This window comes from Bradyrhizobium sp. CB3481, assembly GCF_029714305.1.
In the GTDB taxonomy this organism is placed as follows: domain Bacteria; phylum Pseudomonadota; class Alphaproteobacteria; order Rhizobiales; family Xanthobacteraceae; genus Bradyrhizobium.
The window spans coordinates 6969542-7199200 of record NZ_CP121647.1; the positions used below are offsets into that span (position 1 = coordinate 6969542).

203 protein-coding genes, 5 tRNA genes and 1 pseudogene (2 of these 209 only partly in view) are annotated in these 229659 nt (G+C 63.0%); 97 read left to right on the forward strand and 112 right to left on the reverse strand.

The features are described 5' to 3' along the window. The 5 genes from QA643_RS33735 to QA643_RS33755 all read left to right on the forward strand — a co-directional run. Nucleotides 1-105 carry the 3' portion of a hypothetical protein gene (locus QA643_RS33735; protein WP_283029967.1) on the forward strand. 219 nt of this gene lie to the left of the window's left edge, so only the last 105 of its 324 coding nucleotides appear in the window; the start codon falls outside the window, past its left edge; the stop codon is at nucleotides 103-105. After that, on the forward strand, nucleotides 102-1367 hold the full coding sequence (locus tag QA643_RS33740; protein WP_283029968.1) for a tetratricopeptide repeat protein: 1266 nt from the start codon (nucleotides 102-104) through the stop codon (nucleotides 1365-1367). Before QA643_RS33735 ends, QA643_RS33740 begins: the two co-directional genes overlap by 4 nt. Nucleotides 1368-1570: 203 nt before the next feature. Then, nucleotides 1571-2461: a tetratricopeptide repeat protein gene (locus QA643_RS33745; RefSeq protein WP_283029969.1), complete on the forward strand. Its 891-nt coding sequence runs from the start codon at nucleotides 1571-1573 to the stop codon at nucleotides 2459-2461. Between the two features lie 167 nt (nucleotides 2462-2628). Then, complete coding sequence (gene flhA / locus QA643_RS33750) at nucleotides 2629-4866, forward strand: flagellar biosynthesis protein FlhA (protein WP_283029970.1); 2238 nt, start codon at nucleotides 2629-2631, stop codon at nucleotides 4864-4866. 319 nt (nucleotides 4867-5185) lie between these two features. Then, nucleotides 5186-5392, forward strand: coding sequence for a hypothetical protein (locus tag QA643_RS33755; RefSeq protein ID WP_283029971.1), 207 nt, complete (start codon nucleotides 5186-5188; stop codon nucleotides 5390-5392). A gap of 305 nt (nucleotides 5393-5697) precedes the next feature. Here QA643_RS33755 and QA643_RS33760 read toward each other — a convergent pair whose 3' ends face one another. The 4 genes from QA643_RS33760 to fliI all read right to left on the reverse strand — a co-directional run bounded on the left by QA643_RS33760 (nucleotide 5698) and on the right by fliI (nucleotide 9246). After that, nucleotides 5698-6654: an anti-sigma factor gene (locus QA643_RS33760; RefSeq protein WP_283029972.1), complete on the reverse strand. Its 957-nt coding sequence runs from the start codon at nucleotides 6652-6654 to the stop codon at nucleotides 5698-5700. Nucleotides 6655-6672: 18 nt separating this feature from the next. Next, nucleotides 6673-7218 (reverse strand): sigma-70 family RNA polymerase sigma factor, encoded by a 546-nt coding sequence (locus tag QA643_RS33765; RefSeq protein WP_283029973.1) that lies wholly within the window; start codon nucleotides 7216-7218, stop codon nucleotides 6673-6675. Nucleotides 7219-7394: 176 nt separating this feature from the next. Continuing rightward, nucleotides 7395-7811: a flagellar export protein FliJ gene (gene fliJ / locus QA643_RS33770; RefSeq protein ID WP_057842912.1), complete on the reverse strand. Its 417-nt coding sequence runs from the start codon at nucleotides 7809-7811 to the stop codon at nucleotides 7395-7397. Nucleotides 7812-7920: 109 nt separating this feature from the next. Continuing rightward, nucleotides 7921-9246, reverse strand: a complete 1326-nt coding sequence (fliI, locus tag QA643_RS33775; protein WP_283029974.1) for a flagellar protein export ATPase FliI — start codon at nucleotides 9244-9246, stop codon at nucleotides 7921-7923. 364 nt (nucleotides 9247-9610) lie between these two features. Here fliI and ctrA point away from each other — a divergent pair, with 364 nt between their 5' ends. The 4 genes from ctrA (at nucleotide 9611) to QA643_RS33795 (ending at nucleotide 12470) form a co-directional block, all read left to right on the forward strand. Next, nucleotides 9611-10312, forward strand: a complete 702-nt coding sequence (gene ctrA / locus QA643_RS33780) for a response regulator transcription factor CtrA (protein WP_016848562.1) — start codon at nucleotides 9611-9613, stop codon at nucleotides 10310-10312. A 154-nt stretch (nucleotides 10313-10466) separates the two neighbouring features. Beyond that, a complete protein-coding gene (locus QA643_RS33785) occupies nucleotides 10467-10871 on the forward strand; it encodes a DUF350 domain-containing protein (RefSeq protein ID WP_283029975.1) in 405 nt (134 codons plus the stop codon). A 16-nt stretch (nucleotides 10872-10887) separates the two neighbouring features. Beyond that, a complete protein-coding gene (locus QA643_RS33790) occupies nucleotides 10888-11307 on the forward strand; it encodes a hypothetical protein (protein ID WP_283029976.1) in 420 nt (139 codons plus the stop codon). Nucleotides 11308-11312: 5 nt separating this feature from the next. Continuing rightward, a complete protein-coding gene (locus QA643_RS33795; RefSeq protein WP_283029977.1) occupies nucleotides 11313-12470 on the forward strand; it encodes a glutathionylspermidine synthase family protein in 1158 nt (385 codons plus the stop codon). A 1-nt stretch (nucleotide 12471) separates the two neighbouring features. Here the strand turns inward: QA643_RS33795 and QA643_RS33800 are convergent, their stop codons facing one another. The 7 genes from QA643_RS33800 to QA643_RS33830 all read right to left on the reverse strand — a co-directional run bounded on the left by QA643_RS33800 (nucleotide 12472) and on the right by QA643_RS33830 (nucleotide 19514). Then, nucleotides 12472-12825: a hypothetical protein gene (locus QA643_RS33800; RefSeq protein WP_283029978.1), complete on the reverse strand. Its 354-nt coding sequence runs from the start codon at nucleotides 12823-12825 to the stop codon at nucleotides 12472-12474. Between the two features lie 62 nt (nucleotides 12826-12887). Beyond that, nucleotides 12888-13766, reverse strand: coding sequence for a protein-glutamate O-methyltransferase CheR (locus tag QA643_RS33805; protein ID WP_283029979.1), 879 nt, complete (start codon nucleotides 13764-13766; stop codon nucleotides 12888-12890). After that, nucleotides 13763-14932 (reverse strand): chemotaxis response regulator protein-glutamate methylesterase, encoded by a 1170-nt coding sequence (locus QA643_RS33810; protein ID WP_283029980.1) that lies wholly within the window; start codon nucleotides 14930-14932, stop codon nucleotides 13763-13765. The genes QA643_RS33805 and QA643_RS33810 overlap by 4 nt, the downstream gene beginning before the upstream one ends. 83 nt (nucleotides 14933-15015) lie before the next feature. Further along, nucleotides 15016-15381: a response regulator gene (locus QA643_RS33815; RefSeq protein WP_283029981.1), complete on the reverse strand. Its 366-nt coding sequence runs from the start codon at nucleotides 15379-15381 to the stop codon at nucleotides 15016-15018. Between the two features lie 56 nt (nucleotides 15382-15437). Then, complete coding sequence (locus QA643_RS33820; protein ID WP_283029982.1) at nucleotides 15438-15908, reverse strand: chemotaxis protein CheW; 471 nt, start codon at nucleotides 15906-15908, stop codon at nucleotides 15438-15440. A gap of 35 nt (nucleotides 15909-15943) precedes the next feature. Further along, the gene (locus QA643_RS33825; protein ID WP_283029983.1) at nucleotides 15944-18673 is read right to left on the reverse strand and encodes a hybrid sensor histidine kinase/response regulator; all 2730 of its coding nucleotides are present in this window, start codon (nucleotides 18671-18673) and stop codon (nucleotides 15944-15946) included. A 193-nt stretch (nucleotides 18674-18866) separates the two neighbouring features. Further along, nucleotides 18867-19514 (reverse strand): histidine phosphotransferase ChpT, encoded by a 648-nt coding sequence (locus QA643_RS33830; RefSeq protein ID WP_283029984.1) that lies wholly within the window; start codon nucleotides 19512-19514, stop codon nucleotides 18867-18869. 149 nt (nucleotides 19515-19663) lie between these two features. Here QA643_RS33830 and QA643_RS33835 point away from each other — a divergent pair, with 149 nt between their 5' ends. Then, nucleotides 19664-20485 (forward strand): 3'(2'),5'-bisphosphate nucleotidase CysQ, encoded by an 822-nt coding sequence (locus tag QA643_RS33835; RefSeq protein WP_283029985.1) that lies wholly within the window; start codon nucleotides 19664-19666, stop codon nucleotides 20483-20485. Between the two features lie 2 nt (nucleotides 20486-20487). Here the strand turns inward: QA643_RS33835 and QA643_RS33840 are convergent, their stop codons facing one another. Next, on the reverse strand, nucleotides 20488-20952 hold the full coding sequence (locus QA643_RS33840; RefSeq protein WP_283029986.1) for a YHS domain-containing (seleno)protein: 465 nt from the start codon (nucleotides 20950-20952) through the stop codon (nucleotides 20488-20490). Between the two features lie 154 nt (nucleotides 20953-21106). Between QA643_RS33840 and QA643_RS33845 the strand changes: the two genes are divergently transcribed. The 5 genes from QA643_RS33845 (at nucleotide 21107) to QA643_RS33865 (ending at nucleotide 23995) form a co-directional block, all read left to right on the forward strand. Beyond that, nucleotides 21107-21763 carry a DUF1134 domain-containing protein gene (locus QA643_RS33845; RefSeq protein WP_283029987.1) on the forward strand — a complete coding sequence of 219 codons (657 nt, stop codon included), beginning with the start codon at nucleotides 21107-21109 and terminating at the stop codon, nucleotides 21761-21763. Nucleotides 21764-21894: 131 nt separating this feature from the next. Next, nucleotides 21895-23178: a hypothetical protein gene (locus tag QA643_RS33850; protein WP_283029988.1), complete on the forward strand. Its 1284-nt coding sequence runs from the start codon at nucleotides 21895-21897 to the stop codon at nucleotides 23176-23178. Between the two features lie 112 nt (nucleotides 23179-23290). After that, a tRNA-Val gene (locus QA643_RS33855) sits at nucleotides 23291-23365 on the forward strand. 281 nt (nucleotides 23366-23646) lie between these two features. Then, a tRNA-Val gene (locus QA643_RS33860) sits at nucleotides 23647-23712 on the forward strand. A 112-nt stretch (nucleotides 23713-23824) separates the two neighbouring features. Beyond that, nucleotides 23825-23995, forward strand: coding sequence for a hypothetical protein (locus tag QA643_RS33865; RefSeq protein ID WP_283029989.1), 171 nt, complete (start codon nucleotides 23825-23827; stop codon nucleotides 23993-23995). A 135-nt stretch (nucleotides 23996-24130) separates the two neighbouring features. Here the strand turns inward: QA643_RS33865 and QA643_RS33870 are convergent, their stop codons facing one another. Then, nucleotides 24131-25372, reverse strand: coding sequence for a hypothetical protein (locus QA643_RS33870; protein ID WP_283029990.1), 1242 nt, complete (start codon nucleotides 25370-25372; stop codon nucleotides 24131-24133). A gap of 566 nt (nucleotides 25373-25938) precedes the next feature. Between QA643_RS33870 and QA643_RS33875 the strand changes: the two genes are divergently transcribed. Together QA643_RS33875 and QA643_RS33885 are read left to right on the forward strand one after the other, a co-directional pair. After that, nucleotides 25939-26358, forward strand: a complete 420-nt coding sequence (locus QA643_RS33875) for a GFA family protein (RefSeq protein WP_283035019.1) — start codon at nucleotides 25939-25941, stop codon at nucleotides 26356-26358. Nucleotides 26359-27514: 1156 nt separating this feature from the next. Then, nucleotides 27515-28531: an SGNH/GDSL hydrolase family protein gene (locus QA643_RS33885; protein ID WP_283029992.1), complete on the forward strand. Its 1017-nt coding sequence runs from the start codon at nucleotides 27515-27517 to the stop codon at nucleotides 28529-28531. 119 nt (nucleotides 28532-28650) lie between these two features. On the opposite strand, the gene QA643_RS33890 is transcribed toward QA643_RS33885, so the two are convergent. The 5 genes from QA643_RS33890 to QA643_RS33910 all read right to left on the reverse strand — a co-directional run bounded on the left by QA643_RS33890 (nucleotide 28651) and on the right by QA643_RS33910 (nucleotide 32782). Continuing rightward, a complete protein-coding gene (locus QA643_RS33890) occupies nucleotides 28651-28791 on the reverse strand; it encodes a hypothetical protein (RefSeq protein WP_283029993.1) in 141 nt (46 codons plus the stop codon). A 99-nt stretch (nucleotides 28792-28890) separates the two neighbouring features. Continuing rightward, the gene (locus QA643_RS33895; RefSeq protein ID WP_283029994.1) at nucleotides 28891-29070 is read right to left on the reverse strand and encodes a hypothetical protein; all 180 of its coding nucleotides are present in this window, start codon (nucleotides 29068-29070) and stop codon (nucleotides 28891-28893) included. A 120-nt stretch (nucleotides 29071-29190) separates the two neighbouring features. After that, nucleotides 29191-30513, reverse strand: a complete 1323-nt coding sequence (locus QA643_RS33900) for a M20/M25/M40 family metallo-hydrolase (RefSeq protein WP_283029995.1) — start codon at nucleotides 30511-30513, stop codon at nucleotides 29191-29193. Nucleotides 30514-30534: 21 nt separating this feature from the next. Next, nucleotides 30535-31050, reverse strand: coding sequence for a hypothetical protein (locus QA643_RS33905; protein WP_283029996.1), 516 nt, complete (start codon nucleotides 31048-31050; stop codon nucleotides 30535-30537). 190 nt (nucleotides 31051-31240) lie between these two features. Next, on the reverse strand, nucleotides 31241-32782 hold the full coding sequence (locus QA643_RS33910) for an acetolactate synthase large subunit (RefSeq protein ID WP_283029997.1): 1542 nt from the start codon (nucleotides 32780-32782) through the stop codon (nucleotides 31241-31243). A 230-nt stretch (nucleotides 32783-33012) separates the two neighbouring features. Here QA643_RS33910 and QA643_RS33915 point away from each other — a divergent pair, with 230 nt between their 5' ends. The 4 genes from QA643_RS33915 to QA643_RS33930 all read left to right on the forward strand — a co-directional run bounded on the left by QA643_RS33915 (nucleotide 33013) and on the right by QA643_RS33930 (nucleotide 39371). After that, nucleotides 33013-33609, forward strand: coding sequence for a L,D-transpeptidase (locus QA643_RS33915; protein ID WP_283029998.1), 597 nt, complete (start codon nucleotides 33013-33015; stop codon nucleotides 33607-33609). Between the two features lie 171 nt (nucleotides 33610-33780). Further along, a complete protein-coding gene (locus QA643_RS33920; protein WP_283029999.1) occupies nucleotides 33781-34533 on the forward strand; it encodes a DUF2927 domain-containing protein in 753 nt (250 codons plus the stop codon). 313 nt (nucleotides 34534-34846) lie between these two features. Continuing rightward, complete coding sequence (locus QA643_RS33925; RefSeq protein WP_283030000.1) at nucleotides 34847-35782, forward strand: LysR family transcriptional regulator; 936 nt, start codon at nucleotides 34847-34849, stop codon at nucleotides 35780-35782. Between the two features lie 238 nt (nucleotides 35783-36020). Further along, complete coding sequence (locus QA643_RS33930; protein WP_283030002.1) at nucleotides 36021-39371, forward strand: adenylate/guanylate cyclase domain-containing protein; 3351 nt, start codon at nucleotides 36021-36023, stop codon at nucleotides 39369-39371. A gap of 162 nt (nucleotides 39372-39533) precedes the next feature. On the opposite strand, the gene QA643_RS33935 is transcribed toward QA643_RS33930, so the two are convergent. From QA643_RS33935 to QA643_RS33955, 5 genes are all read right to left on the reverse strand, one after another. After that, the gene (locus QA643_RS33935; RefSeq protein WP_283035020.1) at nucleotides 39534-40646 is read right to left on the reverse strand and encodes a M48 family metallopeptidase; all 1113 of its coding nucleotides are present in this window, start codon (nucleotides 40644-40646) and stop codon (nucleotides 39534-39536) included. Nucleotides 40647-40663: 17 nt separating this feature from the next. Beyond that, nucleotides 40664-41809, reverse strand: coding sequence for a DUF898 family protein (locus QA643_RS33940; RefSeq protein ID WP_283035021.1), 1146 nt, complete (start codon nucleotides 41807-41809; stop codon nucleotides 40664-40666). A 282-nt stretch (nucleotides 41810-42091) separates the two neighbouring features. After that, entirely contained in the window at nucleotides 42092-42538 is a 447-nt protein-coding gene (locus QA643_RS33945) for a DUF4440 domain-containing protein (RefSeq protein WP_283030003.1), read from the reverse strand. Nucleotides 42539-42644: 106 nt separating this feature from the next. Beyond that, nucleotides 42645-43337, reverse strand: a complete 693-nt coding sequence (locus QA643_RS33950) for a winged helix-turn-helix transcriptional regulator (protein ID WP_283030004.1) — start codon at nucleotides 43335-43337, stop codon at nucleotides 42645-42647. Nucleotides 43338-43412: 75 nt separating this feature from the next. After that, nucleotides 43413-44585, reverse strand: coding sequence for an isovaleryl-CoA dehydrogenase (locus QA643_RS33955; protein ID WP_283030005.1), 1173 nt, complete (start codon nucleotides 44583-44585; stop codon nucleotides 43413-43415). 212 nt (nucleotides 44586-44797) lie between these two features. Between QA643_RS33955 and QA643_RS33960 the strand changes: the two genes are divergently transcribed. Both QA643_RS33960 and QA643_RS33965 read left to right on the forward strand, forming a co-directional pair. Further along, a complete protein-coding gene (locus tag QA643_RS33960; protein WP_283030006.1) occupies nucleotides 44798-46069 on the forward strand; it encodes a cytochrome P450 in 1272 nt (423 codons plus the stop codon). 42 nt (nucleotides 46070-46111) lie between these two features. Beyond that, nucleotides 46112-47386, forward strand: coding sequence for a cytochrome P450 (locus QA643_RS33965; protein ID WP_283030007.1), 1275 nt, complete (start codon nucleotides 46112-46114; stop codon nucleotides 47384-47386). Between the two features lie 97 nt (nucleotides 47387-47483). Here QA643_RS33965 and QA643_RS33970 read toward each other — a convergent pair whose 3' ends face one another. The 6 genes from QA643_RS33970 to QA643_RS33995 form a co-directional block, all read right to left on the reverse strand. Then, nucleotides 47484-47615, reverse strand: coding sequence for a hypothetical protein (locus QA643_RS33970; RefSeq protein ID WP_283030008.1), 132 nt, complete (start codon nucleotides 47613-47615; stop codon nucleotides 47484-47486). A 136-nt stretch (nucleotides 47616-47751) separates the two neighbouring features. Continuing rightward, complete coding sequence (locus tag QA643_RS33975) at nucleotides 47752-48192, reverse strand: hypothetical protein (RefSeq protein WP_283030009.1); 441 nt, start codon at nucleotides 48190-48192, stop codon at nucleotides 47752-47754. Beyond that, entirely contained in the window at nucleotides 48193-48408 is a 216-nt protein-coding gene (locus QA643_RS33980; protein ID WP_283030010.1) for a hypothetical protein, read from the reverse strand. A gap of 149 nt (nucleotides 48409-48557) precedes the next feature. Beyond that, nucleotides 48558-49778: an ABC transporter substrate-binding protein gene (locus tag QA643_RS33985; RefSeq protein ID WP_283030011.1), complete on the reverse strand. Its 1221-nt coding sequence runs from the start codon at nucleotides 49776-49778 to the stop codon at nucleotides 48558-48560. Nucleotides 49779-49946: 168 nt separating this feature from the next. Beyond that, a complete protein-coding gene (locus QA643_RS33990; RefSeq protein ID WP_283030012.1) occupies nucleotides 49947-50759 on the reverse strand; it encodes a tetratricopeptide repeat protein in 813 nt (270 codons plus the stop codon). A gap of 45 nt (nucleotides 50760-50804) precedes the next feature. Further along, nucleotides 50805-51254: a FecR family protein gene (locus tag QA643_RS33995; protein ID WP_283030013.1), complete on the reverse strand. Its 450-nt coding sequence runs from the start codon at nucleotides 51252-51254 to the stop codon at nucleotides 50805-50807. Nucleotides 51255-52210: 956 nt separating this feature from the next. Between QA643_RS33995 and QA643_RS34000 the strand changes: the two genes are divergently transcribed. After that, nucleotides 52211-56890, forward strand: coding sequence for a VCBS domain-containing protein (locus QA643_RS34000; RefSeq protein WP_283030014.1), 4680 nt, complete (start codon nucleotides 52211-52213; stop codon nucleotides 56888-56890). A 31-nt stretch (nucleotides 56891-56921) separates the two neighbouring features. On the opposite strand, the pseudogene QA643_RS34005 reads toward QA643_RS34000, so the two are convergent. From QA643_RS34005 to QA643_RS34035, 7 genes and pseudogenes are all read right to left on the reverse strand, one after another. Further along, nucleotides 56922-57167: pseudogene (locus QA643_RS34005) on the reverse strand (alkylhydroperoxidase); the annotation flags it as partial. 32 nt (nucleotides 57168-57199) lie between these two features. Continuing rightward, nucleotides 57200-58312, reverse strand: a complete 1113-nt coding sequence (locus tag QA643_RS34010; protein WP_283030015.1) for a response regulator — start codon at nucleotides 58310-58312, stop codon at nucleotides 57200-57202. 30 nt (nucleotides 58313-58342) lie between these two features. Then, entirely contained in the window at nucleotides 58343-58708 is a 366-nt protein-coding gene (locus QA643_RS34015; protein WP_283030016.1) for a response regulator, read from the reverse strand. Beyond that, entirely contained in the window at nucleotides 58705-60303 is a 1599-nt protein-coding gene (locus QA643_RS34020; protein ID WP_283030017.1) for a sensor histidine kinase, read from the reverse strand. Before QA643_RS34020 ends, QA643_RS34015 begins: the two co-directional genes overlap by 4 nt. Beyond that, nucleotides 60287-61294, reverse strand: coding sequence for an ABC transporter substrate-binding protein (locus tag QA643_RS34025; RefSeq protein WP_283030018.1), 1008 nt, complete (start codon nucleotides 61292-61294; stop codon nucleotides 60287-60289). Before QA643_RS34025 ends, QA643_RS34020 begins: the two co-directional genes overlap by 17 nt. A 269-nt stretch (nucleotides 61295-61563) precedes the next feature. After that, complete coding sequence (locus QA643_RS34030) at nucleotides 61564-62589, reverse strand: ABC transporter substrate-binding protein (protein WP_283030019.1); 1026 nt, start codon at nucleotides 62587-62589, stop codon at nucleotides 61564-61566. Between the two features lie 354 nt (nucleotides 62590-62943). After that, complete coding sequence (locus tag QA643_RS34035; RefSeq protein ID WP_283030020.1) at nucleotides 62944-63867, reverse strand: LysR substrate-binding domain-containing protein; 924 nt, start codon at nucleotides 63865-63867, stop codon at nucleotides 62944-62946. 128 nt (nucleotides 63868-63995) lie between these two features. On the opposite strand from QA643_RS34035, the gene QA643_RS34040 reads away from it, so the two are divergent. The 4 genes from QA643_RS34040 to mdlC all read left to right on the forward strand — a co-directional run bounded on the left by QA643_RS34040 (nucleotide 63996) and on the right by mdlC (nucleotide 68928). After that, a complete protein-coding gene (locus QA643_RS34040) occupies nucleotides 63996-65162 on the forward strand; it encodes an acyl-CoA dehydrogenase family protein (protein WP_283030021.1) in 1167 nt (388 codons plus the stop codon). Nucleotides 65163-65171: 9 nt separating this feature from the next. Beyond that, nucleotides 65172-66290, forward strand: a complete 1119-nt coding sequence (locus QA643_RS34045) for a CaiB/BaiF CoA-transferase family protein (protein ID WP_283030022.1) — start codon at nucleotides 65172-65174, stop codon at nucleotides 66288-66290. 4 nt (nucleotides 66291-66294) lie between these two features. Next, nucleotides 66295-67152 (forward strand): MaoC family dehydratase N-terminal domain-containing protein, encoded by an 858-nt coding sequence (locus QA643_RS34050; protein ID WP_283030023.1) that lies wholly within the window; start codon nucleotides 66295-66297, stop codon nucleotides 67150-67152. A 153-nt stretch (nucleotides 67153-67305) separates the two neighbouring features. After that, entirely contained in the window at nucleotides 67306-68928 is a 1623-nt protein-coding gene (gene mdlC / locus QA643_RS34055) for a benzoylformate decarboxylase (protein ID WP_283030024.1), read from the forward strand. Between the two features lie 193 nt (nucleotides 68929-69121). Here the strand turns inward: mdlC and QA643_RS34060 are convergent, their stop codons facing one another. Continuing rightward, on the reverse strand, nucleotides 69122-69733 hold the full coding sequence (locus QA643_RS34060) for a hypothetical protein (RefSeq protein ID WP_283030025.1): 612 nt from the start codon (nucleotides 69731-69733) through the stop codon (nucleotides 69122-69124). Between the two features lie 122 nt (nucleotides 69734-69855). Here QA643_RS34060 and QA643_RS34065 point away from each other — a divergent pair, with 122 nt between their 5' ends. Then, nucleotides 69856-70353, forward strand: coding sequence for a hypothetical protein (locus tag QA643_RS34065; protein WP_283030026.1), 498 nt, complete (start codon nucleotides 69856-69858; stop codon nucleotides 70351-70353). Between the two features lie 138 nt (nucleotides 70354-70491). Here QA643_RS34065 and QA643_RS34070 read toward each other — a convergent pair whose 3' ends face one another. Both QA643_RS34070 and QA643_RS34075 read right to left on the reverse strand, forming a co-directional pair. Beyond that, nucleotides 70492-71286, reverse strand: a complete 795-nt coding sequence (locus tag QA643_RS34070; RefSeq protein WP_283030027.1) for an SDR family oxidoreductase — start codon at nucleotides 71284-71286, stop codon at nucleotides 70492-70494. 26 nt (nucleotides 71287-71312) lie between these two features. Next, entirely contained in the window at nucleotides 71313-72011 is a 699-nt protein-coding gene (locus QA643_RS34075; RefSeq protein WP_283030028.1) for a hemolysin III family protein, read from the reverse strand. Nucleotides 72012-72427: 416 nt separating this feature from the next. Between QA643_RS34075 and QA643_RS34080 the strand changes: the two genes are divergently transcribed. Both QA643_RS34080 and QA643_RS34085 read left to right on the forward strand, forming a co-directional pair. Beyond that, nucleotides 72428-73891, forward strand: coding sequence for a YcjX family protein (locus QA643_RS34080; protein ID WP_283030029.1), 1464 nt, complete (start codon nucleotides 72428-72430; stop codon nucleotides 73889-73891). Continuing rightward, nucleotides 73888-74919 (forward strand): TIGR01620 family protein, encoded by a 1032-nt coding sequence (locus QA643_RS34085; protein WP_283030030.1) that lies wholly within the window; start codon nucleotides 73888-73890, stop codon nucleotides 74917-74919. The genes QA643_RS34080 and QA643_RS34085 overlap by 4 nt, the downstream gene beginning before the upstream one ends. A 204-nt stretch (nucleotides 74920-75123) precedes the next feature. Here the strand turns inward: QA643_RS34085 and QA643_RS34090 are convergent, their stop codons facing one another. Further along, complete coding sequence (locus QA643_RS34090) at nucleotides 75124-76698, reverse strand: glycosyltransferase family 39 protein (protein ID WP_283035022.1); 1575 nt, start codon at nucleotides 76696-76698, stop codon at nucleotides 75124-75126. Nucleotides 76699-77021: 323 nt separating this feature from the next. On the opposite strand from QA643_RS34090, the gene QA643_RS34095 reads away from it, so the two are divergent. From QA643_RS34095 to QA643_RS34105, 3 genes are all read left to right on the forward strand, one after another. Continuing rightward, a complete protein-coding gene (locus tag QA643_RS34095) occupies nucleotides 77022-78752 on the forward strand; it encodes an adenylate/guanylate cyclase domain-containing protein (RefSeq protein ID WP_283030031.1) in 1731 nt (576 codons plus the stop codon). Nucleotides 78753-78950: 198 nt separating this feature from the next. After that, entirely contained in the window at nucleotides 78951-79196 is a 246-nt protein-coding gene (locus tag QA643_RS34100; protein ID WP_283030032.1) for a hypothetical protein, read from the forward strand. Nucleotides 79197-79570: 374 nt separating this feature from the next. Further along, on the forward strand, nucleotides 79571-79771 hold the full coding sequence (locus QA643_RS34105) for a cold-shock protein (protein WP_028351035.1): 201 nt from the start codon (nucleotides 79571-79573) through the stop codon (nucleotides 79769-79771). A gap of 145 nt (nucleotides 79772-79916) precedes the next feature. On the opposite strand, the gene QA643_RS34110 is transcribed toward QA643_RS34105, so the two are convergent. Continuing rightward, on the reverse strand, nucleotides 79917-80495 hold the full coding sequence (locus QA643_RS34110; RefSeq protein ID WP_283035023.1) for a hypothetical protein: 579 nt from the start codon (nucleotides 80493-80495) through the stop codon (nucleotides 79917-79919). A gap of 287 nt (nucleotides 80496-80782) precedes the next feature. Here QA643_RS34110 and putA point away from each other — a divergent pair, with 287 nt between their 5' ends. Beyond that, on the forward strand, nucleotides 80783-83788 hold the full coding sequence (gene putA, locus QA643_RS34115; RefSeq protein WP_283035024.1) for a bifunctional proline dehydrogenase/L-glutamate gamma-semialdehyde dehydrogenase PutA: 3006 nt from the start codon (nucleotides 80783-80785) through the stop codon (nucleotides 83786-83788). 109 nt (nucleotides 83789-83897) lie between these two features. Next, nucleotides 83898-85103, forward strand: coding sequence for a CoA transferase (locus QA643_RS34120; RefSeq protein WP_283030035.1), 1206 nt, complete (start codon nucleotides 83898-83900; stop codon nucleotides 85101-85103). A gap of 9 nt (nucleotides 85104-85112) precedes the next feature. Here the strand turns inward: QA643_RS34120 and QA643_RS34125 are convergent, their stop codons facing one another. Next, entirely contained in the window at nucleotides 85113-85709 is a 597-nt protein-coding gene (locus tag QA643_RS34125; RefSeq protein ID WP_283030036.1) for a TetR family transcriptional regulator, read from the reverse strand. Between the two features lie 105 nt (nucleotides 85710-85814). On the opposite strand from QA643_RS34125, the gene QA643_RS34130 reads away from it, so the two are divergent. Both QA643_RS34130 and QA643_RS34135 read left to right on the forward strand, forming a co-directional pair. Further along, nucleotides 85815-86459 (forward strand): glutathione S-transferase family protein, encoded by a 645-nt coding sequence (locus QA643_RS34130; RefSeq protein WP_283030037.1) that lies wholly within the window; start codon nucleotides 85815-85817, stop codon nucleotides 86457-86459. A gap of 70 nt (nucleotides 86460-86529) precedes the next feature. Beyond that, entirely contained in the window at nucleotides 86530-87018 is a 489-nt protein-coding gene (locus QA643_RS34135; RefSeq protein ID WP_283030038.1) for a DUF4265 domain-containing protein, read from the forward strand. 49 nt (nucleotides 87019-87067) lie between these two features. Here QA643_RS34135 and QA643_RS34140 read toward each other — a convergent pair whose 3' ends face one another. Together QA643_RS34140 and QA643_RS34145 are read right to left on the reverse strand one after the other, a co-directional pair. Next, nucleotides 87068-88582, reverse strand: a complete 1515-nt coding sequence (locus tag QA643_RS34140) for a hypothetical protein (protein ID WP_283030039.1) — start codon at nucleotides 88580-88582, stop codon at nucleotides 87068-87070. Nucleotides 88583-88672: 90 nt separating this feature from the next. Next, nucleotides 88673-89731 carry a hypothetical protein gene (locus QA643_RS34145; RefSeq protein WP_283030040.1) on the reverse strand — a complete coding sequence of 353 codons (1059 nt, stop codon included), beginning with the start codon at nucleotides 89729-89731 and terminating at the stop codon, nucleotides 88673-88675. 243 nt (nucleotides 89732-89974) lie between these two features. On the opposite strand from QA643_RS34145, the gene QA643_RS34150 reads away from it, so the two are divergent. Next, nucleotides 89975-90349 (forward strand): cyclic nucleotide-binding domain-containing protein, encoded by a 375-nt coding sequence (locus QA643_RS34150; RefSeq protein ID WP_283030041.1) that lies wholly within the window; start codon nucleotides 89975-89977, stop codon nucleotides 90347-90349. Beyond that, a complete protein-coding gene (locus QA643_RS34155) occupies nucleotides 90346-91158 on the forward strand; it encodes an MBL fold metallo-hydrolase (RefSeq protein WP_283030042.1) in 813 nt (270 codons plus the stop codon). Before QA643_RS34150 ends, QA643_RS34155 begins: the two co-directional genes overlap by 4 nt. A 174-nt stretch (nucleotides 91159-91332) precedes the next feature. Here QA643_RS34155 and QA643_RS34160 read toward each other — a convergent pair whose 3' ends face one another. Together QA643_RS34160 and QA643_RS34165 are read right to left on the reverse strand one after the other, a co-directional pair. Next, entirely contained in the window at nucleotides 91333-92526 is a 1194-nt protein-coding gene (locus QA643_RS34160; protein ID WP_283030043.1) for a serine hydrolase domain-containing protein, read from the reverse strand. Nucleotides 92527-92562: 36 nt separating this feature from the next. Next, complete coding sequence (locus tag QA643_RS34165) at nucleotides 92563-94203, reverse strand: NAD(P)/FAD-dependent oxidoreductase (RefSeq protein ID WP_283030044.1); 1641 nt, start codon at nucleotides 94201-94203, stop codon at nucleotides 92563-92565. A 240-nt stretch (nucleotides 94204-94443) separates the two neighbouring features. Here QA643_RS34165 and QA643_RS34170 point away from each other — a divergent pair, with 240 nt between their 5' ends. Then, the gene (locus QA643_RS34170) at nucleotides 94444-95484 is read left to right on the forward strand and encodes an AraC family transcriptional regulator (RefSeq protein WP_283030045.1); all 1041 of its coding nucleotides are present in this window, start codon (nucleotides 94444-94446) and stop codon (nucleotides 95482-95484) included. A gap of 275 nt (nucleotides 95485-95759) precedes the next feature. Here the strand turns inward: QA643_RS34170 and QA643_RS34175 are convergent, their stop codons facing one another. The 3 genes from QA643_RS34175 to QA643_RS34185 are packed head-to-tail and all read right to left on the reverse strand — an operon-like array spanning nucleotide 95760 to nucleotide 97789. Beyond that, nucleotides 95760-96257 (reverse strand): TPM domain-containing protein, encoded by a 498-nt coding sequence (locus tag QA643_RS34175; RefSeq protein WP_283030046.1) that lies wholly within the window; start codon nucleotides 96255-96257, stop codon nucleotides 95760-95762. 2 nt (nucleotides 96258-96259) lie between these two features. Next, nucleotides 96260-97159: a TPM domain-containing protein gene (locus QA643_RS34180; RefSeq protein ID WP_283035025.1), complete on the reverse strand. Its 900-nt coding sequence runs from the start codon at nucleotides 97157-97159 to the stop codon at nucleotides 96260-96262. Between the two features lie 21 nt (nucleotides 97160-97180). After that, nucleotides 97181-97789 carry a LemA family protein gene (locus QA643_RS34185; RefSeq protein ID WP_283030047.1) on the reverse strand — a complete coding sequence of 203 codons (609 nt, stop codon included), beginning with the start codon at nucleotides 97787-97789 and terminating at the stop codon, nucleotides 97181-97183. 171 nt (nucleotides 97790-97960) lie between these two features. Here QA643_RS34185 and QA643_RS34190 point away from each other — a divergent pair, with 171 nt between their 5' ends. Genes QA643_RS34190 through QA643_RS34200 form a run of 3 tightly spaced genes read left to right on the forward strand, consistent with a single transcriptional unit; the run spans nucleotide 97961 to nucleotide 101176 of the window. Next, nucleotides 97961-98812, forward strand: a complete 852-nt coding sequence (locus QA643_RS34190; RefSeq protein WP_283035026.1) for an enoyl-CoA hydratase — start codon at nucleotides 97961-97963, stop codon at nucleotides 98810-98812. Between the two features lie 18 nt (nucleotides 98813-98830). Beyond that, nucleotides 98831-99964, forward strand: coding sequence for an acyl-CoA dehydrogenase (locus tag QA643_RS34195; protein ID WP_283030048.1), 1134 nt, complete (start codon nucleotides 98831-98833; stop codon nucleotides 99962-99964). Between the two features lie 15 nt (nucleotides 99965-99979). Beyond that, nucleotides 99980-101176, forward strand: a complete 1197-nt coding sequence (locus QA643_RS34200) for an acyl-CoA dehydrogenase family protein (RefSeq protein WP_283030049.1) — start codon at nucleotides 99980-99982, stop codon at nucleotides 101174-101176. 193 nt (nucleotides 101177-101369) lie between these two features. Here QA643_RS34200 and QA643_RS34205 read toward each other — a convergent pair whose 3' ends face one another. Together QA643_RS34205 and QA643_RS34210 are read right to left on the reverse strand one after the other, a co-directional pair. Further along, nucleotides 101370-103694, reverse strand: coding sequence for a xanthine dehydrogenase family protein molybdopterin-binding subunit (locus tag QA643_RS34205; RefSeq protein WP_283030050.1), 2325 nt, complete (start codon nucleotides 103692-103694; stop codon nucleotides 101370-101372). A 166-nt stretch (nucleotides 103695-103860) separates the two neighbouring features. Then, nucleotides 103861-104961, reverse strand: coding sequence for a trypsin-like peptidase domain-containing protein (locus tag QA643_RS34210; RefSeq protein WP_283030051.1), 1101 nt, complete (start codon nucleotides 104959-104961; stop codon nucleotides 103861-103863). A gap of 314 nt (nucleotides 104962-105275) precedes the next feature. Here QA643_RS34210 and ftsH point away from each other — a divergent pair, with 314 nt between their 5' ends. Beyond that, the gene (ftsH, locus tag QA643_RS34215) at nucleotides 105276-107117 is read left to right on the forward strand and encodes an ATP-dependent zinc metalloprotease FtsH (RefSeq protein WP_283030052.1); all 1842 of its coding nucleotides are present in this window, start codon (nucleotides 105276-105278) and stop codon (nucleotides 107115-107117) included. A gap of 150 nt (nucleotides 107118-107267) precedes the next feature. Here ftsH and QA643_RS34220 read toward each other — a convergent pair whose 3' ends face one another. Both QA643_RS34220 and QA643_RS34225 read right to left on the reverse strand, forming a co-directional pair. Beyond that, nucleotides 107268-108143, reverse strand: coding sequence for a dihydrodipicolinate synthase family protein (locus QA643_RS34220; RefSeq protein WP_283030053.1), 876 nt, complete (start codon nucleotides 108141-108143; stop codon nucleotides 107268-107270). Between the two features lie 77 nt (nucleotides 108144-108220). Continuing rightward, on the reverse strand, nucleotides 108221-110881 hold the full coding sequence (locus QA643_RS34225; RefSeq protein WP_283030054.1) for a M1 family metallopeptidase: 2661 nt from the start codon (nucleotides 110879-110881) through the stop codon (nucleotides 108221-108223). Nucleotides 110882-111131: 250 nt separating this feature from the next. Here QA643_RS34225 and QA643_RS34230 point away from each other — a divergent pair, with 250 nt between their 5' ends. Then, complete coding sequence (locus QA643_RS34230; RefSeq protein WP_283030055.1) at nucleotides 111132-112820, forward strand: peroxidase family protein; 1689 nt, start codon at nucleotides 111132-111134, stop codon at nucleotides 112818-112820. Between the two features lie 42 nt (nucleotides 112821-112862). Further along, nucleotides 112863-113273 (forward strand): hypothetical protein, encoded by a 411-nt coding sequence (locus QA643_RS34235; RefSeq protein WP_283030056.1) that lies wholly within the window; start codon nucleotides 112863-112865, stop codon nucleotides 113271-113273. 15 nt (nucleotides 113274-113288) lie between these two features. Here QA643_RS34235 and QA643_RS34240 read toward each other — a convergent pair whose 3' ends face one another. Next, the gene (locus tag QA643_RS34240; RefSeq protein WP_283030057.1) at nucleotides 113289-115388 is read right to left on the reverse strand and encodes a BTAD domain-containing putative transcriptional regulator; all 2100 of its coding nucleotides are present in this window, start codon (nucleotides 115386-115388) and stop codon (nucleotides 113289-113291) included. Nucleotides 115389-115428: 40 nt separating this feature from the next. Then, nucleotides 115429-116790 carry a YcaO-like family protein gene (locus tag QA643_RS34245; RefSeq protein ID WP_283030058.1) on the reverse strand — a complete coding sequence of 454 codons (1362 nt, stop codon included), beginning with the start codon at nucleotides 116788-116790 and terminating at the stop codon, nucleotides 115429-115431. Between the two features lie 65 nt (nucleotides 116791-116855). Here QA643_RS34245 and QA643_RS34250 point away from each other — a divergent pair, with 65 nt between their 5' ends. Next, complete coding sequence (locus QA643_RS34250) at nucleotides 116856-117410, forward strand: hypothetical protein (protein WP_283030059.1); 555 nt, start codon at nucleotides 116856-116858, stop codon at nucleotides 117408-117410. Nucleotides 117411-117424: 14 nt separating this feature from the next. On the opposite strand, the gene QA643_RS34255 is transcribed toward QA643_RS34250, so the two are convergent. From QA643_RS34255 to QA643_RS34275, 5 genes are all read right to left on the reverse strand, one after another. After that, nucleotides 117425-117874, reverse strand: coding sequence for a helix-turn-helix transcriptional regulator (locus QA643_RS34255; protein WP_283030060.1), 450 nt, complete (start codon nucleotides 117872-117874; stop codon nucleotides 117425-117427). A 62-nt stretch (nucleotides 117875-117936) separates the two neighbouring features. Continuing rightward, a complete protein-coding gene (locus QA643_RS34260) occupies nucleotides 117937-118263 on the reverse strand; it encodes a hypothetical protein (RefSeq protein ID WP_283030061.1) in 327 nt (108 codons plus the stop codon). Between the two features lie 256 nt (nucleotides 118264-118519). Beyond that, nucleotides 118520-120160 (reverse strand): phosphoglucomutase (alpha-D-glucose-1,6-bisphosphate-dependent), encoded by a 1641-nt coding sequence (gene pgm / locus QA643_RS34265; RefSeq protein WP_283030062.1) that lies wholly within the window; start codon nucleotides 120158-120160, stop codon nucleotides 118520-118522. A gap of 102 nt (nucleotides 120161-120262) precedes the next feature. Continuing rightward, entirely contained in the window at nucleotides 120263-120517 is a 255-nt protein-coding gene (locus QA643_RS34270; RefSeq protein ID WP_283030063.1) for a DUF3551 domain-containing protein, read from the reverse strand. Between the two features lie 72 nt (nucleotides 120518-120589). After that, on the reverse strand, nucleotides 120590-121396 hold the full coding sequence (locus QA643_RS34275; protein ID WP_283030064.1) for a dienelactone hydrolase family protein: 807 nt from the start codon (nucleotides 121394-121396) through the stop codon (nucleotides 120590-120592). A 113-nt stretch (nucleotides 121397-121509) separates the two neighbouring features. Here QA643_RS34275 and QA643_RS34280 point away from each other — a divergent pair, with 113 nt between their 5' ends. Further along, nucleotides 121510-122439, forward strand: coding sequence for a helix-turn-helix domain-containing protein (locus QA643_RS34280; protein WP_283030065.1), 930 nt, complete (start codon nucleotides 121510-121512; stop codon nucleotides 122437-122439). Between the two features lie 12 nt (nucleotides 122440-122451). On the opposite strand, the gene QA643_RS34285 is transcribed toward QA643_RS34280, so the two are convergent. The 7 genes from QA643_RS34285 to QA643_RS34315 are packed head-to-tail and all read right to left on the reverse strand — an operon-like array spanning nucleotide 122452 to nucleotide 129518. Then, entirely contained in the window at nucleotides 122452-123867 is a 1416-nt protein-coding gene (locus tag QA643_RS34285) for an aldehyde dehydrogenase family protein (protein WP_283030066.1), read from the reverse strand. 36 nt (nucleotides 123868-123903) lie between these two features. Beyond that, nucleotides 123904-124665, reverse strand: a complete 762-nt coding sequence (locus QA643_RS34290) for an SDR family oxidoreductase (protein ID WP_283030067.1) — start codon at nucleotides 124663-124665, stop codon at nucleotides 123904-123906. Nucleotides 124666-124679: 14 nt separating this feature from the next. Then, nucleotides 124680-125651 (reverse strand): tripartite tricarboxylate transporter substrate binding protein, encoded by a 972-nt coding sequence (locus QA643_RS34295; RefSeq protein WP_283030068.1) that lies wholly within the window; start codon nucleotides 125649-125651, stop codon nucleotides 124680-124682. Between the two features lie 35 nt (nucleotides 125652-125686). Continuing rightward, a complete protein-coding gene (locus QA643_RS34300) occupies nucleotides 125687-126742 on the reverse strand; it encodes an alpha/beta fold hydrolase (RefSeq protein ID WP_283030069.1) in 1056 nt (351 codons plus the stop codon). A gap of 49 nt (nucleotides 126743-126791) precedes the next feature. Further along, nucleotides 126792-127757, reverse strand: coding sequence for a DUF6282 family protein (locus QA643_RS34305; RefSeq protein ID WP_283030070.1), 966 nt, complete (start codon nucleotides 127755-127757; stop codon nucleotides 126792-126794). A gap of 26 nt (nucleotides 127758-127783) precedes the next feature. Then, complete coding sequence (locus QA643_RS34310) at nucleotides 127784-128716, reverse strand: hypothetical protein (RefSeq protein WP_283030071.1); 933 nt, start codon at nucleotides 128714-128716, stop codon at nucleotides 127784-127786. Continuing rightward, a complete protein-coding gene (locus QA643_RS34315; RefSeq protein ID WP_283030072.1) occupies nucleotides 128700-129518 on the reverse strand; it encodes an aldolase/citrate lyase family protein in 819 nt (272 codons plus the stop codon). The genes QA643_RS34310 and QA643_RS34315 overlap by 17 nt, the downstream gene beginning before the upstream one ends. 129 nt (nucleotides 129519-129647) lie before the next feature. On the opposite strand from QA643_RS34315, the gene QA643_RS34320 reads away from it, so the two are divergent. After that, nucleotides 129648-130427: a DNA-binding transcriptional regulator gene (locus QA643_RS34320; protein WP_283030073.1), complete on the forward strand. Its 780-nt coding sequence runs from the start codon at nucleotides 129648-129650 to the stop codon at nucleotides 130425-130427. Between the two features lie 13 nt (nucleotides 130428-130440). On the opposite strand, the gene QA643_RS34325 is transcribed toward QA643_RS34320, so the two are convergent. Then, nucleotides 130441-131367 carry a GTP-binding protein gene (locus tag QA643_RS34325; RefSeq protein WP_283030074.1) on the reverse strand — a complete coding sequence of 309 codons (927 nt, stop codon included), beginning with the start codon at nucleotides 131365-131367 and terminating at the stop codon, nucleotides 130441-130443. 2 nt (nucleotides 131368-131369) lie between these two features. Beyond that, nucleotides 131370-132860 carry an amidohydrolase family protein gene (locus QA643_RS34330; protein ID WP_283030075.1) on the reverse strand — a complete coding sequence of 497 codons (1491 nt, stop codon included), beginning with the start codon at nucleotides 132858-132860 and terminating at the stop codon, nucleotides 131370-131372. A gap of 426 nt (nucleotides 132861-133286) precedes the next feature. Here QA643_RS34330 and QA643_RS34335 point away from each other — a divergent pair, with 426 nt between their 5' ends. The 7 genes from QA643_RS34335 to QA643_RS34365 all read left to right on the forward strand — a co-directional run bounded on the left by QA643_RS34335 (nucleotide 133287) and on the right by QA643_RS34365 (nucleotide 141670). Continuing rightward, nucleotides 133287-133493 (forward strand): hypothetical protein, encoded by a 207-nt coding sequence (locus QA643_RS34335; RefSeq protein ID WP_283030076.1) that lies wholly within the window; start codon nucleotides 133287-133289, stop codon nucleotides 133491-133493. Nucleotides 133494-133571: 78 nt separating this feature from the next. Then, complete coding sequence (locus tag QA643_RS34340; protein WP_283030077.1) at nucleotides 133572-134480, forward strand: PaaI family thioesterase; 909 nt, start codon at nucleotides 133572-133574, stop codon at nucleotides 134478-134480. 49 nt (nucleotides 134481-134529) lie between these two features. Next, a complete protein-coding gene (locus QA643_RS34345) occupies nucleotides 134530-134886 on the forward strand; it encodes a YbaN family protein (RefSeq protein WP_283030078.1) in 357 nt (118 codons plus the stop codon). 300 nt (nucleotides 134887-135186) lie between these two features. Continuing rightward, nucleotides 135187-135843, forward strand: coding sequence for a hypothetical protein (locus QA643_RS34350; RefSeq protein ID WP_283030079.1), 657 nt, complete (start codon nucleotides 135187-135189; stop codon nucleotides 135841-135843). An 89-nt stretch (nucleotides 135844-135932) separates the two neighbouring features. Further along, entirely contained in the window at nucleotides 135933-136076 is a 144-nt protein-coding gene (locus QA643_RS34355; RefSeq protein WP_283035027.1) for a hypothetical protein, read from the forward strand. Nucleotides 136077-136265: 189 nt separating this feature from the next. Beyond that, nucleotides 136266-137465 carry a hypothetical protein gene (locus tag QA643_RS34360; RefSeq protein ID WP_283030080.1) on the forward strand — a complete coding sequence of 400 codons (1200 nt, stop codon included), beginning with the start codon at nucleotides 136266-136268 and terminating at the stop codon, nucleotides 137463-137465. A 407-nt stretch (nucleotides 137466-137872) separates the two neighbouring features. Beyond that, nucleotides 137873-141670, forward strand: coding sequence for a hypothetical protein (locus QA643_RS34365; RefSeq protein WP_283030081.1), 3798 nt, complete (start codon nucleotides 137873-137875; stop codon nucleotides 141668-141670). Between the two features lie 25 nt (nucleotides 141671-141695). Here the strand turns inward: QA643_RS34365 and QA643_RS34370 are convergent, their stop codons facing one another. The 3 genes from QA643_RS34370 to QA643_RS34380 form a co-directional block, all read right to left on the reverse strand. After that, nucleotides 141696-142523: a hypothetical protein gene (locus QA643_RS34370; protein WP_283030082.1), complete on the reverse strand. Its 828-nt coding sequence runs from the start codon at nucleotides 142521-142523 to the stop codon at nucleotides 141696-141698. A 171-nt stretch (nucleotides 142524-142694) separates the two neighbouring features. Beyond that, nucleotides 142695-142769, reverse strand: a tRNA-Glu gene (locus QA643_RS34375). Nucleotides 142770-142946: 177 nt separating this feature from the next. Then, on the reverse strand, nucleotides 142947-143285 hold the full coding sequence (locus QA643_RS34380) for a hypothetical protein (RefSeq protein WP_283030083.1): 339 nt from the start codon (nucleotides 143283-143285) through the stop codon (nucleotides 142947-142949). A 58-nt stretch (nucleotides 143286-143343) separates the two neighbouring features. Here QA643_RS34380 and QA643_RS34385 point away from each other — a divergent pair, with 58 nt between their 5' ends. Both QA643_RS34385 and rpoH read left to right on the forward strand, forming a co-directional pair. Continuing rightward, nucleotides 143344-144324: an RluA family pseudouridine synthase gene (locus tag QA643_RS34385; RefSeq protein ID WP_283035028.1), complete on the forward strand. Its 981-nt coding sequence runs from the start codon at nucleotides 143344-143346 to the stop codon at nucleotides 144322-144324. A 214-nt stretch (nucleotides 144325-144538) separates the two neighbouring features. After that, nucleotides 144539-145435, forward strand: a complete 897-nt coding sequence (gene rpoH, locus QA643_RS34390) for an RNA polymerase sigma factor RpoH (RefSeq protein ID WP_283030084.1) — start codon at nucleotides 144539-144541, stop codon at nucleotides 145433-145435. 215 nt (nucleotides 145436-145650) lie between these two features. Here rpoH and QA643_RS34395 read toward each other — a convergent pair whose 3' ends face one another. From QA643_RS34395 to QA643_RS34410, 4 genes are all read right to left on the reverse strand, one after another. After that, nucleotides 145651-146262, reverse strand: a complete 612-nt coding sequence (locus QA643_RS34395) for a peptidoglycan recognition family protein (RefSeq protein ID WP_283030085.1) — start codon at nucleotides 146260-146262, stop codon at nucleotides 145651-145653. 35 nt (nucleotides 146263-146297) lie between these two features. Then, on the reverse strand, nucleotides 146298-147527 hold the full coding sequence (locus QA643_RS34400) for a GGDEF domain-containing protein (RefSeq protein ID WP_283030086.1): 1230 nt from the start codon (nucleotides 147525-147527) through the stop codon (nucleotides 146298-146300). Nucleotides 147528-148237: 710 nt separating this feature from the next. Then, a complete protein-coding gene (locus QA643_RS34405) occupies nucleotides 148238-148855 on the reverse strand; it encodes a LysE family translocator (protein ID WP_283030087.1) in 618 nt (205 codons plus the stop codon). A gap of 46 nt (nucleotides 148856-148901) precedes the next feature. After that, nucleotides 148902-149309 (reverse strand): response regulator, encoded by a 408-nt coding sequence (locus QA643_RS34410; RefSeq protein ID WP_283030088.1) that lies wholly within the window; start codon nucleotides 149307-149309, stop codon nucleotides 148902-148904. A gap of 149 nt (nucleotides 149310-149458) precedes the next feature. Between QA643_RS34410 and QA643_RS34415 the strand changes: the two genes are divergently transcribed. Next, nucleotides 149459-150298, forward strand: coding sequence for an SDR family NAD(P)-dependent oxidoreductase (locus tag QA643_RS34415; RefSeq protein WP_283030089.1), 840 nt, complete (start codon nucleotides 149459-149461; stop codon nucleotides 150296-150298). Nucleotides 150299-150539: 241 nt separating this feature from the next. Here the strand turns inward: QA643_RS34415 and QA643_RS34420 are convergent, their stop codons facing one another. Then, complete coding sequence (locus QA643_RS34420) at nucleotides 150540-151361, reverse strand: lytic murein transglycosylase (protein ID WP_283030090.1); 822 nt, start codon at nucleotides 151359-151361, stop codon at nucleotides 150540-150542. A gap of 242 nt (nucleotides 151362-151603) precedes the next feature. Between QA643_RS34420 and QA643_RS34425 the strand changes: the two genes are divergently transcribed. Next, entirely contained in the window at nucleotides 151604-151933 is a 330-nt protein-coding gene (locus tag QA643_RS34425) for a hypothetical protein (RefSeq protein WP_283035029.1), read from the forward strand. Between the two features lie 93 nt (nucleotides 151934-152026). After that, nucleotides 152027-152542, forward strand: a complete 516-nt coding sequence (locus QA643_RS34430) for a hypothetical protein (RefSeq protein ID WP_283030091.1) — start codon at nucleotides 152027-152029, stop codon at nucleotides 152540-152542. A 174-nt stretch (nucleotides 152543-152716) separates the two neighbouring features. Here the strand turns inward: QA643_RS34430 and QA643_RS34435 are convergent, their stop codons facing one another. Continuing rightward, a complete protein-coding gene (locus QA643_RS34435; RefSeq protein ID WP_283030092.1) occupies nucleotides 152717-153508 on the reverse strand; it encodes a lytic murein transglycosylase in 792 nt (263 codons plus the stop codon). A 216-nt stretch (nucleotides 153509-153724) separates the two neighbouring features. Here QA643_RS34435 and QA643_RS34440 point away from each other — a divergent pair, with 216 nt between their 5' ends. Next, on the forward strand, nucleotides 153725-155296 hold the full coding sequence (locus QA643_RS34440; RefSeq protein WP_283030093.1) for a hypothetical protein: 1572 nt from the start codon (nucleotides 153725-153727) through the stop codon (nucleotides 155294-155296). Here the strand turns inward: QA643_RS34440 and QA643_RS34445 are convergent. From QA643_RS34445 to QA643_RS34455, 3 genes are all read right to left on the reverse strand, one after another. Beyond that, complete coding sequence (locus QA643_RS34445) at nucleotides 155259-156227, reverse strand: DUF817 domain-containing protein (RefSeq protein WP_283030094.1); 969 nt, start codon at nucleotides 156225-156227, stop codon at nucleotides 155259-155261. The two genes, QA643_RS34440 and QA643_RS34445, sit on opposite strands and share 38 nt — an antisense overlap. Before the next feature lie 69 nt (nucleotides 156228-156296). Further along, complete coding sequence (locus tag QA643_RS34450; protein WP_283030095.1) at nucleotides 156297-157640, reverse strand: MFS transporter; 1344 nt, start codon at nucleotides 157638-157640, stop codon at nucleotides 156297-156299. Then, nucleotides 157640-158020 carry a DCC1-like thiol-disulfide oxidoreductase family protein gene (locus tag QA643_RS34455; protein ID WP_283030096.1) on the reverse strand — a complete coding sequence of 127 codons (381 nt, stop codon included), beginning with the start codon at nucleotides 158018-158020 and terminating at the stop codon, nucleotides 157640-157642. The genes QA643_RS34450 and QA643_RS34455 overlap by 1 nt, the downstream gene beginning before the upstream one ends. 171 nt (nucleotides 158021-158191) lie before the next feature. On the opposite strand from QA643_RS34455, the gene QA643_RS34460 reads away from it, so the two are divergent. Further along, entirely contained in the window at nucleotides 158192-158428 is a 237-nt protein-coding gene (locus tag QA643_RS34460; RefSeq protein ID WP_283030097.1) for a hypothetical protein, read from the forward strand. 291 nt (nucleotides 158429-158719) lie between these two features. On the opposite strand, the gene rpoD is transcribed toward QA643_RS34460, so the two are convergent. Beyond that, nucleotides 158720-160825, reverse strand: a complete 2106-nt coding sequence (gene rpoD, locus QA643_RS34465; protein WP_283030098.1) for an RNA polymerase sigma factor RpoD — start codon at nucleotides 160823-160825, stop codon at nucleotides 158720-158722. A 400-nt stretch (nucleotides 160826-161225) separates the two neighbouring features. Continuing rightward, entirely contained in the window at nucleotides 161226-163232 is a 2007-nt protein-coding gene (gene dnaG, locus QA643_RS34470; RefSeq protein ID WP_283030099.1) for a DNA primase, read from the reverse strand. 260 nt (nucleotides 163233-163492) lie between these two features. Between dnaG and QA643_RS34475 the strand changes: the two genes are divergently transcribed. Further along, nucleotides 163493-164062: a chlorite dismutase family protein gene (locus tag QA643_RS34475; protein WP_283030100.1), complete on the forward strand. Its 570-nt coding sequence runs from the start codon at nucleotides 163493-163495 to the stop codon at nucleotides 164060-164062. 157 nt (nucleotides 164063-164219) lie between these two features. On the opposite strand, the gene QA643_RS34480 is transcribed toward QA643_RS34475, so the two are convergent. Together QA643_RS34480 and QA643_RS34485 are read right to left on the reverse strand one after the other, a co-directional pair. Then, nucleotides 164220-164618: a gamma-glutamylcyclotransferase family protein gene (locus QA643_RS34480; RefSeq protein ID WP_283030101.1), complete on the reverse strand. Its 399-nt coding sequence runs from the start codon at nucleotides 164616-164618 to the stop codon at nucleotides 164220-164222. A 110-nt stretch (nucleotides 164619-164728) separates the two neighbouring features. Beyond that, on the reverse strand, nucleotides 164729-165541 hold the full coding sequence (locus QA643_RS34485; protein ID WP_283030102.1) for a transglutaminase family protein: 813 nt from the start codon (nucleotides 165539-165541) through the stop codon (nucleotides 164729-164731). Between the two features lie 217 nt (nucleotides 165542-165758). On the opposite strand from QA643_RS34485, the gene QA643_RS34490 reads away from it, so the two are divergent. Next, on the forward strand, nucleotides 165759-166556 hold the full coding sequence (locus tag QA643_RS34490) for an N-formylglutamate amidohydrolase (RefSeq protein WP_283030103.1): 798 nt from the start codon (nucleotides 165759-165761) through the stop codon (nucleotides 166554-166556). 310 nt (nucleotides 166557-166866) lie between these two features. Here QA643_RS34490 and QA643_RS34495 read toward each other — a convergent pair whose 3' ends face one another. Next, nucleotides 166867-167334 carry an MAPEG family protein gene (locus tag QA643_RS34495; protein WP_283030104.1) on the reverse strand — a complete coding sequence of 156 codons (468 nt, stop codon included), beginning with the start codon at nucleotides 167332-167334 and terminating at the stop codon, nucleotides 166867-166869. Between the two features lie 421 nt (nucleotides 167335-167755). Here QA643_RS34495 and QA643_RS34500 point away from each other — a divergent pair, with 421 nt between their 5' ends. Further along, nucleotides 167756-171100: an adenylate/guanylate cyclase domain-containing protein gene (locus QA643_RS34500; protein WP_283030105.1), complete on the forward strand. Its 3345-nt coding sequence runs from the start codon at nucleotides 167756-167758 to the stop codon at nucleotides 171098-171100. 237 nt (nucleotides 171101-171337) lie between these two features. Here the strand turns inward: QA643_RS34500 and QA643_RS34505 are convergent, their stop codons facing one another. The 4 genes from QA643_RS34505 to QA643_RS34520 all read right to left on the reverse strand — a co-directional run bounded on the left by QA643_RS34505 (nucleotide 171338) and on the right by QA643_RS34520 (nucleotide 175288). Continuing rightward, nucleotides 171338-171955, reverse strand: coding sequence for a LysE family translocator (locus QA643_RS34505; protein ID WP_283030106.1), 618 nt, complete (start codon nucleotides 171953-171955; stop codon nucleotides 171338-171340). A 154-nt stretch (nucleotides 171956-172109) separates the two neighbouring features. Next, nucleotides 172110-173105, reverse strand: coding sequence for an alpha/beta hydrolase (locus QA643_RS34510; RefSeq protein ID WP_283030107.1), 996 nt, complete (start codon nucleotides 173103-173105; stop codon nucleotides 172110-172112). Nucleotides 173106-173279: 174 nt separating this feature from the next. Further along, nucleotides 173280-173831: a hypothetical protein gene (locus QA643_RS34515; RefSeq protein ID WP_283030108.1), complete on the reverse strand. Its 552-nt coding sequence runs from the start codon at nucleotides 173829-173831 to the stop codon at nucleotides 173280-173282. Between the two features lie 11 nt (nucleotides 173832-173842). After that, nucleotides 173843-175288 carry a hypothetical protein gene (locus tag QA643_RS34520; RefSeq protein WP_283030109.1) on the reverse strand — a complete coding sequence of 482 codons (1446 nt, stop codon included), beginning with the start codon at nucleotides 175286-175288 and terminating at the stop codon, nucleotides 173843-173845. 121 nt (nucleotides 175289-175409) lie between these two features. Between QA643_RS34520 and QA643_RS34525 the strand changes: the two genes are divergently transcribed. From QA643_RS34525 to QA643_RS34535, 3 genes are all read left to right on the forward strand, one after another. Next, nucleotides 175410-175724, forward strand: a complete 315-nt coding sequence (locus QA643_RS34525; RefSeq protein WP_283030110.1) for a helix-turn-helix domain-containing protein — start codon at nucleotides 175410-175412, stop codon at nucleotides 175722-175724. Next, entirely contained in the window at nucleotides 175717-176250 is a 534-nt protein-coding gene (locus tag QA643_RS34530) for an SRPBCC family protein (RefSeq protein WP_283030111.1), read from the forward strand. The genes QA643_RS34525 and QA643_RS34530 overlap by 8 nt, the downstream gene beginning before the upstream one ends. Before the next feature lie 293 nt (nucleotides 176251-176543). Further along, nucleotides 176544-178772, forward strand: coding sequence for an ATP-binding protein (locus QA643_RS34535; protein WP_283030112.1), 2229 nt, complete (start codon nucleotides 176544-176546; stop codon nucleotides 178770-178772). 8 nt (nucleotides 178773-178780) lie between these two features. Here QA643_RS34535 and QA643_RS34540 read toward each other — a convergent pair whose 3' ends face one another. From QA643_RS34540 to QA643_RS34580, 8 genes are all read right to left on the reverse strand, one after another. After that, nucleotides 178781-179560, reverse strand: a complete 780-nt coding sequence (locus QA643_RS34540; RefSeq protein ID WP_283030113.1) for a DUF2189 domain-containing protein — start codon at nucleotides 179558-179560, stop codon at nucleotides 178781-178783. Between the two features lie 233 nt (nucleotides 179561-179793). Continuing rightward, a complete protein-coding gene (locus QA643_RS34545; RefSeq protein WP_283030114.1) occupies nucleotides 179794-180234 on the reverse strand; it encodes a hypothetical protein in 441 nt (146 codons plus the stop codon). 18 nt (nucleotides 180235-180252) lie between these two features. Further along, entirely contained in the window at nucleotides 180253-180621 is a 369-nt protein-coding gene (locus tag QA643_RS34550; RefSeq protein WP_283030115.1) for a hypothetical protein, read from the reverse strand. Between the two features lie 83 nt (nucleotides 180622-180704). Beyond that, nucleotides 180705-181175 (reverse strand): MarR family transcriptional regulator, encoded by a 471-nt coding sequence (locus tag QA643_RS34555; protein WP_283030116.1) that lies wholly within the window; start codon nucleotides 181173-181175, stop codon nucleotides 180705-180707. After that, on the reverse strand, nucleotides 181172-182782 hold the full coding sequence (locus QA643_RS34560; protein WP_283035030.1) for an acyl-CoA synthetase: 1611 nt from the start codon (nucleotides 182780-182782) through the stop codon (nucleotides 181172-181174). The genes QA643_RS34555 and QA643_RS34560 overlap by 4 nt, the downstream gene beginning before the upstream one ends. A 156-nt stretch (nucleotides 182783-182938) precedes the next feature. Then, a complete protein-coding gene (locus tag QA643_RS34565; protein WP_283030117.1) occupies nucleotides 182939-184471 on the reverse strand; it encodes an FAD-dependent oxidoreductase in 1533 nt (510 codons plus the stop codon). A 33-nt stretch (nucleotides 184472-184504) separates the two neighbouring features. Next, complete coding sequence (gene folE / locus QA643_RS34570; RefSeq protein WP_283030118.1) at nucleotides 184505-185122, reverse strand: GTP cyclohydrolase I FolE; 618 nt, start codon at nucleotides 185120-185122, stop codon at nucleotides 184505-184507. Between the two features lie 795 nt (nucleotides 185123-185917). Then, on the reverse strand, nucleotides 185918-186997 hold the full coding sequence (locus QA643_RS34580) for a winged helix-turn-helix domain-containing protein (protein ID WP_283030120.1): 1080 nt from the start codon (nucleotides 186995-186997) through the stop codon (nucleotides 185918-185920). Nucleotides 186998-187156: 159 nt separating this feature from the next. Between QA643_RS34580 and QA643_RS34585 the strand changes: the two genes are divergently transcribed. The 3 genes from QA643_RS34585 (at nucleotide 187157) to QA643_RS34595 (ending at nucleotide 189501) form a co-directional block, all read left to right on the forward strand. Further along, nucleotides 187157-187420: a DUF1127 domain-containing protein gene (locus QA643_RS34585; RefSeq protein ID WP_283030121.1), complete on the forward strand. Its 264-nt coding sequence runs from the start codon at nucleotides 187157-187159 to the stop codon at nucleotides 187418-187420. 654 nt (nucleotides 187421-188074) lie between these two features. Continuing rightward, nucleotides 188075-189049, forward strand: a complete 975-nt coding sequence (locus QA643_RS34590; RefSeq protein WP_283030122.1) for an acyl-CoA desaturase — start codon at nucleotides 188075-188077, stop codon at nucleotides 189047-189049. Further along, nucleotides 189046-189501 (forward strand): hypothetical protein, encoded by a 456-nt coding sequence (locus tag QA643_RS34595; protein ID WP_283030123.1) that lies wholly within the window; start codon nucleotides 189046-189048, stop codon nucleotides 189499-189501. Before QA643_RS34590 ends, QA643_RS34595 begins: the two co-directional genes overlap by 4 nt. Nucleotides 189502-189661: 160 nt before the next feature. Here the strand turns inward: QA643_RS34595 and QA643_RS34600 are convergent, their stop codons facing one another. Then, nucleotides 189662-190117, reverse strand: coding sequence for a GatB/YqeY domain-containing protein (locus tag QA643_RS34600; RefSeq protein WP_283030124.1), 456 nt, complete (start codon nucleotides 190115-190117; stop codon nucleotides 189662-189664). A gap of 279 nt (nucleotides 190118-190396) precedes the next feature. Here QA643_RS34600 and carA point away from each other — a divergent pair, with 279 nt between their 5' ends. After that, a complete protein-coding gene (carA, locus tag QA643_RS34605; protein ID WP_283030125.1) occupies nucleotides 190397-191587 on the forward strand; it encodes a glutamine-hydrolyzing carbamoyl-phosphate synthase small subunit in 1191 nt (396 codons plus the stop codon). 407 nt (nucleotides 191588-191994) lie between these two features. Next, nucleotides 191995-192528 (forward strand): cupin domain-containing protein, encoded by a 534-nt coding sequence (locus QA643_RS34610; protein ID WP_283030126.1) that lies wholly within the window; start codon nucleotides 191995-191997, stop codon nucleotides 192526-192528. Nucleotides 192529-192539: 11 nt separating this feature from the next. Here the strand turns inward: QA643_RS34610 and QA643_RS34615 are convergent, their stop codons facing one another. Both QA643_RS34615 and QA643_RS34620 read right to left on the reverse strand, forming a co-directional pair. Further along, nucleotides 192540-192872 carry a hypothetical protein gene (locus QA643_RS34615; protein WP_283030127.1) on the reverse strand — a complete coding sequence of 111 codons (333 nt, stop codon included), beginning with the start codon at nucleotides 192870-192872 and terminating at the stop codon, nucleotides 192540-192542. A 253-nt stretch (nucleotides 192873-193125) separates the two neighbouring features. Next, a complete protein-coding gene (locus QA643_RS34620; protein ID WP_283030128.1) occupies nucleotides 193126-193659 on the reverse strand; it encodes a DNA starvation/stationary phase protection protein in 534 nt (177 codons plus the stop codon). 127 nt (nucleotides 193660-193786) lie between these two features. Between QA643_RS34620 and QA643_RS34625 the strand changes: the two genes are divergently transcribed. From QA643_RS34625 to QA643_RS34650, 6 genes are all read left to right on the forward strand, one after another. After that, nucleotides 193787-194491 (forward strand): class I SAM-dependent methyltransferase, encoded by a 705-nt coding sequence (locus tag QA643_RS34625; protein WP_283030129.1) that lies wholly within the window; start codon nucleotides 193787-193789, stop codon nucleotides 194489-194491. Nucleotides 194492-194571: 80 nt separating this feature from the next. Continuing rightward, nucleotides 194572-194647 (forward strand) — tRNA-OTHER (locus tag QA643_RS34630). Nucleotides 194648-194911: 264 nt separating this feature from the next. After that, nucleotides 194912-198376, forward strand: a complete 3465-nt coding sequence (gene carB, locus QA643_RS34635) for a carbamoyl-phosphate synthase large subunit (protein ID WP_283030130.1) — start codon at nucleotides 194912-194914, stop codon at nucleotides 198374-198376. A 216-nt stretch (nucleotides 198377-198592) separates the two neighbouring features. Beyond that, a complete protein-coding gene (gene greA, locus QA643_RS34640) occupies nucleotides 198593-199066 on the forward strand; it encodes a transcription elongation factor GreA (protein ID WP_283035031.1) in 474 nt (157 codons plus the stop codon). 71 nt (nucleotides 199067-199137) lie between these two features. Next, nucleotides 199138-199407 carry a hypothetical protein gene (locus QA643_RS34645; RefSeq protein ID WP_283030131.1) on the forward strand — a complete coding sequence of 90 codons (270 nt, stop codon included), beginning with the start codon at nucleotides 199138-199140 and terminating at the stop codon, nucleotides 199405-199407. Nucleotides 199408-199818: 411 nt separating this feature from the next. Then, on the forward strand, nucleotides 199819-200232 hold the full coding sequence (locus QA643_RS34650; RefSeq protein ID WP_283030132.1) for a DoxX family protein: 414 nt from the start codon (nucleotides 199819-199821) through the stop codon (nucleotides 200230-200232). 126 nt (nucleotides 200233-200358) lie between these two features. Here the strand turns inward: QA643_RS34650 and QA643_RS34655 are convergent, their stop codons facing one another. Then, nucleotides 200359-200841, reverse strand: a complete 483-nt coding sequence (locus QA643_RS34655) for an Lrp/AsnC family transcriptional regulator (protein ID WP_283030133.1) — start codon at nucleotides 200839-200841, stop codon at nucleotides 200359-200361. Between the two features lie 278 nt (nucleotides 200842-201119). Between QA643_RS34655 and trxB the strand changes: the two genes are divergently transcribed. From trxB to QA643_RS34670, 3 genes are all read left to right on the forward strand, one after another. Continuing rightward, a complete protein-coding gene (gene trxB, locus QA643_RS34660; protein WP_283030134.1) occupies nucleotides 201120-202085 on the forward strand; it encodes a thioredoxin-disulfide reductase in 966 nt (321 codons plus the stop codon). A gap of 2 nt (nucleotides 202086-202087) precedes the next feature. Continuing rightward, entirely contained in the window at nucleotides 202088-203011 is a 924-nt protein-coding gene (locus tag QA643_RS34665; RefSeq protein ID WP_283030135.1) for a LysR family transcriptional regulator, read from the forward strand. A gap of 479 nt (nucleotides 203012-203490) precedes the next feature. Then, nucleotides 203491-204426: a 4-hydroxy-tetrahydrodipicolinate synthase gene (locus QA643_RS34670; RefSeq protein ID WP_283030136.1), complete on the forward strand. Its 936-nt coding sequence runs from the start codon at nucleotides 203491-203493 to the stop codon at nucleotides 204424-204426. Nucleotides 204427-204484: 58 nt separating this feature from the next. On the opposite strand, the gene QA643_RS34675 is transcribed toward QA643_RS34670, so the two are convergent. Continuing rightward, nucleotides 204485-204625: a hypothetical protein gene (locus tag QA643_RS34675; protein WP_283030137.1), complete on the reverse strand. Its 141-nt coding sequence runs from the start codon at nucleotides 204623-204625 to the stop codon at nucleotides 204485-204487. 232 nt (nucleotides 204626-204857) lie between these two features. Between QA643_RS34675 and QA643_RS34680 the strand changes: the two genes are divergently transcribed. Continuing rightward, nucleotides 204858-204989 carry a hypothetical protein gene (locus QA643_RS34680; RefSeq protein ID WP_283030138.1) on the forward strand — a complete coding sequence of 44 codons (132 nt, stop codon included), beginning with the start codon at nucleotides 204858-204860 and terminating at the stop codon, nucleotides 204987-204989. 217 nt (nucleotides 204990-205206) lie between these two features. Here the strand turns inward: QA643_RS34680 and QA643_RS34685 are convergent, their stop codons facing one another. The 6 genes from QA643_RS34685 to QA643_RS34710 all read right to left on the reverse strand — a co-directional run bounded on the left by QA643_RS34685 (nucleotide 205207) and on the right by QA643_RS34710 (nucleotide 208297). Next, nucleotides 205207-205887, reverse strand: a complete 681-nt coding sequence (locus QA643_RS34685; RefSeq protein ID WP_283030139.1) for a ParA family protein — start codon at nucleotides 205885-205887, stop codon at nucleotides 205207-205209. A gap of 179 nt (nucleotides 205888-206066) precedes the next feature. Then, nucleotides 206067-206432, reverse strand: a complete 366-nt coding sequence (locus tag QA643_RS34690) for a hypothetical protein (protein WP_283035032.1) — start codon at nucleotides 206430-206432, stop codon at nucleotides 206067-206069. A 64-nt stretch (nucleotides 206433-206496) separates the two neighbouring features. Further along, nucleotides 206497-206856: a hypothetical protein gene (locus QA643_RS34695; RefSeq protein WP_283030140.1), complete on the reverse strand. Its 360-nt coding sequence runs from the start codon at nucleotides 206854-206856 to the stop codon at nucleotides 206497-206499. A 135-nt stretch (nucleotides 206857-206991) separates the two neighbouring features. Next, nucleotides 206992-207068: transfer RNA gene (locus QA643_RS34700), tRNA-His, on the reverse strand. A 220-nt stretch (nucleotides 207069-207288) separates the two neighbouring features. After that, the gene (locus QA643_RS34705; RefSeq protein WP_283030141.1) at nucleotides 207289-207723 is read right to left on the reverse strand and encodes a phasin; all 435 of its coding nucleotides are present in this window, start codon (nucleotides 207721-207723) and stop codon (nucleotides 207289-207291) included. A 241-nt stretch (nucleotides 207724-207964) separates the two neighbouring features. After that, entirely contained in the window at nucleotides 207965-208297 is a 333-nt protein-coding gene (locus QA643_RS34710; RefSeq protein ID WP_283030142.1) for a phasin family protein, read from the reverse strand. Nucleotides 208298-208653: 356 nt separating this feature from the next. On the opposite strand from QA643_RS34710, the gene QA643_RS34715 reads away from it, so the two are divergent. From QA643_RS34715 to QA643_RS34750, 8 genes are all read left to right on the forward strand, one after another. Then, nucleotides 208654-211746 (forward strand): PAS domain-containing protein, encoded by a 3093-nt coding sequence (locus QA643_RS34715; protein ID WP_283030143.1) that lies wholly within the window; start codon nucleotides 208654-208656, stop codon nucleotides 211744-211746. 285 nt (nucleotides 211747-212031) lie between these two features. Continuing rightward, entirely contained in the window at nucleotides 212032-212997 is a 966-nt protein-coding gene (locus tag QA643_RS34720) for a tripartite tricarboxylate transporter substrate-binding protein (RefSeq protein ID WP_283030144.1), read from the forward strand. Beyond that, the gene (locus tag QA643_RS34725) at nucleotides 212994-213485 is read left to right on the forward strand and encodes a tripartite tricarboxylate transporter TctB family protein (protein WP_283030145.1); all 492 of its coding nucleotides are present in this window, start codon (nucleotides 212994-212996) and stop codon (nucleotides 213483-213485) included. Before QA643_RS34720 ends, QA643_RS34725 begins: the two co-directional genes overlap by 4 nt. Continuing rightward, on the forward strand, nucleotides 213485-214984 hold the full coding sequence (locus QA643_RS34730; RefSeq protein ID WP_283030146.1) for a tripartite tricarboxylate transporter permease: 1500 nt from the start codon (nucleotides 213485-213487) through the stop codon (nucleotides 214982-214984). Before QA643_RS34725 ends, QA643_RS34730 begins: the two co-directional genes overlap by 1 nt. 199 nt (nucleotides 214985-215183) lie before the next feature. Continuing rightward, a complete protein-coding gene (locus QA643_RS34735) occupies nucleotides 215184-216425 on the forward strand; it encodes an acyltransferase (protein ID WP_283030147.1) in 1242 nt (413 codons plus the stop codon). 128 nt (nucleotides 216426-216553) lie between these two features. Continuing rightward, nucleotides 216554-217399, forward strand: a complete 846-nt coding sequence (locus tag QA643_RS34740; RefSeq protein WP_283030148.1) for a metallophosphoesterase family protein — start codon at nucleotides 216554-216556, stop codon at nucleotides 217397-217399. Between the two features lie 263 nt (nucleotides 217400-217662). After that, nucleotides 217663-218973 carry an adenylate/guanylate cyclase domain-containing protein gene (locus QA643_RS34745; RefSeq protein WP_283030149.1) on the forward strand — a complete coding sequence of 437 codons (1311 nt, stop codon included), beginning with the start codon at nucleotides 217663-217665 and terminating at the stop codon, nucleotides 218971-218973. Nucleotides 218974-219226: 253 nt separating this feature from the next. Next, a complete protein-coding gene (locus tag QA643_RS34750) occupies nucleotides 219227-222556 on the forward strand; it encodes an adenylate/guanylate cyclase domain-containing protein (protein WP_283030150.1) in 3330 nt (1109 codons plus the stop codon). 10 nt (nucleotides 222557-222566) lie between these two features. On the opposite strand, the gene QA643_RS34755 is transcribed toward QA643_RS34750, so the two are convergent. Together QA643_RS34755 and QA643_RS34760 are read right to left on the reverse strand one after the other, a co-directional pair. After that, nucleotides 222567-223052, reverse strand: coding sequence for a cyclic nucleotide-binding domain-containing protein (locus tag QA643_RS34755; protein ID WP_283030151.1), 486 nt, complete (start codon nucleotides 223050-223052; stop codon nucleotides 222567-222569). Nucleotides 223053-223185: 133 nt separating this feature from the next. After that, nucleotides 223186-223503, reverse strand: coding sequence for a metalloregulator ArsR/SmtB family transcription factor (locus QA643_RS34760; protein ID WP_283030152.1), 318 nt, complete (start codon nucleotides 223501-223503; stop codon nucleotides 223186-223188). A gap of 140 nt (nucleotides 223504-223643) precedes the next feature. On the opposite strand from QA643_RS34760, the gene QA643_RS34765 reads away from it, so the two are divergent. From QA643_RS34765 to QA643_RS34775, 3 genes are all read left to right on the forward strand, one after another. Next, entirely contained in the window at nucleotides 223644-224600 is a 957-nt protein-coding gene (locus tag QA643_RS34765; RefSeq protein ID WP_283030153.1) for a threonine/serine dehydratase, read from the forward strand. Nucleotides 224601-224749: 149 nt separating this feature from the next. Then, nucleotides 224750-225775, forward strand: coding sequence for a Fe(3+) ABC transporter substrate-binding protein (locus tag QA643_RS34770; RefSeq protein ID WP_283030154.1), 1026 nt, complete (start codon nucleotides 224750-224752; stop codon nucleotides 225773-225775). A gap of 207 nt (nucleotides 225776-225982) precedes the next feature. Further along, a complete protein-coding gene (locus QA643_RS34775) occupies nucleotides 225983-227629 on the forward strand; it encodes an iron ABC transporter permease (RefSeq protein ID WP_283030155.1) in 1647 nt (548 codons plus the stop codon). Nucleotides 227630-227643: 14 nt separating this feature from the next. On the opposite strand, the gene QA643_RS34780 is transcribed toward QA643_RS34775, so the two are convergent. After that, nucleotides 227644-228540, reverse strand: a complete 897-nt coding sequence (locus QA643_RS34780) for a LysR family transcriptional regulator (protein WP_283030156.1) — start codon at nucleotides 228538-228540, stop codon at nucleotides 227644-227646. A 130-nt stretch (nucleotides 228541-228670) separates the two neighbouring features. Between QA643_RS34780 and styA the strand changes: the two genes are divergently transcribed. Continuing rightward, on the forward strand, nucleotides 228671-229659 hold the 5' portion of the coding sequence (gene styA, locus QA643_RS34785; protein ID WP_283030157.1) for a styrene monooxygenase subunit StyA. Its footprint extends 262 nt past the window's final position; only the first 989 of its 1251 coding nucleotides appear in the window; the start codon lies at nucleotides 228671-228673; its stop codon lies beyond the right edge, outside the window.

Here is a 229659-nt window from a genome sequence, read left to right on the forward strand (position 1 = left end):
CCGGTCCTTGAGATCGCTCTTTCCAGGATCAGATCCTCCTCCCGGCAAATTTGCCCACGAGCAGGTTCGGTCGCGGCGCAGCGAGTGCAGCAGGTGCTGCGATGACGCGGCGTTCCAGCCTGCGCCTGCTGGTGGGCGCCTGCATCCTTGCAGCGACCGGTGCTGCCGTCGCGGACGCGTTCGCTGAAACGCCGTCATGCTCGCCGGCGCTGGTCGAGACCGCAGCCGAGCTTGCAGGGACCAGCGCTGCGGTTGCGGACACGCCCGCTGAAGCGCCGTCATGCTCGCTGGCGCTGGTCGAGACCGCACCCGGGCAGGTCATAGCGCCCTGTTCGAAAATCATCGACGACGCCTCGACGTCGCCTGCCGATCGCGGACGCGCGCTGTTCACCCGCGGCAAGGGCTATCACAACACCAAGCGTTTCAATCTCGCCCGCCAGGACTATGATGCGGCGATCCCGCTGACGCCGACCAATGAAGAGCTGTTCGCGTCGCGTGCCAACATCGCCTTTCGCGCAAGACGCTGGCAGGAAGGCGTGAAGTTTCTGCAACAGGCACTCAAGCTCAATCCATCTAACGCTCACGTCCTTCGCATGGTCGGCTCGCAGTTGGAGATGTCCGGCGACCGGGAGCAGGCCCATCACTACTACACGCTGGCGCTGCAATCGGATCCGAACGAGGCTTATGCGCTGCTGTTCCGCAGCAAGAACAGCGTCCGACGGCTGCAATTCGACGAGGCCCTGAAGGACGCCGACGCACTGGTGGCAATGGCACCCGCCGCGATCAATCGCCAGGGATATCTCGACTGCAAGGGCGATCGGCTGGATTTCCATATCATTGCTCTGGACCACCGCGCCGACGTTCATGATGCGCTCGGCCGGCCCGATCGCGCCGAGCAGGACCTCACCGCGGCGATCACCTACAGCCGCTCCGCCCTGTCATTGGCCGCGCGGGGCAAGTACCTCGCCTACAAGCGCGGCCGCGACCAGGATGCCGCGTCAGACCTCGATGAGGCGATCTCCCTCGGCTCGGACGATTCGCGCGCCTTCCATGCCCGCGGCATGGTCTATGTCCTGCGTCGCCAATACGAGCCGGCATTCGCCGCCTTCGACCGCGCGCTGAAGCTCGACCCGCATTTTGCATCCGCCTTGCGCATGCGGGCGCGGATGTACCGGGAATTCGACAAGACCGAGCTCGCGGTCGCTGACATGCGCGATGCGGTCATGAACAGCCCGGCGGTGCTTGAGGAGACCATGCCGGCGCTGATGAAGGCCGGCTACTGGCGATCGCGCGAAGTCCCCAACGAAATGACGCCGGCGCTGGAAGATGCCATCCGTGCCTGCATGCTCGACAAGACTTGCAATTGAGCCGGGACATGTCTGGAAGAATCCTGTCTCACCTTGCGTTCGCCACGATCCTGATGGGAGCGCTGACCGTGCCTTGCCTGGCGGCCGATCGCATTGGAACCGCCGGCCCAATCAGAAGCTTCGGCGGCACGACATGCAGCGCCGGCATCGCGGCAATGATGCGAGGCGAATGCGATCCGCCGCTGGTGGATACCGCCCTCGCATTGGAGCAGCGCTCGCAGGCGCGGGTCGCGCGTGCCCGCGAACTGCTTTCAATCCCGCGGCTCACTGCCGCAATCGGCGAATTGGATACGGCTATTGCGGATGACCCGCGCAACAGCGCCGCCCTGCTGCTGCGGGGACGCCTCAAGATACAGGGGCGGCTCGACGAAGCCATCGCCGACATGGACCGTGTGTTGCAGCTCGATCCGGACAATTCCAATGCCCATGCCACGAAGGCCTTCGCTCTTCAGGGTCAGAACGACGAATGGGCCCTTGCCGAGGCGAGCAAGGCACTGGGAAATGATCCCAGGAATGCGGATGCGTTCTGGATCCGGGCCTCGGTGCTCGCACGCGTTGGCAAGTTGACCGAGGCCGAACAGGATTTGGACGCCGCCATCGCGCTGGAGCCGGACGTCTCGAGAACGCTGCTGCGGCGCGCCGGAATCCGCGCTCAAATGGGCAAGGCCGATGACGCGGTGCGCGATGCCTCCGCCGTGCTGGCGCTCGGCCCTGACATGATCGCGCTTCAGCTTCGCGCGGTCATTCGCGGACGATCCGGCGACTTTGCCGGCGCGATCGATGATCTCAACGCCATCCTGGGACCGCCGGAAGAGCCACGGGACGTGTCCGTCCTCCCCCATATGGTCGATCTGTATGTACAGCGGGCCCTTGCGCTGACGCGAACCGGACAGGTGGCGCACGCAAAGCGCGATCTTGATATGATGATCAAGCTCGGCGGACCGCGCGCCGTTCTGCAAATGCAGATCTATCTTCGCAATCACGGCTTCCCGGACCTGGCCCTGGACGGCAAGCGTTCCGACCAGTTCGACGACGCGCTGACGGCCTGCTTCATCAACGACGCCTGCGGCCGCGGCATCGCGATTCCGGGATAGCCGCGGGATCAGGCCCGGCTCTCAGCCGACGGACCCGGCGGTGCCGGGAAACCCGAATGCCCTCGGTGGCGCGCCCCCCCCCCGTTAACCCTTTGCTAACCATACACCGGGCAAAAATTGCCGGGTGAAGTCGAGTGTCGTCGGCCGCGTAAAACGGGAGGAACCCCGTGGACGCCAGTGCGGTGCCTCACTTTCGAACCGGCGGCCCGTCGGCCGCCGCGAAGACGTTTGGCGCCCGTGGGCGCCAGTCGCGGGGGGATGCGGCTACCATGGTCGATGTCACGGCAGGTCAGGGCGGCGCCGGCCCGAGCACCAAATTTCCGAGCCTTGGCGAAATCGGCGAGATCTTGAAGCGCGGCGATCTGGCGCTGGCGTTCGGCGTCCTGGTTATCCTGGTCGTCCTGATCCTGCCCCTGCCCTCGCTGGTGCTCGACCTGTTCCTGGCGATCTCGATCACGGTCTCGATCCTGATCCTGATGACCTCGCTGTTCATCCAGGCGCCGCTCGAATTCTCGGCGTTTCCGACCGTGCTGCTGATCTCGACCATGTTGCGGCTGTCGCTGAACATGGCCTCGACCCGGCTGATCCTCTCGCACGGCCATGAGGGCACCGCGGCCGCCGGCCACGTCATCGAGGCCTTCGGCAATTTCGTGATGTCAGGTAATTTCGTGATCGGAATTATCGTGTTCGCGATCCTGGTCATCGTGAACTTCGTCGTGATCACCAAGGGTTCGGGCCGCATCGCCGAAGTCGCCGCCCGCTTCCAATTGGACTCGATGCCCGGCAAGCAGATGGCGATCGACGCCGACCTCTCCGCCGGCCTGATCGACGAAAAGACCGCAAAGGAACGGCGCAAGGCGCTGGAAGACGAAAGCGGCTTCTTCGGCGCCATGGACGGCGCCTCGAAATTCGTCCGCGGCGACGCCATCGCGGGCCTTTTGATCGTTTTCATCAACATCGTCGGCGGCATCATCATCGGCGTGGCGCAGCAGGGCATGAGCTTCGGCGACGCCGCTCGCACCTATACCGTGCTGACCGTCGGCGACGGCCTCGTCACCCAGGTACCGGCGCTGATCGTCTCGACCGCGGCGGGCCTCCTCGTCTCCAAGGCCGGCATCACCGGTGCCGCCGACAAGGCGCTGATAAAGCAGCTCTCGGGCTATCCGCAGGCACTCGGCATGTCGGCCGGCGTGATGCTGGTGCTGGCGCTCTTGCCGGGAATTCCGATGCTGCCCTTCCTGGCGCTCGGCGGCGGCGCCGCCGCGCTGGCCTGGAAGGCGCGCAACCACAACAAGGTCGTCAAGGCACGGGAAGCGGCTGCCGCTGCCGCACCCGATGCCGCCGCCGCAGCCGCCCAGGCGACGGCCGAGGAGCCGATCGCCACCGCGCTCAAGATCGACGACCTCAAGATCGAGCTCGGTTACGCGCTGCTGCCGCTGGTCAACGGCCCTGACGGCACCGACCGCCTGACCGAGCAGATCAAGGCGCTGCGCCGCTCGCTGGCGATCGAGATGGGCTTTGTGATGCCGGCGGTGCGCATCCTCGACAACGTCCAACTCGAAGCCAACACCTACATCATCAAGATCAAGGAAGTGGATGCCGGCTCGGGCAAGATTTGGCCGAACCAGTTCATGGTCATGGACCCCGCCGGCAACCAGGTCGGCGTGCCCGGCATCCACACCGTCGAGCCGACCTTTGGCCTACCCGCCACCTGGGTCGACGCCGCGCTGAAGGAAGAGGCCTCGCTGAAGGGCTATACCGTGGTCGACGCTGCAACCGTGCTGTCGACCCATCTGACCGAGCTGCTCAAGAACAACATGAGCGACCTGCTGTCCTATGGCGAGGTGCAGAAGCTCCTCAAGGACCTGCCGAAGGAACAGGGCGAGCTGGTCAAGGACATCGTGCCGAGCCAGGTCACGGTATCAGGCATCCAGCGCGTACTCCAACTCTTGTTGGCCGAGCGCATCTCGATCCGCGACCTCTCGACCATCCTGGAAGGCATCGCCGATGCGCTCGCCTTCTCGCGCAACCCGGCGACCATGGTCGAGCATGTCCGTGCCCGCCTCGCCCGCCAGATCTGTGCACAGAATACCACATACAACGGCTACCTGCCCCTGATCGCGCTGTCGGCGCGCTGGGAGCAGGCGTTTGCGGAATCGATCGTAGGCCAAGGCGAAGAGCGCAGCCTCGCCATGCAACCCTCGAAGCTCTCCGAGTTCATGACCGCGGTCCGCAACGCCTTCGAACAGGCCGCCCGCGAGGGCGAGGCGCCGGTGCTGGTCACCTCGGCGGCGATCCGCCCGTTTGTCCGCTCGCTGGTCGAGCGCTTCCGCTCGCAGACCACCGTGCTGTCGCAGGCCGAAATCCATCCGCGCGCGCGGCTCAAGACCGTCGGAAGCGTGTAACGAAAGGGGCAAATCACCTTCGGAAAATCCCGAGGCCTTTTCGTCACATGCAACCGCTTTGTTAAAATCGGGAAAATCGGCCCTTTCCCCGGTCGCCGGCGCGATCGCCGCCATAACGCATTGCAACACATAAACAATTGTTCATTTTCGACCGCCGGACGTGACCCGCTAATCGCGGCCGTTCAAGTCTTTTCACCGCCTTGTGATCGGCTATTTGGAACGAACGCCCGGATTCTTACGTTCTCAGCACGCGAGACGTTGAACCCGCCCGTGGAGGCATTCCACCAATCCACACGCGGGAAGGCGGCAGGAGACTTCCATGAACCACTCGATCTACAGCGCAGATCGCACGACCCATCTCAAGATCGTGGTCGTGGCGCTCGTGGCAGGTATCGTGGTCGCCGGTTTCAGCATCTCGGCGCGCACCAGCTCGGATGAAGGTCTCACCCAGACCGCGAGCACGCGCGTGATGAAGGCCGGTAAGCCGGTCGTCATCACCAGCTCAAGCAACTCAATCGTTCGCTAGAGGAGACAGAAATTCACGGAATTCACGCGGCTCTTTACAGCCCCCCAAAGTCGCCACGTGGATATTTAAGACCCCAACTACCCCCAAGTTGACTGCGAAAACGCCCGCTCCCCACGGGCGTTTTCTTTTTGGGGGATGAACAACAGATGTCCGGTGGCGCACCCACCGACCTCATCCCGAGGAGCGGGCGAAGCCTGCGTCTCGAAGGATGGGCCGCGGGCGAGATAGAGGCCTTCATGGTTCGAGACGCGCGCAAGAGCGCGCTCCTTACCATGAGGGGAAGCCTCAGTGGGTGGGCACCAGCGCTACCGTGCCGGCACGGTCTCGATCAGCTTGCCGGTATAGATCGGCGCCGAGGTCGGCTGGCCCGTCGGCGAGCCGCCGGCCTGCTCGACGGTGACGGCATAGGTCGCGGCGTTGATCGTGCCGGCGTCGTAGCCGGCTAGCACGGGACGCGCGGTGAAATCGCTGCCGCCGATCACGCCTAGCGAGCGCGGTTGCGGCAGCTTGTCGGAGATCAGCCAGAGCTCAAAGCTCTTGCCGGGCTCGGCGCCGGCGCCGACTCTGCGGACCGTGAAATTCTTGGTCGCGGCGTCGATCGTCAGGATGAAAGCGGGCGAGCCGGCGTCGCGCTGCAACAGCGCGACATATTGCCCTGAGGCCAGCTGAGGCGGCGCCGGTACCTTCACCTCGACGGTCTGGATGCGCGGCTTCGGCCGCAGCGCTTCGGGCAACCGATCGGGCTGATAGACCTGCACCGCCAGGATGCCGACCAGCGCCGCGGCGACTGCGGTAGCGATGGAAGCGACATTGCGCCAGCGCCTGGCGCGGGCGTCCGACAATTGGATGATATTGGAATTGTCAGCGGTGGGCTGCGCCGCAGTTGGGGGGGCCGGCGCGACGGCTGCAGGCGCCTCAGCAGCTGGCGGCGCGTCAGCACCTGGCGGCGCCTGGGCCACCACAGGTTCAGCCGGCGGCTCAGGCGCTGATGGAGCCGGCGGCGTCTCGGGCAGCACCCGCGGCGCGCGTTGCTCGGTCGAATGGCCGATCGCGGCCTTGATGTTCTCCCACACGATCGGCCGCGGCTCGATCGAGCCGACCATCTGATTGAGGACACCAAGCCGGTGCTCCCACGCGTGGACGATCGCGGTGAATTCGCTATCTGCGGCCATCATGGTCTCGACCTGCGCGCGCTCGTCGGCATCGAGGGTGCCGAGTGCGTATTCCGCGGCGAGCGCGATATGGTCTTCGCTATGGGCCATCGTTCAAGATCCGGGCCGCTACAGCCCGAGACACTCCCTTATTTCCATCATGCTGCGGCGCAGCCACGTCTTCACCGTATTCACCGGCGTCTCGAACTTGGCGGCAAGCTGTTCGCGGCTCCAGCCGTTGTAATAGGCGAGCAGCACGAGCTTCTGCCGGTCCGGCTCAAGACGGCCGACGCATTCCAGCAACCGCTTCAACTCTTCCGTCATCTCGCGCCGCGCCAAGGGATCGGGCGAATCGGCCGCCACTTCCATGGCGGCGGGCTCCTCCTCGATCGAGCTTTCGCTCTTCTTGCGCACCACGTCGATCGCCCGGTTGCGCGCGATCGACGCCATCCACGTAATCGGCGAAGACAGGGCCGGATTGAACTGGCCGGCGCTGTTCCAGATCTTGACGTAGGCTTCCTGAATGACCTCCTCCGCAAGGTCCTGACGCCGCAAGATACGGAGCACGACGCCGAAGAGTTTCGCGCGCGTGGCGCCGTAAAGGCGCTCAAAAGCGGCCTGATCCCCCTTCGCCACCGCGGCAATCAGCCAGACCAGCTCCGCTGGCGTCAGCATTCAGTGTCCCCCAAATCGATCATTCACCCGCGTCTTACGCCGGAGCTGTCGAGAAGTTTCGTACCATACCCTGCGTCACAGGAGGCACCAAGTCGCCCGTTTCAGCCCCATTGGCAAACGAAAAACCCGGACCTTGCGGCCCGGGTTACGGTCTTTGGCGGATGAAGGCGGTAGGGTCAGGCGACGCCCAGGCGGGCGCGCATCAGGCCAATCGAATCCATGTCGGCCTGCTCCCTCGCGCTCTCCTCGGCGCGCTCGCGCGCCTGGTCGCGCTCGTCGAGCAGCTCGACCTTCTTCAATTCCTCGAACGCCTCGCTGAGCAGGCTCTTGGCGTCTTCGAGCTGGATGCGCAGTTCGTCGGCGGAGCGGGTCAGGTTCTCGCGGCGCTGGATCGCGGCCTTGGCGTAGGTCGGATAGGCGAAGTGGGAGGGATCGTTGATGCCGGCCCGCTCCTGCTCGGTCTGGATTTCGCGCTCGAGATCGACCGACATGCGCTGGAAGTCGGCGATCATGCCTTCGATCTGGGTAACCCTTCGGCGCTTCTCGTCGACCTGAAACTTCTTCAGGCGGATCAGCGTTTCTCGTGACTTCATCGACTCATACTCCCCAGAAGTCCCAATCTGAACGCGGGACGGAGCCGGCTCCCCCGGGGGGCCCCACCGGCGTCGTTAATCGTATGCCGGGGATGATGGCCTGACAAAGTTAGCGTTCCGTTTCCAAATTGCCGAGGATTAGCGCCAATTGGCGATAGCCGTCATGGAGGGTCGATTTCTCATCCTTGGCCTGGCGCAAAAAAGCTTCCAGTGGCTCGTGCAGCTTGACGGCCTCGTCGACTTCCGGACTGGACCCCGCGCGGTAGGCGCCCAGGCGGATCAGCTCTTCCATGTCGGCGTAGGTCGCCATCACCTGCCGGGCCCGCGTGAGTACGGGCAAGTAGGCCGGATCGGCCGCACGCGGCATGGTGCGAGAGACCGACTTGAGAATGTTGATGGCGGGAAACCGTCCGCGCTCCGCAATCGAGCGTTGCATCACAATATGGCCGTCCAGAATGCCGCGGACCGCGTCGGCAATCGGCTCGTTATGATCGTCGCCGTCGACCAGCACCGTGAAGATGCCGGTGATGGTTCCACTGCCGGTGCCGGGCCCCGCCCGCTCCAACAGCTTCGGCAGCTCGGTGAACACCGTCGGCGTGTAGCCCTTGGCTGTCGGTGGCTCGCCGGCCGACAGCCCGATCTCGCGCTGCGCCATCGCAAAGCGCGTGACCGAGTCCATCAGGCACAGTACGTCCCTATCCTCGTCGCGGAAATATTCTGATATCGCCAGCGTCAGATACGCCGCCTGCCGCCGCATCAGCGCCGGCTCGTCCGACGTCGCGACCACCACAACGGAACGCGCCAGACCCTCCTCGCCGAGATCCTCCTGCAGGAACTCCTGCACCTCGCGGCCGCGTTCGCCGATCAGGCCGATGACAGTAATGTCGGCATCGACATTGCGTGCCAGCATCGACAGCAGCACCGATTTGCCGACGCCGGAACCGGCGAAGATGCCGAGTCGCTGGCCGCGGCAGCAGGTCAGGAAGGTATTGAGCGCGCGCACCCCGAGATCGAGCGGCGCGCCGACGCGCTTGCGCGAATGCGCCGGCGGCGGCGCATTGCGATAGGGCATCGGCGATGGCCCCTGCACCAGCGGGCCCTTGCCGTCGATCGGCTCCCCCATGGCATTGATGACGCGGCCGAGCCAGGCTGGCGACGGCCGCACCTGGCTGGCCGCCGTGGCGATGACCGCGCGGCAACCGCGCCGGACGCCGTCGAGCCCGCCGAACGGCATGACCACCGCGTTGCTGCCGGAGAAGCCGATGACCTCGGCGGGGATGAAACGGTTGCCACCGGTGTCGATCACGATGCGGGCGCCGACCGACATCGCATGGATCGGCCCGGCGATCTCGACCATCAGGCCGCGAACGCCCACAACACGGCCATATATATTGACGCCGTCGATATCGCCGATCTGCTCCGCGAGGGCCTTCATTGCGGAAACCTTAAGTTTCCGCACTTTAAGAAACCGCGCTTAACCTCGTGTTTACCCGCATCATTAATCATTGCGTCACTGTCTTTGGTGACTGAGAGCGCTTGCCATCAGAAGATGGCTAAACGCGGGAGTCGGTTAGGCCCGTCTCTTAATCTGGAACCTGAGTGGGCATTGTGGAGAAAAGCTGCTTCCGAGCAACATCTTAGGGCGATTCGCTAAAAATTGCACTTAAAGAGCTTGCGAACCGGAATCAGATTTTGTTAACCATATGTCTGTCAGGATCCGAATCAGTTGTTAAAGGCGTTTTGAGTGCCGCAAGTGCGGCCGACCTGACGCCCGGAGCGGCGGACTAAAGGGGACTGGCATGCGCGTTTTGCTGATAGAAGATGACAGCGCCGTCGCGCAGTCGATCGAATTGATGCTGAAATCCGAGAGTTTCAACGTCTATACGACGGACCTCGGGGAAGAAGGCGTCGATCTAGGCAAGCTTTACGACTACGACATTATTCTTCTCGACCTCAATCTGCCCGACATGTCCGGTTACGACGTGCTCAAGCAGCTGCGGGTCTCCAAGATCAAGACTCCCATCCTGATCCTCTCCGGTCTCGCCGGCATCGAGGACAAGGTCAAGGGTCTCGGCGTCGGCGCCGACGACTACATGACCAAACCCTTCCACAAGGACGAACTGGTTGCTCGCATCCACGCGATCGTGCGCCGTTCCAAGGGTCACGCCCAGTCGGTCATCCAGACCGGCGACCTCGTGGTCAATCTCGACACCAAGACGGTCGAGGTCGGCGGCCAGCGCGTGCACCTGACCGGCAAGGAATACCAGATGCTGGAGCTGCTCTCGCTCCGCAAGGGAACCACTCTCACCAAGGAAATGTTCCTCAACCACCTCTATGGCGGCATGGACGAGCCCGAGCTGAAGATCATCGATGTCTTCATCTGCAAACTGCGCAAGAAGCTGGCCAACGCCTCCGAAGGCCGCAACTTCATCGAGACCGTGTGGGGCCGCGGCTACGTGCTGCGCGAGCCGCACGAGGCGGACGAGCGAATCCCCGCCTGACACCAGGGTTTACGGCGAGCCGCACGGCTCACTCCTCCCGACTGGACCCCGCCCGAAACGGCGGGGTTTTTGTTTGGGATTGAACCCCCCGCCCCGGTGCACCGACTGACAGATCGTGCGAACCTGCCGGAACGCACGAGTTGGGGCGAGTTCAATGATCCTGCAATCGCTTGCCGGGCTGCCGGCGTTTCTGGTCTATTTCTGCACGGCCATCGTTGCCGTCGTGGCCTATCTCTTCGTCTATACCCGCATCACGGCGCATAACGAGTTCGATCTGATCCGCGCCAACGAGCCGGCGGCGGCCATCGCGCTGGGGCTGAGCCTGATCGGCTTCGTGCTGCCGCTGGTCAGCGCCATCACCCATTCGGCCAATGTCTGGGATTGCCTGATCTGGGCAGCGATCGCGCTGATCGTGCAGATCATCGTCTATTACCTCGTCAGGGTTCCAGTTCCGAAGCTGTCGGAGCGGATCGCCTCGGGCGAGCTCGCCGCGGCGATCTGGCTCGGGCTGTCCTCGCTCGCCGCCGGCGCGCTGAACGCCGCCTGCATGGTGTACTGACATGGGCGATGAGAATATGGGCGACAAACCAGTCCAGGACTTCGGCAAGCGCAAGCAGGCCTCGGTGCCGGATTCGCCTCGTCCCCTACCGCCGCCCTCCAAGCGCTCGGGCCACGTCGCCTTATTGCTGATGGGTACGCTAGCCGTCGGCACCACCGCCTACACGCTGATGCCGAGCCGCACGTGCGAGCAGCCATCGAATACGTATGCGGGGCCTCCGACGCAGAACGCGGCGGAATGCTCCTCGCGCAGTTCTTCCTCGAGCCACAGCAGCGGCTCCAGCGGCTCCGGATCGTCGTCGCGCAGCAGCTATTACGGCAGCGACTCCTCCTCCAGTTCCTCGTCGAGCCATTCCTCCTACGATTCCGGCTCGCACGCGGCGCAGCGCGGCGGCTTCGGCTCGTTCGGGCATGCCATCGGCTTCTCGGGCGGCTAACGTTCATGCAGCGGATCGAGTGTCCCGAACGCGACGACTGGCGCACCACCGCCGAAGGCGTCGGCTTTGTCTTTCACACCATCAATGGCGAACGCTATTGGGACGAGCGGGCCTATTACGGCTTCACGCTGAACGAGATCGAGCGGCGGATCGAAGGACCGACCGGCGAGATCGATGCAATGTGCCTCGAATTGGTCGGCCGCGTCGTCAAGGATGACAAATATCTGCGCCGGTTGAAGATCCCTGAAGCCTTCTGGCCGCTGATCGCCGAGAGCTGGCGCCGCAGGGATCCCAGCCTCTATGGCCGCCTCGACCTGAGCTATGACGGCTGGAGCCCCGCAAAACTCCTCGAATACAACGCGGATACGCCGACCTCGCTGTTCGAAGCGGCGGTCTTTCAATGGACCTGGCTCGAGCAGGCGATGGAACGTGCCATCATCCCGAAGCGCGCCGACCAGTTCAATTCGATCCACGACCGCCTGATCGAGGCCTGGAAGAAGCATGGCGGCGGAAAGCGCCTTCATCTCGCCGGCATGCTCGATAACCCCGAGGACGCAGGCACGCTGGCCTATCTGGAGGACACCGCGCGCCAGGCCGGATTGCAGACCACGCCGCTCGACATCAAGGACATCGGGCTCGATAGCAACGGCCGCTTCGTCGATCTCGACGACACCGTCATCAAGCTCGCCTTCAAGCTCTATCCCTGGGAATGGATGTTCCACGACAGCTTCGGCGAAAAAATCGCGCCCGCGCCAACGCGCTGGATCGAGCCGCCATGGAAGGCGATCCTCTCCAACAAGGGCATCCTTCCCTTGCTGTGGGAGATGTTTCCAAAACATCCCAATCTGCTGCCGGCCTATTTCGAGGACGATCCGAAGGCGTCCATGCTCGGCTCCTCCTTCGTGCGCAAGCCGCTCTATTCGCGCGAGGGCGCCAATGTCGCACTCGTCAGTGCCGGCACCACGCTGGCGGAGCAAGAGGGTCCCTATGGTGCGGAGGGATTCATCCGCCAGGCCTTTGCGCCGTTACCAAGCTTCACCGACCAATACGCGGTGCTCGGAAGCTGGCTGGTCGATGGCACGCCATGCGGCATGTCGATCCGCGAGGATGTGAACCCGATCACCGGCAACACGTCGCGTTTCCTGCCGCACGCGATCGTTTAGCCTATATGTGTTTCGCGATCATCCGGCCGAGCGCTGCGGCCGCGAGCAGGCCGATATAGGCTGGAGCACCCATCAGGATCGCCGCCAGCGGCAACATCCCCGCATCGCCACTCACGGGGCGGACAAGCATGATGCCGGCACACAATCCGCCGAGCATTCCAAGCGGTTGCCCGAAAAGCCTGCCCTCGGACAGCATTCCGCCGACGAATTGCGCCAGCAACATCACGGGAACGCCGACTTGCCAGAACAAGGGGATATCCCATGCCTCGCGTATCCGAAACGGCGCGTGGGAATTCGTCAGCCACGGCCAAAGCGAACACAGCGTCCATACGGCAAAGCCGATAAACGCCAGCACGAGTCCGGACAGCCAGGAAGAGCGAAGCGCCAGTGCGGCCCGGGGCATCGCCGTACGACCTCTTACAGTGCCGAAGCAACCGCCCTCAAGGTTTGCGGCACCATGGTGGATGCCCCAACCCGTATCACCGGCGCAATGTTCGGACGATAGAGTCCGCGCCGCTCCGGATAGGGCTTGAAGGTGTTGGTGATGCCGACCACGGATTCGGCCGCGCCCAGCGCCAGCACGCCGTCCGGCTCCATCATCCGGGACAGCCGCTCGAAGATATTGGCCTTGGTGGGCTGGTCGAAATAGATCAGCACGTTGCGGCAGAAGATGATGTCGAACACGCCGAGATGGGAGAAGTCCTGCAGCAGATTGAGCTGACGGTGCTGCACCATGCTGCGCAGCTCGGCATTGATCTGCCAGAGCTCGCCGTTCTGGGTGAAATACTTCACCAGCAGCTGAATCGGCAATCCGCGCTGCACCTCGAACTGGCTGAAGATGCCGGCCCTGGATTTCTCCAGCACCGCCTGCGACAGGTCGGTCGCGACGATCTCGGTGCGCCAGCCCGCCAGCAGCGGCCCGGCTTCCTTCAGGCACATGGCGATTGAATACGGCTCCTGCCCGGTGGAGGAAGCCGCGCACCAGATGCGTAAGGAGCGGCGGGCGGCGCGCGCCTGCGCCATCGCCGGAAGTATAGTCTCGCGCAGATGATCGAACGGAATCTTGTCGCGGAAAAAGAACGTCTCGTTGGTGGTCATGGCTTCGACCACCTCCGCCGTCACCGCTTCGGCACCGCCTCTCATCTTGGCGACGAGTTCGGGAATGCCCGGCAGGCTCGCCTTGCGCGCGAGCGGCAGCAGCCGGCTTTCCACCAGATACTGCTTGTCGGCAGAGAGATCGAGCCCGGAGCGCTCTTTCAGAAGCTTACGCAGATACTCATAGTCTGAAGGCGTCACGAACGATCTCCCGAAAACAACCGAACCAGTTTGGGCGCGATCTGATTAAGTGGCAGGACCGCCGCGCAGATACCTGCATTGGCCGCCGCGCCCGGCATTCCCCAGACCACGCTTGTCGCCTCGTCCTGGGCAATCACGCTGCCGCCAGCCGCGACGATCTCCTTGCCGCCGCGCATGCCGTCCGAGCCCATGCCGGTGAGAATCACCGACATGATGCCGCCCTGCCAGACGTCGATGGCGGAGTTGAACAGCGGGTCCACCGCAGGCTTGCAGAAATTCACCGGCGGCCCGTCGTCGAGCGCGATCGCCGCATCAGCGCCGTGGCGCACGACGCGCATGTGGCGGCCGCCCGGCGCAAGATAGATGCGGCCCGGCTTGACCACTTCGCCGTCGACCGCCTCATGCGCGGGCCGGCGGCTCGCGCGGCCCAGATGCTCGGCGAGAATCGTGGTGAAGGTCGGCGGCATGTGCTGGGTGATCAGCACCGGAAAACGATCGATCACCGGGCCGATGTCGGCAACCAGCGTCATCAGGGCCTGCGGACCGCCGGTCGACGAGCCGATCAGCAGCACGCGCGGCGCCAGCATGCTGAACGGACGGCGCGCCAATGGCAGGTGTGCGACCGGCGCCGCGGCGGGCTGCGGCGAAACTTCGCGCACCCGGTCAGGGACCGGCGCCGGAGACGGACTGGCGGCAGGTGATGCACGACGGCGCGCCCGCGCGCCGAGATGCCGTATCTTCTGGATCAGATCGTGGTGGAAGGTCTCGGCGGCGGTCGCCTCGCGCGTGCTTTCCGGCTTCGGAATGTAGTCGGCCGCGCCGAGCGACAGCGCCTTGAAGCTGATCTCCGCGTTGCGGCGGGTCAGCGTCGAGGCCATGATGATGACGAGGTCGCGCTTTTTCGCCAGCAGTTGCGGCAACGCCGAAATGCCGTCGAGTTCCGGCATTTCGATATCGAGCACGGCGACGTCGGGCTTGATGCGCTCGATCTGGTTGACGGCGTCGAGGCCGGTCCGCAAGGAGGCCGAGACCTCCATGTCGGGCTCGGCGCCGATCCATCGCGAGATCATGCCGCGAATCACGACGGAGTCGTCGACCACCATGACACGCAGCTTGTCCTGCCGTGTCGAGACTGGTGGGGGAGACCTCGTTAACGCAACACTCATTACTTCACCCGACCCAACTCAAGCGGCACACTTACAAAAACAACGCCGAAGGCCGTTGAGCCGCCGGGACTACACGCGCGAGATCAGAGCAGGCCCACTTCCTGGAACTTCGCGGTGACGATGTCCTTGTCGAACGGCTTCATGATGTACTCGTTCGCCCCGGCATGCAGCGCGCGTGCGATGTGCGCGACGTCGTTTTCGGTGGTGCAGAACACCACCTTGGGGGCGTCGCCACCGGGCATACGGCGCAGATTGCCGAGGAACTCGTACCCGTCCATTACGGGCATGTTCCAGTCGAGCAGCACGGCCTCGGGCATCGCGCGCTTGCAGACTTCAAGCGCCTTCGCGCCGTCCTCGGCTTCGACGATCTGAAAGTCGAGACCTTCGAGAATTCGCCGCGCGACCTTGCGGATGACGCTGGAGTCATCGACGACCAGACAGGTTTTCATTTGGGCCTCCACTTGCACCAGTTCCCAACAGGGATGTTTCACTCAAGGTTCGATTTTCACGCCGCCATCATGTCGGGCGCGAGTTCGAGAACGCGATCGACGTCGAGCACGACCATCAACTGACCGTCGAGACGGTGCACGCCGCCGGCGAGCTTGGCCATGCGCGGGTCGAGATTGACAGGGTTTTCCTCGCAGCTCGCTTCAGGCAGCCGCAGCACCTCGCCGATCTGGTCGATCAAGAGCCCGTAGGACTCGCCACGCAGGTCGACGCCGACCGCCATCGGCGGCTTGCCGTCGTCGTTCCTGGGCAGGCCAAGCCGGGCCCGCATGTCGACCACGGTGACGATGCGGCCGCGCAGGTTGAGCACGCCGGCGATCTCGCTCGATGCCAGCGGCACCCGCGTCAGCCGCTCCGGCATGAACACATCCTGCACCCGCGAGATCGGCAGGCCGAACAATTGCCCGCCAATCATGGCCGTGACGTACTCGACCACAGCGCCTTCGATGGTCTCGGTCTTGGTTGTCATGATCGTTATTCCTTACGCCGTCCGGCTGAACGTGTTCATGCCGCCTTCCGCGTCTCGGCGGTCTGTTCCTTCAGCGCCGCGATCAGGCCGGGGCGGTCGAACTTGGCGACATAGTCGTGGAAGCCGGCCTGCCGGCCGCGCTCGATCGCCGCCGGCGAGACCAGCGAGGACAGCGCGATGATCGGCATCTGGCTCAGATTGTTGTCGGCGCGGATCGTCTCGGCGAACTCGAAGCCGTTCATGTCGGGCATCTCGATGTCGGTCAGCACCACGTCGAAGCTCTGGTTGGAGCGCAGTGCGGCGAGGCCCTCCTGCGCGTTGACGGCGACCCGCACCTTGTAGCCGGCGGCTTTCAGCACCGGCGCCAGCATGTTGCGGAAGAAGGCGCTGTCGTCGACCAAGAGCACCGACTGCGCGGTCGAGGACGCCCGCATCTCCTTGCGCGAGAACCAGTCGGCAAACGCCATCGGCAGGAAGTGGCCGACGTCGATCACCTCGGTGGCCTGGCCCTTGATCACGGCCGAGCCCAGAATGCCGTCGGCCTGGCCGGCGACCTCGATGTGCAGCCGCTCCTCGACGATGTCGATAATCTCGTCGACCACCAGCCCCATCGAGCGGCCGTCGTCGGCGAACACCAGGATCGGCTGCGAGCCCTGGGTCTGAACGCTGACGCCGTTCATCTGCACCAGCGGCATCAGCTGGTCGCGGTACTGCACCATGTAGCGGCCGTTGGAGAGCTCGATCTTGTCGGTCGCGATCTCCTCCAGGCGGGTGACGAGGCCGAGCGGCACCGCCTTGGGCTGGTTCGAGCCGGCGCGGAACACGAGCAGCGAGGTGAGCTGCTCGCCGCCGATCGCATGCGCGGCGGAGGCCTCATCGGCCATCTCATGGGCCGAGGCCCCGGAGGCGCCGAGCGCTTTGGCAATGCCGTTGGGGTCGATGATCATGATGACCGCGCCATCGCCCAAAATGGTGTTGCCGGAGAACATGTCGATGTGCCGCAGTTTGGTCGACATCGGCTTGACGACGATTTCTTCGGTGTGGAACACGCCGTCGACGACGATGCCGAAGGTCTGGCTGCCGACTTGCGTGACCACGATGAAGCCGTTCTCGGGATCGGACGAGGAGCCGTCGTCGATCTTCAAGAGCTTCTTCAGGTGCATCAGCGGCAGCAGCTTGTTGCGCAGCCTTAAGACCGCGGTGTCCTTGATGCGCTCGATGCGGTGCTCGGAGTTGGCGCGGGCGCGGACCAGCTCGACCACGGACAATTGCGGAATCGCAAAGCGGTCGCCGCCGGCCTCCACGATCAGGGCCGAGACGATCGCGAGCGTCAGCGGGATCTTGATGGTGACCGAAGAGCCCTCGCCGGCGACGCTCTTGATGTCGATGGTGCCGCCGATCTGGTCGATATTGGTGCGCACCACGTCCATGCCGACGCCGCGGCCGGACACCGAGGTGACGGTCGCCGCGGTCGAGAAGCCCGGCGCGAAGATGAACTTGTGGATCTGGGCCTCGGTCATCTTCTCCAGCTCGGCCTCGGTGACGAGACCGTTCTGCAGCGCCTTGGCCTTGATCCGCTCGGTGTTGAGCCCGCGGCCATTGTCGGCGATGCAGATGATGATGTGGCCGCCCTCATGATAGGCGGACAGCCGGATGGTGCCCTGCTCGCCCTTGCCGGCAGCGAGCCGCTCAGCCGGGGTCTCCAGGCCGTGGTCGGCGGAGTTGCGCACCATGTGCGTCAAGGGATCCTTGATCAGATCGAGCACCTGGCGGTCGAGCTCGGTGTCGGCGCCGTGCATCTCCAATTCGATCTGCTTGCCGAGTTCGCCGGAGAGGTCGCGGACGATGCGCGGCAGCTTCTGCCAGGCATTGCCGATCGGCTGCATGCGCGTCTTCATGACGCCTTCCTGCAGCTCGGCGGTGACGTTGGAGAGCCGCTGCAGCGGCACCTTGAACTCGGTGTCCTCGTTGCGGCGGGAGATTTCCAGCAGCTGGTTGCGGGTCAAGACCAGCTCGGAGACCATCGTCATCAGGTGTTCGAGGGTGTCGACATTGACGCGGATCGACTGGTTGGCGATCTTGTCGGCGACCTCGCCGTCGGCTTCCACCGCCGTGGCGCGCTTGGCGGGTTTGGCCTTTTCCTTTGCAGCTTCCTTGATGGTTTCCGGCGCGGGCGCCGCCTTGGCGACCGGGGCCGGCGCAGGCGCGACTTCGGTCTCGGTCTCGCGGAAGGCGCGTTCGAGATCGTCGAGCGAGACTTCGCCCGGACGCAAGGGGCGCTCCAGCACCTGCTCGACCAACGTGCCCTTGGTCATGGTGGGCGCAACCGGCGGGGCTTCAACCACCGGGACGGGCGCGGGCGGCGGCACCGCGTGCGCCTCGGCGGCGTGGCCGCCCTCAGCCATCGCATGCAATTGCTCGATCAGGTCTTCGTCGGTGCCTTCGGGCTCGGCCTCGGTGGCTTCCAGGCCGGCGAGGATTTCCTTGATGCGGTCGATGCTCGACAGGATCAGCGTCACGGCCTCGGCCTTGACCGGCATGCCGTCGCGGAATTTGCCCATCAAGGTCTCGCCGGCATGGGCCAGCGCTTCCAGCCGCGGCAGCCCCAAAAAGCCGCAGGTGCCCTTGATGGTGTGGACCAGGCGGAAGATGTTATCCAGAATCTTCGCGTCGCTCGGATCCTGCTCGAACCGGACCAACTGATTATCGACCGTATCCAGGCTCTCGCTGGTCTCGGTCAGAAACTCCCGCAACAGGTCATCCATGAAACTGGCCTTCGTACGCACCGGCACGCGACATCGACGCGCCTTACGGAACGAGGCCAGCTTCCATGCAAAGCGTTTAATATTGGTTGAGCAAATGGAAAAGAACGGGATCAACAAAGAGATAAGCGGCAGAAATACAATCTGCCGCTTTTTCTCAACCGTTGATTAACCATATTTGCGCATCGAGGCGCCTTTACGAAGCGGCGATGACCACCTTTTCTCCGTCCGGCGTCAACGTCACCGTCAGCCCGCAGGCCTGTGCCAAGAGCCGCGTATAGTAAGGCTGCACCGCGTGCGCATCGACTGATGCCGTCGAGCTCGTGCTCAGGAGATCGACGATGTTCTGCGGCACGCGGGCGTTCAGGCCGGACGAGGTCACGCGAAAGCTCATCGTCTCACCCTCGCCGATCGGATCGATCGTCAGCGTGCCGCCGCGCGGGATCGTCTGCTGCGCGATGATCAGCATGTTGAGCAGCAGCTTCACCCGGTTCTTCGGTAGCAGCAGGCGCGGCAAATTCCAGGTGATCGTGACCTTGCCATCCTCGATGTGGCCGCGCGCCATGGTCTGTGCGTCACCGAGATCGATCTGCGCGCCCGACGAGCCCGCAGCGCCGAATGCCAGGCGGCAGAACTGCAACCGTGCGGAAGCGGTCTTGGCGCTCTTGCGGATCAGGTCGAGGGCGAAATCGCGATCTTCGGGCTTGGGATTATCATCCAGCACCTCAAGCCCATTGACGATGGCGCCAACCGGGCTGATGAGATCATGACAGACGCGCGAGCAGAGCAGCGCCGCAAGTTCGAGGGTATCGGGAGCCGGACCGGGAGTCGAAGTGCCAGACATCATGGGTTCCTGGAAAGCCGCCGAGAGCCGATTGCTGGCGGACCGTTACGAATCACGCGTGCTTATCGGTTTGATACACTGCGCCGTCCCCTGCTGCCAGCATCGGGCGGCAATGGTAAGGCAGGACGAACAGCAAATAGGCCCCGCTCATGAATGAGGCACGTTCCACGCTCGATCGCGATGCCGCGGCAGCCCTGATCGAACCGCTGACCGAGATCGTGATCCGGGCGGGCACCGCCATCCTCGCCGTCAACCGTTCCGCCATGCAGGTCGAGGGCAAAATTGATGGATCGCCGGTAACCGAGGCGGACCTGGCCGCCGACCGCATCATCGCCGAAGGCCTCGCGCGGCTTGCACCGGAGATCCCCTCGCTGTCGGAAGAGCGCGTCGACCCGCATACACCACCCCATAAGGAAAGCTTCTTCCTGGTCGATCCGCTCGACGGCACCAAGGAGTTCGTCGCCGGCCGCAAGGAATTCACCGTCAACGTGGCGCTGGTGAGCGGTGGAACCCCGCTGCTCGGCATCGTCAGCGCGCCGGCGCTGGGGCTGATCTGGCGCGGCCTCGTCGGCCGTGGCGCGGAACGGTTGACACTGGGGGAAGGCCAGCCCCTGATCGAGCCGGTGCGCACCCGCCCCTGCCCGCAGCGCGGCGAGCCCTGGACGGTCGCGGTCAGCCGCCTGCATGGCGATGCCAGGACCGAGGCCTTCATCGCCGAACGGCCGGGCGCCATCAGGTGTGAGCTCGGCTCGGCAGTAAAATTCGGCCGGGTCGCCGAAGGCACCGTCGATATCTATCCCCGCCTGTCGCCGACCTCGGAATGGGATGTCGCCGCGGGCCTCGCCGTCGTCACGGCCGCCGGCGGCCGGATCACCGATTCACGTGGCGCGCCACTGGTTTTCGGCACAGGAAAAAACGGCTGCATTGTCCCGGAATTCATCGCCTGGGGCGATCCGGCGGCGGTGCCTTGATCTTACTGCGCCAGCTCGCGCTCGACCGCCGGCCAGCGCGAAGTCGCTTCCTTCAGGAAACGCGCCGGCTCGGCCGCGAACGCATCGCGGCTTTCCTCGCGGCCGAACAAATAGAGCCGCTGCCCCACGACCAGCCAAAAATGCGGATTGCCCGGATAGCTGACGCCGCGCCCCAGATCGACCGGGTCGTAGCCGCCAAACTGAGGCCCGTAAATCTCCGGATGCGCCACGAAAGAAGCTCGGTTACCCTCGTTGCGGAAACGCCAGACCGCACCGCCTTCGCGCGCTTCGAAATCAGGCGATCCCTGGATCGCCATGGAATCGGTGAAATAAGCGACGGGATCGAAGCCGCCGATGGCGAGGCCGGAATAGCGATTGACAACAATCCGCTCGGTCGTCGCAGCACAGGCGGCGAAATCAAGGCCGAGCACACCAAAAAAGCTTGCCAATAAGGCAAAAGCGGCCATTTGGCGGCGCAACCGGTATCTTTCCTGCCGTTCTGCCGTCATAGTTGGTGCTGATAACGTTGCGAGTCGAGGGGACACTGGGCGCAACCTAGAGCCATGCTTGTTGGCGTCAGGTTAAGGCGGCGGCCAGAATTTCGATGCCAGGGGTTCTTTCATGACGTTTGCTTCACGCCTTGCCGCGGTGATGTCAGCCGCGCTGATGTGCTGGACCGTTCCGGCCTTTGCACAACAGCCGCCGCCGGCCTATCCGGCGCAGCAGCCGCCGCCGGCGTATCCGGCGCAGCAGCCGCCGGCGGGCTACCCGCCGCCGCAGCGCCAGCCGGGACCGGAGACGTTCGGACCTGACGAGCTGGTTTCCGCCGGGCACAAATTCTTCGGCAACGTCTCGCGCGGGCTCGCTTCCGTGATCGAGCGGGCGGTCAGCCAATGGGGCCTGCCCAACGGCTATGTGCTCGGCGAAGAAGGCTCGGGCGCTTTTGTGGCCGGCCTGCGGTATGGCGAAGGCACGCTCTACACCAAGAATGCCGGCGACCTCAGGGTCTACTGGCAGGGTCCGTCGGTCGGCTTCGACTGGGGCGGCGACGGCGCGCGCACCATGACGCTGGTCTACAACCTGCCCGCCACCAACGCGATCTATCAGCGCTTCGTCGGCATCGATGGCTCCGCCTATATCGTCGGCGGCTTCGGCATGACGGCGCTGACCGCCAACAACATCGTGCTGGTGCCGATCCGCTCCGGCATCGGCCTGCGGCTGGGCGCCAATGTCGGCTATCTCAAATATACGCCGCGGGCGACCTGGAACCCATTCTGAGCCGTCCTCGCGTACAGGCGCGCATCATCTCCCCAGGTGGATTCAGGTTAATGCGCCATTGGGCTGGCGTTGCTCGGGCCGGGCGTGGCATTGTGATTAACGAATCCTAACCTCGTGTGGAGTGACCATCCATGATCGAACCGATCATGTATCTGGCGATCGGTTTTCTGGTCTCCATGCTGTGCGGCCTGATGATCGTGCCGCTGGTGCACAACCGCGCGGTGCGGCTGACGACGCGGCGGCTCGAGGCGGCAACCCCGCTGTCGATGGCCGAGATCCAGGCCGACAAGGATCAGTTGCGCGCGGAATTCGCCATGTCGGCGCGGCGGCTCGAAATGAGCGTCGAGCAGCTCAAGAACAAGACCACCAGCCAGCTCGCCGAACTCGGCAAGAAGAGCGACGCCATCAACCGCATGAAGATCGAGCTCGGCGAAAAGAACGCCACGATCTTTGCGCTGGAGGCGCGCGAGAAGGCGGTAAAGGAACAGCTGCGCGCCACCGAAGAGGAATTCGCGGCCAAGACCGAGCTTTTGCGCAACGCCGAACAGGCGCTGACCGACAAGCAGGGCGAACTCGCCAGGATCAATCAGGAATTGAACGACCGATCGATGGCGGCGGACAGCCGCCAGGTCGAGCTGGTCGCGGTGCGCACGCAGATCGCGGAATTGAAGGGCCGCGTCGGCGAGGCCGAAAAGGAATTCTCGACAACGCAGGCCCGCCTCACCCAGGAGCGTGCCGATTCCGAGCATGCGACGCGCGAGCTTTCGGAAGCGCGCAGCCGCGTCGAAAACTTAAGCCAGCGCGTCACCGATCTCGACCGGCAATTGATCGTGCAGGTCAAGGAAGCCGAGATGCTCGGCAACCGCGTCAACGACCTCGAGGCGCGGCTGGCGACGCAGGGCAAGCTGCTCGCCGAACGCGACTACGAAAACAACCAGCTCCGGCAGGCCAACGAAAACGCCGAGCGCGCCGCACGCGAACTGCGCGAGGAGATCGCGGCGATGAACGGCGGCAGGTCGCCGGTCGTGGAAAAGCTGCGAGCCGAGAAAGCGGCCGTCGAGGAGCAGCTTCGCATCGCCCGCGACGAGCGCGCCAAACTCCAGCGCGACATCAACGCGATCCAGCAGCAGGCGGAAAGCTCCTGGCAGACCGAGCGGATGGAAAATGCGCTTCTGCGCGAGCGCATCAACGACATCGCGGCCGAAGTGGCAAAACTCGCCATGCAGATCGAGGGACCGAATTCGACGATCGAGGCGATGCTGGCAGCGGAACCGGCGGTGCCGAAAGTGCCGGCGAAACCCGCCAACGACGTCACGGGTGCGCCCGCCGGCCTGCCGGAAGGCGGCGGCACGCTCGCCGAACGCATCCGCGCGCTGCAGTCCCATGCCTCGCGGGCCCGTCCGCAAGGCGCCTGATTTCCTTCATTCGGCACGAAATGCGACGTTTCGGTCCGACTGATCGCTTGACACTTGGGGCCCGTCCTTCGTAAATCGCGGGCTCTGACGGCCCTGATTTTTCGCCGTTCCCGGACGCATAGCTCAGCGGGAGAGCGTTCCCTTCACACGGGAGAGGTCCAAGGTTCGATCCCTTGTGCGTCCACCATCCTGGCTCCTGAAGCATACTGGTTGCGGACCATCATCGACGCCAGGCGCCCGCCGGCGGCTTTCGTGACCGTCCCATCAAAATATCGAAAACAACCCCATGCACAGTAGCCGATGCGGCCCCCATGAGGGTTACGGATTTTCCGAATCCATTTGACACGTCGGGCAAATCAGCGGCACGATGCCATCATCGGACCGCGCCTAATCTCGTCGGAGCCTTTTGCGCAGGACCTTTTGCCGTCGAGCAGAAAGCGCCTTAGAGGACATAGTCGGCTTAAGGCAAAAGCTCGGCAGGAGAGCGTTCGCTTCACATGCGAAAGGTCCACGGTTCGATCCCATGTGCGCCCATAATTCGGTCGGCTTATCCAAAGTCGCTGAGAAGCACGCGGTTTCCTGAAACGCCCCTCAATCAGAAATTCGATACCGTGACGCCCTCAATATTGTTGCCCGAGCGCAGGGTATGAGCGAGGTCGCCAAGGCTGCCGGGGTGACTAGAGAGGGTCTTTATAAGACGCTTGGAGCAGGCGGCACCCCGGAGTTCGCGACCATCATGCGGGTCATCGGAGCTATGGGAATCCGCCTTTCGGCTCAGGCGGCAAATGCAAGGCCGAAGAAGCATGTCATGGCGTGAAGAGAGTTTGCGTCGCCACGACATGGCAGGCACTGAGGGCTCTGAATTTCCTTCCGCTTCCGGCGGCACAAGGGACATTGCCTGACTTGCTGCTGGCCCGGCTCTGTCGCGAATGACCCAAACCGGAAATGGTCGCTAAAACGCTGCTGAGAAATAAACAAATACAGCTTCATCGCGTTCGGCAACGTAGGCTGGACGTTCCATCGCCGGCGCCTTGCCGACCAACTGTTTGGCAACGGAGCCATCAACCTCGAAGACGTGGCGCACCGGAGGAGGGAAGAAACCGCTTCGGCTGCCGTATTCAAGCGCCTTACCGCCGTTCTGACAGGCGGCGAAGCCATTCAACGCGCCGTCGCGGTACTCCAACTTGAGCACGTAAGTACTGCCCGGAGTTGGCGCCGCCTTCGCGACCGGCATGATCGAAGTAAGCGGAGGCCACAAGAACGGGTAAGTTTCGGCGGGCCATGACTCCGCGAGATGACGCCTTCGGCTGCCGTCTGCATTCAACGAGTTCGAGACGATACGCCCACTTCTCAGGGGCAAGCCTTCCGAGCGGCTCTCACTGGGGGTGCCGAAGCGCCGGACCCATCGCCCGATGCCTGGCGGCAATGGCTGATTGGGATCGGAGATAACTTCTCCTATCGTCCGCCGCTCTTCTGTGCTGGATAATGTCCAAAAGCGTGGCCGGTCCTCGGGCCAGAAAACACTCAACTTCGAACGCATATTTTCCGGCAATTTGAGCCGCCTGTAACCATCACACTGCACCACGTGAGGGCCAATAGCCGGGTCCGGGGGATTCGGAAAGTCATATCCCCAAGGACCGGGCAATACTCCGCGCTGGACGTATTCTTCGGCCGACTTCGCGCGCCACGCTTCCCAGTCTGCCCGGGTCGCGCGGTCAACACGCGCGCCACGAAACTTCAACTTGCCGAGAGGGTTTTCGTAAGCGTCCTCGCTGACATAGCCGAGGCCCGCTGATAGATCGGCAACGTCTTCGAACCAGATTGCCAACGGCAAGACATCCGGCGGGACATCCTCGTGCTCTGAGGTGAGACCATGGCACGCCTCCAGCGTCCGCAGCATAACCATCTGCCCGTCCCTGGTCGCCTTGTACATGGCTCGCGGGCTGTGGGTCGAATCGTTTGACAGTCCTCCATCGCGCCAACGCGTCAATCGAATGTTGCATGCAACAACATAATCGAAGTCCAATTGCTCTTCCGTGGCCTTGACCTCGAAGCCCGCGCGGAACCGATAAAAATATCCCTGATCCTTTGTATACGTCTGTACCTGTGCAGCAGCGACGGGCGTCCGATAAGAGACCCCGTACATCGCCAAGCCAGCAACAATGAAAGCGAACGCTAATCCCAGCCACTTCATTCCGATGCTCCGTCGGACGGCAGAGCCAAAATGCCGCTGATACGATGGCAGCAGCTTCGCCGATTTGCATGCCGGAAGGCTTGTGAAAGACGGTTTTGGCGAGAACTTGGTTTATCAATCGTTTCTGCTTGTGGCCCATCGCGTCATTCGCTGCGATCCCGAATTTGATCGCTACCTGGGCAAAGCGGACTCTCGCGAGCGTCGCCGCCTAGTGGGGTCGGCGGGTTTCTCAATGGCCGTGTCGCCCACGGCCCCAACATCTTCTCTCAGGCTTCTTCTGCGGTTAGCGACCGCGAACGGTCGCCACTCTCTTATATGCCCGGCGGGTACGAAGGCCGCCATCAGAACGGGATGCGGGTCTCCGAATCGAATCGCTCAAGGTCTCATGAGAAGGGACTTACTTGCTCATCGTAATGCTCCAAGTCAGTTGCGGACTGCGTTCGTCTTAACTGCCTCAACGACACAGATGACCTCATCAACCAACCCCGCAGTCATCGCCGAGCTAGCGCCCAGCAATGCTTCAGCGGTAAGCTCCGTGAGCTCCGAAGACGATGGGGATTTTTTCGATGGGCTACGCAAGGTGCAACTGCGGCGCAGTCACGCTCTCGCTTCCGGAAGAACCATCCAAGCTAGTCGTTGCTTGTCACTGCATCGACTGCCAACGCCGAACCGGCGCGCCGTTCGGTGTAGGTGCTTATTATCCCGCTGAGGTTGTCGCCATCTCAGGAATCGCAAAAGAGTTCACGCACGCCGCCGCAAGCGGCGGGCAAATGCATAACTATTTTTGTCCGGAGTGCGGCTCAACAGTCTATTGGAAAGTCAGTAATTTGCCTGCGCTGATCGGCGTTGCCATCGGCGCGATGGCAAATCCAAAATACCCAGCCCCCGCCATATCGGTTTTTGAGCAATGGAAACATGACTGGGTTCAGATCGATGGCGCCGTCGAGCATTTCCCTCAAAGCTATCGCCCCAAAAATTCAAACTGAAGAAGGTCGCATAGCGGCGGCCTTTTTCCTGTTTAGTCAACGCGGCTGCGCCAATTCTGGCACAACCGCGCCGTCGAGTTTACAGGGCGGCTAAACTAGCGGTCAGGCAGCATGCGGATTGACAACCGTGTATCCGCGCAGAGAGCGCGCATGGATTCTCGTGGCGTGGCCGCCCGAGTTCGCGTCATATGCCATCCACGTATCGCCTTCGACATGACGCTCCAGAACGAAAACGTGCCCACGTCGCGCGGCGACCATTCCGGGTGCCGGCGACGTCCGTGGAAAGCGCAGCCAGTTGGACGCGAGATTTAGACCCGGCATGATCCGACCGAACACGCGTATGGAGGCACCGCAGCCGCAGAATGAGCGGGGGCAACCGGCCGGACGACCGCCGATCGTTTGACCGCGATCGACATGCACGTCTGCCAATTCGCGACGGTGGCTTTGTGCAGTCATTTGATGTGCGTAGGAACTAATCCGCTCACCACGGGGCTGCGAAAACGAGAAGTCGCAGGGCATGGTGATGTTGCATTCGGATATTTGAGCGGTGCGGGAAGGACGGGCCTCTGAGGCGATAGACCCGGTTACAACAAGGACAGAAGCGACAAGAACTTGTTTAAGCATGCAGGACTCCGGATTAAGTGGTCCTGCCCCGCAATCAGAAGCCAATAACAGTTTGGCGAAAATGCGTTTAAGAGCGGCCGATGGTTCGCATGGTAATCTCCCCTAACCGCAACTGAACCATCGGTTCACAAGGTATTTATTTGGCGGCGCGGTCGAATTGCTTGCGCCCATCGGCTTTATCCAATGGCTGTTGCGTACCTCCCCTCGGAAGAGGCGGGAATCCTGACGCCGTTCTTCTTGCCGGTGTGGTGACTGCTCGTGGTGTTCGGCCTGCTGATCGGGCGTAAGGCGGGGCTGCTCGTGACCGGCAGCAAGCGGATCGTGCGGAGATAAGGAAAACAAAAGGCCGAAGCCCGCACCGCTTTGAACCGGCGCCGCCGTCGAGCCGGGATTACGATCTGCTGCCCGACGCCGGCCCCGTGCCTAGTCAAGGTAACGAGCGCACTGCAACATACGATTGAGCGATTGACACCCTTCGCGCAACACAGTGCTATGTCCCTGTTTTAGTACCAGTAACAGGGTGGGCAAGTTCATGAAGTACGCATTCGGTAGAGCGCTATCGCTGGTTGCCGTCGTCGCTTTTTCGTTGGTAACCCTGCCGGCTTCGGCCAGCATCTATAATTCGCTCGTTGTCTTCGGCGACAGCCTGTCGGACAGCGGCAACAACGCCATCCTCATCGGCGCCAATCCCGGACAGACGATTACCGGCAACACCTACGTTCCCAGTCAGCCCTATGGCTCCGGCGCTTACAGCAACGGACCGGTTTGGGCGTCGAGCGTCGCAACGCAACTCGGCGTCCCGCTGCTGCCATCGCTTGCTGGCGGAACGAACTACGCCTATGGCGGCGCGACGACGGGTCCGGCCGGCAACGGCTTTCCGTTCAGCCTTCTCACCCAGGCCAACCAGTACCTCGCCGCCAACAGTGCCTCGGCCAATGCGCTTTATGTGATTGCCGGCGGCGGCAACGACGCCCGGGCTGCGCTCGCCGCGATCGCCGCCTGCGGTCCGGGGTGCCCCGGCCCGACGGTGGCCGCGACAATCGCGGCAACGGCCACGCAGTACGCAAACAATGTCGGCTCGATCATCAATGCGCTCCAGGCGAGTGGCGCGCAGCACATCGTGGTCTGGAATACGCCCAATCTCGGACTGGCGCCGGCGGTTACAGCGGCGGGCGCATCCGCATTGGGAACGCTCCTCGCCGCCAGCATGAACGCCGCGCTGGCCGCGCAGCTTTCGCTTGAGCCGGACGTCAAGGCGTTCGACATCTTCACCTTGGGCACGACGATCGCGCTCAATCCGGGAGCGTTTGGCTTTACCAATGTGACCGATGCCTGCGGCGCGATCGTCGGCGCGAACTGCGCCACCTACGCGTACTGGGACGGCATTCACCCGACAGCGGCGGCGCATGAGAAAATCGCCGAGGCATTCCTTGCGGTGACCGCGGTCCCCGAGCCTTCCACCTGGTTCATGATGGTGGTCGGCTTTGGGTTTGTCGGCTTCGTGGCGTACCGCCGCCGGCCACAACCTGGCGCGCTTGCCGCGGCCTGATGGATGTCAGCCGACCAAAAACGCAAAGACCGCCCTCGGGCGGTCTTTTTGCTTGGCGTCATGCACAGGAGTGCTCGTGCCCGGCGGCATGCGGGTCGCGCAAGAGCAGCAGATCTAACTCAGATCCCCAAGAGCCAGATCGCGACGATCGTGCCGAGCGTCGCCAGCCCGCTGATGGTCCATCCGGTTGCGTAGGAGAGTTGGTCGTCGCCGGTGCCGCTCATCGGGTCGGCGCCCGTGCTTGCTGACCGCCGCTGCATGGCCTTGCTCCAGAAAGCCTGCCCGCAGCGATAACGCCGAACCGGGTTCCCGGTTCCGCTCTATGTTGGCAGCCGCCGGAGGCGGCGCGCTATTTCCGATCAGGCGAAGGAAAGCCGGCGTGCGTCGGAGGGGGCGATGTCGTTTTCGTCGCCGACGATGATGGTGACCTTCCAGCCCTCGCTGGCCCAGACCCGCGCCTTGGCGACCGCCACCAGCATGCTGCTCCGGTCCATCCGGACGGTCTCGTTTTGGCGCTCCGCCACGATCCTGTACGCCATCACAAAATCCCCCTACGCACGGTGAACTCAAGGGGATTTTCAGTTATGGCTTTGGCCGCAATGGGCCGACAATCAGGCCAATCGGGGGCGCGTTGTGAGCCCTGGGGACAGATTTGGGCGCTATTTGCCGGCTTTTCGTACCGAAAGCGCCGGTTTGGTGACGCCATCGAGGCCGGACAGCATCAAGACCGTCAGCAGCGCATTCTGCGGGCCGTACCAGGCGTTGACCGGCTTGTACCATTCGTTGCGCGAGTGCCAGTTGCCGCCCTCCCCGCCGCCGCCGATCGTGACGGCGGGAATGCCGAGCGACATCGCGATGTTGGAATCGGTCGAGGAGCCGGCAAAGGTCGGGCGCGGGCCCTTGGTGACGGCGGCGACCGTGCGCTGGGTGGCCTGCACGATCGGCGAATCCATCGGCACGATTCCGGCCGGGCGGTCGCCGATCAGCCGGGCCTCGACCGTCATCTTGTCGGACTTCCAGCGGGCGTTTTCATCCGCCACCGCTTCCTTCACCAGTTCAAGCAGCCGGGCCTCGAGCTTGAGCAGCTCCTCCTCCGAGTTCGAGCGCATGTCGACCGCCATCCGCGCTTCCGCGGCGATGGCGTTGACCGAGGTGCCGCCGGTCACGGTGCCGACGGTGAAGGTGGTCTTGGGATCGGACGGCGGCTGCAGCTCGGCGATCTTCGCGATCGCCCGGCCCATCGCATGGGTCGCGCTCGGCAGGCCGAATTCCGCGAACGAGTGCCCGCCCGGTCCCTTGAAGACGAACTCGTAGCGATGGCTGCCGGTCGCCTGGTTGACGACGCGGGTGATGCCGAGCCCGTCGATCGAGATGAAGCCGTCGATGTCGGCATGGTCGCGGAACAGCGCCTTGACGCCGCGCAGATTGCCGAGCTCTTCCTCTCCGACCGTGCCGACGAACATGATGTCGCCGACGGTTCCGATCTGATTCTCGTTGATCGCCTTGATCAGCGACAACAGCGCCGCCAGCCCGCGTGAATCATCGCCGATGCCGGGCGCAATGATCGCGCCGTCCTTTTCCTTCACGGTGACGTCGGTGCCTTCGGGAAATACCGTGTCGAGATGCGCCGACACCACGAGCTTCGGCCGACCGCCGCCGCTGCCCTTGCGCAGCGCGATCACATTGCCCTCGGCATCGATCGATGCGTCCTTAAAACCCAGCTCCTGCATCCGCTTCTGGTAGAATTCGGCGCGGACCTTTTCCTTGAACGGCGGCGCCGGAATTTCAGTGATGCGCTTCTGCTCGGCAAACGTCCGCTCGTCGTCGGCCTTGATGTCGTCGAGCGCCTTGACCACCTTGGGACTATTGAGAATGGCCTCGAGGTTGGGCGCGGCAGCATCTTGCGCCCTGACGTCCTGCACCAGCGCGTGCTGCGCGATGGCGAGGAAGGCAATGGCCAGGATCGATCGGGCGAGCGTCATCAAGAATCTCCGTTTGCAACTTCATCCTGCGCTTAAGCCGGTATCTTTCAGCCGGCCCGCGAACCAGATCGACAGAGCGTGGTCGAACACGCCGCTGGTATAGACTTCCGACGCCGTGACCTGCGTCTTGCCGAGCGTCAGCAGCACGCCGATCCAGTAGGCGAACCACAGATGCGGATCGGTCAGCGCCTTGAGCTTCTGCTGGTCGTGCTCGAGCGGCTGATGGTTCGCCGATTTGCGTACCTCAACCGCCAGGAGGTTATTGGGAATGGCGCGCTGGTGCACCACGATGTCGGGATAGATCGATTTGGCAAGGTGATCGTCGGTCGAGACGATCGACCCGTGCGGCAGCCGCAGCGTGCGGTCGCCGAGCCGGTCGTACTCGACGTCGATTTCCCAACCCGTAAACGGCTTTTCGAAATGCACCGCGAGGCGGTGCGTCAGCGCGCGCTCGCCGACATCGCGTTCCAGCAGGAAGGCTTCGCGCGCATAGAACTCGTGAAGTGCGGTAATGACCTTGTTCAGCTCGGTCTGCATCTGGCCTCCGACCAACACCTGTCGTCATTGCGAGCCAACCGGTCGCGCGATTGCGCGCCGATGACAGACTATGCGAAGCAATCCATCAAGCCGCAAGCGGATGAATAGATTGCTTCCTTGCTACACTCCTCGCAATGACGATCTCGTTGTTGGCGGCACTTCGACCAGCTCAAATTTCGAACAATTGTCCCTACATCTGCACTTCGATCAGCCGCGGTCCGGGCTCGGCGATGGCTTCCGCCAGCGCTTTGTTGAAATCGTCGGCATTGGCGACCGCGCGGCCCGGCACACCCATGCCCTTGGCCATCGCAACGAAGTCCAGCGTCGGCCGGTCGATCTTGAGCATGTCCTGCGCCCGCTGTCCGGGCTCGCCGGCGCCGACGCCATCGAACTCGCCGCGCAGGATCTGGTAGATCCGGTTGGCGAACACGATCGTGACGACATTGAGCCCCTCGCGCGCCTGCGTCCACAGCGATTGCAGCGTGTACATCGCGCTGCCGTCGCCGACCATGCAGATGACTTTACGATCAGGACACGCCACCGCGGCGCCGGTCGCGACCGGCGTCGAGAAGCCGATCGAGCCGCCCATGTTCTGCAGCCAGTCGTGCGGCGCGGCGGCCGCCGTCGGCGGAAAGAAGCCGCGGCCGGTGGTGACGGATTCGTCGACCACGATGGCGTTTTCCGGGATTGCCATCGCAATGGCCTGCGCGATCGAGGCATGCGTCAGCGCGCCGGTCGGTTTGGCGATCTCGACCAGCTTCTGCGGCTGGCGGTCGGACGGCTGCGCGTGCAGCGCGCCGGCCAGCGCTTCCAGCGCCGCCACCGAATTTTCCGCGCCTGAGGTCATGCGGTGCACCTCGCAGCCTTGCGGCTTGAGCATGCTCGGCTTGTTCGGATAGGCGAAGAAGGCGACGGGGTCGTTGGCCTCGACCAGAACGATATTCTTGAAGTCTTTCAGGATCGGCAGCGCCTGCTCGATCACGTAAGGAATGCGGTCGACCGAGAAACGGCCCTTGCCGCGCGCCATGCGCGGATTATAGGTCTGCGCCATCACCTTGCAGCCGGTCTTGCCGGCGATCCGGGCCGCCAGATCCAACCCGTGCTCGGTGAGCGCGCTGCCGGTCATCAGCAGCAGCGTCGACGCGCCGCCGTTGCGCAAGACCTTGGCGGCATGGTCGACGGCCTGCGCGGAATAGCTGGCGCGCTGGCTGTCCTGCGGCACCTGCGCGATGCCGTCGGCCTCGTTCCAGGCGGTGTCGGCGGGCAGGATCAGGGTGGCGATCTGCGCAGCTTTCGCCGCCGCGATGGCGGCCGCGCCGTCGGCGGCGACAGAGTTGGCATCCGGCGAGGTCCGCACCCAGGCCGACATCGGCCGCGCCAACCCCTCGATGTCTGATGTCAGCGGGGCGTTGTAGCCGATATGGTAGGTCGCATGCTGGCCGACGATGTTGACGATGCCGGAATTGGCCTTCTTGGCGTTGTGCAGATTGGCAAGGCCGTTGGCGAGACCGGGGCCGAGATGCAGCAGCGTCGACGCCGGCGTGCCCTTCATGCGGTAATAGCCGTCGGCTGCGCCCGTCACCACGCCCTCGAACAGGCCGAGCACGCAGCGCATCCCTTCGACCCGGTCCAGCGCGGCGACAAAATGCATCTCCGAGGTGCCGGGATTGCTGAAGCAGACGTCAACACCGCCTGCGACCAACGTCCGCACCAGACTTTCCGCACCGTTCATGGCTTCATTCCCCTTCGCGCTTCGTTTTTTTTCAAGCCGCCGACGATCAAACATTGTTCACGCGTTTCGTCAAAGGTATAGCGGAACAAGGCAGCCATCGCGTAGGGCATGTTGCCTTTTTTAACCGCGGCGTCTGAAAATGGCCGTGCTCACAGGCTCGTTGCTTGCACGATCGCCGCAATTATGGCCTGTGTCCTTGCATATTGAGATTTTTTCGCGAGGAAGAACGAATGACCCGGGCTTTTGCTTTGCTGTTTGCGGCGCTCACCATGCTGGCGGGGGCCGGCCAGGCACGGGCCCAAGGTTTATTCCAATTCGAAGACTCGCGTGACATCATGGGCGGCGGCCCCGGTTTCTTCCGGCCCGGCATGCCCTCGGGAGCAAGTCCGATCCCGCGCACCACCGTGTACTTCGACAGCAATTATGCGCCGGGCACGATTCTTATCTCCACCGCCGAGCGGCGGCTCTATCTCGTGCTCGGCAACGGCCAGGCGCTCCGCTATGGCATCGGCGTCGGCCGCGACGGTTTTCGCTGGAGCGGAACCCACCGCATCACGGCGAAGAAGGAATGGCCGTCCTGGACGCCGCCGGCCCAGATGCTGCGGCGGCGACCCGACCTGCCGCGCCACATGCCCGGCGGCATCGAAAATCCGCTCGGCGCACGGGCGATGTATCTGGGATCGACGCTCTACCGCATCCACGGCTCCAACGAGCCCGAGACGATCGGACAGGCTGTCTCCTCCGGCTGCTTCCGCATGACCAACGAGGACGTCACCGATCTCTATAGCCGCGTCCGCATCGGCACCACGGTCATCGTCAGGAATTGAGGCAAGGAACCGGCGCGCGCATGCACGCAAGCACGTGATCGTGCCTTTCCAGCCTTGTATCCCCTTGCACACCCCTTGCACGCACGCACCGATTGCTGCAGCGTCGTTTGAATGCGCACGCTCCGCCGATTCCTGTCAGTATGGACGCTAGCGGCCGCACTGGGCGCCGTCATGCTCGGCGAAATCCCCGTGCCGCCGGCGGCCGCCGGCGAGATTGCGGCGATCGCGCAGCGTCAGCGCACCGAGAAAAAGAGCTTCAGCGACAACGAGATCGTCGATGGCTTTTTTAAGATCGCGTTCGGCGCCGAGTATCACCTTGCCGGCCGCGTCGACCGCATTCGCAAATATGACGGACCGGTGCGGGTGTTCGCCGACGGCAGCCGCGCCGACCGCAAGGCGCAGCTCGCGAAAATCGTGGCCGACATCGCCGCGCGCGTCCAGCATCTCGACATCGCCATGGCTGAAAGCCTCGAAGACGCCAATGTGCAGGTCAAGCTGGTGCGCGACCGCGACCTGCAGAAGACCATCACGACCTTTTACGGCAGCGAGCGGGCGCGCGAAATTCGCTCCTCGCTCGATCCGCAATGCCTGTCGGGCTTTCGCAAGAACGAGAAGTTCGAGATCGAGCGCTCCGACGTCATCCTCACCGTCGACAATGGCGATTTCGTCTTCTTCGATTGCGCCTACGAGGAGCTGCTGCAGTCGCTCGGGCCGATCAACGACACCTCGACCGTGCCCTGGACCATGTTCAACGACAATGTCTCGATGGGCTATTTCGACGTCTACGACCAGTATCTGCTCAACCTGCTCTACGATCCCCGGATCAAGCCCGGCATGACCGTGCAGGAGGCCAAGGCGGTGCTGCCGGACGTCCTTGCCGACGTCCGCGCCTGGGTGCGCAAGGTCAACAACCTGACGCAGTGACGGGCCGCGCGGCCCCGCCGTGACGGTCGAGCCCATAAGCTCCCGGCCAGCCCCACACGGGTGAGTTCCCAGCCGTGGGACGGGACCGGCACCCCGGGGGGGGGGCCGCGAGAGACCGCCGGGCACGGGGTCGCGGGGCGCGGTCGACCCTTTTTCAACGACAACGCAAAGTTTTGTTGTCGAAACATTGTGACTTCCAAGAGCAAATCCTGTCTAATGGGGCCATGGGCGCTTCCGACACCTCTTTCAAATGAACGACCTGCCGCGGATCCAGGCTTTGCGCTGCTTCATCACCGTCGCCCGCGAGGGCACGGTGTCGCGCGCGGCCACCTTGCTGCACCTGACCCAGCCGGCCGTCAGCCTGCAATTGAAGGCCCTCGAGGAGAGCACCGGCTTGCAGCTCTTCAACCGGACGCCCGGCGGCTTTACCCTGACCGAAGCGGGCGCCGCTCTGTTGCCGCTGGCGCACCGCACGGTGGCGGCCTCGGCGGATTTCAGGACGGCGGCCGACTCGCTACGCGAATCGCAGCGCAGCACGCTCCGGGTCGGCACCATCCTGGACCCGGAATCGATCCGGCTCGGCCCGTTCGTGCGCAGCCTCGCTACCGCTTCGAAGAAGACCGAGGTCGTCCTGCGCTACGGCATGAGCGACGACGTGCTGGCTCAGATCGGCAAGGGCGAACTCGATGTCGGCTTCTATATCGACGCCACGCCGCCGGAATCCCTGGCCTCGGGCACGTCGCCGGAACGCACCATCGAGGATGGCAAGTTTCGGCTGATGGCCTTGTCGCGCTTCGACTACCGCGTGATCGCGCCCGCCGAATGGAGCGGCAAGGTCATGGGCAAGAGCTGGGCAGACCTTGTCGACCTGCCCTGGATCGCGCCCCCGCTCGACTCGGCGCAGCGGCGGCTGCTCGACGACGTCTACCGTCCGATGGGAACGTTGCCGAAGCGCGGCGCCTTCGCCGAGCAGGAAGACGCCATGATCGGCCTCGTCGAATCCAGCGCCGGCCTCAGCCTCGTCAGAGACAGCGTGCTCGACCGCATCACGCGCCAACGGAATTTCGTGGTGGCCGACGAGGTGGCGCTGGCCTGCGACCTCAGCTTCGCCTGCCTGGCCTCACGGCGTCACGAGCCGATCGTCGGGCGCGCCTTTTCCGTCATGCAGGCGGTATGGGACCTGCAGCCGGGCGATGACGCGCCGGCGCCGATCGAAGCGGCGCGATCACGGAAGAGCGCGCGGCGTTAGCGAGAGGAGCTCAGAGAAGCGTCAGGTCCGCTTCGTCCGCTGCTGCGAAATGACGCAAGTGACAAGGCGGACATTGCCGCCGTGAACGCCGGCCGCAACCCCGCTGTATTGGGTCGAGTGCTACGGCGGTATCATGGTGGAAGGTCGACCCAATGACCAGGCAGATGAGGTGCCATCGAGAAAAGATCGGGATATAGTGCTGGTTAGCCTAAGGCCACACCGAAAGTAGGTGGCCGCAATGCAGTCGATTGCGCACTGGCTCCGTACACTCGGTCTCGAGCAATACGCGCAGCGTTTTGCCGAAAATGAAATCGATGTCTCGGTGCTTCCCCATCTGACTGACCAGGACCTCAAGGACCTCGGCATTCCGCTCGGGCACCGGCGGAAAATCCTTGCATCTATCGGCGAGCCCACGTCCGCGGCGCAGGCGGCATTCGACCCCTCTGCTGCTTCAATTTCGTCGAAGACCTCGGACAGCGCGGAACGCCGCCAGCTCACGATCATGTTCGTCGACCTCGTCGGCTCCACCGCCTTGGCTGGGCGGCTTGACCCTGAGGAGTTGCGCGACGTCATTGGCGCCTATCATCGCCGATGCGCTGAGGTGATCACCAGCTCGGGTGGCTTTGTTGCAAAATATCTCGGTGACGGAATACTCGCCTATTTCGGTTACCCGAGGGCGCACGAGGAGGATGCCGAACAGGCTGTTCGCGCCGGTCTTGCTCTGATTGAGGCCGTGACTAGGCTCAATACCGGTGGGTCGTCCTCCCTGCGGGTGCGTGTCGGCATCGCCACTGGCCTAGTCGTGGTCGGCGATTTGCTCGGTGAGGGTGCGGCCCAAGAACAAGCGGTTATAGGCGAGACCCCCAATCTCGCCGCCCGGCTCCAAGGGCTTGCAGAGCCAAACACCGTTGTGATTGCAGATAATACGCGCTGCCTGCTGGGCGGCCTGTTCGACTATCGCGATCTCGGCCCATTGGCGATCGCGGGCATGGACCATCCGGTGCAGGTCTGGCGGGTCCTGGGCGTGAGTCAAGTCGGCAGTCGATTCGAGGCCCTACGCGCCGCCAGCACACCGTTGGTTGGTCGCGAGGAAGAGATCGCATTGTTGACGCGGCGCTGGGAGCGAGCCAAGGCCGGCGACGGTTCCGTCGTCTTGATCGTCGGCGAGCCGGGCATCGGCAAGTCGCGCATCGCGCAAACCTTACTGGAGCAGCTAAGGAACGAGCCGCACACGCGGTTACGTTATTTCTGCTCGCCGCATCATCAGCACAGCGCGTTTTACCCCAGCATCGCCCAACTCGAGCAGGCGGCCGGGTTTCGACGCGAGGATACGGCCCAGACCCGCCTCGACAAGCTTGTGGCCGTGCTGGCTCTGGCCGACCAGGAGCTGGGCGAAGCTGTCCCTTTACTGGCGGACTTGCTGACGATTCCAACCGGCGACCGCTACCCGCCGCTCAATCTGTCGCCGCAGAAGCGCAAGGAGAAAACACTTCAGGTGCAGCTGGCGCAGGTCGAGGGACTTGCGGCGCAGCAGCCGCTGCTGATGCTCTGGGAAGACATCCACTGGAGCGATCCCACCACGCTGGAGTCGCTGGATCTATTAATCGACCGGGCCGCGACGTTGCGGGTCTTGGTCATTCTCACTTTTCGACCGGAGTTCACGCCGCCTTGGGTCGGCCGTCCGCACGTGACATTGCTCAGCCTCAACCGCTTGCCCCCTCGGCACCGCGCCGAGATGATCGCGCACGTAACCGGAGGCAAGACGTTGCCTACGGAGATCGCCGATCAGATCATTGATCGCACCGATGGCGTGCCGCTATTCATCGAGGAGCTAACCAAGTCCGTCGTCGAGAGCGGATCGATGACCGACGCCGGAGACCATTACTCTATGGCCGGGCCGGTAGTTCCTTTAGCGATCCCCACGACGCTCCAGGCTTCGCTCCTAGCCCGGCTCGATCGATTGGCGCCAACCCGAGAAGTAGCGCAGATCGCGGCGACCCTAGGACGCCAGTTTTCCCACGAGCTGATCAGTGCCGTCGCCCAGATGTCGCAACCGCGGCTAGAGAGCGCCTTGGAGCAGCTCATACGGGCCGAGCTGGTGTTCCGACGCGGGACGCCGCCGGATGCGACCTACACATTTAAGCACGCGCTGGTGCAGGACGCCGCCTACAGCACCTTGTTACGCCCGCAACGGCAGCAACTGCATGAACGAATTGCCATCACGCTGGAACGCCAGTTTCCCGAGATTGCAGCGGCTCAGCCCGAACTACTCGCACAGCATTGTGCCATGGCCGGCATCGTTGAAAAGGCAATCGAGTATTGGGACAAGGCTGGCCGCTCGGCCGTGCGGCGCTCGACGATGGCCGAGGCCGCCACGCACTTTGGCAAGGCACTCAACCTGATCGCGAACCTGCCGAAAAGTTCGGAGCGAGAGTCTCACGAGCGTTCGCTTCAGCTCGCTCTCGCCGGCGCACTGACCGCAGCCAAGGGATGGGCATCGCCAGAGACCGGCGAAGCATACGCTCATGCTCGCGAGCTGTGCCGTGACTCTCCAGAGGGGCCCGAGGTTGCGACAGCCTGGTCCGGCGCCTATTCGTTTTTGCACAATAGTGCAGAGATCCGCGCCGCCCATGATCTGGCGGACGAATTACTGGTGCTTTCCGAACATCGAAATGACAGGGATACCAAGCTGATAGCGCACCGGAGCCTGGGCATCAGTCTCTTGTTTCGCGCCCAATTCAGTCGCGCGCTTCCCCATCTGCGGCAGGCGCTCGATTTCTATGATCCGGCTGAGCACCGACCTCCGAAGCTAACGCCCCACGATCCCCGCGTTAATTGCGAGGGCTTCATCGCATGGACACTTCAGCTGCTCGGACGACCGGACCAAGCGCTGGCGCAAAGCCAACACGCGCTGGCTTGGGCGCGTGAACTGTCGCATCCTTATACACTGGCGTTCGCTCTGCACGTCAAATGTGTCTTTCACCAACTGCGCGGCGATGCGGCGATCCTTAAGGAACGAGCCGAGGAACTGGTGGCACTCGCCAGCGAGCAAGAATTTCCTCACTTCGTTGGATCGGGCACGTGTTTCCAAGGATGGGCCATGCTCGCGATGGGAGGATCCGTCGAGGAGGCTATCAGCAGGATGCGGTGGGGGCTGGCGAAGAAGCGGGCGACGGGTGCCGAGATCAAGGTGCCTTACTATCTTGGTCTTCTGGCGGAGGCGCACAGGCGAGCGGACCGGATCGCTGACGGGATCAGCCTGTTGAATGAATCGCTGGCACTCGTCGAGCGCACCGACGAGCGCTGGTATGAGGCGGAGCTGTATCGACTTATGGCCGAAGCGCTGATCACCAAGTCGGATGAACTGCATGCCGAAGGCTGGCTGTGCCGCGCACTTGAAACAGCGCAGAAGCAGAGCGCGAGGCTTTGGGAATTACGCGCCGCCACCAGCATTGCCCGCCTCTGGCGCGATCAAGGCAAGGGCACTAACGCGCGCGACTTGCTCGCGCCGATCTACGGCGGCTTCACCGAAGGCTTCCATAGTTGCGACCTCAAAGAAGCCGCCGCGCTGCTTGCTGAGTTGGCTTGAAAAACCCTTCGGTGAGGTCGGCGACTTCTGCTCCGGATCATTCTCGACCGATCCAGCCGGTTTTGTCCGCCGGTTGATGTCGCTTCACTCCTAAAGCGACCTTAGACGTAAATGGCGACAGACTGAAGGTGCGCCAGCAAGTAAACGCCAGACAGTCATCGATCAAATCTTGGCGCTGCAGATCGATTTCAGCGCCTTCCACTCCTCTGAGGTCAGCAGCGGCGGGCCGCTGGCCGGCGGGTCTTGCCGGCTCATCCGCGTCAGGCGGTCCTCGCTCAGGGGATGGGTGGAGATGATGGAAAGCCCCTTGCCCTCCTTGCCGGTGACCCGCAGCAGCAATTCACCGGTCGGCTTCGCCGGCCGGCCGAGGCGGTGCATGACATCGATCGCAAAGCTGTCGGCGTTGGTTTCGGCCTCGCGGGAATGGGATGACGTCACCAGCGTGCGCGAGCCGAAAATCAGAGCGCTGGAGCCGGTAATGTCGCCGAACAACAGCCCGACCAGGAACGAGGTGCCGCCATTGTGGATCAGCCCGCGCATGCTGTCGCGATGCTTGAGATGGCCGAGCTCGTGCGCCAGCACGCCCGCGACCTCGTCCGGATTCTCGGCCTTCGCGAGCAGTCCGTTGAACAGATAGACCTTGCCGCCTGGCAGCGCAAAGGCGTTGGGGATCGGGCTCGACAGCACGCCCGATTGCACCGAGGTGTCGAGCCCTGCGGATTCGCGGATCGCGGTGACGAGCTTGACGAACGCCTTCTGCCCGGCCGCGTTGTCGCAGACCTTGGCGTCGAACATGGTCTTGACCTGGGCATCGGCGACCTCGCCGAGCCGACGCTCGAACGCTTCGGGCACCAGCGGTGTGAGGCGGTCGGCGATCAGCGGCAGCCCGAACAGCACGACCGCAACGATCGAAGCCGCGGCCGCCAGCGACCAACCGACAATGGCGGCAACACCGCGGCGGCCGATCATATGATCGTCGATGCTGGCGCAGCGCGAGACCAGCTGAGCCGCCAGCGCCGCGTCGCGCACCTCCAGTCGCGCCAGTGCCGGCGCGGTCAGGCTGGAGAGGCGCAGCACGCCGGCGGGGCCATCGACGCGGCGGATGTCGGAATAATCCCACGCCGCGAGCGCCTGCCCGTCTTCGCCGATCTCGAGCCGCTCGGACAGATGAAGCACGACTGTGCGTCGCCGGCTCGAAACCCCGTCGAAATAGATCGCCGGTCCGCTTCCTTGCGATGTCAGCGATGACAGTTGCTCGGGCGTCGCGCTATCCATGGCCATCAAAGCTCCAATCAGAAGCCGCCGACATCGAGGCCGTCGGCAAATCCCTCGCCGAGTGCATTGGCCAGATCGCCGCGCGCCGCGACGTTGGCCGCAGCCTCGAGGCCGCTCACGTTGACCGAACCGAGCACCCTCACCCAGAGATCGCGCAACAGATAGACCCGGATCACGATGTTCATCGCCAGCGCGAACACGAGATAGCCGAGGCCTGCCAGCACCAGGAGCGGAATGCTCTTCATGAACTCCTGCGACTTGAAGAACTCAGTGAATGACCCGTCGGTCATGCTGGCGACCAGCACTGCTGCGAGGCCCAGATAGACCGAGAAGACCAGCCCAAACACGACGATCCAGCCGATCACTTTCCAGTACAGCCCGATCAGATCGCCTTTTCGCAGCGTCGATTCCACGCGCACGCCGCCGAACCGGATGCCCGACAGCCACCAGCGCCATTCGATCGCCTTGTACGCGCCGTAAATGAAGGGCGCGATCGGCGTCACATAGATTGCAATCGGCGTCAGCAGCCACAGCCACCACCCGCGCTTGAAGAACTCCCAGCCGCGGCCCTCGAAACTTCCCTGCAGGTCGCCGTAATGGGAATGGCGCATCTTGTAGCGTTCGAGCGCCGCATTGCGCCAAGGCAGGATCAGCCCGAGCGTGAGGATCATCGACAGCCCCCATAGCGACGCCTGCAGCGCATAGATCCATCCCGAGCCGGTCATCCAGAACCGCACGCCGCGCCACACCGTGCGCGTCAGGCGGTAACGCCGCGCCCGGTAGATCGCGAACTGGCCGAATACATAGAAGAAGGCGACCAGCGGAATACTGGCAAAGGCCTGGATGTGCTCGGCCTCGAGGCCGACAAGGAAATAGCCGACATAGACCGGCATCAGGATCGCGAGCGCAACCAAAAATCCGATCAACAGCTCCTTGCCGCGGCCGGTATATTCGGCGGCATCGCCGCCGACCTGCGTGTTGGCCCAGAGATGCCTGCGGATATCGGTAAGCAGCCAGAAGCGATAGAAACCGAGGGTAACGAGCTCCAGCCCAGCGCCGCGCTTGACCAGATCGAAGAATTCGCGCCGGTTGCCGGAAAACGCCACCGGCATCGGCGGCGGTACGGAAGGCATCGGCGGCGGCACCTGCGGCGGCCAGGTCATCTGGTTCACGGATCAACTCCAGGGTGATTTGTCGCGGATCAAATCACGAAATTGTCGGCCGTTGTGTGACCCAGGTCCCACAATCGCTTGCTATGGTGGCAAACTCACTAATCGAGATGGGCGGATATCGGTTGATCTGCGTCCGCTTTGCAGCGGTTTTTGTGGACTGGCGCCGAACATCACTCGAAGCCCGATAAGGGCAAAATCGGGTGCATGTCATCTATCACTTGAGCCGCATCAGGTCTGTGGCTGTCCGGCCGGATGGCTGTGGCACCCGCGTATTCACTCTCTAACGAACATATGAGACTTTATCTTCCACTGCCCGTCGGCTTGGCGTTCAAGGAGCCTCACGGTGCTGCCAGAAATTGGCGCGGCCTTCTCATTCATCACCAACGTGGCCGTGAAATGGGAGGTGGTATAGGCATAGTTCCCGACGGGTAACACATCGACCAGTTCAACCTTGTGGTTTCTGACGCTTCTTCCCCGCCCGGCAAAGAAATCACGGATTGCCAGAGGGCCGGTGACGGGCCGCGCACCGGGCGGCATCAGTCTGCTGTCAGCGGTATACAATGGAAGCAGGGCATCGAAGTCTGCGTCGTTGATGGCGGCATCCCACTTGGCAGCCACCGAGGAAATTTCGTTGGCAAGTTGGTCTGCCCTTGCATGACCAACGCAAGCACAAACCAGGATCAACAGTACGGCGTAGGAAGGAAGAGAAGGGCGGCTCATCTTTGCCTCCTCTAGCTGAGATGCTTAGCGCATGAGCGCATTAGCAAACGTTACCGCTGAGCAAAACAGGACCACTAGTCCAAAAAGTGAACTGGAGAGAATGTCGTCAGCGGACTGAGGCTTGATCTGCCAGCGCAGGCGCCTCATCGGCATATTTGCTGCGTGGGAACCAAGTGTGCATGCTGTTTACAAGATGCTTAGAACCGTCGATCTCGATTTTGCCGAGCTCACGCGCCCGTAGCAGCGGCAGCTCGCCCATGAAAATCTGCACAAGTGTCCGCAGACTCGCATAGAGGCTGATATCGACCTCGAAACCGGGATCATCCCAGCAGAGATCGGCTTCCTCCTTCTTCACAACAAACCACCAGCACCTCGGCTGAGCGTCCGCAATCTCGACGTACAGCACGAAGTCGCATGGAATGTGCTTTAGATCGAACGAACGGCGCATATTCCACATCAGTCGGCCTGCGTGGAGTTCGTTGGGCGCGAGCTGGCTGCGTGCCCATCTGTGACCCCAACGACCCAATGCATCGATAATTGGCCGGGCTTCTCTGGCCGCTTGTGTTGGATGGTACTCCCAATGCCCGTTATCGCCCGATTGGCGTGAGATTAGCCCGGCTTCTTCTAGCGTCTGCAGGCGCTTGGAGAGAAGGCTCGGCGACATCTGAGGGATGCCGCGGCGAAGCTGGTTGAAGTGGCGGGACCCGAGCAACAGCTCGCGGAGCACCAGCGGAGTCCACCGCTCCGTAAGTATTTCCGCAGCTTTGGCTACGGGACAAAATGATCCATAGCCTTTCATGACGAGAACTCTACCATCACGCGGGCCGCCGCGGTAGTCCAGTTTCTGGACTATCCCAGGCGTGCAATCCGCAGCTTACGCCGTCTTCTCAAACAGCTCCCGCCCGATCAGCATACGCCGGATTTCGGATGTGCCGGCGCCGATTTCGTAGAGTTTGGCGTCGCGGAGCAGCCGCCCGGTCGGGTAGTCGTTGATGTAGCCGTTGCCGCCGAGGAGCTGGATGGCGTCGAGCGCGCATTGCGTGGCTTTTTCCGCCGCATAGAGAATCGCGCCGGCGGCATCCTCCCGCGTGGTTTCGCCGCGGTCGCAGGCCTTGGCCACCGCATAGACATAGGCGCGCGAGGCGTTCATCGTGGTGTACATGTCGGCGATCTTGCCCTGCACCAACTGAAACGTGCCGATCGGCTCGCCGAACTGCTTGCGCTCGTGGACGTAAGGCAGCACCACGTCCATGCAGGCCTGCATGATGCCGATCGGCCCCGCCGCCAGCACCGCGCGCTCATAGTCGAGGCCCGACATCAACACGTTGACGCCGCGGCCGACCTCGCCGAGCACGTTTTCTTCCGGCACCTCGCAATCCTCGAACAAGAGCTCGCAGGTGTCGGAACCGCGCATGCCAAGCTTGTCGAGTTTTTGCGCGGTGGAAAATCCCTTCATGCCCTTTTCGATCAGAAAGGCGGTCATGCCGCGCGGACCGGCCTCCGGATTGGTCTTGGCATAGACCACCAGCGTATCGGCCTCGGGGCCGTTGGTGATCCACATCTTGTTGCCGTTCAGCACGAAGCGGTCGCCCTTCTTCTCGGCGCGGGTCTTCATCGAGACCACGTCGGAACCTGCGCCGGGCTCTGACATCGCCAGCGAGCCGACATGCTCGCCGGAGATCAGTTTTGGCAAATATTTGCGCTTCTGCGCCGCGTTGCCGTTGCGGCGGATCTGGTTGACGCAGAGGTTGGAATGCGCGCCGTAGGACAGGCCGACCGCGGCGGAAGCGCGGGATATTTCCTCGACCGCGATGCAGTGCTCGAGATAGCCTAGGCTGGCGCCGCCATACTCCTCCTCGACCGTGATGCCGTGCAGGCCGAGCGCCCCTATTTTGGGCCAGAGGTCGCGCGGGAATTGATTGCTGCGGTCGATTTCGGTGGCGCGCGGGGCGATTTCGTTCTGCGAAAATGAGTGCACGGTTTCGCGAATTGCGTCCGCAGTCTCGCCAAGATCGAAATTGAGCATCCGATGGACGTTGGAGATCATGGTCGCCTCCCGGCGGAATTAAACGTTGTTTCAAACAGACTTAGTCTTCGAGACTGCCGTTGTCACGCGACGAAATGAGCGCAGCCCACCCGCCGTTGCTGCGGCCAAATGCACTGAACTCGCCCTTGCGCCGGGCCACGGCTCGGGATGTAATAGGGTAAAACATCACCCGTTCGGCATGCTTCGCGCGGGGAAATTTGGGAGAGCGGCTCATGCAAGGAACCATCGATCTCGCCGGAGATTCCCATCTGCGGGCCGCGCGCGATGCGGCTCGGTCCACTCCGCTTGTCGATTTCGATGTCGGCAATCCCGACCTGTTCAAGAGCGATACGTTCTGGCCGTATTTCGACCGGCTGCGCCGCGAGGAGCCGGTGCACTACTGCAAGGACTCGATGTTCGGTCCCTATTGGTCGGTAACCAAATACAACGACATCATGGACATCGAGACCAACCACGCGGTGTTCTCGTCGGCGGCCTCGCTCGGCGGCATCACCATCCGTGACGTCGCGCCGGACCTGCGCCGCGAGAGCTTCATCGCCATGGACCAGCCGCGCCACTCCGCCCAGCGCAAGACGGTGGCGCCGATGTTCACGCCGACGCATCTGGATCAACTTGCGATCAACATCCGCAAACGCTCGGCCGAATGCCTCGACAACCTTCCGAAGAACGAGGTGTTCGACTGGGTCGATCAGGTCTCGATCGAACTCACCACGCAGATGCTCGCCGTGCTGTTCGACTTTCCCTGGGAGGATCGCCGCAAGTTGACGCGCTGGTCGGACGTTGCGACCACGATTCCCGGCCCCGGCGGCCTCGTCGCGTCAGAGGAGGAACGGCAGGCCGAGCTGATGGAATGCGCGACCTATTTCGCGAAGCTTTGGAAGGAGCGCGTCAACGCGCCGCCGAAGAGCGATCTGTTGTCGATGATGGCGCACAGCGACGCCACGCGCGACATGGACCCGAAGAATTTTCTCGGCAATCTGATCCTATTGATCGTCGGCGGCAACGACACCACGCGCAACACGCTGTCCGGCAGCGTCTATGCGCTGAACAAGAATCCGGACCAGTATCGCAAACTGCGCGACAACCCCGACCTGATCGATAGCTTCGTGCCCGAGGTGATCCGCTGGCAGACGCCGCTAGCGCATATGCGCCGCACCGCCTTGGAAGACATCGAATTCAGAGGCAAGCAGTTCAAGAAGGGCGACAAGGTCGTGATGTGGTACGTCTCCGGCAACCGTGACGAGGACGTGATCGACCGCCCCTACGAGTTCATCATTGACCGCGCCCGCCCGCGCACCCACCTTTCCTTCGGCTTCGGTATCCACCGCTGCGTCGGAATCCGGCTGGCCGAGCTACAACTCAGGATAATCTGGGAAGAAATTCTCAAGCGCTACGATAATATTGAACTGGCCGACGAACCGAAGCGGGTGTATTCGAGTTTCGTCAAGGGCTACGAGACCCTGCCGGTCCGCATCGCCGCCTAGCTATTCTCGTCGGAATTCAACGTCACCCGGGATGACCGTGCCATGAACGTCCAGACATCAATCAGCGCCGACCGAAAGGAGCTGCTTCGCGCCGCGCGCGAAGAAGCCTATTCGACGCCGCTGAAGGATTTTCATCCCGGTGCGCCAAAGCTGTTCCAGAACGATACCCTGTGGCCGTGGTTCGAGCGGCTGCGCAAGGAAGAGCCGGTGCATTACTGCACCAATTCACCGATCGAGCCCTATTGGTCGGTCACCAAGTACAACGACATCATGCATGTCGACACCAATCACGGCATCTTCTCCTCTGACTCCACGCTCGGCGGCATCTCGATCCGCGACGTGCCGCCCGGCTACGACTATCCAAGCTTCATCGCGATGGACCAGCCGCGGCATTCGGCGCAGCGCAAGACGGTGTCGCCGATGTTCACGCCGACGCACCTCGACGAGCTGGCCAAGCTGATCCGCGAGCGTTCGCAGAAGGTGCTCGACAATCTGCCGCGCAACGAGACCTTCAACTTCGTCGAGCGCGTCTCCATCGAGCTGACGACGCAGATGCTGGCGACTCTGTTCGACTTCCCCTGGGAGGAGCGGCGCAAACTGACGCGCTGGTCTGACGTCTCGACCGCGCTGCCCAAGAGCGGCGTCGTGGAATCGCCCGAGCAGCGCCGCCGCGAGATGGACGAGTGCTACGCTTATTTCTCAAAACTGTGGAACGAGCGCGTCAATGCGCCGCCGAAGAACGATCTATTGTCGATGATGGCGCACAGCGACGCCACGCGGCACATGGACCCTGACAACCTGATGGGCAACATCATCCTCTTGATCGTCGGCGGCAACGACACCACGCGCAACACCATGAGCGGCTCGGTGCTGGCGTTGAACGAGCACCCGGATCAATACCAGAAGCTGCGTGAAAACCCCGCGCTGATCGACACCATGGTGCCGGAAGTGATCCGCTGGCAGACGCCGCTCGCCCATATGCGCCGCACCGCGCTGGTCGATACGGAGATCGGCGGCAAGAAGATCAAAAAAGGCGACCGCGTCGTGATGTGGTACGTCTCCGGCAACCGCGACGAGGAAGGCATCGACCGTCCCGACGAGTTCATCATCGACCGCGCCCGCCCGCGCACCCATCTGTCGTTCGGCTTCGGCATCCACCGCTGCGTCGGCATGCGCCTAGCCGAGCTGCAGCTCAAGATCGTCTGGCAGGAAATGCTCAAGCGCTTCGACCGCATCGAGGTGGTCGGCGAGCCGAAGCGGGTCTATTCCAGCTTCGTGCGCGGCATCGAGCAATTGCCGGTGCGCATTCCGGGGTGATCACGGCGCGCGCAATCGCCGCTCCGCCGAAACGCCTGGCATTCATCTGTTGCAGGAAAGAAGCTGAGCCGAGAGGTCGCCGCGAACGTCGCCGACGTCAGCCGAAGAAGCCTCTTGCAACCGCCTTGAAGAACAAGGGCAAGCTTTCGATGAGCCGGCCACCGAAAAGTGTCCGGTCCGCCAGCGAAACAACAATACAGCATACCGATGCGGCGACGATGGCCTTCATCAGCTCAGCATGAGAGCGAAGTGCCTAATGATCGCTTAAAAGATTTCCTTATGGCGCTCCGCACTATTACGGACGAGACCTCTTATCGGTGCACTTGTGAACACATCGAGGCCGCCGCCTGGGCGAATTCCGATCGCTAGAGGAAGACGTTCCAGATCGCGACCCGCGCATTGCTCAGCCGCTCCTCGCCATCGAATTCCAAGTCGATGATCCATTGCTTGGAGCCGAGGACGTTTGCCGTCAAAGCCTGGCAATTGACCGGCCCGGCGCCCTGGCAGTCGAGCTTCTCCTTGCGGAGCAGGGCGATGGCGGCCGCCCTGTCTGTTCCCAGCGGCATCGCCTTCAAGAGCACGTCGCGCGCCGGCTCCGAGTTATTCGTGCTCTGCTTTTCTGCCGCGCGCATTTCGCCAAGCAGGCGGTGCTCCCGATAGAAGCTGTCCACCTCGGCGGTCTGGTACCAAAACCAAAGCCATGCCGTGACAAACAGCGCGGCTGGCAGCGCCATGAGCGCCAGCAAAATGACCAGCGCGGTTCTGACGAATTGCCGCACGGGGCTCACCGCTTCCAAGGATGCCAATTAGGGCCTCACATCGCTCTCATAGCCGCGCGGCGAACCGTCCCCGCCAACCAACTGCAGCGTTCCTTCCTTGAAGGAAGCGTAGTTGCGTTGCCCGGCTTCAATCCAGACACAACTGACCAACGGTTCGTTGGACGAATGAGACACCTCGCGGTCCACCACCATGATCGGGCCGCCGCTTTTGTGCCTGACGAGATTGCCGGGGCGAAGCCACATCTTTCTTTCCGATGCATCCGTGTCCCGAAGCTGTATACAGGCTGCCCTTCGGCACAGTTACCCGGTTCATTCAAAACCGAGCAAATCGAGCGATGTTCGTTGAGGGCAGCATCCACCCTCACCGTCCCGCCGCAGGAAATCAACTCGGTCTACTTGTCGGCACCGGCAAACGCGGTTTCGAGGACATCGCCGATCGGCTGCCAGGTACGGCCATCGAACTGAACCAGCCGCATGTGCTTGATGGGACGGAAATTCCACGGGCCGGTGCTGATCTTGATGCCGGGCAGCAGAACGGAGCCCTGATAATCCTTAAGCGCCGCAGCCTGCTTCATGACATTCTCGCGCGACAGGTCGTCGCCGCACTGCCTCAGCACCTGCGCCAATGTCTCGGCGGCCGCGTAGCCGAACATGGCGGCGCTTTCATCGCTGCCGCCGGCGCCGCGATAGTTTTCCAGAAACGACTGCCAGTCGGCGCCTGACTGTTCGTCCTTCCAGGCCGGATCGTCCGCGTCCTTCAGATAGGCGGCGGTGGTCACGCCCACCGCGTTTTCGACACCCGCGGGTTTCAGCCCGCCCCCAATCGACGAAGCCATCTGGTTCATGATGAACACCGGATGCCAGTCGAGGCTCGCCGCCAGGCGGATCACCTTCGCAGCGTTTTCAGGCACGCCCGCGAACACCAGAATTTCGGCTCCCGATCGCTTCAGGATCGATACGTGCGTATCAAGATGCTCATCCCTGAGATCATAGGCGATGCCGACCCTGATCATGCGTGCGACGGGACCGAGGCCATCCTCCATGCCCTTGATGACCTCGCGGCCGAAATGATCGTTCTGCCAGAGGGCGACGATCCGCTTGCCCGGATAAAACGCCTGAATGTAGTTGGCATAGATGCGCCCCTCCTCGCGGAACGAGGGTTGCCAGCCCATGGTCCATGGAAACAGCGATGGATCGCTGAGATGATCGTCGCCGGACGCCACGAACAGCTGGGGAATCTGCCGCTCATTGAGATATTTGCGGACCGCAAAATTGCCCGGCGTGCCGAACGAGCCGAACATCAGGAGCACCTTGTCTTCCTCGACGAGCGTGCGCGTCAGATTGAGCGCGGAGGCAGGATCGGACTTGTCGTCATAGGAGATGAAGCGCACCTTGCGGCCGTTGATGCCGCCGCGCGCGTTGAGCGTTTCGAAATAGGCCGTCTCGGCCTTGCCGATCGCCCCGAAAATCGAAAGGCCCCCGCTATAGGGCATGAGATTGCCGATGCGGATTTCGTCATCGCTCACCCCCTCCTGGCGCAAGCGTTCGGAAATCGCGCCCAGCGACGCGAGCGCGACGACGACCGCCAGAACGGCCCGGAGCAGCGTGGTCATGGCAGGAACCCGACTGAAGAGAGCGCGTCCTCTAACTTTCGAGCCGGCCGGATTGATCCCTTGATCTAGATCAACAGTGGGCGAGTTCCCGGCAGCCAGCTGCAACTAGCGGTCATGAGGGGCGGTACCGAACGGAGTCTTCAGGCTGCACTTACATGCGACCCATGATTACCGAACGCCAAAATCCAAGAACTTGTCGGCGACCTCGGCATCGATCGACCTCGCCGCAGCAATATCCGCATTGCCATCAGCCATGCCGGTTTTGAGCTTGGCAAATCCACGGCCATAAAGCGCGCTTGCCAGCTTCGGATCAAGACGTAGCGCGGAATTGTAGTCGGCGATGGCGGCACCGGCCTGCCCCATCTTCAGACGGATCAGTCCGCGGGAATCGTACGTTGCGGCGTTGTCCGGCTCGGTCTGCAGCGCCTTGTCGCAGTCCTCCAGTGCCGCCTGCAATGCACCGACGACAGCTCGGCTCCAGCAACGGCCGCTCCAGGCGGCCCGCAAACCAGGATCGATCCGGATCGCCTCGTCGAAGTCCCGCGCCGCGCGATCGTAGTCCCGCTTTTTCAGGTGGGCCATCGCGCGGTTCGCGAACGCCTCGGCGTAGTCGGCCTTGAGCCTGATCGCCTCATCGAAAGCCCTGATCGCAACGTCATATTCGCCCTTTCTGAGGTACGCGACGCCGCGATTGTTGAGCGGCTTGGTGTAGGTCTGATTGAGCTTGATCGATTGGTCGAAGTCCTGGATGGCGCGGTCGTAGTCTTGCTTTGCGACATAGGCATTGCCGCGATTATTGTAGGCGATCGGCAGTGCCGCCGCGCTGCCCTGCACCGTCTGGATGAGCGCCGTGCAACCTTCGATGCGGGCTTCAGGCGACGCGGCGCCTTTGCCGTTGCACAATTCAGTATTCTTTAGATAATCGTTCTTCTGTCCTGGCCCCTGCGCCGCTGCGGGCCATCCGAGCAGCAGGACGAGCATGGGGGCCATCGCCTCGAAGCCCAGGCCTGCCCGCAAAGAAATCACCTAGCATCCCCGGCAGATCTTCAAGTTGAACCTGTCGCGGTCCTGCGGCTCGGCTCGCTGCTCAGCGGCAGGCGCCGAGCGCTTCGCAACCTTGTGCTTGCCCGCTTCGATCAGCGTCGAGAATTTCACGGCGCCATCTTCCGAAATCTCGACATGGGGCGTCGTGCCTCGAATGCCCATCGTTGCGACCGGCGTATCGACTTTCATGTCGCCGCTCTTTGCGACATTACCGGCCACGAAGGTGATCGTTCCGCTCGTCAGATTGAACAAGGTCGAATTCGATTTGCTGTTCGGATCGTAGACGAATTCGTCCAACGCGATCCGCGCGTTGCTCGACAGATTGAACGAGCTGCCATCGGCAAAGTTGATGCCGATCCGTCCATCGGCGCCTGTCTTCACCACATCGCCCTGATAGACCACGTCACCGACCTTGGTCTCCTGCCCGCTCATACTTGCCTGAACGACCTTGGCGCTGGCGCGCTCAATCGAGACCGAACCGGTGGCAACGACAACTTTGCCAATCGCCTTAGACGGGGCATCCAGAACGGCCGGCCGTGGCGGTGCGATTTGGGCCTGAGAATAACCAGGGAAACAGCCAGCCAGCGTCAAAACAAAACCGGCAACTAATACGAGATTCTTTTGCGTAACCATGACCCTCCCCTTTCGAGAAGATCCCGTTCGCGTAACGGTCCGCTGGTTTACTCAAGAACAACCAAACGCTGCACCACGTCTAATGCGCTGTAGTCCAATGTAGTGTGGTAGTCCAATGCCGACCACTTCAAATATTTTTCAAATTGTACTCCCAGGACTTGCGTGGTGCCACAAAAAGGGCGCACGTTGGCCGTCAAGATGAATTCAATAATTCTTGAGGGGGCCGGACACGTTCGCGGCGAAACAAGCTTGACGCCGCCCTGGGCACGTCTTCCCCCTGAAGATACTAGGTTATTTGATCAGACATTTCGGCGGGCAGCCTAAGGCTGGCCGGCGCCAGAAATTTTGGACCTCCGGGCGTCCGGCAAGCCAAAGCAAGAAGACGGCGGCGCCACGCTGGGCAGCGAGGTCAAGCCATGTCAGTTGCGTCCCATATTGCGTCCGGGGACCAGGCCGTTGCGGCCGCGCTTCCCCCAATCATCGGCAGCATCCAAGCAGCCATCGGTTGCGGTACCTGGACGCCTGCCGGTGGTGTTGATGTTCAAGCGATGGCCGGCGATCCCATTCGTCAAGGCGATTTGGTCGAGACTGCGGCCGACGGACAGATCGCGATCAGCATGATCGACGGCACCCAATTCGTCCTGTCGCACGACACGCGGGTGATCTTTGACGGCTTCGTCTGCGATCCCGGCTGTGCCTCGCAATCACCGCTGTTCGCGGTGGACAAGGGATCATTCGCCTTCGTTGCCGGCCGGATGGCAAAGACCGGTTCGCTCCGGATCGACACGCCGGTCGGAATCATTCGCGGCCGGGCCCAAGCTGGCGGGTTTGGCATGCTGTCGCTCACGGCGCTCACGTTCGCAGTGATGAGCGATGTCAAGGCGGCCGACCCTGACGCGACGTTCCTGGACGACGACAATATTGCGTACAAGGATCTTGAACACGGCGCGTTCGAGCTCTGGACCAAGGAGGCGATCCCGAGGCACATCATCGTCGAAGATCCCAGTGAGACGGTCGTGCTTACCAGGAGAGGCTCCTCGGTCAACGTAAGCCAGGTCGCAAACTCCGCTATCCGCATGGAAGAATTGCAAGCGGCCCAGCAGGCCGTGCTGGCCAACTACGCCAAGGGCTATGGGCCCGGCGGATCCAGCACTCCCTATTATCTCGATTTGCCGAAGCTGCAGCCGATCAACTACGGCCAAGCCGGCGGCTCGACGCCGCTAGGCACGCTCCCACCGCTGCCGGAGGGTCCAAGTCCCTTCGTCATCGAACCGTTCATTCCGCCGCCCCAGCCACCGTCATTGAATTCGGCAACTGGCCCGACCCTGATCGATACGGCCGCACTCGATCTCTTCATCGCGTCCGGAGGAAGTTTCGCCGCCAGCAGCTCCGAGCCAGGAGCGACGCTGACCTTCGGCATCGGCGGCGGCACCGCCGGCAATACGGTGATGGAAGGCATCACCTACAATATTTCGAAGGCAGGCCTCTACGGCACACTCTTTCTTAACAGCACCACCGGCGCCTACCTCTACGTCCCGAACAATGCCGCGGTGAACGCGCTGTCGGCACCTACGACCGAAAATTTCACAATCACGGTTTCGGACGGCACGCTGTCGGTCAGTCAAACCTACACGGTCATCATCAACGGCACGAATGACGCCGCGATTATTGCCGGCACCATCACCGGTTCGGTGACCGAGGCCAGTGGCACCGTTGCTGGCACTTCGACCGCGACCGGCACGCTCACTGACACTGACGTCGATAATCCACCCAACACCTTCACCGAAGTCAGCTCGGCGACACCGAGCGCGAAGGGCTACGGCACGTTCACGATAACAGCGGCGGGCGTGTGGACCTACACGCTCGACAATACCAATGCCGCGGTGCAGGCGCTCAACGTCGGCACTACGCTGATCGATACCTTCACTGTGGCCACGATAGATGGCACCACCCAGCTGGTGACGATCACCATCACCGGCGCCAATGATGCGGCCGTCATTTCCGGCGCGAAGACCGGATCGGTGGTCGAGGCGAGCGGTACTTCGCCGGGCACCCCCGTCGCGACCGGCACGCTCACCGATACCGACGTCGACAATGTGGCCAACAGCTTCATCGCCGTGCTCTCACCGACCACGAGCAACAACGGCTATGGTAGCTTCATCATGACCGCGGCCGGCGTGTGGACCTACACGCTCGACAACGCCAATGCTGCCGTGCAGGCGCTCAATACCGGTGAGACACTGACCGACACCTTCACCGTGGCCACCGTGGACGGCACCACGCAGGTGGTGACGATCACCATCACCGGCGCCAATGATGCCGCGATCGTTTCCGGCACCATCACCGGCGCGGTGGTCGAGGCCGGCACCTCCGCACCCGGCACGCCGGTCGCGACCGGTGCGCTCACTGCCTCCGACGCCGACAATGCCGCGAATGCCTTCACAGCCGTTAGTTCGCCGACCGCGAGCAGCAAAGGTTACGGCAGCTTCACCATGACCGCGGCCGGCGTGTGGACCTATACGCTGGACAACAGCAACCCCGCGGTGCAGGCCCTCAATGTCGGCGGCACGCTGACCGACACCTTCACGGTTACCACCGTGGACGGCACGACGCAGGTCGTGACGATCACGATTGCCGGCACCAACGACGCTGCGGTCATTTTCGGTACCACCACCGGCTCGGTGATCGAAGCAGGCACCGCCGCGCCCGGTGCGCCCGTTGCGACCGGCACGCTCGCCGATACCGACGTCGACAACGCGGCCAACACCTTTGCGGCGGTCAGCTCCCCGGCTGCGAGTAGCAAAGGATACGGCAGCTTCACCATGACCGCGGCCGGCGTGTGGACCTACACGCTCGACAATACCAACTCCGCCGTGCAGGCGCTCAATGCCGGCGAGACGCTGACCGACACCTTCACCGTGGCCACCGTGGATGGCACCACGCAGGTCGTGACGATCACCATCACCGGCGCCAATGATGCGGCCGTGATTTCCGGCACCAAGACCGGATCGGTCGTCGAGGCTACCGGGACCGCGGCCGGCATCCCCGTCGCGACCGGCACGCTCACCGATGTCGACGTCGACAATGCGGACAACAGTTTCGTAGCGGTAACATCGCCCGCTGCAAGCAGCAAAGGCTACGGCAGCTTCACCATCACGGCGGCCGGCGTGTGGACCTACACGCTCGACAATACTAACCCTGCCGTGCAGGCGCTCAATGTCGGCGGTACGCTGACCGACACTTTCACGGTGGCCGCCGTGGACGGCACGACGCAGGTGATGACGATCACCATCGCCGGCGCCAATGACGCAGCGGTCATTTCCGGCGCCACGACCGGCTCGGTGACCGAGGCCGGCACCACCACGCCGGGCACGCCCGTTGCGACCGGCACGCTTACCGATACCGACGTCGACAATGCGGCCAACACCTTCGCGGCGGTCAGCTCGCCGACAGCGAGCACCAAAGGCTACGGCACGTTCATGATAACCGTGGCCGGCGTGTGGACCTACATGCTGGACAACAACAATAGCACGGTGCAGGCCCTTGATCCCGGCGAGACGCTGACCGACACGTTCACCGTCGCCACGATCGACGGCACGACACAGACGGTGACCATCGTCATCCACGGCAGCAGCGATGCAGACCCCAACGATTTCGACAATCTGGCCCTGGGGGACCATGTCATCGTCGATGCGCCCTATGTTTACGGAACGCCGAACGGCGAGAACATCGCGGGCGGCGGCGATGAATTTCAGATCGTCTACGCCGGCGCCGGCAATGACACCGTCAACGGCACCGGCAAGGATGACATTCTGTATTCGGGATCCGGCAACGATACGATCAAGGGAAACGACGGCAACGACACCATCTACGGCGGATCCGGAAACGACACTGTCAACGGCAACAACGGCAGCGATACCATCACGGGTGGATTCGGCGCTGACCAGCTGACGGGCAGCAATGGCGATGACGTGTTCGTCTATTTGTCCGTTGCCGATTCCAACTCGAGCCAGTTCGACACCATTACCGATTTCGCGTCAGGTTCGGACAAGATCAACCTGGCGGCGCTTGGCGCGCTGGCATTCCTGCACCTGACCTCGACAAGCACGCCGGTGCCGCCGCATACCATCGCCTGGATCTACAACAGCGCGAGCAATGAAACGATCGTCTACGTGAATCCGACCGATACCACCCTGAAAATCGGCGATTCGTCCCTCCTGGAAATTCACTTGCAGGGCATCGTCTCCGTTCAGGAGTCGGATTTCATCTTTCAGGCGGCAGATACCGTTGTTGCAGCCAGCGAAGCCATTGACCTCGCGCTTGAGACTCTCGTAGTGGCCGACGCCGCCGCAGTTACGGAGGCCAGCGCTGAAACATCCGCCAGCACCAACGATGCCTTGATCGCCAGCGACAGCTCCGGTTGGGTCCTGTCAGCAACCGACGAAAGCTCCCAGTTCCATTTCAAGCCCGACGTCGGTTCAGTCGGCTCGGTCAAGCTTGCGCATTTTGGCGAAACCTCGGCCTCTGCGATGGTCGACAGCGACGAAGCAACCGTTGCACTGACAGCTGGATCGGCGATCGAGCCCTGGGACGAATACACTGCGACGCCAACGGAGAGTCTCTTCACGTTCCATCAAGAATCAATCCAGGCCAATGCAGGCGCCGTTACGATCGGCGAAACAACCTTGATGTCTCCGATCGGTACGATCCAATCTCTCGGCTTCACGGCTACGTATGCGGTCGCCGCCTCGCAACATGTCGAACATGGCGTATCGCCCGTCGCCGGCGCGAACCACCCGTCGCAGCATGAGTCGCACGCCGCCGCCGGCTCCAACGATCCTGATCCGCCGGCAAATGCTGTCGCCGCCTCACAGCTCGCCCAGCTTGGGGTAACACCGGGCAGCGGCGCGGGCCACCAGCCATCGCAGCATGAGCCGCATGCCGCGTCCCAGCAATCCGGCTTCAACGGTCCTCATACGCCGGCGAATGCCGTCGCCGCATCACAGCTTGCCCAGCTTGGAGTCACACCGGGCAGCGGCGCGAGCCACCAGCAATCGCAGCATGAGCCGCATACAGCGTCTCAGCAATCCGGCCCCAGCGAGCCTCATTTACCACTGTCCTCTCCTCCGGCGGCCGCCAACCCAAGCCACCAAGCCGATCACGCGAGCGGCGGTCCAGCACCGGCGGTGAACGACCCCGGCCACGGCAATTCATTCCATTTCAAGAACGAGGTTGCCGCCATACACACCGAGCCGATCGTGTCGGTAGTAGAATTGAACTCCGCCCCCATTCCGGGCGCAGGCGGGCACGGTGCAGAACACGGTGGATCTGCGGCAATCCTGGAAACAGAAACGGCTGCGCTCTCTCAGACTGAACAGCACCCGGGCAGCCATGCCTATGTCGCGAGCCACGGGTCGCACGAGTTGTTGATCTGACAGAGTTGTCGAAGCCGGCAGCCACAGGTCATCACCGACCGAGTGCGTAGAATTCGCTGTTCGGCCGCATGTTCGTGACGTTCGCATGGCGGTTGGACAGCCCGAAGAAGGCGGAAATCGCCGCAATGTCCCAAGCATCCTCCTCGGTAAAACCGTGCGCATGGAGAGCGAGCAGACCGCTGTCGTCCACCTTGTAGGCCTCGGTGGAAACCTTGATGGCGAATTCGATCATGCTCTTTTGCCGGTCGGTTATGCCAGCCTTCCTGTAATTCGTCGAGTGCGGCAGAAGTAGCCGGCGGGCGACCTCCTTCAAATCATCTCCAGCACGTTGTATGCCGCTATGGGTCGACGCAAACCCTTGAGCGTCAGTTCGCCTACTGGCTCCGCGGTTGCCCTGCCATCGAGCGCCTCGCGTACTTTGCTATCAACCAAGATCTGACCATCCCGCGCTTCTGCGCAAAGACGGGCAGCCAGATTTACCACGGTCCCGATCGCGCTGTATTCGGAGCGGCCCTCGAAGCCGATAGCGCCGAGGGTCGCATATCCATATGCAATGCCGACTCCAAAGCCGAGCTCGTATCTTTCACGCCGCCACTTTCCCGATAACTCCGACAAGCGGCTGCGCATCGCGACCGCCATCTGAACAGCTCGCTGGCACGGGTCTGGACAAGGAATCGGATCGCCGAAAATCACCATGATTCCGTCGCCCAGGAATCTCTCCAGCGTGCCTTCAAACTCGTGGACCAGGGAGCCCAGCGTTGCATGGTACTCCCGCATCACCGCCATCACCTCCTCGGGCTCGGCGATCTCTGCGAAGGCAGTAAAGCCTCGCAGGTCACCGAAGACTATTGTCACTTGTCTGCGGTGGCTCGCCAAAGGCTCATGCGTCGAGGAGGAAAGAATCAATTCCGCGATCTGCGGCGAAAGAAAGCGTTTTAGACGGCCCACCCGTTCAATTTGCACAACTTGCTCCGCAACGCGTTGCTCAAGCATTCTGTTCCACACTGAGAGTTCGCCCGCCTGTGCTTCAACTCGATCATGCAGTTCCTTGATGCGGAGCATGGAGCGCACGCGCGCAACGAGTGCTGCATGGTCGATTGGTTTGGTCAGATACTCGTCGGCGCCCGCGTTAAGTCCGGTGACGACATCTCTTGAGTCAGCTCGCGCCGTCACCATGATGATTGGAACGAATCCGAGCGTCGTATCGACCTTCAATCGCCGGCAGACTTCCAAGCCATCGATTTTCGGCATCATGACGTCGAGGAGGACAACGTCTGGCGCGACTTCACGCACGACGGCGAGCGCGCGTTCACCGTTTTCGGCCTCCACGGTCTCGTATCCCTCAGCACCGAGACGCGCGGTAAGAAGGCAGCGATTCGTTTCGTTGTCATCCACGATCAGGATTCGGGGCGGGACATGCATTTCTGCTCCACGTCGGCACGCGTTGGAACCTCATGTCAGGTATCGATTGATCGTCTCAAGTAGCTTTCGTGCGCTGTAGGGCTTTGCGACATAGGCATCGCAGCCTGCCACGCGTGCCTTTTCTTCGTCACCGCCAAGCGCATAGGAGGTGACGGCGACTATTGGAATATGGCGGAGATCTGATTGTGCTTTTATGCGCCGCGTCGCCTCGTATCCGTCGAGAATAGGCAGTTGGATATCCATCAGGATCAGGTCCGGGCTTTGGGTTCGCGCTGCTATGAGCGCTGCTTCACCGTCGTGCGCCTCGATCATTTCGTAACCGACGCTTGCGAGCAGATCGCGCAGAATCTGCCGATTGTCCTCTTGATCTTCGACCACCAGTACGCGCTTGCTCATGACTGCGCCGCCTGTTGCTCAAGCCGAGCCGGGACCAGAAAGGAAAATCTCGCGCCATGACCGAGGCGGGATTCAATCCATATTCGCCCACCATGCATCTCCACAATGCGCTTTACGATGGCGAGGCCCAATCCAGCGCCTCCCTTCGTCTTGGTGATCGAGCTATCCACCTGCTGGAATTCCTGGAAGATTTTTGTTTGATCGGTTTGATCAATGCCCGGTCCAGTGTCCTGTACGGAAAATCTGTAGAAGTCCCCATTTGCCTCCACTTCGATCCGAACCTCCCCCGCATCGGTGAATTTGATCGCGTTGCCAACAAGGTTGAACAGTGCCTGAGCAAGCCTGCGTTCGTCGCCTCGCGCTGGCGGCAGACCAGGGGGAACGGCAAATTTCAACCCCAAACGCTTTTCGGCGGCGAGGGATTCAACCGATATATAAACACCGCTCACCAGTTCCTCTACGGAATAATCGGCCAGAGAAAGTTGGAGCTGTCCGGCTTCAATCTTGGAGAGATCGAGAACGTCGTTGATGAGTCCGAGCAGATGTCTGCCGTTCCGTTGGATGCGTTCGAGAGCTGATCGCATTTTCTCCGGAGGATCGCCGTATATGCCGTCCAGCAGGAGCTCCGAAAAGCCGAGTATCGCGTTCAGCGGCGTCCGCAATTCATGACTCATGTTTGCGAGGAACTGCGATTTGTGACGGCTGACCTCCTCAAGGCTTTGGTAGAGCTGCTGTAGCTCTTCGCAGGTCGAATTGACGTGCGCTGCAAGCTCCCCAAGTTCGTCCCGATTGGAAACCTTGATGCGCTGGGTGAAGTCGCCAGCCGCTATTCGATTCAGACCGTCGTGGATGATGCGGACCGGTTCGATCACAGACCGGGAGATAGCATGTCCCAGGACCAGCGTAAGCACGAAGCTTGCCAGCGCGACGGCGGCGACAAGCATCTGAGATCTGACATAGGTTTGCCGGCTCGCATCTATGCCGGCGACCATGTCTGCTTCTGCCCGATTGACCAATTGATTGGTCAGTCGTTCGAGTTTGTCTGCGAGCGGCCCGAGTTCTGCGAGTTCGTTCTGTTTGGCCTCAGCCGATCGCCCGTTGCGGATGAGATCGATGACGTGTGAAACTACGGCAATGAAGCGTGCGTACTCTTCGCGTACCTGATCCAGCAACGCAACCTCGTCCTTTGCGACGAACGAGACGCGGTCAAGATCGTACCCAAACTGATTGATCTGCCGCAGCGCACCCGCCAATGTCGTTTCACTCGGAAGGGCGAGAGCAGCGGATACGCCATGGAGCTGTCGAAGCGTATTGTGCTGCACCTGCCGGTATGCCTCGATCTTGTGCTGCAGGGCAACGACTTGGTTGGCCCGCTGGTCGGCTTCGCGGAGCGAAAGGAGCCCGATTACCCCAACCGAGATCAGGAGCATCTCGATGACAAGGAAGGCCGCGAGCAACTTGGTGCGCAGCGAGGGGCGCGATGCGAAGTCGACGAGACCGTCCTTCACCGACGCCCCGTCGCCACTTGCTCGCGATGGTGCAGCGAGCGGGCGCGGAGCAGGAAACGCGGTAGATGAATCAGCCTCCACGTTCACGTCGAACCTCGTTGAGGAAACGCCAGTCGGCTGCATCCGCGATGATTTTCGCAGGACTCGATTTCACTATCCCCGCTTCGCGCAGACGAAGCGCGTAAAAACGGATCGTGTCTTCGGGATCGTAGTCGCGCCAGCGGCTGTACGGTACGTCCGCAAGAGTCTGAACCGCGTAGTCCAGGCGAGGCGTGAAACCCCTATCCACCATGCGCTGTGCAACAAGGGCCGGCTCGCTCACGCACAGATCCGTCGCTCGCAGCATCGCACGCACCACACGCTTGGTGGCGATGGGATTCTTTCGGACGAATTCGCGATTGCCCGCCAGCATGCAGCAAAAATACTGTGACCATGGGCGATCCAGAGCGCTGTTGACGATGACATGACCGATTTTCTGCGCATGCAGACGCTGGGGCTCTGGAGGAAATCCGAGAAAGGCGTCGATTTTTCCCTCTGCAAACAACTCGATCGGTTTGACCGACGCGCTCGTCACCCACTCGATATCCTTGGCGGGGTCGAGTCCAACGAGTGTCGCCATCGCGCTGATGAAAACGTGCGGACTGCTCCCAACCCCCTGCTGGCCAACGGTTCGCCCCTTCAGATCGGCGACGCTACGTATGCCCTCTCTGGCGAATAGCTCGAAGCAGCCGACATGAATGCCGGCCAGAACAGAAATGCCCAGGCCCCGATCGATCTCAACAAGAAGCGGACCGGAGAAATGCAAAGTGAAGTCGAGATCGCCCTTCGCAATTGCTTTGGTTTGCTCCACGCCGGCATCAGATTCAACGTAAACCACATTGGAGATCCCCTCGGCATTCAGCAACTCGCTAACCACGTATTGCGGGGCAATGCAGATACTCGGGTTCTTCGCAAGGCGGACTGTGGTGGTTTCTGGCCTCGGCTCTTCGGCCCCTGGCCGAGCTGTGACACTCCAAAAGAGAGCGGTTGAAGCGCCGCAGGCCCCAGCCAACAGCAAATCGCGACGGTTCACATGCATCGCAACCTCCTCGAAATCACCTCAAACGGTAGCGTTTCCGGGAGCCGAACGTCGATTCGATGTATCTGCGTGGACCTAAAGGCCCACTATCAGCAGAGACAGGACACCGTTTTTCGAAGAATAACGTACTCCTCAGTTCGGGAATGCAACAGTGGGTAGTTCGCTCCGCGGAATTAGGTAAGGGTGACTGCCGGAGTCGTTTAGCGCTGTCTCGACTTGCTGGCGATATCAGAGCCACCGCGCACTGACCAAGAGGCGACGTGGTCTAATCAGCCACCAAGTTCACGTCGGACCTTGTTTAGAAACCGCCAGTCGGCTCCATCTGCGATGAGTTTCGCAGGGCCTGATTTGATCATCCCAGCTTCGCGCAGACGAAGCGCGTAAAAGCGGATTGTGTCCTCGGGATCGTACTCGCGCCAGCGGTTGTACGGCACGTCCGCAAGAGTCTGAACCGCGTAGTCCAGGCGAGGCGCGAAACCACCATCCACCATACGCTGTGCAACAAGGGCCGGCTCGCTCACGCACAAATCCGTGGCACGGAGCATGGCGCGCACCACGCGCTTCGTGGCGATGGGATTCTTTCGAACGAATTCGCGATTGCCCGCCAGCATGCAGCAAAAATACTGCGACCATGGGCGATCCTGCGCGCTGTTGACGATGACGCGACCGATGTTCTGCGCGCGCAAACGTTGAGGTTCTGGGGGAAATCCGAGGAAGGCATCGATCTTGCCCTCCGCAAACAATTCGATCGGTTGGACCTTCGCGCTCGTCACCCACTCGATATCCTTGGCGGGATCGAGCCCAACAAGTGTCGCCATCGCGCTCAGGAATACATGCGGGGGTGACTCAAGCGATTGGACGCCGACGGTTCGACCCTTCAATTCGGCGACGCTGCGTATGCCCTCCCTGGCGAAGAGCTCGAAGCAGCCGACATGAATCCCGGCTAGAATGGTAGTACGCAACCCTCGATCGATCTCGAGAAGAAGTGGACCAGAGAAATTCAGGTTGAAGTCGACATCGCTGTTTTTCCAGACAGCTTTGTCCTGTACAGCGCCGCTACCAAAGAATCCGGTTTCGACGTGAACGACGTTTGTGAACCCCTCGGCATTCAGCAGGTCGTTTACCACGTAGATAGGCGCGATGCAGATGCTTGGGCTCTTCGCGAGGCGGATTGTGGTGGTTTCTGGCGGCGGATCGGGCTCTTCGGCCCTGAGCCGTGTGGTAATGCTCCAAAGCAGTGCAGTGACGGCAGCGCAACACCCCGGCAATAGCAAGTCGCGACGATTCGCATGCATCGGGACCTCCTCGAAAATCACCTTGAACGATAGTGCTTCCGGGGGCCGAACGTCGGTCCGACGAGATTTGCGGGACTAAAGCGCCCGCCAGCGATGAAGATAGCACTGCCGCGCCAAGTCGGATATGGCCGAAGACCTGACGCGTTTACGCCTACACACGGTTCCTTCTGGCACGTGCGGTCGGCTCCGGATCATTCGCGATCAAATTGAGCTTTGCAGACCACGTTTGATGTGTCCCTCACAACGACCAGGTTGGTCTTCCCCTATACAATTGCGGCATGACAGAAGTAGCCAGATGAGAATGCCGCCCTCGGCCGTTTTGCTCTAAGCCATCCCGCAAGGCCCGACACCGGCTCAGGCGAGCTTGATGTCCCAGAGGCCCTCTTCGCGACAGGCGATCAGCTCATTGCGGAGCAGCTCGCTCACCAGCGCAATCGCAGTCGAGCCGGGATGATCGATGGGAGACGCAAGGGTCAGTTCGCGCATTGGCGAAGGTTTTGCGATCGCCGCGGTTTCCAGCCGACCGCTGGCGACCTCGCTGCGCACCGAGGACGGCGGCAGCAGCGTATATCCGAGCCCCTCCTCGACCAGGCTGGTCAGCACGCGGAACGAATCCGCCTCCAGCTTGACGTCGAGCTTGAGCTTCTTCTTCGCCGCCGCCTGCTCGATCAGCGCCCGGAGCCCGTGCGAATGACTGGGCAGCACCAGGCGCTGTTTCAAGAGCCAGCCGATATCGACCTGCTTCTTCCTGGACAATCCGCTGCCGCGCGGACCGACGGCGACGATCGGATCGCGGCCGAGGCTTTGCACGGCAAGATGCAAATCGCTCGAGGGGCCATAGATCAGCGCCAGATCCATCTCGCCGCGGTGCAGCCATTCGGTCAGGTGGCCGCTGTAGCTTTCGACGATGCAGAGCGCGATGCCCGGATATTTGTCGACGGTGCGGCGGGCGAGCCGCGCCGAGATCACGCAGCTCACGGTCGGCACCAGGCCGAGCACCACGCGTCCCGAGGGCGGGCCGCCGGCAGACTGGATCTCGTCGCGCACCTGGTCGATCTGCCGGACGATGCCGGCGGTGCGCGCCAGCAAGAGGCGGCCGGCATCGGTCAGCACCATGCCGCGGCCGTTGCGCGTGAACAGCTCGGCGCGCAATTCATGCTCGAGCAGCTTGATCTGCCTGCTCAGCGCCGGCTGCGCCACGCGCAGCGTGTCGGACGCCTTGCTGAGGCTGCCGAGCTCGGCCACGCAACTGAAGGTCCTGAGCTGCCGGATATCCATTGCTTGCCATTCTTCGAAGGCAGGTTCATACGCTATAACAATTCAGCATAGGGGACCCGCCGGCGCTGCACAACGTTCCCCTTCCCAGAGCAATTGACATCAACCCGCATCCACGCCCAAAAAATCAGATGACCGCACCAGAACAACAGGACGAATTCCACGACATCCGCGACGCCGTCGCCAAGCTCTGCGCCCAGTTCCCCGGCGAATACTGGCGCAAGCTCGACCGCCAGATGGCGTATCCGAAGGAGTTCGTCGATGCGCTGACGGAAGCCGGCTACCTCTCGGTCTTGATCCCCGAGGAATATGGCGGCTCCGGCTTAAAACTGTCGGCGGCGGCGGCGATTCTGGAAGAGATCCAGCGGGCGGGGTGCAATGGCGGTGGCTGCCACGCCCAGATGTACACGATGGGCACCGTGCTGCGGCACGGTAGCGACGCCCAGAAGGCGAAATACCTGCCGGGCATCGCCAGCGGCAAACTGCGCCTGCAGGCGTTCGGCGTCACCGAGCCGACCAGCGGCACCGACACCTCCTCGCTGAAAACAGTCGCGCGGCGTGACGGCGACCACTACGTCGTCAACGGCCAGAAGATCTGGACCAGCCGCGCCGAACATTCCGATCTGATGATCCTGCTGGCGCGGACCACGCCGAAGGAGCAGGCCAAGAAGCGCACCGACGGGCTTTCGGTGTTCATCGTCGACATGCGCGAGGTCAAGGGCAAGGGCCTGGAGATCCGCCCGATCAGAACCATGATGAACCACGCCACCACGGAAGTGTTCTTCACGGACATGCGCGTGCCTGCCGAAAACCTGATCGGCGAGGAAGGCAAGGGCTTTCGCTACATCCTTTCAGGCATGAATGCCGAGCGCATTCTCATTGGAGCGGAATGCATCGGCGATGCCAAATGGTTCATCGCCAAGGCGACCAACTACGCCAAGGAGCGCGCGGTTTTCGGGCGCCCGATCGGCCAGAATCAAGGCATCCAGTTTCCGATCGCGAAGGCTTATGCCGCGATGCGCGCCGCCGAGCTGATGGTGAAGGAAGCTACGCGCAAATACGAGGCCGGGCTTGATTGCGGCGCGGAAGCCAACATGGCCAAGATGCTGGCGGCTGACGCCTCGTGGGACGCGGCCAATGCCTGTGTGCAGACCCATGGCGGGTTCGGCTTCGCGGAAGAATATGATGTCGAGCGCAAGTTCCGCGAGACGCGGCTCTATCAGGTCGCACCGATCTCGACCAACCTGATCCTGTCCTACGTCGCCGAGCATGTGCTCGGCCTGCCCCGCTCCTACTGAGTTCAGAACATGCTGCCGCTTGAAGGATTGATCGTCGTCTCCGTCGAACAGGCCGTCGCCGCGCCGTTCTGCAGCTCGCGCCTGGCCGACGCCGGCGCCCATGTCGTCAAGGTCGAACGCCCCGAGGGCGATTTCGCCCGCGGGTATGATGCTGCGGCGAAAGGCCAGAGCAGCTATTTCGTCTGGCTCAACCGCGGCAAGCATTCGCAGGTGATCGACCTCGCGACCAAAGAGGGCCGCGCCGCGCTCGAAGAGCTGATCGCGAGCGCCGACGTGCTCTTGCAAAACCTCAAGCCCGGTTCGATGGACAAGCTCGGCTTCTCGCTGGAGCGCCTGCGCAAGGATTATCCCGCGCTGATCTGCTGCACCATATCAGGCTATGGCGACAGCGGCCCCTATGCCGAGCGCAAGGCCTATGACCTTCTGATCCAGGCCGAGAGCGGACTTGCCTCGATCACCGGCGGCCCTGAGGGCCCGTCGCGCGTCGGCATCTCCGTGGTCGATATCGCGACCGGCGCCACCGCGCATGCGGCGATCCTGGAAGCGCTGATCGCGCGCGGGCGCACCGGCAAGGGCGCCGATATCCGCATCTCGATGTTCGACGTGATGGCCGATTGGATGGCGGTGCCGCTGATCAATTCGGAAGCCGGCAACCCGCCGAAGCGGATGGCGCTGGCCCATCCCTCGATCGCGCCCTATGGCGTGTTCAATTCCAGGGACGGCAAGGGCATTTTGATCTCGATCCAGAGCGAGCGCGAGTGGAAGAAGCTGTGCGCCGAGGTGCTGGATCAGCCTGATCTGCCGAACGATCCGCGCTTTGCCAACATGGTCGAACGCGTGCGCAACCGGGTGCTCACCGACCAGACGGTGGCCGACAGCTTCGCTTCAATGGATCGCATCGAACTGCTCAAGCGGCTCGATGAAGCCGACATCGCCTTTGCCGAGGTCAACAGCATGGCCGATCTCGCGGTGCATCCGCATCTGCGCCGCATCGAAGTCGATACGCCGAACGGCAAGGTGAGCTATGCCGCGCCGGCCACGATCTTCGTCGGCGAGGAACGGCATTACGGCGCCGTGCCCGCGATCGGCGAGCATGTCGCACTTCCCGCAGCCCGCAAAAAAGCCTGACGCCATGACCGAAGCCACCAAACTCGACATCGACCATCTGCGCCAATGGATCGGCCGCAGCACCGAAGCCTCCGACATCGTCACCGCGCAGCTCGTCAAGGGCCTGCGCGCGACCCTGTTCCAGGACATCGGCGAGCCCAGGATAGGCGACGCCGCGCCATGGACCGTGCATTGGTGCCTGGCGCAGCCGGTATTTCCGATGTCGATGCTCGGCCCTGACGGCCACCCGACCCGCGGCGGTTTTCTGCCGCCGGTGCCGCTGCCGCGCCGGATGTGGGCCGGCGGCGAGATCGAATTCCTCCAGCCGCTGCGCGTCGGCGATGAATCGACCCGCACCTCGCGCATCGCGGACGTGACGCTGAAGACCGGCTCGACCGGCGCACTGTGCTTCGTTGCCGTCGAGCACACGATAACAACATCGCGCGGCGTGGCGATCCGCGAGCGGCAGGACATTGTCTACCGTGACATGGGCGGCGCGGCCCCCGCTTCGCCGACGAAAGCCCCTCCGCCGCCGGTCGCAAGGCACCGCGAAACCCATGTCAGTGACCCCGTGCTGCTGTTTCGTTATTCGGCGTTGACCTTCAACGGCCATCGTATCCACTACGACCGCGACTACGTCACCAAGGTCGAGGGCTATCCGGGCCTGATCTTCCACGGCCCGTTGCAGGCCGCGCTGCTCGTCGAGTTCGCCGCCAAGCTGCATGGCGACTCGGCGCCGAAGAAGTTCAGCTATCGCGGCGTGCAGCCGCTGTTCGAGGGCGGTGAGTTCTCGATCAACGCCAACGAAACCAGCGCCGGCATGGAACTGTGGATCGCGAACGCAGAGGGCCAGCCGACCATGAAGGGCATGGCGACGTGGTGATTTTCGCCGTCATTGCGAGCCAACGGGTCGCGCGAATGCGCGCCCGATGACAGGCTCCGCGAAGCAATCCATACCTCCGCGCAGGAAGCATGGATTGCTTCGTCGCTTTGCTCCTCGCAATGACGGAGTATGCAGCTAGCTCTGGGAGTCCCAATGTCGTCCCGCAAACCAGCCAAAGCCACCGCCCTCACCGTCAAGGACGCCACCTTCGGCCTCTTGCGCGCCTTCGGTATCGACAAGGTGTTCGGCAATCCCGGCTCGACCGAGCTTCCCTTTCTCAGCGACTGGCCCGAGGACATCGACTATGTGCTCGGCTTGCAGGAGGCGTCCGTGGTCGGCATGGCCGACGGTTACGCGCAGGCCACCCGCAACGCCGGCTTCGTCAATCTGCATTCCGGCGCGGGCGTCGGCAATGCGCTCGGCAATATCTATACCGCGCACCGCAACCAGACGCCGCTCGTCATCACCGCCGGCCAGCAGGCGCGCTCGATCCTGCCGCTGCAGGCCTTTCTCTATGCCGAGCGCGCCTCGGAATTCCCGCGACCTTATGTCAAATACAGCGTCGAACCGGCGCGCCCCGAAGACGTACCGGCGGCGATCGCGCGCGCCTATTACGTCGCGATGCAGCCGCCCTGCGGACCGACCTTCGTCTCGATCCCGATCGACGACTGGACGCATCCGACGCAGCCGATCGAGGCCCGCAAGGTCAGCCGCGAGATCGGCCCTGATGCTGCGGCGATGAAGGCGCTCGTCGAAGCGCTGTCGAACAGCAAGCGCCCTGCCCTGGTCGTCGGCCCCACCGTCGATCGCGCCGGCGCCGTCGATCTGATGGTGAGGGTGGCGGAGAAGGCGAAGGCCGCCGTCTGGGTCAGCCCGTTCTCGGCGCGCTGCTCGTTCCCGGAACGCCATCCGCAGTTTTCCGGCTTCCTGCACGCTTCGCCGGGGCAGCTATCGGAGGCGCTGCGCGACCACGATCTCGTAGTGGTGATCGGCGCGCCGGTCTTCACCTTCCATGTCGAAGGCCATGCCGCGATCTTCGACGGCAGCACAACCATCTTCCAGATCACCGACGATCCGGACGCCGCCGCCGTCACCCCGTCGGGCGCCAGCATCATCGCCACCATGAAGCCGGCACTTGCGATGCTGCTCGACCTCCTGCCCGAAACGACACGGGCGGTGCCCGCCGGCCGCGTGCTGCCGCCGCCGCCAAAGGCCTCCGACCCGATCCCGGCCGAATTCCTGCTCCACGCGCTCTCGGCGGCGATGGGCCCGAACGACGTCCTGGTGGAAGAGGCCCCCTCGCATCGCCCGGCGATGCAAAAATTCATGCCGATGCGCGGCCAGGACAGTTTTTACACCATGTCGAGCGGCGGCCTCGGCTACAGCCTGCCGGCCGCGGTCGGCATGGCGCTCGGGCGGCACAACGCGCGCACGGTATGCCTGATCGGCGATGGCTCGGCGATGTATTCGATCCAGGCGCTGTGGACCGCGGCGCAGCGCAAGCTGCCGCTCACCGTCGTCGTCATCAATAATTCAGGCTACGGCGCCATGCGCTCGTTCAGCCAGGTCATGCAGGTGCGCAACGTGCCGGGGCTGGAACTGCCCGGCATCGACTTCGTCCAGCTTGCGCAGAGCATGGGCTGCCACGCCGTGCGCGTGACGAAATCAACCGAGCTGATGGCCGCGCTCAAGCAGGGCCTGTCGCATGACGGCACCAGCCTGATCGAGGTGATCGTGGATTCCGCCGTGCCGCTGCTCTACGCGCAGAAGAGTTGAATTATCTCCCCGTCATTGCGAGGAGCTCGCGACAAAATTGCAAGGCAATTTTGCGCTGAAGCGACGAAGCAATCCATCCATCCGCTCGGTAAGCTTGGAGAGATGGATTGCTTCGCGGAGCCTGTCATCGGGCGCGCATTCGCGCGAGCCGTTGGCTCGCAATGACAGGGAGAGAACACGGCCCACACAACAGCTAGCTGCCCCGCCCCGCGGCGATCTCCGCCGCAAGCCGTCCATAATCCGCCCACACCAGGTTGAGAAACAGCGGCGGCTCCTGCCCGGCCTGCAGTATCTGCGCGCAGCGCGCTGTCGCGCCGTCCATCTCCCACCATTTCTGCGCCGATAGCACCACTTTGCGAAAGTGATTGAGCGTGCCGGAAAATGGCCGGCGATCGGCGTGGGCAAGGCCGGCGCAATGGTTGAGCCAGTTGAATCCCGCGATCACGGCGGTCGCGAGGTCATTCATGGCGTTGCCGCTGAATTCGATCACGATGTCTTCGTGCGGCCGCTGGCGCAGATAGGCCTCGATGGCGGCCCCTTGCGAATCCGGCTCGGCGAGCAGCTTGAACTCGCCTCGCGGCACCATCAAGAGATAGCGGAACGCCTCCAGCCGGGTGTGATCGCAGACTGTCGCTCTGTCGGCGCCGGCATCCGAGGAAAGCCGCTTGCAGGCCGGATAGACCCATTTGCCGTTGTCGACGTCATCGAGATATTGCCTGCCCCGCTTCTCGATTTCGGCGAGCAGCGCATGTGGCGCATCCGGCGCCGGTAAAGCCTTTCCGGATAGCCAGCTGCGCCAGCTCATGCAGCCCCATTTGATTCAAACGCCCGACAGTTCACCTGCAAGTTCCACCCCGCGAACGTGACTTGACGACCCATCTACGCTCGCACGAGAGTTCGGCATGGGGCAACCCTGGAGTGAATGCCATGAAGCAGACAATTCTCGGAAAAACTGCCCTTGCCGTCTCCGTGTTCGCATGCGCAGGCATGCTGTCATTTGAGCGGAGTGAACAAAAGGGCGTTTCGCTCTCCATCGAACGCGCGCAAGCCCAGATGGACGAGCCAGCGAGTCCGGGCATCACGACCCGCCGGTCGGCGCGGCGAGCGGGCCGTGCGACAGCAATGGGCGCAGGCGCAGCCGCGGTGGGCGCGGGTGTTGCAGCCGGCGCGACCGCCGCCTACTACGCTGGTGGCGGACCGACCTACGGGGCCGGCGGACCCTACTACACGGGAAACGGCCCCTACGCCTATTACGGCGGCAACGGTCCCTACGCCGGCAGCGGCCCTTCGTACACCGGCAATGCTTATGCCTATTACGGCGGACCGGGCGTATGGAGCCAGGACTACGCGGCGCGCAACGGCATCATCTGCCAGCCAGGCACTCTGATCCGCCTCGAGGACGGCCTGATGCACAGGTGCCAGTGATGTAAATTAGGGGCAAGACGAAAGACTCTCCTCGTCATTGCGAGCGAAGCGAAGCAATCCATATCTCCACAGGCGGAGACATGGATTGCTTCGTCGCTTCGCTCCTCGCAATGACGGGGAAGAGGCTCATGCCCCAGATTACTTCCCGTAACTCTCGCGCATCTTCGCCTGGATCTTCGCCATGCCTGCAATCCAGCGGTCGTAATTCTCCGTCTTCTTGCGCATGTAGCCGAGCACCTGCGGGTGCGGCAGGATCACAAAAGTTTCTTCTTCCAGCCCTTTGAGCACGTCCTCCGCCACCTGCTCCGGCGACAGGTCGCCGTCGCCGGATTGCGGGCCCTTGGGGATCGAGCGCAGCATGTTGGTGTCGACGCCCTGCGGGCACAGGATCGAAACGCGGATGTTGTCGGCCTTGTGCGAGATCGCGAGGTTCTCGGCAAAGCCGACCGCAGCGTGCTTGGTGGTCGAATAGGCCGGGCTGCCGACCTGCGACAACAATCCCGCTGCCGAGATCGTGTTGAGGAAATAGCCGCCGCCGCGCGCCTTCATGCGCGGGATCAAATGCCGCGCCGCATAGACATGCGCCATCACATGAACGGCCCAGCTTCGCTGCCACGGCTCGTCCGAATTGCCGCCGGCGTTCACCGACAGCGGATCGAAACCGCCGCCGATGCCGGCATTGGAGCAGAACAGCTCGATCGGGCCGAACTGCCGCTCGGTCTCCTCGACAACATGATGGACGTCCTTCTCTTTCCCGACATCGCATTTGAAGGCCGCCCCACCGATCGGCGTGGCGACGGCCCGCGCGCCGTCGGGATCGATATCGGCCACAACGACCTTGGCAGCACCGGCGCGATGGAAGGCCTCGCACATCGCCTTGCCGATGCCGTTGGCACCGCCGGTGACAACCACGACTTTGCCCGTCACCTGCATGGCCGCTCCTCCCGTTTATTCTGATCCTATGTCAGGACCATCATATCGAGAATAGCCGTATAATGGCAGGCGGCGCCGAGCAAGACGAAGCCGTGCCAGATCGCGTTCTGGAAGCGCAGCCGCTGCCAGGCATGGAAGATCACCCCTAAGCTGTAGAGCACGCCGCCCGCGACCACAAAACCCAGCGCCAGCGGTGGCACCGCCTTCACCACGGCGTCGTAGATCATGACGCCGCTCCAGCCGAGTGCGAGATAGAGCCCGACCGCCAGACGATCGTACCGTCCCGGCAGCGTCAGCTTCAGCACGACGCCGGCGATCGCCACACACCACACCCCGATCAGTAGCGCGATCGCCAGATAGCTCTCCCGCAGCTCGACGATGAACGGCGTATAGGTTGCGGCAATCAAGAGATAGATCGCGGAATGATCGAAACGGCGCAGCACCCATTTGGCGCGCGACACCGGCCACAGATTATACATCGCCGACATCACCAGCATCGCGAGCAGGCCGGCAACATAGACCGACACCACGGCAATTTCGAACGCGCTGGCATAGACCGCCGTCAGGACGATCAGCGCGGTGGCAGCGACAAGCCCGAAGCAGACGCCGATGACATGCACGACGCCGTCGGCGATCAGTTCGGTGCGGTCGTAGTTCCAATGCATGGCACCAGCCGCCGCATGAATGGATGTCGAGGCGAATTGTTTCAGTCTGAAGATCGTCATGCAGGCCCGCGGGAAGTTGATGTGGGAGCGGTATAGCACAGGGTATCGCGGGGAACGACGCACCGTTCAAGGCTGGACCTCAAGCTGGTTGTCATCATCCGCGAAGGCGGATGATCCAGTATCCCACGGCCGTGGCATTTTCGTGCTGGTGTATGTTCCGTCATGCCCGGGGCTGTCCCTTCACGTCGTCCCTGCGAACGCAGGGACCCATAACCACCGGCGTCCGTTTGACGAAAGGTTTTGACTCCAACCGCCTTAAATTGAAGGGCCGCAGCGTATGGGTCCCTGCGCTCGCAGGGACGACCAGGGACGCTTAGAACGCTCATCAAGCGATCACAAGCGCTTGATTTTGGCCCGCCAATCGCCACTTTTCGGTGGTCGCCCGCCCCGCCTCACTCATCGAGTTTCCTGCCCGCATGGCCCCCAGTTTTTCAGACATCGTCGAGGAAGCGCGCCTGTCGGCGCGGGCGCTGCTGGACTATGGCGACAGCTTCTTCAACCCCACCGTGCGGCTTGGCGTCACCGGCCTGTCGCGGGCCGGCAAGACCGTGTTCATCACCGCGCTGATCCACGGCCTGACCCGCGGCGGCAGGTTTCCGGTGTTCGAGCCCTATGCCTCGGGCCGGATCGCCGGCGCCCGGCTCGCGCCGCAGCCTGATGATGCCGTGCCGCGCTTTGCCTATGAGAACCATGTCCGCACCCTGATCGAGGAGCGGCGCTGGCCGAACTCGACCACCGACATCTCCGAACTCCGGCTCGTCATCGATTACCAGCGGCAGAACGGCGCCGACCGCACGCTCACCATCGACATCGTCGACTATCCCGGCGAATGGCTGCTCGACCTTCCGCTGCTCAACAAGAGCTTTGAGCAATGGTCGGTGGAAAGCCTTGCGCTGTCGCGCGAGGGCCCGCGGGCCAGACTCGCCGCGCCCTGGCACGCGCATCTCGCAACGCTCTCTCCCGAGGCCCGCGAGGACGAACAGGCGACCCTTGCCGCGGCAAAGCTGTTCACCGATTACTTGCGCGCCTGCCGCGACGAACGCTTTGCGATGAGCCTCTTGCCACCCGGCCGTTTCCTGATGCCGGGCAATCTCGCCGATACGCCGGCGCTGACCTTTGCGCCACTCGATGTGGCGATCGATGGCACCGCTCCCGACGGTTCGCTGTGGGCAATGATGCGGCGGCGCTATGAGGCCTACAAGGATGTCGTGGTGCGTCCGTTCTTCCGCGATCACTTTGCGCGGCTCGACCGGCAGGTCGTGCTGGTCGATGCGCTCGCGGCCTTCAACGCCGGCCCGGAGGCGCTGCACGATCTCGAAGCAGCCCTGGCCGGCATTCTCGATTGCTTTCGGGTCGGCCGCAGCACGATCCTGAGCAGCCTGTTTCGCCCGCGGATCGATCGCATCCTGTTTGCTGCCACCAAGGCCGATCACCTGCACCATTCCAGCCACGATAGGCTGGAAGCTGTGCTACGCCGCGCGGTCGCCAAGGCGGCCGATCACGCCGCGTATGCCGGCGCAGCCATCGACGTTGTCGCGCTCGCGGCCGTGCGCGCCACGCGCGAGGCAACGGTGGCGCGTGGCCGCGAAAAACTGCCCTCGATCCTCGGCACGCCCGCGCCGGGCGAGACCGCCAACGGCGATACGTTCGACGGCGAGACGGAAGTCGCGACTTTTCCGGGCGATCTGCCCGCCGATCCCGAAGCGCTGTTCAACGGCGGCTTTCGCGGGCTTTCCTCTACGGCGCACGAGGCGGCGGATTTCCGCTTCCTGCGCTTCCGGCCGCCGCTGCTCGAAAGCACATCTAAGGAAGAGCCCGCGCTGCCGCACATCCGGCTCGACCGCGCCCTTCAGTTCCTGATCGGAGACCGACTGCAATGAGCGAGAAGACGCCCCCGCGGCGGCCGGCGACGTTCAAGCTCGGCGACCCCAACGTGATCCTCATCGATCCCGACGAGGGCGGCCGCCCGGCCCGTGGCACCGTGCAGATCACGCCCGAAGCCGACCCGGCGACGCTTCCCGTGCCGATCGACAAACCTCTCCCTCCGGCCCGTCGCGGCTTTCGCTGGGGCACGCTGTTCTGGTCGGCAGTTGGCGGGCTGGTGCTGCTCGGCTCTGGGCTCGGCGTCGTCAACCTGATCGAGGACCTGTTCGCGCGCAGCCAGACGCTCGGCTACGTCGCACTCGCGTTTGCGATCGCCGCGGGCCTCGCACTTGCCGTCGTCATCGGCCGCGAAGCCTTCGGGCTGGCGCGGCTCGCGGCAATCGAAAAACTCCATCAGCGCGCCATTGAGGTATTGCGCAGCGACGACCGCGCCGCGAGCCGCGAGATCGTTCAGGACCTGCTCAGGCTCGCCCACCAGAATCCGCAACTGGCGCGCGCCCGCGCCACGCTGGTGAGCCATGCCGACGACATCATCGACGGCGCCGACATGATCAAACTGGCCGAGCGCGAATTGATGGCGCCGCTGGACGAGGAAGCCCGCCGGCTGGTCTCGACGGCCGCGCAGCGCGTCTCGGTGGTGACCGCCGTCAGCCCGCGCGCCCTGATCGACGTGCTGTTCGTGTTCGTCGCCGCGATGCGCCTGATCCGGCAGTTGGCGCGGCTCTATGGCGGCCGGCCCGGCACGCTCGGCATGATCAGTTTGCTTCGCCACGTCATCGGCCATCTCGCCATCACCGGCGGCATGGCGGTCGGCGACAGCCTCGTGCAGCAGGTGCTCGGCCACGGCATCGCGGCAAAGCTCTCGCAGCGGCTCGGCGAAGGCGTGCTCAACGGCCTGCTGACGGCACGGCTGGGGCTGGCGGCGATCGATGTCACGCGCCCGCTGCCGTTCACAGCCTTGCCGCGCCCCGCGCTCGGCGATTTAGCCAAGGATTTGTTGAGCAAGCGGGATGATGATGCGTGAAGTCTCGTAGGGTGGGCAAAGGAGCGCAAGCGACGTGCCCACCATTTCTCATCGATCGTGATGCTTGATGGTGGGCACGCTTCGCTTTGCCCACCCTACGGCGGCGGTGATGTGACTGCCCGACGGGCAAACCATGTCGCGAGAATGCCGCTTCATATTCAGTCGTCATCCCCGCGAAAGCGGGGATCCAGTATTCCAGAGACGTCAATGATTGAACCGATAAGCCGCGGCGTACGGGATTCCCGCATGCGCGGGAATGACAGTCGAATTTGCAGCGCGTGTCACATCCCCAGCCTGCGCCGCAGCCAGCACGCGCCAGCGGAACAGCGGTGAATCCGGCGGCGGCGAAAGCTCTGGCGTCCAGCCCGTCAGCTTCTCCAGCGCATACGTATCCATCACCATGCCGCGCCAGGTACGTTCGACCCGCTCCAGCGGCTCGCGCCTGGCGCCGGTGAGATCCCATAACGGCAGGCGATGGTCGGGCTCACGCGCGACGTAGAGGCCGGGATGATCCTTGATCAGCTTCATGCCGGGATCGGCAAATCCCTGAAAGCGTCCGCGCTCGTTGATCTGGATGACCGGCAGCTGGCCGTTGAAATACCAGCGCAGCATCGCGTAGGTGCGATAGTCCGTCGTTGCGATCCAGGTCGCGCCGGTCTTATGCAACTGCTCGCGCGCGCGCGCCGCGACCTCTTGATAGCCGGCCTCGCCGCCGATCGGATCGGTCCGGCCGATCAGATTCCACGGCGCCGCCACATAGTAGAGGAACACGCAGACGACGAAAATAATGCCTGAGATCACCGCGACCCTTGCCCAGTGGAACGTCGACTTGACCATCCACTCCGGAAAATTTTCGCGCGGCACCAACACGAGGTTGATAGCGGTCGCGGCAAAGCCGGCGGGCCACAAGAACATCGGCCAGGTATCGCCGACGCGCAGCGTCAGCGACTTCCAGAGGAAATAGAGGAACGGCACCAGCACGGCGGTCGACAGCAGGATCGCGACCGGCTCGCGGGTGCGATAGCCGCGCCAGGCCGTCAACGTCACGCCTGATAGCACCACCGGCAGCAGCACGAAGCCGACGAGGCCGAATTGTAGGCCGATGAACTCGCCGACGGTGCGGAACGAAAACGGATGGGTCGCGACCGCGCGCACGAACTGGAAACGGAACGAGGCCCAGTCGTGCTGCGCGTTCCAGATCAGGACCGGCAGGAACACGATCGCCGCAATCAGCGCGGCAGCCCATGGATACGGGCTGAGCAGCCAGCGCCGCCGCCAGTCCGGCACCAGCACGAACGCGGCGACCGCCGGCAGCAGCATGATGGCGGTGAATTTCGACAGCAGCGCCAGCCCTGCGAACAGCCCGGCGCCGAGCCACCAGCGCGGGTTGCCGCTTTCGGTGAGCCGCACCAGCGCCCAAAGCATGGCGACCGCGCACGGGATCATCGCCGTGTCCGGCGCGACCTTCGCCATTAACAGCCCGTAATAAAGCGCGGCTTCCGGCAGCAGCACCGCGAAGATGACGGCGCGCACGTCATGCGTCATGCGGCGGACAATGTCGGCGAGCAGCAGTTGCGTGACCAGCATCGCGACGATGCCGCCGAACCGCACGCCGAGATTGGTATCGCCGAAGATCGCCGTGCCAAGCCGGATCAGCCAAGCGATGCCGGGCGGATGGTCGAGAAAGGCGAGTGCGCTCTCCTTCGACCAGGTCCAGTAATAGGCCTCATCGGTGCGCAGCTCGAGCACGCCGGCATAGGCCAGCCGCATCGCCGTCATCGCCGCGATCAGCAGGATAACGGCAGGCCATGGCGAGGCGGCGAAACTGACCGATTTAGTACTGGCTTTATCGGGCGGGGCTATGATCACGGCGCTTTCTCTCTGACTGCCCCGGGGGTGTCAACGTGCCATGGACAAAATGCTTCCTCCGTCGTCCCTGCGAACGCAGGGACCCATAACCACCGATCGTGGTAAGGAAAACCGCATGGACCATAGCACGACCGAGAGGCCGCGGCGTATGGGTCCCTGCGTTCGCAGGGACGACGTGGTATTAGCCGATGGAATAAAGCATTAGTATCGCCGATATAGCCACTATGGATCGCATGGCCAGCCTGTCCCAAGAACGCGTGACGACCTTCCTACGCGGCATCAGCCTGCGGCAGGTCCGCCTTGTCACGGGCATCATCCTGTTCGCCTACCTCGTCAGTCATTTCCTCAACCACGCGCTCGGCAACATCTCGCTGGACGCGCTGGCAACCGGCGTCCAGATCCACGTTGCATTCTGGCAATTCCTCCCTGTCACGATCCTGTTCTATGCTGCCTGCGTAGTGCACACCGCGCTCGGCATCTGGGCGCTCTATGAGCGCCGGCAATTCCGCTGGAAGGCGATCGAGCCGCTGCAACTTGCGCTGGGCCTCAGCATACCGATGCTGATCATCGCCCATGTCATCGGCATCCGGCTCGGCCAGACGCTTTACGGACATGAGCGGCTCTATCCGCAGATCCTGTTCCTGTACTGGATCTGGGCGCCGTGGCGGATCCCGATGATGCTGGCGGTGATGACCATCGCCTGGGTCCATGGCTGCATTGGGCTGTATCTGTGGCTGCGGATGCGCGCGTTCTACAAGCGCGCCGCGCCGTTCCTGCTCGCCGCCGCAGTGCTGGTACCGACGCTGTCCATGCTCGGCTTCTATCAGAGCGGCCGCATGGTCGTCGATCTCGACAGTGAGGAATGGCGCGCCGAGACGCAATCGGAGCGACAGATCGGCACCCGCGCCGAGGCGCAGACGCTCGACCGCATCACGGACTATTTCCTGTTCGGCTATTTCGGCTTGATCGGCATCGCGCTATTGGCGCGCGGCGCCCGCGCCATCAACGAGCGCCGCCGCGGCATGATCAACCTCTCCTACGGCAACGGCCGCACCGTGCGCGTTCCACGCGGCCTCAGCGTGCTCGAGGCAAGCCTGCGCAACAACGTGCCGCACGCCAGCGTCTGCGGCGGCCGCGCACGCTGCTCGACCTGCCGCATCCGCATCATCGGCGACTGCCACGATTTGCCAAAGCCCTCGCAGCGCGAGGCTTTCGTGCTCGGCCGGGTCGGCACCTCCGACCCATCGATCCGCCTCGCCTGCCAGCTGCGGCCGCCGTCCGACCTCTCCTTCTTCCAGCTCTTCCTGCCCCACACCTCCGCCGATGGCCACGACTCGCATCCGACGCGGATCGGCCAGGAGCGCTATCTCGTCAGCCTCTTCGTCGACATGCGCGGCTCGACGCAATTGGCCGAGAAGCGCCTGCCGTTCGACACGGTGTTCATCGTCAACCGCTTCCTCGGCGCGGTGTCGCAGGCCGTGCTCGGCTGCGGCGGCATGCCGAACCAGTTCGTCGGCGACGGCATGCTGGCGCTGTTTGGGCTTTCGGCGGGCCGGCAGGAAGCCTGCCGCCAGGCGCTGCGCGCAGCGGCGCTGATCGCCGCCAATGTCGATGCGCTAAACAAGTTTCTCGAACATGATCTGCGCGAGCCGATCCGCTTCGGCATCGGCATCAATGGCGGCGAAGTCATCGTCGGCGACATCGGCTATCGCGACCACATGGTGTTCACCGCGCTCGGCGATCCAGTCAATGTCGCGGCGCGCCTGCAGGACATGACCAAGAGCCTTGCATGCGAGCTCGTCGTCTCGGACGAGGTGCGCGCGACCGCGGGACTTTCGGAAGATGCGCTGCCTTCGCAGGAAGTCACGATACGCGGTCGCAACGAACCGATGGTCGTGCGCACTGTCAATGATGCACGCATGCTGTCGACATTGGTTAATGGCGAGCAAAGCGCAGCTGCATAAAACGCTGCAGTCATAGCGGTTCAGCGCCTGTGTGATGTTTTTCACATCTGAATAATCGTTCAGAAAATTGTCGGCGAACGCGGCGCCGATTCCTCGAACCCGCATTTCCGGGCACGCGACTGATTGGCGATGGGTAAGACTGAAACTTCAACCCGCGCCAAGACAAACGTCGAACGCGCACGATCAAGGAGAACGACCATGTTGCGTAAATTGACTCTCGCGCTTGCCGCCGCTGCATCCCTCGGTGCCATCGCACTGGCCCCCACCAGCGCTTCGGCCGGTGGCTTCATCTGGCCGAACTACCATCATCATCACCATCACTGGGGCCATGGCCACGGCTTCGGCATCGGCTTCATCGGTGGTGGTTATGATGGCTGCTACGTGACCCGCCGGGTGCTGACGCCCTACGGCTTCCGCTGGCGCACCGTGAACGTCTGCTACTGATCCCGATCACCGTAATCCGTTGATTTAGATCAACGCAGGTTCGCTGCAGGAAGCCCCGGTCGCTCGCGCGGCCGGGGTTTTCCGCCTGCGATCCACCTCGCACACCCGTGCCCAGCGCGACGAGGACGTCCGCGCGCAGCAGGGCAGGCCTATCGCCCAATCCGGGGTGATTGCCGCCGTTCGGCCGCGTCAAAGGGGGCGAAACCGGAAAAACGGCTGAAATCGGCGGCGAATGGGGGCTTTTTCGCTAAAACGGCCGGTCCGTTTGCGCTATTCAGCCCGCCCTAACCCGCGTATCCTTCATGAACGGGCATGCCGGTTAGTGCGGGGACCGGCGGCTCGTTTATTTTTTTGATTCCGCGGAGACGACGTGAATGGCTAAAGGTACGGTGAAGTGGTTCAATCCGACCAAGGGGTACGGGTTCATCCAGCCCTCGAGCGGCGGCAAGGACGTGTTCGTTCATATTTCGGCAGTTGAGAAAGCGGGCCTTTCGACACTCAATGAAGGACAGACCGTCGAGTACGAAGAGATCGCCAACCGCGGCAAGACTTCGGCCGAGAACCTCAAGGTTTAGCGCGAGAAGCGCCCGGCAACGGCTCGCTCTCGGAAATAAATTCCGGGAGTAGGCTTAAGAAACTACCAGAAAACTGTGAGCGTTCGGCGGAGCGGGCACCGCTTCTGCACGCGCGATGGTCCCCTCGTGCGCAAGAACCGGCCGCTCAATCTTCTGTCACCCATTGCTGAACCGTCATCACGTCCGGTGGCTGCAGATAGCCGCGCGGCCAGAGATCGACGACCCATTCGGCCTTGCTGGCGCGGTCGACCAGCACCGCCGTGTTGTGCGGCGTCTGCAGCACCAGCGTATTGCCGCGATATTTCGGATCGCCGATCGTGTGATGCTTCAAGAGGCCCCACTCCTGCAGCACCAGCAGCAGGCTCGTGGTGTTGCGCGTGGTGTCCCAGCAATCGTAATTGTGCTTGTCGTCGAAGTAGCGGAAGTCGGCCTTCGCCACGCGCTTGTTCGTGCCGAGGATCGGGCCCATGCGGCGGTCGAACCACACCACCACCTTTTGCACGGCGGCACGCTCGGCTGCGGCCGAGGCCTTGCCCGCCGACATGATCTGGGTGATTGACTTGCGGTCGGCATCGGTGAATTCGAGAAGCTCGCGGCGGCGGCAGACGAAGCCGTAACACACCGTCATGGAGCTGGCCGTTGGCGGACTGATCGATACCGATTCGTAGAGATAGCTGATCGCAGAACTCATCCCGGCGGCCGACGTGGCCCGGGCGTCGATCATCGGGGCAAGGAGCACGCCAAGCATCAGCACCGCGGCGACATGGTTCCGCGGGCGGCTTCCCGGTATCGGCAGAGTAGCGTACCTCATCCCGGCGAGTTCCCAGACGATGGTGTTGGTGACGATTAGCGCGGCGCCCGCGCGCTGCCAACCACCAAGCCTGCGGTCCTGTGGGTCGCCATGCCGAAAATCCGCCGGCTGTGCTTTCGGTGCGCCAGTCGGCGGGATTGCGCCTGTTCCGGCCATCCCAGCCCCGCTAAGCTGGCCAAAGCCAAGAGAATCCCATGCCGATTCCCGACTCGCCCCTTCCGCCCTTCAGCGCGCCCTACGCGCCCGATGACCGCGCCATGGCGACCGGCCTGCTCCGGACCGCGCGGCTCGATGCGGCGCAGGAGGCCCGCATCGATCGCACCGCGAGGACCCTGATCGAGGCGATCAGGGCCAATGACGATCCGCTCGGCGGCGTCGAGGACATGCTGCGCGAGTTCGCGCTCTCGACCAAGGAGGGGCTGGCGCTGATGGTGCTGGCGGAAGCGCTGCTGCGGGTGCCGGACGCCCGCACCGCCGACCAGTTCATCGAGGACAAGCTCGCCCAGGGCGACTTCGTCCATCACGAAACGAGATCGAGCGCCTTCCTCGTCAACGCCTCGGCCTGGGCGCTCGGCATGTCGGCCCGCGTAATCCAGCCCGGCGAGACGCCGCAGGGGACCATCGGGCGGCTGACCAAGCGGCTCGGTGCGCCAGCGGTGCGGGCTGCGACGCGGCAGGCGATGCGGCTGATGGGCAATCACTTCGTGCTCGGCGAGACCATCGAGGCGGCGCTGGCGCGCGCCCAGCCGCACGCCTCGCGGCACCAACGCTACTCCTTCGACATGCTCGGCGAAGGGGCGCGCACCGCCGGTGACGCCACGCGTTATTTCAATTCCTACGCCAGCGCGATCGAGGCGATCGGCCGCACTGCGGGCGGTCATTCCCTGCCCGACCGGCCCGGCATCTCGGTCAAGCTCTCCGCGCTGCATCCGCGCTTCGAGGCGGTGAGCCGCGCGCGCGTGATGAACGAACTGGTCCCGCACCTGATCGATCTTGCGAAGCGAGCCAAATCCTATGACCTCAATTTCACAGTTGATGCCGAGGAAGCGGACCGGCTGGAATTATCGCTCGACGTAATCGCGGCAGCGCTCGCAGATCCATTACTGGCCGGCTGGGACGGGTTTGGGCTGGCGATCCAGGCCTACCAGAAGCGCGCCAGCGACGTGATCGACTATGTCGATCGCCTCGCGCGCAGCCTCGATCGCAAGATGATGGTACGGCTGGTCAAGGGCGCCTATTGGGACACCGAGATCAAGCGCGCGCAGGAGCGCGGACTCGACGGCTATCCCGTGTTCACCCGCAAGGCGATGACGGATCTGAACTACCTCGCCTGCGCCAAGCAATTGCTGGCGCTGCGGCCGCGGATATTTCCGCAGTTCGCCACCCACAATGCGCTGACCGTCGCGAGCATCCTCGAACTGGCGACGGACCACAGCGGCTTCGAATTCCAGCGCCTGCACGGCATGGGCGAGGCGCTCTACGCGAAACTTGGCGAAGACCGCCCCGACATCGCCCATCGCACCTATGCCCCCGTCGGCAGCCACCGCGACCTCCTCGCCTACCTGGTGCGGCGACTCCTGGAGAACGGCGCCAACTCCTCCTTTGTCGCGCTTGCCGCGGACGAGGCGGTGCCGGCGTCGCAATTGCTGCGGCGGCCGGCTGATATCATCGGCAACGCCGACAATGCCAATCATCCAAACATCCCGCTGCCGCGTGACTTGTATGGACCCAAGAGAAACAACTCCCGCGGCGTCGAGCTCGGCGACCGCACCGCACTAGCACACCTCGTTTCGGACATCGCCGCAGCATCGTTACCTGCACCGGGCAGCGTGGCCGACGCCACGGAGAGCGAGGTCAATGCCGCGATCATAGCCGCGCGCGCCGGCTTCAAGCACTGGGCCGGCACATCGGCCGAGACGCGCGCAGCCGCGCTGGAAAAGGCCGCCGACCTATTGGAAGCGCGCGCCGCCCGCTTCATTGCGCTGTTGCAGCGCGAGGGCGGCAAGACGCTGGATGATGCGATTTCGGAAGTCCGCGAGGCCGTGGATTTCTGCCGTTACTATGCCATGCAAGGGCGCGAACTGTTCGGCGACGGCAGGCTGATGCCGGGACCGACAGGCGAGAGCAACATGCTTCGCCTGCGCGGGCGCGGCGTCTTCGTCGCGATCTCGCCGTGGAATTTCCCGCTGGCGATCTTCCTCGGCCAGGTCACCGCGGCCTTGATGGCGGGCAATGCGGTCGTGGCAAAGCCGGCCGAGCAGACGCCGCTGATCGGGACGGAGGCCGTGCGGCTATTGCATGAAGCCGGCGTGCCGAGACCGGCGCTGCATCTGATCGCCGGCGACGGCCGGATCGGCGGTGTACTGGTGGCGCATCCTGATATTGCCGGCGTCGTCTTCACCGGCTCGACCGAAGTCGCGCGCGCCATCAACCGCGCACTGGCCGCCAAGGACGGGCCGATCGTGCCGCTGATCGCCGAGACCGGCGGCATCAATGCCATGATTGTCGACGCCACCGCCCTGCCCGAACAGGTTTCCGACGATGTCGTGACGTCGGCGTTCCGCTCCGCCGGCCAGCGCTGCTCGGCGCTGCGATTATTGTTCCTGCAGGACGACGTCGCCGATCGCATGATCGAGATGATCGCGGGCGCGGCGCGCGAACTCGTCATCGGCGATCCCTCCGATCCCGCGACGCATATCGGCCCGGTGATCGACACGGAGGCCAAGGAGCGCCTGGATGCGCATATCGAACGGATGAAGACGGAAGCCCGGATGCACTTCGCAGGGAGCGCGCCGCCCGGCAATTATGTCGCGCCGCATATCTTCGAACTGTCCGATGCCGGCGGGCTTACGGAAGAAGTGTTCGGCCCGGTGCTGCATGTGGTGCGCTACCGTGCCGACCGCTTCGACCAGGTGCTGCAGTCGGTCGAACGCTCCGGCTACGGACTGACGCTCGGCATCCATTCACGGATCGACGACACGGTGGAGGACGCGATCGAAAAGCTCCAGGTCGGCAACATCTACGTCAACCGCAACATGATCGGCGCCGTTGTCGGCGTGCAGCCGTTCGGCGGGCATGGGCTATCCGGTACCGGGCCGAAGGCTGGCGGGCCGCATTACCTCGCGCGGTTTGCAACCGAGCAGACGGTGACGGTCAACACGGCCGCAGCCGGCGGAAATGCAGCGCTGATGTCGGGCGACGAGTAGTTGCATCCCCCTGCAAGATGCGCCAAATGACGTCTGAACCTGATCGCCCAAAAGCGATAAGAAGCGATAATTCAACAAGACGGAATAAACGTCACGGAGCGGCGCCACGATGGAAAAGGGTATTTTCGAAGGCCTCAAGGTTCTGGATTGCGCGAGTTTTATCGCAGCGCCTGCGGCCGCCACCGTGCTGTCGGATTTCGGCGCCGACGTGATCAAGATCGAGCCCCCCGGCGCCGGCGATCCCTATCGCAACCTGCCGAACCTGCCGGGCTACCCGCACAGCGAGCACAATTTCGCGTGGATGCTGGAGGCCCGCAACAAGCGCAGCCTTGCGCTCGATCTCTCCAAGCCCGAAGGACAGGCGGTGCTGCACCGGCTGGCGGCGCAGGCCGACGTCTTCATCACCAACTATCCGCCGCAGGTGCGCGAGCGGCTCGGCATCACCCATGAGCATCTGGCGCCCCACAATGAGCGCCTGATCTATGCCTCCTTCACCGGCTACGGCGAGAAGGGCGAGGAAGCCAACAAGCCGGGCTTCGACTCCAACGCCTATTGGGCTCGTTCGGGCCTGATGGATCTGGTCCGGGCGGATGAGCATACGACGCCGGCGCGGTCGATCGCCGGCATGGGCGATCATCCCTGCGCAATGGCATTTTACGGCGCGATCGTCACCGCACTCTACAAGCGCGAGCGCACCGGCAAGGGCTCGCATGTCAGCTCCAACCTGATGGCGAACGGCGTCTGGGCCGCTTCGGTGCTGGCGCAGGCGAAACTCGTCGGCGCAAAATTCGGCGAGCGGCGTCCGCGCGAGCGCGCACTGAACGCGTGCACCAACCACTATCAGTGCAAGGATGGCCGCTGGCTGATCCTCTCGCTGTTGAATGAAGACCGCCAGTGGCCGACGCTGGCGCGCTGCCTCGGCCGCGAAGACCTCATCACCGATCCCCGGTTTGAGGCGAAGAAGGACCGCCACGCGCGCTCGCTCGAACTGATCAAGATCTTCGACGAGGTGTTCGCCACCAAGGATCTCGCCGAATGGCGCAGGATACTCGACGGCAACGGCCTCGTATTCGGCGTCGTCGGCATCCTCGACGACATTCCGCACGACAAACAGATGATCGAGAACGAGGTGCTGGTGCCGTTCGAGAACGACACTATGTTGACGATCAACAGCCCGATCTGGGTGGACGGCAGCAAGAAGGTGCAGCCGCGCAAGCCGCCCGGTATTGGCGAGCACAGCGACGAAATCCTGCGCGGCGCCGGCTATGACGAGGCCGCGATCAAGGCGCTGCGTACCGCCGGCGCGGTGGCGTGATCGACGCCGCTACTCCCTCGCAATCAGCTGACGGACCAGCTTCGACAGCGCCTTAGTGGCTTCTTGTCGAAAGCCGCGGCGAGGTATCGCGAGCTGCTGCAGCAAGATTCCGTTCAGGGCAGACACGAACAAAGTGGCGTGCAATTGAGGCTCGGACGAGCCCGCGGCCCGCAACGCCAGCTCCGCGCTTTGGCGCCAGGTGGCGAACCATTCCGCCACAACCGGCCGGTGCCGCTCACTTCGCGCCGCCGCCAGAAACGCCTCGTAGCACGCGATATGGACTTCGGGCTGGATCTTCAGCTCCTGCGAATACCAGCCAGTGAGCGCATCGACCCACGCATCAAGGTCAAAAGCCTTGTTTTGCAGGCTGAACGCAAATGCACGCAGGCGTTCTACCTCCCGCGTCAGCGCAAAGCGTAGCGCGCCGTTCACCAGACTATCGCGCGTCATAAAATGATGCGTGACGGCGCCGACCGACATCCCGGTTTCAGCCGCGACGGCGCGGTGCGTCACTCCGTCAATGCCCTTGCGGCCGATGATGCGAAGCGTCGCCTCCATCAATGGACGTTCGCGCGGACTTGGCTTGTCGTCGATTGCGTTGGCCACGTTGACAGCGCTCCCGATCCGAAATAAAAAACAAATGTTCTGTTTTTCGGATCATACGTGCTATTGTCCGGCAGGCAAGCCCCGAACCAGACAAAGGAACGAGATATGCCCAGCTATCGCCTGCATTACTTTCCCGAGTCCGGAAACAGCTACAAGCTCGCGCTGATGCTGACGCTGTGCGGGGAGCGCTTCGAGGGGGTCTGGACCGATTTCGGCGGTGGCGTGACGCGGACCGCGGAATGGCGGCGCGACGTCAACGAGATGGGCGAAATTCCGGTACTGGAGGTGGACGGTGAACGCCTCACCCAGACCGCGCCGATCCTGCTGAAGCTTGCAAAGCAATTCGGAAAATTTGGCGGCGAGACCGAACAGGAAGAGTTCGAGCTGCTGCGCTGGCTGTTCTGGGACAACCACAAGCTCACCGGCTACATGGCGACCTACCGCTATTACCGCGCGTTCACGCCCTCGCCGGACGAGCACGTGCTGAAGCATTTCCGCCGGCGTCTCGACGACTTCCTGTCGATCTTCGAACAGCACATGCAGAAGAACGCATTCGCCATCGGCGAGCGGCCGACGGTGGCGGACATTTCCATGATGGCCTATCTGCATTATCCCGCCGACGAAACGGGCTACGATCTGGCAACGAGCCATCCCGCCCTCAACGCGTGGCTCGGGCGGATGGCTCAATTGCCGGGCTGGAAGTCAGCTTACGATCTGTTGCCCGGCAAGCGCCTCAAGCACTTCGTGTGAAAACAGTCTTGAGTCTGCTACGTGTGACCAGTGCTATATAGATGAGCGCATCGCTGGAGCCCGATTCCAGATGAAGAACTCGTTGATAAAGGTTCGCTTTGAACTGGACGCGTCCGAATGGCACGGCCACGGAACTGAAACGCTGTGGGCGATGCCAATGCCTGGAAGTGAATGGCCAAATTTTCAAATCAACAATTCGCCATTTTTCGCGACGGGGATCAACTATCTGGACGTCGTTGCAGCGAAGCCGACAGGGCACGACCAGATTTTCGATTTTGTGACAGTAACCGAACGAAGCGGGCATTCGACATACATGCTTTTGATGCAGCTCGCTGAGGCTCGCACTGGAGTATACTGGGGCATGTTGGAGAGAATGGGTTGTTCATATGAAAGTGCACAAATTAGCTTGAGCATAGGGGAACGGCTGCTCTATTCGGTCGACGTCCCACCCACAGCAGACATCTATGAAGTCTACGAAATGCTGGAAAGAGGAGAGAATGAAGGGGTGTGGTTGTTCCAGGAAGGACACGCGGATATTCCCGAGTCACGCACCGCGTGAGCGTCGAGGCCCACGAGGCGCTGTTACGCTAGCCGCCGCCTGAGTGGCCCTAGCGTCCTTTGACGAAGCACATGCCGATGCGCGAAACCTTGCCGGCGGCCTGGCAGGTCAGGCCCTCGGCGCAGGTCCAGTCGCGGAAGCTCGCATCGTCGTTGGCGGCCGGCTTGCCCTGCACGTAACAATGCGCGCCCCAGCCGTCGGAATAGTTGCTGCCGGCGAGTTCCGTGCTGCCGCGTAGTTGCGGGCGGCTGGCGAAGCCGCGGGAATAGTCCGGCGACTTGCCCTCGCGTAGCGCAGTCAGGATATCGCGGCGGCGGACCTGATCGCCGAAGAAGTGCGGCGACGCCGGCACGACGGCCATATTCGACGGCTTGTCCGCCATCCAGTCAACGCCGGGGAAATGAAAGCCGCCGATGCCGCGCGTCTGGTGGCAGCCGGAACAGGTCACGTCGTTGAGACGTCGTTCGAACCCGGCCAGTGAGCGGATGTTCTGCAGCTTCACGCCGCCCTCCGCCGCCTTCCTCAGCGCTGCCACGACATCGGCCTCGCCGAACACGGCGCCCTCGCCCTGTGCCAGCCCGAATTCAGCCTCGAGCTCGGATGGATCGAACCCGACGGGCGTCGGCGCAATTGCACCGCTCGCGAGGAATTTTTCCGGGATCAGCACCGTGCCGCGATCGAACGCGGCGAGATTGACGGGATCGAGCAGCCACGCCTTGAACTCGCGCTTGAGGCCGTCATCCGCCAGAAGCCGCGCGCGATCGATCTGGTTTTCCATCGGCGCTTCCGCGAACATGCTGATGTTCCGATCGTAGCGAAACACTTTCAGGAGATAGTCGGTGCGGAAATCGCGCACCGCGGATTTCGGCGCATGCGCGATCTGCAGATTGGTCTCGATGCGGTCGATGTTCTCGTGGCCGATCAGATCGAGCGGACCGCCACTCGCCGTCCATGGGCCGCCAGATGGCGCGGCAAGCCAGCGACCTGCGACTTCGGCGCAGGTGATCGCCGCGCCCTCGGCTTTCGCCTTCAGTACGAGATTAAGCGACATCGGCAGCCGCGGCGGCGAAGCGTCGTCGCCGGCCGCCTTGTTGATCCGCGTCAGGCGATAGATCAGGCGGATCTCGCCGCAGTTTGTCTCCGCCGCATAGGTGCGATCCATGCGGTTGACGATGCCGGCCAGCACGAACCGCGTATCCGCCGAATAGAGCATGGCGCGATCAAACAGCTGAAAATCAAAACCGGTGCCGACGCCGATCGTCTCCTTCGGCAAGCTCGCAGCGTGCCGCGCGACATAGCGATCGAACTCGCCATCGATCGCCTGCCGGACCGGCGTCATCGCTGGGATAGCGAACAGTTCGTTGTTGGCGAGCGGGGCGTCGGCCGTCCGTTCCGGCAACAGCATGCGGTCAAGGCGAAATTTTCCGCTATCGAGGTCGCGGAGTGTCGCGGGATCGATGATCGCGGTGCCACGCTCCGGCGCCGCGTCCTGCGCCGCGCGTGCCGGCGAAGCGCCGCACAGCAGAACGAATATGACGGCGAGAAATCCCGGGGCGCGGCTCATGCCCCAACTAACACCGCGCAAAGTGGTCTATTCAAGAAAAAAGGCGCCTCACATCGCCGTGAGGCGCCTTGCTATCGGCTTATAGTCTCGTCAGCGCGCGACGATCAGGCCCTTGCTGGTCACGACCACCCAGCGGCCGTCCTGCTTGCGGATGGCGTCGACACGGCCGAGGCCAGGTATGGGATCGCCGGCATAGACTTCATACATGCCGCGGCGGCTCTCGATCAGCGCGCTGCCGTTTGCGACGTCGCGCAGCACCCAGCCCTCGACAGTCGGCAGGCGGGCAACCTCGGGCTTGGGCGGTGCAGCAGGCGCAGGCGCCGGCGCAGCGACTGCGGCGGCCTGTTGCGGGATCGTGCCCGTGACGTCCTTCTCTTTCGTGGACGTCGCCGCGGCGGCAGCTGTCGTCACCGACGCCTGGGCGGCCCGGAGCTTGTCGACGGTCTCGCTGAGCTTGGCGAGTTTCGCGGCCGGCTCGGCCTGTGCCTTCTCCACCTTATCGAGGCGGTCATTGGCCTTGTTGAACTGGGTCGCGCCGGCCTTGGCGGTGTGTTCGATGCTGGCCTTGAGCGCCGTGATGTCGGCATCGATCCGCGCCACCGCGGCTTCGAGCGCACCATCCTTCGCCGAGGCCTGCGCGGCCGGCTGTTCGGCCGTCAGCTTGCCGATGCCCGCGGTCGCCAGCGCCCCGCCGAGCGCACCCGCCACCGTCGCCAGCGCCACCATCGCGGCCATCGCGCCGAACCGGCGCTTGCCCGACGATGCCTCCGCTGGCCCAGCCGTGGCGTCGGCACCGACCCGGTCGCCGGGCGACATGATCATCACATTGCCGGGGAAGCGCGGTGCTTCCGCCTTCACGGCGTCGATCCTGGGAGTTTCCTTGGAAGTTTCCTTAGGAGCTTCGGCCTTGGAAGTTTCAGCCTTCGGCGCCTCAGCTTTGGGCGCCTCCGGCGCTTCCATTTTGGCAGCTTCCAGCTTGGGCGCGTCCGCCTTGGGCGAAGTCTCTTCCTGCTCGGGCGCGAGCCTTGCCGCCGCAACCTCGGTCGTAGCCATAACCGGCTCGTTCGCCGCTGATATCACGGGACCGGACGGCCCCGTGCCGGAAGTTCCGGTTTCACCGCTGGCGGGCTGGGATTGCTCATCGCTCACGTTGGATTCTCCAGAATTGATTGACCATTTGGTAACTTTTATTGCTTGCCAAATCGTTACCGGCCACGGCCTTACCGAAATTTTAGGAACTCATCTGGCCGGGATTTTGGGCGGCCAACCATCGGCCGACCCGATCCCTGGCTCCTATGCTGCCCTGCGGCATCCTCGTCGGTTCCGTTTGCGCCGGTCCGTTTCCCGATTAACATGGACACGACCGACCAGCCAGAAAGGCAGGTGGCTGCCATGACCATCGAGAAATGCATCGCCGACTTTGATGTAGATGACGTCATTTTTGAGGAAGGCTCGACCGGACGGGAACTGTTCGTCGTGCTCGACGGCAAGGTCGAGATCGCCAAGATGAACGGCGCCAGCAAGACGGTGATCGTCACGCTGGGCAAGGGCGAGTTCTTCGGCGAGATGGCGGTCATCGACGGCTCGTCCCGTTCAGCAACGGCCATTGCGGCCGCCCCGAACACCCGCGTGATGCGCATCAACCACGCCCGCTTCGTCTATTTGGTCAGCCAGCAGCCGGCCTTCGCGCTGATGATCATGGATGCGCTCAGCAAGCGCCTGCGCGCCTCCAATACGGTGGCCTACAAAGCTGCGGCGGCTTCATGAGCGAGCGCCGGCCAAGCCCGTTCAAGACGCTGCTCGACAGCGAGATGTGTACGCTGATCGAAGCGGCCAAGGACGTCTATCAGGTGCGGTTCAAGAATCGTGCGGCGAACGCCTATCTGGTGCGCGGAAGCTCGCGCACCATCATGATCGACGTCGGCCTGTCCTCGAACTATCCGCACCTGTTGACGTCGCTCGACCATATCGGCGTGAAGCCCGACGATATCGACATGGTGGTGCTAAGCCATGAGCATCTCGACCATATCGGCGCCGCCTATCACTTCCATGGCCGCGCCTTCATCGCCGCGCACCGGCTGGCTGCCAACAAGATCATGCTGCGCGACGACTTCTCGATGCTGCGCAAGATGTTCAACGAGCCGAACGTGCCGATCAACATCGATCTCTGGCTGGAGGAAGGCAACCTGATCGATCTCGGCAATTTCCGCCTCAACGTGATGCACACGCCCGGCCATACCTCGGCCTGCATCACGCTGTTCGAGCAGGACAAGGGATTGCTGTTTGCTTCCGACACGCTGATGCCCGGCGGGGTGATGGGCGGTGTATTCGGCTCCGGCAGCATCGCCGATTACATTCAGTCGCTGGAGCGGCTGAAGGGCCTCGATTCGAAGATCCTGCTGTCCGGTCACGGGCGGCTGTCCGACACGCCGCAGGAGGACGTGCGCATCGCGATCCAGCGCTCGCATGGCCTGCTGTCCGACACTGCACAATTGTTCGACGCGCTGGATGCGCGCGCGAATTTCGAGCCGATCATGCAGTCGGTGCGCGACCTCAACAAGCTCGACGACAGCTAGGGTTGATCGGCCTGTCCGCCGCATGTTCCGCCACACCGAAGGTGTGATCCGGCCATTTGACAACGCCAACATCGTGGCGTGGATGGCCCGGGTGGCCGAGCGGCCTTCGGTTAAGTGAGACCAGTGCCTGCGGTAAGGAAAGCCTTCCCGCGGGCACTGCTTGGGCATAGCGCGTCAGCCGGCCTTTCGCTGCCGCAGGCTCGCGTAGAACGCGGACTCGAAGTTCATATAACCGATGAACGACGCGGGATCGCCGAAGGGAAGAATCTGCGTGGCCCAGAACCCGCCGAACCCGTTGCGCCGATCGATCCAATAGAACAGATTGGCGAGACCGGCCCAACCGAGGGCACCGGCGGGACGACCGGTGGGAGCTTCTTCATCGTTGATCATGAAGGTCAGCGCCCAGGACTTTGACTGCCCCGGGAAAAACTCCGCATCGTTGCACAGCGAAGCAATCACACCGGTGATGGGAGTGACTTTGCTCTCTCCCAGATGGTTCTTCTCCGCCATCCGCACCGTCTCGGCTTTCAGCACACGGCCGTGTTCGCCCATTCCGTCATTCAGCCACATGCGGATAAAGCGCATGTAGTCGTCGATCGTCCCGTAAAGGCCATGACCGCCCATGTGCACCTCGGGCTCAGCCGGCAGCTCGAAGTCCATCGGCGTCAGTGAGCCGTCGGCATTTCGCGCGTGGATACCGGCCAGCTTCTTGCGCATCGCGTCGGTAAGTTCGAAGGTGGTGTCCTGCATTCCGAGCGGTTCGAAAATCCGCGACTTGAAGACATCGCCCAATCGGCTACCCGTGATGGCCTCGACAATTTGACCGCACCAATCGAGATTGGTGCCGTATTCCCATCGTTCGCCCGGATCGAACAGCAGCGGTGTCATCAGGCACGCCTTGGACGCGGTGATGACGCTGGGCTGCCCCCTTTCCTGCGCCAGGCGACCATAGGTGTGGTTGATGAAATCGTAGCTCAGGCCGGCAGTGTGAACCATCAGCATGCGCGTGGTGATGTCCCGCTTCGGCGCCCGCAGCATCGGCTCGCCATTGGCGGTAAAACCCTCGATCACCTGCAGCTTTCCGATCTCGGGTGCATAGCGCCGGGCTGGCGCGTCGAGATCGAGCTTGCCTTCCTCGACGAGTTGCAGGACGGCAGTCCCGGTGATCGCCTTGGTCGTGGAGAAGATGGCAAAAATGCTGTCGGTCGTCATGTCGGCCGGCTGATCGAGACGGCGCTTGCCGGCCGCACCTTCGTAGATGTTGCGATGGCGGTCCGTCACCATGGCGACGACGCCGGGTACGCGCGGAGTGGCCGTAACGACGCCATCAAGAACGGCGTCAGCCGCCGCACTGAAGTTCGTGCTCATGATCTTTCTCCTTCTGTACTGAAATAGCTTCGTCGATCACTGCATGGCAAAGCCCGGGTAGCCGTTCGCCGCGACCTCGTCGCACTTCTGGCGATAGGCACCGACGCCGCCGCAATACGACAGGACCCGGCGCGGCTTGCCCTGGACGTTCGAGCCCAGATACCAGGAATTGGTTTTTGCGATCAGCGTCGCATTGGCGATCTCATCGTGATGGGCTACCCACCCGTCCTCCGCGTCCTTCGTCGGCTCGATGACGTTGAGGCTCTGGCGGCGCATGTAGGCGATGCAATCGTCGATCCATTCTACCTGCTGCTGCAGACACGTGGTCATGTTGCAGAGCGCGGCCGAGGGCGCGAGCGGCACGGCGGTCGTGAACAGGTTCGGATAGCCGTGAACCTGCAGGCCCATCGTGGTGCGGATGTCCCTGCTCCAGTCATCTTTCAGCGACCTTCCGCCGCGCCCCCTGATGTCGATCCGCGTCAGCGCGCCGGTACCAGCGTCGAATCCGGTCGCCAGGATAATGATATCGAGGTCATGGATGGTCCCGTCGGCGGTCTTGATCCCCGTCGGCGTCACGCACTCGATCGGATTACTCTTGACGCTGGCGATCTCGACATTGGGACGGTGGAAGGCCTCGAGGAAGTTCTGCTCGAGCGGGACCCGATGCGTCCCGAACCCATAGTTCGACGGAATCAACAGCTCGCACAATTTCGGATCCTTGAGCCGTTCGCGCATCTTCTCGCGAACAAATTCGGAGATCTCGCTGTTGACCTCCTCTTCAAAGAACAGCTCCGCGAAGGACGAGATCCACAGTTTGAGGGAGCCGTCATTCCAGCAATCCTCGATCACCTCGCGGCGCTGTTGTCCCGTAAGGCCGGCCCAAGTGTGCTCGAAATCGTATTCAAATCCGGTAAAGGTATGCGGCAGCCGTTCGGTGAAGCGCTTGAACTTCGACTTGTAGGCCTCCGCATCCGCCGGGCCGTATTTCGGGTTCTTCATCGGGATGATGTATTGCGGCGTGCGGATGAACACCTTCATATGGCCGACTTGGCCGGCGATGGTCTGGATGACCTGGATGCCGGTCGCGCCGTTACCGATAACACCGACGCGCTTTCCGGCGAAATCGACCGGCTGGTTCGGCCAGCGCGCCGTGTGGAACACCTGCCCCTTGAACGACTCCTGCCCCGGGAACGACACGTGGGGCGCCGAGAGCATGCCGCAGCAGGTGACCAGGAATTGGCTGTCGATCACGTCGCCCCGATCGGTCGTGACGAGCCAGCGCTGCGTCGCTTCGTTGAAATGCGCACTCTGGACCGTCGTGGCGAACTGGATGTCCTTGTGGAGATCGAGACGGTTCGCCACATAGTTCAGCCAGCGTTCGATTTCCGGCTGGCCGGGGAATTTCTCGCTCCAGCTCCATCCCTTGTACAGCTCCTCGGAAAACAGGTACTGATAGATGTAGCTTTCGGAATCGAAGCGCGCGCCAGGATAGCGATTCCAGTACCAGGTGCCGCCGACGCCTGACGCCGCGTCGATCGCCCTGACGCTCATGCCCTGTTCACGCAGTCGATACAGCGCGTAGAGCCCGGCAACGCCGGCCCCGACTACCACGGCGTCGAGTTTCGCCGTCACCTGCGCGCCGTTGCCTCCGTTGGGCTTGGTTGCGGCTTTCGTCATCTTTCCCTCCCAGGTTCTTTGCGCGTACGGCCTTCCTCCCAGCCGACATGTGATCGGCTGGCGACGCGTCGCGGATTGTCAGTCCCGGCAAGTCGATCGGATGAGTTCTAAGGCTCGCGGCTTTTTTGCCGTCTTTCCGTTCCTGCTTGAGACGCGAAGGAGGCTACGAGCCCATCGGTGTTCCGGGCTTGGATGAAACAGACAATCCTTTGAACGAATCCTCCGGCACCCCGCGGCCAAGTGGGCGGTCCGGCACAGTTCGCTTGGCAAATGGCAAAAGCGGCTTATGCTGCCGGGGCTGCAATCCGGCCAACGAAAAGAGCGGTGAACCGCGCCCGAAGAGTTTGCACGGAGGGAGCCCGACCCATGGGCCAATTCATCACGGTTGAGGAGCTGCCCCGCTACGCTCCCGGTCAACTGAAGTTGGACAGCCTTGCGGTGGGAAAGGCCGATTTCCGGCTGCGGGTGTTCCGCTATGAGCCGTCCGACATCTGGGTCCCGCCGTCGGAAAACTTTCTGATCGTCGTCTACCGCGAAGGCACGACGTCGATGAACCGCCGCGTTACGGGAGCGTGGAAGCAGGACCATGTCGGCCGTGGCGTCACCACGCTGCTGACCCGCGCGGAGGCCTCGAACTGGCGCTGGGCACATGACATCGAGGTCAGTCATTTCTACATATCGCCGACGCTGATGGCGAAGACAGCGAGCGAGGCGTTTGACCGCGACGCGGAAGCCGTTGAGCTCCATGACCTGCTCAGGATCGACGATCCGATCCTGACCTGGATCAGCGATCAGATGGTTCAGGAGGTCGCCTCAGGAGGTCCGGGCGGGCGGCTCTGTTACGATGCGCTGGCGCTCCAGGCCAGCGTGCACATCCTGCGGAAATACGCCTCCGTGCATTTCAAAATGCCCTGCGCACAGGGACGTTTCAGACCGGCTCATGCGCGCCTGATCGAAGACTATATCGAGCAGAATATCTTCCGGAACATAACGCTCGAGGAGCTGGCAAACATCTGCAACTGCACACCGGTACAGTTTGCGCGCAAATTCCAGGCACACTACGGAATGCGCCCTCATGCCTACGTGCTGATCCGCAAGGTGGAGCGTGCGTGCCAGCATCTACGCAAAGATCGGCTGCCGCTGAAGGAGATCGCCCTCTTGAGCGGCTTCGCCGATCAGAGCCATCTTAATCGGGTGTTTCGCCGACATATGAACGTCACGCCGGCCGAATATCGAAGGCAGGCCTACCGCGGCACGCTCGGAGCTGGTGAGTCTGTGTGAGATGATCTGTTCGCGGACCACGTATCGTGGTGGCGGCCAGTCGGCCAAGAGAAAAGGCCGGCGGGCGTTACGCCGCCGACCTTGTCTTGCAACTGCCGGCTCGCGGGTCCGGTTCCGCTGCGTTGCATTCCACTTCCTAAATCTACCTTGATCAGTAACCTCCCGCGCCGACCGACGCCATTGCACCTAGATATAAAAGAACCGTTCTGAGATAGGCTCACACTGTGCAAGAGGATGCAGCCGACTATCCATTGGTATAAGACAGCGGCAGCGCTTTACAGCACCACCGGCGTATCAGGCAGTTCATTCGAACCGCCATCCACCTTTGGAAAATGCGTCGCCAGTTCGCGCGACACCGCCTCGATGCCCCTGATGACGCCGCGCTCAAATTCCCCTGCCCTGAAATCGGTTTCCATCTCCCGGCAGATCCTTTCCCAGCCCTCGCGGCCGACCTTGGCATCGATGCCACGGTCGGCGACGATCTCGACGTCGCGATCGGCGAGAAGCAAATAGATCAGCACGCCGTTATTCTGCGCGGTGTCCCAAACGCGGAGCTGGGAAAAGACGTCCAGCGCCCGCTCCCGTGCCGGCTGGTTACGAAACAAGGGCGCGCCGTCGAGCGCGCCTTCGACGACGAAGCGAAGCTGTGCGGCATGCGTGGCTTCGCCGGCCTTGATCCCCTGCTCGATCTTCGCCAGCGTCGCCGGCGGAAACGCGAGACGCCGCCGCCAGTGATGCTGCAGAAGATGCCTGATGATGCGCGCCGCCTTCATGTCTACCAGCTCCCCGAGGCACCACCGCCGCCGAAGCTGCCGCCGCCCCCGCTGAAACCGCTGTCGCTGTCACTCGAACTGCTGCCGCCCGACCATGAACCTCCGCTGCCGCCCGTGACCCACCCACTATCCCTGCCGCGGCGGCCCACGCCTGGGCCCATTGAGCCCATGTTCTGAACGAGGAACGTCACGACGAAAGCGATAAAGCCGATGAGGATCGCGGCCGCAAGCGATCCCGCCATGAACCATCCGAATATCCCGACGATGCCGCCGGTTGCCGCCGCCCCGATGAACCGGCCAAGCACCGCCCTCAGCACCGTACCGACAATGAAAACGAAGATCAGAGCAACGGGATTAAACGGATCGATATTGCCGAGCAGCCCGCCATCCTGCCAGTGCGGCGGTTCCGGCTCCGGCAGTTTCTCACCATTAGCCACCCCGATCATCCGGTTGACGCCTGCCGAAACCCCGCCGGCAAAATCGCCGCTCTTGAACTTCGGCGTGATATCCTCATCGATGATGCGCTTGGTGGTAGCGTCGGTGAGCGCGCCCTCGAGGCCGTAGCCGACCTCGATGCGCAACCGGCGATCGTTCTTGGCGATCACGAGCAGCGCGCCGTCGTCGATCTTCTTGCGGCCGATCTTCCACGCCTCCGCGACACGGAGCGCGAACGGCTCGATCGCCTCGCCGTCGGTTGTCGGCACGATCAGCACCGCGATCTGGCTGCCCTTTCGCGTTTCCAGATCTTTCAGTTGCTGCGTCAATGCAGCGATATCGCCGGCCGAGAGCGTGCCGGTTTGGTCGACGACGCGGCCCGTCAGCGGCGGCACCGCGACGAGGGCCAGCGCTGAGCAAGCCCAGCACAGCAGCAGCGCCAGAAGGGAGGCTCTTGCAGCGTTCATCGCGGATCGTTCGCTCACCCGCTATTTCGCGGGCGCCGGCGTCGGATTGAAATCAACCTTCGGCGCGGTCGAGATCGCTTTCTCGTTATCGACCGTAAAATTCGGCTTCTCCTTGTAGCCGAACGCCATCGCCGTCAGATTGTTCGGAAAGGTGCGGATGCCGACATTGTAGTCCTGCACCGCCTTGATGTAGCGGTTGCGCGCCACGGTGATGCGGTTCTCGGTGCCCTCGAGCTGCGCCATGAGATCGCGAAACAGCGTGTCGGACTTGAGCTGCGGATAGTTCTCGGTCACGACCAGGAGGCGCGATAACGCGCTCGTCAACTCGCTCTGTGCCGCCTGGAATTTCTGGAAAGCTGTCGGGTCGTTCAGCACTTCCGGCGTCGCCTGGACGCTGCCGACCTTGGCGCGCGCGTTAGTGACGCCGAGCAAGACGTCCTTTTCCTGCTGCGCAAAGCCCTTCACGGAATTGACGAGGTTCGGCACCAGATCGGCCCGGCGCTGGTACTGGTTGACGACTTCCGACCAGCTCGACTTGACCTGCTCGTCAGTGGTCTGGATGGCGTTGTAGCCGCAATTGGTCAGGCTCAGGCACGACAGCGTCGCCAACACGGTCAATAATCTGCGCATCGAACTCTCCCGAAAACAATCAAACGCCAGCATAGCAGAATGGTTGCGCGGGGTATGCAGGCCGGAGATTGCGTCAGGCCGATTTTGCAGACCGGCTGCACCAGACGGCACTTGCGTATCATTTGCCGAAATAACAACATGGCCGGCAACAAAAAGGGAAACGCGAGGGCCGTGATGCCATTCGAAACCATCGTCGTGGAGCGGCCGGAGCCGCGCATCGCGCGAATCGTGATGAACCGGCCCGAAGCGCGCAACGCGCAAAACCTGCAGATGACCTACGACCTCAATGCCGCCTTCGACCAGGCAGTGCAGGACGATACGGTCAAGGTCATCATTCTCGCCGGCAATGGCCCGCATTTTTCGTCGGGGCATGATCTGCGACCGACCGGTAAGAACACCGCCGGCGCGGATTTTCCGCCGGTTGGAAATTGGGGCGGATTTGCCGAGCCCAATGCCCATGGACGTTTCGCGCGCGAGCAGGAGATCTACCTGCAGATCACGCGGCGCTGGCGCAATCTGGCAAAGCCGACGATCGCGGAAGTGCACGGCAAGTGCATCGCCGGCGGGTTGATGCTGGCATGGGCCTGCGACCTCATCGTCGCAAGCAGTGACGCGGAATTCTGCGATCCCGTCGTCACCATGGGTGTCTGCGGCGTCGAATGGTTCGTGCATCCCTGGGAGCTCGGTCCGCGGAAAGCGAAGGAATTGCTGTTCACTGCTGACGTCTGGACCGCGGAGGAAGCGCACCGGCTCGGCATGGTCAACCACGTGGTGCCGCGCGAGGAGCTGTCGTCCTTCGTGCTGAAGCTCGCCGAGCGGATCGCCGCCAAGCCGTCCTTCGCGCTGAAGCTGACCAAGGAAGCGGTCAATCGCTCGGTCGACGTGATGGGACAGCCGGCGGCGATCGATCAGGCGTTCGCGCTGCACCAACTCTGCCATGCGCACAATCTGCAGGAGTTCGGCATGATGGTCGATCCCGCTGGCCTTCATCCCTCGGTTCGGAAATCGGCACAGGTAAAATAGAGAAAGCAAAAACAACAGATGGACCTTACCCTGACCGACGAGCAGCGATTGCTGCGCGAGAGTGCCGACCGCTTCGTCAACGAGACCTATACAGCCGATCTCCGCCGCCGGACGGCGAACGAGCCGCTCGGCTTCAGCGCCGGGATCTGGAAGCAGTTCGCCGAACTGGGCTGGCTGGCGCTGCCGATCCCCGAGGCTTACGGCGGGCTTGGCGGCGGCGCGATCGAGATCGGCATCCTGATGGAAGCGTTCGGCCGCGGCCTCGTCGCCGAGCCGTATCTCTCCACCGCCGTGATCGGGGCATCGCTGATCGCCGAATGCGGCACGGAGGCGCAGAAGCAGGCGCTGTTGCCAAAAATCGCCGACGGTTCGCTGTATCTCGCATTGGCGCATTCGGAGCGTCAGGCGCGCTTCGATCTCGGCGCTGTTTGGACCACGGCGAAGAAGACGTCCGGCGGCTGGCGTCTCGACGGACAAAAAATCGCCGTGCTCGACGGCAATGCGGCCCACCAGATCGTTGTTTCGGCCCGCATCGATGACGGCAAGCTCTGCCTGTTTCTGGTACCACAAGGCACGCACGGTCTTGCCTTGCGCGACTACCCCCGGCTTGGCGGTGGCCGCGCCTGCAATCTCGAAATGAGCGGCGTCGAGCTTCCCGCCGACGCACTGCTTGGCGACGGCAGCGACGCACTGTCCGCAATCGAAGCTGTGGTCGACCGCGCGATGGCCGCACTTGGGGCTGAAGCCGTCGGCATCATGCAGACCCTGCTCGACCAGACGCTCGAATACACAAAAATCAGAAAGCAGTTCGGCCGGCCGCTCTCGGCCAACCAGGTGATCCGCCATCGCCTCGCCGACATGGCGATGCAGTGCGACGAGGCGCGCTCGATGGCCTTGCGCGCCGCGCTGACGGCGAATGCCGAGCCGCTGGCGCGCAGCCGCGCGGCCTCCGGCGCAAAAGCCAAGATCGGCAAATGCGCGCGCTTCGTCGCCGAGCAGTCGGTGCAGCTTCATGGCGCGATGGGCGTCACCGAAGAGCTCGACATCGGCGCCTACTTCAAACGGCTGCTTGCCTTCGAGACGCTGTTCGGCAGCAGCGCCCATCATTATCGCCGTCATGCCGCGCTCGGCGGCCGTGCCGCTCAGGCCTGACAAGGAGCTGAAACCATGGATCTGACGTTCAGCGCCGAAGAGCGCGCGTTTGAAAAGGAAGTCCGCGACTTCATCGCAGCCAACCTCACGGCGGAAATGAAACGTGCCACCGCACTGACGCCGTCGGTCTTTTCCGATCCCGATATCGGCATGGCCTGGCAGCGCGCGCTGCACCGGAAAGGCTGGGGCGCGCCGGGCTGGCCTGTGGAATATGGCGGGCCGCCCTGGACCCCGGCGCAGCGCTGGATCTTCGAGAGCGAAAGCGCCCGCGCCGGCGTGCCCAATGTGAACGTGATGGGCGTCAAGATGGTCGGCCCCGTTATCATCGGCTTCGGCACACCCGAGCAGAAGAATTATTACCTGCCGCGGATTCTCGCCGGCGAGGATTACTGGTGCCAGGGCTATTCCGAACCGGGCTCCGGCTCCGATCTCGCCTCGCTGAAAACCCGCGCGGCGCGCGATGGCGACCACTACATCATCAACGGCACCAAGATCTGGACCACGCACGCCCACCACGCCAACATGATGTTCGCGCTGGTGCGCACCAACGAGACCGAGCGGCAGCAGGACGGCATCTCCTTCATCCTGATCGACATGAAGAGCCCGGGCATCACGACGCGGCCGATCCTGACCATCGGCGGCGATCACGAGGTCAACCAGGTGTTCTTCGACGACGTGCGCGTGCCTGTCGCGAGCCGCGTCGGCGAGGAAGGCAAGGGTTGGACCTACGGCAAATATCTGCTCGAATTCGAGCGCGGCGCCGGCATTGCTTCGGCCAAGCTGCGCGATGCGCTGAAGACGATTTCCGATCTGGCCGAATCCGACGTCACCGGCCGCGCCATCGACGATCCCGATATCGCGGTGCGGATGTCGGAGATCGAGGTCGATATCGATGCGCTCGAGATGACCGAGCTGCGCGTGCTCTCCGCGCTGCAGACCGGACAAAACCCCGGCGCGGTGTCGTCGATATTGAAGCTGCGCAACAGCGAAATCCGCCAGGCGGTGACGCGGCTCGGCGTCGATGTAATCGGCCATGACGGCCTCTATGTCGAGCCAATGCGGCCCCTCTACCGCCTCAACGAGACGCCGGGAATTCCGGAGGAAATGCTGCCGATGGTGCCGGAATATCTCAACGGCCGGGCGTATACGATCTTCGGCGGCTCGTCGGAGATCCAGCGCGATATCATCGCGAAGATGGTGTTGGGGTTGTAACGCGACCAATTGCGGCTCGTCTTATCCTCCCCTGGAGGGGGAGGATCGGTTCGCATGCAATGCGAACCGAGGTGGGGTGACGGTCTCTCCACAGCCAACAGTGCCCGTGTTGAGAGAGCACCCCACCCCGCCTCACATCTCGCTGCGCTCATGCGTGCCGACCCTCCCCCTCAAGGGGCGGATGAAGGGCGTCCTACCCCACCACCCGCGCATCCCTTATCGCCTGCCACACCTTGGCGGGCGTCAGCGGCGTATTCAGCTGCGTGATGCCAAGCTCACTAAGCGCATCCATCACGCCGTTGGCGACGCAGGGCGGGCCGCCGATGGCGCCGGATTCGCCGCAGCCCTTGGCGCCGAGCGGGTTGGTGCGACAGGGCGCGGAATCATCGAGCGTGACCGTGATCGGCGGAATGTCGTCGGCACGCGGCACGCAGTAGTCCTGATAGCTCGCGGTCAAGAGCTGGCCTTCCTCGCTGTAGGCGACGCCCTCATAGAGCGCCTGCCCGATGCCCTGGGCGACGCCGCCATGCACCTGCCCGGTCACCAGCATCGGGTTGACGGCCACGCCGACGTCATCGACCGTGGTGTAGCGCACCACCCGCGTGACACCGGTTTCGGGATCGATCTCGACTTCGCAGATATGCGTGCCGTTCGGCCAGCTCGGCCCGTCGACCTCGCCTTCGGAATCGACGGAAAGCTGCGCGCCATCTTCCTTCTTGGCAATCTCGAACAGGCTGATCTTCTTGTCAGTGCCGACCACCGTCAGCCAGCCGTCGCGGTATTCGATATCCTCGACCGAGGTCTCCAGCACGTTCGAGGCCTTCTCGCGCGCCTTGTTTATCATGTCGTTCGCCGAAACCGCCACCGCCGTACCGCCGACGAACAGCGAGCGCGAACCGACACTGCCGAAGCCGGTGGCGAGATCGGTATCGCCCTGCACGACGTCGATCTTGTCGAGGGCGATGCCGAGCGATTCGGATACCATCTGGGTGTAGGTGGTCTGCAGGCCCTGCCCCATCGCCATGGTGCCGGAATGCAGGATGATGCGGCCTTCCGCAGTCGCATGCAGAGAGACCTTTTCGGTGTGCGCGCGCCCGCCGGTCCATTCGATATAGCTGGTGAGGCCGCGCCCGTAGAGCAGGCCCTTCTTCTTCGCCGCCTTCTTGCGCGCGGCAAAGCCGTCCCAGTCGGCCAGTTCGGCGGCGCGTGACAGCATGTGGGCGAACGCGCCGGAATCGTACACCTGGCCGACGGCATTGGTGTAGGGCAGTTGCGCCGGCTTGATGTAATTCACCTTGCGGATGGTGCGCGGGTCCATGCCGATCTGCCGCGCCGCGGCGTCCATCAGACGCTCGACGATGAACACGGCTTCCGGCCGCCCCGCGCCGCGATAGGCGCCGACCGGCGCGGTGTTGGTCATCACCGACTTCACCTCGAAATGCACCAGCGGCAGATCGTAGACGCCGGTCTGCACGAATGGCCCGAGCACCAGCGGAATGATGTTCGCCGTTCCCGACGAATACGCCCCGGTGCCGCCGATCGAGCGCACGCGATAGGCCAGCACGCGGCCCTTGGCATCGAGCGCGAATTCGCCGGTCGAGGTGAGATCGCGGCCATGGGTGCCGCCGACGAACTCATCGGTACGGTCGCCGCGCCAACGGATCTTCTTGTTCAGCTTGGTCGCGGCGTAAGCGACGATGCCGTCCTCCGGATAAAGACTGGTCTTCTGGCCAAAACCGCCGCCGATATCGCCGACCAGCACACGGACGCTGTCCTTCGGCCGCTTCAGAATGGATTCCGCGAGCAGATCGCGGGTCGAGCCGGGGGTCTGCGACTGCACGTGCAGGATCAGGCGGCCGGTCTTCTTCTCGATCTCGGCAATCGTCGAGCGCGGCTCCATGGCCGACGGCACCAGCCGCTGGCTGACCAGATCGAGCGAGACTTTGTGCGCGGCATTGGCAAAGGCTTCCTCGACCTTGGCGGCATCGCCATAGCTCATCGCGGCGACGACGTTATCCGGCGCCTCCGGCCACACCGCCGGCGCACCGGGCTTGACCGCTTCCAAGGGATCGACCACAGATGGCAGCACCTCGTAATCGACGACGATGGCTTCGGCCGCGGTCTGCGCCTGCACGCGCGAGGTCGCGACCACGGCGGCGACGGCCTCGCCGGCATAACGCACCACCTCATGCGCCAGCAGCCGGCGCGGCGGCACCGTCATCGCCGAGCCGTCCGGCCGCTTGAAGATGGCGAGCGTCGGGAGCGTGCCGATATCGTCCTTGATCAGGTCGGCGCCGGTATAGACCGCCTGGACGCCGTCCATCCCGGCCGCTGCTGCCGTATCAACCGAGACGATCTTCGCGTGCGCATGCGGCGAGCGCAGCAGATAGAGCCACAGCGCGCCCTCCTCCGGTTTGTCGTCGATGAACAGTCCCTTCCCGGTCAGCAGCCGCTGGTCTTCCAAACGCTTGACCGGCTGGCCCGCACCGAAACGCATATTGCCGGGAAGAATGTTCATCAGTTTTTCCTTCGAGCTTCTTGGTAGGAATTGGGCGGGGTTTTAGCGGTTTTTCCGCGGGAGGCAACGCATTCAATTCATTGCAATAATGCCTGCAATAAATGCGCCAGCGCGCGCCTCGCCACCGGCCGCGAGCGGGGTATGATCCTGCTGTCAAGAAGGGGTATCAGCTGCGGCCGACGTCGACGATATCGATGGTGATATCGCGGGCTTGCGAACCTCGTTTCAGGCCGATGCGAATGCTCTTGCCAGCACCGACCTGCTCGATCTGGTCGGTCAGGTCGGAGAGCCGGTGCACCGGCTTGCCGTCGGCCTGAACGATAACGTCGCCGAGCGCTCCCGAATTGAAATCGACGCCGCGAATGCCGGCGCGCTCGGCCGGGCTGCCGGGCGCGGTGCGCACCACGATCACCCCCTCGATGCCTAGCCTGGTCGAGACCGCCTCGCTCGCGGCGACAATGCCGATCCCGGGCGTCGGCACGCGGCCGTTCTTGATAAGCTCAGGCACCACACGATTGACGATGTCCGCGGGGATTGCAAAGCCGATGCCGGCGCTGGTGCCGGAGGGCGAGAGAATCGCGGTGTTGACGCCGATCAGCCTTCCCGCTGAATCCAGCAGCGGCCCGCCCGAATTGCCGGGATTGATCGCGGTGTCGGTCTGGATCACGTTGGCGATCTCGCGGCCGCTCGAGGTCGGCAGCCGACGCTTCAGCGCGCTGATGATGCCGCTGGTCAGCGATTGATCGAGGCCGAACGGATTGCCGATCGCAAAGGCCGACTGGCCGACCTTGAGTTCACTCGAGCTTCCCAGCGCCACCGGCGGCGGCAGCTTGCGCGCGCTCCTGATCCTGAGCACCGCGAGGTCGTAGTTGGGCGCGACGCCGATGACCTCCGCGCGAGCCACTTCGCCGGAGGCAAAGCGAACCGCGACTTCGCTGCCATTCTGAACGACATGATTGTTCGTGACCACGTGGCCGTCATTGTCCCAGATAAAGCCTGTGCCCGAGGCTGCGCCCGCGCCGGCTTCGCCGCCTTCATCCTCGGCCAGCGGATTGGCGGCGCCGGAGCGCGCGGCGACCTGCACGACCGACGGTGACACGCGCTCGAACAGTTCGATATTGGCGCGCTCGGCCTCGGAAAGCGGCCCGCGCTGGTCAACGGTGCGGGCCGAAATATTGGTCCACGGGCTGTAGCGGATGTTGGAGAGCGTCAAGGCAACCAGCACGGCTGCGATGGCGGCGAGGGAAAGCGCGAAGCGACGGCTCATCGAATACTCATCTGGTAAATGCCGCGTCCAGCGAGGAGAACGGGAAGCGGAGATTTCAGCCCATCAGGCGTCCGCGTCAGCAAACGCCCTGACCAGCCGAAAGTTTCTGGCCGTTCAGAGACTTGTTGGCGCACCCGGGGGATGGGCAGATATCATCTAGGGAGCGCGTATTGTCGCGCAAGCAGCCCTCACCGTTGAAACCAAGCGTCCCTCAACCCATTGTCAGGAGGCCACAATCGAGGGTCCCGGCACGGCTTTCGCTGATTTGAGGCAAATGTGCCGATGCGGACTGTGTGTGCTCCTGGAGTTCGATCATGAACAACAAGACACGTTTCAATGTCGGCTATGCGATCGCTGCGATCTTTGCCGTCATCGTGATCCAGTACTTCATTTCCATGGCGAACCAAATCGCCGTCATTCCCTATAGCGAATATCAACAGCTCCTGAAGCAAGGCAAGGTGGTGAGCGTCGGCATCTCGGACCGGACCGTGCAGGGCACGTTGAAGGAGCCGCTTTCGGGGGGACAGAAGCAGTTCATCACCACGCGCGTCGACCAGGAGACCGCACAGGAGCTGGAGAAATATAACGTCAAATTCACCGGGCAGATCGAGAGCACGTTTCTGCGCGACCTCTTGTCCTGGGTCATGCCGGTGCTGCTGTTCTTCGGCCTGTGGTGGTATATCGGCAAACGCGCCGCGGAAGGCGGCGGCCTTGGCGGCGGGTTGATGGCGATCGGCAAGAGCAAGGCCAAGGTCTATGTCGAGTCCGATACCGGGGTGAACTTCTCCGACGTCGCTGGTGTCGACGAAGCCAAGGACGAACTGCGCGAGGTCGTCGACTTCCTCAAAAATCCCACCGACTACGGGCGGCTCGGCGGACGCATGCCGAAGGGCGTGCTGCTGGTCGGTCCGCCCGGCACTGGCAAGACACTGCTGGCCAAGGCCGTCGCCGGTGAGGCCAAAGTGCCGTTCTTCTCGATTTCCGGTTCGGAATTCGTCGAAATGTTCGTCGGCGTCGGCGCGGCGCGGGTGCGCGACCTGTTCCAGCAGGCGCACCAGAAGGCGCCGGCCATCATCTTCATCGACGAGCTCGACGCGCTGGGCCGCGCTCGCGGCATCGGGCCCTTTGCCGGCGGGCATGACGAAAAGGAGCAGACGCTCAATCAGCTGCTGGTCGAGCTCGACGGCTTCGATTCGCGGTCGGGTCTCGTCATCCTCGCCGCGACCAACCGGCCGGAAATCCTCGATCCTGCGCTGCTGCGCGCCGGCCGCTTCGACCGGCAGGTGCTGGTCGATCGCCCCGACAAGAAAGGCCGCGTCGAAATTCTTAAAGTGCACATCAAGAAAGTGCAGCTCGACACGAACGTCGATGCCGAGGCGGTCGCGGCGCTCACGCCGGGCTTCACCGGCGCCGATCTCGCCAACCTCGTCAACGAAGCCGCCCTGCTCGCAACGCGCCGTGGCGCAAGCGCGGTAGCGATGACCGACTTCAACAATGCGGTCGAGCGCATGGTGGCGGGGCTGGAGAAACGAAACCGGCTGCTCAATCCGAAGGAGCGCGAGATCGTCGCCAATCACGAGATGGGCCACGCGCTGATCGCGCTGTCGCTGCCCGGCGTCGATCCCGTGCACAAGGTATCGATCATCCCGCGCGGCGTCGGTGCGCTCGGCTACACCATCCAGCGTCCGATCGAAGACCGCTTCCTGATGACCAAGGAAGAGCTGGAGAACAAGATGGCCGTGCTGCTCGGCGGCCGTGCGGCTGAATTGATCGTGTTCAATCATCTCTCCACCGGCGCTGCCGATGACCTTCGCCGCGTCACCGATATCGCCCGCAGCATGGTGACGCGCTATGGCATGTCGGAAAAGCTCGGCAGCGTCGCCTATGAGCGCGATCCCGGCAACTTCCTCGCCGGCGCCGATCGCCCCTATCCGACGCGCGAGCGCGACTATGCCGACGAGACGGCCGCTACAGTCGACGAGGAGGTTCGCGCGATCGTCGACCATGTGTTCGAACGGGCGCAAGGTATCCTGAAGGCGCGACGCGCGATCCTGGATCGGGCGGCGAAGAAGCTGCTGGAGAAGGAGACCTTGGAGCAAAGCGATCTGGAGGCGCTGATGCGGGAGACGCCGAAGGAAGGGCTGCGGGCGGTCTAAGCCAAGAAAACCGGAATTGTCGGGTGGGCAGAGCGCAGCGTGCCCACCATTCACGTCGGGACTCGTTGATAGATGGTGGGCACGCGGAGCCTGTCATCGGGCGCGCATTCGCGCGACCCGTTGGCTTTGCCCACCCGACAGGAATCCCACCTAGGCCAGATCGCGCAACGCCGCCTCGACGACCTTGCGCTGCTCTTCCGTCAGCGGCGCCTGCGGCGGCACGGGGTCGCCGACGGCATAGCCCTGGATGTCGAGCCCGGCCTTGATGCAGGCGGCCAGATTGAAACGCGCAAAAGCCTCGTTGATGCGCCACAGCCTGCGCTGCAGCACCATCGCCTCGTCCCAACGCTTGGCGTTGCAGAGATTATAGAGTTCAACGCTCTGCCGCGGGATGATGCAGGCGGGACCTGCCATCCAGCCCAGCCCGCCGATCAGCATCACCGCCGCCGGAATATGGGCTGATGCCGAGAAGACTTTGATGCTATCGCCGCAACGGTTCATGATCGACAGCAGCCGCCCGGTATTGGTCGAGGCATCCTTGATGTAGCCGATGCGCGGATGGGCCGCGAGACGGGCGATCACATCGAGCGTCAGATCGGACCGCTGGAATTGCGGGTTGGTGTAGATCACCACAGGAATGTCGACGGCATCGGCAATGGCGCGGAAATAGGCTTCGACCTGCGCGTCGGCAACCGGAAAGTAAGCTTCCATGATCGCGAGAATGCCGTCGGCGCCGCGCTTTTGATACTCCCTCGCCTGCGCCACCGCATCCGCCGTCGACGTCGAGGCCACGCCGGCAATCACCGGCACGCGGCCGTTCGCCGCCTCGATCGCGGTCTGCACCACGTCTGTCCGCTGCGCCTGGTTCAAATAGGCAAACTCGCCGGTGGACCCCAGCGGCGTCAGTCCATGCACACCAGCCTTGATCAGATCGTCGCAGAGCCGGCCGAGAACGTCGGTACGGATCTGCCCTGACACATCGATCGGCGAGACCAGATAGGGAAAGACGCCGTGAAAATCAGCCATGAGAGGAAGATGCCTCAAGCGGGAAAGCCATGATCATTGCCATGGCTATCTGGAATGCCGGTCCAAGGCAACGATGGCTATTTGCGTTCCTTGATCCAGGCCTCGATCGCCGGCAGCGCGCGCGCCTTGAGATCGGCCGAGATCGCGATCGTCTCTTGGGCGCGGCCAGCCGTCACCCGCCCGCCCGAGGTCGCCTGAGCCGGCGTGAAGCCGGCGAGTTCGGCAGCACGGCGTTCGTCGCTGAAGTTGGTCATGAAGCTCGCAACGAACTGGTCGCGGAATTGCGGTCCCAGCTTTACGAACAGCGCATCATAATTTTTCTGCAGGAACTCCCAGGCCAGACCGGGCTGCTCACCGGAGAACCCGACCGAATTGATCAGGCCAGTAACGATGGTGCCCGGCACTTCATCGGTCAGCGTCAACGCCAGCGTGGCGCGGGCCAGCGCCGGTTCGCGCGTGCTGGCGGCGGCGAGGTAATAACGCGTACGTTCGCTGGTCACGGTGCTCTTGCGCGCGAGCGCCAGCAGCGCGTCATACGTCGCACGATCCGCCGTGACGCCCGCAACGTGCGTGACGGCATCGCGCAACGCGTTGGGCAAGGATTGCGGATCGCCGAGGAAGCCGGCGAACCGCCGCTTTGCCTCCGCGATGACGTCTTCGTCGCCGAGATCGCCGAGCGTCCAGATCAGGCTGCTGCGCAGCAGCGTATCGTCATCATCACCGGAGCCGCTACCGTTCCAGCCGAGCCGATCGAGCACCGGGCGCAATTTGGCGCGGGCATAGCGCTGCAGCGCCGGACGCTCGGCGCGCTCGCGCGACAGGCGGTTGAGCGAAGAGAACACACCGATGACCTGATCCCATACCGGACGGCGGTCATCCGCACCGATCTGTTCGACCAAGGCGAGATAGGATGGCGGCTCGGCACGGCCGGCCTGCACCATCGCCCAGCTATCGGCGAGGAAATTGACCCGGTCTGTGGCTGACATCTGCGGCAGGGCCTTTGTCAATGCTGTCAGGTTAACCGGCCCATACTCGACGCGGTAATAGCCGATATCGCCAAGGTTAGCCTTGATCGCCTCGCCGCAGGATCCGGCCGCCGCTTCCGCCGAGCCGCGAAGCAATATGACATCGGCAGTTGGTGTCGCGCCCAGCGGCCCGATCGCAACCGGCACCTGCCAGTTGCGCGGCGGCAAGGCTGGACCCGTCCGTGCGGGCGCGATCGCAAAACGATCCTGCCGCAGCGTCATGCGCTGCGCACCGCCTTGGCAAACTGTTTCGGCTGAAATCAGCGGCACGCCATCCTGCTCGGTAAAGGATGCGGCGATTTCGGTCACCGGCTTGTGGCCCGCGCGCTCCAGCACCTGCCAGAGATCGGCCGTGGTGGTGTTGCCATAGGCATGCGCAGCCATATAGGCGCGAATGCCGTCGCGGAACACGGCTTCGCCGAGATAGTTCTCCAGCATCCGGATCAGCGCCTGTCCCTTGTTGTAGGTGATGGCGTCGAACGCGACCATCGCCTCGCTCTCATTGGCGACCCGTTGCTGGATCGGATGCGTGGTACGCCTTGCGTCGAGTGACATGGCGAACTGCTTCTGGCCATAGCCGTTCAGCCAGCTCTGCCACTGCGGATGAAATTGCTCAGCGGCCTTGGTCGCCATCCAGGTTGCAAAGCCCTCATTGAGCCAGAGATTGTCCCACCAGGCCATGGTGACGAGATCGCCGAACCATTGATGCGCCATCTCATGGGCGAGGATAGAAAAGATGCCGCGCCGCGCGCTGTCCGGATTGGTCGCGGGATCGAACAGCAGCCGGCTTTCGAAGAAGGTGATGCCGCCCCAGTTCTCCATCGCGCCGCCGAAGCCGCCGGGCACTGCGATCAGGTCGAGCTTGGGGAGCGGATATTTGATGCCAAAATAATCATTGAACCAGGCCAGCAGCTGCACCGCGCTGTCGAGCGCGAACCGTCCCTTCGCGGCCTTGCCGGTGGTGGCGACGACGCCGACCGTCACGCCTTCCGCTTCCGCGGTGATGCGCTCCAGTTCGCCCACCGTCAGGACGAACAGATAGGTCGACATTTTCGGTGTGGACGCGAAAGCAACGCGCTTCAGGTTCGGCTCGAGCATTTCCTCCCGCGTCACCGGCATGTTGGCCACGGCGAGCAGATGACGCGGCACGATGACCGTCAGCGCAAAGCTCGCCTTGAAGGCGGGCTCGTCCCAGCAAGGAAATATCCGCCGCGCATCGGCGGGCTCGAGCTTGCTGGTCAACAGCCGCTTGGCGCCGTTGTCGGTCGGGTAATCGACGAAAAAGAATCCGCGGTCGAACTTGTTGATCCGCGCCGTGAACGCGATGCGCAGCCGATGCGCGCCCGTAGCTAACGGCTGCGCGAAGGTGAATGTTGCCGTCTCGGCGGTGGCATCGAGCGCGATGTCGGCGCGCTCGGCGCCGTCGTCAACCGTTACGGACGCAAACGTTGTGCTCACCGCGTTGAGCGTCAGGCGCGCGGTAGGTTCGCGCACCTCGATATCGATCACTTCGACGCCGCCAAGCTCCAGCTTCTCGGCATCAGGCCGCAGCTCGATCGCGTAGTGGAACGGAACGACCGTCTTCGGCAGCTTGCCCGGCGTCGCGTCAAACGAGAAGACGGGTTCGGCGTGAACAGAGCCCGAGACGGCAATCATCAATGCGAGCATTGCGCCGAAATAGCGCGTCAAGACTGCCGCCTGCTTAAGTTTCACGTGCGCTCCTCTGTCAACCACCGCTAGACATGCAAATCATACCGCCGCTTCCGCCACCGTGAAACAGGCGTGAGAAGCACGCGCGAAAGGCCCAAGATGTCCACAGATGTTCACAGGTTCTAACGATTTAACTCACGATAATTTCACGACTTTCTTCCCAATCTCGCCGCCCTGACCAAACGCGAGAGCAGGTTTGATGGCTGTGCAAGAGGTCGCCGACGCATCGTCTTTTCGAGCTTCCGAACACACGGTGCGCTGCCCCATTTCTGCTGCAGCCACTCCCGGATTTCGTCATTTCCTCGGCGCACCATCTCCTTCGCAGCGCTTCCGCGCCTTCGGTATCGATCCGCTCGCTTCGCCGTCGGATCATGCCAAGCTGCGTGGATTGATGCACCGCCTGTCGCGGCGAATGGATGCCGCCATCAAGTGGCCGCCACACCATGTTCAGTCGGCGGAATATTGGGAAAATCCATTCATCCCCTCCGGCTACACCTATCTGCTGCAGTTCATCGCGCATGATCTGGTGCACTCGGCGATCCCGCTCTCGGTGGCGGGAGGGCTCGGCCGAGGAACGGCCAATGCGCGCCGCATGCCGCTTCGGCTGGAGACGCTGTATGGCAGCGGTCCGGTCGGATCGCCGCACATCTATGCGCTCGATGCGCCGAATGACGATCGCCGCACCAAGCTGCGGCTTGGCCGCATGCGCTGGAAAGAAAACGAGCCGGCATCCGGCTGCCCGTTCCGCGACATCGCCCGTGCCCAGGCAGAGAACGTGACGGGAATCGATCGCAGCATCGCCGGCGTTCGCGTGGCCCTCACCGAAGCCCTGGTCGCCGATCCGCGCAACGACGACCATGCCGTCATGTCACAGCTCACCGCGCTGTTTGCGCTGCTGCATAACGGGCTCGTCGACATCATCCGCCGCCAGGAAGGTCACGCGGTATCCAACGCCAGGTTCGGTGCCGCCTACAAGCGCTTCCTGTGCGCCCGCGGCGCGCTGACGGCCATCTATCACAACGTCATCCGCAACGACCTGATGCAGCGGGTGCTCCACCCGGCAGTTCACGCCAGCTATGGCAGGCCCGCCCCGCACTTCATCGACCGCCCCGATCCCGCCGCGAATGGGGCGATCGGCGATTGGGAAATTCCGCTCGAGTTCTCGCACGGCGCATTCCGTTTCGGTCACGCCATGGTGCGGCCGGAGTACCAGATCAACGACCTGTCCCTCCACGACCTCAACAACACGCTCGAAAAGAGCTCGATGAACGATCCGGCGAACATGCCGCTCGACGAGACCTGGATGGTGCAATGGTCGCGCTTTTTCGAGATCGGCGGGTCGACGCCAAATTTCAGCCGCCGCATCGGACCGCACCTCAGCGACGGGCTCGGCAATGACCAGATCTTTCCGGCGTTCGACGAAACCGAACGCGTCGGCCTGCTCTATCGCGACCTGCTCGGCGCAAGCCTTGCCGGCATGTGGTCGGTAGACGCCCTGATCGCCGAGATCGGCGGCAGGCAGCCGCAGTTCATCGCCATGTCGCGCCTACTTGCCGACCGCGCCTACCGTGTCGATCAGCTTCGTGGATGGCTGCGCTCGGGACGCGCCTATGGCGCACTGACCGACGAGGACATCGAAACCCTTTCGAACGATCCTCCGCTGCCGTTCTTCATCCTGTTCGAGGCGATGCAGCAGACGGGCGGCCTGCACCTCGGGCTGCTCGGTTCGATCATCGTATCGGAGGTGATATTCGGGGCGCTCGCGAGCGACCCGCAATCGGCTCCCTGCCGTCCCCTCGCCGATCAATTGGATCTCGTTTCCCGTGAATTCTATCAGGCAAACGTACTTCGAGACATTCCAAACATTTCGAACATGGCGCAGCTCGTGGCGTTCACCACTGAAATTGCCGAGTTGCAGCAAGCCGTGCCCGCATTTCTGTGAGGTGGGATTCTCCGCTTCACCCAACCCGGAGGAGTAACGAAGATGGCACTCGAGAGAATGCAAGTGACCAATCATGAGCGCTGGGGCAATCTGGTCAAGACCTGGTCGACCGGCAAGAACTATCTCGACGACGACAACGAGTATCCGATCCCGTCCACGGTCGAGGAGTTCAAGGAACAACTGGCCAAAGCCCAGGTGTTCATGACGGTTCCGGACCGCTTCACCAAGGTGAAGTTCGTCGAGCAGGAGATGGATACGATCGTGGTACGCTTGCCGCCCGCCTTCGCAATCGCCGATTCCGAAGAGAAGCTTAGCAAGCCGGGCGCGACCTATCCGCTTCCGCCGTTCTATAAGCGCCTGTTCAACGGCATGGACCCGGTAATTCCGGAAGCCGAAAAGTTCAAGGTGCATGCCGAGCGTATCGGCGACTACACCATCAGCTACTGCGCCTGATGAAGTAGTTGCGCGTCAGTGAACGATGCCATCGACAGGAAGCCCTCCGCCACGCAAGCTTTGGCGCAGGGCTTCCCATCGCTCTTTCACGCTGATGGGATGTGCTTGCATGACCCAGCGCGCAGCCGCCTCATCCGTCGGAGGAGACGATCCGACCCAGAATGAACGCAGGCCATTCACGAATCGTTGGACTTCCTGCAGAGCCAGCTCGCGTTCGCCAAGCTGGAACAGCGCGGCGGCCCGCCATGCCGGCAGCACCTTGTTGATGCCTTGCGCGCGATCGCACGCCTCGATAGTCCCCCGATAGTCGCCACAGAAGAAGCGTATGGTGGCGTGATATGCCCATTCCAGATAGGAGGGAGCGGGTGAAAGCGCGAGCGACCGCTCGGCGCGAACGCGGGCGTCCTCGATCGATCCGCAGATTGCCGAGTAGTGCGCGCTGGACAGCAACGTCCACGGATCATTGTCATTGAGCTCACACGCCAGCTCCATATGCGGCGCGGCCTCAGCCTCGCGAAGCGCCATCACATAGGACCAGCCGCAGCACAGGTGCGCCCGGGAATCGACCGGGTCCAGTTGAACGGCGGTCTTCGCCAATTCGAGCGTAGCTTTTGCCTTGTCGAGATCCCGAAAGACGCCAGGATGCACCAGATGCTCGATGTTGTTCATCTGCACGAGGCTGCTGTAGCACGGCGAGAACCCGGGATTGTCGTGGATCGCATCGCGGAAGATGGCGACCGCTCGCCGCCAGCTCTCGGGATCGAATTTCGACATCAGATTCTGTCCGCGCAGCCAGCGGTCGTGCAGATCGAGCGAGACATCGGGCTCGCCGGCGAGCCGCATCAGTCGCTCGGTCGACAACTGCACATTCAATGAAGTCGCGATCCGGCGGATGATGCGCTGCTGCGTTTCAAACCAGTTGCCGAGACCGAGGCGGAAGCTTTCGCTCCAGATATAGATCCCGGTGGTGTCGTCGCGCAGCACCATCACGATGTTGATTTCGGGACCCGCCTGATAGGCGGTGGTTTCGATGCAGTATTGCGGCGCCGTGCCCGAGGCGGGAAGCACGACGGCGGCCGGCGGACGGTCGACGACGCTCCATTCGCGGAAACGCACCAGACAGGCGGCGAGATGCTGAGAGAATCCCTGCACCAGATGGCTGTGATCCTCATCGACGCCGTGCATCGCAAAGGGCCGCAGCACCAGGCGCGTCTTGGCCGGCGGAGTGGACGCCGGCGTGAGCGGAGCCGCCGGCTGCAGGCCGGTGCCCCTGATCATCCGGATCGCGAATTCATCGTTCGCCGCCGAGGCGCCCCGGTCGGTCGGCGCGCGTTCCAGAATCCCGAGCTTGATGTTGGCGACGAGTTCTTCGGTGGCCGGTGACGGCTCCATCGCGTAATCGCGATCCAAAAGATCCCACAGCGATTTGTAGATGCGCAGCGCACCGGCGGTGTCGCCCTCTTCCGCATGCGCCCGCATCAGATAGCGGCAGGCATATTCATGCGTGGGATCGAGATTGACGATCGCCGCCGCGATCTTCTTCTTGCCCTCGGCCGGCACGCTGGCGGAGGTCAGGCCTTCGTCGAGATCTCGCATCAGCCGTTCGTGAATGGTCTGACGCTTGGCCAGCACCCAGACCCGAAACGACGGATCGAGATCGTCCATTCCTTCGAGCAGCCGCCCGTCGAGTTGCGGCGTGTTGAGCAGCAAGGGGTGAACCCGTCCGCTTTCGGCAAGTTGTAGCACACTTTCGATATCGACTTCGATGCGGCCGACGTCGAGACCGACCATCAGCCGCTCCGCGACGAAGCCGTCATAGCCGGCCTCCTCGAGCATCGACCGCAATTCGCGAACCACCTGACGCAGCGAGGCACGCGCCTTTTCCTCGTCCGAACGGCTCCAGAGCAAACCGACCAGCCGTTCGCGGCTCTCCTGTCTCGTCTCCGACAGCGCGAGATAGCTCAGCACGGCGCCGGCCTTGCGGGTGCGCAGCTCGATCGGCCGGCCGTTGAAGCGCACACCAAGCCGCCCGACCAGCGATACCGACAGGCGCGGCGCGCTTTCGGGCGCTGCTGCTGCGTTGTCTGCGGTGATGGCGTTCGCGCTGGCCGGCATTGCAACGGTTTCCGGGAACCGATTGGTTAATATCCTCAGTCTATATCAAAGAAACGCCCCCGGTATAGGTTGCGCCGCCTCCGGTTAGCGTAATCATATCCTGCAGCCGAGGGGTGATGATTTCGGATGGCTCGAGTTGCAGGCCCGGAGCGATCACGCGGATCACCGGCACGGCGAAGCGTTCGCGCATGAGATCGGTACAAAATGTATCGATTCCCAGTTTTTCCAAACGCTGTACGATCAGTCTAAATATGACGCTCGCTTCAGTTGCGGAAAAGGACAGATGGACTGCGTGCTCCGCAACGGGTTGCAGCAGTCTGCACTGATCGGCATTGATCGCCGCGCGATGCAGGTGGATGCGATCCTGCGCGTTGAGCGCATCATCACCGCGCTCGCTGCGCTTGGCGGCGACGACGACGTCGGCCAGTTCGCCCTGGCACATTTCCAGAATCGCGGAGCGAACTGCGGCCTCGAGCGCGGGACGCGCGGCGAGGCCGAAGGCAAAATCGCCGCCATCCGCCCGGCACGACACGGCGGCAACGCAGGGCACGCCGATGTCAGTCGTGATGTCGAGCAGCCATGTCCGGCGCGGTGTCGATACGCCGTGCCGAAGCTTCTGCAATAGTTCTTCCGCCGCCGCACTGGCATCGTGCTGCGGCGGAATCGATCGGGCCAACCGACCGCCCCGCCACCACAGGCTGGCCGCATCGCGTTCGATCAATTCCAGCAGGCCGTGCAGGGCTGCAGCGTCCCGCGAGGATCCGGCGGCCGAACCGATGCTCAAGGGAAATGGCGGCGGGAAATCGCGGTGCGCCGGCGGACGGCGCAGGCAGATATCCGCCGGAAGCCACACCTCGCCACCATCCGTCAACCGAGTTGCACGGTACCAGGAAAGCGCTCGCTCCGGTTGAATACGACGCTCCGAGAGCTGCGCCACCAGCTCCAGCGCGTTCGGGCCGAGTTTTCCACGCCAATCGCCCTCAGGGAGATCGAGCAGCAGATCCGTTCCGGTCAGCAGCTGAGAGAGGTACTCTATTCCCTCGCCAATGCAGCCCTGAAACGCTTCCTGCAATGTGATGCCGACGCCGGAAACGCCAATGATGGGGCTTCCGTCGTGCAACGAATCAGCAAGCGCCGGATCAAACTGCGCACCAAAGCTGATCAGGCCGGGCGCCGTGGGCGCCGCCAGTTCGAACACCCGCGCAAACCGGGAGGCCGCGATCAGTAAATGTGCACGATTCGTTGTTTCCGGATCGGTCCGGCTCGCGGATTCAGCTTCATATTCCAGCGCCTGCAGCACACTTCTGGCTTCGTGATCGCTGGCGGCATCCAATGCGTTGCCAAGAAGCAACGATGCCGCGCGCGCAAACAATTCCTGCATCGAATTTACGGTACCGCTCACGGTGACCTCACGACTTGCCGTGCAGACTCGCGAACGAGAGGCCAGCCCTCGTCCTGGAGGAACTTATGCTCGCGAAAGCCTTCGTCATAGCCATGGCGGCAGATATTGCCCGCTCGGATTACGCCAAGCCGACCTTGATTCGTGGCCGAAGCCGGGAGTGGCTGATCGCCTGCCGCTGGGGACCGGAAGGGGAATACTTGTCGATTGCGACAGCTGGCCCGATCACAGAGCCTCTCGCAGTGGTTGCACCGCAGTCGATCACGCCGATCCATAGTTTGGTCGGCCTGCTGGTTTCCGAATCGGAAAAGCAATCCACCAGCACATTCCTGCTGGTGCGCCAGCCGCCGGCGGCAATCGAGCTTGCTGGCACGTTTTTCCCCGCCGATGGATATGTATTGCTGCAAGACCACGGCGATATTCATCTCGTCTGCAAGGCGCGCTACTCGCATAGCTGCGGCTGGCTCGACGGCAAGGAGATCCGCAAGGACATTCCCGATCCGGCGCCCTATTCGGCCGAGGCCATGTCCTGGCACATCGAGGCGACGCGCCGTGACTGGATCGGCGAGTTTATTCCCGGCAGCCGGCCGCCGGAGCGGCTGGCGATTCGCGCGACCGGCTGAAACTTGCGAACGGACTATCGCCGGGACGGCGACCTTCTCTGCTCAGTGCGATCGATCTGCTCGAGCCGCGCAACGGTGGCCTTGGCTCCGGGGGATCGATCGGCGATGCTTTCGACGAGCCTCGCGAGGCAGCGGCGCACGCGCGGATTGGTCGTGCGCGCATAGGCCTTGAGCACGCGCAAGACGCCCGGATCGGTGAGCAAGCGTATCGGCAAAGTCACGCCGGAAGATCCCGCTTCGGAAGATTCGAAAAATTCGCCGACCGAGACGTCCAGCACGGCGGCGATCCGCGATAACCGGCCGGCGCCGACTCGTTCGGTTCCGCGCTCATATTTCTGCAGCTGTTGATGAGTAACGCCGGTCCGCGCCGCCAGCACGGCCTGGCTCATGCCGCGGTTGACCCGAAACGTACGAATCCTGGCGCCCACCAGCACATCGAGCGCGCCGGACTTCCTCGTCGCCATGGGCAGGCTCCCAACCCTGTTCAGCTGGGAGACCCTAACACAACCTCAGAGAGATTCGTCGGCTAATTTGCGATCACAGGGAGCAGTTTGACCCGCGGCTCCGCGGTGACGTGGTCGAGCGTCAGCCGGCCCTTCGCGTCGATCGCTGCCTTCATCGCCGACGGACGACCGGTCTCAAGAAAATGCAGCAGAACAGCGCGGCTTTCGTCCGACAACGCAAATAACCCGCGCATCAGCTCGAAGAAGCCCGGTTCTTCCGCCACATAGAGCAGTTCACGCAGTTCCGCGCCGGTGTATTGCCCCAGCGCCGTCAAAAGCCATTCGGTTTGGTCATTCGGATCGCTCTCAGGCACGCGATTCAGGTAGTAAACGACCGATTCCGCACTCATTCTCATCCCCCGGTACCGTGATAGCTGACCAGCCGCCCGCTTCGGACGGCTTTTGACAGCTAACTTCCCGAGCCTCACACTGCGTGCCTCTTCGTGATCCCAGCGTGATCGCAGCAGCGACGGGCCGAAATTGGCCTGCAGGTTCCTTGCCGACCGTGAGTGTGCCGAACTGGTGCAACCGGGCGCAGACAAACGCAAGATTGCTCGGCTCCCGGAAGCGAATCGGTCGTTCGGAACCATCGCCCCCCTGCGGAGATCAGAAAGCCTTCGCGATGGCGCGCTGGGCGTCCTGCTGAATGGCCTTCAGATGATTCTGGTCGCGAAAACTCTCGGCGTAGATCTTGTAGACGTCTTCGGTGCCCGACGGCCGCGCGGCGAACCACCCGGCCTCGGTCTCGACCTTGATGCCGCCGAAGGATTGGTCGTTACCCGGCGCCCGGGTGCGAACCGCCGTGACCGCGTCGCCGGCGAGCTGGCGCAGGTCGAGCTGTTGCGGGCCGAGCGCCTTCAGCATGCTCTTCTGTTTGGGCGTCGCCGGCACGTCGATCCGCTCATAGAAGGGCACGCCAAGCTCGGCGGTCAGCGCCGCAAATAACTGGCTCGGGTCGCTACCGGTGCGCCCCAGGATTTCGGCGGCGAGCAACCCCATCACGATGCCGTCCTTGTCGGTCGTCCATACCGAGCCGTCGCGCTTGAGGAACGAGGCGCCGGCGCTTTCCTCGCCCGCAAATCCGAAACCACCGGTGCCGAGGCCTTCGACGAACCATTTGAAGCCGACCGGCGTTTCGACCAGCTTGCGGTTCAGCTTGCGCGCGACGCGGTCGATGATCGAACTCGAGACTATGGTCTTGCCGATCGCGGCCCCGCTTCCCCATTGCGGCCGGTGCGCGAACAGATAGGCGATCGCGGTGGCGAGAAAATGGTTCGGGTTCATCAGGCCGCCGGTGCGTGTCACGATGCCGTGGCGATCGGCATCGGTATCGTTGGCAAAGGCGACGTCGAACCGGTCGCGCATCTGGATCAGGCTCGCCATCGCGAACGGCGAGGAGCAATCCATCCGGATCTTGCCGTCCCAGTCCGCCGTCATGAAGCGGAATGTCGGGTCGACCGCCTTGTTCACGACGGTCGCGTCGATCCCGTAGTGCTCGATCAGCGGCGCCCAGTAGTGAACGGCGGCGCCGCCGAGCGGATCGATGCCGATCTTGACGCCGGCTGACTTGATCAACGCGACGTCCACGGCATTGCCGAGATCGGCGACATAGGGACGGATGTAGTCGTGCAGGTGGGTCGAGGGCGCCTTGCGGGCGCGCTGGTACGGCACCCGCGCGACGCCGTTCATGCCCGCTTCCATGTAGCCGTTGGCGGCCTTTTCGACCTTGCCCGTCACGTCGGTGTCGGCGGGACCGCCATGCGGCGGGTTGTACTTATACCCGCCGTCCTCGGGCGGATTGTGCGACGGCGTGATGACGACACCGTCGGCAAGCCCGCTGGTCCGGCCCTTGTTGTAGCTCAGGATCGCGTGCGAAATGACGGGCGTCGGCGTGTAGCCGCCCCGCTCGTCGATCATGATATCGACGCCGTTGGCGGCAAACACTTCCACCGCGCTGGCCAGTGCCGGCTCGGCAAGAGCATGGGTATCGATGCCGATGAACAGTGGCCCGGTCAGTCCTGTCTCGCGGCGGTGGTCACAGATTGCCTGCGTCGTCGCGAGAATGTGGTTCTCGTTGAACGAGTTCTTCAGCGACGTCCCGCGATGGCCCGAGGTCCCGAATGCGACCCGCTGGGTGGGATCGGCCAGATCGGGTTTCGAAGCGAAATAGGCCGTGACCAGTTGCGGCACGTTGACGAGGGAAGCAGGGTCAACCGGCTTGCCGGCGGCGGGATTGGGAGCAGTCACATGACCTCACGGAATGAATGGTTTGGCTGCATTATACGTAGAAGCGCCTGACGTAGGCAAAATTTAGCGTCGCGCCGGCGATGCACGCCGATGCAGCCGCCGCTAGTAAACGCCGCGTGGCCGAGGTGGTTTCCTGCCGCCAAGCGCGAAGTAGGGATTATTGTAGCACTGTGCCGGACGGCCCGATGCCGATGCCGCGCACTGCGCCAGCGACGTGAAGCTGCATTCGATACTGCCGCCGCCGATATCATAGGTTTGGATGCAAACCGGGTAATTTGGATCATAGGTCTGGGCGCGCAGCGGCGCGGCGGCCGATACGGCCGCGATCGTAAGAAATGTGCAAGCCAGTACACGCATGGGGGCTCCTTTTCAAAAGGAACTTACCACATTCGGCCGTTCGCTCGAATCCCGATTAGAGTCGCTGCCGTTCTATGACGGCACCAGCCTGTGCCTGAAGAACGCCAGGATCTCGTCGCGTGCTGCGATCGTCGGCTGGCCGGCCTCGTCGATCAGGTGCGCGGTGACGACACTGTGCGGCGTCGTCACGTGGCGGGCGAAGAACGGCGCAAGATCGGTATTCGCCGCGCTGTCCGGCAAAACCCGGGCGACGAAGCGGTCGCCGAGCGCGTCTGCATAGGTTTTGAAGCGCTGCGCCATGCAGAACTTGTCGCCCTCGAAGCGATAGGCCATGACAGTCAGATCGTCCCGCTCGAGCCGTTCGCGGACCGCACTGACTTCATCGGGTGCGATTTCGATCCCGGCCGAATCGTTCAGCGGCAGCGACGGCTGCGAGAGCACCGGCGCCAGCATCGATGGTTCGAGCATCATGGTCAGGGCGAAATTTCCCGTAAAGCACATCCCGATCGCGCCAACGCCGGGACCGCCGCATTCGCCATGCGCAAATCGGGCCAGCGATCGCAGCCATTTTGTGACCGGACTGGATTGATTTGAGGCGAGCGCGCGAAACTCGGCACTCACGCAGGCGCGCTGAAAGACCGCAGCGCCCTCCTCCACACCAGGCACGGCGCCGTCGCGGCCGAACAGCGACGGCATGTAGACCGTGAAGCCGGCATCGCGAACCCAGCGCGCAAACCGCGCCACATGCGGACTGATGCACGGCATCTCCGCCATCACGATGACGGCAGGCCCCGCACCGGCGACGTAGACGACCTTGGCGGTGGCGTCGAGCGTGATCTCGCGGCGCGTGAAATCCTCGAGCGGATCATCTTGTTTCATCGATCGGTTCGGCATCGGCGCAACTCCTATCCTTGGCATCTCGCAAGGGATCGTTGCGATTTCGCAGGCAGCGCGCTAGTGTCAAAAATGACATTAATCGGGCATTTTTTGACATGACCAAGGTCGCCATTATCGAGATCGAGGGATGCATGGCCTCAAGCGCGGCCATCACCCACGACGTATTGGCGACCGCCAACCGGATCGGCGGCGCGAAGCGCATGCTGCCGTTCAAGGTGACGACGGTGCGTTGCGGGTCGCGCCGCAGCGATGTCGATCTGCGCGGCGTCGAGCTCGTCATCGTCCCCGGCCTTGGCACGCCCTCGGCGGACGAGCTGCTTCTCAAATTGAAGAGTTCAGCCTGCCGGCGCGCGGGCGATATGCTTGCCGGCGCGTTCGAGCGCGGCGCCGCGCTCGCCGCCTCCTGCGCGAGCACCTTCCTGCTGGCGGACACCGGGCTGCTTGACGGCCGGCGTGCGACCACGACTTGGTGGTTCGCGCCGCTGTTCCGGCAGCGCTATCCCGCCGTCAATCTGACGCCGGAGCAGATCGTGGTCGCCGATTGGCCCATCGCAACGGGCGGCGCCGCCTTGGCGCAGATGGACCTGATGCTTGCGATCGTCGGCCGCTTTGCCGGATCGGCCCTGGCGCAGGCCTGCGCCAATTATCTCCTGCTGGAAGAGCGGCGTTCGCAGGCACCCTTCATGGCCATCGCCTATCTGGCGGGACAGGACGAAAGGATCGCGAAAGCCGAGCAATGGGTGCGCGACAACATCGCGCGCGACTTCGCCATCGAGGAGCTCGCCGCAGCCGTCGCGTTGGCGCCGCGGACATTTGCCCGGCGAATGGCGGCAACCTGCGGCGTTTCACCGATTCAATTTGTGCAGCGGATCAGGCTCGAGACGGCACGGTTCCTGCTGCAGACCACACGCCTGCCGGTCGATGAGATCGCGCGGCGTGTCGGCTACGCGGAGCCGTCCACGCTGCGCCGGCTGATCCGGCGCGACACCAAGCATCCACCGGGTCATTTCCGCCCCGCCGCCTGAACGCGAGGCGCGCTAACCTATGATCGCCTTCACCTCCAGATACTCTTCAAATCCGAACACGCCGAACTCGCGGCCATTGCCGGATTGCTTGTAGCCGCCGAACGGCAGGCTACGGTCGAACGGCGCGCCATTGAGGTAGACGCGGCCGGCGCGGATGCGGTTGGCGACCTTGCGGGCACGGGCAGCATCCCCCGACTGCACAAACCCCGCCAGGCCGAACGGCGTGTCGTTGGCGATCTCGACCGCTTGATCATCGCTGTCGTAGCTGATGATCGACAGCACCGGCCCAAAGATTTCCTCGCGGGCAATCTTCATCTGCGGTGTTACATGGCCGAATACGGTCGGGCGAACATAGTATCCGCGGTTGATGTCGGCTGGCCGCCCCGGACCGCCAGCAACCAGCGTCGCTCCCTCGTCAATGCCGGACTGGATGAAATCCTGCACCTTGTCGAATTGCGCCTGGCTCACCAGCGGCCCCATGGTGGATGCGGGATCAAGGGGGTCACCGAGGCGAATGCAGCCGACCGCTTCCTGCGCGGCCGCGAATGCCGTCCCGAGCTGCGTGCGCGGGACCAGCATGCGCGTCGGAGACTGACAGTTCTGCCCGGCATTGGTGTAGCAGGCGTGAACGCCCTCGATGACCGCCCTCTCCAGATCAGCATCGGCGAGGATGATGTTGGCGGACTTGCCGCCGAGTTCCTGCGCGACGCGCTTGACGCTGTCGGCCGCGAGCTTGGCCACCCTAACACCGGCCGTTGTCGATCCCGTAAAGGACACCATGTCGATGCCGGGGTGCGCCGCGATCGCCTCGCCCACCGTCGGGCCATCGCCGTTGACGAGATTGAAGACGCCAGGCGGCACGCCGGCGTCGTCGACGATCTCGGCAAACAGCATCGCGCTGAGCGGCGCGATCTCGCTGGGCTTCAGGACCACGGTGCAGCCGGTGGCGAGCGCCGGCGCGACCTTGGAAGCGACCTGATTCAGCGGCCAGTTCCACGGCGTGATCAGCCCGCAGACACCGATCGGCTCGCGGCGAACGACACCATTCGCCATCCGCTCCTCAAACCGGTATTGCGCCAGCACGCGCGCGGCTTCCTCGAAATGAAACAGCGCCACGGTGGCCTGACGCTCCGTCGCAAACGTGATCGGCGCGCCCATTTCGAGCGTCATCGTCCGCGCCAGCTCCGGCAGGCGCGCCTTGAAACCCTCGATGATCCGCCGAAGCCAGGACAGGCGCGCTTCGACACCGGTTTCGGAATAGGTTGCGAATGCGCGACGCGCCGCCGTGACGGCCCGATCTACATCGGCCTTCGAGCCGAGGCTGATCTGCGCGAAGGTCTCTTCCGTCGCCGGGTTGACCACGCCGAGCGTTGCCGGCGTCGCCGGATCGACCCAGGCGCCGTCGACATAGAATTTCAGCTTTTGCATCGTTCCCTGTTCATGATGTCGCACGGCGTTGTTCGGTCAGAGATGCCTGCCTTCATCCACCGGCAGCACGATCCCCGTCGAGCTCGTCAGGTTGACGATGCAGGCGATCACGGCCTTCGCGACATCATCGGGCGTGGTGACGTGAGCCAGCGGCAGTTTTTCGGCGGTCTTCTCCAATTGCTCACGGGTGCGGCCGGCGACAAAATCCGTATCCACGCCGGCCGGCGAGACGGAGAACACGCGAATGCGCGGCCCCAGCACCTTGGCCAGCGCGATCGTCAGCGCGTCAACGCCGGCCTTGGCGGCGAGATAGGCGAGGCTGCTGCCGATACCCGTACGCGCTGCAATCGACGAGATGTTCACGATCGCTGCCCCGCTGCCGCGTTCCAGCAATGGGCGAAAGGCGCGGATCATGGCGAACGGCCCGCGAAGATTGGTCGTAACGGTGCGATCGAAGATGTCATCCGTTAACTCATCGAGATTGGCCGCGGGCACCGGCGTCGTGGCGCCTCCGCAGTTGACTAGCACATCGAGCCGCCCGAACTGCCTCTCCACGGCCGCTGCCGCTTCGGCGATCGAGGCAGGATCGTCAATGGCGATGCGCATGGCGAGATGCCCGCTTCCCTGCAGCCCCTCGATCGCCTCGTCCGCCAGCGAACGGCGGCTGTTGTAGCCGACCACAACGGCCGCCCCCATCGCCGCAAGGCGCGCCGCGGTCGCCTTGCCGATACCACTATTGCCGCCGGTGACCAGCGCGACCTTCGGGATCGCCAGCGCCGGAATTTCAATTGCAGTCATTGCCGGCGATCTCGTCACTGCATCGCGATCTTCGCGGCCTCGATCACGGGCCGCCATTTATCGCGTTCGCCATCGATGAAGGCCTTGAGATCATCAGGCGATCCGCCGACGCCTTGCAGCGAATTCTGCTCGAGGATGGCCTTGCCCTTGTCGCTGTTCAGGAAGGCGTTGACGGCCTTGTTCACCTTCATGATGACGTCAGGCGGCGTGCCGGTCGGCGCGACGATCGCGTACCATGCGGTCGCCTCGAATCCCTTGAAGCCCGCCTCCTGAACGGTCGGCACATCCGGTAACTGCGCGACGCGCCGGCTTGTCGTCACGGCCAACGCGCGAATCTTGCGGTCGGCCATCAGCGGCAGATAGGTCGGCATGAAATCCATGGCGACGTCGACTTGTCCCGACAACAGATCGGTGATCAGCGGCGCCGAGCCGCGGTAAGGCACATGCGTCATCTCCACGCTGGCGAACTGCTGGATCAGCGCCGATGTGATGTGTCCGAGGGTGCCGTTGCCGGGATGGCCGACATTGACCTTGCCGGGGTTCTGCTTGGCGTAGGCGATCAGTTCGGGCAGCGTCTTCGCGGGAAAGGCCGATGTCGCCGCAATGATCATGGGAGACTTGGCGACGAGGATGACCGGCGTGAAATCGCGCTCCGAGTCGTAAGCGAGGCCCTTGTACATGAGTTTGTTGAGCGCGATCGGCGCCGGCGTGCCGAACAGCCATGTGTGGCCGTCGGCCGCCGCCTTGGCGACCGCCGTCCCACCGAGATTGCCACCCGCGCCCGCGCGGTTGTCGACGATGAACTGCTTGCCGAAATCTTCGCTGAGCGCGTGGGCAACCGCGCGCGCCAGCGTATCAACCGCGGCCCCTGCGGGGAACGGCACGATCATGGTCACCGGGCGGTTCGGCCAGTCCTGCGCGACGGCGCACTGAGACGGCGCAAGAGCGAGTGCAAGGCCCAAGAGGCCGAAAGCGAGCGGGCGCATGTTTCCTCCTGACGTGCCTGCGTTGACCGAGGTGCTTATTCCCCGGCGAACCTGTCCAGGCCCTTGCGGTGCAGCCACTTCGACATCTCTTCCGCAACGGCTTCGTTGTTGAGATCGGCAAAGGCGATATGCGTGTTGCCGCGCAGGCCCGCGTCTGGAAGCAGCAGGACCTCGCAATCGCCGCCGTGGCGATTGACGATGTCGCAAAACGTCCGCGCCACCTTGACCGAACTCGCCCAGATCGGGCGCGTATCAGTGTAGTCACCGAACACCATCTGGATCGGAAACTTGGTCAGCTTCTTGAACTCGGCGAGCGGCACGGCATTCGGACCATACGGCGCGTCCGGCTTCGGCTCGGGTCCTTCGCCTTCCGGAAACACGAACCCCGGCGTCTCATAGGCGACAATGCCCTTCATGTTGTCGCTGCTCGCCTTCAGCGCCGACAACAGCGCACGCCAGCCGCCCGCCGAATTGGTGACGGCGACAACGGGGCCGATCCGGTCGATGGCCTTTCCGCCGGCATCGGCTTGCAGCAATGCATTCTCCAGCGTATCGAACTCGTCATAGCGGGCGCGCGTCGCCTGATTCCAGGCCTCCTTGTCGGCGGTCGGAAACTGCAGGCCCGGATGCCAGTTCAGGTAGGTCAGGCCGAAACGCCAGGCGGCGAAATTGCGCTGATCGAAATAGTCAGGCTTGTAGGTGATCGGCTCGCAGCTCCAGTTCGCGCGGCCGACGCGCGGGCCGTCCCAGAGATAGACGGGGTATCCCTTGCGCAGGAAAATGCTCTTGTAGCCTTCGCCGCCGTCCCAGCGGCTCTCCCACACTTTTGTGCTGGAAGAGTGCCACATGATAAGGCCAACGCTGCGCCGCTTCACCGGAATGAAGTATTCGACGTAACCATGATCGCAGGAGAGCGTCTGGCTGGGATCGCCTGATTTGGCGATGATCTTGCCACCTACTTCGTACGCGCCGGTCGATTCCAGGATGATCGGCGGCTTCTTGCGATCCTCTTGGGCACAAACTGGATTGTTCAGCGCGGCAAACAACAAGGCCACGGCAATCGGTTGCCAGCCCTTACTGTTCGTCATCATTTGCCTCCCTCCCCTGGCGTGCCGCTTTGCGGTCTTTGCGCCGATCTTGCTAGGCGGCGTTCTGCGCTGCCATGACCGGAAGATTCAGGAACTGCGCGGCGTTGTCGCTGATAAGTTTCCTGATCGCCGTGCGCGGCATCTGCAGATCGAGCAGTATCTGCGTGATGCTGCGGAATCCATCGACCGGGCGCTGCGAGCCTTGCAGGCCGAGGTCGGACGACAGGATCGTGTTGTCGACGCCGGCCACCTCGATCAAGTGCGCGAGGTCGTCGGGGCTGTACTTCAGCGACTTGCCCTCGATGAACATGCAGATCGAATGTTCCATCTTGACTCCGCGCGCGACGAGCTGGCGGATATCCGCGTCGTTGCAGCCGACGATGTAGGTCGGATGGTTGACCATCATCTTCTTGACGCCGCGCCGCGCCGCCTCGTCGAACAGGATGTGGAGCTCGCTAGCGGGCAGATGGCCGCCGGCCAGGATGATGTCCGCTTCCGCGATGAGATCGATCACCTTCTTGGTGTAGTCCGTAAGCTTGCCATTGGCATCGAGCGCGGAAAGCGGGATCGGATCCAGCATCCTTTGCGAAGTCTTTGGAAAGGTCGAGTTTCCTGCGGCCATCGCCTTGATATGGTTCGCTGCCGACAGCGTCGGCATCCAGACGATCTTGCCGCCGAGCTTGATCGTGTGATCGACCGCATGCGGGTTGATGCCGCCGGATGCATTGTTCAGCACGATCCCAGAGAACAGCTTTACATTGGTCTCCGGAAACAGCTTCTCCAGCAGGATCGCGTGCGGCATGCCGGCGTAGAAATGATCCTTGAACAGCACCGCGCGGAATTTTGCCGCGGCTGCATCAAGCAGTTCCTCGTGGTGATCGAGGATGCGCGGCATCGCCGCCGGCCCACTATGGCAATGCAGATCGATCGCGCCGACCAGGAGCTCGGCGACTTCCGCCGGACGCGACAGCGGCGGCAGCGGGACGGTGGTCGGATAGGACGCTTGTTTCTCGGCCATGTCGGGCCCTTTCAATGTGACGCGTATCAGGCGGCGGATTTGCCGGCGGGCGCCTGCGCGGGCATCGGATAATCGTCCGCGTTCAGCACCCAGCCGGGCTTGGCCGAGAAATCCATGCGCGGCGGGCAGAAGATATCGACGAGAATATTGAGTTTTGGATCGATCGCCTGAGTGGTATGGATCGACGGCGGTGGAATGACGGCGATCGAGGGCGACCCGCAATGTTCGTGATCGTCGTCGCGCCACTGCGCCATGTCTGTTGTCCATGGCCAGCGCAGATGGTGGATGAAGGTGCCGGCCAGCGCCAGCGAGCACTGTTCGAAATCGTCATGGTGGTGCGGCGACATCTTGGTCGTATCGCGCGGGCCGTTTCGCGGCTCGAGAAAGTTCACCATGAAGGTCGAGCAGCGAAAGATCCGCCCGAACCTGCCGGGCGTTGCCGCGATGTCGAGGCTGTAGGTGCGAATTTTCGGGCCGCCGGCCGCTTCGGGCCACGGCTCGAACGGCGGCAGGTTGGGATGCGGCGTCGCATAGGACGCTGCGTTGGAGCAACGCCTGGCGAGATCTTCCGATCGCGTCGTCATCATGCGCACCACTTTGGCAGGGCCGAGCAGCGTGATCGAGCTCGCACCTGCCGGTACGAAACTGATGGTGTGGCCGTTGACCAGCGCGCGCTCATTGCCCCATACGATCTCGGCGCCCGCGCCAGGATCGGGAAGCAGCACGACATATTCGTCCGGTTGGTCAGCCCGAGCTAGCACCGCGCCCGTATTGGCCTCGCTAAAGGCAATGATGAAGTTTTGGCCGCGGGCGTACCAGGTACGCGCGCCGTTCTGGTTTTCGGCAGGCTCCGTCTCATAGAATTTCGCATACTCCGCGCCGGCAAAATGCGTGGCGGCGGGCTTTGCGCCGACGGGCGCAGCCGCGAGCGCGGCGCGGGGATCACTGTTGTGATACATGAAGGCCATCCATGGTTTGAACGAGGTTCCTGAAATCGGTGAGCGTCTGCGCCGCGGCCCGGCGCATCTGGCCCTGGTCCGACGAGATGATGAAGGCGCTGGCGCCGAGCCCGGCGAAGTCTTTCGCTTCCGCCGCGCTTGCGACCATCACGCAGACGGGCTTGGTTACTTTATTGGCCGCCGCAATGATCCGCGTGACCGCGTCCTTCACCGACGCATCCGCCGACGATTTGGCGCCGAGGGCGACGGTGAGATCGCCGCGACCGATGAAGAATCCGTGGATGCCGTCGACAGCCGCGATGGCATCGATCTGATCCAGTGCCTCGGGGTCCTCGATCATCGCAATCGCGCAGACCGAGGCGTCCTGTTCCTCAACCAGTGACCACATCGGCGTGCCGCCATAAGCGCCGGCGCGGGCCGAGCCGGAGTAGCCGCGCCGTCCGCCGCGATAGCGCGCCGCGGCTGCGACCGCGCGCGCCTTCTCGACGGTCGCGACATGCGGCACCAGCACGCCGGCGGCGCCGCAGTCCAGGCACGACAGGATTTTGGCCGGGTCGTCCGACGACACCCGCACGATGCCGGCAAGATTACTGGCGCGCGCGGCCAGCAGCATGACATCGGTCATCGCGCGGTCGATCGGCGCGTGCTCCTCGTCGATCACGACGAAATCATAGCCAAGCGCACCGAAGATCTCGGTCGCATGGGTGGTCGGCGTCTTGATGAAGGTGCCGACAACCGTCTGCCGCGCAGCGAAACGGCGGCGAAACGACGAAAAATGCGGCCTGACGACGTCTCCGGACATTGTTCCTCCCCGCCATCTGCTCAGGACCGCGTTCAAACGCGCTCCGGCGTGGCTTGGCGAAAACCATTGCAGGCAGGCGGCCGGTCGGCCATAGCTATTCCGCCGCGTTCCACCAGGTGGAATAGTTAGATGCCGCTGAAGTCCGACACCGTCGAAGCCGCCGCCCGCACGCTGCTGCTGCTGGAGGAGCTCAACCGCCACCGCGTCACCTCGATCGATCGCCTGCACAAGGCGACCGGTTTGCCGAAATCGACGGTGGTACGGCTGATGAAGTCGCTCTGCGCGATGGGCTATGCCGCCAACGATCCTCGCCAGGGCGGCTACGCGGTCGCCTCGCGCGTCAAGTCGCTAAGCAACGGCTTTCACGGCGATCCGCTGGTGGTGGAGGCCGCGCGCCCCTGGGCGCTCGCCTTCACGCGGCAATATCAATGGCCGATCGCCATCGCCGTGCTCGAGCGCAGCTCGGTCGTGGTGCGCTTCAGCACCATTCCCGACAGTCCGGTCTCGCCGTTTCACGGCACGCTGAACATGCATTTGAGCCTGCTCGGCCGTGCGCTCGGCCGCGCCTATCTGGCCTTCTGTCCGGTCAGCGAGCGCTCGATCCTGCTCGACATGCTGGCGCGCTCGCAGCAGAGCGAAGACAAGCTCGCCGTCGAACGCAAGCGCGCGCTGTCGCTGCTGGCCGCCATCCGCAAGCAAGGCTTTGCCGAACGCGACCCCATGGTCGAGCCGCGCTCGTCGAACACGATCGCCGTTCCGATCATCGCCAATGACCGCGTCCTCGCCACCGTCGGCATGACCTACTTCACATCGGCGCTCGACCGCGCCGACGCCATCGCCCGTTACGTGCCGCTGGTGCAGGCGCTCGCGGAGAACATTGCGGCGAGTGTCGCGTCGTTGCAGCAATAGCAACAGGCGCACGTCATCCGATGCATTTGTCCATGATGTTGTCGATCTCGGCCTTCGAGAGAACGCCGATCTCGGCAATGAATACGATCCGTGTCCGCGGCATCCCGGCCGCCACCGATCCGCCGGGCGCCAATGTCGCGCGGCCGCCGGCGAGCTGAAACACCATCAACCGCCCGGGCTGCTCCACGGTCTCGAACAACCCCTTCGCCCGAATGAGCTTCGATGCCAGCCGGCCGATCGCCTGCTGCAAGCGTGGCAGCGATAACGGCCGTTCCGATGTCCAGCTCAGTGTCTCGAACCGATCAGCCTTGGGACGTTGTGGCTGCACATCGCGCGGCACGAGGGCGCGGTCGACGTCGACGGGGAAAAGAAGGGCAGCCGGGACTTCGCCATGCACGGCATCGACGACTGTCGCCGCCGGGTGCAGCGCGCGAATTGTCTCGCGCAGTTGCGCGCTGCGAGCTGCATCCACCAGATCCACCTTGCTGAGTGCGACCACGTCGGCTGCGCGGAGCTGCGACCGCAACAGCGCGTCGTCGTTCAGCACCGCCGGCGTTGTCGTCGCGTCGACCACGCACAGCACCGTCTCCAGCGGCGCTTCTTTCCAGATCAGCGGATCCATCAGGTTGCGGACGATATCGGCGGGATCGGCGATCCCGCTGGTTTCGATCACGATGAACTCCGGTTGCGGATCGCGCCGCAGCAGCGCGGCGAGCGTGCGCAGGAGGTCGCCTTCCAGCGTGCAGCAGATGCAGCCATTGCTCAGGCTGACCACGCCGTCGCTGGCGCCAGCGATCAGCTCCGCATCGATATTGATCGCACCGAAATCGTTGACCACGGCGGCGATGCGCCGCCCTTCCGCATGCGCCAGCAGGTGGTTGACGATTGTGGTCTTGCCGGCACCGAGAAAGCCGGTGACCAGCAGGACCGGGGCCGGCACGATCAGCTCTCGACAACAGGCCGGCGCACCGGAAGGCCGGGCCGCGCCGCCACGTCCAGCACGCCATCCGAAATCAGCGGCTGGCCGCTGACCACGAGATGCCTGACGCCTTCCGACGGGCGGTTCATCGCCGAGAAGGTCGCGCGGTCGGTCAGCGCGTCGAAATCGAACACGACGATGTCGGCATCCGCACCGACCTGCAGCCTTCCCTTGGCACGCATCGCCGGCGTGCTTGCCGAAAGAATCTCCGCCGGAATCAGCGCGCATTTGCGGATGCCTTCGAGGAGCGACACCGCCTTGCGCTCGCGCACCCACTCGCGGATGAAACGGGTGAAGCAACCGGCCGAGCGCGGATGCGAGGTGGCGTCGTTCGGCAGCGGCCAGGCGTCGCCGGTGTAGACGCTGCCGTCCGACAGCGTCCAGGGCATCGCGTCGGAGGCAATCGCACCACCGGGATACAGCACGGATATATCCAGCAGATCGCGATGGTGCGGATTGTTCTCGGTATCCAGGATATGCCACAGCACCAGCGTCGAAGGCTCTTCGGCTTGCGCCGCCAGCAGTTCCTGGCGGTCGCGGAAGCGCCGCCCGTCGGTCACCCGCTGCACCGAATCGTAGCCGAGGCCGTTGCGCGCCTCGAATTCGGGGTCACTGAAGAACGCCGCCGCCAGCACCGTCGAGCCGGTGCCGTAGGGATAGGCCTCCACCGTGATCGGCAGGCCCTGCGCCTGCGCCTTCTTCACCAGCACGGCGCAGCGCTCGACATCCGTCTTGCTGGAGGAGTTGAAGTGGCAGATGTGCATGTGCGCGCCGGTGGCGCCGGCATAGCCGATCAGGCGGATATAGGCCTCAGCCGCGCTCTCGGGATCGATGCGGGACATGTAGGCGACGTGGGTGAAGGTCGCGACATTATGCGCGGCCGCCAGCTGGCACACCGCGGTCAGCTCCTGCACGCCGGCGCCCGGGGCGTAGGCGTTGAGGATGCCGATGCCGATGCCGCCCTCGTTCAGCCCGATCGCGAGACGGTCGAGGATGCCCACCACCTCCGTCTCGCTCGCCACATTATCCATCCAGCGGCGGTCGCGCATGGCATTGCCGAACGCCTCCAGCGAGCTCTCCGCGTTCGAGCCCGTCATCGCGCCGATGCGTGCAAAAGCCCAGTTGGCCGCGGCGCCGTAGTTGAGCACGCGCCCCTTGTCGGCCTGGCGCCGATACCAGGATGCGACCGGCAACACGCCGGCCTCGAGATCGAGCGTCGTCGTCACCCCGTCGAAGGCCTGCATGCGATCCGCCGGGATCGACTGGCCGTGCGCATGCAGGTCGATGAAGCCCGGCGCCACCACGAGCCCGGTCGCGTCGATCACCCGTTCGGCGCTGCCGAGATCGGCGCCGACCGCGGCGATCCGGCCATCCAGCACGGCAACATCGCCGATCCCATCCATCCCGCTGGCGGGATCCACCACCCGGCCGCCACTGATCACCAAGCCACCCATATCGCCACTCCCACACGCAACAGCTCCGCGGACGTCCATACCGCCGGGGCTTGAATAGAGGCAGATTTTCAGGTCGAGGACCACCTCCGCTGACGCCGGCGCATCATGCGTATTGTTACATCATCCGCATGCTGGTTGCCGCCATCGCGCATTGCTCGTTCAGAAGGCAACGGGGTGCTTTGCTAGCCAACGATGAAAAAACTGTAGCCCTGTTACCACATTCATGAGTTCAATGTTGCTGTGTTCGCCGCGCTACAGACTCTGCGGCAAACATCAGTAAATCTTCACCTGTGGGGGCAGAGCGGCGCGGTCGTTGCGGACTCGTCGAGAGCCAGGGGGGCCCAGGCCTCTGCGAGTCCGCGCGCGCTGTTTTTTTGCGCAGATGCGACGATCAATAGTTTGCTGGATAAGACGAAGGAATTGGATATGCGTAAACGCTCGGCTACGGCCATCCCTGCAGATTTCAACTTCGTCAAAGCCTATTTTGAGCTGAAGCGATTACGAGCAGATATCGAGTGCATCGAAAGATCATCAAGGCTGCCCTCAAGCCAGGTTTCGGCAGTGGGCCGCAATAGGCCCAAGGGTGACGACGACGTTCAACGTATTTCGCGCGCCCAGCAGGCAGTTCCGTAAGGCACGTCAGGTGCGCTGATGCTGGCACCTGATGCGCATTGTTGCACAATTCGTGACGTCGGCATGCTAATCTGAGGCATGTCAGAAATCACAGTATATGACGGACAGCCGCTGCCGTTCGAACAACTCACAAAAGCGATCGCCGAACGCCGGTCGCTCTACGGGCGCGCCAGCGGCCTTCGCATCGATCGTGCCGAGCGCGGCGAAGCCTGGTCCAGCCTGCCCTATCAATCCGTGTTCGCCGGCGACACGCAATCCGGCGTGATCCACGGCGGCGTGGTCACGGCCATGCTGGACGAAAGCTGCGGCATGGCCGTGCAACTCGCGCTCGACGGCAGCCGCGCGATCGCGACGCTCGATTTGCGCATCGATTACCAGAAGCCGGCAAAGCCCGGCCTCGACATCAAGGCGCATGCGATCTGCTACCACGTCACGCGTTCGATCGCCTTCGTGCGCGCGACCGCCTATCAGGAGACCGAGCAGGACCCGGTCGCGACCGCCGCCGCCTGCTTCATGATCGGCGCCAACCGCACCAACATGCTGCAGGACAGGGAAGCGTATGACGTGCCGACCCTCGACTTGCCCGAGGAAGATTCAGGCCCGTTCGCCAACAGCCCGTTCGCGCGCTGCCTCGGCATCGGCATCGCTGACGACGGCGTGCTGCACATGCCGTTCTCGTCAAAGCTCATCGGCAATCCGGTGCTGCCCGCGATCCACGGCGGCATCACCGGCGCCTTCCTGGAGACGACGGCGATCATCGGCGTGGCGCGCGAACTCGGCATCGCAACGCCGCCAAAGCCGATCGGCCTGACCATCAACTATCTGCGCTCGGGACGGGCGCTGGATAGCTTCGCGAATGTCTCGATCGTCAAGCAGGGCCTTCGCATCGTCGCCTTTCAGGCGCAGGCTTGGCAGGACGACGCGTCAAAGCCGATCGCCACCGCGTTCGGGCATTTCAAGCTGCGGCAAGCGGCGGATAAGGATTAGCGGAAAACGCTTCATCACGTCCTCGCGCTTGCATGATGGGTTGCGGCTGATGCGTCGGCTTTATCTTGTTCTCGGCTTTTTCTTCGTCGCGCTCGGCTTCATCGGAGCCTTCCTGCCGGTGCTCCCGACGACGCCGTTCCTGATTCTCGCGACGACCTGCTTTGCACGATCGTCTCCGCGACTGGAAAACTGGCTGCTCTCCCACCCGCAGTTTGGGCCGGCGCTACGCGACTGGCGCGAGCGCGGCGCCATCCCGCTGCGAGCAAAGCTGCTGGCCCTCGCCGGCATGATCGTCGGCTTTCTGCTGTTCTGGATCGGCAGCGCGCCCGGCCCGATCCTGATGGCCAGCGTCGGCGCACTCATGCTGGTGGGCCTGGTCTACGTCTTCACCAGGCCATCGGCTTGAGGGCACTGGAGAACTCCCTTCCGAAGGGGTGCATTTCCAAAAATATCGAAAACAACCCCATGCACAGTAGCCGGCGGCGGCCGGCGTTCGACATCACGACTTGACACGTCGGGCAAATCAGGGGCATTTTCCGATATTCCGAAGTCCTGCCGCGCCGTCGCCTCGCGTTACCGGGCGTGGCCGTCGCAGCCGAAACATCCTCACCCTCAATTGAAATTCACCTGATCACCGCGGCGAGCAATCGCCCGCGCGTGGCCGAATCGCGCGGGCTAGCAGGCGCGCGTCGAAGGAAATCTCCACATGAACACCGCTCCTGATATCACGACGCCAACGACGGTCGCCGCAACCGACCAGACGAATGCGGCCCCGCGGATAAAACTTCAGTCGCACGGCTTCGCCATCGACCATCCAGATCAGGCCCTCGGCGAACGGCTGATGGCGAATGCGCTGGGCGTCACTGACCGCGAGGCGATGCACGGCATTGTCAGGCAATTGGTGAAGGCAAGCGTGAGCGGCGAGAGCCCCGACGAGGTGACCCTCTCCTTCATGCTTTCGATGGTCAGAAGCATTCGCCCCCGCGATTCCCTCGAGGCGATGCTGGTGGCGCAGATGGTTTCGGTTCATGTGATGGCGATGCGCTGCGCCCATCACCTTGCGAACGCCGACGACCTTGCCCAGCACGACAGCGCCGCCCGCGCCCTCGGACGGCTCGCCCGCACCTTTCCCGCCCAGATGGAGGCGCTGAACCGCTACCGCAGCCATGGCGAGCCCGCCATCACCGTGCAGAACGTATCGGTTGCCGACGGCGGCAAGGCCATTGTCGGCAACGTCACGCAGCACGCGCGGGTGATCGTCTCGGACAAGAGCCGGGCATCCGCGGCGCGGAAGGCGCCGAAGGCCGCGGGGGCCAGGCGAGGGCGCGATTCCGCTGAGGCCAAGCGTGAAGCAGAGGCATGAACGATCACATCAGAACTACAGGCCCGATGCAGGCGAGCCCGCGGTGCGGCGCCAAAAGCCGCTCCGGTAGTTCGTGCCGCGCGCCGGCGATGCACGGCAAGAAGCGCTGCCGCATGCACGGCGGCGCGAAGGGTTCCCGGCGCGCCAAAGGCAAACCGGAACGCGCGCAAGCATGGGCTGTTCACCAGGGAGGCGATCGCCGAGCGACGGCAGATTGGAGCGTTGTTGGGTGAGGCGCGGAAGGTGCTGGAAGGGATGAAGTGATTACGTTTTGCACTAGTTGTACTGATCATATGCGCTCAATCCCCTCATCCTGTGGCGCCGGCACCGGGCCGCCACTATGACCCCACGATTTTGCCATACGCATCGTGTTGTTCGCCTGTACGACCCTTCCCGTCAGGCTGGCCTTCGGAAACATGGACATGGGCGGCGATTTCATTGGCTGCTGGCCTGCGGGTAGCGGCAGGAGAACGGCACGGCAGGCGAAGCCCGGGTACAGCGCGAAGGTGCTTGCCTGCGGCGCATGGCTGCTCTCGTGCGTCATCGTCGCCGGCATGGCGACGCAAACGGCATTGGCGGAAACAGCCGCGCCGGCCGCGACACGCGTCACTGATAGCGAAAGAGAACAGGGTGATCCTGGCGTCGCGCCAGCATCCCGCACGCGGAAGCCGGAAGGCGAACCAGCCCTGCGACAGAATGAGGCGCAGAAGCCGGCGCCGGAAGCTGCCGTTCAAATGCCGGACGCCCGGAAATCGAGCCACGAGGCCAAAGATCCAGCCAAGGATCTAACCAAGGATCTACCTGTACCGCAGCTCGTCTTGCCGGGCGATCTGGCGAAGAAGATCGGCCAGAAGATCTGGCTGAATGAAACAGGCGGAAAAATTGATGCGATCACGTCTTGGAATGCGAACGAGGAATTCGCTTCCTTAGGGATCGGTCATTTCATCTGGTTTCCTGTCGGCAAATGGCTGCCTTTCGAGGAGAGCTTTCCGGCCCTTCTCGAATTCATGCGCCAGAAGAACGTGCGTTTGCCCGCCTGGCTGGACCAGGCGCAAATTCCGGCCAACCCGTGGACCAGCCGGGCCGAGTTCAGGAGGAACGTCAACTCACCGCGGATGAAAGAGTTGAGGCAGTTTATGCTCGACACCGTGGCGGAGCAGACGCAATTCATGGTGGTGCGGGCGCAAGGTGCGATGGAGAAGATCCTCAAGACGACGCCCGACGGCACCGAGCGCGACCATATCGTCATCCAGTTCACGCGCGTCATTCGCGCCTCCGAGGATTTTTATCCGCTGATCGACTACATCAACTTCAAGGGCGAGGGCACCAACCCGAACGAAGCCGCCATGGACAGGCAGACCGGGCGGCGGCAGGGTTGGGGTCTCAAGCAGGTGCTGCTCAGGATGAATGGCGTGACCGGCGATCCGAAGGCCGTGCGCGCCGAATTCGCCGATGCGGCGCAGTTCGTCCTGCAGCAGAGGGTTCGCAACCTTCCATCCAACCGTGTCTTCGAGGCCGGCTGGCTGCGCCGCGTCGCGACCTACCGCCGCCCGATCGCGGACCCGGAATCGAACCCCGAACGGGCCCTGAGGAAATCGTTGCGCGTGACGGCGGCTCAATAGCTTCCAGGGGATAGTTGCCGTTTTTGCGTATGCGTGAGGCCGCATGTCCCACGACGTTCGTCAGGCAATCGCCTCGCTAGGCGCCTGCAGCCGTTCGCCAACGCTTGGGCCTGTTCGACGCTTCGGTTTCAAGCCGAGATGGATCTCGCGCGGTCGTCCATCAGCTCGGCCCGCATGGTCGGGCCGGCCTCACTGAGCAGCTTGGCGCGAATGCCGGATTCGTTACGGTGACAGTGCACTCAACTGCGGGTGAGAGTTTCGTGCACTGTCTCCGTAATTGCGGGAGGCCCCGCTTCCGCAGCCGCCGAATAAGAACTTGCGTGCAAGGCGTGCGCCCGTCGGGGATATCCGAGTTCCGGCTTCTATCTGTGATTGACGATCCCTAGCGGCTTTCCTAGCTTCGAATCATGTTTGAGATCATCGGGGACGACATTGCCCTGCTGAATGACACGGATCTGCGCGCGCTGATCGGACGGCTTTGCGAAGCCGAACTGCGGCGACAAGGTCATCCTGTGTCCCACGTGACGTGGGGCGGCAGCCAGACGGCAAAGGATGGTGGGCTCGATGTGCATGTGGCGCTCCCGCCCGGTACCAGCGTCAGCGGCTTTATCCCTCGGCCCGAGACCGGCTTCCAGGTCAAGAAGCCGGATATGCCCCGTGGGGAAATCTTCGGCGAGATGAAGCCGGGCGGCACCGTGCGCCCGGTCATCGTTGACCTCGCAAAGGCATCGGGCGCATACATTATTGTCAGTGCGACCGGGTCTACGGCGCATTCGGCCCTCAAGAATCGTAAGGAAGCGATGGCCGAGGCAATCGAGGGCGTCGCCGATGCCTCGAAGCTCGCGCTTGATTTCTATGACCGCAACCGTATTGCAACCTGGCTCCGCGATCACCCCGGCCTTATTCCGTGGGTCCGGTCCCTGATCGGCAAGTCAATTCCCGGCTGGCAATCCTTCGGCTCCTGGTCGCGGGCACCGGGAGGCATCGAGGATTCCTATCTCTTCGATACCGAAGCTCGCATCAAGACAGAGGATGAAAAGGAAGGTGAAGGCCTTGGTGCGGTTGACGGGATCAATCGTCTTCGTGATATCCTGCGGCAGCCGGGACAGGTGGTTCGCCTAGTCGGCCTCTCGGGAGTTGGAAAAACGCGGCTTTGCGAAGCGCTCTTTGATCCCACGGTCGGGACCAACAGCCTCGATCCTGCGCTCGCCTTCTACACGAATGTCGCTGAAGAGCCGGACCCGCCCCCGATCGGACTCGCTTCCGATCTCATCGCCGCAACCAGGCGCGCGATCCTCGTCATCGATAACTGCCCGTTCGGGCTTCATGGCGAGTTGGCCAAGGTCGCGCGTGCCGCGAATTCAACAATCAGCATCATAACGGTTGAGTACGATATCCGCGATGACCAGCCTGAAGGGACCAAGGTCTTCGCGCTGGATTCGTCCTCGCTTGATCTCATCGAGAAACTGGTGAGGCGGCGCTATCCTGAGATCTCCCAGATAGACGCACGGACCATCGCGGAATTTTCAGGCGGAAACGCTCGGGTCGCGCTTACACTCGCTGCCACGGTCGGCAAGAACGAGTCCATTGCCGGCCTCAGCGACGCCGACTTGTTCAAACGGCTTTTCCAGCAGCGGCACGAGCATGATGCCGATCTGCTCTTGATCGCGCAGGCCTGCTCGCTGGTCTATTCGTTCGAAGGGGTCAAGATAGAAGGCGAAGGCGCCGAGTTACCGATCCTGGCGGATCTGATCGGCAAGCCTGTTCCCGACGTTTACCGCGCGATTGCCGAACTCAAGCGCCGCGATTTGCTACAGGAGCGCGCGGAATGGCGGGCTGTGTTGCCGCACGCAATCGCCAACCGTCTCGCTGTCCTTGCCTTGCAAAACATTCCGACGGCAACAGTCGTAAAATCGTTGGTGACAGACGCGCCTGCGCGCCTTAGGCGCTCATTCTGCCGTCGCCTTGGGTATCTTAATGGAAGCAAGGAAGCCCGCGCGATTGTGGAATCATGGCTTTCGCCCGGCGGCATGCTCGAGGATATTCCCAATCTTGGCGAAGACGAACAGGCGATGCTGGCGAACGTCGCGCCCGTCATGCCGGAGGAAACTCTCGCGGCTATCGCAAAAGCCCTAAAAGAAGCCGATACGCCGACGCTGGCAAAAAGTACGCATGTCGTGCGGCTCCTCCGTTCACTTGCCTATGAGCCGAAGCAATTTGAGCGGGCGATTTCTCTTTTGATCAAGTTCGCCCAGGCCGACGCCGATGACGACAACGGCGCTTCTGACATCGTGCCGTCACTGTTTCAGATCGTCCTCTCCGGCACCCATGCGCCGATAGCGATGCGGCTCAATGTGCTCGAAGACATGCTCCGATCGGACGACGGCAAGAGGCGTGAGCTTGGATTGAAGTCGCTCAATGCGGTCCTCAAAACGGATCATTTTTCGTCCTCGTACGGGTTTGAATTCGGCGCGCGCTCGCGTGACTACGGTTACTACCCGCCCAACGGCAAGAACGTGAAGGATTGGTTCGGCGCTGTACTGCAACTCATTCAACCGCTGGCGCTTTCCGACGATCCTGCCGGTGCCGGCGTTCGCTCTTCTCTCGCGCGGAAGTTCCGCGGCCTTTGGTCCAACGCCGGGCAGGCCGACGCCCTGGAGGCCCTGATGAGGGACATCGGCAAGAAGGGATTTTGGCGCGAGGGTTGGGTGGCTGTACGTCAAGCGCGGATTTACGACGGCGAGCGCATGTCAGCCGAGATACGCGAACGGCTTACCGCGCTAGAGGAGCTTCTGCGTCCCAAGGATCTCGTCGACAAGGTAAAAGGTGTTGTCCTGGGATCTGGTAAAAGCGTGGACCTTGATGACCTCGACGAGATCCTGAACGAGGACTATGAGGGCGCGATGACGCGCATGAACCGGACAGTTGAGGCTTTGGGCAAGGCCATTGCGAGCGACAATGAGGCGTTCACGACTCTCTTACCAAGTGTCGTAAAGGGCGGCTCTCGTGTTCCTCTGTTCGGCGAAGGCATAGGCAGCAGTACCGAGAGGCCCTATGAGGTATGGCAAGCCTTGGTGACCGAATTTTCGGCCGTGGAAAGACCCGACACGGGCGTGATGGGCGGCTTCCTTACTGCTGTGCAGAAGCGGGACCCCGTGCTTGCGAACAAGATGCTGGATGAGGCCGTCGAGCATCCGTCGGTTGGCGCGTACTTCCCGCAGCTTCAGGCCCGGGTCACGGTGGATGAGCAAGGCGTCAAGCGCCTGCATAGGGCGCTTGAACTCGGCATGGCGGACATCACGCAGTTTCATGCGCTCGCTTGGGGCCGCGCGGGCGATGCCGTCCCGGCACCCGATCTACGCGACCTTCTCCTTGCCATTGCCAGCAAGCCGGAAGGCCTCACCGTTGCGCTAGAAATCCTGTCGATGCGACTCGTCTCTAATTTAGCGAACAAGCAGGAGCCAGCGTCCGAAATTGGCGAGACAGGGCGCGTTCTTCTCGATGCTTTCGAATTTCACGAGAAGAATGGCCGTGCCGATCGGGAGGATCACGAACTCGGCCGGATCGCACGGGTTTCGCTTGCGGGCGACGCCGGCATTCCAATTGTGCGGCGGCTCGTCCGCAAGATGATGGCCGCCATAAAGAGCCACGAAGTTTCTGCACATGACCAGGATGATTTGGTCGAGAGCCTGCTTCGCGTCCATCCGAGAGTCGTCCTGGATGAGGTTTTCGCGGGTGATAAAAAGGACAACGAAGAAGCGGTCCGAACCTTTGTCGACTTTCAGCGGTTTCACAAGAACCCGCTGGGAGCCGTGCCGGATAGTATACTTCTCGCCTGGTGCGATGCCGATCCGGCGATGCGCTACCCCCTCATGGCGGCATCAGCCAGTTTGTTCAAGCGACCGGCGAACGACAAGCCGAATGAATGGCTTCCTCTGGCATCGGATCTTCTAAAAAGAGCACCGAATCCTTCGGCGGTACTAACGGAGATCGTGCACCGCGTGCGCCCATGGAGTTGGAGCGGTTCGCTTGCAACGAAGTTAGAGGAACGCCTCAAGCTCTTGGAGCAGCTTCCGATCGATCAAACGCCGCATCTCACCGAAGCGCTCGGCAATGCCAAGCTTGGTTTTGAGGAGTGGATCGCAAGGGAGCGTAAGAGCGAGGCTGCGGAGAGCCGCGCACGCGGCGGTCGTTTTGAGAATTGAGAGCGCGTAAATAAGTTGGTTTCCATCACTTGAGGAATTGAACATCATCAGCGATGAGGGCTACGCTAATTCCTCCACCTATCCCAGATGGCGCGGGGACGATTTCGGTTGCCCTGGACGCAGCATCGATCAGGTTGGCGGCTACGCTTGTCCCCAACTCCGAATCTATGACTGAGATTTTCTCTTTCTGCAGGAAGATACGATAAGTCTGATTGAGAAATCTCACGCCGACACCGGCGATAACGTTCTGACCGTAGTACGCGCCTTCGCCAAACGGGATTGCTTGGCGATCATCGTTAGGCTTGAAAATTGTACCGTGTATTGTGGTGCGCGGCGAAATTGGAATTGGTTGGAGGGTGAACGCCCCATCGCGATTAAGGTCAACGCCCAAAGCCAAAATCATGCTGCTCTTCATATCGGGTTCGAAATCAGCGATGATAATCTGCGCTAGTCTACTTCCGAAAAACGGATTCAGATTTCCTGCTTGGATGTACGGCGCGATATCCGCATGAATTCTATTTGTAAAAGCTTGGCCATCAAACTGCTTTAGCGCCACACGATGTGCTTCCAAAAAGCTTAATGTCGTTCTTCCGAAATCGAGTGGGGCCGGCGTTTCAGCGAGATGCTTACAAAGTTCGGCATCTGGGATGTTCGACGTGTCCTGCATAGAGATAAAGCCCGTAACTACAACGACTGTGCGTCGCAGTCCGGTAGGCACAAGAATTTTATTGATACCGTCGCAGAAAATACCTCGTGGAGTTTGCCGCTTGTCAGCGGCCACTACGAGGCCGTCTTTGGTCGGTAGAAAAACAGCAAGCGTGCCTCCAGCCCCTGAAAAGGCGGTGCTGCTCATGTATTTGGCCCCTGACATAATGCCGAGCATGGCCGCACAAAAAACAACGCTAAGTCGTACCGCACTTTCCATGCGAACGGACTATAACGAAAACATCCACCGTCCCACCGACTTCGCGAGTGGGACAAACTCGCGGGAAAAGTAAGCAGAAACAATGGGCTGATGATGCGCTGGCGCTCCCTAGGGGAATCGAACCCCTGTTTCAGCCTTGAGAGGGCCGCGTCCTAACCGCTAGACGAAGGGAGCGTTGGCCAGAGGGAATAGCCGCGAAATGTGTGGGGGGCAAGGCGGAAGGTTCTATTTGTCGGGCTCCGAAGCGGAATCCAACGTGCCACCGTCACAGCCTCAAGATGGATTCCGGGTTCAGCCCTGCGGGCTGCCCCGGAATGACGGCAGGCCCGGAATGACGGCAGACAAGGTTAATCACGGCTCGTTGACGAATCTCAGCTTTCCGGCCGGTTTCAGCGTCTTGGCGTCGAACGTGCGGATCTCGGTCGCGCCGCCGATATCCAGCGTCAGCACCAGCCGCTCACCGGCGACGGCGGTCCCGACGATCTTGGCGCCCTTGGGCAGGGTTACCGTGATATCGGTCGTGGCCGCCGCGGGGCTTCCCTCGCCCCGATAAAGGCGGTACCCGACGGCGATCAGGACCACGGCGACCGCGAGGGCCGAGGCCAGGCCCGCGATCAGCATCATCCGCCTGACACGCGCGATCAGCGCGGCCTGCTCGGGGGTCGGTTCGGGCAAAGCGGTATCAGTCATGCAAGGCTCTTGAGAAGGCTCGGACTTGGAACAGGGATTATCGAACGGCGGGCAAAGGCTGGAGGTCACGGTCGGCGGCGACGAAGGATCGCCCCGGCTCGACCGCGTGCTCGCGGTGCTTCGCCCGGAACTGTCGCGCTCGCGGCTGAAGGCGCTGATCCTGGCCGGTTCCGTCACCGCCGGGGGCACCCCCATCCGCGACCCCGCTTATCATGTCGCGCGAGGGGATACGATCACAATCGACGTCCCCGAAGCCGTCCCGCCGGAGCCGAAAGGCGAAGATATCGCCCTTAATATTGTCTATGAGGACGACGACATCATCGTCATCGACAAGCCGAAGGGCCTGGTCGTCCACCCGGCCGCGGGGCACGAGACCGGCACGCTGGTGAACGCGCTGATCGCCCATTGCGGGGCCAGCCTTTCCGGCATCGGCGGCGTCCGCCGCCCGGGCATCGTGCACCGGCTCGACAAGGACACGACCGGGCTGATGGTGGTCGCCAAGAACGACCACGCCCACCAATCGCTGACCGCGCAATTCGCCGATCACGGCCGCACCGGGCCGATGCAGCGCGGCTACATGGCCTTCATCTGGGGCGTGCCGAACCGCCAGCGCGGCACGGTCGACGCGCCGATCGACCGGCATCCGTTCGCCCGCGAGAAAATGGCGGTGCGCCCGGGCGGACGCGAGGCGGTCACCCATTGGGAGCTGCAGGCAAGCTATCAGGGCCGCGACGGCAAGGGCGTCGCCGCGCTGCTCGCCTGTCAGCTCGAGACCGGGCGGACCCATCAGATCCGCGTCCACCTCGCCCATATCGGCCACCCCCTGATGGGCGATGCGGTCTATGGCCCGCATTTCAAGACCAAGGCCGGGCACCTCGGCCCACAGGCTCAGGCCGCGCTCGAATCGCTGGGACGGCAGGCCCTGCACGCCTACCTGCTCGCCCTGGAACATCCTCGAACCGGGGAATTTTTGCACTGGGAGACCGGTCTGCCGGAGGATCTGCTTTCCCTCCAAAGCGCGCTGGAAGCGGCGCTATGACGCAGGCCCTTTGGAAAAGCTTAGTTATGACAATAGGTTATGGCTGCCACACGGGGACGTGACGTCAGCATTCCTTCCCTATTTGTTCGTTTTTTGCTATGTTGCACCTGCGCTGAATATCCAGCGCGGAACATCGCAGCCTGGTCGGCTTTAACACAGCGATCACCTGCCGGGCCCGCCGCTATCGGGGGCCTGAACCACTGGAGGGCGCTCAATGGCCCGTACAGCTACGTTGCCGGTTCTCAATGGAGAATCCGGTCTTTCAAGATACCTCGCCGAGATCCGCAAATTCCCGATGCTGGAACCCCAGCAGGAATACATGCTCGCCAAACGCTGGCGCGAGCATGACGATCGCGACGCGGCACATCACCTTGTCACCAGCCATCTCCGGCTCGTGGCCAAGATCGCCATGGGCTATCGCGGCTACGGCTTGCCGATCTCCGAGGTCGTCTCGGAAGGCAATGTCGGCCTGATGCAGGCGGTCAAGCGGTTCGAGCCCGAGAAGGGTTTTCGTCTCGCCACTTACGCCATGTGGTGGATCAAGGCCTCGATTCAAGAGTACATCCTGCGTTCCTGGTCGCTCGTGAAAATGGGAACCACCGCGAACCAGAAGAAGCTGTTCTTCAACCTGCGCAAGGCGAAGAGCAAGATCTCGGCGCTGGACGAGGGTGATCTCCACCCCGATCAGGTCAAGCTGATCGCCAAGCGGCTCGGCGTGACGGATCAGGACGTGATCGACATGAACCGCCGCCTCGGCGGCGACGCGTCGCTCAACGCACCGATCCGCGACGACGGCGAAGCCGGCGAATGGCAGGACTGGCTGGTCGACAACTCGCCCAACCAGGAAGCCATCATGGCCGAGAGCGAGGAGTACGATCACCGCCGGCAGGCGCTGAACGGCGCCATGGGCGTGCTCAACCCGCGCGAACGCCGCATCTTCGAGGCGCGGCGCCTGGCGGAAGAGCCGATGACGCTGGAAGACCTCGCCGCCGAATTCGGCGTCTCCCGCGAACGCGTGCGCCAGATCGAGGTCCGCGCTTTCGAAAAGGTGCAGTCGGCCGTCAAGGGCACGATTGCCCGGCAGGAAGCCGAACTCGAAGCCGCGCATTAAGCGGGGCAGAGGTATCAAGTAATGAGAAGCCGGCGGCAACGCCGGCTTTTTGTTTTTGGGCCGAAGCTGTCTCACCAGCCACGCTGTCGTCCTCCGCGAAAGCGGGGGACCCAGTACGCCGCGGCCGTCGTGAGATCACCTGCAATAACCGCGGCCTCTGGAATACTGGATCGTCCGCCTTCGCGGACGATGACAGCAGTGGGTGATCTACTCCTCTACTCCCCCCACTCCCGCGCCATCGTCGCCAGCACGCAGCCCTCGCAATAGCGCGCGTCCTTGTAGTCGATCCAGTTGTGCGCGTAGACGCGACCCGCCGGAATGCCATAGCGGGCGCGCAGCACCTTCACCAGGATCTTCCATGCCGCGATCTGCGCCTCGGTGGGTGCGCGCGTCACGTCGGGATAGTTGCCGGCGAACTCGACGCCGACCGAATTGTTGCCGATCACCTGGCGATAGGTCGCGCGGTTGTCGATATATTTGTTGTCGTTGCGGTTGGCGCCGTCGCCATGGGTCGGGACCAGATGCTCCGCCACCGCCCAGTACACCGTGCCGTCGGTTTCGACCCACACCATGACGCCGCGCCGCGTCGGGTTCTTCGACTGCGCTAGCGCGCCGCCGCGCGCCGAGCCCGCCGGCCCTTCGGTCTGGTGCACGATGATGTTACGCCAAGGATGGGATTTGGCGAGATCGCCCCAGGGCGCGAGCCAGACCATCTTCAGGCCGGGAATATCTGGCGTGCCCGAGACGCGCGCGACCGCGGCAAGGTCGGACGCTTGCGCAGAGGCGGACGCGAGGACGAACAGTGCGGTCGCGACGAAACGATTCATGATCGAGGTCCAGTGACGAACCTCAGTACCACGCTTCAGGCGCGCTGGCGCAGCGCCATGTGCGGCCGCTCCACATCGACCGCTTCCGGCGCCAGCGGCGGCGCCGGATCGTAGGTGGCAAAACCGTTGCGGCCGGCCTTCTTGGCATCATAGAGCGCGTGGTCGGCGGCGGCGATCAGGCGGTCGGGATAGAGGCCCGTCTCAGCCGTCCATTGCGCGACGCCGATCGAGACCGCGATCGGAATCTCGTTGCCGGTGCACTGCTCGGCATCGGCCCGGCAGACCTCCAGCACGCGGCGCGCGATCATGGCGCCCTCGCGCAGCGTCGAGGACGGCAGCACGATGCAGAACTCGTCGCCGCCGGTGCGCGCCAGCATGTCGCCGGGCCGCAGGCGCGTCTGCGCCATCAGCGTGAAATGCTGCAGGCAGGCGTCGCCCGCGGCGTGGCCGTAGGTGTCGTTGATGCCCTTGAAACCGTCGAGATCGATCACCAGCAGCGCGAAAGGTTGCCCGCCGCGCTCCGAGCGCGCGCATTCTTCGGTGAGCCGCTGCAGCAAATAGCGGCGGTTGCCGACGCCGGTGAGATCGTCGAGCAGCGCCAGGTCCGCGACCTCGTTGCGCAGGCGGTCCATCGCCATCAAGAGGAAGCCGAAATTCAGCGCCATCGACAGGAACACCAGCACGAGGACCACGACCGACTGGCTCGCATTGAAATGCATGTAGGAGAAGCCGCCGCCGATGCCGGTCACCGCGCCGAACAGGCGGACGGCAAAAATGGCCATGATAAGAAGCGTGACCATGCCGGCCAGCCGGGCGCCCGGATTGATGTGGCCGTCATGCCGCGCCATCAGCAGTTTCAGGCTGAACGCCATCGGCAGCGTCTGGGCGATCGTCAGGACGGTCATCCTTCCGGGCACGCTGTCATGGACATAGGTGAAAGAGCACAGCCCGATCGAGCCAAGCACCGTGACCAGCACGGCGTGGCGCCAGTAAACGGGCTGATTGAAAAACCGCTGGACCCCCATCGCGGCCAGGCAGATCGTCAGGATCAGTGTGGTGCCGGCGAACAACAGCGGCGCCATCATATCCGGCATCACCACCCGCAGCATCGCGACCGCGGCGCCGGCCGCCCCGACGAATGCCGAAGCCGTCCAGAACCGCGCGGCCTCGAACGAGGGATAGCAGCGCATGACGTAGGCCCAGATCAGGCCCAGCGCCAGGAAATTGATGACGAACACCGTCCACAGCGTCGGAACGCTCAGCATCGCGAACTCAGGACAGCAATGTCCCGTCTCCCCTCTCGTTCTGACGACCGCGGGACCATGCGCGTGCACGCGCACGACCCGAATTTCTCCCACGACGAACCCCGCCGTCTTGCGGGGGCAAGGTGCATCCGCGCCGCTTAACGGACCCTCACCGCTGATGGCCAATGCTAACCTTGGTTTTGAATTGATGAACACCGCGCGCGTTGGCGGATCGTTAAGCATGACGCGCGCGATGCGAACGGCGGCGGCGAGGCGCGTTTCGGCACAAAATCGCGTCAAAATGCATAACAACTGTGGATAACGTGATGACAACGCCACGACAGCACGCGGCAGCGGGCTGCGAATCTGCTGGGATCATGCCCGAGGATGTTGCGAGGCTGGCCCTCCGCCAAGCATGCCTCGGTGTCGCGTTTCAATCCATGAAAACCTTGAGAGGATACTATGGCTAAGAAAGCGAAGAAGGCGAAAAAGGCGAAGGCCAAGAAGGCCAAGAAGGCCAAGAAGAAGTGAATTTTCGCCCGGGTGGAGTGCTCAGCTCCGCCCGGGCTCCTACCTCCGGGATGGTTTTTTGGAGAATGGCGGGCCGAGGGTCCGCCTTTTTATTTGGTCGTCAGCCGTCATTGCGAGGAGCGTGAGCGACGAAGCAATCCATCTATCCGTTATGCCGTACGATGGATTGCTTCGCTTCGCTCGCAATGACGCCAGCGCTTCTACCGTTCCGAGAGCGCGAGCTTCGCCCCGAGCGCGGCAAAACCGGCGGCAAAGCTGCGCCGCAGCCAGGCCATCGCCTTCGGCCGGGTGATAACGCGGTCGCGCAGGCCGGCCGCGAACAGGCCGTAGACCGCGAACACCGCAAAGGTCATCGCCATGAAGGCCGCGCTCAATTCCAGCATGCGCGCCAAGGGATGCGGCTCGGTGGTCGCCACGAATTGCGGCAGGAAGGCGAGGAAGAAGATCGAGAGCTTTGGATTGAGGATGTTGATCAGGATGGCGGTCACGATCACGCGCCGGCTGGAGCGGGTGGCCGCGGCGGGGCGGGTGTCGACCGACAGCGCGCCGGTCTCGCGCAGCGCCTGCCAGGCCATATAGAGCAGATAGATCACGCCGCACCATTTCAGCGCGGTAAAGGCCAGCGCGCTGGTGTGCAGCACGGCGGCAAGCCCGAGCATCGCCGCCAGCATGTGCGGCACGATGCCGAGCGTGCAGCCGAAAGCCGCGGCGACCGATGGCCGCGCACCCTGCGTCAGTGCCACCGCCAGCGTATAGAGCACGCCGGTGCCGGGGGACGCGACCACGATCAGCGAGGTCAGGAGGAATGACAGCGTCATCCCTCGCCTTTATCACGCCGCCAGCGGGCGCGAAAGCCGGCCGCGCTTAAGAGCGCGCCTCGCGTCCGTGATCGTGGCGGTGCTCATAAACCATCCGCTCCGCCTCGCGGATCACGTCGAGCGGCGCCCAGGGCTTGGCCCAGAATTTGACGCCATCTGGCAATTCCTGGTGCAGCGGCTTGCCCGAGGTGACGATCACGCCCATCTCGGGATTGTATCGCCTCGCGATATGCGCCAGCTCGACGCCGTCCATATTGCCGGCGAGCTGCACGTCGGTCATCAGCAGGACGAGATTGTCGGCGGCGCGCTCCAGCACCAGCTCGGCGGCCTCCGCACTCTCGCATTCGATGACATCGACCTCGCTTTCCTCCAGTAGAAGACAGATCATGTCGCGTTGCATCGGATCGTCTTCGACGATGAGGGCCGTTGCGCGATGCGGTTTTGATTGTCCCATGTGAGCCTCCTCCATTCGCGTCGCTCGGGCGATGTCGGCTTTTTGTCCGGTAATCGACACTAAGCAATGAAACCGCTTTTCGGTTCGGTTCCAATTTGCGAAAGTTTGCGGGAACCTGCCCTCTCGACCGTTCAAGGAGCTCATCCGCCATGACTGCGATATCCGGAAGCGCGGCCGCCGTGACCGGCGCTGCCAGCGGCATCGGCCGTGCGCTCGCGCTGGAACTGGCTGCGCGCGGCTGCGATCTGGCGCTGGCCGACCGCGACGAGGCCGGGCTGCAGCAAGTGGCCGCCGAGATCGGCAAGGCGCATCAGCGCAAGGTAACCACCCACCGGGTCGATGTCGGCCTGCGCGCGGAGATCCAGGATTTTGCCAGCGCGGCCGTCGCCGCGCATCCCGGGCTCAACATCGTCATCAACAACGCCGGCGTCGCGCTGCTCGGCGCCTTCCATGAGGTCGACCCGGCGCAGATGGAGTGGCTGATCAACATCAATTTCTGGGGCGTGGTGCACGGCACGCGCGCTTTCCTGCCGCATCTGTCGACGCGGGGAGAGGCGCATATCGTCAACGTCTCCTCGATCTTCGGCATCGTCGCCCCGCCCGGCCAGACCGCCTATTGCGCGGCCAAATTCGCGGTGCGCGGCTTTTCGGAAAGCCTGCGGCATGAGCTGGCGATGGCTGGTAGCCCGGTGAAGCTGTCGGTGGTTCACCCCGGCGGCGTGCTCACCAACATCGTGCGCAACGCCCGCACCGGCAGCGGCATCTCAGACAATGCGCGCCGCGCCGAATCGATCGACCGCTTCGATGCGATCGCCAAGACGACGCCGCCGATCGCCGCCCAGCGCATCATCGCCGGCATCGAGAAAAATCAGCCGCGCATCCTGATCGGCAACGACGCCAAGTTCATGGACCTATTGCAGCGGTTTCGCCCGGCGACCTATTGGAGCGTGCTGGCGAAGCGGATCGAGAGGATGGGTGGGAAGAAGTGAGGGGGCCGAGCTACACACCCCAGTGTCATCGTCCGCGAAGGCGGGGATCCAGTACGCCGCGGCTTCTCGGCTTAATCGTTGGCGTCTCTGGGGTCCTGGATCGCCCGCCTTCGCGGACGATGACACCAGTGCCGTAGGGTGGGCAAAGCGAAGCGTGCCCACCATCTAACGGCGCGGCGGCGATGGATGGTGGGCACGTCGCTTGCGCCCCTTTGCCCACCCTACGAAACTGCCCGCGCGGCTATCGCCCCGCCAGCCGGTCCGCGAAATAGCCGATGGTCTTGCGATAGATCGTCGCCCTGTTCCACTCGCGCATCGCTTCGAAATTGGCGCTGCCCTCGCCATAGGGCGCGCCGGGCTTGAAGCCCGACATGTGCAGCAAATTCGCGGTGGAGGCGAGCACGTCGGGGACGCTGTGGCGCAGGTCGACATGGCCGTTGCCGTCGAAGTCGACGCCGTATTTGATGTAGGACGACGGCAGAAACTGCGTCTGGCCGATCTCGCCGGCGAAGGCACCGATCAGATCGCGGAGCGGCAGGTCGCCGCGATGCACGATCTTCAGCGCGGCGAGCAGCTCGCCCTGGAATAGCTCGGTGCGGCGGCAATCATGCGCCATGGTGGCGAGCGTGCGGATGACAGGCAGCTTGCCGACATCGCCCTTGCCGAAATCGGACTCCAGTCCCCAGATCGCGACCACGATCTCCGGCGGCACGCCGAACTTCTGCTCGATGCGCGCGAGCAGCGAGCCGTGCCTCAGCAGCATCTGCCGCCCGATGTTGATGCGGCCGGGGCCGACGCGGGTCGAGACATATTGCTCGAACGATTTGTTGAAGGTGCCGCGCTGTCGGCGATCGAAGGCAAGCACCGCCGGGTCCTGCGTGATGCCGGCAAAGGCTTGGGCAATCACCGCTTGCGAGATGCCGGCCGCGGCCGCCTCCTGCGACATCGTTGCAATGAAGGCATTGAAATCGCCGCCGCAGCGGGCGGCGTGCAAGGGGGTGGCAAAAGCGACGAAGGCAAGCGCCGACGCGCAGAAGGCAAAGACGAAACGAAACGAATGCATGGGGAGCCGGTTTTTTGGGAAGGGGCACGGACAAATCGGCTGATGTTGTAACACGGCCGTTTCGGGTATTCGAGGCTTGACGAAACCTGGTGCGCCAAAGGACCGGCTTGACCGCCGCGACATTGCCGGATTGGAGCACGCGAGGTAAACGCGCTATCGAATGCATGGCGCGGTCGTTCTACGGTCCATCACTGAGCAGAATATTCGCGAGGCATGACGCGATGCAGGATGGCCTATCGAAGATGAACAGCGCATCGCTGCAGCCTCGCTTGTGGCGCGCGCCGCTGCTGCGCCTGCTCGCGATCAACCTGTTCATCGGCGTGGCGCTGGCGGCCGGCCTGGTCGGCGGGCTGCTCCTCCTCAATCCCGGCGGCTTGCGGCAGCTGATCTTCGCCGACGCCTCGCCTGGCACTGCGCTGGGACTGCTGCTGTTCGGCTTCGTCGTCACGCTGGGCTCGACCGCAATGGGCACCGCCATCATGGCCATGGGCCGGACCGCCGACGACGAGACGCGCCGCGGCCCGCCGGCGCGCCCGGCCCCCGCGATGATCCCGGCAAAGCCGCTTCGCTGATCGGCGAGACCCTGCCTTTCGCTCGCGTGCTTGATCCGCGTCAATATTCCCGCGCCCCGGCTTTCCTAGGATCAGCGAAAACGGAGAGCCTCAATGATCGGAATTACCCTGACCACGGACCAGATCCGCAATGCCCCGACGCCGGTTCGGCAGTGGATCGAGCAGCAGGTGATCGCCTCGCTCGGCCTTGCGGCCGAGACGCCCGCGGAGCATTCCCAGGCCGCCCATCTGGTCGCCTGCACGACGGACGAGGCGGCTGCGGTGCTGGCAGAGATCAAGGGACTGATGCCAGCGTTCAACGTGTTCTTCGAATTCGCCCGCCCCGGCATTTCGTTCGGGCAGCCGCCGGTGATGGCGTTCCGCCTGATCGACATCCTCTATCACACGCGCCTTGAGGATATCGAACAGGTGATCGAATGCCTCGAGGCGATCAACGCGGCCTTTTCACACGTGCGCGGCGAAGCCTCCGCAAAGTTCTGCGGCTTCGACAATCAGGGCCACTGCCTGATCCCACCGGAGACGCAGCGCAGCGTTGCGGCGCTATGGCAGAGCATCCTGGCGAGCCAGAAGGAGTGGCGCGGCAACGCGGATGTGAAGCCGGCGGCGTGAGTGGTGGAGCTCGTTAAATGCTTCCTGGCTTTGGCTCTAACTTCGTCGTCCCGGCGCACGCCGGGACCCATACGCCGCGGCCTGTCTTGTAAGAGCGGACGTGTCGACGGCTTGGCTTGAACAATTGCCGCCGTGGCTATGGGTCCCCGCCTCCGCGGGGACGACGGGATACCCCTACTCGCCGCCGTCGATCTGGCGGCCCATCAGCGCGATGGCCTTCTGATAGACGCCGGCCGCATTCCAGGCCTGGATGGCGGCAAAGTTCGGCTCGCCCGGCTGATAGCCGGCACCGGCCTTCCAGCCATGGGCCTTCAAAAAGTTCGCGGTCGACATCAGCGCGTTCGCCGCATTTTCGAGATTGCCGGTGCCATACGCCAAAATGGCTTTCGGCATGAACTGGGTCTGGCCGACCTCACCATGCATCGAGCCGCGCTGCGACGGCGACAGCGCGCCGCGATCGATCAATTGCAGCGCCGCGTAAAGGTGCTCGGTGAAATATTCCGAGCGCCGGCAGTCATAGGCGAGCGTCGCGATCGAGGCCAGCATGTTCTGGTTGCCGCGCTGGGTGCCGAATCCGGTTTCCATGCCCCAGATCGCGATGAGCGGCCCCGGCGGCACGCCGGTGCGCTCCCGGATCGAAGCGAACAGCGCGCCCTGCGAGTTCTTGAGCTGCCGCCCCTTCGCGACGATGGTGGTCGCGCCGCGCTTGGCGAGAAACGCTTCGAGCGAAAGATTGAAGCTGCGCTGCCCGCGATCGGCGTTGATCGTCGCCTGCGCATAATTCGTCGCCATCAGCGCCTGGATGGTGCCCGCGCTGATACCTTTGGCGCGGGCCTCGCCGGCGAACTCCTGCTTCCAGACGGCGTAGCCGGCGGCGGAGCTGCCGCATTGGGCGGCGTGGGCGTGCGTGCTGAAAGATGCGAGCATTGCCAGCGAGGCACTGAAAGCAAAAGCGATGCGGAGCATAGACAAACCATTCCTGACAGAGCGCTACGAATAAGCCCTGGTTTCTAGCATGTCCTTTGCCGCGCTTCGAGGGTTGCCATATCCATTGACATCTCGAAATCAGCCATGATTGCGACTAATTTGAACCGCCGGACCGCGCCTGAACTACGGCGTCGAACACCGGCGTCGTAGTTTCAACGCGCGCTTAGACCACTTGGCTCTCCAAGGACAAAGGCCATGGCCAAGTTCGACGGCTTTAGAGCCGGGATTGGAATTGTCATTGCTGCGCTGGCCGGAAGCGAAAAGGCAGCCGCGCAACTGCCGGCGCTTTCTTTGGATCCTTCACGATTGCCCCATCGCGGCACCATCGACGAGCGCTTTCAGTCGTACAACGTCGAAATGGTCGAGGTGACCGGCGGGCGGTTCTGGAAGCCGTACCGCGCGAACGCTTCGCCGGCAGCGCGCGACGCCGTGAACACCGGCAACGCTCCAGCCGGCTCGAATCCCGATCTCTACGAATATCGCCCGCCTATCGACCTTTCGAACACCCGGCTGCGCACCTTGGCCGCCGCCCTCGCCCCTAGCTATCTGCGCGTCAGCGGCACCTGGGCCAACACCACCTATTTTGCCGACAGCGATGCGCCGCCCACGACGCCGCCGGACGGCTTCCGCGCGGTACTGAGCCGCGCGCGCTGGAAGGCCGTCGTCGATTTTGCCCGCGCGGTGAAGGCTGATATCGTGACCTCGATGGCGACCGGCCCCGGCACCCGCGACGCAACGGGCCTGTGGCAGAGCGATCAGGCACGGCGGCTGCTTGCCTACACCAAAACCGTCGGCGGCGGGATTGCTGCCGCCGAATTCATGAACGAGCCGAACCTGGCCGCCATGGGCGGCGCGCCAAAGGGCTATGACGCGGCGGCTTACGGGCGGGATTTCAAGGCCTTTGTTGCGTTCATGAAAGCCAGCGCGCCCGACGCGATCATTCTCGGCCCCGGCTCGGCCAGCGAGACGGCGGCGGCGCCATCCAGCGCCGGGTTCATCGGCACGCGCGACCTCCTAGCCGCATCGGGGCCCGGCATCGATGCGTTCTCCTATCATCACTATGGCGCGCTGTCGCGGCGATGCTCGGGTATTCCGGGCGAGACCACGCCGGAGGCCGCGCTTTCGGAAGACTGGCTTGCACGCACCGACCGCACGCGCGCGTTCTACCAGTCGCTGCGGGACGAATTTGCGCCTGGCAAGCCAATGTGGTTGACCGAGACTGCGGAGGGGGCGTGTGGCGGCAATCCCTGGGCTGCGACCTTCCTCGATACGTTCCGCTATCTCGATCAACTCGGCCGGCTGGCCCGCGCCGGCGTTCAGGTCGTGGCGCACAACACGCTGGCGGCGAGCGATTACGGCCTGCTGGATGAGACGACGTTCCGCCCGCGGCCGAACTATTGGGCGGCGCTGTTGTGGCGCGCCCTGATGGGCACGATCGTTCTCGATGCCGGCGCGCACAGCGGGATGCATCTCTATGCGCATTGCCGGCGCGGCGCGCGCGGCGGCGTTACGCTGCTGGCGATCAACACGAGCCGGACGGAGGTGGGGTCGCTGCGCTTGCCCGCGGCGAGCGAACGCTACACGCTGTCAGCGGATGACGTGCAGAGCGCGGACGTGAAGCTGAATAGCACGGCTTTGCGGCTCGGGCCGAACGACGAGCTGCCGGCGCTTGCCGGCGTGACATCGCCGGCCGGTACGATCGAGCTGGCGCCGGCCACCATGACGTTCCTCACGATCCCGAATGCTGGAAACCCGGCGTGCGACTAAATTTGCCGGCGATGCGGGCCGCACGCTCCTCCCCTCGCCTTTCCCTCGGCTTGTTGATTAGACTTACCAGCGTGTAGCTGATGATCAGCAGCAGAAACCACGAGCCGAGCTTGCCAAAGGACACCAGCTCCCAGCCCTGCCGCTGCGACGGATAGAGCCAGGTCTTGGTGAAGGTGCCGATGTTTTCCGAGAACCAGATGAACAGCGACACCAGGAACAACCCGAGCAGCAGCGGCATCGTGCGGTATTCGCGCCAGACCTTGAAATGGACGCGGCTGCGGCAGAACAGCAGGATGCTCCATGCGAACAAGAGCCAGCGCAGGTCGATGATGAAGTGATGGCTGAAGAAGTTGACGTAGATCGCGAGGCTGAGCACGGCGAGCGCAAGGCGGCGCGGGTGGGCGGTGAACTCGAAATCGAACAGGCGCCAGGCGCGGCAGATATAGCTGCCGATGCAGGAATACATGAAGCCGGAGAACAGCGGCACGCCGCCGACGCGAAAGAAATTCGGCTCCGGATAGATCCAGGAGCCGACTTGCGTCTTGAACAGCTCCATCGCGGTGCCGACGAGGTGATAGATCAGGATCACCTTGGCTTCATCAAACGTTTCCAGCCTGCTTGCGAGCAGCGCGAGCTGCACGGCAATCATGCAGAGAAACAGGAAGTCGTAGCGCGGCAGTGCCGCATCCGCCGGATAGAAGCGCCAGGTCGCGATCATCAGGAACACGGCAATGCCGCCGAACAGGCAGGCGAAGGCCTGCTTGGCGCCGAAGCGGAGGAATTCGTAAAGCGGCGACGTCCAACGCCGCCGCGCCATGACGCGGCCGAGGCGATACTCGGCGACAATAAAGCGGCGGAGCGGCCGCCAGATGGCGGCGGCGCTCGGGTCGGACTGCGGATGATCTGGGAGCGATTTTGGAAGGTATTGCACGCGCGGCAGGATGGCCGCCGATCACGGTCGAAACGCGACGGAGATTTGCAGATTTTGCTGAAACGGTTCTCAATCAGCGTGCAGCCGAAGGCAGAGCACCGCGCTTGCCAGCGCTGAACCTCCCAGCAGCACGAGCACGCCGGATAAGCCGTGGCTCGCGAACACCAGGCCGCCAAAGGTGACGCCGACCGTTCCGCCGAGGAAGCTGCATGAATTGAGCATGCCGGATCCCTTCCCCGCCTGCGCCAGCGGCAGCGTCGCAAGGCCGAGCCGCGGCGCCGAGGCGTAGACAAGCGCGATGGCGATGCCGGCGACGCACAGGCCCGGCATGAGGACTTCAAACGTCGCGCCCATCTGCAGCGACCACCAGATGATGGCGCAGCCAGCCGCGAGCAGGAGCGATGCCGCCATTAGCATGCGGCGCATGCCGATCTTCGCTGCGATCATCGGCGCCGCGCGCGCTAAGGCGAACAACGCCAGCGAGAGCGGCACAAGGGAAAGGCCGGCGCCGATGGGCGACATGCCAAGGCCATCAAGGGATTGCACGAAGAGGTTGTAGTAGAGCAGCAGTGTCATGATGTCGAACATCACGAGGAACAACAGGCCGGCGGCGATCGCGAAATTGCGGTTCGCGAACAGGGCGAAATCGACCAGCGGCTGCGGGCGGCGCGTTTCCAGCCGCAGCAAAGCGGCAAGCGCCATCGCGGCTGCCACGAGCGGAATGGCGGCGGCAAGCCAATTGCCGCTGACATGCGCGAGAGCCTGCAATCCCGTTATCAGCGTCACCATGAAGACGGCGAGAAGGCCGAGCCCGGCCCAATCCATCGGCGCCCCGCGCCGGCCGCCGCCGCCTTGATGCCGCAGCAGCATCAAGGCTGATGGCACCATGGCAACAACGTTCAGCCAGAAGATGAAGCGCCAGCCGGCGTAATGCGTGACCGCGCCGCCGACCAGCGGGCCGATGCTGAAGCCGAGCATCAGAAAGCCGGTCCAGCCGCCGATCGCCTCGGCCCGCCGATCGTCAGGCGCGGCTTCGGACACAGCCGCCAGCGTGCCTGCTACGGCGAATGCGGCGCCCAGCCCCTGCAGTGCGCGGGCGCCGACCACGACGAAGCCGGCGGGCGTCAGCGCGATGAGTAGCGAGGCCAGCGCGAACAGGGCGATGCCGATAACCGAGGAGCGCCGCGCGCCAAAGAGGTCCGCCGTGCCGCCGCCGACGATGATGAAGATCGCCGCCGTGAGGAGATAAGCGTTGACCACCCATTCGACATCAGCCGCACCAAGCTGCAGGCTGGCCTTCATGTCGGGAAGCGCGGCCATGATCGCGGTAGAATTGTCGCCGACCGCCAGCATGGCGAGGCAACAGGCGATCAGCACGGGCCTGAGCTCGCTTTTCGCCCGCTCGGCCGGCATCACCACCGCCCCTTGCGCTTGTTCCAGGCAAACAGCAGGTCGGCAAAGCGGTCGTAGAAAAACCGCGTCAACGGCAGCACGAGGCGATTGCCGAACAGGACGGCGAGCCAGCCTTCGCCGGGCGTGAGCCGCCAGATCGCGATGGCGACATCCGCGCCGACGATCAGGCGCCCGCCTTCATCGGTCGCATGCAGGCGGCGGCGCACGTCGTCGAGCGTGGCGCCATAGCCGGCGAGCGCATCGGGCTGTTCGTTGATATCCTCAAATGCGATGGCGCCCGCGCGCACCGCCGCCAGCAGCTTGCTGCGCTGCCAGTCGATGCCGGCGTCGCAGACCGGGCAGCGCGTGTTGTACCAGACCGTGAGAGAAGGTGCGGGCATGGCCGCAAGCGTAATCGTCGGCCGCCGCCGCGTCGAGACGCCATGTCGAGCTGTCACCTCACGGCTGCCGCTGCGCAAGCCACCGAACCGCCCGATCGCGCGGGGCAGACGGGCGAAGGACGCGCATTTTTTTGCTTTGACAGCGGCAGCCCTATCGAGGACAAGCCGGCCATGGCCAAAAAACCCGGAACCAATCCCAAAGGCGAGTTCGCCTTTTTCAACGTCGTTTATGAAGACGGCTCACAGCGCTCCAACCGCCGCGTGCCGTCGGAGCTGCTCGGCGGGCTCGACGGCGACGAGCCGGCGCGCGCCTTCATCCGCGAGCAGGATCGCGAGATCGCCGAGAAATCCGGCCGCCCGCAGCTCGAGATCAAGAGCATCAGCCGGGTCGGGGCGAAGAAGAAGTAGGCTCCATTCTCGTCATACCCGGGCTCGTCCCGTGCGGTGGCGAAGCAGTAGCCGCAAACTCCAATGTCGTCACCCGCGCAGGCGGGTGACCCAGTATTCCAGAGACGTCAGCGACTGAATCGATAGGCCGCGGCGTACTGGGTCACCCGCCTGCGCGGGTGATGACACCTGTTGGCTGTGGAACGAGCTCCGCCTTACGCCCGCAACGTCTCCAAAAATCCATGGCAAAACAAAAAAACGGCGGGCTTTCGCCCGCCGTCTTCATTTCGAATGTATACATCATCAGACGAATTAATTGTCGAGGAAGCTCCGCAGCTTCCGGCTCCGCGACGGATGCTTCAGCTTGCGCAGCGCCTTGGCCTCGATCTGGCGGATGCGTTCGCGGGTGACCGAGAACTGCTGGCCGACTTCTTCCAGCGTGTGATCGGTGTTCATGCCGATGCCGAAGCGCATGCGCAGCACGCGCTCTTCGCGCGGGGTGAGCGAGGCCAAAACGCGCGTGGTGGTCTCGCGCAGATTGGACTGGATCGCCGCATCGATGGGCAGGATCGCGTTCTTGTCCTCGATGAAATCGCCGAGGTGTGAATCCTCTTCGTCGCCGACCGGGGTCTCCAGCGACAGCGGCTCCTTGGCGATCTTGAGGACCTTGCGGACCTTCTCCAGGGGCATGCCGAGCTTTTCGGCGAGCTCTTCCGGGGTCGGCTCGCGGCCGATCTCGTTGAGCATCTGGCGGCTCGTGCGCACGATCTTGTTGATCGTCTCGATCATGTGCACGGGGATGCGGATGGTGCGGGCCTGGTCCGCAATGCTTCGCGTAATCGCCTGCCGGATCCACCAGGTGGCGTAGGTCGAGAACTTGTAGCCGCGGCGATACTCGAACTTGTCGACCGCCTTCATCAACCCGATGTTGCCTTCCTGGATCAGGTCGAGGAACTGCAGGCCGCGGTTGGTGTACTTCTTGGCGATCGAGATCACGAGGCGCAGGTTGGCCTCGACCATTTCCTTCTTGGCCTGGCGCGCCTCGCGCTCGCCCTTCTGCACGCCATGCACGATCTTGCGGAATTCGCCGATCTCAAGCCCGGTCAGCGCCGCGAGCTGCTGGATCTCGCCGCGCAGCTCCTTGATGCGGTCCTTCTCGTGGTGGACGAAGTTCTTCCAGCCTTTTGCCGAGAGCTTCGAGACACGGTTGAGCCAGCGCGGATCGAGCTCCGAGCCCTGGTAGTTGCGCAAAAAGTCCTCGCGCGCGACGCCGTGGCTGTCACCCAAACGAAGCAGGCGGCCTTCGAACGAAACCAGCTTCTTGTTGATGTCGTAGAGCTGCTCGACAAGCGAGTCGATACGGGCCTGGTTCAGGCGCAGCGACTTCACCTCGACGATGATCTCGTCCTTCAGCTTCTTGTACTTGCGCTCCTGCGAGGGCGACAGCGACTCGCTCTGCAGCTGGTTGGCGATGTCCTGCTCCTGCAGGCGGCGCAGCTTCTTGTATTCGGAAGCGATCTTGTCGAAGGTCTCGACAACCTTCGGCTTGAGCTCGGCCTCGATGGCGGCGAGCGACATCTGGTTCTCGAACTCGTCCTCTTCCATGTCGCCTTCGGCGGCGGCTTCGGCCGGATCCTTCTCCTCGCCATCGCCGTCGGGCGTGGCACGGAACGGGGTTGCCGACGGCGGCGCTGCCGGCGGCGCGACATGGGCCGGCGCGGCGGCCTCGCCATTGGCGGCGGCCTGGCCTTCGGCGGGCGCTGTGATCAGCGCCGGGTTCATGTTGTTCTTGGCGTCGGGGCCGGCATAGGTGGCTTCGAGGTCGATGATGTCGCGAAGGAAGATCTTTCCTTCGTTCAATTCATCGCGCCAGATGATGATGGCCTGGAACGTCAGCGGGCTTTCGCAGAGACCCGCGATCATCGCCTCGCGGCCGGCCTCGATGCGCTTGGCAATCGCGATTTCGCCTTCGCGCGACAACAGCTCGACCGTGCCCATCTCGCGCAGATACATGCGGACGGGATCGTCGGTGCGCTCACCGGGCTCGGACTTCTTGACCTCGGTGACGGCCTTCTGCGTGACCTCGACAAGCTCGTTGTCGGTGTCGTCGTCGTCTTCCTTCTCGGCCTCCTCGTCGGCTTCCTCGGCCTCGGAGACGTTGATGCCCATGTCCGAGAGCATCGACATGATGTCCTCGATCTGCTCGGGCGAGGTGGTGTCGGAAGGCAGCACTTCGTTGAGCTGATCGAAGGTCACGAAGCCGCGCTTCTTGGCCTGCTTGATCATCTTCTTGACGGCAGCGTCGGAGAGGTCGAGCAACGGCGACGGCGCGTCGGCCGAGTCCTTCTCCGGGGCGTCCGCTGCCTTGTCGTCTTTTTCCTTGTCCTTAACCTGCAGCGTCTTTGCCTTGGTGGCCATTCATCAAGCTCCCGAAACGCGCTCGTGCGGAATGACGCGATGCGTCATCCACTCCTGAATTACTGAAGTCGACAGCAGGATGTCTTTTGTTTGAAAAGCCAACCCGCTAGATCCTTGCCTTGCACGCGATCCCTTTCGAAAACCGGTCACCGTGTTTTCTGGATCACGTCCGTGCCCCTCGCGTATTTGCATGCTGGCGACGCGCAAAGGGCGGCGCAGACCGTCGCCACCCCTTTAACCCGCCATCGCCGGTGTTATGCCATAGCCCGAAAGGCGCCTCGCTGGTTAAGTACCCTCGGACTATTAAGCTTCGCTTAACCCTGTTTTTGCCGCCAAACCATGGATTTGGCGAGTCTTTTTGCGGGCATGGCCGCCGCCATCCGCAAATGTTTTTTGTATCCTAAACGCTCTTCCGGAACCGGCCCGAAAGCTCGCCAAAACCCTCGATCAGGGCCTCGGTGCCGTCGAGCGACTCCAGCCGGGCGCTGACGTCCTTCAACCATGCCAGATTGGCCTCACTGGGCTCCTCGCCCAACGCCAATTCGGCATCTCGCTTCTCCCTAAGTAGGGCGTGCGTTTTCTGATGCAAGACAACGAGTTGCTGCCAGGTGGCCAAAACGTCTTCGCGCGCCGCGCCGGGGCGTGTGCCCCACACCGCCGAAGTCGTGATCGCTCGCTCAACCCTTTGAAGAATCTCGCCTAATCCGCGTGCCTCGAGGTCGGCGCGCATCTTCTCGGCCTGCTCCTCGACATCTGGGGAATGGTGATGGTCGTTGGCAAAGGCGGCGATGATACCGGCGCGGAGCTTGTTGGCCTCGCCATGCGCCAGTTCCAGCGCGGCTACCTCCTCCAGGTGATCGTGCAGCAGCCAGGGATGGTTAATCAGGGATTGCAGGATCAAGGCCTCGCGGCGGGACATGGCGCTGCGCTGTCCGCGCATGATCGGGCTGGTCGCAAGCTGGGGACTGGCCGCCTGGTAGGGACCGGGGGCGATCCCCGACGCCGTTCCCCCCGGACGACCGCCGCGGGAGGCGAATCGGCCGGCTGGAGCGCCGCCGCGCGGGGCAAAAGCGCGGGGTGATTCGCCCCGCCGCCCCGGAAACCCGCCACGCCCGTAACCGCCGCCGCGCCCCGTGTCGGGGGCAAAGGTGCGCTGCAGGCGTTCGGCGAGATCCTGACGGTAATAGCGGCGCACTACCTCGTCGCGGATGCCGTTAGAAAGTTCGTTGATGCGCGCTTCCAGCGCGGCGCGCCGCTCGGGGGTTGCGAACGTGCCGCCCTCGATCTCGCGCGACCAGATCATGTCGGCGAGCGGGCGTGCCGCCGAGATCACTTCCTCGATCGCCATGCGGCCGCCGGCGCGCGCGAGGTCATCCGGGTCCTGCCCTTCCGGCAGCAGCGCAAAGCGCAGGCTCTTGCCGGGCGCGAGATGAGGCAACGCGAGATCGGCGGCGCGGTACGCCGCCTTCTGCCCCGCGCGGTCGCCGTCGAAGCAGAGGATCGGCTCGTCCGCCATCCGCCAGAGCAGCGCGAGCTGATTTTCGGTCAAGGCCGTTCCGAGCGGCGCAACTGCACCGGCAAAGCCCGCGGTGACCATGGCGATGACGTCGACATAGCCTTCCACCACGATCAGCGGCGAGCCGTCATGCGCGGCCTGGCGGGCGGTGGCGAGGTTGTAGAGATTGTCGCCCTTGTGAAACAGCGGCGTTTCCGGCGAGTTCAGGTACTTTGCTGGGACATCCTTTTCCAGCGCGCGGCCGCCGAAGGCGATGACGCGGCCGCGGGCGTCGGTGATCGGAAACATCACGCGGTCGCGGAAGCGATCGTAGGGCACGGGAATGTCGTCGCCGCCGACCAGCAGGCCCGCTTCGACCATGTCGTCGGTGGAGATTCCCTGCCCGCCAAGATGCTCCTTCAGCGCGAAGCGATCCGGCGCCGCATAGCCGAGGCGAAACTGCAGCTGCGTCGCCGGCGTTATCGCGCGGTCGCCGAGATAGCCGCGCGCTTTCGCACCGTTGCGCGAGGCGAGCGTATCGGCAAAGAATTTGGCCGCGAGCTCCATCACGTCATAGAGCGTTCTGCGCCGCTGCTCGTGGCGCGCGGCATCAGGGGTCGCCGCCGGCAGCGGCAGACCGGCCATCGCGGCCAGCCGCTCGACGGCTTCCGGAAACGAGACACCTTCCGTCTCCATGACGAAGTCGAAAATGTTGCCGTGCTTGCCGGTCGAGAAGTCGTGGTAAAACTGCTTCTGGTCGTTGACCGTGAAGGAGGGCGTCTTCTCCTGCTGGAACGGCGACAGCCCCTTGAACTCCCTTCCCGCCTTCTTCAGCTTGACGCGCCGGCCCACGACTTCCGAGACAGGAAGCCGGGCGCGCAGTTCTTCGAGGAATTGAGGCGTGAAGCGCATCAGTGGGGTTTTTGCCGAATCATGGGGCGGTGCCAACCGACCATGGATATAGGGTGAGACCGTTAAAAGGCGAAGGCGGCCGGATTTCTCGCCGCTATTCACAGGGGCTCTCTGTCATTCAGGGGCGCGAAAGCGAACCCAGAATCTCGAGATTCTCAGGGGCGCAAAGGCGCCCCATAGTTCGCTTCGCGCCCCGGAATGACGGTGGAGAGGCTTTGCGTCCGCTTGAATCCCGGCCGGTTCCACGCTTCCATATCCCCATGTTCACGGTTTTCCGGGGTGGCAGGAGCGGGGCGTGGCGGGTGACGCGGTTTGCGCCGGTAAAGGGCGCATCGCTGGCACCGACGCCGGCGCTGTCGGTCGTGCACTCGCTGACCATCGCGCTGCCGATCCTGCCCTCGCTGACCTCCTGGCGGCTGGCCGGCGTCGCCAGCCATCTGCGCTATACCGAGCGGCCTGAGAAGAAGCAGCTCGATGCCGTGCGGGCCGAGATCGGCCGCCCTGAGGCAACCCACGCCGCGCTGATCCCGATCAAGAAATCGGCGGCATGGTGGGATTTGACGCAGGAAGAGCGGCGCGAGATCTTTGAGGACAAATCGCAGCACATCGCGGCGAGCCTGAAATACCTGCCCGCGATCGCCCGCCAGCTCTATCACAGCCGCGATCTCGGCGAGCCCTTCGACTTCCTGACCTGGTTCGAATACGCGCCCGAGCATGCCGATGCGTTCGAGGAACTGGTCGGCACCCTGCGCGCCAGCGAGGAATGGAAATATGTCGAGCGGGAGGTGGATATCCGGATGGAGCGCGAGCGGCTGGACGCGGGCGATTAGCTCCCCGGATGCTGCCTCTCGTGCCCCGGATGCTGCGCAGCATGAAATGCTGTGCTGCTAAGCCGGGGCCTATGGCCGCGATTACTCTACGCTGAGGCATGGGTCCCGGCTCTGCGGAGCAGCGCCAGAGCGCTGCACCGCGTCCGGGACACGAGACCTATGATTCCAGAAATTTCCCCGACGTGATCTGCGGCAACCCCGTCACCGGCCAGTTGTAGACATAGGTCCAGGCCTCGCCCGCCGTACCGTCCTCATGCATCACCTCAAGCATGCGGCGGATATATTCGGTCGGCTCCGGAAAACCGGCGCCGCAGGCTTCATACATGTCGAACTCGGCGAGCAGCGCGTCGCGCTCGCGCAGGCGATAGAGCTCGCCGAACACGATCTCGGCCGGATCGCCCGACAGCACCAGCCCCGGATAATGCTTGATGCGGTAGAGCCGGCCGCGGCAGGTGGCCGTGCCCAGGAAATCCGCGCTGCGCGACAGAAGCTGCGCCATCGGATGGTCGAAGCCGCGCATCAGCGTGCCGTAGACGAACAGTCGATCTGAAATCATCCAGTCTCTATGTCATTGCGAGCGAAGCGAAGCAATCCATACGAGATTTCCGTCATGCAGAGCTATGGATTGCTTCGTCGCGTTGCTCCTCGCAACGACGGAGCAAAACGTCAAGCCGGCACGACCTCTTCGCTGATCACCAGAAACTTCACCAGATCCATCCGTCCAAAGCTCGTAGTCAGCGCGACGTCGGCAGCGTCGCGGCCGGTGGCCATCAGGATGCGGCCGATGCGGGGGACATTATGGCGGGCGTCGAACGTGTGCCACTGGCCGGAGAGATAGACCTGAAACCAGCCTGAAAAATCCATTGGCGCGGGGTCGCGGGGGACGCCGATGTCACCGAGATAGCCGGTGCAGTAGCGCGCCGGGATGTTCATGCAGCGGCAGAAGGTCAGCGCCAGATGCGCAAAGTCGCGGCAGACGCCGGCGCCCTCCGCGTAGACATCGTGCGCCGACTTCATGTGATGGGCATGCTGGTAGCCGAAGCGGAGATGGCCGTGGACGAAATCGACGATCGCCTTGACCCGCGGCCATCCCGGCACTGTGCTGCCGAACAGCGACCAGGCGACATCGGTGAGCTTGTCGGTCTCGCAATAGCGGCTCGGCATCAGGTAAAGCAGCACGTCGTCGGGCAACTGGTCGATCGGCAGTTGCTGCGCGGCAGGCACCACCGGATCAGGCAGGCCTGAATCGCGCACCAGCGCTTCGCCGCGCAGGATGATGCCGCCGGCGGGCGCGATCAGGCGGCCACACACATTGCCAAAACTGTCACGGTAGAAGCCGATCGGCACGTCGGGCGCGGTCGTGATGCGCTCTGTGCCGACGATGTCGGAGAAGCGCGATGGATGGATCGAGAGCATGGTCACCATCGGCGTCGGCTGCACGGCGGCATAGGCTATCTCGAAGCCGACCCTGATCTCCATGGCTCAGACCTTTTCTCCCCGTGGTCTCTCGTGTTGCGTGAACATGTCGTGCACCTGGCGCGCAGGCCGCCGGGCGCACCGATAAATGGTCTTGTCGTTGATGGTCAGGATTGGCATCGTCAAACAGTCATCGATTCTGTCAGGTCCGCCCAGCTGAATCCTGCTCAATTGTAGATCGGCGTGCCGCTTCGATAGGCAATGCTTTCGAGGAAATGCTTTGAACGACGCAGGCAGCACAACACTACTCCTCAGCTCCGAAGATGTTCCTCCGGTCCGGGAATTCAACGCCGAGGGGCGCTCGCCGTTTCTATTGACCTGCGACCATTACGGCCGGCTGATCCCGCGCATGCTCGGCGACCTCGGCCTGCCCGAGAGCGAACTCAAGCGCCACATCGCCTGGGACATCGGCATTGCCGGCGTTGCCGAAGCACTGTCAAAACATCTCGATGCCCATCTGATCGCGCAGCGCTATTCGCGGCTCGTCATCGACTGCAACCGCCCGCCCGATGTCGCAAGCTCGATCCCGCTGATCAGCGAGGCAACGACCATCCCCGGCAACGAAGGCCTTTCGCGTGAGGCCGCCGCGATCCGGCGGGCGCAGATCTTCGATCCGTACCACCGGCGCATCGGCGAGATCATCGACCAGCGCGGCAGCGCCGGCCGGCCAACGGTGCTGGTATCGCTGCACAGCTTTACGCCGGTTTATGCGGGCATCGCGCGGCCCTGGCACATCGGCACGCTCTATCACCGCGACAGCCATCTGCCGCCGCTGATGCTGGAGCTGCTGCGCGCCGAGGGCGATCTCGTGGTCGGCGACAACGAGCCTTACAAGGTCAGCGACGAGACCGACTACACCATCCCCGTGCATGGCGAGGCGCGCGGCCTGATGAATACGGGAATCGAAATCCGCCAGGATCTGATTTCGGATCAGGCTGGCGAGAAAGCCTGGGCGGAGCGGCTGGCGCGGATCCTCGGCGATATCGAGGTGACGCTGCGGGCGCGGACGCTGGTTTGACGGTTGCCTGGTGCGTGCCGCGGACGCGGCCATGTTTTCTGCCCTACACCTCAGGCTGCGTCCGTCCAGCTTTCCGAGAATGCTGACGCCGATGTCGAGAAGGGGCGCCGCTCGCGCGCGCGGCCAGGATTTCCCAATGGCCTCAATGCCGTTGCGGACAGGCGCGTGCCGGGCGCTGGCATCGATACAGAGCATAGGCCATAGCGCTCGTTGGGGAGCTGGTTCGGCTGCGAGTGGATTTGGTTGAGCTCGTCAAATGTGACGCAGTCCTTCACTTCGGCGAACCGCGCTGCGGGAGAGGCCTTCGGCGTCACTGACGCAAAGCGAATAAAAGTGTCCAGCAGCTCATAAAGATGAGGATCAGAGAGCCTACGGTCCAGAGGGTTGCGCGGGTATCGTGAGTTCTCGCTGTGAAGTAGGCCGCAAAATGTAACATTCGCGAAATGACGTAGCCATACAACAGCCATTGGGCGAGCGTTAGGGATGGCTCGGTTAGGATAAAGAGAAATCCAGCGACGAGGAAGAACGGCAGATTCTCAAGATCGTTCAGCTGAATTCGCCGGATGCGATCCACGTATTCATTGGGTGTCAGTTGTTCAGCGCTTGGGTTGGGGTTGAGGATCGTCTTCTTGATGTCCTCTGGCGAGCGAAATCCGCCTTTTACCTGCATCATCCGAACAACCGTCAGCCATGACATCATGACGGCTTTTAGAATCATTACGCAGGCGGCGACAGCATAGGCATTGAAAAGCGGATTCTGAAAACTGAGCTTGTCCATAGCGCTGCCTTCGCGTTCTGGCGATCCCCGATTATTCACATGAAAGCGCGCGCCGCTAGGGGCTGAACATCGGAATGGGGTCACTAGCGGAAGTCGTATGTTCGACCAAGTTATTCGTGCAGTCGCAGCGAGGAACTCACTTGCCGTGGTGGTGCATAGTTTGATCCGGCTGAAATCATGGGGTAGCGGAGTAGCGACAACGGGGGTTGGCCCGTAAACAGTGGAGGAGAGTTAGCCACGCTGTTCGTACGCGATGCCTTCCGCAGCGTCCAAACGTTTCAAAACTATGGAAGGGTCGAGTACAGGTTGCCGCCGGCCCGCTTATTCGAACCAATCTTGCCGCGCATTCACTTTTTCTCCGTTTGTGATACCTTGTGTAGTATCAAACACTCAGGGGACCGAGAACTGAGCGGGGAGCGCCATGAGAGGCGTCACCGAGTGGCTCACGTCAATCGGCCTGTCGGAGTACGCCCAGCGTTTCGGCGAAAACGGCATCGACCTATTCGTCCTGCGCGACCTGACGGAGCAAGACCTAAAGGAACTGGGCGTCCTTATAGGTCATCGCCGTAAGCTGCTGCGCGCCATAGCGGAGCTTGAAGACGCAGCCAAGCCCAAACCGGCGGAAGCAACGACCGAGCCGAGGCGACCGGATGGCGAGCGGCGTCACCTCACAATAATGTTTTGCGATTTGGTTGGCTCGGCAGCCATTGCGGCGCGGTTGGACCCGGAGGACATGCGAGCGTTGATTGGCGCCTATCATGGCTGCATCGCAGAAGTCATAAATCGCTACAACGGAAAGGTTGCCCGCTATATGGGCGACGGCGCGTTGGTCTATTTCGGCTTTCCTCAAGCACATGAGGATGATGCCGAACAGGCTGTGCGTGCCGCGCTTGCGCTCATAGATGCAGTCGCGAGTATCCGCAATGTCGCCGAGACGCTGCAAATTCGCATCGGTATTGCAACGGGCACTGTGGTTGTTGCCGAGCTTCTAATTGAGAGAACATTGGCGGAGCATGAGGTTGTCGGCGAGACGCCGAACCTCGCCGCGCGCCTGCAAGCGATGGCGGAGCCAGGGACCGTGTTGATCTGCGCGAGCACGCGTCGGCTCGCCCAGCGGAAGTTTTATTACCGCGACCTCGGTCCCGTCGCGTTGAAAGGCTGGACGAAGCCCTTCCAGGTTTACCAGGTGCTAGGAACGAGCGGCGTAGAGAGCCGCTTCGAGGCGATGCACACTGCCAAGCTGCCGCCTCTGTTCGGGCGTGAGGAGGAAATAGAGCTGCTGTTGCGCCGCTGGCGACAGGCCACACTCGGTGGGGGACGGGTGGTGGTCCTTACAGGAGAGCCGGGTATTGGCAAGTCACACATCGCGTTGGCGCTTGATGAGCGGATCCAAGATGAATCCCACCTCACCTTGCGCTATTTTTGCTCTGAGCATCATACCCACAGTGCATTGTTCCCATTCATCAACCAGCTCGAACGTGCTTCCGGGTTCGTGCGCGGCGACTCTCCTCAGGAGAAGCTATCCAAGCTCGACGCACTACTGGCGCAATCCACACACAATCCCGAACACCTTGCAGTTCTGGCCAACTTATTGGCGCTGCAGATCGATGATCATTACCGACTGCGGGAGGTCACTCCGCAAAAACGCAAGGAGAAAACGTTCGCGGCATTACTAGCCCAACTCGACGGGCTAGCAGCGCAGCAGCCGGTTTTTCTTATTTTCGAAGATGTACACTGGATTGATCCAACCTCACTTGAGCTCGTTGCAGCTGCTGTGGAGCAAGCGCCTCGGCTTCGGGTACTGATGCTGATCACGGCGAGACCCGAATTCACTCCCCCGTGGCCGAGTTATCCTCACACCACAACCATCCCACTCAGCCGTCTTGGCCGACGCGACGGCGCAGCGCTGGTCTTGCGCGTGACAGGAGGCAAGACACTCCCCAAGGAGGTAATGAATCACATTCTCGCGCACACCGATGGGGTACCACTCTTCATCGAGGAATTGACGAAGATGGTGATCGAAGGCGGGTTGTTGCGCGAGCAGGACGGCGAATATGTTCTTGATGGCCCGCTACCTTCGTTCGCGATCCCAACTACTCTGCAGGCTTCGCTGATGGCTCGCCTTGATCGGCTGTCACCAGTGCGGGACGTGGCCCAGATCAGTGCCGTCGCAGGTCGCGAATTTCACTACGAACTTGTAAATGCCGTCGCCGGGTTGCCGAAGCAGAGATTGGACGAAGCGCTCGACCAGTTGGTACGCTCGGAACTGGTGTTCTGCCGGGGGGAAATTCCAAACGCGGTATACACCTTCAAGCACGCGTTAGTGCGGGATGCCGCGTATGCCGGGCTCCTGAAGAGCCGCCGCGTGTATCTACACGCCGCCATCGCGAACGGACTCGAGCAGAGATTCCCTGAAATAGTACAAACTCAGCCCGAGATTATTGCTTACCACTACAGTCAAGCAAAAAACTACGAAAGGGCCCTACACTATTGGTATGAAGCAGGCAAACAATCAGCGGCGCGTTCGGCGCACAATGAAGCGATCGGTCATCTGAAACATGGATTGGATCAGGTCCCCAACATCGACGAGCCGATGCTACGCAACAAATCGGAGCTACTGCTCCAAATTTCCCTCGGCAACTCGCTCCGGGCGATTAAGGGATGGAGCACTGACAGCGTCAAGCATGCGTACACGCGAGCGCTTCAGCTGTGCAAGGAGAGCGGGCTTGATGAACATATCTTGCCTGCGGTGTTCGGTCTATGGACCTGGAACTTCGTTCGTGCTTCGCTCGGTGAAGCTCAGGCTCTTGCAGAATATTTGCTGAAGAGCGCCGAGGACGCGGACAACTCGGTTTACAATGTTCTTGCCCGCGAAGCTCTGGGGTTTACCTTGTTTGCACAAGGAAGATTTGCTGCTGCTCACACGGAGCTGGAACGCAGCATCAGCCTCTGCGAAGACTGTAAGGCCGCAGCATATCTTGAACTTTCAGCACAAGATCCGCGAGTTCATGCCAGGTCGTACGACAGCATGGTACTTTGGGTACTCGGCTATCCAGATCAGGCGTTGCGGCTTTGCGCTGAGGCACGCCGATACGCAGATGCATCTCAACATCCGTTCAGTGAGGCAATTGCTCGAACGATAGGCCTTCGCGTGCATCAGCTTCGTGGCGATGCCGCAGTTGTTGCCGATGAGGCAAACGCCACCATCGCATTCTGCGAAGAGCATGAGTTTGTGCACTATCTAGCCATGGCGTTGATCTTGCGCGGGTGGGCAAGTGCCGACCAGGGCGAGTTTGAGAAAGGGATCGCCGAGATTCAAGAAGGCCTGGAAAAAAAGCGAGCGACCGGTGCCTTGCTGCTGGAGTCGTACGCTTTGGGACTAATGGCGGACGCCTGCATCAAGAACAGGCGTTATGAGCAAGCGTTTGACGCTTTGAAACAGGCGCAATCAAGTCTCAGTGGAGAGAACTGCGAACGCTTCTACGCGGCGGAAATATATCGTTTGCTTGGCGAAACGCACCTTAAATCGAACAAAAATCTGGATCAGGCGGAGCATTATTTCTGCAAAGGTCTTGAGGTCGCGCGCGAACAGAAAGCCATATCATTTGAACTTAGACTTTGTCTGAGTTTGTGTGACTTGTATGAGCTGAGGCCGGACGCGGACAGATGTCGCTCACAACTCGACGAGCTTTATAGATCTTTTGGCGAGGGTTTTGACACGCCGGATCTCGTGAAGGCCAAGGCAAGATTAGAAAGTTCTTGGTGATGTTCAGGTTCGGACCGCGATCGGCTCAATGGGTCAGACTCAGAACGCCTGAGCGAGCATGTATTGAGAAGAGCAACGATTGTGCAGAGCACGGCTGAGTGAAAGCAGCCATCCGCTGGCCGTGTCTGCGTTGGTGATTTCCGGATCCTGACAAGAACGCCTGCGATGTCGGCTTACCGCAAGAGCCACACGGAGAGCCTGTCACGATGGCCAATGTCTGCCTTGTTCAACGCGAGGTCACCGCGCCCGCGTCAACGCCAGCCAGATGCCGCCGCCGATCATGAAGCCGCCGGAGACGCGCGACACCAGGCGGGTCCGCTGCTTGGAGAAGAACAGCCGCGCGCGGCCGGCGAGCAGCGCATAGACCGCGTCGGTCGAGGCGGCAATCACCATGAAGGTGATGCCGAGCAGCGCCACCTGCGGCAGATGCGGCTTGTCCATGTCCATGAACTGCGGAATGAAGGCGCCGAAGAACACCAGCACCTTGGGATTGGAGAGCAGCACCAGAAAGCCCTGCAGGAAGAAGCCGCCGCGCGGCGGCGGTGGCGGCTCGTCGGCATTGACGCCTTCGACGGGAGACCGGATCAGCTTGATGCCGAGCCAGATCAGGTAGGCTGCGCCGGCAAAGCGCACCCAGTCGAACCAGTAGCCCATGGTCGCCATCAACGTGGTCAGACCGATCGCTACGGTGCCAATCACGATCGCCATACCGGTTTGCACGCCGGCGCAATTGATCATCGCCGCGCGGGTGCCATGCCGCAGGCCGTTGGCGATGAGGAGCGTCACGACGGGGCCCGGCAACAGCGCAAGCGCGATGCAGGCGGCGACGAAGGCGAGATAAACCTGAAGGGACATGGGAATGGTCTCTGCGTGGGTGATGGCCTTGGTTTACCCAAGTTTATCCATGTCATCCACTTCTATCTGAAAGCGCGATCAGACGGACATGCAGTCTTCGCTATTTGTAAGCCGCTGGAACATCCAGTACGGCCGTGCCATTGCCTTGCACCTGTCACCGCGAGGTCGAACTTCCGACAGTGGCTGCGCCGAAGAAATCAAGCAGCTGTTTTGAAAGATAGTCCGGATTTTCATCCGGCAACCAGTGTCCGGTGTTCGGCGCGACGCCGCCGCGAACGTTGCTGGCCAGCTCCCTGGCCATATCCGCTTCCTTCGGCCCGTTGCTCTTGTCGCCAGCAAGTGCCAGGACCGGCATTGGCAGCTTCCTGGTCATGAATTCCTTGAAGCGCTGTTCGTCCTCGGGGAAAGCGCGATAGAGCTCGAACCCGGCGCGCAGGCCGCCCGGAGCGGCATAAGCGCGCGCATAGACGGCGATGTCCTCATCGGCGACAGGCACAAACGCGCGCTTTTTGTAGAAGTCGGAAATATACGCGTATTCGTGACCGGCGATCAGCATTTCGGCGATATCTCGCTGCTGATGCAGTCCGAAATGCCACAGCTCCGGATCAGGTCGCGACTTCGCCTCGTTCCATACGCGGGTGGCCGGCACCGGCACATCGAGCATCGCGAGCCTGGCAACTTCGTTCGGCCATTGCGCCGCGTAGGCATAGGCTACCATGACGCCGATGTCCCGACCGACCAGGTTGACGCTGGTCCTGCCGAATGCGCGGACGAGTTCGTGGAGATCGGCCGCCATGTTCGCCTTGTCGTAGCCGCCTTGCGGCTTTTCCGATTCGCCGGCGCCGCGATAATCGACGGCAACGACACGGTACCCGGCCGCAGCCAGCGCCGGCATCACGCGGCGCCAGGTGTACCAGGTTTGCGGCCAGCCATGCAGCAGCACGACCATAGGACCATCGGAAGGCCCGCCGATCACATAATGCAACCGCACGCCGTTTGCCTTGGCAAACGCATGCGTGAAAGTCCGGTCGAAATTCGCCGGCAGCCCGGCGCGCGATCCGGACGAGGCATCCTGTGCCATGCCTGAACCGGTCAACAAGGCAACGCACAGCACCGCGAGCAATAGCAGGGAAGCTGATGAACGTTTCATCGAGGGTCTCGCCTGATGCGATGTTCGAGAGCAGCTTGCGATGCGGACTTGCATCCGGGACTATCTGCGATGCAGCTCTCCGAAACATCATCACACCGCTGCAGAGGAACTGTCTGCAGGGGATTCCGTTCCCCGGAGTTCCGACGAAACAGTCATGCTCCGCAGGCAGGCGCCTCAACGCCCTTCCATCGCAGCCGTCACCCAGCGTGTCATCTCACTCGTCGCAAGAAACGCCAGCGCCGTGCGCCGCACCTCGGGCGCGTCGCGGTTGCCGTGCGCGACGGCAACGAGGAGATCACAACCTCGCGAGACGGCGATGCCTACCGCGTGTCCTCGGCTCGTGGCTGGTGGCAACTCGTACATCCTGATCCGCCCCGGCATATCCGCGATGCGGATCACCTGCCCGGTACTGACGGGCGCAAACCGTTCATTGATCAAATCAACATCCGCGACGCGATCGACTTCGTCATCGTCGGCGACGCCGCGGTCGCAATTGCAAAAACCCATCTTCGGCCGCACATAGATCGCGACGTCGCGGCCGCAGGCGGCGGTGTCGCAGCGAAAGGCCTTGCCAGCCGGCCAGCCGTCGCGCGGGAACGGCCAGGCAATTTCGCGCCATTCGGCGTGCCGCTCGTCCTGGCGCGGGCCCACTTGCTGATAGGCCGCAGCGCCGGACAATGCACCGAGCGCCAGCCCGACAAATGCAATGATCGGCCATCGGCGCATCGTCCGCATCCTCACGGCAGCCCGGCGACGGCACGGGCCGGGCCGGTCAGCTCCAGAATGTGCAGGCCGGTGTTGGCGCGGTCGACGATGTAGACGTAACCGCGCTCGTCGGTCTCGACATTGTTGGTCTGGATGGCGACCTTGCAGCGGTCCTGCTCGCCGATCTTGACGCAGCGCTTGTCGGTCGCCGCGGTGATCGCGGGAATGAAATAGCCGACTTCCTTGGGATGATAGGGATCGCGAATGTCGAGCGCGCGCACGCCGGCATTGAAGAAGGCGATGAACGCCATCTTCTTGTAGAACACCGGCGCCATGCTCTCGTTGGAGGAATGCGCGCCGAACCGCCCTCCCCGTTCGCAGAACGAGCCGCTCGCCTCCGGCACCGTGTAGCTCGAGATAATCATCGGCGCCTTTTCGACCGTGACGTCGGCGAACCACACCATCTGCCTGGGCTCGTTGCATTCGTTCAGGATCGCCTCATCGACGATCATGACGATGTCGCGGGTCTTGCCGTCCTTGTCCTTGGCGAATTCGGCAATCGGCATGCCCTGCATCGGAAACACCGTGTGGGCGCCATTGAAGGCCGACATCGGCAGGCGCGCAATTTCCGGCAGGCGCAGATTGTCCGGCGTCGGCTCCTTCGGACCACCCAGCAGCTTGTCGCGATCGACGATCTGCAAAATGCCGCCCTTGTTGGTGCCATAGCCGAAATAGACTCTATTACCGGAAGGCCCGGTCGAGATCGGTCCGTGCAGCTCGGTCGGCACCGCTCCGGTCGAGCCGGGCTCCTGGCCGGGAAGGCCGAAATCCCTGATCTTTTGCGGATGCGCGGGATCGGAGAGATCGTAGATCTGCGTCATCCGGCGCGTGCGCCAGTCCGGCGCGCCCGACACCAGGAAGGCAATGCCGGTGTCGCACTCCCACCAGTTCTTGTGCGTGTCTTTCAGGCCCGCGATCCGTGTCACCAGCACGGGATTGGCGGGATCGGCGACGTTCCAGATTTCGTGCGCCGCGCCGCCGAACGTCCTGAGCATATAGACCGCGTTGCGATCGCCCCTCGGCAACGACTTGCCGTCACAAATCCGCACCATTTGCGCGCCGCCCGACTCATATTTGCCTTCCTGCCCCGGCAAATGGCGCAAATATTTTGGCTGCGAGGGATCGGTGACATCGACGATCGAGGTGCCGTTCGGTTCGGCCTTGCCGGTCTGCGGATTGACCGGCGCCGGGATCTCGTCGCTGCCGCCGTGATGGCCGATATAGGCGATCCAGCGGTCGCCCTGATGATGAATGGTCGGCTGATAGCCGCTGCGTGCCTGCAGGTCGCTGGTTCCAACCAGCTTCATGTTGAGCGCTTCGGGCGGCGCGCCAATCGCTTGCTGCTGTGCAGAAGCAAGACTTGGGCATGCGAGGAAGGAAATCGAGAACAATGCTGCGAGTTTGAGGCGACCGCTCATCTTCCACCCCCGGCTGTTCAAGACCAATCTGCGTTGGCTGGGCACACGATAACACAGGCTGTGCGCTCTGCCCAACACACGCTCTTGACATGCAACCCTTTGGTTGCCTATTATCCGAGGCATGGATGAAGTCTTCAAAGCGCTTGCCGACGGTTCGCGGCGCGTGCTGCTGGATCGGCTTCACGCCAGAAACGGACAGACGCTGAACGAACTCTGTGACGGCCTTGCGATGACGCGGCAGGCCGTCACTAAGCACCTTGACATTCTCGAGGCGGCCAACCTCGTCGGTACGCGCAAGCACGGCCGCGAGAAGCTGCACTACATCAACCCCGTCCCGATCCATCAGATCGGCGAGCGCTGGATCAGGAAATTCGAGCGCGGGAAGCTCGCCGCGCTCTCTGAGTTGAAACGGCAGTTGGAGAAGCGTGATGAGTAAGGGTAGCGGAATTGACGTCAAGAAATTCAAGCCGGCGATCGTCTACACGATCTACATCGCCGCCTCGCCCGAGCAGACGTGGAAGGCGCTGACGACGGCGGAGTTCAGCCGCAACTATTTTTCTGGCTTTGCGATCGAGGCCGACCTCAAGGTCGGCGGCGCCTTCATCGCCCGCGCCCCCGACGGTTCCGAGCATATCACCGGCGAGGTGATCGAATGCGATCCGCCGAAAAAGCTGACGGTCACCTGGAATGTGAACTGGCCGGCGCTGGTGGAAAAGCTCGGTCCGACGCTTGTTACCTATGAAATCGAGCAGGCCGGCGACGTCGTCAAGCTGACGATGCTGCAATCGCATGACCGCGACATCAGCGACGACATCCTGTCCGGCGGACGCACCGGCTGGCCGGCGATCCTGTCCAGCCTGAAGAGCCTCTTGGAAACCGGCCATGCGCTGGCGATCAAGATGCAGCCGCCGGAGCGGATGCTAAAGGCGCTGAAGGAAATGGGAGTCGGAACGCCGAAGTAGCGGCGTCTCGCTCGTCGTCCCTGCGAACGATGTCGCCATTCCCAACACTGTCATACCCCGCGAAGGCGGGGTATCCAGTACGCTGCGGCTTCTCGGTTCAATCACTGCTGTCTCTGGAATACTGGGTCACCCGCCTGCGCGGGTGACGACGGCTGAGCGTGCAGGGAAGCCATCGCCCCGAGTGGACTTAGGCCCGCCCAAGGGATATTCCAGCAGACGTAGATAAGACGGCTGCCCTGGACGTTGCCTTATCGCACCGAGAACCGCTGACCTGAGCGCGGAAACGCACACCGATGAGCCTCCGCACCCGGCTATTGATCCTGGTTATCGCCGCGATGCTGGTGCCGGCCGTCCTGGTGGGATTGCGCTTCGTCCAGAACCGGACCAACGACATCGATGCCGCGCTGGCCAGCCTGTCGGCGAGCGCCAACAACATCCTCGCCGATCTCGACGAGAAAATTCAGGGCACCGCCCAGCTCCACTACGGCCTCGCCCGCGCCCGCGATCTCGATACGCGCGACAAGGCGGCGTGTTCCGCCTTCCTGTCCGCCGTGCGTGAGGAATACACGCGCTTCACCGGCATATTGACCATCAATCCGGACGGCAGCCTGTTCTGCGACTCGCTGCGAACCAACCGGACGCTGGACTTGCGGGACCGCGAATATTTCAAACAGGCGCTCAAGGCCCACGGCATCGTCACGCTCGAGCCGGTGTTCGGCCGGTTGACCGGCATCTCCGTGCTGCAGATCGCCTACCCCGTTCGCTCGGAGACGGGCGAATTGAAGTTCATCCTGCTCGCCTCGTTCAACCTGCAGAAATTCGCCGGGGACCACGACAGGCGTCTGTCCGATGACAGCGACGTTCTGCTCGTTGACAGGAAGGGCACCGTGCTGGTCGCGCCTGACAGCAAGGACTGGAGCGAGCCGGCCGGCGCATCGATTGCCAATTCGGAGCTGTTCCGCTTTGCGGCCTCGCCGAACCGCGAGCCGTCCCGGGAATTGACGGGACGCGACGGCAAGGTGCGTGTCTGGGCTGCCGCGCGCTCGCATTCGCTGCGCGATGCCGGATTTTACATCATGGTCGGGCGGCCCAAGGACAGCCTGGTGGCCGCGGCCAACCGCCGCCTCTACGAGGACCTCGCGATGCTTGCGGTGGCCTCGCTGCTGCTGCTGGCAGGCGTGTGGATTCTGGCGACCATGAGCATCGGCCGCCAAGTCGGACGTCTCGCCGCGATGGCGACCAAGCTCGGACTTGGCGACCTCAGCGCGCGGATCGCGCCGCCGCATCCGAGCGGCGAATTGGGCGGGCTGATGACACTGCTCAATGGCACCGCTGAATCGCTGCAGCGCCAGCGCACAGCCATCGACGAGCTCAATCAGAAGCTCACCCAATCCCAGAAGATGGAGGCGATGGGCCAGCTCACCGGCGGCGTGGCCCATGATTTCAACAATCTGCTGACCGTGATCCTCGGCAATGCGGAGCATCTGGCCGAGCGGCTGGCCCCTCACAAGGAGCTGAGCACCATCGCCGAGAGCATCGCGACCGCGGCCGAACGCGGATCGGATCTCACGCGAAGCCTGCTTGCCTTCGCGCGCAAGCAGCCGTTGATGCCGAAGGATATCGACATCGGCCAGAAGATCGCCGGCATGGAGCCATTGCTGCGCCGGACGCTCGGCGAGCATATCGAGTGCGATTTCAAGCTCGACCAGCCGCTGTGGCAGGCCAGCGTCGACCCGGGCCAACTGGCCTCCGCGCTGCTCAACCTCGTGCTCAATGCGCGCGACGCCATGCCGTCAGGCGGCACGCTGACAGTTGAGGTGCAAAATATTTCGCTCGGCGAATCCGACGTCGACGTCAACGGCGAGGCACGCCCCGGCGATTACGTCATGGCCGCCGTATCGGATACCGGCACCGGCATGACTGCTGAAGTCGCGCACCGCGCCTTCGAGCCTTTCTTCACCACCAAAGAGGTTGGCAAGGGCACCGGCCTCGGGCTCAGCATGGTCTATGGATTCGCCCGGCAATCCGGCGGACTGATGCAGATACGGACCGAACCGGGGCACGGCACCGCCGTCAAGCTGTTCTTCCCCCGCGTCGGCATGCCCCGCGCCGGCGCCGCATCAATCGCCCCGCAGCGGACCACGCCCACCGGCAGCGAGACCATTCTCGTGGTCGAGGACGACGACATGGTGCGCGGCTACGTCGAGGGCGAGCTGAAGGCGCTCGGCTACCGCGTGATCGTCACGCGCAATGCGCCCGCGGCGCTCGAAATATTGAGAGGGCCCGAGAACATCCATCTTCTGTTCACGGATGTCGTGATGCCCGGCGGCATGTTCGGCACCGAGCTTGCCAAGGAAGCCGCCCGGCTACGGCCGGCGCTTAAAATTCTCCTGACGTCAGGCCATACCGAACATCCCGTCGAAGCGGCCGACGGGGACGGCCGCGAGGTGCGGATCCTCAACAAGCCCTACCGGCGGCACGACCTGGCAGCGATGCTGCGTTCGGTTCTGCAGGCGAACTGACGGCCAGCCTATTCCTTCACCGGCGCGATGATCCGGCGATAGAGGTGCCAGGTGGTGTGGCCGAGCACCGGCAGCGTGACGACGAGGCCGAGAAAATACGGCATCGCCGAGACCGCCAGCAGGATCACGATCAGCGCCGCCCACGAGATCATCGGCAGCGGGCTCGTCACCACCGCGCACACGCTGGTGATCATCGCGGTGACGAAATCGACGTCGCGGTCGAGCAATAGCGGAAACGACACCACCGTGAGCGAGAACAGGATCAGCGACAGCGCGGCGCCGACGGCGTTGCCGATCGCGAGGAACAGCAGGCCCTCATTGGTCGTGAGCACCACCGTGATGAAATCGTGCAGGCTGGAGAAGGACGCATTGAGGCCGAGCAGCAGCGCGATCAACAGCCGCACCTGGTACATCCAGACCACGAACACGAACAGCGTCACGAACGCCATCCAGCCGATCTCGCTGCGCGTCCGCACGGTGGACCAGATCGCACCGACCGAAATCGGTAGCCCCATTTCGCGCCTGCGGCTGACCTCATAGAGCCCGATCGCAACGAACGGACCGAGCAGCGCAAAGCCGGCGGCGAGCGGATAGGCGAGATAAACCATGCCGAAGGCGGTCAGGCAGAGCAGGATCGCGATGCCGCCGACAGCATAGAACGCGCCGAAGCCGAGCCCATAGAGCGGCACCGCCTGAAAATCCCGCACGCCCTGCCCCAGCGCCTCCGCGACATCCGCCGCCGCAATGCGCCGCACCACCGGATCGGCCTTGCCGGAAACCGATGTCATGGGTTCCCTCCGTGTCGTCGGAGGTATTGAGGCAGGCGGCGCAAAAGGTGTGTTGATCTCGGTCAACATTTTGAGAGGTGACCCGCTCTTGCCGTCGTCCCTGCGAACGCAGGGACCCATACGCCGCGGCCGTCATTGTCGAAAAAAACAGACAACGACCGGCGCGCAAAAACAATTTCCGCCGGTGGTTATGGGTCCGTGCGTTCGCAGGGACGACGTCGATGTTGTCTACGTCACGCCGCCAACATGGTCGCCACGAGGGCATTCGCAACGAACAGCGCCGCATCGATGACAAAGATCCTGAGCATCGGGCCCTTCAAGACAGGCCAATAGGCCACCCCGACGCGGCCGCCGCGCAGCAGGATCGGAATGTTGTAGGCGAACTGGCTGAAGTGACACGCCGAGAAGAACAGGAACAGCGCAAGCTGCGCGTCATATGCCCCAAAGAACGGCGGGCGGAACAACAGGAGATACACGGACAACAGGCCGATCGGCAGATTCATGCCGCCGAGAAACGCCACGCTGGCCGACAAGGTCGGCGCGATCGGATTTCCGCGCTGCTCGCGCGGCACCAGTATCTTCAGCGTGTTGCCCTGGGCGATGCTGAACTGGATGAAGGCGCCGCCGAACCAGAGCGCATTGAGTAACAGGACGAGATCGGGAAGAAATCGCATGGCTACTTTCCGTAGAGGCTATTTTCCGTAAAACGCTTCGCTGCGCACCACGCGGCCGGCGCTGTCGAAGTCCATGAATTCGCTGGCGCGCGCCTCACCCAATTGCCACCACACGGTCAGGCGCGAGATCGTCTCGTCCCAGCTCCAGTTCAGGATTTTCAGGTCAGCGCTCGCGATGTGGCCATACGCCTGCCGCCAATAGGTGCGGATGTTCTCGGCGCCCGCGACCATGGGCGAGCCGGTCAATTTGAGCGCCAGCGGGCTGCGCATTTCGGCGTTCTCGGCAAAATGCGAGACGACCGCGTCGATATCGACCTTGCACCAATTGGCGCACCACGTCTCGACAAAGCGCCCCATACTAGCCCGGTCCATTGGCAGTTCGCCCATGCTCGCGCTCTCCTCCCTACGCAATAGCCAGGAAGAGATGGCACGGGGCAATTCTCAAGTCAACTATATTGACTTGAGAAGCGTCAGTTGTTGTCGGCAATGGCGCCCATGACCGCCATCCAGGCGGCCGCGCCCGCCGGGCCGACACGATCAAACGCCTCGCGCAGGACCTTGCGCTCGTGGCCCGACGCCCGCTGCTCGACGCGCTGCCCCGCTTCCGTCAGTCGCAACAATTTGGAGCGATGCTGCTCGGGCGACCGCTTCGAGGTCAGGAGCTTACGCTCCAGCAACTGGCTGAGCGGCCGGTTCACGGCCTGCTTGGAAATGCCGAGCACGTCGATCAGCGCGCCGATCGAGATATCGGGCTGCCGCGCCACGACATAGAGAATGCGATGGTGCGGGCGCGACAGGCCAAGCGTCGCAAGATACTCGTCGGCCGTAAGCGTCATGCCGCGCCAGCCGTAATACATCAGCTCTAGCGCAGCATCCAAATCGTCGAGCTTGGTGAGCGAGGCGCGGTGCAGGCCAGCGGCGCGCTTGGCAGCTTTCTTCATCCCAGCGCCCGCAATTCGCGGCGCAGCACCTTGCCCGTCGCCGTCATCGGCAGCGTCTCGGCGAACTGCACGAAGCGCGGATATTCGTGGGCGGCAAGCTGCACCTTGACGAATTCCTGGATCTCGCGCGCCAGTTCGTCGCTGGCGGCAAAGCCCGGGCGCAGCACAATCCAGGCCTTGATCGATTCGGTGCGGATCGGATCGGGAATGCCGACCACCGCTGACATCGCGACCGCCGGATGCTTCATCAGCGTATGCTCGATCTCGGCGGGGCCGACGCGGTAGCCGGCGGTGGTGATGACATCATCCTCGCGGCTGACGTACCAGAAATAGCCGTCTTCATCCTGCACGCCGAGATCGCCGGTCAGCAAAAATTCGCCGGCATATTTCTTCGCGGTCGCTTCCGGATTCTTCCAGTATTCGAGCATCGTACACGGACAGGGCTGGCGCACGCCGATGATGCCGCGCTCGCCGCGCGGCAGCTCCTCGCCGCGATCGTTGACGATGCGGACGTCGAAGCCCGGCGTTGCCTTGCCCATCGAGCCCGGGCGGATCGGAAACAGATTCGAATTGCTGCCGATCACAAGGTTGCATTCGGTCTGGCCGAACACCTCATGCGCATCGATGCCAAACGTCTCGCGCACCCAGCCATGCAACTCGCCGCCAAGCGATTCGCCGCCGGTGAAGATGCTCCGCAGCTTCAGACCGGGATTCTTCACGTTCGCCTGCCGCATCAGTTTCAGCGCGGTCGGCGGCAGAAACGTATTGCGGATGCCGAGATCCGCCATCATTTGCATCGCCGCCTGCGGCTCGAATTTGCGCGCGCGATGGCCGACTAGCGGAATGCCGTGATACCAGAACGCGAGCAGGCCGTTGATCAGCCCGCCGATCCAGGCCCAGTCGGCCGGCGTCCACATCAGGTCGCCGGGCTTGGGCAGGAAGTTGTGGCACATCTCGACATTCGGCAGATGGCCGAGCACGACGCGATGGGCGTGCAGCGCGCCTTTCGGATTGCCTGTCGTTCCCGAGGTGTAGATGATCAGCGCAGGATCTTCGGACGAGGTATCGACGGTAGGAAACACCTCGTCCGCCTCCTCGATCGCCGGCCAGAACGGCTTCGCGCCAGCGTGCGCGATGCTGGTCGTGACATAAATAGCCTGAAGATAGGGCAGCCGGTCGCGGATCTTCGAGAGCTTCTCCCACCCGCTTTCGTCGGTAATGATGGCCCGTGCACCGGAATTCGACAATCGGAATTCCAGCGCGTCCTCGCCGAACAGCGCAAACAGCGGGATCGAGATCATCCCCGAACGAAACGCCGCCAGATGCGCGATCGGCAATTCGAGCGATTGCGAGAGGAACACGGCGATGCGGTCACCGCGCACAAGGCCGTCGGCCTTCAACACGTTAGCAAAACGGCGCGAATACTCGGCAACCTCGTCGAAGGATGTGCGCGTGGTGTCGCCACTCTCATCGACATAGACCAGCGCGAGACGGCCGGAGCCGTCGGCATGGCGGTCGCAGCACGCGGTCGCCATGTTGAACCGCGCGGGAATGTCCCAGCGGAAGTTGCGGTAGAGTTCGTCGTAGGTTGCGGATTCGGTGAGCATGGTGGCGGCCTTGGCAACGTTCCCGTCATGGCCGGGCTTGTCCCGGCCATCCACGTTCTTGCTTGCTTACGGCGAGTTTAAAGACGTGGATGCCCGGGACAAGCCCGGGCATGACGTGGAGAGACATTTTGTAGCCCTGACATAGGGCGCACTGACTTAGAACAATAGCGCCTCCTCCATCGCCAGCTCGGCCTCGAGGCTGGCGACGTCGCGATAGATCGAGGCGACGGCGAGCACGCGGCCCCCGCGCTTGTACTGGACGAGGCAATCCTTGGCCGCGATGTCGCCGTCCACGGTGATTTCGTCCCATTTCTCGGCGTGACCGACATAGTTGATCGGCACGTCGTAATGCTGGCTCCAGAAGAACGGCACGGCATCGAAACGTTCCTGCTGCCCGAGCATGTTGCGTGCCGCGGTCTGGCCCTGGCGCTCGGCCACCACCCAATGCTCGACGCGGATGTTTTCCCCGGAATGCGGATCGGGCCAGCGGGCGATATCGCCCGCCGCGTAGATGCCGGGGACGCTGGTTTCCAGATAGATATCGACGGTGACGCCGCGATCGGTCGTCAGCCCCGCCTTCTCGGCCAAGCCAAGGCGGGGACGCACACCGACGCCTACCACGAGGAGATCGGCCTCGATCACACCGCCGCTTTTCAAGGTCGCGCGCTTGCCGTCAACCGCGGTGACGGTGTCGCCGAGATGGAAGATGACGCCGTGCTCTTCATGCAGGCCGCGGACGAAGTCGCCCAGTTCGGGCCCAAGCACGCGCTCCATCGGCCGCTGCTCCAGGCCGACGACGTGGACCTCGACATTTCTGGCGCGGAGCGACGCCGCAGCCTCAAGGCCGATAAAGCTCGCGCCGATCACGACGGCACGCCGCGCGCCATCGGCCCGTGCAATGATCGCACGGGAATCCGCCAGCGAGCGCAGCACGTGGACATGGGGCTGATCGATGCCCGGAATATCGAGACGCACCGGCTCCGCGCCGGTCGCCAGCAGCAGGCGGTCGTAGGGGATGGGCTCGCCGCCTGACGTCACGACACGGCGTGCCTTGGTATCGATGGAGGTCACCTCGGTATTGAGCCGGAGATCGATCTTCGCCTCGGCGTAGAAATCATCCGGCCGCAGCGGCAGCCAATCCTCCGGCGCGCTGCCGGCGAGATAATCCTTTGACAGGTTCGGCCGGTCTACCGGCGCCGCGGCGTCGCTACTCAGCATCACGATATTGCCGCGATAATCCTGGCGCCGCAGCATCTCGGCGGCCGCAAAGCCCGCCGCGCCGCCACCGACGATCACGATCTGGCCGGGCACGTCGGTGGCCGGCTGCGGCTTGATCTGCGGCCTGGGCTGTTCGAGCTTCTCCCGGACGATAACGCGGTCCTCTTGCTGCTCGACCTTCCAAACCGCGACCGGCGTGAGTGCCGGCGCCCGGACAGCTTCGCCGGTGCGCAAATCGAAACAAGCGTGATGCCAGGGACAGCGCACGCTCTCCCCGGTCACCAGGCCTTCGGCAAGCGGTCCGTGATAATGGGTGCAATGCGCGCCGATCGCAAAGATCTCCGATCCCGAACGCACCAGCAGAACTTCCTCGTCGCCGACATGGCCGAGCAACGTCGAACCTGCGAATTCGGACGGCGTGACACCCTTTGACAGATCGGGACCGGCGGGTGGCGCTTGCTGATCGGCCATGTCTTCCTCCGATGATCGTCGCGGCTTTGTTGCTTAGGTCGCCATTCCCAGAAATTCCTGACGGGTCAGCGCGTTGTCGCGAAAGCAGCCGAGCATGCGGCTGGTGACGAGATCGGTGTCCGGCTTGTGCACGCCGCGCGTCGTCATGCAGTGATGCGTCGCCTTGATAATGACGCCGACGCCCTGCGGTTCCAGCACGTCATTGATGGTGTTGGCGATCTGCGCGGTCATCTTTTCCTGGATCTGCAGGCGCCTGGCATAGACATCAACGACCCGCGCCAGCTTGCTGATGCCGACCACGCGGCCGTTCGGGATATAGGCCACCCAGGCCTGGCCGATGATCGGCGCCATGTGGTGCTCGCAATGGCTCTCGAAACGGATGCCGCGCAGCACGATCATCTCGTCATAGCCTTCGATCTCCTCGAATGTCTTCCGCAGGATTTCGACGGGGTCCTGCGCGTAGCCGGAGAAGAATTCCTCGAACGCGCGCGTCACCCGCGCCGGCGTCTCGCGCAGCCCGTCCCGATCGGGATCTTCGCCGGTCCATCGGAGGATGGTGCGAACGGCCGCTTCGACCTCGGCCCGATCGGGTTTTTGGATTTCGGACGGCCGCGCCCTTGCGCGGTCCAGTGCATGCACATTCGGATTCATCAAAATGCCTTTCCACGACGCTTGCATTAACGAGCTTGAACCCGTTGGATGCAGCGGCGGCGGAAAGGTTCCCGGGAAAAATCCGGCTGTTACTTTGCGAGGCCGATCGTAGCGCCGTTGGCGGTTGCATTCCTGGCTAGATGCAAATCGCCGAGCCCATTCCAAAGGCTGGCCACGATCAAGAGCATAAACAATACGGCGGTTATGACATAGACCTGTTCATGCGCCTACCCGGGCAAACGCAGTAGCTCGGTCACTTCGCACGCGGCTTCGACCTGCACCGCCTTTCTTTCGACCGCATCACGCAGACGCCCACGGGGTAGCATCCGTGCCTGCTCGCGAAGTCGGCTCGCTTCTTCGGCTAGCCGCACTTCAAGGGTTTTGGTCTGTTTGAAACGCCGACGCTTTTGCATGCGCTGCTCCATTGCATGATTCGAGGGAGGTGAGCGCAACGGGGTGTTCGACATTGGACGCCACAAGCCGCGCAGTGATGAACGTACGTTATCAGCCATGCAACGCCGGTCTGTTCGCTGCTTGACCGAACAACGCACATTGCTACGAAAAGCTGGAAGATGGCCGATAATCGCTCAAAAAACGCAGACTGCGCAAAGTTAGACAAATACTCACGCTGCAGAAATGGTTCGAGCTATGCGATCGCGAGGAACTGCTGAAAGGGGTGCGCCGGCCCGGTGCGTGGCTCGCCTACACGTCCAACGCTTGGGGCGCACCAATTTTGGGCAATTGTCATCTCAGCCAATCGCCAAGCTGGTATTACAATTTCGACCCGCAAGCCGATCAGCTTACATAGCCTTGGGAATTCGCGCCCATCATATTCAACGAGCGGCTACACTGTTCGATTGCTTCTTCGAATTGACGAAGGTGCAGGTGCGCAACGCAGAGAAGCCGCGCTGTGATGTTATCCTGCAGGACGGTCAGATTTGTGCGGTCGCCGTCGAATCGATCTGACCAGATATCGCGGGCCGTCTGAAGGTCAGTTAGCCATACGTTGATCCGCACCTGATTTCCGATTTGTCTTACCGCGCCCTGTACGGCCCAGCGGATGCCGAGATCCGTCCCGAGTTGTTTCAGATCGATCGACTTGTTCCTGTAGCTAAAGGCGCTCTCGCGCCCGATGACAAAGCTGGCGGGCGTTCGCGTGAGATCGGCTATCAAGTTTGTCGCGACGGCGTCGGCAAAGTAGTCCTGCTCTGGATCATTGTTGAGGTTGGCGAAGGGCAACACGATGAGCGAGAGACGAGGCGCGATCTTAGACCTGACTGTCTGTTGTGCCTGAATCTTTTGACCTTCCGAAACAACGCCGGTGGGGTCCGTTTGCCAGACATTCCAATGGGCGGCGCCGGCAATCGCGCCAACGGCGGCAATAGACGCCAGCGCCGCGCCGACGACCTTAAAATAGTCTCCGAGACGACCTAGCGAGAAACCGGATCGCCGGTTGTCAAATGTTTTTTCAGGGCGATCCGGGATCGCTACCTTCCCGGCTGCGCGGGCAAGCCTTGCAAGTTCTGTTGGGGTGCCTGCCACCGCCGCGGTTGCGCGATGCTGATCCTCATCGTGTACAGCGCCCACGAAGCGAAAGCCTTTTCGTGGGAATGTCTTGATAAGACGTTGTTGCTCGCCGGAATCCCCGATCGCGCGTCGGACGGCGTTCAGCCGGGTCGTCAGCGCCGCATCAGATACAATCCGGCCATTCCAAATCGCGTTTACGAGATCGTCCTTGCTGACAACGCGATCCCTGCTGCGGATCAAATATTCGAGCATATCGAGGACCTGTGGCGCCGTAGGCACAACATCGGGCCCACGCCGCAACTCGCGCAGGTCGGTATCCAACGCACAGTCCTCGAAGAAATAGCGCATGACACCATTCCCTCAGGCCTGCCCTCCATTCCCGAGAGCGCGGCAGCCATTTCCAGTAAGAATATGCCTTCGGTAAGGGAAATGTAAGTCTCCAGTTAAGCGCGTTGGCGCATCTTGCGGCACCTTGGCATGGTGAAACAGTCCAAACAGGACGCCGCCATGAGTATCATCAATGGAATTAACGGGCTGGCACCGGCACCGAAAAAGCGGCAGGTCTACAGTCCTTTCGAAAAATACTGGATCGCATTTCTGGAATGGCGCAAACGTGACAGGCTCCGCGCCCAATTGTGTCATCTAACGGACAGCGAGCTTGCGGACATCGGCATGACACGCGGTGAGATCGATTACGTGACATCGCACCGAGACATAGACCCCGAAGTATCCGATCGGCGAGCTGAACGTCCGTTGCCTGCCGGGGAGTAACTGCGACAGCAAGGGGGTAAGCGAGCTAGTACGAAGGAAGCGGGCGTTTGGGCCAAACATCCGCAGCGAAGACGACGGCAGACCTAATGGAGGGCCATCGTCGGAGCTACTTTGCTCTCAGCAATGGGCTTATTTCGCCGAAGTCAGTGATGCCGAGCATCCGTCCCAGCTCCAACGCTCGCGGCAAGACCCAAAACGGAGAATCCGGATCGAACGGCGCCGGCTCGCTCATCAAATTGTAGAGCGTCTTGGCGCAAATCTCTTCGAAGGCATATTGAGCCAGAGCCAGCTGATCCTCGCGTTTTCCCTGCCGCCAGGGTCTTCTTCCTAGTGTCGATAAACAGGGCGTGCGCCTGCTTGCGGCGAGGCGTATCGTTCGCCAACGCGATCAGTATTCGAAGTGTTTCCTTGTCCTCGCACCGCCTTTCAAAAGAGCGTAAGCGGTGCATGTCGGCGCCGCAGAGCGACGACATTGCATTGCCGCGGAAAGAGCTATTGCGGAATCTCTTGCTCCACATTTGCGCGGTGACCCGGCACAAAGCTCGCTTCGCGCTGTCCCGTAGCCAACGGTTCAATCTGGCGTTGCGTTTTAATGCTTCCTTTATCGTTCCCTAAGAAAATTGGACGAGGAGCACCGTCAGCACCGGAGTTTCGATGATGGGCCAGGAGCAGCACGATTTTTACAAGGTCAATTCGCTAACCAATCTGGACAAGGCGTCGCCTGTCGAAGGCACGATTGTTTGGGATGCACCGCGCTCTTTGTGGAACGGCGCAATGCTGCTCGGTGCTATCGTCCTCGGGCCGCTTACGTTTTCGTGGAGTGCGTTGGCCGTCTTTATGGTCACGGCGGGAATTACGCTTTGCGCGGGGCACTCAGTCGGCTTCCACCGGCGCCTCATTCACCGCAGCTTCGAGTGTCCCAAATGGCTGGAGAGGACGCTGGTCTGGCTAGGAACGGCGGTGGGCATGGGTGGGCCGCTGTGGACCATTCGCGTGCACGACAGCCGGGATTGGGCGCAGCGCCAGGCCGATTGTCATCCGTTCCTCGCGCACCGGAGAGGCTTCTGGTTGGATGGCCTGCTTTACCTCCATGGACGACTTGTCCTGAAGCATCCTCCAGGTTTCGATCCTGGTCCGGGAATTGCCGATGATCCCTTCTATCGGTTTCTCGATCGCACCTGGATGTTGCACCAGATTCCGATCGCTCTCATTCTCTATTGGCTCGGCGGGTGGCCTTTTGTCGTGTGGGGCGTCTTTGTGCGCGTCGCAGCGTGTACGACCATGCATTGGGGAATATCCTACTTTGCGCATACGCAAGGTGAGCAGGACTGGACCGTCGACGGCGCGGTAGTCCAGGCGCACAATGTGCCATTGATGGCTATTCCGACGATGGGAGAGAGCTGGCACAATAACCACCACGCCTTCCCGGGTTCTGCGCGACACGGGCTCTATCCCGGACAGATCGATCTCGGCTGGGAGTTCGTGAGGCTGCTGCGCGCCCTCGGCCTGGCATGGAATGTTCAGGTGCCCGCGGAGCTGCCGCCCCGCCCTGGAATAAGCCCGGTCCGCGCCCGCTCGCTTTCGGTCTGTGCGCCCGGCCAGGCGGAAATTTCAAGAGTCCAATTATGACGACTGCGGCTGAGGCCCTCGCCGCTTATTACGCGGCGAATGGCATAGACGCTGATCCCGCTCGCACCGCGACATGGACTTGTAAGATAGGGCCGGCGTCGATTGAATTTCCAAACTGGAAGTGGCGACGAAACGCCATCACCCGGCACGACCTCCATCACATTCTCACCGGCTATCCATGCACGATGACGGGAGAGATGCAGATGGCCGCCTGGGAGTTTGCTGCCGGACGCTACCGGCACTGGGCTGCGACACTGTTCTGCCTGCCTCTGGCGCTGATGGGCATCATATTGGCACCACGGAAAACCGCGCTGGCGTTCAGAGCAGGTTTGATCTCGACAAGCCTTTATGGCTCCGAACTGGATCTCAATAAGCCGCTCGCCGCGTTGCGAGCAGAAATCGCAACGCGCGGTGGCCGACGTCCCACCAGTTATCCGACAGAGACCCCGTGAACGAACGCGCATGAACATGCGTGCGGTCACTTTGCCGACATGGCGTGAGAACCGGCTTAAGTCGCATCGGGCCAAAATCCGAAGCACTCAGGTTGTGCGCACTGCCGCGCCGGAAGCGGACTCCCATCCAGCCATTCTCGAGTACCTGTCCTAGATAAAGCTATCCTGACAGCGCCGCCTTCACGAGCCCGCTCGCCTTGCCGAAATCCATCTGGCCGGCGAACTTCGCGCGCAGCACGCCGATGACCTTGCCCATGTCCTTCATGCCGGCGGCGCCGGTCTCGGCGATCGCGGCTGTGATCGCGGCCTTCACCTCGTCGTCCGACATCTGCTTGGGCAGATAGGCCGAGATGACGGCGATCTCCTCGCGCTCCTGCGCGGCGAGCTCGGCGCGGCCGCCCTTCTCATAGAGCTCGACCGATTCCTGGCGCTGCTTGATCATCTTCTGCAGCACGCCAAGGATGTCCGCGTCGGAGAGCGGCGGCTTGCCCTGCCCGCGCGCCTCGATGTCGGCGTTCTTGAGCGTCGAGTTGACCATGCGCAGCGTGGAGAGCTTTCGCTCGTCCTTGGCCTTCATGGCCTCCTTGACCGCGTTGTTGATGTCGTCGCGCAGCATGGTTGCCTCACTGAAAATGGCGCCGCCAGAGGGCCCTTGGTCTATCGGAAGATCGCGCGTCTATATAGGTGCCGGGCGCCCCGCGCCACTGGCATCGTCGAGGCCGGAACGGGCGGGACCGGCCCGAATTGGTCAAGCCGGGACCAGCCGGTTTCCGGCCGATTTGGTCCAAACCGCCGGGGTCGCCGGTCAAATATGCGGTAAACGCATGTGAATCCCCCGGTTTTCTGGCCTTCCGGCTTTGACGCGCGGGGGCGCTTGCGACTATGAAGTGCGCTCATGACAACATCTGAAAACGCCTCAGCCTGGCCGGACCACAAGCCGACCGCGCTCCTCGTGCTTGCCGATGGTACCGTGCTGGAGGGCTTTGGCCTCGGCGCGGAAGGCCACGCCGTCGGCGAGGTCTGCTTCAACACCGCGATGACCGGCTATGAGGAGATCCTCACCGACCCCTCCTATGCCGGCCAGCTCATCACCTTCACCTTCCCGCATATCGGCAATGTCGGTACCAACGAGGAAGACATCGAGACGGTGAACATGGCAGCGACGCCCGGCGCGCGCGGCGTGATCCTGCGCACCGCCATCACCGATCCCTCGAACTACCGCGCCACAAAACATCTCGACCAGTGGCTGCGCGCCCGCGGCATCATCGGCCTTTCCGGCATCGACACCCGTGCGCTCACCGCGCTGATCCGCTCCAAGGGCATGCCGAATGCCGTGATCGCGCATTCGAAGAGCGGCAAGTTCGACCTGCACGCGTTGAAGGAAGAGGCGCGCGAATGGCCGGGCCTCGAAGGCATGGACCTGGTGCCGATGGTCACCTCCGGCCAGCGCTTCACCTGGGACGAGACGCCGTGGGACTGGCAGAACGGCTTTGGCCGCCAGAACGAGCCGGAGTTCAACGTGGTCGCGATCGATTACGGCATCAAGCGCAACATTTTGCGCCTGCTCGCCGGCGAAGGCTGCAAGGTCACGGTGGTGCCGGCGACGACGTCGGCCGAAGACATTCTGGCGATGAAGCCGGACGGCGTCTTCTTGAGCAACGGCCCGGGCGATCCGGCGGCAACCGGCAAATATGCCGTGCCCGTCATCCAGCAGGTGATCAATTCGGGCACGCCGACCTTCGGCATTTGCCTCGGTCACCAGATGCTCGGCCTCGCCGTCGGCGCCAGAACTAAGAAGATGCACCAGGGCCACCACGGCGCCAACCATCCGGTGAAGGACGAGACCACCGGCAAGGTCGAGATCACCTCGATGAACCACGGCTTTGCCGTGGATCAGGACACCTTGCCCGAGGGCGCGATGCAGACGCACATCTCGCTGTTCGACGGCTCCAATTGCGGCATCGAGCTGAAGGGCAAGCCGGTATTCTCGGTGCAGTATCACCCCGAAGCCTCCCCGGGCCCGCGCGACTCGCACTATCTGTTCAAGCGGTTTGCGGATTTGATGCGGCAGAGGAAGCGGGCGTAGGACGGTCTCGTGCCCCGGATGCTGCGCAGCGCCATAAGCGCGTTCACGCGCGTCTTCGACGCGCTATGGCGATGCGCTGCTGATCCGGGGCCCATCTTTATCAATCCCAAACAATGGGTCCCGGCTCTGCGGCGCAGCGTTGCCTGACGATGCTGCGCATCGCTAGGCTGCACCGCGTCCGGGACACGATGGCAACATGCCTGGTTTTCGAGATTCCGAAGGGAACGTGGGGCGCGTACGGCGATTTAAATGATACTGTCGTAGGGTGGGCTGAGCCACCGGGTCGCGCGAACGCGCGCCCGATGACAGGCTCCGCGAGCCCACCATGCTGCGCGGCGAGAGTTTGGTGGGCACGTCGCTAACGCTCCTTTGCCCACCCTACGATTCCGCGACCAGCGGAGATAACCATGTCCGTCGTCAACGCCGATATTGAGCCGCTTACCTTCGTTTTCGAGGACGACGGCCTTGTGCCCAACAATCCGCTACCATTCCTCGTCTACAAGGGCGCGGTGGACGTTGCGAACGATCATCCGGAAAAGACCATCGAGGGATTGTTCGGCGCCAACGGCTGGGGCGCGATGTGGCGCAACGGCGTCTATGACTATGTGCACTACCACGCCACCGTGCATGAAGCGCTCGGCGTCGCCCGCGGCCGCGCGCGCGTCCGCTTCGGCGGTAGCAGCGGCGAGGAGCTGGAAATAACGCCCGGCGACGTCGCCATCCTGCCGGCCGGCACCGGCCATCAATGCGTGTTCGCCAGCCCGGATTTCTGCGTGGTCGGCGCCTATCCGCCGGGGCCGCCGATGCAGATCACGCGGCCGACGCCGGAGAACCACGCGAAGGCATTGAAGACGATCCCGGAAGTGAAAGTGCCGAAGACCGATCCGGTGCGCGGCGAGGATGGACCGCTGGTGCGGCTATGGACCCGCCGCGCGCGATGAGACGGAATTCGTCATCCGCTCCGGGCGAGCGGGAATTTCGGCTCCGCCACCGCCGCCGTGTCAGCCGGTGAGACCCGCATCGCCGCGATCCGCGCGACGAACAGTCCGATGACGAGATTGGTGCGCTCGATCTCCAGCTTCTCGCGGGCCGGCCCGTTCGGGACGCTCGCACACATTGCCTTGATGCATTCCAGCGTGCGCGACAGTGAATCGACCACCGCATAGATCGGCTCGATCGACGGCACGGCCGCTTGTGGGCCCGGCGCGTTCGCGGCCACCTGACCGGAGGGACCGGCTCGATGGCCGGACGATGTCACGTCGCGAAATTCAATAATTTTCTGCATCGCAGGATTCCAAACTCGACAATTATGGGCTCAAACGTTGCTATTTTTTACCGCGCAATCAGCTCACCGGGCCGCGTTGCATGGTAGCGGCAATCTCGTCCAAACACGCTTAAATTGACTATCGGAATCCCGCAGCATTTTCTTTATGCACATGCCATTTGCATGCGACACTTTGCCTGCCAGCACTGGTTGCAATGGACCTTCGAGGCGGATCGCGCATCGCCGATCCGCCGCTATGCTGTCCGTTGCCGCATCAAGCTGCGTTGGCGCCTTCCTGACGGCTCGCTTCGAACAGGAACCAGGTGCGGCGCTCGGTCTCGTCAATGAACAATTCGAGCAGCTGGGCTGTGCCCGTGTCGTCATTGTCGTCGGCGAGCTTGTGCGCCTTGCGCATCGCCGCCGCCATCTTCTTGTTGTCTTCCATCAATTCGCGCAGCATTTCGCGCGGCGGCACATAGGCCTCGTTGTTGTCCTGGATGGTCTGCAGCTTCGCGATTTGGCCGATCGAGCGCAGCGTGATGCCGCCGAGCTTGCGCACCCGCTCGGCGAGCTGGTCGGTGGTGGCGAAGATCGCTTCCGACTGTTCGTCGAGTAGCAAATGATAGTCGCGGAAGTGGCGGCCGCTGACGTGCCAGTGGAAGTTCTTGGTCTTCAGATAAAGCGCGAAGGCGTCCGCCAGCAGAACGTTGAGCGAGGCCGAAATCTTCTCGACGGCGGCCGGGGCAAGGTCGGTCGGGGTATCGAGCTCGGGGGATACCTTGTCGGATTTGTTGTTGGTTTTGCTCACGTTGCACCTTCCTGTTAGGAACCGAACTTAAAGGCGGCGGTGGACATTGGCCGCTGGACGACCTAACGCATCACTTTCAGGCTGGTTCCCGATCCCGGAACCGGCGACTTTTGCCGGGCGTGCACGCATGGATGAATGGATCGACTATTACGATTCCACGCATACGATTTATGCGAGCAAGCTGCATCGCGACCTGCATTTCCAGCTCATTGCGCGCGACATCGTCGGCTACATCGCCTCGCCCGATTCCGTCGTGCTCGATTATGCCTGCGGCGAGGCGCTGTCGGCGGCCCGCGTGGCGGACGCCTGCGCCATGCTCTATCTGGCCGAGCCGGCGCCCGGGGTGCGCGGCCGGCTGATCGCGCGCTTTGCGCCGAACACCAAGATCCGCGTCCGCTCGCTCGAGGATCTGTCGCGGATGGCGGAAGGCTCGGTCGATCTCGTCGTGATGAATTCGGTCGCGCAATACATGACGCCGGAGGAGCTGGATTCGGCCTTTGCGGTGGTTCGGCGGCTGCTGAAGCCCAACGGCCGCCTGGTGGTCGGCGACATCCTGCGGCCCGAGGTCGGCATGTTCAGGGACGTGCTGGCGCTGCTCAAGTTCGCCCGCTCCCACGGCTTCCTGCGGGACGCCCTGTACGGCCTGGCGAGCACCGCGCTGTCGGATTACCGGCAGCTGCGCACCCGCATCGGACTGCAGCGCTACACCGAGAATGAAATGATCGGAAAGCTCGCCCGCGCCGGCTTCTCCACCTCGCGCGCGCCTCAGAACATCGGCCACAACCCTTGGCGGATGACCTTCGTGGCTCGGCACGCTCTGAAGCTCAATTAGGCGGCGCCGCGCCCTAAGGTTGTTAACCCTAAACCACGGTAAGCATGGTTCACCGCGCTGTGATCGGCCATGATGGCCGTGGCCCGGTGGCGGAAGCGTCGACGCGGGAGCAGTGCAATGCTCTTTATCCTGGTTCAAATCCAGGCCGGGCCTCCAGCCTTCGCTGGCTTCGCCAGCTTCGGCTAGGCAAGCCCTCTCGTAGCGAAGGCTGTCTCGCCGAAGCTCGTAGAGCGAAGGCGGACCGAGCCGACCAAGCGCCAAATCCCTGAATTTCCCCGTTGATGGCCCGTTTTTGGGGGTTTCGCGGGTGCAAAATCTGGTCTAAAGACCACCCGCGCGCGAGGGTGACCCGCGCTCTTGGCTTAGGGGACGCGCGGCTGCGCGCCCTTTTTTTGTGCCCAATTTCCAGTCTGAGAGCTGATGCCCAAAAGAACAGACATCTCCACCATCCTGATCATCGGCGCCGGTCCCATCGTGATCGGCCAGGCCTGCGAATTCGACTATTCCGGCACCCAGGCGGTGAAGACGCTGAAGGAAGAGGGCTACCGCATCGTCCTCGTCAATTCCAATCCGGCCACCATCATGACCGATCCGGAACTGGCGGATGCGACTTATATCGAGCCGATCACCCCGGAAATCGTCGCCAAGATCATTGAGAACGAACGCCACGTCATCCCGGGCGGCTTTGCGCTGCTGCCGACCATGGGCGGGCAGACCGCGCTGAACTGCGCGCTGTCGCTGCGCCGCCAGGGCACGCTCGACAAGTTCGACGTCGAGATGATCGGCGCTACCGCCGACGCCATCGACAAGGCGGAAGACCGACAGCTGTTTCGCGAGGCCATGACCACGATCGGGCTCGAGACGCCGAAGTCGCGGCTCGCCAACGCCTCGGAGCTGAAGAAGTCCTATCGCGACAAATACCTCGCCGAGCGGGAGAAACTATCCGGCGCGGCGCTGGATGAACTCGAACGGCAATGGGCGCTCGGCGAAAGCGAACGCCGCAAGCGCTATCAGGAGCATGCGCTCGGCCAAGCGCTGATGGCGCTGTCCGAGATCGGGCTGCCGGCGATCATCCGCCCCTCCTTCACCATGGGCGGCACCGGCGGCGGCATCGCCTACAACAAGGAAGAGTTTCTCGACATCATCGAACGCGGCCTCGACGCCTCTCCGACCAACGAAGTGCTGATCGAAGAATCCGTGCTCGGCTGGAAAGAGTTCGAGATGGAGGTGGTGCGCGACAAGAAGGACAACTGCATCATCGTCTGCTCGATCGAGAACCTCGATCCGATGGGCGTGCACACCGGCGATTCCATCACGGTGGCGCCGGCGCTGACGCTGACCGACAAAGAATACCAGATCATGCGCGACGCCTCGATCGCGGTGCTGCGCGAGATCGGGGTCGAGACCGGCGGCTCCAACGTGCAGTTCGGCGTCAACCCGGCCGACGGCCGCATGGTCGTGATCGAGATGAACCCGCGCGTGTCGCGCTCCTCGGCGCTGGCCTCCAAGGCAACCGGCTTCCCGATCGCAAAGGTCGCTGCCAAGCTCGCGATCGGCTACACGCTCGATGAAATTGCCAACGACATCACCGGCGGCGCGACGCCGGCCTCGTTCGAGCCGACCATCGACTATGTCGTCACCAAGGTGCCACGTTTCGCATTCGAGAAATTCCCGGGCGCCTCCACCACGCTGACGACGTCGATGAAGTCGGTCGGCGAGGTCATGGCGATCGGCCGCACCTTCCAGGAAAGCCTGCAGAAGGCGCTGCGCGGGCTCGAGACCGGGCTCACCGGCCTTGACGAGATCGAGATCGAGGGCCTCGGCCGCGGCGACGACAAGAACGCGATCCGCGCCGCTTTGGGCACGCCGACGCCGAACCGCATCCTGCAGGTCGCGCAGGCGATGCGGCTCGGCTGGTCGAACGAGGACATCTTCAATTCCTGCAAGATCGATCCCTGGTTCCTCAGTGAGATGCGCGGCATCGTCGACATGGAAACCAAGGTGCGGGCGAACGGGCTACCGCCGAACGGCTACGGCATGCGCATGCTCAAGGCGATGGGCTTCTCCGATGCGCGCCTCGCGGTGCTGACGGAGACGACCGAGGCCGAGGTGAAGGCCAAGCGGCACGCGCTCGGCGTCCGCCCCGCGTTCAAGCGCATCGACACCTGCGCCGCCGAATTCGCCTCTCCCACCGCCTACATGTATTCGACCTATGAAGCGCCGTTTGCCGGCAAGCTCGCCGACGAGAGCGCACCTTCCGACCGCAAGAAAGTCATCATCCTCGGCGGCGGCCCGAACCGGATCGGCCAGGGCATCGAATTCGACTATTGCTGCTGTCATGCCTGCTTCGCGCTTGATGATGCTGGCTATGAGACCATCATGGTCAACTGCAATCCGGAGACGGTGTCGACCGATTACGACACCGCCGACCGGCTCTATTTCGAGCCGCTGACCGCCGAGGACGTGCTGGAGATCATCACCACCGAGCGGCAGAACGGCACGCTGCACGGCGTGATCGTGCAGTTCGGCGGCCAGACCCCACTCAAGTTGGCACGCGCGCTGGAAGCGGCCGAAGTGCCGATCCTCGGCACCTCGCCCGACGCCATCGACCTCGCCGAGGACCGCGACCGCTTCAAGCGCGTGCTCGACAGGCTGCGGCTGAAGCAGCCCAAGAACGGCATCGCCTATTCGGTCGAGCAGGCGCGGCTGGTGACATCAGATCTAGGCCTGCCGCTGGTGGTGCGCCCGTCCTACGTGCTCGGCGGCCGCGCCATGCAGATCATCCGCGAGGAGACCCAGCTCGACGACTACCTGCTCGGCACGCTGCCTGAGCTCGTGCCCGCCGACGTCAAGGCGCGCTATCCGAACGACAAGACCGGGCAGATCAACACCGTGCTCGGCAAGAACCCGCTATTGTTCGACCGCTATCTGTCCGACGCCACCGAGATCGATGTCGATTGCCTCTGCGACGGCAAGGACACCTTCATCGTCGGGATCATGGAGCATATCGAGGAAGCCGGCATTCACTCCGGCGATTCCGCCTGCTCGCTGCCGCCGCATTCGCTCGATGCGAAGATGATCGAGGAGCTGGAGCGGCAGACCCGCGAGCTCGCGCTCGGCCTCGACGTCGTCGGCCTGATGAACGTGCAATATGCGATCAAGGACGGCGAGATCTATGTGCTCGAGGTCAACCCTCGCGCCTCGCGCACCGTGCCGTTCGTCGCCAAGGTGATCGGCACGCCGGTGGCCAAGATCGCAGCAAGGATCATGGCCGGCGAGAAGCTGGCCGACTTCAAGCTGAAGAAGAAGCAGCTCGGCCATGTCGGCGTGAAGGAATCGGTTTTCCCGTTCGCTCGCTTCCCCGGCGTCGATACCGTGCTCGGTCCGGAAATGCGATCGACCGGCGAGGTCATGGGCATCGACCGCTCGTTCGAGATTGCCTTTGCCAAGAGTCAGCTCGGCGGCGGCACCCGCGTGCCGCGCAAGGGCACCGTCTTCGTCTCGGTGCGCGAGACCGACAAGAACCGCATCGCCGACGCCGTCCGCCTGTTGCACTCGCTCGGCTTCAAGGTAATGGGCACCTCGGGCACCCAGCGCTTCCTCACGGACCAGGGCATCCCGACCGAGAAGGTCAACAAGGTGCTGGAGGGACGGCCGCACATCGTCGACGCCATCACCAATGGCGACATCCAACTCGTCTTCAACACCACCGAAGGACCGCAGGCGCTGGCCGACAGCCGTTCGCTGCGTCGGGCTGCCCTCTTGCATAAAGTGCCGTATTACACCACTCTTTCGGGTGCTGTTGCGGCCGCCCAGGGCATCCGCGCCTATCTGGGCGGGGACCTTGAGGTCCGCACGCTGCAGAGTTACTTTTCCGAGAACTGATCGTTGGTTGGGCAAAAGCCCGCTAAGCGATTGGCAATACAGCCCTATGGCTGGAACTCACCGCTCGGTTGGATGTTGAATCGGCCCCTGATGGGGCCGAAAATTAATAGGCTGACGGCTCCCGTCGGAGCCACGAAGGCCCGAATCGAAATCTAGAAAGTACCTCGTGCGTGCCGCGCCAATGGCGGCTCGCGCGATGCAAGGACGGAAGAGATGATGGACAAGGTTCCGATGACCGCGAACGGCTATGCCGCCCTGGAGCTTGAGCTGAAGCAGCGCCAGTCGGTGGATCGTCCACGCATCATCGAGCATATCGCCGAGGCGCGCTCGCATGGCGACCTCTCCGAGAACGCGGAATATCACGCGGCCAAGGAAGAGCAGTCGCACAATGAAGGCCGCATTGCCGAGATCGAGGACAAGCTCGCGCGCGCCGACATCATCGACATCTCAAAGCTCTCCGGCGACACCATCAAGTTCGGCGCGACCGTCACGCTGGTCGACGAGGACACCGAGAAGAAGGCGGTGTGGCAGATCGTCGGCGAGGTCGAGGCCGACGCCAAAAAGGGGCGCATCTCCATCACCTCGCCGCTCGCCCGTGCGCTGATCGGCAAGAAGAAGGGCGCCACCGTCGAAGTGATGGCGCCCGGCGGCGCCAAGGCCTACGAGATCACCAAGGTCGAGTGGCGGTAGATTCTTTCTGCCGCTCGCTGCTTTCCGTCGATGCGTTCGCAGCGACAGAGCCCTAAGGCGCGGAGAGCGGAATGCGGCACTACACTCCTGTCGTCGCCCTCCTCGCGCTAGCCGGATCGGTTGCGGCCGCGCTCGCCGCCGAAATCGAAATCCCGCCGCGCCGTGGGCACGACAATGTTTCGGTTCAGAAGGGCCCGCCGAATTGCAGCCGGTGGAGCGACGGCTGCGTGAACTGCTCGCGCGACGACAAGGATGCGGAACCGATCTGCTCCAACATCGGCATTGCCTGCCAGCCCAAGGCGATCACCTGCCTGAGCCGCGCCTCCGCTCCCAAGCCATAGCCGCCGCGCGCGCCGTGGAATCATCGCGAGGCGACGGTCACCCGCGAGTGACTGTTGCGGCAAAGCCGCGCATTACGACGCGGCTCTCTTGCCGGCGCGTGCTGACAGCATTGTGAGTGGCGAAGCCGCGGATTTCATAATATTCGCCCTTCGGGACAATGCTTATAATTCATAACTAAGCAGCTTTGCACCGGGCGCGGCGAATTTCGCTCGTCCGCAAGCCGGGCGGTCGCAGCGGCAGGCCGTCGGCTTGTCGAAGGCGATCTTGTTGCGCTGCAATCACGACAATGTCGCGAAGCGGCGGGAATGATTCAGTTTCACAGGTGTTGTGTCGGCATCACACGCGATTGTTCAACACCGTGTAATCTCGTCACGCTAGTTTCTGGCGTGCCAAACAAGGGGGACGATGAGATGGACCAATTCGACAAGATGCTCGCGAAATTTCAACCGCAGGCACTGAGCCTGTTTCGCTTCATCACCGGGCTTTTGCTGTTTCAGTACGGCGTCGCCAAGATTCTCGGCTTTCCGGCCGTGCCGATGTTCGCGAAGATACCGCCACTGATCGTGGCCGCCGGGACGATCGAACTGGTGCTCGGCGCGCTGCTCGTGATCGGCCTGTTCACGCGGCTGAGCGCGTTCATCCTGTCCGGCGAGATGGCGTTCGCCTATTTCCTCGGCCACATGTTCAAGACACCTGCCGCACCGGTGTTTCACCCGATCCTCAATGGCGGCACGGCGGCGATCCTGTTCTGCTTCGCCTGCCTCTATCTGGCGACCGCTGGCGGCGGGCCGATCAGCGCCGACGCGATGATGCGGAAGAAGTGACGCAAGCGCCGCCTACGCAAACTCGTCATTCCGGGGCGATGCGAAAGCATCGAACCCGGAATCTCGAGATTCTCAGGTGCGCAAGGGCGCACCATGGTTCGCTTCGCGCCCCGGAATGACTCGGCCTCACCCCGCCGCCACCTTCACATCGAGCGGCACCGCCGCTTCATATTTCGAATTGTGCAGCACCAGCGAGGTGCGGACGTTGCGCACGTGCGGTGCGGCCGTCAGGTGCGTGACGAAATCCTGAAACGTCGCCATGTCGGGCGCGACGCATTTGAGGATGAAGTCAACTTCGCCCGACAGCATCCAGCACTCGCGCACCAACGGCTCGGCGCGCACGAACTCCTCGAAGGCGCGCAAATCCGCGTCCGCCTGGCTGGACAGATGGACCGAGGCAAACACGGTGACGTCGAAGCCGAGCCGGCGCGGGTCGAGCAGGCCGCGATAGCCCTGGATGTAGCCCTCCTCCTCCAAGCTCCGGACCCGGCGCAGGCAGGGCGGGGGTGAGATGCCGACCCGCTTGGCCAGTTCCACGTTGGTGATTCGGCCATCGACCTGGATTTCGGCAAGGATCTTGAGGTCGATTTCGTCCAGATTCTTAGACACGCGCGTCGGGTTCCTTAATTTCCGCTGCGCCCAGGCAGCTTTGCTGGCAATCTCTTAGCGCAGGCCGCGCGCCTTGCGCAATTTTATTGCGCGTGCAGCGCCAAATTTCGCAATTGTGAATTCGGTTCCGGGGAAAATTCGCTGGGATGAATTGCAAATCTTGCATAGCTACCCAGATATCTTAGACTTGGATTTGACACTTTCGGCGCCGTCGCGACCTCCTCCCGGGCGCTTTCTACCCAGTCAAAACAACCCCCGAATAAGAGAGGGATCCGCCGATGCCTGCGCCTATCCATGCCAAGGTCGTCATTATCGGTTCCGGCCCCGCCGGTTACACCGCGGCGATCTACGCGGCGCGGGCGATGCTGGAGCCGGTGCTGATCCAGGGCATCCAGCCAGGCGGACAACTCACGATCACCACCGACGTGGAGAACTACCCGGGCTTTGCCGACGTCATCCAGGGCCCCTGGCTGATGGAGCAGATGGAGAAGCAGGCCGCGCATGTCGGCACCAAGATCGTCACCGATCTCGTCAGCAAACTCGAACTTTCGCAGCGCCCGTTTCGTCTGACCTGCGATAGCGGCGACGTCTATCTGGCGGAGACGGTGGTCCTCGCCACCGGCGCGCAGGCGCGCTGGCTCGGCATCCCTTCGGAGGAGAAGTTCAAGGGCTTTGGCGTCTCGGCCTGCGCAACCTGCGACGGCTTCTTCTATCGGGGCAAAGAAGTGATCGTGGTCGGCGGTGGCAACACGGCAGTCGAGGAAGCATTGTTCCTGACCAACTTTGCATCGCAGGTGACGATCGTGCATCGCCGCGATCATTTCCGCGCCGAGCGCATCCTGCAGGACCGCCTGTTCAAGCACACCAAGATCAAGGTGGTGTGGGATAGCGCGATCGACGAGATCTGCGGCGCCGAGAACCCGAGCAAGGTCACCCATGTGCGGCTGAAGAACGTCAAGACTGGTGCGCTGACGGAAGTGCCGGCCGACGGCGTCTTCATCGCCATCGGCCACGCGCCGGCGACCGATCTCGTCAAGGACCAGATCAAGCTGAAACCATCCGGCTATGTCGAGGTGGCGCCGAACTCGACCGCGACTTCGGTCCCCGGCCTGTTTGCCGCCGGCGATGTCGCCGACGAAACCTATCGGCAGGCGGTCACCGCCGCCGGCCTCGGCTGCATGGCGGCCCTCGAGGCCGAACGTTTCCTGGCTTTGCGCGCGAGCGATCGCGCGGCGGCTGAATGATCATGGCTCGAACGCGGGACGGATTTACGGACATGGATTGGGACAAGCTGAAGGTGTTTCACGCGGCGGCGGAAGCGGGAAGCTTCACCCATGCCGGCGAGCAACTTGGGCTCTCGCAATCGGCGGTGTCGCGGCAGGTCAGTGCGCTCGAGCAGGAGCTCTCGGTGTCGCTGTTTCATCGCCATGCGCGCGGACTCATCCTCACCGAGCAGGGCGATCTATTGTTCCGCACCGCGCATGACGTGTTCATGCAGCTGCAGGCGGCGCGCGCCAAGCTGACCGACAGCCGCGAGCGGCCGAGCGGCGATCTCAAGATCACCACCCCACCGGCGCTCGGCATCAACTGGCTGATTCCGCGGCTCGACGAGTTCACCGCGCTCTATCCGGATATCCGCATCTCGCTGATCGTCACCGACGAGGATCTCGATCTGTCGATGCGCGAGGCCGATGTTGCGATCCGGACCCGCAAGCCGACGCAGCCCGACCTTATCCAGCGCAAGCTGTTCTCGATCGGCTTCCACGCCTATTGCTCGCCGGAATACATCAAGCGCTTCGGCACGCCGCGCACGCTCGACGACCTCGACTCGCACCGCATTATCATGCTCGGCGATGCGCAGGTTCCGACGCATCTGCAGAACCGCGCCTGGCTGATCGACGCCGGCCGCAACGGTTCCGGTCCGCGCGAAGCCTATTTCAAGGTGAACAACATCTTAGGGCTGGTCCGCGCCTGCCAGCAGGGCCTCGGCATTGCCGCGCTGCCGGACTATCTGGTCGAGTCAAACGACCGTCTGGTGCAGCTGTTCGGCGAGTCCGATTCGATCCAGCTCGACACCTATTTCGTCTATCCCGAAGAGTTGAAGACGGTCGCGCGGGTGCAGGTGTTCCGAGACTTCGTGGTGAGCAAGGCGCAGCGCTGGCCTTCCTAGCAGCCGGTGCTGTTCGGATTAGCCCATTTTATAGAGGGCCCGCTCACCGCATGTCTGACATGCGACCTCGAAGGTTGCTGCAAGGCACAGATGAGGATCATAGTGCTCAAACGCTGAGCGGTTGCGTCGCGCATATGTCCCCCTCCTCCAGTGACGTGGCGGTTCAGTAATCCCTCTTGGAAGGTGATTGTGTCGGCCTCACGTGGCCAATACCTCAAGCCGGGCTCTCTTGGGCCCGGCTTTTTTTCTTGCTCGCGTCACATGAGTCCGCCGATTGACATTGAAGCCTTTCACAACCATCATGCCCACATGATCACGCGTTCGTGTGCAGCTTCGTCGTCGAAAAAAGGTCCCCATCCGGGGACCCGAGATCGACGCGCGCGCTGAACTGCCGCAACCCGCGATCCGCAAAGCCCCGCCGTCTGGACGGGGTTTTTTATTGGTCCCGTCTCCGGCTTTCCCCAAGAGGAGATGGAACGATGACTGAACCTTCGACCAGCGATTTAACGCGGCGCCTGCAGGGCCTGTGGCTGCCGCTGATCACGCCGTTTCGAAACGGCGAACTCGACGAAGCGTCGCTGCGCCGGCTCGTCAGGCACTATGCGGCCGGCCCGATCGACGGCTTCATTCTGGCGGCGACGTCGGGCGAAGGCATGTCGCTGCGCACCGACGAGCTCGAACGTCTGGTGAGAGTGACGCGCAGCGAGCTCGCCACCGCTGGCCGGCGGCATTTGCCGATTCTGCTCGGCCTGTCCGGCGCCTCGACCACGAAGATGCTGGCGGCGCTGGACGAGACGGCCGGCTGGCCGGTCGACGGCTATCTGATCGCAAGCCCCTATTACATCAGGCCGTCGCAGCGCGGCATCCTGCTGCATTTTACCGCGCTCGCCGACCGTGCTGCACACCCGATCGTGCTCTACAACATTCCCTACCGGACATCGGTCAACATCACCAACGAGACGCTGTTGCAACTCGCCGCGCATCCCAACATCGTCGGCATGAAGGATTGCAGCGCCGACCGCGCGCAGTCGATCGACTTCCTGAGCCGGCGTCCCTCCGGCTTTCGCGTGCTGACCGGCGAAGACGCGCAGTATCACGAAGGGCTCAGCGACGGCGCCGATGGCGCGATCCTCTTGTCGGCGCATCTCGAGACCGAGGCCTTCGCATCGGTACGGACGCTTTTTATGCACGGCGATCGCGACGGCGCGCTGGCGTGCTGGAAGTCGGTTTCCGCTCTGACCCGGCTCTTGTTCAGCGAGCCGAGCCCGGCGCCTGCCAAGTACTGGCTCGCGCGCAGCGGGCTGATCGACAGCGCCGAGATGCGCCTGCCGATGGTCGAGGTCAGCGCCGAACTGGCGGCCTTGCTGGATGAGGAAATCGAACGGCGCAGCCCGCCGCTGAAGCTGCGGGCCTGAATGGCGCACAAGAAAGACGCTCCCGCCCGCCTCAGTGGAGAGCGGGAGCGATACGTCCTTAGCTGAAGAGCAGCCGATAGGTCATGACAGGCGCGAAGCCGAGGAGCATCGCCCAGGCGGCGAATGACGACACCAGGAGAACATCGTGCATGCTCTGCGCGTAATCGCCAAACTGAAATTTATTGCGATGAAAGGTCATTTGGAATCCCCCCGGACTTTTCTTGAGGAAGAATCCATACGCGTAAAATTCTAACGTTGCGGGCGCGGCTTCGCTCGACTTTGACGCCGCGCAGTCACCGGATGTTAACCAGCGCCGGTGGCGGTTAATCCGCGGTAGCAGGTGGATTCAATTGCAAGCGAAATCTCAACCAGGTTTTTAAAGCCGATCGCGTATCAAACTGGTCGGAGCAACGAGAAACGCGGGGCGCGTCGTGCATTTCGAGAACAACAGGCTGCCCGATCCGGGCTACTCCACCGAGGACATTATCTGGGCCGTCGGCATCTGGTCGGTGATCCTGACGCTGTCCCCGGTCGTCGTGTTCTACGTGCTGATGGTGGCGTAAGAGGCCTTCGCGCTCCGCCGTCATTGCGAGGAGCTCGCGACAAAATTGCAGAGCAATTTTGCGCTGAAGCGACGAAGCAATCGATCTCTCCCCGCGGGGAAAGATGGATTGCTTCGCTTCGCGCGCAATGACGCCGATAGTTTCTGCAGCCCCCACCAAAAGAAAAACGCGCGGAGCGCCGCGCGTCTTCAACAGTCCGAAAAGACAAGCGGCGTTGTTACGCCGCCTGCTTGTGCATGGCGCCCGATGCCGACGCCGTTCCGCGGATCGCCTTGATCGAACGTTCGATCGCGCCCCAGAGCCTCGAGATCTCCGCCGCGGCGCGGCCTTCGGCGTAATATTCGCGGGCACCTTCGCCCTGGCTCAGCGCCATCAACAGGTCGGCGCGGTTGGTGATCTGGCCGCTCCAAACGGGAGCGCGGAATTTCGCCAACGCTTCGCGCGCGATGGTGACGATGCGGCTCTCGACGCCGTCACGTTCGGCGGGGGCGCCGTTGATCACGACAGCGTAGGGCTTGCGCGCCGAGCGGCAGGTTTGAATCGTTTCCTGCACCGCGTTGACGTCGAACACGCCGGGCCGCGCCGGAATGATCACCATGGTTGCATTGCGGATTGCGTCGTCGACGACGGCCGACAGGTTCGGCGGCGTGTCGATGAACACCCATTCGACGCCGTCGCGCTTGGCGGCCGCGACGATGCCGCTGACGGAATTCACCGCAGCCTTGATCGGCGGCTCATTGGTGCCGCGCAATTTATGCCACAGCGTGAGCGAGCCCTGTGGATCGGCATCGACGAGCAGTATAGGTTTAGTCGCCTTGTGAACATGGGCAGCGAGGTGAGCAGCCAGGGTACTTTTTCCCGACCCCCCTTTACGTGATGCAAAAACAATTACGTTCATACCTTGGCCTCCAGTTGACCCCAGAAGCCGAAAATGAATCACCGCGCTGATTCGTGAAAGAAAAATTTATCGGGCGCCGCGATGAAGCCACTTAATTGCCAATAAGGCTGGTTTTTGAGTCACACCGCGCAATCACGGACAGGGCGAAACGGAAATCGGCAAAGCCTGTTCTGCCCGGCTCACTGCGCGCTTTTTGCGCGCTCGCGTTCGAACTTCACGCGCTGACGTTCCAACCATTTGCGCTCGATCCAGCCCAGTCCCTGCGCCAGCGGCTTCTGCAGCGGCGGCACATCCTGCGCGAACAAAAGGAGTCCGAGCGGCAGCATCCAGAGCCCGAGCACCGGCAGGAAGCTGAAACAGCCGCCCGCGACGAGTAGAAGCGCAAGCGGAATGCGCACATAGAACGACGACGGCTTGCGCACCCAGCCGACGAACTTCGATGGCCCCGACGGCAGCTTCTTCTCGAACCACGCAAAGTGCCGGTCGAGCTCCTTCTGGTGGTTACTCAATGAACTCCCTCTCCTCTTGCCTGAGAAGATGTTCATTGCCGAGGCGGCAAACAAGGCGTCCGTTCGCCGCGAACGAAACCGTGAAAGCTCGTGATGTCCGTCACGCCGCCGGTTTCGCCGGCTTCTTCTTGCGCGGCTTGGCGCTCACCGCCTTGCGCGGCGTTGCCGGACGGATCACCGTCGGGCGGCCCGCTGACCTAGCCGAAACTTCACCCGGTTCCGGTCCCGGCCTGAACTGCGCGCGGCAGGGCGGCGAGAGTTGCGACTTGTTCCTGATCATGCAGGCGGTGACACGCTCAACGTCGGGAATGTCCGAACTGCAAAGGCGGAACGCATCGCCCGTGCAGGCCTGCTGCTGTTCGGCGGTATAGGACTGCGCCGCGGCAGGCCCGACCGAGACCGACAGTATGGCGGCCAAAAACAATCCGACCTGGAAAATCCCTGCCCGAAAGATCGTCATCAAATCCCCCCAGCCCAAAGTTTGGCAGAATTGTGGGTGAATGGCGAAGGATTCGCAAGCACGGGTGGACGGCGCGCCACAGCACAAGTGTCGCGGCGGTTCGGGTCTGGGCGGTCATTCCCGTGGGGTGAAAGCTGGTACAGTTGGGTGGGCTCGAACCACCGACCTCCTGTTCCACAGACAGGCGCTCTAACCAACTGAGCTACAACTGCATCCCTAGCGCGGGGGCTCCGAAAAGGGCCCCGCGAATGGGCCGGAAACTAGGTGCAACGCCTCGCTTTGGCAAGTGCGCCGCGTCACACATAATGGTCGCCGGCGAGGCATTTTGCGTTCATTTTTGCGAACCGTCCGCGGGGGCGGTGACCGGCCCCGGGCAAGCAAAAAGCCCGGGCCGTTTCGCCCGGGCTTTTTCAGAGTTCATATCCCAAGCGATCAGGCGGCAGGCTTGTAGTACTTCGCGGCGGAGGCCTTGATCGGCTCAACGGTCTCGCTCGCGACCTTCTGGCCGAGCTCGGCGAGCTCCTTGGCCTGGGTGGTCAAGGTCTCGTACTGCTTGCGGGCGTGCGAGGTCCACAGCTCGAGCGCCGCGGCCGGGGTCTTCACGCCGAACAGCTCCTGCGCGAAATCGAGCGAGGACGAGGTGTTGGCCTTGAAGAACTCGATCAGCTTGGCGTTGTACTCGCTGGCGCCTTTGCTGGCCGAGGTGAATACGGCCTCGATGGTGCCGTTATGGGTCTCGGCAGCGTCCTTGAACTTGGCGTAGCTGTCGCGGGCCTGCGAGACGCCCTTTTCAGCGAGCGCGCGCATCTGCTCGGGCACTTCGAAGGGGATGATGGAGGCAGAGAAGGGATCGGTGGAGCTGGTCACGGCTTGCATCCTTCACAACGGGGTTAAACGATATTCCCCCTCGCGGACGCGGGCAGACAAGCGGCCGAGAGGGTTCACGTACACACGCATTCACGGAAGTGCCCATCCACGGGCTTGCCTAATAAGCACCCATATCATGTCAAATTTGTGCAACGCAACGGAGTTTGTGACGCGTCGCAACATTATTCTCGTTCCGGATGCCGGTTCCATCCGAGATCCCCAGCGGTTGCGGCCTTGCTGGTCAGTGTTTTGGCTTGGCCGCGTCGAGTGCGGCCTTGCCGACGAGCTGGCCCATTTCGGCCGCCTGCTCGGCCAGCGAGCGCATTTGAGTCTGCACGTATTCGCCCTGCAGCCGGAGCACCTCGGCCAGATCCTTGGCCTTGAGCAGCGACTGCGCATAATCAAGCGAAGCCCGCACGTTTCGCTCGGCATTGACGATCGTTATTTGGCTGACGTCCCGGGCGCCGGCGCGGATGGTGGCGTTGCGCTCCTCGAGGGAGCCGGCCACGGCCTGGGCGGAGGCGGCGAATTTTTCAAAGGTCTGGCGGGCTTGCTCGAAGCTCGCTTCCGCCATCGCCCGCATCTCCTTGGGCATCTCGAAACGGCCTTGCATATCCTCTCTCACGGCGTGCTCCTTTCTGGATTGCGTCCAATACCGCCGCGGGCGCCGCTCCGAATCGGATGCGGCGCCGGGATAGTTCTTCCGACCGTGGTCCCTGGCGCTGGCGTGCAACCCACCCAACGCAATACCCCGCGGAAGGGTCCAGCGGTTGCGGCTGATGCGGCGGGGTTAAGGTTATCCTCGGCTAAGGTTACCAACAGCTAGCCGGGCCCGTGGACCTGCCGCGGCCAGCTTGCGATACTAACGAAGCCTTAACCCTGTCGGCGTTCTGGCTGCCGATGTGATGCCGGACGGTGATGTAGCAAGCGATGAAGGACGCGGAATTTCAGTGGCGGGCGCAGAGCGATCCGCGATTGGCGGCCTATGCGGCGAGCCGCCTGCCCGCATGGTTGTGGAGCGCCGACGGCCGGCGAATTCTTTGGGCCAACGCAGCCGGCGTCCGCGTGTTCGGGGCTACCAGCGCGGCGGCCCTCACTGAGCGAAATTTTGGTCCGGCCGACCAGCACCGGCGCCAGATCGCGCGGCTCGCCGGCCGGCTGCTCGCCAGCGGCGCCATCCGCCTGGAGCGCCTGCGGGGATTTGGCGCAGCGCCCGGCATGCTCGCGACCTGCGGCTGCTCGCGGTTCGATTTTCCAGACGGCAGTCACGGCGTCCTGATCGCCGCCGGCAATATCGCGCTGATGGCGCCGCGGCCGGCGCCGATTTATCAACCGCCCGAGGACGAAATACCGCGGGCGGCCGCATCATCAGAGGCGACCTTGCCGACAGGCGCGCCCGCCGTGCCCGTTGCCGAGCAACCGGCGGCGCCGCCGGCTCCGGAAGTCCGGCAGCCGGCGCCATCGTGCGAGACGCCTGCCGCCTTTACGCTGTTCGACGCGCTGGCCGAGCCTGAGACGGCTGAGGAATCTTCCGCTACAGAGAAGCCCGCCGCGGCCGAAGCCGACATACCCCTGCCGTCGCCTGCGCTCGAAACATTCAAGCTTGAGGCTTTCGCCGGCCACACCGCACAGGGGCGCCGCCTGCCGCTGCGCTTCACCTGGCAGATGGACAAGGAAGGCCGCTTCACGCTGGGCACCGACGAATTCACCGGACTGATCGGCCCGCGCACCACGGCCGCGTTCGGCCGTCCCTGGCGCGACATCGCCGAAACCTTCGGCTTCGATCCCGAGGGGCGAATCGTGAAGGCGTTTGCGACGGGGGCGACCTGGAGCGGCGTCACGCTGAACTGGCCGGTCGATGGCGGCGGCACGCTGCCGGTGGAGCTGTCGGGATTGCCTGTCTTCGACGGGCTGCGAAACTTCATCGGCTACCGGGGCTTTGGCGTCTGCCGCGATTTCGATGCGCTGGCGCGGCTTGCCGCCCGACGCCTTGCCGAATTATCCGGCGAGTTGATGACGCCGCAGGAAGCGCCCGCTGCTACAGCGGCGGAGCCCATCGAGGCACCATCACCATCGCACGACGAATTGCCCGAGCCGAGCGCTGCCGCAACTTCACACCAGGAAAATCTGGAGACGCCCGTGGAACCTCCCAACGAAAGCGTCAAGGAAAGTATCGAGGACAGCGTCGAGCAAGACGTCAAGGAAAGCGTCATGAATAGTTCGACCGAAGCCACAGCCGAATTGCCGGCAGACGCTGTCGGAAACATCCTGCCGTTCCGCATGCCCGGCGATACCAAGTCGCTAGCGCTGACGCCGGTCGAGAACAATGCGTTCGACGAACTGGCGCGTCAATTATCGGCGCGGCTCGACACCGAGAACGGCCAAGAGACGGGCCCGGCAAGCGCCGGCGAACAAGCCACCTTCGAACCATCGGCGCGCGAAGCAGCCAGCGCGCCGCCCGAATGGCTGGCGCCGCCAGAGCCGCCGGCGCATGGCGAGCCCTCACGCGACAAGGCGCTGCTTGATCTGCTGCCGGTCGGCATCCTGATCTACCGGCTCGACCGCCTGCTCTATGCCAATCCCGCCTTCCTGACACAGATGGGCTATCCGAACCTGCATGCGCTGGAAGATGCCGGCGGGCTCGACGCGCTCTATGTCGAAGCTGGTGCATCGAATGCGCCCTCGACGTCGGATACCGGCCGTCCCGTGACGATTTCCGCAAGCGCGCCGGTGGACGCCGACGCGCCGTCAACGGCGGCAGAGGCCCGCCTTTACACGATTTCATGGGACGGCGATTCCGCGCTCGCCCTGATCTTCTCGGGCACGCGCCATGAGGCCGCGGCGGTCGCGGCCGCGCTCGCGCAAGCAGAGCCCGCAGCCGCGCCCGAAATCGTCCCGCCCTCCGATGTCGGCCACGCCAACGCCGAAGAACTCGCCGCCATCCTCGACACCACGGCCGAAGGCATCGTGATGTTCGACGCCGAGGGCAATATCAACGCGGCCAACCGCAGCGCCGAAGCGCTGTTCGGCCACGACGGCAGCGAGCTCGTGCAGCGCAACCTCGCCGATCTCTTCGCGCCCGAAAGCCAGCACGCTGTGTTCGAATATCTCGCCGGCATCAAGGCCTCCGGCGTCGAGAGCCTCTTGGAGCAGGGCCGGGAGGTGCTGGGCCGCGAGGCCAAGGGCGGCATCATTGCGCTGTCAATGACCATGGGTCGCACGCGCGCCGATGGTCCGAACTTCTTCGCGGTATTCCGCGATCTGTCGCAGGCCAAGAAGACCGAGAGCGAATTGCGCGAGGCGCGGCGGCTCGCCGAACGCGCCGCCAACGCCAAGGCCGACGTGCTGGCGCGGATCAGCCACGAGGTGCGGACGCCGCTGAACGCGATCATCGGCTTCTCCGAAGTGATGATCGGCGAGCGCTTCGGCGCGCTCGGCAACGAGCGCTACCGCGAATATATGAAGGACATCCGCGCCTCCGGCGAGTGCGTGATCGCCATCATCAACGACCTGCTCGATATCTCCAGGATCGAAACCGGCAGGCTCGATCTCGCCTTCACCCACCAGAACCTCAACGAGATGGTGGAGAGCTGCGTCGCCGTGATGCAGCCGCAGGCCAATCGCGAGCGCATCATCATCCGCACTTCGCTTGGGCATTCGCTGCCGCCGGTCGTCGCGGATGCGCGGGCGCTGCGCCAGATCACGCTCAACCTGATCGGCAATTCGATCCATCTCGCCAATGCCGGCGGCCAGGTCATCGTCTCCACCGCTCTGTCGGATTTCGGCGAGGTGATGCTGCGGGTCCGCGACACCGGCAACGGCCTCAACGACAATGAGGTGGCCGCGGCGCTTGAGCCGTTCCGCACCCGGGCGCCGTCGGATCAATCGGAGAGTTCAGCGGTCAGCCTGTCGCTGACCAAGGCGCTCGTCGAAGCCAACCGCGCCAAATTCCAGATCAAGACCGGCGGCCGCTCCGGCACGCTGATCGAGATCGTGTTTCCCCACGCGGTCGCGCGGGCCTGACTCATCGCGGCTACCAAGAAGGCGCGCTCCTTCTTCCGCTTGCGGGGAGGGTTCGGGTAGCGGCGGCTCAGCAGGCCCGCTTCGGACCTGCGCCGCGCAATTGTCGCTGCACTTTCAGTCGAGGGAAATACCGAAGGCCAAAGGCGCACGCGCTTCAAAATCTTAGCGAAAAATTCCTGGCCCCGGTTCGAAGGCGCAAAGGTCCGTCTGGACAGCGGCGGCATTTCCGGATGATATGCGGCGAATTGACACACAGATGCGCTGTGTGAGCCTGGAGGAAACCCCATGATGCCGTTTAAAACGCGCCTGTTCGGCGCGGTCGTTGCGTTGGCGCTTGCAGCCAGCCCTGCCCTCTCGCAGCAGCTCGAGCTCAAGATCATGGCGCCCGCGGCACCCGGCGGCGGATGGGATCAGACTGCGCGCTCGATGCAGCAGGCCCTCGTCGCCGCCAAGATCGCCCGCAGCGTCCAGGTCACCAACGTGGCGGGTGCCGGCGGCAGTGTCGGCATCGCGCAGTTCGTCAACGGCGCCAAGGGCGACGGTAACCAGATGATGGTGAACGGCTTCGTCATGGTGGGCGCGCTCGCCATGAACAAGTCGCCGGTGACACTCGAGCAGGTGACGCCGATTGCGCGCCTCACCGAGGAAATTCAGGTCATCGTGGTGCCGGCGAATTCGCCGCTCAAGACCGCGCAGGACCTTGCCAACGCCGTGAAGGCCGACATCGCAAAAGTCACCTTTGCCGGCGGCTCGGCCGGCGGCGTCGACCATGTGATGGCGGCGCTGTTTGCCGGAACGATCGGCGCCGATGCCAAGAAGATCAACTACATTCCCTTCTCCGGCGGCGGCGAGTCGCTGGCGGCCATTCTCGGCGGCAAGGTCACCGCCGGCATTTCGGGCCTCTCCGAATATGAAGGCCAGATCAAGTCGGGCAAATTGCGCGCGCTCGGCGTGACCTCGGAGAAGCGCATCCCGGGCAGCGACATTCCGACGTTCAAGGAACAGGGGATCGACCTCGTGATCGCCAATTGGCGCTCGGTGGTCGCGCCTCCCGGCATCACGCCGGAACAGCGCAAGGTGCTGAGCGATGCCGTGGAGAAGATGGTCCAGTCCGATGCCTGGAAGGAGATCCTCAAGCAGAAGGGCTGGGAAGACGCCTATCTCGGCGGCGACGCATTCGCCGACTTCCTGAAGAAGGAAACGGTCCGCGTCACCGATGTGCTGAAGTCGGTCGGCCTCGTCAAGTCATGACCGACAACGCTTCCAGCGACGCGCCGGCTCCGCGGCGCATCGATCCCGCCGGTCTCGTCATTGCAGCGGCGCTCGCGGTGCTCGCGGTGGTGCTGGTCTGGGACGCCAGCAAGCTGGCGTCCACCTCGATGTACGGCATGGGGCCCGAGGCGATGCCGGTCGTCGTCGCCACAGGTCTCGGCCTGCTCGCGATCGGCAATTTGATTGATGCCTTGCGCGGCAACTTGCCGCCGCGCGAGAGCGCCGATCCCAAACCCGTGCTGCTGATCCTCGGCGGCCTGGCGCTATTGATCGCCATCATCGGCCTTGGTGGCGGCTTCATCCTCGCGACATCAGTGCTGTTCGTTGCGACGTCGGCGGCGTTCGGGCGGCGCGCCATCCTGACGGATGCCGCCATCGCGCTTGTGATGAGCACGCTGGTCTATCTCGCGTTCGATCGGCTGCTGACGCTGAGCTTGCCCGCCGGCCCTCTGGAAAGATTGCTGTAATGGAAACCTTTGCCGCCCTCGCGCATGGCATGGCCGTCGCCGTGCAGCCGATGAACCTGCTCTATGCGCTGATCGGCGTGTTCCTCGGCACCGCCGTCGGCGTGCTGCCCGGCATCGGCCCGGCGCTCACCGTCGCGTTGCTGCTGCCGGTGACCTACAAGCTCGATCCCGGCGGCTCCCTGATCATGTTCGCAGGGATTTATTACGGCGGCATGTATGGCGGATCGACCACCGCCATTCTCATCAACACGCCCGGCGAGAGCGCATCGATGGCGACCGCGCTCGAGGGTAACAAGATGGCGAAGGCTGGCCGCGGCGGCCCGGCGCTGGCGACCTCAGCGATCGGCTCGTTCGTCGCCGGCACCATCGCCACCATCGGCCTCGCCTTTCTCGCACCGTGGCTGGTGGATTTCGCGGTGCGCTTCGGCCCTGAGGATTATTTCGCGCTGATGTGCGTCGCCTTCGTCACGGTGTCGGCGACCTTCGGCGATTCCCCGATCCGCGGACTGACCAGCCTGTTCATCGGGCTGACGCTCGGGCTGATCGGCATCGACAAGCTCACCGGCCAGGCGCGGCTCGCCTTCGGCGTGCCGGAATTGCTCGACGGCGTCGAGGTGACGACGCTGGCGGTCGGCCTGTTCGCGGTCGGCGAAGCGCTTTACGTCGCCTCGCGCCGCCATCACGCCGAGGAAAAGATCGAGCCGGTGCGCGGCTCGCTATGGATGACGATGGAGGACTGGAAGCGGTCGTGGAAGGCGTGGCTGCGCGGCACGATGTTCGGCTTTCCGATCGGCGCGCTGCCCGCAGGCGGCGCGGAAATTCCAACCTTCCTGTCCTATTCGACCGAGAAGCGGCTGACCAAACATCCGGAGGAATTCGGCAAGGGCGCGATCGAAGGCGTCGCCGGGCCGGAAGCCGCCAACAACGCCTCCGCCGCCGGCACCTTGGTGCCGCTCTTGACGCTCGGGCTGCCGACCTCGGCAACCGCCGCGATGATGCTGGCCGGCTTCCAGCAATATGGGCTGAACCCGGGGCCGCTATTGTTCGCCGAACGGCCCGATCTCGTCTGGGGCCTGATCGCGAGCCTGTTCATCGCCAACGTCATGCTGCTGGTCCTCAACCTGCCGCTGGTCGGCCTCTGGGTAAAACTGCTGGCGATCCCGCAGCCGTGGCTCTATGCCGGCATTCTCGTCTTCGCGACGATGGGCACCATCGCCGCAAAGCCGTCGGTGGTCGAGCTGTCGATGCTGGCAGGTTTTGGCGTGATGGGCTTCCTGATGCGGCGGTTCGATTTTCCGATCGCGCCCGTCGTGGTCGGGCTGATCCTCGGCCCGATCGCGGAAAGCCAGTTGCGCCGCGCGCTCGCCATCAGCCTCGGCGATCCCATCGTGCTGCTGCAGAGCCCGATGTCGGCAACGCTGCTCGCCATTGCGCTGATCGCGCTATTGGCGCCTTTCGTGCTGAAGGGGATGAACCGCTTCAAGGCGAACGAAGACTAAGGCGCAAACTCGTCAGGGCGCAGCCAAACAGACAAGCCAGCGCCACTCGCGCCGCCGCGCGCCATTCCCACGTGTCCCACCAGCCTGCCCAGCCCGTGCATTCGAACCCCGGGCCGGGGGATGTGTGACATCGGTCGCAGAGCGTGTTGAGGGGATCCAATACTTGCAACGGGATTGTTCATGAACGCGATGAATTCCCGTGAAGAACTATTTCTCATTGCTGGATCCGCTGCGCTTCGGGGCTGCCCTCAGCGTCGCTGTTTTTCACCTGATGTTCTATTCCTGGGCCGGGTCTTCAATCAACGCCCCTCAAGGTTTTGAGCATCTTTTCGCCGCCGACATTCAATTTCCGAACGCAGCACCTTTCACGTGGTTCGGCTGGGTCGGCGTTGAAATATTCTTTGTCATTTCCGGCTTCGTCATCGCGAATTCCGCGAGCACGTCTTCGCCGAAGCAGTTTCTTTTCGGCCGTGCCCTCCGGCTTTATCCGGCGGTATGGGTCGGCTCCACCTTGAGCTTCCTCGTTCTGCTTTTCTTTGCGCGCGAGAAGGCATCCGAATTCTTCCTTCCCTACTTCCAGGCGATGCTGCTCATTCCCAAGGGGATCAGGGGTCAATGGCTTGATGCCGTCTATTGGACGTTGGCGGCGGAGATGGCCTTTTATGGGATGGTGTTTTGCACGCTGCTCACCAGGAAAGTCACGCTGCGGCACCTCGCCTGGGGTCTCACCATTTATAGCGCCGTGTTCAACGCCTTCTCCATGGTAGTGCTATCGGGCGCACTACAATCTGACATGCTCTATTGGGTCGTCCTGATGTTTCGGGTGCCGGGTGCAACATGGTTGTTGAACCATGGCTGCTTCTTCGCGCTTGGAATTTGGCTGTTCATTTCCGCGAATAGGCCGCTCGCGGCTCTCGAACGGATTGCCGTGGCCGTGACATGCCTCTCCGGGTGTGCCGAGATCTACTATTTTTCACATTTCCTCTTGAGCGCCATACCCGCCATCTCGGATCAATCGGCCGTTGTGCCGATCCTCGTTTGGGCTGCGGCGGTGTTGCTCATTGCCTTCGCTGCAAACAAAAGCAGGCGCTCTGCCGGCGCCGCTTCCCCTGAAGCACCGGCTTATTTGCGAACGCTTGGGCTGATCACCTATCCGCTCTATCTGACCCACAACGTCACCGGCTCGGCGATCATTCGTGTCCTGATCGATGCCGGCCTCGATGCCTCCCTGGCGGTATGGGTCAGCATAGCCATGCTTGTCCTGGTCTGCTGGCTCATCTGCGCGAAGATCGAGCCCGCCATCAGAGGGCTCTTGAAGGAAATCGTTGCGAACGTCGGACGGCTTCCGAAGACAGCGCCGCCTGCGAGCCTTCCAAGTCCGCCTCTGGGGCTGCCCGTTCCGCTGCCCGTCCAGGCAAAAGTGAACTTCGCGGGCCGGTAGCGCGATCCGCCGCTACCCGTCTACCGCATTCAAAGCGATGAATCGGCACAATTCTTGCTCGAATCCACCATGCCTGAATGCATCCGCCTGCAGATGGCCGGTTTCTAGGTACTTTGGATTTGATCATTATGCGCTGCCTGATCGTGGCCGACTTGCATTATTCATTGCCGCAATTCGACTGGCTGCTCGCGGCAGCTCCGCAATTCGACGTGGTGATTTTTGCCGGCGACGCGCTCGACATCGGATCGTTCGTCGATTTCCGCGCGCAGATTCTCGTGGTGAAGAAATACCTGTCGCTGTTGTCCCAGACCACACGGGTCATTCTCTGCTCGGGCAATCATGACCTCGACGAACGCAGCGCGGAGGGCGAAAAGATCGCGCGCTGGATCGGCGACGTCCGCGAACTCGGCATCGCCTGCGACGGCGACAGCCTGACCGTCGGTGACGTCAGCTTCACGGTGTGCCCATGGTGGGACGGGCCGCTGGTCAAAAGCCGCATCGAAGCCCAGCTTCGCGACGCCGCGCTCGAGCGGGCGCAACACTGGATCTGGGTGCATCATGCGCCGCCTGCGAACTCGCCGACGAGCTGGGGTGGCAAGCGCTTCTTCGGCGACGTGGAGCTGGTGCAATGGATCGCGCAGTATCAGCCGTCGATGGTGATCTCGGGCCACGTGCATCAGTCGCCTTTCATCCCCGACGGATCCTGGTTTGATCGTCTCGGCACGACCTGGGTCTTCAACACTGGCCTGCAGCACGGCCGTCCGCCGGTCTGCATCGTGATCGACCTCGATGAGAGCGCGGCGTTCTGGATCGCCGCCGGCGAAGCGCAAAGGATCGACCTGCGCGCGCCGCTGCTGCGGCCGGCGGCGCCGATCGAGACCGTGCCGCCATGGCTTGTATCTTTGGGACAGATCGCCGATCCGCTGTTCGCCTCATCGATAAGCACCGCGGAAGTTCGGAAAGAGCGCTTGTGACGGTCAGGACTGTGCGGCCCTATCGCACCGGGCGATCGCGGAGCTTGCGCCACGAAACTGACGCCTCGGATCGCCGCGCGACCTTGCACGGAGCAACATCGAAAGCTGACGTGTGTGATGGCTTCGCTGGTAAGCAGCCGATTACCGCATGCGCAGCTATGCGGGTGGCTTCCGTGCACGGCGGCAAACTGGTAGATTAGATTGCACCTGCTCACCGGAGGCCGACGAAGCCGATCACGCCACTATACGTGAAGTGATGTGCAATGGTTCCGAAAACCCAATACGCGAAGAGCGGTGATGTTCGCATCGCTTATCAGGTCGTTGGCGAAGGGCCGCTAGACCTCGTGTTCGTCCCTGGTTTCATTTCCAATCTCGACGTCGCTTGGGAAGAACCCTATCGCGCGCGAATTTGGACACGCTTGGCGGCTTTCGCCCGCCTGATCATGTTCGACCAGCGCGGTACCGGGCTTTCCGACAGAACGGTCGGTGTGCCAACCCTCGAAGAGCGCATGGATGATGTTCGTGCGGTCATGGATGCGGTCGGCTCCAAGCAGGCTGCCCTCTTCGGAATCTCCGAGGGCGGCGCGATGTCACTCCTGTTCTCGGCCACTTATCCAGAGCGCACCCGAGCGTTGGTCCTTTACGGCGCCTATGGCCATTTCCGCTCTTGGGTTCTGCCTCCGGAGGAGATCGACGCCGCCCTGGAACGCATGGAGAGGAACTGGGGGAGCGGTGAGAGTCTCCGTTTGTTCGCGCCCAGCGTAGCATCGGATGAGACGTTCAAGCTATCATGGGCTCGTTTTGAACGTCTCGGCGCAAGCCCATCTGCTGTTGTCGCGCTTATGCGAATGAACAGTGAAATCGATGTTCGCCCAATCCTTCCCTCGATCCGAGTACCAACCTTTATCATTCATCGGCAAGGAGACGTTCGCGTCAACGTTGAGGCTGGTCGGTTCATGGCCCGGCAAATCCCAAACGCGAAGTATCTCGAACTGCCCGGCAATGATCACCTGTTGTGGACTGGCGAAACAGAACGGGTATTGGATGAGATTGAGGAGTTTCTGACAGGTTCGCGTTCCACGACCGACTCTGATCGAGTGCTCGCCACCGTTATGTTTACTGACATTGTGAACTCAACCAAACGCGCCGAGACGATCGGAGATCGTGCATGGCACGATGTGCTTGATCGGCACAACGCGCTCGTGCGGCGTGAGATTTCGCGGCATAGAGGGCATGAAGTAAGGACGATGGGAGACGGCTTCCTGGCAACCTTTGACGGGCCGGCTCGGTCAATCCGGTGCGCTCTGGCCATCAATGAGGGCGTTGAAGCTTTGGGGCTGCAGGTAAGAGCCGGCCTTCACACTGGCGAGGTCGAGATGAGCGACAATGATCTGAGCGGCATCGCGGTCCACATTGCAGCGCGTGTCGCGACGATCGCAAAGCCCGGACAGGTTCTGGTGTCGAACACCGTCCGTGATCTTGTCGCAGGCTCAAACATCAGGTTTCACGACGAAGGTAGTCATTCCCTCAAGGGTCTCACAGAAAGCGTTCGATTGTTCGCTGCCGAACGTTAGTAGCGCAAACCCGATATGCCGCAACGAGTTGTCGGTTGGTCTGAGCAGCAGATATTCTTGTCATCGACTCCCGTGCAATTTGCCGACGCTATCGGTCGTATCAGCATAGTTGCGCAGCACGTGACTCGGTATCTCGAAACCGCAGAAGAATTATCGCAGCAAAACGATGCGTGCCATACGGGAAAAAGTGGCATAACATCTCGGCTGCAGTAGTCCAAATTCGGCAAGCCGCCATCCCACCGTCGGTGAAGCCATGCAAGAGATTGCGGACTGGCTGGAGAAACTGGGGCTCGGGCAGTACGCGCTGCGCTTTGCCGAGAACGGCATTGATCTAAGCGTTCTTCCCGAGCTGACGGACCACGACTTCGATAGGCTCGGAGTCCTGCTCGGCCATCGCCGCAAGATGCTACGCGCGATCGCCGAGCTCAAGCAATCTGATCTGGTTGGCGAGCAAGCTCATCGGCGCGACGCCGAGCGACGCCACCTCACGGTGATGTTCTGCGATTTGGTAGGCTCGACTGAACTCTCTGCCCGCCTCGATCCCGAGGACATGTGGGAGGTGATCCGCGCCTATCGGGCCGCCTGCGCCAACGTCATAGCCAATTACGAAGGCAGTATCGCCAGGTTCGTGGGCGATGGAGTGCTTGCCTATTTTGGCTATCCCCGTGCGCACGAAGACGACGCCGAACGCGCCGTGCGGGCCGGGCTCGACATGATAGCCGCAGTAAAGCCGCTCGAAACACGCGCCGAACCAATCGAGGTGCGGATAGCCATCGCGACCGGGCTTGTGGTGGTAGGTGACCTCATCAGCGGATGCGCGTCGGAGCAGCAAGCGATGATCGGCGATACACCGAACATCGCAGCCCGGCTCCAGAGCCTTGCTGAACCTGGCGCGGTTATCGTTGCAGCATCGACGCGCGAACTCCTTGGCGATCTATTCACTTTCCGTGATCTCGGCCTTCGGCAGGTGAAGGGCCTCTCCGAACCTCTCGCGGTCTGGGCGGTCGAGGGTGGAGCAGCGTCGGAAAGCCGCTTCGAGGCGGTGCGCACGGCGCGCTCGATGGGCTTTGTCGGCCGCAAGGCCGAAATCGAATTCGCGCTCTCGCGACAGGAACTGGCGTGGCAGGGCCAAGGCCAGGCGGTGTTGATTTCTGGCGAGGCCGGTATCGGAAAATCGCGCCTGGTCGCAACGCTCTGCGAGAACCCTGCGTTGGGGGCACACTGCAGGGTGCGATATCAGTGCTCGCCTTATCATACCAACAGTGCACTTCATCCCTTTATTGCCCAGCTCGAGCGCGCCGCAGGTATCAGCTCACACGACACCTCAGAGCAAAAGCTCGACAAGCTCGAGGCAATGCTTGCACTTGGTACGCAGCAGGTGGCCAATGCGGCGCCGTTGATCGCTTCACTTCTTTCGATCACGACGGGCGAGCGCTATCCGCCGCTCGGCCTCAATCCAGTGCAACAGCGGCGACAGACGTTCGCCGCCCTGCTCGATCAGCTTGAAGGTTTGGCCCGGCAACAACCGGTTCTGATCGTCTGCGAGGACCTGCACTGGGCCGACGCCACCACACTTGAGCTGTTTGATCTCGCGGTCGACCGGATCAGGGGCTTGCCGATTCTCGCCCTCATGACCTTCCGTCCCGAATTCGAGCCGCCCTGGGCCGGGCTCGCCAATATCAGCCTGCTGCGGCTCGATCGACTTGACCGGCAAGACACGCGCGCTCTGGTCGAACAGGTGACTGTCGGTCGACAGCTGCCCCGCGAAATGATGAGGCAGATCATCGACAGGACAGATGGCATCCCGCTGTTTATCGAAGAACTGACCAAGACGATCCTGGAATCCGGGCTTCTGGTCGAGGATGCCGGACGCCTTCGCCTTGATCGTCCGCTGCCGCCCCTCGCCATTCCAGCGACGCTGCAGGACTCGCTGACGGCGCGCCTTGACCGGTTGGCACCGGTCAAGGAAATCGCACAGATCGGCGCTGCCATTGGCCGCGAATTCTCATACACATTGCTGCGCTGTTTGGCGGGGCGCGATGACCTGACGCTGAACATCGCGCTGAGGCAGTTGGAAGAGGCCGAACTGCTGTTGCGCCGCGGGACGCCGCCGGAAGCGAGCTATAGCTTCAAGCACGCGCTCGTCCAGGAAGCGGCATATGAAAGTCTGCTCAAGAGTCGGCGCCAAGTACTCCACAAACATATCGGCGATGTCCTGCGTGACCAGTTTCCGGCCATCGCCGAGACCGAGCCGGAAGTCGTGGCCTATCACTTCACCGAAGCGGGACTCGACGCGGTTGCGCTCGATTGGTGGCGCAAGGCAGGCCAGCAGGCGCTGAAGCGCTCCGCCTATACCGAGGCGATTGCGCATCTCGGCAAGGCGGTTGCGATTGCCGATGGGTTGCCGGATGACCCGGGCCAAACCATGAACCGGCTTCACCTTCAAATCGCATATGGTCGCGCATTGCGCGGCAACCTTGGACACAGCGCTCCCCAAACGGTGGCCGCATGGACGCGCGCCCGGCAATTCGCCGCCGACATCAATGATCCGGATGAGCTGGCGCCGATCTATTCGGGATTGTTCAATGCCTGTCTGACCCATGGCGAGATCGGGCCAATGTGGGAGTTGGCGGATGCAACCATGAGCGCCGCCAATAGACGACCGGACTCGCCGATGTCATCGGTCGTCGCACATTGGACCAACGGGGCGACCTGCTGGTTCGGCGGCGACTATTCGAACGCGAAAACGCATCTTGAGCAAGCGCTCACGACCTATCATTCCGAGCCGGATCTGGAGATCTTCAGGACGTCAACCCTGGACCTGCCGTTCGTCATCATGCGATTTCTCGCCCTGGTGCTCTGGCCGACCGGGCAGATTGACCGCGCCCGCCGGCTCGCCGCCGACGCGGTGCGCTACTCGGGCGAAAAGCGCGCGCTGTCCCAGGCCAATGCGCTGGTGCACAAGGCGGTCTTCGACGGACTCTGCGGCGGGGCGTTACAGGAAACTGAAACAATCCTGGCGCTTGCTCTCGCCCGCGATCATACGATGCCGTTGTATGTTGCCGCCGGCACATACTTAACCGGCCTTGCAAAGTGGCGCGCCGGCGACCGAGAGGCCGGGCTTGCCGAAATGGGGCGAGGCTGGACCTTGCTGCACGAAAATGACTGTTACCTATGCGAACCATTCTGGGGAATGCAGGTCGCCATCGCGAACGCCGCGGCCGGGCAAACGGCTGCTGCGTTGGAGATCTTGCGCGAGTTGATCGCCGGGACGGAACGGTCCGGTCAGCATTGGCTGGACGCCGAACTGCATCGTGTTCAGGGCGAGGTCCTGTTGCGCCATGATCCAACCAACGTCCGTGAGGCGGAGGGCGCTTTCAAAAGGGCCCTTGAGGTCGCCCGAGGGCAGCACACCAAAACTTTCGAATTGCGCGGCGCGCTTGGGCTTGCGCATCTCTTCAGAGACGACGGTCGCGAAGCGGCCGGTTCCGACGTGCTGACGCGAGCCCTGATCGATCTTGATACCGGGCAAGACCTCGCCGAAATCGAGCAAGCAAAAAAGCTGTTGAGACAAATCCGCTAGAGGGATGCGGCTAGAGTCTCGAGTCGGATTGCCGGTCCGAACCTGGCGAGACCTCTGTCGGCGGCAAGTTGATCATGCTCTGCAGCAGCTCGCCGACCATCGAGAGATGATTGCCGTGGCCGGCATATTGATGCATCAGGTCGGCCAGATAGGTGTTGGCGACGTTGAGGCGTTGCGCCAGCAGGCGCGCGATCAATAGCGCCACCGCGGGTTGGTCGCGCAGGAACGCCGCGGCGTCGTCGATCTCATAGACGACAGAATCGGCGGCGGCGCGCACGGTCGCGGTATGAGGCTGTTCGAGCAATACCGACATTTCGCCCAGCATCGCCCCGGGCTCGGTCAGGACGGCGACGACGCTATCGCCCTTGATGACCTCAAGCCGCCCTTCGAGCAGCACGAACAGATGCCCGGTCTTGCTGCCCTCATGGAGCACGAGCGTGCCGGCCGGCACGGTTCGCTGAATTCCTCCGGTACAATAGTCCAGCATTGCGCGCATCAGCTTCATCTCCCTGCCGGCCAAGCCTAGGCGCTGGCGATGACAAGGTCGAATGGATAGAGCGGGCTTTGCTGCTCAAAATGTCGGCAGGGCAGGTCCCGGTGGCGGCACGCACGTGGCCCAACAGCGAGGATCAGATCCTCTCGAGCATGGCGGCTTTCAGCTTGGCGATGCGCGCTTCATCGCGCTTGTAGAACGTCCACTGCTTGACGCGCTTGGCGCTTACCAGACCGGCCTGCGACAGTATTTTCAGATGTTCGCTGACGGTGGGCTGGCTGACGCCGAGCTTTTCGGCGATCAAGACGCCGCACACCCCGTCCTTGACGAGGTCGCCGTCGACCTGCGGGCGGAAATGTGCCCGCGGCCGTTTCAGCCATTCCAGGATCAACAGCCGCCGTTGGCTGGCGAGCGCGCGAAAAGCAGACTCGACGTCGTCCTCGAAAGAAGTCATATTGCTAATTAGCTAAATGACTAATTGCTGTCAATCGCGCGCCAGATCGGCGGAGCCTTCGATCGACAGCACACTTTAATCGAGACCCTTTTCAATCGAGAGACCCTTGTTAATCGAGAGAGCCTTGGGAGCGCGTTGCCATGGATGCATCAGCGGATGCCGTAACGCCGGAAATGATCGCCCGATGCGAGCGGCTGATCCGGCCCTTCATCCGGCGAACGCCGATCGTTGAGGTCGATGGCGCGGAGTTCGGCCTCCCCGGCCATATGCTGACGCTCAAGCTGGAGCTGCTTCAGCATTCCGGCTCGTTCAAGGCGCGCGGCGCTTTCGCCAATTTGCTGACCCGCGACGTGCCGAAGGCCGGCGTGGTGGCGGCGTCCGGCGGCAATCATGGTGCGGCCGTCGCCTATGCGGCGATGAAGCTCGGCAAGCCGGCCAAGATCTTCGTGCCAGGCATCTGTTCGCCGGCGAAGGTTGAGCACATCAAAGGTTACGGCGCCGATCTCACGATCGGGGGCGACCGCTATGCCGATGCGCTCGCGGCCAGCGAGACATGGGTGCAACAAACCGGCGCATTGCCGGTGCACGCGTTCGATCAGAACGAGACGATCATGGGACAGGGAACGCTCGGCCTCGAGCTCGCGGGCCAGGCGCCTGAGATCGATACGCTGCTCGTCTCGGTCGGCGGCGGCGGGCTGATCTCCGGGCTGGCCGCCTGGTACGCCGGCCGCATCAAGGTTGTTGGCGTCGAGCCGTTTGCCGCGCCGACGCTGACGCGAGCCTTTGAGGCCGGCCATCCGGTCGATGCGGAGGCTGGCGGGCTGGCCGCGGATTCACTGGCGCCGCGACGCGTGGGTGAACGGGTCTTTCCGATCGTCTGGAAATATGCACGACAGACGGTGCTGGTTACCGACGGCGCGATTGCCGAGACACAGGCGACGCTTTGGCGTGCCTTGCGCATCGTGGCAGAGCCGGGTGGCGCGGCAGCACTCGCGGCAATCCTGTCGGGCGCCTACCGGCCGGCTGCGGGCGAACGGGTCGCGGTCATTGTCTGCGGCGGCAACACAGACGTTGTTGATTTCAGCCGCGCCCGTTGATCCGCCGCGCCCGCCACATTTGGAATCGCTCTAAATCGGTTCGTTGGAATCGCTCTAAATCGCGACATTCGCGACATACCGTCGCTGACGGCATGACGGAGGCTGCGCTACTGAGACCGGCATCACCACAACTTTTGTCGGGCAGCTTCATGACGAAATTCCGCGCTACCGCCGCAACCGCCGCGTTGCTTTGTTTCACTGCGTTCGGAGCCGCGCCGGCCTCCGCCGACGGCGAGGTCAACGTCTATACCTATCGCGAAACCAAGCTGGTGCAGCCGTTGTTCGATGCCTTCACCAAGGACACCGGCATCAAGGTCAACGTGGTCTCGGCAAGCTCGGGCCTTGAGCAGCGGATGAAGGCGGAAGGCGCGTCGAGCCCGGCCGACGTGCTGCTGACGGTCGATCTCGGCCGCTTGGACGATGCCGTACAGGCCGGCGTGACCCAGCCGATCAAGTCGGTGGTGATCGATGAGATCGTGCCGGCGCAATACCGCGACCCGGACGGCCAGTGGGCCGGCATCTCGATGCGCGCGCGCGTGATCTACGCCTCAAAGGACCGCGTCAAGCAGGACAAGATCACCTATGAAGAGCTCGCCGATCCCAAGTGGAAGGGCAAGATCTGCATCCGCTCCGGTCAGCATATCTATAACAACGGCCTGTTCGCGGCTTATGTCGCCAAGTACGGCGAGGCCAAGGCCGAGGAATGGCTGAAGGGCGTGAAGGCCAATCTGGCGCAAAAGCCTTCCGGCGGCGACCGCGAAGCCGCTCGCGATGTGGCGGCCGGCAAGTGCGACATCGGCATCGGCAACACCTATTACTGGGCGCTGATGATGAACAACGACCCCGAGAAGAAGCCGTGGGCCGAAGCCACCAAGGTAATCCTGCCGACCTTCGAAGGCGGCGGTACCCACGTCAATCTCTCCGGCGTCATCCTCGCCAAGCACGCACCCAACAAGGCCAACGCGGTCAAGCTGATCGAATGGCTTGCCGGCGAGAAGGCGCAGCACATCTACGCCGATGCCAACTACGAGTACCCGATTCGCGCCGGCGTCGCCGTCAACCCGACCATCGCGGGCTACGGCAAGCTGACCGCCGATCCGATGCCGATCGCCAAGATCGTCGCGAGCCGGAAGGCGGCCTCGACGCTGGTCGACAAGGTCGGGTTCGATAATTGATCGCGATGTCTTTGTAGAAAAGTGATTCCGCACCTTGCACCGCTGCGTCCCCTCCCCCCTTGCGGGGGATGGTTAGGGAGAGGGGTAAGCCACACGGGCAGTATCGCCCGTGGCTACCCCTCTCCCCGCCCTCCCCCCCGCGAGGGGTGAGGGAGCCTACCTGCGCAAGCGGACAAACTTCGGCTCACCTCCCCGCTGTGAGCTGGCGTGACTCCCGCCACGCACTCCGGCCGCATCGCGGCAGCGATTGCGGTTGCGACCGCCATTCTCGTCGCCGCTCCCGTCATTTCGATCATCGCGCTGGCGCTGCAGCCGGCGCCTGATGTCTGGCAGCACCTGATCAGCTATGTGCTGCCGACGACTATTCTCGATACCGCGCTGCTGCTCGTTGGCGTCGCCGCCCTGTCGCTGGCGATGGGCGCGGGCACCGCGTGGCTGATCTCGCTGCATGAATTTCGCGGCCGCGGGATTCTGCTTTGGCTGGTGCCGCTGCCGCTGGCGATCCCGACCTATCTGGCGGCCTACGTCTATGTCGACCTGTTCGAGCCGCTCGGCGTCGTCCATCAGACGCTGACACTGTGGCTTCCGACGCAAGACGCCGTGCGTATGCTTCCGAGGCTGCGCTCGCTGCCCGGCGCCATCATCGTGATCGCGCTGGTGCTGTATCCTTACGTCTATTTCTCGGCACGGCCGATGTTCCAGCTGCAGAGCGCCGAATTCGCCGAGGCCGCGCGGACATTGGGGGCCGGACGCTGGACCATCTTCTGGCGCATCTCGCTGCCGATGGCGCGGCCGGCGCTGGCGGTCGGCGTCGCGCTGGTGTCGCTGGAGACGCTGAACGACATCGGCGCCAGCGAGTATCTCGGCGTTCGCACCCTCACCGTCTCGGTGTTCACGACCTGGCTCAACCGCGGCAGCCTTGCCGGCGCGGCACAGTTGTCCTGCTTCATGCTCGCGATCGTCGCCGGGCTGATCGCGATCGAGCGTTACGGCCGCCGCACCATCAATGTGGAGTTCTCCGCCGAAAGCCCGCGGCTGACGCGGCGAACACCGCTTGCCGGCCTCAAGGGCGCCTGCGCTCTCGCTGCCTGTCTGCTGCCGGTGGCGCTCGGCTTCCTCGTGCCGCTATCGTTTCTCGCGCATCAGAGCTTCAAGCGCGGGTTGTTTGCGAATTTCGATGCGGCGCTGTGGCATGACGCCTTCAACTCGATCGCGTTCGCGACCATCGCGGCGCTGGCGGCGCTGCTGCTCGGCTTTGCCACCATTTTGGCCTGGCGCTGGCGGCCGAATGCGTTGCGCTTCATCGCCATGAACGTCGCACAGACCGGCTACACACTTCCAGGCCTAGTGCTGGCGATCGGTCTGCTCGGGCCGGTGCTCGCGATCGACAATGCGCTCAACGCAGTCGCCGGACGGCTCGGCCAAGCCTCACCGGGCCTGATCGTGGTCGGCTCCGGCGCCGCCGTCGTCATTGCCTATGTGATCCGCTTTCTGGCGGTGCCGACCGGATTCATCAAGGCGGCGTTCGAGCGCATCCCGCGCGACTACGACGACAGCGCGCGCGCAGTCGGCGCTCGCCCGGCCACGACGATGCGGCTGGTCCATCTGCCGCTGCTCCGCCCGGCCATGCTCGGCGCGGTCATCGTCGTCTTCGTGGACTGCCTGAAGGAGTTGCCGGCGACGCTGCTGCTGCGGCCGCTCAACGTCGAGACGCTGGCGACCTCGATCTACCAATATGCCAGCCGCGGCAGTTTCGAGGAAGGTGCGCTGGCGGCGCTCTTGATCGTCGCCGCCAGCGTCGGCCCGGTGGCGTGGCTGACGCGGTTCTCGGACGTTCCGTCAGGGCCGGCGTAGTCCGTCCATGCGTCTTACGGCCTGGAGAATTGTCCGGCGCGCTTGATCAGGAGATCGAGGAAGCTTCGTGCCCGAAGCGACATCCAATGCGTCTCGGGATAAACCGCGTGCAGCGGCAGCGCGGCAATCGAGAAATCCGGCAGCAGGTTCTGCAACTGGCCGCTGCGGATGCCGGCAAGCGCGCTCCATTCCGGCAGGATCGCAATGCCGAGATGATGCTTCACCGCCTGCTCCATCGCATCCGCATCGTCGACCAGAAGCGGCCCGCCGATCGAAACCACGTGGCGGCCGTGTTCGGATTCGAAGATCCAGTCGTTGGCGGACGGTAGTCGCGAATAAACAATGCATTGGTGCGCGTTGAGATCGTCAGGCGCGCGCGGCGCCGTACGTCCCTTGAGATAGGTCGGCGTCGCGACCAGGTAACGCCGCACCGTGCCGAGCCGCCGCGCGACCAGCGTGCTCGCTTCGAGTTGCCCGATCCGCAGCGCCAGCTCGATCCCCTCTTCCACCAGGTTGACGAAACGCTCGCTGAAGCGGACGTCCAGGCGAACGCCCTGATAGGTCCGGACATATTCGGCGATGACAGGCATCAGATAGCGCCGGCCGAACGATGACGGCAGGCTTACCCGCAGCGTGCCGCTCGGCCGCAGCGAATTCTCGCCGACGTTGGCCCGGGCCAGATCGAAGTTGCCGAGAATCTGCCGGGCCAGATCGTAGATCCGCTGGCCTTCCGGCGTTGGCTTGAGCTTGCGGGTGGTGCGGAAGAACAGTTGCGTGCCGAACTCGCTTTCGAGCAGCGCGATCCGCTTGCTCACCGCCGGCTGGCCGATCCCGAGTTCGTGGGCGGCGACGGAGAAACTGCCGCCCTCCAGCGAGCGGACAAAGGCGCGCAGGCAGTCGATCCGGTCCATCCTATCATTCCCATCAGGAATAGATCATATCCTATCCATTCCATTTCTCTCGGGCAAGTTCACGGCTACGCTGCAGTCAATGGGGGACCACCCCCAATCAATCTTTGGGCAATCTTTTGGGAGGGCGGACATGAGGCAGCGCATCGGAATCGTCGGGGCCGGCATCGCCGGCCTGCACCTGGCCCTCTATCTTCAGAAGCACGGCGTCGAAGCGACGCTGATCACCGACCGCGCGCCGGACGATTATCGCGGCATCCGCTTGCTCAACACGGTCGCGCATCACCACGTAACGATCGCGCGCGAGGACTATCTCGGCGTCAATCACTGGAACGACCCGAAGCATCACTATTACTACCACGATCACTTCTTCAACTTCCCGCAGCCGATCAGCTTCCGCGGCTACTTCTCGCGGCCGAGCCGCGCGGTCGATTACCGGATCTACCTGCCGGTACTGATGAAGGATTTTGCGGATCGTGGCGGCAAGATCGAATACCGCCGCATCGAGGAAGACGACATCGCGCCGCTGGTCAATCGCTTCGACCTGCTCGTCGTCGCCAGCGGCAAGGGTCCGCTCGGTCAGCTGTTCGCCTACCGGCCCGAGCACTCGCCCTATTCCCAGCCGCAGCGGCGCCTCTGTGTCGGACTTTACACCGGCGTTCGCGAGCCGGACCCGATGAACGTGACGCTGTCGGTCTCGCCGGGGCATGGCGAGATGATCGTCATTCCCACCATCACCTTCAGCGGCATCGCGAGCGCGCTATTGATGGAGAACGTTCCGGGCGGCGACATGGAGGAACTGGCGACGCTGAGCTATGACGCGGACCGCAAGCGTTTTCTGCGCACCGTGCTTGATAAGCTCGAGAAGCATCATCCGACCACCTATGACCGCATCGACACCGCGCGCTTCGATCTCGCCCAGCCCCTCGATCTGTTGCAGGGCGGCGTGGTGCCGACGGTTCGCAACACCGTGGTGGAATTCGATGGCGGCAAGTTCGCGATCGCGCTCGGCGACGTCCACTCGGTCGTCGATCCCATGATGGGACAGGGCGCCAATGTCGCCTCCTACGCCGCGTTCGTGCTCGGCGAGGAGATCGTTGGCGCCGACGTGCTCGACGCACG

What these genes read in the sequence shown, in the direction of transcription:
- QA643_RS33740 (WP_283029968.1), top strand. Translation starts at nt 102, where the DNA reads ATGACGCGGCGTTCCAGCCTGCGCCTGCTGGTGGGCGCCTGCATCCTT.
- QA643_RS33755 (WP_283029971.1), top strand. Translation starts at nt 5,186, where the DNA reads ATGAACCACTCGATCTACAGCGCAGATCGCACGACCCATCTCAAGATC.
- QA643_RS33760 (WP_283029972.1), bottom strand. Translation starts at nt 6,654, where the DNA reads ATGGCCCATAGCGAAGACCATATCGCGCTCGCCGCGGAATACGCACTC.
- QA643_RS33765 (WP_283029973.1), bottom strand. Translation starts at nt 7,218, where the DNA reads ATGCTGACGCCAGCGGAGCTGGTCTGGCTGATTGCCGCGGTGGCGAAG.
- fliJ (WP_057842912.1), bottom strand. Translation starts at nt 7,811, where the DNA reads ATGAAGTCACGAGAAACGCTGATCCGCCTGAAGAAGTTTCAGGTCGAC.
- fliI (WP_283029974.1), bottom strand. Translation starts at nt 9,246, where the DNA reads ATGAAGGCCCTCGCGGAGCAGATCGGCGATATCGACGGCGTCAATATA.
- ctrA (WP_016848562.1), top strand. Translation starts at nt 9,611, where the DNA reads ATGCGCGTTTTGCTGATAGAAGATGACAGCGCCGTCGCGCAGTCGATC.
- QA643_RS33785 (WP_283029975.1), top strand. Translation starts at nt 10,467, where the DNA reads ATGATCCTGCAATCGCTTGCCGGGCTGCCGGCGTTTCTGGTCTATTTC.
- QA643_RS33790 (WP_283029976.1), top strand. Translation starts at nt 10,888, where the DNA reads ATGGGCGACAAACCAGTCCAGGACTTCGGCAAGCGCAAGCAGGCCTCG.
- QA643_RS33795 (WP_283029977.1), top strand. Translation starts at nt 11,313, where the DNA reads ATGCAGCGGATCGAGTGTCCCGAACGCGACGACTGGCGCACCACCGCC.
- QA643_RS33810 (WP_283029980.1), bottom strand. Translation starts at nt 14,932, where the DNA reads ATGAGTGTTGCGTTAACGAGGTCTCCCCCACCAGTCTCGACACGGCAG.
- QA643_RS33815 (WP_283029981.1), bottom strand. Translation starts at nt 15,381, where the DNA reads ATGAAAACCTGTCTGGTCGTCGATGACTCCAGCGTCATCCGCAAGGTC.
- QA643_RS33820 (WP_283029982.1), bottom strand. Translation starts at nt 15,908, where the DNA reads ATGACAACCAAGACCGAGACCATCGAAGGCGCTGTGGTCGAGTACGTC.
- QA643_RS33825 (WP_283029983.1), bottom strand. Translation starts at nt 18,673, where the DNA reads ATGGATGACCTGTTGCGGGAGTTTCTGACCGAGACCAGCGAGAGCCTG.
- QA643_RS33830 (WP_283029984.1), bottom strand. Translation starts at nt 19,514, where the DNA reads ATGTCTGGCACTTCGACTCCCGGTCCGGCTCCCGATACCCTCGAACTT.
- QA643_RS33835 (WP_283029985.1), top strand. Translation starts at nt 19,664, where the DNA reads ATGAATGAGGCACGTTCCACGCTCGATCGCGATGCCGCGGCAGCCCTG.
- QA643_RS33840 (WP_283029986.1), bottom strand. Translation starts at nt 20,952, where the DNA reads ATGGCCGCTTTTGCCTTATTGGCAAGCTTTTTTGGTGTGCTCGGCCTT.
- QA643_RS33845 (WP_283029987.1), top strand. Translation starts at nt 21,107, where the DNA reads ATGACGTTTGCTTCACGCCTTGCCGCGGTGATGTCAGCCGCGCTGATG.
- QA643_RS33850 (WP_283029988.1), top strand. Translation starts at nt 21,895, where the DNA reads ATGATCGAACCGATCATGTATCTGGCGATCGGTTTTCTGGTCTCCATG.
- QA643_RS33865 (WP_283029989.1), top strand. Translation starts at nt 23,825, where the DNA reads ATGAGCGAGGTCGCCAAGGCTGCCGGGGTGACTAGAGAGGGTCTTTAT.
- QA643_RS33870 (WP_283029990.1), bottom strand. Translation starts at nt 25,372, where the DNA reads ATGAAGTGGCTGGGATTAGCGTTCGCTTTCATTGTTGCTGGCTTGGCG.
- QA643_RS33875 (WP_283035019.1), top strand. Translation starts at nt 25,939, where the DNA reads ATGGGCTACGCAAGGTGCAACTGCGGCGCAGTCACGCTCTCGCTTCCG.
- QA643_RS33885 (WP_283029992.1), top strand. Translation starts at nt 27,515, where the DNA reads ATGAAGTACGCATTCGGTAGAGCGCTATCGCTGGTTGCCGTCGTCGCT.
- QA643_RS33890 (WP_283029993.1), bottom strand. Translation starts at nt 28,791, where the DNA reads ATGCAGCGGCGGTCAGCAAGCACGGGCGCCGACCCGATGAGCGGCACC.
- QA643_RS33895 (WP_283029994.1), bottom strand. Translation starts at nt 29,070, where the DNA reads ATGGCGTACAGGATCGTGGCGGAGCGCCAAAACGAGACCGTCCGGATG.
- QA643_RS33900 (WP_283029995.1), bottom strand. Translation starts at nt 30,513, where the DNA reads ATGACGCTCGCCCGATCGATCCTGGCCATTGCCTTCCTCGCCATCGCG.
- QA643_RS33905 (WP_283029996.1), bottom strand. Translation starts at nt 31,050, where the DNA reads ATGCAGACCGAGCTGAACAAGGTCATTACCGCACTTCACGAGTTCTAT.
- QA643_RS33910 (WP_283029997.1), bottom strand. Translation starts at nt 32,782, where the DNA reads ATGAACGGTGCGGAAAGTCTGGTGCGGACGTTGGTCGCAGGCGGTGTT.
- QA643_RS33915 (WP_283029998.1), top strand. Translation starts at nt 33,013, where the DNA reads ATGACCCGGGCTTTTGCTTTGCTGTTTGCGGCGCTCACCATGCTGGCG.
- QA643_RS33920 (WP_283029999.1), top strand. Translation starts at nt 33,781, where the DNA reads ATGCTCGGCGAAATCCCCGTGCCGCCGGCGGCCGCCGGCGAGATTGCG.
- QA643_RS33930 (WP_283030002.1), top strand. Translation starts at nt 36,021, where the DNA reads ATGCAGTCGATTGCGCACTGGCTCCGTACACTCGGTCTCGAGCAATAC.
- QA643_RS33935 (WP_283035020.1), bottom strand. Translation starts at nt 40,646, where the DNA reads ATGGATAGCGCGACGCCCGAGCAACTGTCATCGCTGACATCGCAAGGA.
- QA643_RS33940 (WP_283035021.1), bottom strand. Translation starts at nt 41,809, where the DNA reads ATGACCTGGCCGCCGCAGGTGCCGCCGCCGATGCCTTCCGTACCGCCG.
- QA643_RS33945 (WP_283030003.1), bottom strand. Translation starts at nt 42,538, where the DNA reads ATGAGCCGCCCTTCTCTTCCTTCCTACGCCGTACTGTTGATCCTGGTT.
- QA643_RS33950 (WP_283030004.1), bottom strand. Translation starts at nt 43,337, where the DNA reads ATGAAAGGCTATGGATCATTTTGTCCCGTAGCCAAAGCTGCGGAAATA.
- QA643_RS33955 (WP_283030005.1), bottom strand. Translation starts at nt 44,585, where the DNA reads ATGATCTCCAACGTCCATCGGATGCTCAATTTCGATCTTGGCGAGACT.
- QA643_RS33960 (WP_283030006.1), top strand. Translation starts at nt 44,798, where the DNA reads ATGCAAGGAACCATCGATCTCGCCGGAGATTCCCATCTGCGGGCCGCG.
- QA643_RS33965 (WP_283030007.1), top strand. Translation starts at nt 46,112, where the DNA reads ATGAACGTCCAGACATCAATCAGCGCCGACCGAAAGGAGCTGCTTCGC.
- QA643_RS33970 (WP_283030008.1), bottom strand. Translation starts at nt 47,615, where the DNA reads ATGAAGGCCATCGTCGCCGCATCGGTATGCTGTATTGTTGTTTCGCTG.
- QA643_RS33980 (WP_283030010.1), bottom strand. Translation starts at nt 48,408, where the DNA reads ATGTGGCTTCGCCCCGGCAATCTCGTCAGGCACAAAAGCGGCGGCCCG.
- QA643_RS33985 (WP_283030011.1), bottom strand. Translation starts at nt 49,778, where the DNA reads ATGACCACGCTGCTCCGGGCCGTTCTGGCGGTCGTCGTCGCGCTCGCG.
- QA643_RS33990 (WP_283030012.1), bottom strand. Translation starts at nt 50,759, where the DNA reads ATGCTCGTCCTGCTGCTCGGATGGCCCGCAGCGGCGCAGGGGCCAGGA.
- QA643_RS33995 (WP_283030013.1), bottom strand. Translation starts at nt 51,254, where the DNA reads ATGAGCGGGCAGGAGACCAAGGTCGGTGACGTGGTCTATCAGGGCGAT.
- QA643_RS34000 (WP_283030014.1), top strand. Translation starts at nt 52,211, where the DNA reads ATGGCAAAGACCGGTTCGCTCCGGATCGACACGCCGGTCGGAATCATT.
- QA643_RS34010 (WP_283030015.1), bottom strand. Translation starts at nt 58,312, where the DNA reads ATGCATGTCCCGCCCCGAATCCTGATCGTGGATGACAACGAAACGAAT.
- QA643_RS34015 (WP_283030016.1), bottom strand. Translation starts at nt 58,708, where the DNA reads ATGAGCAAGCGCGTACTGGTGGTCGAAGATCAAGAGGACAATCGGCAG.
- QA643_RS34025 (WP_283030018.1), bottom strand. Translation starts at nt 61,294, where the DNA reads ATGCATGTGAACCGTCGCGATTTGCTGTTGGCTGGGGCCTGCGGCGCT.
- QA643_RS34030 (WP_283030019.1), bottom strand. Translation starts at nt 62,589, where the DNA reads ATGCATGCGAATCGTCGCGACTTGCTATTGCCGGGGTGTTGCGCTGCC.
- QA643_RS34035 (WP_283030020.1), bottom strand. Translation starts at nt 63,867, where the DNA reads ATGGATATCCGGCAGCTCAGGACCTTCAGTTGCGTGGCCGAGCTCGGC.
- QA643_RS34040 (WP_283030021.1), top strand. Translation starts at nt 63,996, where the DNA reads ATGACCGCACCAGAACAACAGGACGAATTCCACGACATCCGCGACGCC.
- QA643_RS34045 (WP_283030022.1), top strand. Translation starts at nt 65,172, where the DNA reads ATGCTGCCGCTTGAAGGATTGATCGTCGTCTCCGTCGAACAGGCCGTC.
- QA643_RS34050 (WP_283030023.1), top strand. Translation starts at nt 66,295, where the DNA reads ATGACCGAAGCCACCAAACTCGACATCGACCATCTGCGCCAATGGATC.
- mdlC (WP_283030024.1), top strand. Translation starts at nt 67,306, where the DNA reads ATGTCGTCCCGCAAACCAGCCAAAGCCACCGCCCTCACCGTCAAGGAC.
- QA643_RS34060 (WP_283030025.1), bottom strand. Translation starts at nt 69,733, where the DNA reads ATGAGCTGGCGCAGCTGGCTATCCGGAAAGGCTTTACCGGCGCCGGAT.
- QA643_RS34065 (WP_283030026.1), top strand. Translation starts at nt 69,856, where the DNA reads ATGAAGCAGACAATTCTCGGAAAAACTGCCCTTGCCGTCTCCGTGTTC.
- QA643_RS34070 (WP_283030027.1), bottom strand. Translation starts at nt 71,286, where the DNA reads ATGCAGGTGACGGGCAAAGTCGTGGTTGTCACCGGCGGTGCCAACGGC.
- QA643_RS34075 (WP_283030028.1), bottom strand. Translation starts at nt 72,011, where the DNA reads ATGACGATCTTCAGACTGAAACAATTCGCCTCGACATCCATTCATGCG.
- QA643_RS34080 (WP_283030029.1), top strand. Translation starts at nt 72,428, where the DNA reads ATGGCCCCCAGTTTTTCAGACATCGTCGAGGAAGCGCGCCTGTCGGCG.
- QA643_RS34085 (WP_283030030.1), top strand. Translation starts at nt 73,888, where the DNA reads ATGAGCGAGAAGACGCCCCCGCGGCGGCCGGCGACGTTCAAGCTCGGC.
- QA643_RS34090 (WP_283035022.1), bottom strand. Translation starts at nt 76,698, where the DNA reads ATGACGGCGATGCGGCTGGCCTATGCCGGCGTGCTCGAGCTGCGCACC.
- QA643_RS34095 (WP_283030031.1), top strand. Translation starts at nt 77,022, where the DNA reads ATGGCCAGCCTGTCCCAAGAACGCGTGACGACCTTCCTACGCGGCATC.
- QA643_RS34100 (WP_283030032.1), top strand. Translation starts at nt 78,951, where the DNA reads ATGTTGCGTAAATTGACTCTCGCGCTTGCCGCCGCTGCATCCCTCGGT.
- QA643_RS34105 (WP_028351035.1), top strand. Translation starts at nt 79,571, where the DNA reads ATGGCTAAAGGTACGGTGAAGTGGTTCAATCCGACCAAGGGGTACGGG.
- QA643_RS34110 (WP_283035023.1), bottom strand. Translation starts at nt 80,495, where the DNA reads ATGATCGACGCCCGGGCCACGTCGGCCGCCGGGATGAGTTCTGCGATC.
- QA643_RS34120 (WP_283030035.1), top strand. Translation starts at nt 83,898, where the DNA reads ATGGAAAAGGGTATTTTCGAAGGCCTCAAGGTTCTGGATTGCGCGAGT.
- QA643_RS34130 (WP_283030037.1), top strand. Translation starts at nt 85,815, where the DNA reads ATGCCCAGCTATCGCCTGCATTACTTTCCCGAGTCCGGAAACAGCTAC.
- QA643_RS34135 (WP_283030038.1), top strand. Translation starts at nt 86,530, where the DNA reads ATGAAGAACTCGTTGATAAAGGTTCGCTTTGAACTGGACGCGTCCGAA.
- QA643_RS34140 (WP_283030039.1), bottom strand. Translation starts at nt 88,582, where the DNA reads ATGAGCCGCGCCCCGGGATTTCTCGCCGTCATATTCGTTCTGCTGTGC.
- QA643_RS34150 (WP_283030041.1), top strand. Translation starts at nt 89,975, where the DNA reads ATGACCATCGAGAAATGCATCGCCGACTTTGATGTAGATGACGTCATT.
- QA643_RS34155 (WP_283030042.1), top strand. Translation starts at nt 90,346, where the DNA reads ATGAGCGAGCGCCGGCCAAGCCCGTTCAAGACGCTGCTCGACAGCGAG.
- QA643_RS34160 (WP_283030043.1), bottom strand. Translation starts at nt 92,526, where the DNA reads ATGAGCACGAACTTCAGTGCGGCGGCTGACGCCGTTCTTGATGGCGTC.
- QA643_RS34165 (WP_283030044.1), bottom strand. Translation starts at nt 94,203, where the DNA reads ATGACGAAAGCCGCAACCAAGCCCAACGGAGGCAACGGCGCGCAGGTG.
- QA643_RS34175 (WP_283030046.1), bottom strand. Translation starts at nt 96,257, where the DNA reads ATGAAGGCGGCGCGCATCATCAGGCATCTTCTGCAGCATCACTGGCGG.
- QA643_RS34180 (WP_283035025.1), bottom strand. Translation starts at nt 97,159, where the DNA reads ATGAACGCTGCAAGAGCCTCCCTTCTGGCGCTGCTGCTGTGCTGGGCT.
- QA643_RS34185 (WP_283030047.1), bottom strand. Translation starts at nt 97,789, where the DNA reads ATGCGCAGATTATTGACCGTGTTGGCGACGCTGTCGTGCCTGAGCCTG.
- QA643_RS34195 (WP_283030048.1), top strand. Translation starts at nt 98,831, where the DNA reads ATGGACCTTACCCTGACCGACGAGCAGCGATTGCTGCGCGAGAGTGCC.
- QA643_RS34200 (WP_283030049.1), top strand. Translation starts at nt 99,980, where the DNA reads ATGGATCTGACGTTCAGCGCCGAAGAGCGCGCGTTTGAAAAGGAAGTC.
- QA643_RS34205 (WP_283030050.1), bottom strand. Translation starts at nt 103,694, where the DNA reads ATGAACATTCTTCCCGGCAATATGCGTTTCGGTGCGGGCCAGCCGGTC.
- QA643_RS34210 (WP_283030051.1), bottom strand. Translation starts at nt 104,961, where the DNA reads ATGAGCCGTCGCTTCGCGCTTTCCCTCGCCGCCATCGCAGCCGTGCTG.
- ftsH (WP_283030052.1), top strand. Translation starts at nt 105,276, where the DNA reads ATGAACAACAAGACACGTTTCAATGTCGGCTATGCGATCGCTGCGATC.
- QA643_RS34220 (WP_283030053.1), bottom strand. Translation starts at nt 108,143, where the DNA reads ATGGCTGATTTTCACGGCGTCTTTCCCTATCTGGTCTCGCCGATCGAT.
- QA643_RS34235 (WP_283030056.1), top strand. Translation starts at nt 112,863, where the DNA reads ATGGCACTCGAGAGAATGCAAGTGACCAATCATGAGCGCTGGGGCAAT.
- QA643_RS34240 (WP_283030057.1), bottom strand. Translation starts at nt 115,388, where the DNA reads ATGCCGGCCAGCGCGAACGCCATCACCGCAGACAACGCAGCAGCAGCG.
- QA643_RS34250 (WP_283030059.1), top strand. Translation starts at nt 116,856, where the DNA reads ATGCTCGCGAAAGCCTTCGTCATAGCCATGGCGGCAGATATTGCCCGC.
- QA643_RS34255 (WP_283030060.1), bottom strand. Translation starts at nt 117,874, where the DNA reads ATGGCGACGAGGAAGTCCGGCGCGCTCGATGTGCTGGTGGGCGCCAGG.
- QA643_RS34260 (WP_283030061.1), bottom strand. Translation starts at nt 118,263, where the DNA reads ATGAGTGCGGAATCGGTCGTTTACTACCTGAATCGCGTGCCTGAGAGC.
- QA643_RS34270 (WP_283030063.1), bottom strand. Translation starts at nt 120,517, where the DNA reads ATGCGTGTACTGGCTTGCACATTTCTTACGATCGCGGCCGTATCGGCC.
- QA643_RS34275 (WP_283030064.1), bottom strand. Translation starts at nt 121,396, where the DNA reads ATGAAACAAGATGATCCGCTCGAGGATTTCACGCGCCGCGAGATCACG.
- QA643_RS34280 (WP_283030065.1), top strand. Translation starts at nt 121,510, where the DNA reads ATGACCAAGGTCGCCATTATCGAGATCGAGGGATGCATGGCCTCAAGC.
- QA643_RS34285 (WP_283030066.1), bottom strand. Translation starts at nt 123,867, where the DNA reads ATGCAAAAGCTGAAATTCTATGTCGACGGCGCCTGGGTCGATCCGGCG.
- QA643_RS34290 (WP_283030067.1), bottom strand. Translation starts at nt 124,665, where the DNA reads ATGACTGCAATTGAAATTCCGGCGCTGGCGATCCCGAAGGTCGCGCTG.
- QA643_RS34295 (WP_283030068.1), bottom strand. Translation starts at nt 125,651, where the DNA reads ATGCGCCCGCTCGCTTTCGGCCTCTTGGGCCTTGCACTCGCTCTTGCG.
- QA643_RS34300 (WP_283030069.1), bottom strand. Translation starts at nt 126,742, where the DNA reads ATGATGACGAACAGTAAGGGCTGGCAACCGATTGCCGTGGCCTTGTTG.
- QA643_RS34305 (WP_283030070.1), bottom strand. Translation starts at nt 127,757, where the DNA reads ATGGCCGAGAAACAAGCGTCCTATCCGACCACCGTCCCGCTGCCGCCG.
- QA643_RS34310 (WP_283030071.1), bottom strand. Translation starts at nt 128,716, where the DNA reads ATGTATCACAACAGTGATCCCCGCGCCGCGCTCGCGGCTGCGCCCGTC.
- QA643_RS34315 (WP_283030072.1), bottom strand. Translation starts at nt 129,518, where the DNA reads ATGTCCGGAGACGTCGTCAGGCCGCATTTTTCGTCGTTTCGCCGCCGT.
- QA643_RS34320 (WP_283030073.1), top strand. Translation starts at nt 129,648, where the DNA reads ATGCCGCTGAAGTCCGACACCGTCGAAGCCGCCGCCCGCACGCTGCTG.
- QA643_RS34330 (WP_283030075.1), bottom strand. Translation starts at nt 132,860, where the DNA reads ATGGGTGGCTTGGTGATCAGTGGCGGCCGGGTGGTGGATCCCGCCAGC.
- QA643_RS34335 (WP_283030076.1), top strand. Translation starts at nt 133,287, where the DNA reads ATGCGTAAACGCTCGGCTACGGCCATCCCTGCAGATTTCAACTTCGTC.
- QA643_RS34340 (WP_283030077.1), top strand. Translation starts at nt 133,572, where the DNA reads ATGTCAGAAATCACAGTATATGACGGACAGCCGCTGCCGTTCGAACAA.
- QA643_RS34345 (WP_283030078.1), top strand. Translation starts at nt 134,530, where the DNA reads ATGCGTCGGCTTTATCTTGTTCTCGGCTTTTTCTTCGTCGCGCTCGGC.
- QA643_RS34350 (WP_283030079.1), top strand. Translation starts at nt 135,187, where the DNA reads ATGAACACCGCTCCTGATATCACGACGCCAACGACGGTCGCCGCAACC.
- QA643_RS34355 (WP_283035027.1), top strand. Translation starts at nt 135,933, where the DNA reads ATGCACGGCAAGAAGCGCTGCCGCATGCACGGCGGCGCGAAGGGTTCC.
- QA643_RS34360 (WP_283030080.1), top strand. Translation starts at nt 136,266, where the DNA reads ATGGGCGGCGATTTCATTGGCTGCTGGCCTGCGGGTAGCGGCAGGAGA.
- QA643_RS34365 (WP_283030081.1), top strand. Translation starts at nt 137,873, where the DNA reads ATGTTTGAGATCATCGGGGACGACATTGCCCTGCTGAATGACACGGAT.
- QA643_RS34370 (WP_283030082.1), bottom strand. Translation starts at nt 142,523, where the DNA reads ATGAGCAGCACCGCCTTTTCAGGGGCTGGAGGCACGCTTGCTGTTTTT.
- QA643_RS34380 (WP_283030083.1), bottom strand. Translation starts at nt 143,285, where the DNA reads ATGACTGATACCGCTTTGCCCGAACCGACCCCCGAGCAGGCCGCGCTG.
- rpoH (WP_283030084.1), top strand. Translation starts at nt 144,539, where the DNA reads ATGGCCCGTACAGCTACGTTGCCGGTTCTCAATGGAGAATCCGGTCTT.
- QA643_RS34395 (WP_283030085.1), bottom strand. Translation starts at nt 146,262, where the DNA reads ATGAATCGTTTCGTCGCGACCGCACTGTTCGTCCTCGCGTCCGCCTCT.
- QA643_RS34400 (WP_283030086.1), bottom strand. Translation starts at nt 147,527, where the DNA reads ATGCTGAGCGTTCCGACGCTGTGGACGGTGTTCGTCATCAATTTCCTG.
- QA643_RS34405 (WP_283030087.1), bottom strand. Translation starts at nt 148,855, where the DNA reads ATGACGCTGTCATTCCTCCTGACCTCGCTGATCGTGGTCGCGTCCCCC.
- QA643_RS34410 (WP_283030088.1), bottom strand. Translation starts at nt 149,309, where the DNA reads ATGGGACAATCAAAACCGCATCGCGCAACGGCCCTCATCGTCGAAGAC.
- QA643_RS34415 (WP_283030089.1), top strand. Translation starts at nt 149,459, where the DNA reads ATGACTGCGATATCCGGAAGCGCGGCCGCCGTGACCGGCGCTGCCAGC.
- QA643_RS34420 (WP_283030090.1), bottom strand. Translation starts at nt 151,361, where the DNA reads ATGCATTCGTTTCGTTTCGTCTTTGCCTTCTGCGCGTCGGCGCTTGCC.
- QA643_RS34425 (WP_283035029.1), top strand. Translation starts at nt 151,604, where the DNA reads ATGAACAGCGCATCGCTGCAGCCTCGCTTGTGGCGCGCGCCGCTGCTG.
- QA643_RS34430 (WP_283030091.1), top strand. Translation starts at nt 152,027, where the DNA reads ATGATCGGAATTACCCTGACCACGGACCAGATCCGCAATGCCCCGACG.
- QA643_RS34435 (WP_283030092.1), bottom strand. Translation starts at nt 153,508, where the DNA reads ATGCTCCGCATCGCTTTTGCTTTCAGTGCCTCGCTGGCAATGCTCGCA.
- QA643_RS34440 (WP_283030093.1), top strand. Translation starts at nt 153,725, where the DNA reads ATGGCCAAGTTCGACGGCTTTAGAGCCGGGATTGGAATTGTCATTGCT.
- QA643_RS34450 (WP_283030095.1), bottom strand. Translation starts at nt 157,640, where the DNA reads ATGCCGGCCGAGCGGGCGAAAAGCGAGCTCAGGCCCGTGCTGATCGCC.
- QA643_RS34455 (WP_283030096.1), bottom strand. Translation starts at nt 158,020, where the DNA reads ATGCCCGCACCTTCTCTCACGGTCTGGTACAACACGCGCTGCCCGGTC.
- QA643_RS34460 (WP_283030097.1), top strand. Translation starts at nt 158,192, where the DNA reads ATGGCCAAAAAACCCGGAACCAATCCCAAAGGCGAGTTCGCCTTTTTC.
- rpoD (WP_283030098.1), bottom strand. Translation starts at nt 160,825, where the DNA reads ATGGCCACCAAGGCAAAGACGCTGCAGGTTAAGGACAAGGAAAAAGAC.
- dnaG (WP_283030099.1), bottom strand. Translation starts at nt 163,232, where the DNA reads ATGCGCTTCACGCCTCAATTCCTCGAAGAACTGCGCGCCCGGCTTCCT.
- QA643_RS34475 (WP_283030100.1), top strand. Translation starts at nt 163,493, where the DNA reads ATGTTCACGGTTTTCCGGGGTGGCAGGAGCGGGGCGTGGCGGGTGACG.
- QA643_RS34480 (WP_283030101.1), bottom strand. Translation starts at nt 164,618, where the DNA reads ATGATTTCAGATCGACTGTTCGTCTACGGCACGCTGATGCGCGGCTTC.
- QA643_RS34485 (WP_283030102.1), bottom strand. Translation starts at nt 165,541, where the DNA reads ATGGAGATCAGGGTCGGCTTCGAGATAGCCTATGCCGCCGTGCAGCCG.
- QA643_RS34495 (WP_283030104.1), bottom strand. Translation starts at nt 167,334, where the DNA reads ATGGACAAGCTCAGTTTTCAGAATCCGCTTTTCAATGCCTATGCTGTC.
- QA643_RS34500 (WP_283030105.1), top strand. Translation starts at nt 167,756, where the DNA reads ATGAGAGGCGTCACCGAGTGGCTCACGTCAATCGGCCTGTCGGAGTAC.
- QA643_RS34505 (WP_283030106.1), bottom strand. Translation starts at nt 171,955, where the DNA reads ATGTCCCTTCAGGTTTATCTCGCCTTCGTCGCCGCCTGCATCGCGCTT.
- QA643_RS34510 (WP_283030107.1), bottom strand. Translation starts at nt 173,105, where the DNA reads ATGAAACGTTCATCAGCTTCCCTGCTATTGCTCGCGGTGCTGTGCGTT.
- QA643_RS34515 (WP_283030108.1), bottom strand. Translation starts at nt 173,831, where the DNA reads ATGCGCCGATGGCCGATCATTGCATTTGTCGGGCTGGCGCTCGGTGCA.
- QA643_RS34520 (WP_283030109.1), bottom strand. Translation starts at nt 175,288, where the DNA reads ATGAGCGGTCGCCTCAAACTCGCAGCATTGTTCTCGATTTCCTTCCTC.
- QA643_RS34525 (WP_283030110.1), top strand. Translation starts at nt 175,410, where the DNA reads ATGGATGAAGTCTTCAAAGCGCTTGCCGACGGTTCGCGGCGCGTGCTG.
- QA643_RS34530 (WP_283030111.1), top strand. Translation starts at nt 175,717, where the DNA reads ATGAGTAAGGGTAGCGGAATTGACGTCAAGAAATTCAAGCCGGCGATC.
- QA643_RS34535 (WP_283030112.1), top strand. Translation starts at nt 176,544, where the DNA reads ATGAGCCTCCGCACCCGGCTATTGATCCTGGTTATCGCCGCGATGCTG.
- QA643_RS34540 (WP_283030113.1), bottom strand. Translation starts at nt 179,560, where the DNA reads ATGACATCGGTTTCCGGCAAGGCCGATCCGGTGGTGCGGCGCATTGCG.
- QA643_RS34545 (WP_283030114.1), bottom strand. Translation starts at nt 180,234, where the DNA reads ATGCGATTTCTTCCCGATCTCGTCCTGTTACTCAATGCGCTCTGGTTC.
- QA643_RS34550 (WP_283030115.1), bottom strand. Translation starts at nt 180,621, where the DNA reads ATGGGCGAACTGCCAATGGACCGGGCTAGTATGGGGCGCTTTGTCGAG.
- QA643_RS34555 (WP_283030116.1), bottom strand. Translation starts at nt 181,175, where the DNA reads ATGAAGAAAGCTGCCAAGCGCGCCGCTGGCCTGCACCGCGCCTCGCTC.
- QA643_RS34560 (WP_283035030.1), bottom strand. Translation starts at nt 182,782, where the DNA reads ATGCTCACCGAATCCGCAACCTACGACGAACTCTACCGCAACTTCCGC.
- QA643_RS34565 (WP_283030117.1), bottom strand. Translation starts at nt 184,471, where the DNA reads ATGGCCGATCAGCAAGCGCCACCCGCCGGTCCCGATCTGTCAAAGGGT.
- folE (WP_283030118.1), bottom strand. Translation starts at nt 185,122, where the DNA reads ATGAATCCGAATGTGCATGCACTGGACCGCGCAAGGGCGCGGCCGTCC.
- QA643_RS34580 (WP_283030120.1), bottom strand. Translation starts at nt 186,997, where the DNA reads ATGCGCTATTTCTTCGAGGACTGTGCGTTGGATACCGACCTGCGCGAG.
- QA643_RS34585 (WP_283030121.1), top strand. Translation starts at nt 187,157, where the DNA reads ATGAGTATCATCAATGGAATTAACGGGCTGGCACCGGCACCGAAAAAG.
- QA643_RS34590 (WP_283030122.1), top strand. Translation starts at nt 188,075, where the DNA reads ATGATGGGCCAGGAGCAGCACGATTTTTACAAGGTCAATTCGCTAACC.
- QA643_RS34595 (WP_283030123.1), top strand. Translation starts at nt 189,046, where the DNA reads ATGACGACTGCGGCTGAGGCCCTCGCCGCTTATTACGCGGCGAATGGC.
- QA643_RS34600 (WP_283030124.1), bottom strand. Translation starts at nt 190,117, where the DNA reads ATGCTGCGCGACGACATCAACAACGCGGTCAAGGAGGCCATGAAGGCC.
- carA (WP_283030125.1), top strand. Translation starts at nt 190,397, where the DNA reads ATGACAACATCTGAAAACGCCTCAGCCTGGCCGGACCACAAGCCGACC.
- QA643_RS34610 (WP_283030126.1), top strand. Translation starts at nt 191,995, where the DNA reads ATGTCCGTCGTCAACGCCGATATTGAGCCGCTTACCTTCGTTTTCGAG.
- QA643_RS34615 (WP_283030127.1), bottom strand. Translation starts at nt 192,872, where the DNA reads ATGCAGAAAATTATTGAATTTCGCGACGTGACATCGTCCGGCCATCGA.
- QA643_RS34625 (WP_283030129.1), top strand. Translation starts at nt 193,787, where the DNA reads ATGGATGAATGGATCGACTATTACGATTCCACGCATACGATTTATGCG.
- carB (WP_283030130.1), top strand. Translation starts at nt 194,912, where the DNA reads ATGCCCAAAAGAACAGACATCTCCACCATCCTGATCATCGGCGCCGGT.
- greA (WP_283035031.1), top strand. Translation starts at nt 198,593, where the DNA reads ATGGACAAGGTTCCGATGACCGCGAACGGCTATGCCGCCCTGGAGCTT.
- QA643_RS34645 (WP_283030131.1), top strand. Translation starts at nt 199,138, where the DNA reads ATGCGGCACTACACTCCTGTCGTCGCCCTCCTCGCGCTAGCCGGATCG.
- QA643_RS34650 (WP_283030132.1), top strand. Translation starts at nt 199,819, where the DNA reads ATGGACCAATTCGACAAGATGCTCGCGAAATTTCAACCGCAGGCACTG.
- trxB (WP_283030134.1), top strand. Translation starts at nt 201,120, where the DNA reads ATGCCTGCGCCTATCCATGCCAAGGTCGTCATTATCGGTTCCGGCCCC.
- QA643_RS34665 (WP_283030135.1), top strand. Translation starts at nt 202,088, where the DNA reads ATGGCTCGAACGCGGGACGGATTTACGGACATGGATTGGGACAAGCTG.
- QA643_RS34670 (WP_283030136.1), top strand. Translation starts at nt 203,491, where the DNA reads ATGACTGAACCTTCGACCAGCGATTTAACGCGGCGCCTGCAGGGCCTG.
- QA643_RS34675 (WP_283030137.1), bottom strand. Translation starts at nt 204,625, where the DNA reads ATGACCTTTCATCGCAATAAATTTCAGTTTGGCGATTACGCGCAGAGC.
- QA643_RS34685 (WP_283030139.1), bottom strand. Translation starts at nt 205,887, where the DNA reads ATGAACGTAATTGTTTTTGCATCACGTAAAGGGGGGTCGGGAAAAAGT.
- QA643_RS34690 (WP_283035032.1), bottom strand. Translation starts at nt 206,432, where the DNA reads ATGAACATCTTCTCAGGCAAGAGGAGAGGGAGTTCATTGAGTAACCAC.
- QA643_RS34695 (WP_283030140.1), bottom strand. Translation starts at nt 206,856, where the DNA reads ATGACGATCTTTCGGGCAGGGATTTTCCAGGTCGGATTGTTTTTGGCC.
- QA643_RS34710 (WP_283030142.1), bottom strand. Translation starts at nt 208,297, where the DNA reads ATGGCGGAAGCGAGCTTCGAGCAAGCCCGCCAGACCTTTGAAAAATTC.
- QA643_RS34715 (WP_283030143.1), top strand. Translation starts at nt 208,654, where the DNA reads ATGAAGGACGCGGAATTTCAGTGGCGGGCGCAGAGCGATCCGCGATTG.
- QA643_RS34720 (WP_283030144.1), top strand. Translation starts at nt 212,032, where the DNA reads ATGATGCCGTTTAAAACGCGCCTGTTCGGCGCGGTCGTTGCGTTGGCG.
- QA643_RS34725 (WP_283030145.1), top strand. Translation starts at nt 212,994, where the DNA reads ATGACCGACAACGCTTCCAGCGACGCGCCGGCTCCGCGGCGCATCGAT.
- QA643_RS34730 (WP_283030146.1), top strand. Translation starts at nt 213,485, where the DNA reads ATGGAAACCTTTGCCGCCCTCGCGCATGGCATGGCCGTCGCCGTGCAG.
- QA643_RS34740 (WP_283030148.1), top strand. Translation starts at nt 216,554, where the DNA reads ATGCGCTGCCTGATCGTGGCCGACTTGCATTATTCATTGCCGCAATTC.
- QA643_RS34745 (WP_283030149.1), top strand. Translation starts at nt 217,663, where the DNA reads ATGGTTCCGAAAACCCAATACGCGAAGAGCGGTGATGTTCGCATCGCT.
- QA643_RS34750 (WP_283030150.1), top strand. Translation starts at nt 219,227, where the DNA reads ATGCAAGAGATTGCGGACTGGCTGGAGAAACTGGGGCTCGGGCAGTAC.
- QA643_RS34755 (WP_283030151.1), bottom strand. Translation starts at nt 223,052, where the DNA reads ATGCGCGCAATGCTGGACTATTGTACCGGAGGAATTCAGCGAACCGTG.
- QA643_RS34760 (WP_283030152.1), bottom strand. Translation starts at nt 223,503, where the DNA reads ATGACTTCTTTCGAGGACGACGTCGAGTCTGCTTTTCGCGCGCTCGCC.
- QA643_RS34765 (WP_283030153.1), top strand. Translation starts at nt 223,644, where the DNA reads ATGGATGCATCAGCGGATGCCGTAACGCCGGAAATGATCGCCCGATGC.
- QA643_RS34770 (WP_283030154.1), top strand. Translation starts at nt 224,750, where the DNA reads ATGACGAAATTCCGCGCTACCGCCGCAACCGCCGCGTTGCTTTGTTTC.
- QA643_RS34780 (WP_283030156.1), bottom strand. Translation starts at nt 228,540, where the DNA reads ATGGACCGGATCGACTGCCTGCGCGCCTTTGTCCGCTCGCTGGAGGGC.